The organism is Chryseobacterium limigenitum (assembly GCF_900114875.1).
GTDB lineage: Bacteria > Bacteroidota > Bacteroidia > Flavobacteriales > Weeksellaceae > Chryseobacterium > Chryseobacterium limigenitum.
Window position 1 is genome coordinate 1 of sequence record NZ_FPKW01000007.1, and the last position, 193,444, is coordinate 193,444.

The 193,444-nt window shown below is 34.1% G+C and carries 180 protein-coding genes, 2 tRNA genes and 1 riboswitch; of the genes, 106 read left to right on the forward strand and 76 right to left on the reverse strand.

Translation table 11 applies throughout. The annotated features are described in order from the left end of the window. Window positions 1-3: 3 nt before the first annotated feature. From BT156_RS10200 to BT156_RS10215, 4 genes are all read right to left on the reverse strand, one after another. Window positions 4-76: transfer RNA gene (locus BT156_RS10200), tRNA-Phe, on the reverse strand. Window positions 77-194: 118 nt separating this feature from the next. Further along, window positions 195-267 (reverse strand) — tRNA-Phe (locus BT156_RS10205). Between the two features lie 108 nt (window positions 268-375). Further along, window positions 376-2,217 (reverse strand): lysophospholipid acyltransferase family protein, encoded by a 1,842-nt coding sequence (locus BT156_RS10210; protein ID WP_072409786.1) that lies wholly within the window; start codon window positions 2,215-2,217, stop codon window positions 376-378. A gap of 22 nt (window positions 2,218-2,239) precedes the next feature. Beyond that, a complete protein-coding gene (locus tag BT156_RS10215; protein ID WP_072409788.1) occupies window positions 2,240-3,478 on the reverse strand; it encodes an aspartate kinase in 1,239 nt (412 codons plus the stop codon). Window positions 3,479-3,802: 324 nt separating this feature from the next. On the opposite strand from BT156_RS10215, the gene fbp reads away from it, so the two are divergent. Beyond that, window positions 3,803-4,819, forward strand: coding sequence for a class 1 fructose-bisphosphatase (gene fbp / locus BT156_RS10220; protein WP_072409790.1), 1,017 nt, complete (start codon window positions 3,803-3,805; stop codon window positions 4,817-4,819). After that, entirely contained in the window at window positions 4,820-5,821 is a 1,002-nt protein-coding gene (locus BT156_RS10225; RefSeq protein WP_072409792.1) for an o-succinylbenzoate synthase, read from the forward strand. A gap of 238 nt (window positions 5,822-6,059) precedes the next feature. Here the strand turns inward: BT156_RS10225 and BT156_RS10230 are convergent, their stop codons facing one another. Next, complete coding sequence (locus BT156_RS10230) at window positions 6,060-7,193, reverse strand: alpha/beta hydrolase (protein WP_072409794.1); 1,134 nt, start codon at window positions 7,191-7,193, stop codon at window positions 6,060-6,062. Between the two features lie 160 nt (window positions 7,194-7,353). Between BT156_RS10230 and BT156_RS10235 the strand changes: the two genes are divergently transcribed. After that, the gene (locus BT156_RS10235) at window positions 7,354-9,027 is read left to right on the forward strand and encodes a glutamine--tRNA ligase/YqeY domain fusion protein (RefSeq protein WP_072409795.1); all 1,674 of its coding nucleotides are present in this window, start codon (window positions 7,354-7,356) and stop codon (window positions 9,025-9,027) included. A gap of 234 nt (window positions 9,028-9,261) precedes the next feature. Further along, complete coding sequence (locus BT156_RS10240; protein WP_072410095.1) at window positions 9,262-10,440, forward strand: MFS transporter; 1,179 nt, start codon at window positions 9,262-9,264, stop codon at window positions 10,438-10,440. A 46-nt stretch (window positions 10,441-10,486) separates the two neighbouring features. On the opposite strand, the gene BT156_RS10245 is transcribed toward BT156_RS10240, so the two are convergent. Further along, window positions 10,487-11,452, reverse strand: a complete 966-nt coding sequence (locus BT156_RS10245; protein ID WP_072409797.1) for a YpdA family putative bacillithiol disulfide reductase — start codon at window positions 11,450-11,452, stop codon at window positions 10,487-10,489. 57 nt (window positions 11,453-11,509) lie between these two features. Here BT156_RS10245 and BT156_RS10250 point away from each other — a divergent pair, with 57 nt between their 5' ends. Together BT156_RS10250 and BT156_RS10255 are read left to right on the forward strand one after the other, a co-directional pair. Further along, window positions 11,510-11,920 carry an EVE domain-containing protein gene (locus BT156_RS10250; protein ID WP_072409799.1) on the forward strand — a complete coding sequence of 137 codons (411 nt, stop codon included), beginning with the start codon at window positions 11,510-11,512 and terminating at the stop codon, window positions 11,918-11,920. A gap of 81 nt (window positions 11,921-12,001) precedes the next feature. Further along, on the forward strand, window positions 12,002-12,637 hold the full coding sequence (locus tag BT156_RS10255) for a hypothetical protein (protein ID WP_072409801.1): 636 nt from the start codon (window positions 12,002-12,004) through the stop codon (window positions 12,635-12,637). Here the strand turns inward: BT156_RS10255 and BT156_RS10260 are convergent. The 8 genes from BT156_RS10260 to BT156_RS10295 all read right to left on the reverse strand — a co-directional run bounded on the left by BT156_RS10260 (window position 12,634) and on the right by BT156_RS10295 (window position 21,483). Further along, a complete protein-coding gene (locus BT156_RS10260; RefSeq protein WP_072409803.1) occupies window positions 12,634-13,938 on the reverse strand; it encodes a glycosyltransferase family protein in 1,305 nt (434 codons plus the stop codon). The genes BT156_RS10255 and BT156_RS10260 overlap by 4 nt on opposite strands. Before the next feature lie 85 nt (window positions 13,939-14,023). Beyond that, window positions 14,024-14,431, reverse strand: coding sequence for a GxxExxY protein (locus BT156_RS10265; RefSeq protein WP_072409805.1), 408 nt, complete (start codon window positions 14,429-14,431; stop codon window positions 14,024-14,026). Between the two features lie 32 nt (window positions 14,432-14,463). Beyond that, window positions 14,464-16,998 (reverse strand): YfhO family protein, encoded by a 2,535-nt coding sequence (locus tag BT156_RS10270; RefSeq protein WP_072409807.1) that lies wholly within the window; start codon window positions 16,996-16,998, stop codon window positions 14,464-14,466. A 34-nt stretch (window positions 16,999-17,032) separates the two neighbouring features. Then, window positions 17,033-17,263: a hypothetical protein gene (locus BT156_RS10275; protein WP_072409808.1), complete on the reverse strand. Its 231-nt coding sequence runs from the start codon at window positions 17,261-17,263 to the stop codon at window positions 17,033-17,035. Between the two features lie 110 nt (window positions 17,264-17,373). Continuing rightward, on the reverse strand, window positions 17,374-18,423 hold the full coding sequence (locus BT156_RS10280) for a DUF6263 family protein (RefSeq protein WP_072409809.1): 1,050 nt from the start codon (window positions 18,421-18,423) through the stop codon (window positions 17,374-17,376). Window positions 18,424-18,450: 27 nt separating this feature from the next. Beyond that, complete coding sequence (gene rlmB / locus BT156_RS10285) at window positions 18,451-19,203, reverse strand: 23S rRNA (guanosine(2251)-2'-O)-methyltransferase RlmB (RefSeq protein WP_072409810.1); 753 nt, start codon at window positions 19,201-19,203, stop codon at window positions 18,451-18,453. A 114-nt stretch (window positions 19,204-19,317) separates the two neighbouring features. Then, the gene (locus tag BT156_RS10290) at window positions 19,318-19,791 is read right to left on the reverse strand and encodes a DinB family protein (protein WP_072409811.1); all 474 of its coding nucleotides are present in this window, start codon (window positions 19,789-19,791) and stop codon (window positions 19,318-19,320) included. A 375-nt stretch (window positions 19,792-20,166) separates the two neighbouring features. After that, the gene (locus BT156_RS10295; RefSeq protein WP_170857295.1) at window positions 20,167-21,483 is read right to left on the reverse strand and encodes a peptide-N-glycosidase F-related protein; all 1,317 of its coding nucleotides are present in this window, start codon (window positions 21,481-21,483) and stop codon (window positions 20,167-20,169) included. Between the two features lie 259 nt (window positions 21,484-21,742). On the opposite strand from BT156_RS10295, the gene BT156_RS10300 reads away from it, so the two are divergent. The 11 genes from BT156_RS10300 (at window position 21,743) to BT156_RS10350 (ending at window position 32,148) form a co-directional block, all read left to right on the forward strand. Further along, on the forward strand, window positions 21,743-23,035 hold the full coding sequence (locus tag BT156_RS10300) for a hypothetical protein (RefSeq protein WP_072409813.1): 1,293 nt from the start codon (window positions 21,743-21,745) through the stop codon (window positions 23,033-23,035). Between the two features lie 280 nt (window positions 23,036-23,315). After that, window positions 23,316-24,323 (forward strand): AAA family ATPase, encoded by a 1,008-nt coding sequence (locus BT156_RS10305; protein ID WP_072409814.1) that lies wholly within the window; start codon window positions 23,316-23,318, stop codon window positions 24,321-24,323. Window positions 24,324-24,328: 5 nt separating this feature from the next. Beyond that, on the forward strand, window positions 24,329-24,784 hold the full coding sequence (locus BT156_RS10310) for a GNAT family N-acetyltransferase (RefSeq protein WP_072409815.1): 456 nt from the start codon (window positions 24,329-24,331) through the stop codon (window positions 24,782-24,784). Between the two features lie 78 nt (window positions 24,785-24,862). Next, on the forward strand, window positions 24,863-25,726 hold the full coding sequence (locus tag BT156_RS10315) for a DUF58 domain-containing protein (RefSeq protein WP_072409816.1): 864 nt from the start codon (window positions 24,863-24,865) through the stop codon (window positions 25,724-25,726). A 104-nt stretch (window positions 25,727-25,830) separates the two neighbouring features. Next, on the forward strand, window positions 25,831-26,727 hold the full coding sequence (locus tag BT156_RS10320; RefSeq protein ID WP_072409817.1) for a BatD family protein: 897 nt from the start codon (window positions 25,831-25,833) through the stop codon (window positions 26,725-26,727). Then, complete coding sequence (locus tag BT156_RS10325; protein ID WP_072409818.1) at window positions 26,720-27,712, forward strand: vWA domain-containing protein; 993 nt, start codon at window positions 26,720-26,722, stop codon at window positions 27,710-27,712. The genes BT156_RS10320 and BT156_RS10325 overlap by 8 nt, the downstream gene beginning before the upstream one ends. Next, window positions 27,712-28,719, forward strand: coding sequence for a vWA domain-containing protein (locus BT156_RS10330; protein ID WP_072409820.1), 1,008 nt, complete (start codon window positions 27,712-27,714; stop codon window positions 28,717-28,719). Before BT156_RS10325 ends, BT156_RS10330 begins: the two co-directional genes overlap by 1 nt. A gap of 99 nt (window positions 28,720-28,818) precedes the next feature. Continuing rightward, window positions 28,819-29,565 (forward strand): tetratricopeptide repeat protein, encoded by a 747-nt coding sequence (locus BT156_RS10335; protein WP_072409822.1) that lies wholly within the window; start codon window positions 28,819-28,821, stop codon window positions 29,563-29,565. After that, window positions 29,565-31,301 carry a BatD family protein gene (locus tag BT156_RS10340; protein WP_072409824.1) on the forward strand — a complete coding sequence of 579 codons (1,737 nt, stop codon included), beginning with the start codon at window positions 29,565-29,567 and terminating at the stop codon, window positions 31,299-31,301. The genes BT156_RS10335 and BT156_RS10340 overlap by 1 nt, the downstream gene beginning before the upstream one ends. Before the next feature lie 44 nt (window positions 31,302-31,345). After that, complete coding sequence (locus tag BT156_RS10345) at window positions 31,346-31,948, forward strand: MarC family protein (RefSeq protein WP_072409826.1); 603 nt, start codon at window positions 31,346-31,348, stop codon at window positions 31,946-31,948. A gap of 5 nt (window positions 31,949-31,953) precedes the next feature. Then, window positions 31,954-32,148 carry a hypothetical protein gene (locus BT156_RS10350; RefSeq protein WP_066756330.1) on the forward strand — a complete coding sequence of 65 codons (195 nt, stop codon included), beginning with the start codon at window positions 31,954-31,956 and terminating at the stop codon, window positions 32,146-32,148. 78 nt (window positions 32,149-32,226) lie between these two features. Here BT156_RS10350 and BT156_RS10355 read toward each other — a convergent pair whose 3' ends face one another. The 6 genes from BT156_RS10355 to BT156_RS10380 all read right to left on the reverse strand — a co-directional run bounded on the left by BT156_RS10355 (window position 32,227) and on the right by BT156_RS10380 (window position 38,412). Then, entirely contained in the window at window positions 32,227-33,201 is a 975-nt protein-coding gene (locus tag BT156_RS10355) for a chorismate-binding protein (RefSeq protein ID WP_072409828.1), read from the reverse strand. Window positions 33,202-33,399: 198 nt separating this feature from the next. After that, window positions 33,400-33,828 carry a PaaI family thioesterase gene (locus BT156_RS10360; protein ID WP_072409830.1) on the reverse strand — a complete coding sequence of 143 codons (429 nt, stop codon included), beginning with the start codon at window positions 33,826-33,828 and terminating at the stop codon, window positions 33,400-33,402. Between the two features lie 80 nt (window positions 33,829-33,908). Continuing rightward, on the reverse strand, window positions 33,909-34,502 hold the full coding sequence (locus tag BT156_RS10365; protein WP_072409832.1) for a 1-acyl-sn-glycerol-3-phosphate acyltransferase: 594 nt from the start codon (window positions 34,500-34,502) through the stop codon (window positions 33,909-33,911). A gap of 298 nt (window positions 34,503-34,800) precedes the next feature. Next, complete coding sequence (locus tag BT156_RS10370; RefSeq protein WP_072409834.1) at window positions 34,801-36,519, reverse strand: PspC domain-containing protein; 1,719 nt, start codon at window positions 36,517-36,519, stop codon at window positions 34,801-34,803. A gap of 10 nt (window positions 36,520-36,529) precedes the next feature. Then, on the reverse strand, window positions 36,530-36,859 hold the full coding sequence (locus tag BT156_RS10375; protein ID WP_072409836.1) for a PadR family transcriptional regulator: 330 nt from the start codon (window positions 36,857-36,859) through the stop codon (window positions 36,530-36,532). Between the two features lie 212 nt (window positions 36,860-37,071). Next, a complete protein-coding gene (locus tag BT156_RS10380) occupies window positions 37,072-38,412 on the reverse strand; it encodes a cytochrome P450 (RefSeq protein WP_083582333.1) in 1,341 nt (446 codons plus the stop codon). Between the two features lie 119 nt (window positions 38,413-38,531). On the opposite strand from BT156_RS10380, the gene BT156_RS10385 reads away from it, so the two are divergent. Together BT156_RS10385 and BT156_RS10390 are read left to right on the forward strand one after the other, a co-directional pair. Further along, window positions 38,532-39,221, forward strand: coding sequence for an XAC2610-related protein (locus BT156_RS10385; protein ID WP_072409837.1), 690 nt, complete (start codon window positions 38,532-38,534; stop codon window positions 39,219-39,221). A gap of 2 nt (window positions 39,222-39,223) precedes the next feature. Continuing rightward, window positions 39,224-39,814 (forward strand): HD domain-containing protein, encoded by a 591-nt coding sequence (locus BT156_RS10390; RefSeq protein ID WP_072409839.1) that lies wholly within the window; start codon window positions 39,224-39,226, stop codon window positions 39,812-39,814. A 183-nt stretch (window positions 39,815-39,997) separates the two neighbouring features. Here BT156_RS10390 and BT156_RS10395 read toward each other — a convergent pair whose 3' ends face one another. From BT156_RS10395 to BT156_RS10420, 5 genes are all read right to left on the reverse strand, one after another. Further along, a complete protein-coding gene (locus tag BT156_RS10395; RefSeq protein WP_072409841.1) occupies window positions 39,998-40,381 on the reverse strand; it encodes an acyl-CoA thioesterase in 384 nt (127 codons plus the stop codon). A gap of 114 nt (window positions 40,382-40,495) precedes the next feature. Then, a riboswitch (cobalamin riboswitch) is annotated at window positions 40,496-40,674 on the reverse strand. Between the two features lie 72 nt (window positions 40,675-40,746). Next, window positions 40,747-41,547, reverse strand: a complete 801-nt coding sequence (locus tag BT156_RS10400) for a hypothetical protein (protein ID WP_072409843.1) — start codon at window positions 41,545-41,547, stop codon at window positions 40,747-40,749. Window positions 41,548-41,577: 30 nt separating this feature from the next. Beyond that, entirely contained in the window at window positions 41,578-42,240 is a 663-nt protein-coding gene (locus tag BT156_RS10405) for an ATP-binding cassette domain-containing protein (protein ID WP_072409845.1), read from the reverse strand. A 338-nt stretch (window positions 42,241-42,578) separates the two neighbouring features. Continuing rightward, complete coding sequence (locus tag BT156_RS10415; protein ID WP_072409849.1) at window positions 42,579-43,064, reverse strand: YcxB family protein; 486 nt, start codon at window positions 43,062-43,064, stop codon at window positions 42,579-42,581. A 10-nt stretch (window positions 43,065-43,074) separates the two neighbouring features. Next, entirely contained in the window at window positions 43,075-45,222 is a 2,148-nt protein-coding gene (locus BT156_RS10420) for an endonuclease MutS2 (protein ID WP_072409851.1), read from the reverse strand. Between the two features lie 265 nt (window positions 45,223-45,487). Between BT156_RS10420 and BT156_RS10425 the strand changes: the two genes are divergently transcribed. Genes BT156_RS10425 through BT156_RS10440 form a run of 4 tightly spaced genes read left to right on the forward strand, consistent with a single transcriptional unit; the run spans window position 45,488 to window position 47,309 of the window. After that, a complete protein-coding gene (locus BT156_RS10425) occupies window positions 45,488-46,003 on the forward strand; it encodes a GNAT family N-acetyltransferase (RefSeq protein WP_072409853.1) in 516 nt (171 codons plus the stop codon). A gap of 6 nt (window positions 46,004-46,009) precedes the next feature. Beyond that, window positions 46,010-46,204, forward strand: a complete 195-nt coding sequence (locus BT156_RS10430) for a hypothetical protein (protein ID WP_072409856.1) — start codon at window positions 46,010-46,012, stop codon at window positions 46,202-46,204. After that, window positions 46,195-46,620 carry a hypothetical protein gene (locus tag BT156_RS10435; RefSeq protein ID WP_072409858.1) on the forward strand — a complete coding sequence of 142 codons (426 nt, stop codon included), beginning with the start codon at window positions 46,195-46,197 and terminating at the stop codon, window positions 46,618-46,620. The genes BT156_RS10430 and BT156_RS10435 overlap by 10 nt, the downstream gene beginning before the upstream one ends. 47 nt (window positions 46,621-46,667) lie before the next feature. Beyond that, window positions 46,668-47,309 (forward strand): uracil-DNA glycosylase, encoded by a 642-nt coding sequence (locus BT156_RS10440; protein WP_072409860.1) that lies wholly within the window; start codon window positions 46,668-46,670, stop codon window positions 47,307-47,309. Here BT156_RS10440 and BT156_RS10445 read toward each other — a convergent pair. From BT156_RS10445 to BT156_RS10455, 3 genes are all read right to left on the reverse strand, one after another. Further along, a complete protein-coding gene (locus BT156_RS10445) occupies window positions 47,296-47,796 on the reverse strand; it encodes a hypothetical protein (RefSeq protein ID WP_072409862.1) in 501 nt (166 codons plus the stop codon). The two genes, BT156_RS10440 and BT156_RS10445, sit on opposite strands and share 14 nt — an antisense overlap. A gap of 12 nt (window positions 47,797-47,808) precedes the next feature. After that, window positions 47,809-48,300 (reverse strand): DUF456 domain-containing protein, encoded by a 492-nt coding sequence (locus BT156_RS10450; RefSeq protein WP_072409863.1) that lies wholly within the window; start codon window positions 48,298-48,300, stop codon window positions 47,809-47,811. Window positions 48,301-48,374: 74 nt separating this feature from the next. Then, entirely contained in the window at window positions 48,375-49,562 is a 1,188-nt protein-coding gene (locus BT156_RS10455; RefSeq protein ID WP_072409866.1) for a carboxypeptidase-like regulatory domain-containing protein, read from the reverse strand. Between the two features lie 252 nt (window positions 49,563-49,814). Here BT156_RS10455 and BT156_RS10460 point away from each other — a divergent pair, with 252 nt between their 5' ends. The 12 genes from BT156_RS10460 to BT156_RS10515 all read left to right on the forward strand — a co-directional run bounded on the left by BT156_RS10460 (window position 49,815) and on the right by BT156_RS10515 (window position 60,391). Further along, window positions 49,815-51,077, forward strand: coding sequence for a mechanosensitive ion channel family protein (locus BT156_RS10460; RefSeq protein ID WP_072409868.1), 1,263 nt, complete (start codon window positions 49,815-49,817; stop codon window positions 51,075-51,077). A gap of 155 nt (window positions 51,078-51,232) precedes the next feature. Next, window positions 51,233-51,958, forward strand: coding sequence for a pyridoxine 5'-phosphate synthase (locus BT156_RS10465; protein ID WP_072409870.1), 726 nt, complete (start codon window positions 51,233-51,235; stop codon window positions 51,956-51,958). A gap of 88 nt (window positions 51,959-52,046) precedes the next feature. Beyond that, on the forward strand, window positions 52,047-52,826 hold the full coding sequence (locus BT156_RS10470) for an alpha/beta fold hydrolase (RefSeq protein WP_072409872.1): 780 nt from the start codon (window positions 52,047-52,049) through the stop codon (window positions 52,824-52,826). A 115-nt stretch (window positions 52,827-52,941) separates the two neighbouring features. Further along, on the forward strand, window positions 52,942-53,172 hold the full coding sequence (locus BT156_RS10475; RefSeq protein WP_066756407.1) for a microviridin/marinostatin family tricyclic proteinase inhibitor: 231 nt from the start codon (window positions 52,942-52,944) through the stop codon (window positions 53,170-53,172). 27 nt (window positions 53,173-53,199) lie between these two features. Continuing rightward, entirely contained in the window at window positions 53,200-53,409 is a 210-nt protein-coding gene (locus BT156_RS10480; RefSeq protein ID WP_072409874.1) for a microviridin/marinostatin family tricyclic proteinase inhibitor, read from the forward strand. 41 nt (window positions 53,410-53,450) lie between these two features. Beyond that, complete coding sequence (locus BT156_RS10485; RefSeq protein WP_072409876.1) at window positions 53,451-53,663, forward strand: microviridin/marinostatin family tricyclic proteinase inhibitor; 213 nt, start codon at window positions 53,451-53,453, stop codon at window positions 53,661-53,663. A 42-nt stretch (window positions 53,664-53,705) separates the two neighbouring features. Further along, on the forward strand, window positions 53,706-53,924 hold the full coding sequence (locus tag BT156_RS10490) for a microviridin/marinostatin family tricyclic proteinase inhibitor (protein ID WP_072409878.1): 219 nt from the start codon (window positions 53,706-53,708) through the stop codon (window positions 53,922-53,924). A gap of 93 nt (window positions 53,925-54,017) precedes the next feature. Next, on the forward strand, window positions 54,018-54,971 hold the full coding sequence (locus tag BT156_RS10495; RefSeq protein WP_072409880.1) for an MvdC/MvdD family ATP grasp protein: 954 nt from the start codon (window positions 54,018-54,020) through the stop codon (window positions 54,969-54,971). Beyond that, window positions 54,968-55,972: an MvdD family ATP-grasp ribosomal peptide maturase gene (locus BT156_RS10500; protein ID WP_072409882.1), complete on the forward strand. Its 1,005-nt coding sequence runs from the start codon at window positions 54,968-54,970 to the stop codon at window positions 55,970-55,972. Before BT156_RS10495 ends, BT156_RS10500 begins: the two co-directional genes overlap by 4 nt. A gap of 463 nt (window positions 55,973-56,435) precedes the next feature. Continuing rightward, window positions 56,436-57,449, forward strand: coding sequence for an NAD-dependent epimerase/dehydratase family protein (locus BT156_RS10505; protein WP_072409884.1), 1,014 nt, complete (start codon window positions 56,436-56,438; stop codon window positions 57,447-57,449). Beyond that, the gene (locus tag BT156_RS10510) at window positions 57,450-59,216 is read left to right on the forward strand and encodes an AMP-dependent synthetase/ligase (RefSeq protein ID WP_072409886.1); all 1,767 of its coding nucleotides are present in this window, start codon (window positions 57,450-57,452) and stop codon (window positions 59,214-59,216) included. Between the two features lie 119 nt (window positions 59,217-59,335). Further along, the gene (locus BT156_RS10515) at window positions 59,336-60,391 is read left to right on the forward strand and encodes a diphosphomevalonate decarboxylase (protein ID WP_072409888.1); all 1,056 of its coding nucleotides are present in this window, start codon (window positions 59,336-59,338) and stop codon (window positions 60,389-60,391) included. Window positions 60,392-60,488: 97 nt separating this feature from the next. Here the strand turns inward: BT156_RS10515 and BT156_RS10520 are convergent, their stop codons facing one another. Then, window positions 60,489-61,574: an endonuclease/exonuclease/phosphatase family protein gene (locus BT156_RS10520; protein ID WP_072409890.1), complete on the reverse strand. Its 1,086-nt coding sequence runs from the start codon at window positions 61,572-61,574 to the stop codon at window positions 60,489-60,491. Window positions 61,575-61,676: 102 nt separating this feature from the next. Here BT156_RS10520 and BT156_RS10525 point away from each other — a divergent pair, with 102 nt between their 5' ends. Both BT156_RS10525 and gloA2 read left to right on the forward strand, forming a co-directional pair. Further along, window positions 61,677-62,123 carry a nuclear transport factor 2 family protein gene (locus BT156_RS10525; protein WP_072410099.1) on the forward strand — a complete coding sequence of 149 codons (447 nt, stop codon included), beginning with the start codon at window positions 61,677-61,679 and terminating at the stop codon, window positions 62,121-62,123. Between the two features lie 8 nt (window positions 62,124-62,131). Beyond that, window positions 62,132-62,509 (forward strand): SMU1112c/YaeR family gloxylase I-like metalloprotein, encoded by a 378-nt coding sequence (gene gloA2, locus BT156_RS10530; RefSeq protein ID WP_072409892.1) that lies wholly within the window; start codon window positions 62,132-62,134, stop codon window positions 62,507-62,509. Between the two features lie 3 nt (window positions 62,510-62,512). On the opposite strand, the gene BT156_RS10535 is transcribed toward gloA2, so the two are convergent. Together BT156_RS10535 and BT156_RS10540 are read right to left on the reverse strand one after the other, a co-directional pair. After that, entirely contained in the window at window positions 62,513-62,896 is a 384-nt protein-coding gene (locus BT156_RS10535; RefSeq protein WP_072409895.1) for a DUF1634 domain-containing protein, read from the reverse strand. Continuing rightward, window positions 62,896-63,726 (reverse strand): sulfite exporter TauE/SafE family protein, encoded by an 831-nt coding sequence (locus BT156_RS10540; protein ID WP_072409898.1) that lies wholly within the window; start codon window positions 63,724-63,726, stop codon window positions 62,896-62,898. Before BT156_RS10540 ends, BT156_RS10535 begins: the two co-directional genes overlap by 1 nt. An 85-nt stretch (window positions 63,727-63,811) precedes the next feature. Here BT156_RS10540 and BT156_RS10545 point away from each other — a divergent pair, with 85 nt between their 5' ends. Both BT156_RS10545 and BT156_RS10550 read left to right on the forward strand, forming a co-directional pair. After that, window positions 63,812-64,360: a DUF1543 domain-containing protein gene (locus BT156_RS10545; RefSeq protein ID WP_072409900.1), complete on the forward strand. Its 549-nt coding sequence runs from the start codon at window positions 63,812-63,814 to the stop codon at window positions 64,358-64,360. 51 nt (window positions 64,361-64,411) lie between these two features. Further along, window positions 64,412-65,521: a 5-(carboxyamino)imidazole ribonucleotide synthase gene (locus tag BT156_RS10550; protein WP_072409902.1), complete on the forward strand. Its 1,110-nt coding sequence runs from the start codon at window positions 64,412-64,414 to the stop codon at window positions 65,519-65,521. A 43-nt stretch (window positions 65,522-65,564) separates the two neighbouring features. Here the strand turns inward: BT156_RS10550 and BT156_RS10555 are convergent, their stop codons facing one another. Both BT156_RS10555 and BT156_RS10560 read right to left on the reverse strand, forming a co-directional pair. Further along, window positions 65,565-66,074 carry a hypothetical protein gene (locus BT156_RS10555; RefSeq protein WP_072409904.1) on the reverse strand — a complete coding sequence of 170 codons (510 nt, stop codon included), beginning with the start codon at window positions 66,072-66,074 and terminating at the stop codon, window positions 65,565-65,567. Window positions 66,075-66,079: 5 nt separating this feature from the next. Next, entirely contained in the window at window positions 66,080-66,985 is a 906-nt protein-coding gene (locus BT156_RS10560) for a DMT family transporter (RefSeq protein WP_072409906.1), read from the reverse strand. Window positions 66,986-67,234: 249 nt separating this feature from the next. Between BT156_RS10560 and purE the strand changes: the two genes are divergently transcribed. After that, the gene (purE, locus tag BT156_RS10565) at window positions 67,235-67,738 is read left to right on the forward strand and encodes a 5-(carboxyamino)imidazole ribonucleotide mutase (RefSeq protein WP_072409908.1); all 504 of its coding nucleotides are present in this window, start codon (window positions 67,235-67,237) and stop codon (window positions 67,736-67,738) included. Window positions 67,739-67,856: 118 nt separating this feature from the next. Here the strand turns inward: purE and yiaA are convergent, their stop codons facing one another. Together yiaA and ahcY are read right to left on the reverse strand one after the other, a co-directional pair. Further along, window positions 67,857-68,249: an inner membrane protein YiaA gene (yiaA, locus tag BT156_RS10570; RefSeq protein WP_072409910.1), complete on the reverse strand. Its 393-nt coding sequence runs from the start codon at window positions 68,247-68,249 to the stop codon at window positions 67,857-67,859. Window positions 68,250-68,666: 417 nt separating this feature from the next. Then, window positions 68,667-69,980: an adenosylhomocysteinase gene (gene ahcY / locus BT156_RS10575; RefSeq protein ID WP_072409912.1), complete on the reverse strand. Its 1,314-nt coding sequence runs from the start codon at window positions 69,978-69,980 to the stop codon at window positions 68,667-68,669. Between the two features lie 351 nt (window positions 69,981-70,331). On the opposite strand from ahcY, the gene BT156_RS10580 reads away from it, so the two are divergent. Beyond that, a complete protein-coding gene (locus tag BT156_RS10580; protein WP_072409914.1) occupies window positions 70,332-70,946 on the forward strand; it encodes a 4'-phosphopantetheinyl transferase family protein in 615 nt (204 codons plus the stop codon). Here the strand turns inward: BT156_RS10580 and BT156_RS10585 are convergent. The 4 genes from BT156_RS10585 to porU all read right to left on the reverse strand — a co-directional run bounded on the left by BT156_RS10585 (window position 70,927) and on the right by porU (window position 82,836). Then, the gene (locus tag BT156_RS10585; RefSeq protein WP_072409916.1) at window positions 70,927-73,209 is read right to left on the reverse strand and encodes an FUSC family protein; all 2,283 of its coding nucleotides are present in this window, start codon (window positions 73,207-73,209) and stop codon (window positions 70,927-70,929) included. The two genes, BT156_RS10580 and BT156_RS10585, sit on opposite strands and share 20 nt — an antisense overlap. A gap of 46 nt (window positions 73,210-73,255) precedes the next feature. After that, complete coding sequence (locus BT156_RS10590) at window positions 73,256-77,416, reverse strand: T9SS type B sorting domain-containing protein (protein WP_072409918.1); 4,161 nt, start codon at window positions 77,414-77,416, stop codon at window positions 73,256-73,258. Window positions 77,417-77,703: 287 nt separating this feature from the next. Then, entirely contained in the window at window positions 77,704-78,867 is a 1,164-nt protein-coding gene (porV, locus tag BT156_RS10595; RefSeq protein WP_072409920.1) for a type IX secretion system outer membrane channel protein PorV, read from the reverse strand. A gap of 60 nt (window positions 78,868-78,927) precedes the next feature. Further along, window positions 78,928-82,836: a type IX secretion system sortase PorU gene (gene porU, locus BT156_RS10600; protein WP_072409922.1), complete on the reverse strand. Its 3,909-nt coding sequence runs from the start codon at window positions 82,834-82,836 to the stop codon at window positions 78,928-78,930. A 165-nt stretch (window positions 82,837-83,001) separates the two neighbouring features. Here porU and gldJ point away from each other — a divergent pair, with 165 nt between their 5' ends. Continuing rightward, a complete protein-coding gene (gldJ, locus tag BT156_RS10605; protein ID WP_072409924.1) occupies window positions 83,002-84,603 on the forward strand; it encodes a gliding motility lipoprotein GldJ in 1,602 nt (533 codons plus the stop codon). A gap of 63 nt (window positions 84,604-84,666) precedes the next feature. After that, the gene (locus tag BT156_RS10610) at window positions 84,667-85,938 is read left to right on the forward strand and encodes a UDP-N-acetylmuramoyl-tripeptide--D-alanyl-D-alanine ligase (protein ID WP_072409926.1); all 1,272 of its coding nucleotides are present in this window, start codon (window positions 84,667-84,669) and stop codon (window positions 85,936-85,938) included. On the opposite strand, the gene BT156_RS10615 is transcribed toward BT156_RS10610, so the two are convergent. Next, complete coding sequence (locus BT156_RS10615; RefSeq protein WP_072409928.1) at window positions 85,931-86,542, reverse strand: NUDIX hydrolase; 612 nt, start codon at window positions 86,540-86,542, stop codon at window positions 85,931-85,933. The genes BT156_RS10610 and BT156_RS10615 overlap by 8 nt on opposite strands. A gap of 37 nt (window positions 86,543-86,579) precedes the next feature. Between BT156_RS10615 and BT156_RS10620 the strand changes: the two genes are divergently transcribed. Further along, entirely contained in the window at window positions 86,580-86,969 is a 390-nt protein-coding gene (locus BT156_RS10620; protein ID WP_072409929.1) for an orotate phosphoribosyltransferase, read from the forward strand. Between the two features lie 338 nt (window positions 86,970-87,307). Here BT156_RS10620 and BT156_RS10625 read toward each other — a convergent pair whose 3' ends face one another. From BT156_RS10625 to BT156_RS10635, 3 genes are read right to left on the reverse strand one after another with little or no spacing between them, the layout of a single operon-like run. Continuing rightward, complete coding sequence (locus BT156_RS10625) at window positions 87,308-88,351, reverse strand: anhydro-N-acetylmuramic acid kinase (protein ID WP_072409930.1); 1,044 nt, start codon at window positions 88,349-88,351, stop codon at window positions 87,308-87,310. Between the two features lie 9 nt (window positions 88,352-88,360). Then, window positions 88,361-88,951, reverse strand: a complete 591-nt coding sequence (lptC, locus tag BT156_RS10630) for an LPS export ABC transporter periplasmic protein LptC (RefSeq protein WP_072410101.1) — start codon at window positions 88,949-88,951, stop codon at window positions 88,361-88,363. 1 nt (window position 88,952) lies between these two features. Further along, the gene (locus BT156_RS10635) at window positions 88,953-90,245 is read right to left on the reverse strand and encodes a hypothetical protein (protein WP_072409931.1); all 1,293 of its coding nucleotides are present in this window, start codon (window positions 90,243-90,245) and stop codon (window positions 88,953-88,955) included. A 299-nt stretch (window positions 90,246-90,544) separates the two neighbouring features. On the opposite strand from BT156_RS10635, the gene BT156_RS10640 reads away from it, so the two are divergent. The 5 genes from BT156_RS10640 to BT156_RS10660 all read left to right on the forward strand — a co-directional run bounded on the left by BT156_RS10640 (window position 90,545) and on the right by BT156_RS10660 (window position 97,038). Then, a complete protein-coding gene (locus BT156_RS10640) occupies window positions 90,545-91,663 on the forward strand; it encodes a DNA polymerase III subunit (RefSeq protein WP_072409932.1) in 1,119 nt (372 codons plus the stop codon). Between the two features lie 274 nt (window positions 91,664-91,937). Continuing rightward, on the forward strand, window positions 91,938-92,564 hold the full coding sequence (locus BT156_RS10645; protein WP_072409933.1) for a TetR/AcrR family transcriptional regulator: 627 nt from the start codon (window positions 91,938-91,940) through the stop codon (window positions 92,562-92,564). Further along, window positions 92,548-93,861, forward strand: coding sequence for a TolC family protein (locus tag BT156_RS10650; RefSeq protein WP_072409934.1), 1,314 nt, complete (start codon window positions 92,548-92,550; stop codon window positions 93,859-93,861). Before BT156_RS10645 ends, BT156_RS10650 begins: the two co-directional genes overlap by 17 nt. A gap of 14 nt (window positions 93,862-93,875) precedes the next feature. Then, entirely contained in the window at window positions 93,876-94,979 is a 1,104-nt protein-coding gene (locus tag BT156_RS10655; protein ID WP_072409935.1) for an HlyD family secretion protein, read from the forward strand. A gap of 484 nt (window positions 94,980-95,463) precedes the next feature. Continuing rightward, window positions 95,464-97,038: a DHA2 family efflux MFS transporter permease subunit gene (locus tag BT156_RS10660; RefSeq protein WP_072409937.1), complete on the forward strand. Its 1,575-nt coding sequence runs from the start codon at window positions 95,464-95,466 to the stop codon at window positions 97,036-97,038. A 226-nt stretch (window positions 97,039-97,264) separates the two neighbouring features. Here BT156_RS10660 and BT156_RS10665 read toward each other — a convergent pair whose 3' ends face one another. The 3 genes from BT156_RS10665 to BT156_RS10675 are packed head-to-tail and all read right to left on the reverse strand — an operon-like array spanning window position 97,265 to window position 99,337. Then, window positions 97,265-98,278 carry a TQO small subunit DoxD gene (locus tag BT156_RS10665; RefSeq protein WP_072409939.1) on the reverse strand — a complete coding sequence of 338 codons (1,014 nt, stop codon included), beginning with the start codon at window positions 98,276-98,278 and terminating at the stop codon, window positions 97,265-97,267. 55 nt (window positions 98,279-98,333) lie between these two features. Continuing rightward, window positions 98,334-98,711 (reverse strand): hypothetical protein, encoded by a 378-nt coding sequence (locus BT156_RS10670; protein WP_072409941.1) that lies wholly within the window; start codon window positions 98,709-98,711, stop codon window positions 98,334-98,336. A 17-nt stretch (window positions 98,712-98,728) separates the two neighbouring features. After that, window positions 98,729-99,337 (reverse strand): hypothetical protein, encoded by a 609-nt coding sequence (locus BT156_RS10675; RefSeq protein ID WP_072409943.1) that lies wholly within the window; start codon window positions 99,335-99,337, stop codon window positions 98,729-98,731. A gap of 228 nt (window positions 99,338-99,565) precedes the next feature. Between BT156_RS10675 and BT156_RS10680 the strand changes: the two genes are divergently transcribed. The 4 genes from BT156_RS10680 to BT156_RS10695 all read left to right on the forward strand — a co-directional run bounded on the left by BT156_RS10680 (window position 99,566) and on the right by BT156_RS10695 (window position 102,310). Beyond that, window positions 99,566-100,372, forward strand: a complete 807-nt coding sequence (locus tag BT156_RS10680; protein WP_072409945.1) for an SDR family oxidoreductase — start codon at window positions 99,566-99,568, stop codon at window positions 100,370-100,372. Between the two features lie 150 nt (window positions 100,373-100,522). Next, window positions 100,523-101,452 (forward strand): helix-turn-helix domain-containing protein, encoded by a 930-nt coding sequence (locus BT156_RS10685; RefSeq protein WP_072409947.1) that lies wholly within the window; start codon window positions 100,523-100,525, stop codon window positions 101,450-101,452. Next, complete coding sequence (locus BT156_RS10690) at window positions 101,442-101,762, forward strand: MazG-like protein (protein ID WP_072409949.1); 321 nt, start codon at window positions 101,442-101,444, stop codon at window positions 101,760-101,762. Before BT156_RS10685 ends, BT156_RS10690 begins: the two co-directional genes overlap by 11 nt. Beyond that, entirely contained in the window at window positions 101,759-102,310 is a 552-nt protein-coding gene (locus BT156_RS10695; RefSeq protein ID WP_072409951.1) for a DNA-3-methyladenine glycosylase I, read from the forward strand. Before BT156_RS10690 ends, BT156_RS10695 begins: the two co-directional genes overlap by 4 nt. Window positions 102,311-102,438: 128 nt before the next feature. Here BT156_RS10695 and BT156_RS10700 read toward each other — a convergent pair whose 3' ends face one another. From BT156_RS10700 to BT156_RS10725, 6 genes are all read right to left on the reverse strand, one after another. Beyond that, entirely contained in the window at window positions 102,439-102,948 is a 510-nt protein-coding gene (locus BT156_RS10700) for an LptA/OstA family protein (protein ID WP_072409953.1), read from the reverse strand. A gap of 56 nt (window positions 102,949-103,004) precedes the next feature. Continuing rightward, the gene (locus BT156_RS10705; protein WP_072409955.1) at window positions 103,005-103,478 is read right to left on the reverse strand and encodes a hypothetical protein; all 474 of its coding nucleotides are present in this window, start codon (window positions 103,476-103,478) and stop codon (window positions 103,005-103,007) included. Next, entirely contained in the window at window positions 103,479-103,979 is a 501-nt protein-coding gene (locus BT156_RS10710; protein WP_072409956.1) for a DUF2199 domain-containing protein, read from the reverse strand. Window positions 103,980-103,989: 10 nt separating this feature from the next. Beyond that, on the reverse strand, window positions 103,990-104,946 hold the full coding sequence (locus BT156_RS10715) for a hypothetical protein (RefSeq protein WP_072409957.1): 957 nt from the start codon (window positions 104,944-104,946) through the stop codon (window positions 103,990-103,992). A gap of 41 nt (window positions 104,947-104,987) precedes the next feature. After that, window positions 104,988-106,574 (reverse strand): patatin-like phospholipase family protein, encoded by a 1,587-nt coding sequence (locus BT156_RS10720; RefSeq protein ID WP_072410103.1) that lies wholly within the window; start codon window positions 106,572-106,574, stop codon window positions 104,988-104,990. 360 nt (window positions 106,575-106,934) lie between these two features. Next, window positions 106,935-107,834, reverse strand: a complete 900-nt coding sequence (locus BT156_RS10725; protein ID WP_072409958.1) for a magnesium transporter CorA family protein — start codon at window positions 107,832-107,834, stop codon at window positions 106,935-106,937. Window positions 107,835-107,907: 73 nt separating this feature from the next. Between BT156_RS10725 and BT156_RS10730 the strand changes: the two genes are divergently transcribed. Together BT156_RS10730 and BT156_RS10735 are read left to right on the forward strand one after the other, a co-directional pair. After that, window positions 107,908-108,930, forward strand: coding sequence for a 3-oxoacyl-ACP synthase III family protein (locus BT156_RS10730; RefSeq protein WP_072409959.1), 1,023 nt, complete (start codon window positions 107,908-107,910; stop codon window positions 108,928-108,930). A 263-nt stretch (window positions 108,931-109,193) separates the two neighbouring features. Next, window positions 109,194-109,871 carry a hypothetical protein gene (locus tag BT156_RS10735; protein ID WP_072409960.1) on the forward strand — a complete coding sequence of 226 codons (678 nt, stop codon included), beginning with the start codon at window positions 109,194-109,196 and terminating at the stop codon, window positions 109,869-109,871. A gap of 158 nt (window positions 109,872-110,029) precedes the next feature. Here BT156_RS10735 and BT156_RS10740 read toward each other — a convergent pair whose 3' ends face one another. Then, the gene (locus tag BT156_RS10740) at window positions 110,030-111,190 is read right to left on the reverse strand and encodes a thioredoxin family protein (RefSeq protein ID WP_072409961.1); all 1,161 of its coding nucleotides are present in this window, start codon (window positions 111,188-111,190) and stop codon (window positions 110,030-110,032) included. A 289-nt stretch (window positions 111,191-111,479) separates the two neighbouring features. On the opposite strand from BT156_RS10740, the gene BT156_RS10745 reads away from it, so the two are divergent. Both BT156_RS10745 and BT156_RS10750 read left to right on the forward strand, forming a co-directional pair. Then, on the forward strand, window positions 111,480-113,084 hold the full coding sequence (locus tag BT156_RS10745) for a tetratricopeptide repeat protein (protein WP_072409962.1): 1,605 nt from the start codon (window positions 111,480-111,482) through the stop codon (window positions 113,082-113,084). Between the two features lie 271 nt (window positions 113,085-113,355). Continuing rightward, window positions 113,356-114,252, forward strand: coding sequence for a hypothetical protein (locus BT156_RS10750; RefSeq protein ID WP_139255453.1), 897 nt, complete (start codon window positions 113,356-113,358; stop codon window positions 114,250-114,252). A 102-nt stretch (window positions 114,253-114,354) separates the two neighbouring features. Here the strand turns inward: BT156_RS10750 and BT156_RS10755 are convergent, their stop codons facing one another. The 5 genes from BT156_RS10755 to BT156_RS10780 all read right to left on the reverse strand — a co-directional run bounded on the left by BT156_RS10755 (window position 114,355) and on the right by BT156_RS10780 (window position 119,044). After that, window positions 114,355-114,558 (reverse strand): hypothetical protein, encoded by a 204-nt coding sequence (locus tag BT156_RS10755; protein WP_072409964.1) that lies wholly within the window; start codon window positions 114,556-114,558, stop codon window positions 114,355-114,357. Window positions 114,559-114,776: 218 nt separating this feature from the next. Then, window positions 114,777-114,995, reverse strand: coding sequence for a cytochrome C551 (locus BT156_RS10760; RefSeq protein ID WP_072409965.1), 219 nt, complete (start codon window positions 114,993-114,995; stop codon window positions 114,777-114,779). A 237-nt stretch (window positions 114,996-115,232) separates the two neighbouring features. Continuing rightward, entirely contained in the window at window positions 115,233-116,858 is a 1,626-nt protein-coding gene (gene pruA / locus BT156_RS10765) for an L-glutamate gamma-semialdehyde dehydrogenase (protein ID WP_072409967.1), read from the reverse strand. Between the two features lie 435 nt (window positions 116,859-117,293). Further along, window positions 117,294-118,397 (reverse strand): DNA topoisomerase IB, encoded by a 1,104-nt coding sequence (locus BT156_RS10770; RefSeq protein WP_072409969.1) that lies wholly within the window; start codon window positions 118,395-118,397, stop codon window positions 117,294-117,296. Between the two features lie 209 nt (window positions 118,398-118,606). After that, window positions 118,607-119,044 carry a DUF6526 family protein gene (locus BT156_RS10780; RefSeq protein ID WP_072409973.1) on the reverse strand — a complete coding sequence of 146 codons (438 nt, stop codon included), beginning with the start codon at window positions 119,042-119,044 and terminating at the stop codon, window positions 118,607-118,609. A gap of 443 nt (window positions 119,045-119,487) precedes the next feature. On the opposite strand from BT156_RS10780, the gene BT156_RS10785 reads away from it, so the two are divergent. From BT156_RS10785 to mnmE, 5 genes are all read left to right on the forward strand, one after another. Then, on the forward strand, window positions 119,488-121,257 hold the full coding sequence (locus BT156_RS10785; protein ID WP_072410105.1) for an aminopeptidase P family protein: 1,770 nt from the start codon (window positions 119,488-119,490) through the stop codon (window positions 121,255-121,257). A gap of 321 nt (window positions 121,258-121,578) precedes the next feature. After that, window positions 121,579-122,145 carry a Crp/Fnr family transcriptional regulator gene (locus BT156_RS10790; RefSeq protein ID WP_072409975.1) on the forward strand — a complete coding sequence of 189 codons (567 nt, stop codon included), beginning with the start codon at window positions 121,579-121,581 and terminating at the stop codon, window positions 122,143-122,145. Window positions 122,146-122,198: 53 nt separating this feature from the next. Further along, window positions 122,199-123,224, forward strand: coding sequence for a saccharopine dehydrogenase family protein (locus tag BT156_RS10795; RefSeq protein ID WP_072409977.1), 1,026 nt, complete (start codon window positions 122,199-122,201; stop codon window positions 123,222-123,224). Next, entirely contained in the window at window positions 123,221-123,799 is a 579-nt protein-coding gene (locus tag BT156_RS10800; RefSeq protein WP_072409979.1) for an NAD(P)H-dependent oxidoreductase, read from the forward strand. The genes BT156_RS10795 and BT156_RS10800 overlap by 4 nt, the downstream gene beginning before the upstream one ends. Before the next feature lie 368 nt (window positions 123,800-124,167). Next, window positions 124,168-125,553 carry a tRNA uridine-5-carboxymethylaminomethyl(34) synthesis GTPase MnmE gene (mnmE, locus tag BT156_RS10810; RefSeq protein ID WP_072409983.1) on the forward strand — a complete coding sequence of 462 codons (1,386 nt, stop codon included), beginning with the start codon at window positions 124,168-124,170 and terminating at the stop codon, window positions 125,551-125,553. A gap of 24 nt (window positions 125,554-125,577) precedes the next feature. On the opposite strand, the gene BT156_RS10815 is transcribed toward mnmE, so the two are convergent. Then, window positions 125,578-126,276: a DUF1826 domain-containing protein gene (locus tag BT156_RS10815; protein ID WP_072409985.1), complete on the reverse strand. Its 699-nt coding sequence runs from the start codon at window positions 126,274-126,276 to the stop codon at window positions 125,578-125,580. Between the two features lie 131 nt (window positions 126,277-126,407). Next, window positions 126,408-127,175 (reverse strand): methyltransferase domain-containing protein, encoded by a 768-nt coding sequence (locus tag BT156_RS10820; protein WP_072409987.1) that lies wholly within the window; start codon window positions 127,173-127,175, stop codon window positions 126,408-126,410. A gap of 150 nt (window positions 127,176-127,325) precedes the next feature. On the opposite strand from BT156_RS10820, the gene BT156_RS10825 reads away from it, so the two are divergent. Then, a complete protein-coding gene (locus BT156_RS10825; protein ID WP_072409989.1) occupies window positions 127,326-128,072 on the forward strand; it encodes a metallophosphoesterase in 747 nt (248 codons plus the stop codon). A gap of 354 nt (window positions 128,073-128,426) precedes the next feature. Here BT156_RS10825 and BT156_RS10830 read toward each other — a convergent pair whose 3' ends face one another. From BT156_RS10830 to BT156_RS10845, 4 genes are all read right to left on the reverse strand, one after another. Continuing rightward, window positions 128,427-130,688 (reverse strand): glycoside hydrolase family 3 C-terminal domain-containing protein, encoded by a 2,262-nt coding sequence (locus BT156_RS10830; protein ID WP_072409991.1) that lies wholly within the window; start codon window positions 130,686-130,688, stop codon window positions 128,427-128,429. A gap of 318 nt (window positions 130,689-131,006) precedes the next feature. Continuing rightward, complete coding sequence (gene metQ / locus BT156_RS10835) at window positions 131,007-131,816, reverse strand: methionine ABC transporter substrate-binding lipoprotein MetQ (protein WP_072409993.1); 810 nt, start codon at window positions 131,814-131,816, stop codon at window positions 131,007-131,009. Between the two features lie 180 nt (window positions 131,817-131,996). Beyond that, window positions 131,997-132,653 carry a methionine ABC transporter permease MetI gene (gene metI / locus BT156_RS10840; protein ID WP_072409995.1) on the reverse strand — a complete coding sequence of 219 codons (657 nt, stop codon included), beginning with the start codon at window positions 132,651-132,653 and terminating at the stop codon, window positions 131,997-131,999. Next, the gene (locus BT156_RS10845; RefSeq protein WP_072409997.1) at window positions 132,646-133,674 is read right to left on the reverse strand and encodes a methionine ABC transporter ATP-binding protein; all 1,029 of its coding nucleotides are present in this window, start codon (window positions 133,672-133,674) and stop codon (window positions 132,646-132,648) included. Before BT156_RS10845 ends, metI begins: the two co-directional genes overlap by 8 nt. A 505-nt stretch (window positions 133,675-134,179) precedes the next feature. On the opposite strand from BT156_RS10845, the gene BT156_RS10850 reads away from it, so the two are divergent. From BT156_RS10850 to BT156_RS10910, 13 genes are all read left to right on the forward strand, one after another. Continuing rightward, entirely contained in the window at window positions 134,180-135,112 is a 933-nt protein-coding gene (locus BT156_RS10850) for a ring-cleaving dioxygenase (RefSeq protein ID WP_072409999.1), read from the forward strand. 60 nt (window positions 135,113-135,172) lie between these two features. Further along, complete coding sequence (locus BT156_RS10855; protein WP_072410001.1) at window positions 135,173-135,469, forward strand: GNAT family N-acetyltransferase; 297 nt, start codon at window positions 135,173-135,175, stop codon at window positions 135,467-135,469. A 66-nt stretch (window positions 135,470-135,535) separates the two neighbouring features. After that, window positions 135,536-136,489 (forward strand): VOC family protein, encoded by a 954-nt coding sequence (locus tag BT156_RS10860; RefSeq protein WP_072410003.1) that lies wholly within the window; start codon window positions 135,536-135,538, stop codon window positions 136,487-136,489. Between the two features lie 4 nt (window positions 136,490-136,493). Next, complete coding sequence (locus BT156_RS10865) at window positions 136,494-137,114, forward strand: alpha/beta hydrolase (RefSeq protein ID WP_072410107.1); 621 nt, start codon at window positions 136,494-136,496, stop codon at window positions 137,112-137,114. 315 nt (window positions 137,115-137,429) lie between these two features. Further along, entirely contained in the window at window positions 137,430-137,741 is a 312-nt protein-coding gene (locus BT156_RS10870) for a hypothetical protein (protein WP_072410005.1), read from the forward strand. Between the two features lie 9 nt (window positions 137,742-137,750). Beyond that, window positions 137,751-138,335 (forward strand): Crp/Fnr family transcriptional regulator, encoded by a 585-nt coding sequence (locus BT156_RS10875; RefSeq protein WP_072410007.1) that lies wholly within the window; start codon window positions 137,751-137,753, stop codon window positions 138,333-138,335. Between the two features lie 335 nt (window positions 138,336-138,670). Then, window positions 138,671-139,546 (forward strand): pirin family protein, encoded by an 876-nt coding sequence (locus BT156_RS10880; RefSeq protein WP_072410009.1) that lies wholly within the window; start codon window positions 138,671-138,673, stop codon window positions 139,544-139,546. A 25-nt stretch (window positions 139,547-139,571) separates the two neighbouring features. Continuing rightward, complete coding sequence (locus BT156_RS10885) at window positions 139,572-140,270, forward strand: M17 family peptidase N-terminal domain-containing protein (protein ID WP_072410011.1); 699 nt, start codon at window positions 139,572-139,574, stop codon at window positions 140,268-140,270. 189 nt (window positions 140,271-140,459) lie between these two features. After that, complete coding sequence (locus BT156_RS10890; protein WP_072410013.1) at window positions 140,460-142,580, forward strand: type IA DNA topoisomerase; 2,121 nt, start codon at window positions 140,460-140,462, stop codon at window positions 142,578-142,580. A 278-nt stretch (window positions 142,581-142,858) separates the two neighbouring features. Then, complete coding sequence (locus BT156_RS10895; protein WP_072410015.1) at window positions 142,859-143,281, forward strand: PaaI family thioesterase; 423 nt, start codon at window positions 142,859-142,861, stop codon at window positions 143,279-143,281. A gap of 325 nt (window positions 143,282-143,606) precedes the next feature. Then, on the forward strand, window positions 143,607-143,951 hold the full coding sequence (locus tag BT156_RS10900; protein ID WP_072410017.1) for a phage holin family protein: 345 nt from the start codon (window positions 143,607-143,609) through the stop codon (window positions 143,949-143,951). A gap of 144 nt (window positions 143,952-144,095) precedes the next feature. After that, window positions 144,096-146,090 carry a S9 family peptidase gene (locus BT156_RS10905; RefSeq protein WP_072410019.1) on the forward strand — a complete coding sequence of 665 codons (1,995 nt, stop codon included), beginning with the start codon at window positions 144,096-144,098 and terminating at the stop codon, window positions 146,088-146,090. A gap of 110 nt (window positions 146,091-146,200) precedes the next feature. After that, on the forward strand, window positions 146,201-146,686 hold the full coding sequence (locus BT156_RS10910) for a DNA-deoxyinosine glycosylase (RefSeq protein WP_072410021.1): 486 nt from the start codon (window positions 146,201-146,203) through the stop codon (window positions 146,684-146,686). A 311-nt stretch (window positions 146,687-146,997) separates the two neighbouring features. Here BT156_RS10910 and BT156_RS10915 read toward each other — a convergent pair whose 3' ends face one another. Further along, the gene (locus BT156_RS10915) at window positions 146,998-147,690 is read right to left on the reverse strand and encodes an AIM24 family protein (protein ID WP_072410023.1); all 693 of its coding nucleotides are present in this window, start codon (window positions 147,688-147,690) and stop codon (window positions 146,998-147,000) included. A gap of 187 nt (window positions 147,691-147,877) precedes the next feature. Between BT156_RS10915 and queA the strand changes: the two genes are divergently transcribed. The 5 genes from queA to BT156_RS10940 all read left to right on the forward strand — a co-directional run bounded on the left by queA (window position 147,878) and on the right by BT156_RS10940 (window position 153,223). After that, on the forward strand, window positions 147,878-148,927 hold the full coding sequence (gene queA / locus BT156_RS10920; RefSeq protein ID WP_072410025.1) for a tRNA preQ1(34) S-adenosylmethionine ribosyltransferase-isomerase QueA: 1,050 nt from the start codon (window positions 147,878-147,880) through the stop codon (window positions 148,925-148,927). Window positions 148,928-148,999: 72 nt separating this feature from the next. Further along, window positions 149,000-150,043 (forward strand): dual-specificity RNA methyltransferase RlmN, encoded by a 1,044-nt coding sequence (rlmN, locus tag BT156_RS10925; RefSeq protein ID WP_072410026.1) that lies wholly within the window; start codon window positions 149,000-149,002, stop codon window positions 150,041-150,043. A 73-nt stretch (window positions 150,044-150,116) separates the two neighbouring features. Further along, window positions 150,117-151,049: a sterol desaturase family protein gene (locus BT156_RS10930; RefSeq protein WP_072410027.1), complete on the forward strand. Its 933-nt coding sequence runs from the start codon at window positions 150,117-150,119 to the stop codon at window positions 151,047-151,049. Between the two features lie 247 nt (window positions 151,050-151,296). Next, window positions 151,297-152,169, forward strand: coding sequence for a hypothetical protein (locus BT156_RS10935; protein WP_072410028.1), 873 nt, complete (start codon window positions 151,297-151,299; stop codon window positions 152,167-152,169). Window positions 152,170-152,245: 76 nt separating this feature from the next. Continuing rightward, complete coding sequence (locus BT156_RS10940) at window positions 152,246-153,223, forward strand: polyprenyl synthetase family protein (RefSeq protein ID WP_072410029.1); 978 nt, start codon at window positions 152,246-152,248, stop codon at window positions 153,221-153,223. Window positions 153,224-153,294: 71 nt separating this feature from the next. On the opposite strand, the gene BT156_RS10945 is transcribed toward BT156_RS10940, so the two are convergent. Next, entirely contained in the window at window positions 153,295-154,083 is a 789-nt protein-coding gene (locus BT156_RS10945; protein WP_072410030.1) for a hypothetical protein, read from the reverse strand. 389 nt (window positions 154,084-154,472) lie between these two features. Next, on the reverse strand, window positions 154,473-154,766 hold the full coding sequence (locus BT156_RS10950; RefSeq protein ID WP_072410031.1) for a hypothetical protein: 294 nt from the start codon (window positions 154,764-154,766) through the stop codon (window positions 154,473-154,475). Between the two features lie 137 nt (window positions 154,767-154,903). Between BT156_RS10950 and BT156_RS10955 the strand changes: the two genes are divergently transcribed. Together BT156_RS10955 and BT156_RS10960 are read left to right on the forward strand one after the other, a co-directional pair. Next, on the forward strand, window positions 154,904-157,336 hold the full coding sequence (locus BT156_RS10955) for an alpha-ketoacid dehydrogenase subunit alpha/beta (RefSeq protein WP_072410032.1): 2,433 nt from the start codon (window positions 154,904-154,906) through the stop codon (window positions 157,334-157,336). 89 nt (window positions 157,337-157,425) lie between these two features. Beyond that, complete coding sequence (locus BT156_RS10960) at window positions 157,426-157,770, forward strand: hypothetical protein (protein WP_072410033.1); 345 nt, start codon at window positions 157,426-157,428, stop codon at window positions 157,768-157,770. An 11-nt stretch (window positions 157,771-157,781) separates the two neighbouring features. Here BT156_RS10960 and BT156_RS10965 read toward each other — a convergent pair whose 3' ends face one another. Next, window positions 157,782-158,171, reverse strand: a complete 390-nt coding sequence (locus BT156_RS10965) for a winged helix-turn-helix transcriptional regulator (protein ID WP_072410034.1) — start codon at window positions 158,169-158,171, stop codon at window positions 157,782-157,784. 133 nt (window positions 158,172-158,304) lie between these two features. On the opposite strand from BT156_RS10965, the gene BT156_RS10970 reads away from it, so the two are divergent. Beyond that, window positions 158,305-159,366, forward strand: a complete 1,062-nt coding sequence (locus BT156_RS10970; protein ID WP_072410035.1) for an NADH:flavin oxidoreductase — start codon at window positions 158,305-158,307, stop codon at window positions 159,364-159,366. Window positions 159,367-159,521: 155 nt separating this feature from the next. On the opposite strand, the gene BT156_RS22070 is transcribed toward BT156_RS10970, so the two are convergent. Both BT156_RS22070 and BT156_RS10980 read right to left on the reverse strand, forming a co-directional pair. Further along, entirely contained in the window at window positions 159,522-159,683 is a 162-nt protein-coding gene (locus BT156_RS22070) for a hypothetical protein (RefSeq protein ID WP_170857296.1), read from the reverse strand. A gap of 153 nt (window positions 159,684-159,836) precedes the next feature. Beyond that, window positions 159,837-161,039: a C1 family peptidase gene (locus tag BT156_RS10980; protein WP_072410040.1), complete on the reverse strand. Its 1,203-nt coding sequence runs from the start codon at window positions 161,037-161,039 to the stop codon at window positions 159,837-159,839. A 236-nt stretch (window positions 161,040-161,275) separates the two neighbouring features. On the opposite strand from BT156_RS10980, the gene BT156_RS10985 reads away from it, so the two are divergent. From BT156_RS10985 to BT156_RS11075, 19 genes are all read left to right on the forward strand, one after another. Further along, complete coding sequence (locus tag BT156_RS10985; protein WP_072410042.1) at window positions 161,276-161,791, forward strand: RNA polymerase sigma factor; 516 nt, start codon at window positions 161,276-161,278, stop codon at window positions 161,789-161,791. 12 nt (window positions 161,792-161,803) lie between these two features. Further along, window positions 161,804-162,907 (forward strand): TonB-dependent receptor plug domain-containing protein, encoded by a 1,104-nt coding sequence (locus BT156_RS10990; RefSeq protein WP_072410044.1) that lies wholly within the window; start codon window positions 161,804-161,806, stop codon window positions 162,905-162,907. Window positions 162,908-162,996: 89 nt separating this feature from the next. Next, window positions 162,997-165,768: a TonB-dependent receptor gene (locus BT156_RS10995; RefSeq protein ID WP_072410046.1), complete on the forward strand. Its 2,772-nt coding sequence runs from the start codon at window positions 162,997-162,999 to the stop codon at window positions 165,766-165,768. A 60-nt stretch (window positions 165,769-165,828) separates the two neighbouring features. Continuing rightward, window positions 165,829-170,301, forward strand: coding sequence for a TonB-dependent receptor plug domain-containing protein (locus BT156_RS11000; RefSeq protein WP_170857297.1), 4,473 nt, complete (start codon window positions 165,829-165,831; stop codon window positions 170,299-170,301). 341 nt (window positions 170,302-170,642) lie between these two features. Further along, window positions 170,643-172,613, forward strand: coding sequence for a vWA domain-containing protein (locus tag BT156_RS11005; RefSeq protein ID WP_072410049.1), 1,971 nt, complete (start codon window positions 170,643-170,645; stop codon window positions 172,611-172,613). A gap of 116 nt (window positions 172,614-172,729) precedes the next feature. Further along, the gene (locus BT156_RS11010; protein ID WP_072410050.1) at window positions 172,730-173,233 is read left to right on the forward strand and encodes a GbsR/MarR family transcriptional regulator; all 504 of its coding nucleotides are present in this window, start codon (window positions 172,730-172,732) and stop codon (window positions 173,231-173,233) included. Window positions 173,234-173,303: 70 nt separating this feature from the next. Beyond that, window positions 173,304-173,648 (forward strand): hypothetical protein, encoded by a 345-nt coding sequence (locus BT156_RS11015; protein WP_072410052.1) that lies wholly within the window; start codon window positions 173,304-173,306, stop codon window positions 173,646-173,648. A 7-nt stretch (window positions 173,649-173,655) separates the two neighbouring features. Then, entirely contained in the window at window positions 173,656-174,057 is a 402-nt protein-coding gene (locus BT156_RS11020) for a hypothetical protein (protein ID WP_072410054.1), read from the forward strand. Between the two features lie 78 nt (window positions 174,058-174,135). Next, on the forward strand, window positions 174,136-174,552 hold the full coding sequence (locus BT156_RS11025) for a hypothetical protein (RefSeq protein WP_072410056.1): 417 nt from the start codon (window positions 174,136-174,138) through the stop codon (window positions 174,550-174,552). Between the two features lie 11 nt (window positions 174,553-174,563). Further along, window positions 174,564-174,941, forward strand: coding sequence for a hypothetical protein (locus BT156_RS11030; protein WP_072410058.1), 378 nt, complete (start codon window positions 174,564-174,566; stop codon window positions 174,939-174,941). After that, complete coding sequence (locus tag BT156_RS11035; protein ID WP_072410061.1) at window positions 174,938-175,762, forward strand: DCC1-like thiol-disulfide oxidoreductase family protein; 825 nt, start codon at window positions 174,938-174,940, stop codon at window positions 175,760-175,762. The genes BT156_RS11030 and BT156_RS11035 overlap by 4 nt, the downstream gene beginning before the upstream one ends. Continuing rightward, window positions 175,763-176,221, forward strand: a complete 459-nt coding sequence (locus BT156_RS11040; protein ID WP_072410063.1) for an SRPBCC family protein — start codon at window positions 175,763-175,765, stop codon at window positions 176,219-176,221. A gap of 109 nt (window positions 176,222-176,330) precedes the next feature. Next, entirely contained in the window at window positions 176,331-177,035 is a 705-nt protein-coding gene (locus tag BT156_RS11045; RefSeq protein WP_072410065.1) for a YqjF family protein, read from the forward strand. A 106-nt stretch (window positions 177,036-177,141) separates the two neighbouring features. Next, window positions 177,142-178,035, forward strand: coding sequence for a TIGR01777 family oxidoreductase (locus BT156_RS11050; protein ID WP_072410067.1), 894 nt, complete (start codon window positions 177,142-177,144; stop codon window positions 178,033-178,035). A 498-nt stretch (window positions 178,036-178,533) separates the two neighbouring features. Then, window positions 178,534-178,794, forward strand: a complete 261-nt coding sequence (locus BT156_RS11055; protein WP_072410069.1) for a hypothetical protein — start codon at window positions 178,534-178,536, stop codon at window positions 178,792-178,794. Window positions 178,795-179,024: 230 nt separating this feature from the next. Continuing rightward, on the forward strand, window positions 179,025-180,413 hold the full coding sequence (lpdA, locus tag BT156_RS11060) for a dihydrolipoyl dehydrogenase (RefSeq protein WP_072410071.1): 1,389 nt from the start codon (window positions 179,025-179,027) through the stop codon (window positions 180,411-180,413). A gap of 69 nt (window positions 180,414-180,482) precedes the next feature. Next, window positions 180,483-181,079 carry a hypothetical protein gene (locus BT156_RS11065; protein WP_072410073.1) on the forward strand — a complete coding sequence of 199 codons (597 nt, stop codon included), beginning with the start codon at window positions 180,483-180,485 and terminating at the stop codon, window positions 181,077-181,079. Between the two features lie 155 nt (window positions 181,080-181,234). Then, window positions 181,235-182,038, forward strand: coding sequence for a patatin-like phospholipase family protein (locus tag BT156_RS11070; protein ID WP_072410075.1), 804 nt, complete (start codon window positions 181,235-181,237; stop codon window positions 182,036-182,038). A 303-nt stretch (window positions 182,039-182,341) separates the two neighbouring features. Next, on the forward strand, window positions 182,342-184,285 hold the full coding sequence (locus BT156_RS11075) for an SPFH domain-containing protein (RefSeq protein WP_072410077.1): 1,944 nt from the start codon (window positions 182,342-182,344) through the stop codon (window positions 184,283-184,285). Between the two features lie 53 nt (window positions 184,286-184,338). Here the strand turns inward: BT156_RS11075 and BT156_RS11080 are convergent, their stop codons facing one another. From BT156_RS11080 to BT156_RS11090, 3 genes are all read right to left on the reverse strand, one after another. Then, window positions 184,339-184,776: a hypothetical protein gene (locus tag BT156_RS11080; protein WP_072410079.1), complete on the reverse strand. Its 438-nt coding sequence runs from the start codon at window positions 184,774-184,776 to the stop codon at window positions 184,339-184,341. Window positions 184,777-184,926: 150 nt separating this feature from the next. After that, a complete protein-coding gene (locus tag BT156_RS11085; RefSeq protein ID WP_072410081.1) occupies window positions 184,927-185,658 on the reverse strand; it encodes an ABC transporter ATP-binding protein in 732 nt (243 codons plus the stop codon). A gap of 83 nt (window positions 185,659-185,741) precedes the next feature. Next, window positions 185,742-186,338 (reverse strand): hypothetical protein, encoded by a 597-nt coding sequence (locus BT156_RS11090; RefSeq protein WP_228430094.1) that lies wholly within the window; start codon window positions 186,336-186,338, stop codon window positions 185,742-185,744. Window positions 186,339-187,396: 1,058 nt separating this feature from the next. Here BT156_RS11090 and BT156_RS11095 point away from each other — a divergent pair. Continuing rightward, window positions 187,397-188,575 (forward strand): autotransporter outer membrane beta-barrel domain-containing protein, encoded by a 1,179-nt coding sequence (locus BT156_RS11095; RefSeq protein WP_072410083.1) that lies wholly within the window; start codon window positions 187,397-187,399, stop codon window positions 188,573-188,575. 55 nt (window positions 188,576-188,630) lie between these two features. Then, a complete protein-coding gene (locus tag BT156_RS11100) occupies window positions 188,631-190,448 on the forward strand; it encodes an RCC1 domain-containing protein (protein ID WP_170857298.1) in 1,818 nt (605 codons plus the stop codon). Window positions 190,449-190,649: 201 nt separating this feature from the next. Here the strand turns inward: BT156_RS11100 and BT156_RS11105 are convergent, their stop codons facing one another. The 3 genes from BT156_RS11105 to BT156_RS11115 form a co-directional block, all read right to left on the reverse strand. Then, the gene (locus BT156_RS11105; protein ID WP_072410087.1) at window positions 190,650-191,195 is read right to left on the reverse strand and encodes a DUF3575 domain-containing protein; all 546 of its coding nucleotides are present in this window, start codon (window positions 191,193-191,195) and stop codon (window positions 190,650-190,652) included. 89 nt (window positions 191,196-191,284) lie between these two features. Then, window positions 191,285-192,421 (reverse strand): helix-turn-helix domain-containing protein, encoded by a 1,137-nt coding sequence (locus BT156_RS11110; RefSeq protein WP_072410089.1) that lies wholly within the window; start codon window positions 192,419-192,421, stop codon window positions 191,285-191,287. Between the two features lie 289 nt (window positions 192,422-192,710). Further along, a complete protein-coding gene (locus BT156_RS11115; protein WP_072410091.1) occupies window positions 192,711-193,067 on the reverse strand; it encodes a winged helix-turn-helix transcriptional regulator in 357 nt (118 codons plus the stop codon). Between the two features lie 101 nt (window positions 193,068-193,168). Between BT156_RS11115 and BT156_RS11120 the strand changes: the two genes are divergently transcribed. Further along, window positions 193,169-193,444: transposase (locus BT156_RS11120; protein ID WP_072410093.1), on the forward strand; the 276-nt coding region annotated here is incomplete at its 3' end.

Genomic DNA, 193,444 nt, shown 5'->3' on the forward strand with positions numbered 1-193,444 from the left:
TTGTGGTTTCTCCAGGAATCGAACCAGGGACACATGGATTTTCAATCCATTGCTCTACCAACTGAGCTAAGAAACCGTATGTTTTGGTTTGTTACTTCGTTGTTCAAAGTGGGTGCAAAAATAATATTTTTTCTTATACCGTGCAAATCTTTTTTTGCTTTGGAATAAAAAACCGCCTTTCGCAAGGCGGTTTGTGGTTTCTCCAGGAATCGAACCAGGGACACATGGATTTTCAATCCATTGCTCTACCAACTGAGCTAAGAAACCGTATATTTTTGTTTGACTTACTTCGTTGTTTTAAAGTGATGCAAAAGTAGTAAGTTTTCATATATGAAGCAAGTATTAACCGTACTTTTTTCTAATAAAAATAAAAACTTACTGATTCTCAGGAGAATTATTTTCCTGTTCCTTTCTTATTTGCTCACTCATTTCCTCTAATACAGGCTTTATCGTGCTTTCCGGAAGGTCACTTATTCTGATGTACATTAATCCGTCAATGGCATCATTGAAGTTTGGATCTACATTAAATGCAATAACTTTTGCGTTTTGCTTGATATATTTTTTAATTAAAACAGGTAATCTTAATTCCGGTTCAAGGTCATCAATGATTTTATCTAATTTATTTAAATCAGATTCCATTTCTTCGAAGAATAAGTTTTTATCCCTTTCGCGAAGCTTTACTTTATACTCGTTTCTTGGTGTAATGTATTGAGCTACAGCGGAATCGTAGTAATTTGAACGCATGAATTCGATCATTAATGATTTTGAAAATTCAGAGAATTTATTGGAAATACTCACACCTCCCATCAAAAATTTATGATCAGGATTTCTTAAACAAACATGCACGATCCCTCTCCATAAAAGGAAAAGCGGAAGTGGTTTCTGCTGGTATTCCTGACAGATATAAGCTCTCCCCATTTCAATCACCTTTTTAAAGAAAGGATGGATGTCTTGTTCAAACTCAAACAAAGAGCTGGTGTAAAATCCTTTAATTCCGGATTTTTTCATCACTTCCTTACCTAAAGCCATTCTGTAGGCACCAACCAATTTTTCCTCAGCATTATCCCAAAGAAAAAGATGATGATAGTGTTTATCATATTCATCAAGGTCAAAAGGCAGGTTACTTCCTTCTCCTACAGCACGGAATGTAAGCTCTCTTTGGCGTCCGATTTCTCTCATTACAGAAGGAATTTCTTCGTAAGCCGTAAAATAGATCTCGTAATTACCATTGCTGAAAAGCATTTTATCAGTGCCTTTTAGCTTGCTGATGTCATTAATAATGTCTTCTTTTGGAGTTTCATCAATGATATTCTGTACAATATTTTCTTCTCTAAGTAAAGGAAATTTTACATACAGATTTTGAAGATTAATAACCTGAGCAAGAGATTTTCGCTTTTCGTAGTAAGATTTCATCATATAAACCTTACGCTTGAGGAATTCTCCCAATTCTTCCATGGTTTCCATTTCGTCCATAGCCTTTACACCGATGGGTTTTCCAATTCTGATACGGATTGGCTTTTCTCTGTCGTTCATCATTTCTGCGGGAAGCATCAATGTCTGTAAATTCGGGTGGATTTTGGCCACCTGATAAAAAAGACGGCTGTTCTTTGCATGGAAATACATAGGAACCACCGGCACTTTTGCCATTTTAATAAGCTTTAGCGCCGGTTTTTCCCATTCTTTATCTAAAATTTCTCCGTAAGGATTGTTTTTATTTGAAACTTCTCCTGCAGGAAAAATACCTACACAGCCTCCGTTTTGCAAATGCTTTAAAGTTTCGCGCATTCCGGAAGAGCTGCTGTAAGCTCCTTTTCTGTTTTCAAAAGGGTTTACAGAAATTACGTACGGTTCCATAGGTTTTATTTTTTCCAAAAGGAAATTTCCCATTACCTTGAAATCCGGACGTACTTCTGATAAGATCTTACACATTAAAATCCCGTCGATCGCGCCAAGCGGATGGTTGGAAACCAGAATAAACGGTCCCGTTTTTGGGATCTTAGCGAGATCTTCTTCAAAAGCGACATAGCTTAAGTTTCTCTCTCTCACGAATGAGTCGAAAAAGTCTTTACCTTCCTTATCTTTTAGTATATCGTATAGTCTATTTACTTCATTTATTTTAGCAATGCTCATCACAGCAGATGCTATTGGATTCTTTAAAAATCCTATTTTACTTAAGCCGGAAGCTTGAATTAAATCGTTTTTCGATATTAAACTCATGTGTGTTTAGTCGCAATTAGTTTTATTGTGTTACCATTTGAAGCGTATTCTTTGAAATCTGTTCCAATAATACACTTTTTTCTTGGTAAAATTTATCAATGTTCTCCATCTTCGCATTTCTCACGGTAAATAAAGATACATTTTTAACCACTTCAGTTTTAAATATTTTCTGAAGTTCTTCATTAAGCTCGTCTATTTTGTTAAATTTATCTTCCAGACATAAAGCTAGTGAAATTGCAGAATTCTGCATCAAAGAAACTTTAATTTTATATTTTGCTAAGAAGCTAAAAACCAAACTCATGTGATCTTCTGCTACAAAAGAGAAGTCTCTGGTAGAGATTTTTAACAAAGTTTGATGTTCTTTTAAAATATAAGATTCCTGAAATTCGTTTTTGTCTGAAGCGCCTACTTTTGTTCCTTCTTTTGTAGGGTCTACGAAAGATTTAACATAAAAAGGAATGTCTTTTTGCTGTAAGGGCTGTAATGTTTTCGGGTGGATGATACTTGCTCCGTAATACGCCATCTCGATCGCCTCTTCATATGATATATTAGAAAGAAGTGTAACATCCTTGAATTTTCTTGGGTCTCCCGTCATAACTCCCGGAACGTCTTTCCAGATCGTCATTGCATCTGCATTTAAACAATATGCAAAAATCGCAGCAGAATAATCTGAACCCTCTCTTCCTAAAGTTACTGTAAAATTATTATCATCAGATCCAATAAACCCCTGCGTTACATAGCAGATTTCAGGATTTAAGGTTGACATAAATTCTTCAGTTCTTTTCCAGTCTACATTTCCGTCTCTGTAAGAATTGTCGGTTTTTATATAATCTCTGGCGTCTAACCATTGATTGGTAAACTGTATTTCATTTAAATATTCACTTACGATTTTCGTAGAGATCATTTCTCCACAGCTTACAACCTGATCGTACACGAAATTGTAATTAGGTGATTTGTTTCTTCGTAAAAAAGAATCGATATCATCAAAAAACAAATTGATTTCTGCAAAAACAGCATGATTTTCAGGAAATAAGCCTTCCGCAATTTCAATGTGTTTTCGTTTTATCTTTTCAATCTCAGTTTGATAGTTGTCCTTCTTGAAATAAAGTTCTACAACTTTTTCCAATTCATTGGTTGTTTTGCCCATCGCTGAAATTACCAGCAGACATTTGGCAAATCCCTGGCTTTCTAATACCATGGATACATTTTTTACACTTTCAGCATCTTTCACCGATGCTCCACCAAACTTGAAAATTTTCATTAAATTGTTAAAAATAAAATTGTTAGATAAAATTTAATTGAGTTTTTTACGGAGGTCAAAATTATAAATTTACAACGAGATATGAAAGAGGCGGGCGAGTAGACCTACTTAAGATTTTATTAAAATTAAAAATTAACCCAATTTATTGAATTTTTCATTCCTTAGCTGGCTAAATTGGTGATCCGTTTTCATGTTACAATTTATGATAAGAGTAGTTATTTGTAGTGTATGGTTTTGATATACAGTACTTAATGTGTTTTAAAAGAAAATTCTTTATAATGTTGTAAATTTTACGAAATTTGAGCAAAACGTAAAAAGAAAAATATGTCAGATCAACCATTACAGACTTTAGGAGAATTTCTCATTGATAAGCAGGACGATTTCCAATATTCTACAGGAGAATTTTCACGTCTTTTAAGCGCAATAAGACTAGCTTCAAAAGTAGTAAACAGAGAAGTAAATAAGGCGGGAATTGCAGATATCATTGGAAAAGCGGGAAATGAAAATATTCAGGGAGAAGAGCAGCAGAAACTTGATGTGATCGCTAATGACATTTTTATTACGGCATTATCTCAAAGAGAGGTAGTTTGTGGTATTGCTTCCGAGGAAAATGATGATTTTATTGACATTAAATGTGGAGAAAACGGTCATTTAAGCAAATATGTTGTATTGATCGATCCTTTGGACGGTTCTTCAAATATTGACGTCAATGTTTCTGTAGGAACTATTTTTTCAATTTACAGAAGAGTAACAGAGCCAGGAACTCCGGTTCAGCTTGAAGATTTTTTACAAAAAGGAATTAATCAGATTGCAGCGGGGTACGTTATTTACGGTTCTTCAACGATGATCGTGTACACAACTGGAAATGGCGTGAACGGATTTACACTAGATCCTTCATTGGGTACCTATTACCTTTCTCACCCGAATATGAAGTTTCCGGAAACAGGAAAAATTTACTCTATCAACGAAGGAAATTATATTAAATTCCCTCAGGGTGTTAAAAATTATCTTAAATATTGTCAAATGGAAGAAGGTGACAGGCCATATACTTCAAGGTATATTGGTTCGTTAGTTGCTGATTTTCATAGAAATATGTTGAAAGGTGGAATTTATATTTATCCATCTTATTCACAGGCTCCGAATGGTAAATTGAGATTGCTTTATGAATGTAATCCAATGGCTTTCCTGGCTGAACAAGCTGGTGGAAAGGCGACAGACGGTTTCAGAAGAATTTTGGAAGTTGAACCAACAGAATTACATCAAAGAATTCCATTTTTCTGCGGAAGTGTCAATATGGTTGAAAAAGCAGAGGAATTTATGCGAATTGACAGTGTAAAATAAATGAAAGCAGAATATTTTAAATATTTATTAGAATTCAAGCGCCCGAGTGGAACATCTCGCGGCGTTTTGTATGAAAAGGAAACCTTTATTCTTGAAATTTCAGAAAATGAAATGAAAGGCGTAGGAGAATGTGCTATTTTCAGAGGATTAAGTTTTGATGATAGGCCGGATTATGAAGAAAAACTGCAATGGCTTTGTGAAAATATTCAAAAGGATTCTGAATTTTTAAAAGAAGAATTAAAAGAGTTTCCATCCATTTGGTTTGGATATGAACAAGCTGTTTTGAACCTAAAGCATGGGGAAAATCTCTATTTTCCAAGTGAATTTACAGAAAGTAAATCTCCAATCATTATCAATGGTCTGATCTGGATGGGAGACATTCATTATATGGAAGAACAGATTCAGGATAAACTTGAAAAAGGCTTTCACTGTATTAAATTAAAAATTGGTGTCGATTGGAAATCTGAACATGAAGTTCTTCAAAAACTAAGAGAAAAATTCTCAAAACAGAAATTGGAATTGCGTGTTGATGCAAACGGTGGCTTCAACAAAGAAGAAGCAAAGGTTGTTTTACAGCAATTGGCAGATTTGGATATTCATTCAATTGAGCAACCAATAAAAGCCGGAAATTGGGCTGATATGGCAGAATTATGTGCTGAAACTCCAACTCCAATAGCATTAGATGAAGAATTAATTGGAATTACTGATTTTAATGAAAAGAAAAAGCTTTTAGAAGCTATAAAACCTCAATATATCATTTTAAAACCATCTTTGGTAGGAGGTGTTTCCGGTTCTGGTGAATGGATTTCTCTTGCCGAAGAACTTAATATCGGTTGGTGGATCACGTCTGCCTTGGAAAGTAATATTGGTTTGAATGCGATTGCTCAATATACGTTTACGAAAAATAGCAAAATGCCTCAAGGTCTAGGGACAGGAGGCTTATTTACAAATAACTTTGAAAGTAAGTTAGATTTGAAAGGGGAAAAGCTGTTTTTTAAATAGTAATTTTAGGGTCGAATAAATGTTGTATTTTGGGTTGATAATCAGATGATTAAATCACGTCTTTTACGAAAATTGCTTTCTTAATATATTGCAATAAATAAGAAAACTTGCTTTTAACTTTTTTCATGATAAAAAATTTAGTATTTCTCTGTTTAATGATTTTGCAATCTCTATGCCAACACAAGCAATTGCTTTAGGTGCTCATATTTGATTTTGTCATATACTTAATTTAAAAATATTATTGTGAAGTAATTGTGAATGTATTTTCATTATTTTTTAACCTATGTGCGATAAGATTCCTATCCACACCATACAAGTTTTGAAAAATATCATTTTGAACTTGCGAACTGGAAAGGTATCCCCAATGATTTCCGATATCATATTTCAATCCACCCAATGCATCATCTTCTACAAAAGTACAATCGATGATGGAAACAATATCTTTGAATTTTTGAATGTCACTCGGCCCGTTTTTGCCTAATCTCGGTGTCAAAATATTCTTTGTGAACTGAGAAATTCCAAGAATGGTATCTTTTCTGTTTAAATAAATGGAAATTCGATTTGCCAGCAAGGGAAGTTTATTAAATGAATCTTCCGAATCCTCAAAAACTTTATAAGTAACATCAGAATTCAATAATAAAACCTGATCGATAACTCTTAAAATATTTTCTTTTTTCAAACTGTACAACATACTTTGAAGCACCCGATTTCCCATGGAATGAGCCATCAAATGAATTCTCTGATTGCAGGGAACAAGATCACGGTTCGAAAAAATATCCTTTAAAAACTGCGTATAAAAGTAAAATAATCTCATCAAAGAGGCTCCGGAGTTGATGCTGGAAGCCTTATCATCAAAATAAGTCAACGGCACAATACTGCTCGAAGCCGGCCAACTCACAAATAATATATGCTCAACTGGCGATGCCGGATTATCAATAAATAATTTTTTAAGATCAATAACTGCTTTTAACTCATCATCAAAATCATAAGCATACCCATGAATAAATATCAAAACATCGCTTCTATCCTTTGTAGAAGACATGTTTTTATACAATTCATAAAACATTCTTTGGGTTCCGCCAAGGTTATCAGCTGTTAAAGTTGATTTTTTGAGATCTTTTTCATTGAGTAAAACATCCAAAACATCTTGGTAACCTTGTTTTTCAGGCTCGGAAAAGAGTTGGTAGTTGAGAATATTTCGATTGGTATAATCCTTTTTCTTTTTAACTGCGGCAGTTGGTTCTTTATAGTTGTCAAAATCACATTTTGCTATCCTGAAATTAGGAATAGAGTATTCATCATTAGAAAATGAATCTGTTTTTTCACCTTTATGGCGAACGATTTTTCGATTGCTTAGAATATAAACAGCCATGTTGTTGTTATTTGAGAAACGGGTTCTTAGTTAATTTCTAAGTTAAATAAAAATATTGAATTATTAATAATTATAGTTTTAAATTATAATTTCCGTAAACGCCTAAATTTTCCTAAATTTGCAAATTGTCGTGTAGAGCGACATCTTAAAGCGAATTTTAATGGAAGAAGAAAAAAAATCACTCAATTTTATTGAGCAAATTATAGAAGATGATTTGGCAAACGGTCTTAAAAATGATCAGATCCGTTTCCGTTTTCCACCTGAGCCAAACGGTTATCTGCATGTAGGTCACACAAAAGCGATCTGCATCAACTTCGGTTTGGGTGAAAAATACAATGCTCCCGTAAACCTTCGTTTCGACGATACGAACCCTGAAAAAGAAGAGCAGGAATTCGTAGATTCTATCATGAAAGATGTTGAATGGTTAGGTTTCAAATGGGATAAAGTTTTGTATGCATCAGACTACTTCCAGCAGCTTTATGATTGGGCCGTTCAGTTGATTAAAGATAAAAAAGCTTATGTTGATGAGCAGCCATCTCAAACGATTACTGAACAAAGAAAAAATCCTACAGAACCGGGAGTTGAATCTCCGTTCAGAAATCGTCCGGTTGAAGAATCTTTAGATTTATTCGAAAGGATGAAAAATGGTGAATTTGAAGAAGGTTCAATGTCTCTTCGTGCAAAAATCGACATGGTTTCGCCTAACATGAATATGCGTGACCCTGTTATGTACAGAATTTTGAAAAGACCTCACCACAGAACAGGAACAGATTGGAAGATTTATCCAATGTACGACTGGGCTCATGGTGAATCTGATTATTTAGAGCAGGTTTCGCATTCATTATGTTCTTTAGAGTTTGAAAATCACAGACCGCTTTACAATTGGTATTTGGAGCAGGTTTATGACGAATCTAAAGTAGCACCAAAGCAAAGAGAATTTGCAAGGATGAATGTTTCGTATATGATCACTTCTAAAAGAAAACTGCAAAGGCTTGTTGCTGAAAATGCAGTGACCGGATGGGATGATCCAAGGATGCCTACGATTTCCGGAATGAGAAGAAAAGGTTTTACGCCTACTTCCATCAGGAATTTTATTGATAAAGTGGGGGTTGCAAAAAGAGAAAATTTAATTGAGATTCAATTATTGGATTTCTGTGTCCGTGAAGATCTGAATAAAGTAGCTAAACGTGTGATGGCAGTGGTAGATCCGGTCAAACTGGTGATCGAAAACTATCCTGAAGGAAATGAAGAATGGTTAGAAACTGAAAACAATCCTGAGCAGGAAAATGCCGGAACAAGGCAAGTTCCTTTCTCAAGAGAATTATATATTGAGCGTGAAGACTTTAAAGAAGAAGCGAACAATAAATTCTTCAGGTTGAAATTAGGCGGAGAAGTCCGTTTAAAATCTGCTTACATCATCAAAGCTGAAAGAGTGGAGAAGGATGAAAACGGAGAAATTACAACCATTTACGCTTCCTATGATGAAAAATCTAAATCCGGAAGCGGGACAGAAGAAAGTTTAAGAAAAGTAAAAGGTACGTTACACTGGGTGTCTGCGAAACACGCACTTCCTGTAGATGTAAGAATTTACAATAACTTATTCACTGTGGAACAGCCTGATGCTGAGAAAGATATAGACTTCTTGGATTTCATTAATCCAGAATCTGTCTCTACGATTAAAGGTTTTGCTGAACCTAGTTTAAAGGATGTTGCTGTTGGAGAACCGCTTCAGTTCCAAAGAATTGGATATTTTACGAAAGATCAGGATTCTACGGATACTACGTTGGTATTCAACCGTACTGTAACATTAAAAGACTCTTATAAGCCGGAGTAAAAATTTATTTATATCATTATAAATGAAACAGGGCTTAATTTTTTAAGTCCTGTTTTTTTGTGTCATTGCGAGGTGCGATGTGACGAAGCAATCTCAAGAATATTAAAATTTAAGAGTCCCGAAGGGACGACCTAACAAAGAATAGGATAAGATTCTATTCAATTAAAAAGAAAAATTGTGAAATTAATCAACATATATACTAATTCATTCAAAGGACTTTCTGAGGAAAGTTGGATGCTCGCATTGGTAATGCTCATCAATCGTGCGGGTTCGATGGTACTTCCGTTTTTGGGAGTTTACATGACGAGCCATTTACATTTTAGCATTGAAAATACAGGAATTGTTCTGAGTTTTTTCGGAATAGGATCTGTAATAGGATCTTGGTTGGGAGGATTTATAACCGATAGAATCGGGGAGTATAAAGTTCAGTATATGAGCTTGTTATTAAGCGTACCTCTGTTTTGTTTAATTCCTGTTTTTAAAACAGAAATAGGAGTGGCAGCAATCATTTTACTGCAAAGTATTGTAAGTGATACATTTCGTCCTGCCAACTCGGTAGCGATCACAAAATATGCAAAACCAGAAAACATCACGAGAGCATTTTCATTAAATCGTATGGCGGTCAATTTAGGATTCTCTATTGGTCCTGCTTTGGGAGGAATTTTATCTGCTATTTCTTACAATTTTTTATTTTACAGCAATGCGTTAGCAGCTTTATTAGCTGGAATATTGTACATTTCTTTCTTTTATAAACGAAATAAATTAGCAAAAGTAAGAATGACAAAAGTGAAAGAAGCGATTGAGGTTAAAAAAGAAAATTCACCTTATAAAGATGGTAAATTCTTGATCTACTGTTTCTTTTGTTTACTGTTTTCGATGTGTTTTTTCCAGTTATTCAGCACGTTGACAATCTTTTATAAAGATGTTGCAAAGCTGAGTCAGGAGAATATCGGTTATATTTTAGGATACAGCGGTTTTCTGATCGTTTTGCTCGAAATGGGATTTGTACAGATCGCTGAAAAGTATTTTAATTTAGCTTTTACCATGCTTTTCGGAACTTTTATTTGTGGGATTGCCTATGCAATGATGGCTTTTGATTATAGCATGATCACGTTGGTCATCTCGATGACAGTACTTTGTATCGGAGAAATCTGGACGTTGCCTTTTATGTCTACAATCACCGCAAAACGTTCCGGAAAAAACAATAAAGGAGCTTATATGGGGCTGAACGGGATTTCTTTTTCCGCAGCATTTATTATTACTCCGTACTTAGGAACTTTATTGGCTGAAAAGTTTGGATTTAATGCTTTGTGGATCGGAACCGGAGTTTTAGCGACATTTATTGCAGTCGCTTTTTACTTTATTGTTCCATGGATGTTGAAAGATAATAGAGAAATGGAAGAGGTAATATAAATATTTGCAGGATTAGATTTAATTAATAGCATATTCTCCAAGGCAGTTATTTGTTTTGGAGAATATTTTTTATAATCATTTCTGCATGAATTCTTGAGTTTTCTATAAACCAAAGATGGGTGTCTTTTCCGCCACAAACAACGCCTGCCAAATAAAGATTTTTGACATTTGTTTCCATTGTTTCAGCATGATAAACAGGGTTTAAACATTCTCCCTGAAGATCAATTCCTGAATTTTTTAAAAACTTAAAATCAGGAAGATAGCCCGTCATTGCCAACACAAAATTATTTTCAATCTCCTGAATTTGTCCGTTTTCGTCTTTAAAAATAACTGAATCTTCTTTAATTTCAATAATTTCAGAATTAAAATGAGCGGTAATACTTCCTTCGGCTATTCTGTTTTCAATATCAGGTTTTACCCAATATTTTACATTTTTTGAGATTTCGGAATGACGGATAATCATCGTGACTTCGGCTCCTTTTCTATACGTTTCCAACGCTGCATCTACGGATGAATTGCTAGAACCCACAACCACAATTTTCTGTTTTGCATATGGGTAAGGTTCCGTATAATAATGTTTTACTTTTTCCAGATTTTCTCCGGGAATATTCATCAGATTTGGAATGTCATAGAATCCTGTTGAGATAATTACATTTTTTGCTAAATATTTTCCTTTAGAGGTTTCAACTTTAAAAATGTCATCGTTTTTAGAAACTTTTATTACTTTTTCGTACAGATTAATATTGATGTTTTTCTGTCTTGCAATTCTCTGATAATATTCTAAAGCTTCCTGTCTACCGGGTTTTGGAGCTGTTGATATGAATGGTATTTCATCTATTTCTAATTTTTCGGCAGTAGAGAAAAATCGCATATATAAAGGATAATTGTATAACGAATTCACAATGGTTCCTTTTTCTATAATTATATAAGTCAGATTATTTTTTTTAGCTTCAAGGGCACAATTAAGTCCGATGGGACCGGCTCCGACAATGAGAATATCTAAAATTTCCATGATGCTAAGATATTGAAAAACTTTCTTACCTTTAATTGAATTCATGAATATCAAACAATGAAATATTATATTGCTGTTGCATCAAAAGATCATATCGAAAGAGGGGTAGAAGGCGGATTTATGCAGGCCAATCATGGAAAAGCAACTTCTCTAAAAAGATTAAGAACAGGAGACGGAATTATCTTTTATTCACCAAAACGCTACTTTGAAAAGGATGAAAAATGCCAGTGTTTTACCGCGATTGGCGAGGTCAAAGATGAGGCGATTTATCAAGGAGTTATGGCTGCCGGTTTTAATCCGTTTCGTAGAAATATAGATTTTTATGATAGCAAAGAAACTTCAATTATTCCTTTAATTGATGAATTAGATTTTATTTTTGATAAAAAGAGGTGGGGATTTTCCTTTAGATTTGGTTTTTTAGAAATTCCTGAGAAAGATTTTCAATTCATTAAAAGTAAAATTATATAATGCTGCTAATGTAAATTTTGAATTAAAAAGCATTAAAAAACGGCATCACTTTTGGTTATTTTCATTGATTAATATTAAAAAATGAAAAAATTATTACTATCAATATTCATTGTAAGTCTTGTTGCCTGTAAAAAAGAGCCAAAACCTAATGGTTATAAAATTAATTCTACAGCCCAAACGACAGTTCAAACTTCAAAACCTAATCAACCTGCCATAACTAGAGAAGAAATCATAAAAGAAGCTAATGACGAGCTTATGAAAGCCCTGAAAGATAAAGACTACAAAAGATTTGCAGAATTTATCCATCCCGAAAAAGGGGTTCGGTTTTCAATGTACGCTTTTGTTGATCCAAAAAATGATAAACAATTTTCTAAAGTTGATTTTGAAAAATATCAACCAACGAAAACTCTTTTCACTTGGGGTTCTTATGACGGTTCGGGAGATCCTTATAGAGCAACAGTTAATGATTATTTAGGAAAATGGGTTTTCTCAAAAGACTTTACTGCGTCTCAGTTTTCTTTGGATAAATTTCAAGGCGGAGGCAATTCTTTAAACAATTTAGAAAACATATATCCTAAACTTAATTTCACAGAAAACTATATCAAAGGCACTGAAAAAAATAGTGAAATGGATTGGAAAACACTTCGCTTCGTATTTGAAGACTTCAAAGGAAAATATTATTTAGTTGGAGTGATTAACGATCAATGGACTATTTAATCTAAGATCTCAACCAATTTTTTTGTAAGATTCTTTCTTGAAAACTGTTCAATATTTTGGCTGTTTTCAAGAAGGTTTCCATTTTTCCACAATTCAAATTTCTCTAATATAAAACTTTTTATTGTTTCGGAATCTTGATAACTAAAATGTTTTCCTGCGTGAGTTTCATTTAATATTTTTGAAACATCTGCCTGATCCGGGCCAAAAGAAATAATCTGTTTTCCTGTTGCCAAATATTCAAATATTTTCCCCGGAATAATTCCTTTCGAAGATTCATTAGGGAAATTTGTAATTAAAAGTACATCAGAAGTTTGCATTTCTGTGATCGCTTTATCGTGAGAAATATATCCTAAATTTAAAATGTGATTTTTTAAACCAGAATTTTCAATTGTATTTAAAATTTTATCATCAATTCTTCCCACAAATTTCAATGAGAAATTTTCTGCAAAATCCGAGTGAGTTTTCACTAAATCATCAAGGGTTTTCCAAAGGTTTTCAGGATTTCTAAGCTGTTCTAAAACTCCAATATAGCTTAATGTAAATTTTTGTTTGAGAGTTTTAGAGTTTGAGGATTTTAGAGTTTGAGTAGCATCTGTTTCATCAAAACCATTCGTAATACAAATCGCATTTGCTCCATTTTTGCGGAAATTTTCAGCATCGGTATAACTTGTCGCTAAAGTAATATCAGCATTTTTGAAAACAGCACTTTCTAATTGTCGATGTTTTTTATCGGAACTTTTGGTTAGTTTTAAATGTTGATAGTAAGAAATTTCCGTCCACGGATCACGAAAATCGGCAATCCATTTTAGATCTGGGAGTTTCTTTTTAAGGTTTAAACCAATCAAATGCAAAGAATGAGGTGGTCCCGAAGTGACCACAACATCAATTTTATTTTCTTTTAAATATTGTTGTAAAAATTTTACAGAAGGTTTTACCCAAAAAACTCTGGCATCAGGAATGAAAAAATTTCCTCTTACCCAAATCGAAAGTTTAGATTTCCAGCTTTGGTTTTTACCGACATCAAACTGTCCGGCTTTGAACTTTTTATTACTTTTATTAAGCTTTTCAGCCAGTTGATAAGGTTCCCAGATCTTAGTTTTAATGATTTCAATATTCTCTGGAATATCTTTCATTAAACTTTCATCCAACAAAGGATAACTCGGATTTTCGGGTGTGAAAATTACTGGTTTCCAGCCAAATTCAGGTAAATATTTTGCAAATTTTAACCATCTTTGAACACCGGGACCTCCCGCAGGTGGCCAGTAATAGGTGATGATTAATATTTTCTTTTGAGAATCCATTTATATTTATTTTAACCGCAAAAGAGACAAAAGATTTTTATTGCTTTGTAGATATTCAATAGTTGACAAAATATCGGTTAACATTTTAGTCATATTGCTCAAAATATTTATTTATAAAAGTTTCTTGACCAAAATGATATACGTTTTTCACATTGAAATTTACGAGTATTCCTTTCGGAGCCTTTAATAAGTTCATGTAATTTAGAATCTGAGATTTATGGATATCTAAAATAGAGGATACGGATTTTATTTCTAAAACTATTAAATCTTCAATTAAAAAGTCACATTTAAAATCGCAGTTCAAAAGTTCGTCCTTATAAATTACGGGTATTTGAAATTCAGATTTATATTCAATATTTCTTAATTTAAATTCTTTTTCTAATGCTTTATGGTCTACGATTTCTGCTAAACCTGCACCTAAAATCTTATGCACCTCAATACAAGCTCCATTAATTCTATAGGTTAGGTCTGTAATATATTTTTGAGTAATCATTAAAATAAAGCCTTTTTCAAACTTTTGAATTCCTAAATATTCTCAACTTTTCTTTTGTCTCTTTTGCGGTAAATGAAATAAATCCCGAAACCACTTAATATAATGAATAATCCGAAGCAAAGTAAAGAAATCCATTTTCCTGTTTCGATAACTTCCGGTTCGAAGATCATTCTGATGTTATGTTTTCCTGCAGGAACATGTACTGCACGAAGTAAATAATCAGCTTTTATGTAAGGAACTTCTTTGTCGTCTACGAACATTTTCCAGCCGTGAGGATAATAAATCTCAGAGAATACCGCCAATTGTGGAGTTTTAGATTCTGACCTGAACTCTAACTCATTTGGTTGATATTTCGTTAAATTAATAAACGCCGTCGGATCTGCCTGAACAGGTTTATTGTTGAAATATTCTTTATCTGCAGAAGCAATAACAGCTGTTTTCTTACTGTCGATTACTCCGATTGACTTAATTTCTTGGTTAGGACTGTTCACAAATTTTAAGTCGCTCACAAACCATGCATTGCCGTTAGCTTTTGGATTTGGCATGGCCTGAGGATGTTCCGGATCACCTGCCACCCAATACTTGGCGTTCAGTAAATTAAGAACGTTAGGAAGTTTTACAGAATCCATTACCTGAAAATATTCATTGATAACATCATCATACCTTCTCAATTTTACGGCGTGGTAACCTCCAATTGAAGATTTGAAATATGACGTATTGGTCTCGCTGAATGTTCCTAAAAGATTATTAAAAATCCTGTAATGAGTTTTATCTTTTTCAGCAATAGTTTCCAATGTTTTATTGACCTGAACATTCGCTAAAATTGATCCCAAACTAGGATTTGCCTGTACTTTTTCAGCTAGAAGATCTGAACTTTCTGTCTGGAATGGATTTTCCGCAAAAACTTTATCTACATAGTTTTCATCATTTAAATAACGTTTGTTTACTGTCCAAAGATCAAATAAACTCACGACTCCAAGGATGATCAAAGCTATATTTTGATTTAATTTTTTCTTTAAAACCATAAATAAAGCTCCAGCTGCGATGGCAACGTAGATAAATGCTTTGATTGCATCAATTCTGAATAATTTGAATCTTTCATCCACTAAATAATCCAACAGGAAAGGCGGGAAATATAGTTTTTCGTTTTCTGTATGGAAACCTAATAAAGATTTTCCAAAAATCAATAGAATTAATAAAAATCCTAATGTTCCGCCGCCAACATAAAGAAGAATTTTCTTTTTGTATTCTTCCGTTAATTTTTCGTCTGTAAAGAATCTGTACAATCCGATAATCGCGATTAAAGGGAATAGAAGTTCTACGATAACCAAAATAGAAGAGGGCGCTCTGAATTTATTGTAAATAGGGACGAAGTCTATAAAAAAGTCTGATAAAGGCATAAAGTTACTTCCCCAAGCCAATAAAACGGTCAGAATGGAAGCCCCTAAGATCCAGTAACGGTATTTTTTCCAGGCGAAAAAGAAACCTAATAAAGCTAAGAAACAAACAATTGCTCCCTGATAGGCCGGTCCTGAAGTTCCCGGTTGGTCGCCCCAATAGGTTACACTTCCAAAGCCTTTAGTAATTCTATCATATTCGGCTTGTGAATGCACATTTTCCTGAACAAGTTCCTGAACTTTATTCATAATGTCTTTAGCTTCAGGCTCCTGACTTCCGCCACCCATTAATCTTGGGATGAACAGGTTTAAAGTTTCCAGTCTTCCGTAGCTCCACATCAGCATACTTTCTTTATCCATTCCGGATTTTCCTGAAGTATGAGTGTCGTTGTCTAAGATCTGTTTTCCACGAACGGTTTCTTTTACATATTCGGCATTGGCCATAATTCTTTGAGAATTCATTCCAACTCCGATGACGCAGGCTGCAGCAATAATTCCCGAAGAAATTAAGAAATGCTTCATTGGTGTTTTCTTTTGAATAGCTCGGATAAGTTCGGATAAGAATAAAAACCCGAGTGCAATGAAAAGATAATACGTCATCTGTGGGTGGTTCGCCGCTATCTGAAGTCCCATAAACAGGGTTGTGACGATGAATCCCCAAATATAATTTTTCCTAATATAAACGAGTAATATTCCGGCTAAAAGGGGCGCGAAATATTCAATAGTATTCACTTTACCATTGTGTCCCGCTGCAATAATAATATAGAAATAGGTGGAAAGTCCGAAGAAAGTGGCTCCTAATAAAGCGTATTTCCAGTTTCTGACTGCAACCATTCCTAAAAGGAAAAATCCTGCAAAAAGTAAGAAAAGATAATTAACCGGTCTTGGGAAAAAGTTCAGGTTGCTATCAATTTTTTTGATAATATCTCCTTTGAACTGGCTTCCCATCTGATAAGTTGGCATTCCACCAAACATGGAATCACTCCAATACGTTTCATCTCCGGTATTTGCTCTGTAGTCGAGAAGTTCTTTTGCACCTCCTCTGTACTGAACAATATCATGCTGGAAAAGCTGTTTTCCTGTAAACACAGGTGTGGAATATAAAAATGCTAAAACTATAAATACGACTAATGAAGCTGCAATATAAATTAAGTTTTTATTTTTCGCCATTTCGGTTATTATCTTTTATTTTCTTGGGTAAATTTTACCTTTTGTCTTTATTTTCTTTTACCTCTTCATAATCCACGGTTTCTGCATCCCAGTGGATCTTTGGGCTTATATCCTTGTTCGAACTTTTGATATCCTGCTGATTATTATTTTGTTTGATATTTTTAAACAAATAACTGTAGAATGTTTTAAAAAATAATCTTTTCAAAATATTCCAGACAAAGAAAATAATAATAGCGGTGAGTACTAACTCAAGAATAAACTTCATAATATTTTTATTTAAGATTCTAAGTTTAAAGCTAAAGGTTTGTTGAGGTTTATTTTAATTACAAAAAGCACTCAAGTTCTCCAACTCTCTATCCTAAAACTTACTTCATTTTATTTTGCAGAAGGATTTACCATTACAGAAGATTTAGAAACACTTTTCATAGACTGAGACTGTTTTCCGTCTGAAATTGTTTCGATCTGAGTAGTCTCTACATTAATTTTCTGGTTGGTGATCCATCCTGTACTTTGATCAAATTTGATGGTTCCGTTCTGGACAAGTTCGCTGCTTAAGCTATGCGTGATCTTATCCTGAGTTTTTTTCTCCGTTTTCTTAGGAATTCCGCCTGTTACAGAAATTTCTGCAATACCGTTTCCTACACTTTTCAATACATAGTTTGAAGTCACTTTAACGGCTCCGCTTGCGTCTGCATTTTCAGAATTTGTCCATTTTTCACCAATTTTAGCTCCTTTTTTAGGGATAATTGTTAGGTTTTTGTTGAACTGATCTTTTAATACCTTTTCGTTAAAGCTTTGTTTAAGACTTGCAACAACGCTTTCTTTTTGGTTTTTATCTTTAATAAGAGTTCCTACAGCATTCGAAACTTTCGTGTAAACCGCATCGAAACCTGTAATCGAAAGTACATTTCCTTTCGTATCCATTTTCATGTTCAGTTTGTTGCTTGTAAGAGCTTTGTTGATATTCCAGATCATTTTCAGATCATCCTCTTTTGGAATCGGAAGTTTGGTATCTACTACAATTGTTTTTCCGTCAGAAGTCTGAGAATTTCTTTTTCCGATAAGGTTAAGAGTCAAATCATAAACATTTCCTTTGATGTCATTAACGGTGAAAGTCATTTCGTCAGTAGATTCACTTGTTCCGTTAATAGATTTTCCTTGAGGATCTGTCATTGTTTTTACATCTCTTTGGTACGTTGTAAGGGGATATGTTTTCCCTTTTTCAAGCTTAAAAGTTTGAGTGTAAACACCTGCAGAGTCCTTAATTGCAGGGTTTTCTGCAACTTTAGCTACAGAATCAGCAGGAACTTCAACAGTAACTGTTTTTCCTGTTTTCGGATCTACTTTTGTTACGGTTGCTGTTTCTTTTTTACAAGAAACTAAAGCTATAGATGATATTAGCGCAAGCGCTGCAATATTCTTCATTTGAATTAATTTTGAATGTGTTATCGATTAATTTACTTTCATTAATTTCTGTCTTGTTGCTTCATATAAGATCGCTCCACAGGCAACAGAAACGTTTAATGATTGTGTTTTTCCTTCAATTGGTAATTTTATTTTTTCGTCTGCATGATGCAGAACTTCTTTAGAAATTCCGGTTTCTTCGTTACCCATTACGATGGCACAAGGCTCCGTAAAACTTACATCATAGATCAGCTTTTGAGCTTTTTCGGTTGCTGCAAATACAGAAATTCCACTTTGTTGAAGATAATCTACAACGTGAGCTAAATTTGGTTCTTTACAGATTTTAATATTATAAAGGGCTCCTGCAGACGTTTTTATAGCGTCAGAATTGATAGGTGCGCCTCCTTTTTCAGGAATAATAATAGCATCAATTCCTACACATTCTGCAGTTCTGCAGATTGCTCCGAAATTTCTAACATCAGTTAACCTGTCCAATATCAATAAAAATGGAGTTTTTCCTTCTTCAAATAATTGAGGAACAACATCTTCCACTCTATGAAACGGAACATCCGAAATAAAAGCTACAACACCCTGGTGGTTTTTTCTTGTAAAACGATTCAGTTTTTCAACCGGAACGTAGTTAGGACGTAATTTATTTTTAGCTAAAATTGTTTTCAGTTCGGCATAAATATCACCTTGCAATGCATTTTGTACAAAGATCTTGTCAATAGTTTTCCCTGCTTCAATAGCTTCAATTACGGGACGAAGCCCGAAAATAAAATCGTCTTTTTTATCTGTCATTTTAATAATTTAAATAGTGAATCGTCAAATATCAATTTTACTTTGTAGGACAATTTATTATGCTTTAAAAATTAACATTTGAGAATTGACCTGCACCGCAAAATTCACTTTTAACTACCTTCCTTTTTCTCCTAAAATTGCTCTTTTCTGTGCCATTGCATAGCCATAATGCAGGCTTTCATGCATATTGTTGAATATGATGGCATCCTGTATGCTTTTCAGATCCATCCCAAAACTTGTGGTGTAGGGAGTGTAGTCTGAGAAGAAATCGCTGTCATAATCTTTCATTAAGATCTTTGAAGTTTCGGTTAGTAAAAACTCAAGATCTTCCACCTCAGATTTTTGTACATTTAAGTTCGGAAGGGTTCCTTTCTTATATGTTTCGATCCAATATTTATCAATTCTGAAAGGATTTCCGCTTAGGTAATAGTGCAAAAGCTGCTCTGTAGCAACGGTATGCGCAATATTCCAGTAAATGTTATTGTTAAAGCCATCCGGAATCAGCAAAAGATCTTCATGAGATGTATTTTGCAGGATATCCAGAAGGTTTTTTCTCACCTGTCTGTGGGCTTGAAAATGATAATTCATTTTACAAATTTTTTAATCACCAAAAATAGTTTAATAAACTGGAAGTGACAATTTTTAAATGTGAGATTAAGGTTAAAATTATTTAAAATACTATTTTAAAAAGTAATAAATGTTAAAAAAGGCATTCGTTTTTCTTTTGTTTAAAGGAAAGTCTTTGTTAAAATAATTGATTTTGGGAAGTGTATTTCTTTTATGGCTATTTTAATATGACTTCGAAGCTTGAGTTACCGTGGCAGATATTTTTAAATATGAAATAGGGTTGAAGTTGATTGGCAATGTAATATATATTCAAATTTTATAAAAGTAAAAACCTCCTGCGAAAATATTCGAAAAGAGGTTTTTTTAATTATTTTTAACAGAATATTCGTATTCTTTTTATTTTTTGATGATTTTGTGTTTGAAAGATGTTCCGTCTTTTAATACAATATTCAGAATATAAATTCCTGTGTTGTATGAAGAAATATCGATCTTATTTTCTTTATATTTTTCAACTAATTTTCTCCCATCTATGCTAAATAAAGTTAGAGATATTACGTCTATTGGAGATTTAATATTGACAAAATCAGAAGTTGGATTTGGGTAAATACTTACATCTGTTGTTTTAATATCATTTACATTTAAATTGACATTGCTTTTACCCTGCATATAAACAGATAAATATACATCTCCCTGTTGCTGGTTAAAAACAGCGCTTGGTATTGTATGTTTTAGGGTGTGATTTCCTGCGGTCAAGTTAGGCAATACGAATCCTCTGATAGGAACAGAATTACCCGGACACCAGTTATTCCATGAAGTCCAATCGGCAAAAGTTTTCGGAGTTGTTCCGTATATTCCGTTACCTTGTGTATTGTATACTCTGAACGGTTCGCACGAGATTCCTCCGGGAGTGTATGTAAGCACTTGTACATCATCTATGTACGTGTAGTTTTGTCTTCTTACATATTCTTCACCACCGCTGTTTGCGCCATGAGGTGTTGATATTACAAAAAAGCGGGCATCAGTAACGGGATTGGGTAGGTTGAAATTTACAATTCTAACGGTTTGACCGGCAACATCTGTACTATTATAATTATTGATTCTGCTGTAGCTCAACAGAGGAGTAAGGCTATTGTAATCCGTAGGTGTTGCCCCTGCATCTGTTGAAAAGAAAGTAAGAGATCCGGAAAAAACATCAATTCTGCCGGAACATCCCGCAACCTGTGTTTGTGCTGCATAAGGAACACCAAAAACGTCCAGTTCCATATATATATCGTAAGTACTGCGAAGGACAGAATCATGAAAGACGCTGTATAAATTACTCAAATCATAAGTGTAAGGAACTTCCGAAGGAGTGCGGTTTTTGTTCATAAAAGGAGTAATGTATCTACCAACTTCCATTCTTTTTACATTTACATCGTCTAAAGTATAGGTAGCCTGATTTTTAGGAACTAAGGCTAAGAAAACTTCTCCCAGACGGTCATAATTGTCACAAAGAGCGCCTATGGAAACTCTCATGGCAATTTTAGCTTTAAAAGAATTCAGTTCCGCATCTGTAAGTTTTCTTGCATATCTTGTGTTTCCAAGTCTTATCAGACCTGTAGGAACAGGATCAGATACCGTTGCTGCATAGCCATCATAATAAACTGCTTGTGAAATCACGTTTACCATTGTTGTGGTTTGTGATTGAAGAAGTCCTGCGAAAAAGAGACTCAAAAAAAATAGCTTTTTATACATGTAATTGGTATTTGTTACAAATGTATTAAAATATGTGCTTAAATTTGATGTTTATAGATTGATTTTTCAAAGTAAATAATGATTTATTGATTATTGTATAAATATTTAAAGTAATAAAGTTAATATGTGTTTAAAATATTATCGGTATTACTATATGTGATTAAATAATCAAATTTATTATAAAAATTAAAACTTTAGTATTAAATTAGCACCATATTCCATATTGAATTTATTAATTATGAAAAGAATTTTACTTTTATCTTTGTTATTGATATCGTTGGTGTTTAATGCCCAAATAAATATAAACATTGGAAGTACAAATGTGGGAACTGCTCCGGTAAGCAGTTTTTTTTCCTATTCTTATGTTCAGCAGATCTATCCTAAACAGGAAGTAAATGCGAATGCTGCAGGAAATATTACAGGTCTTACGTTTTATATAGATCCGTCTTCAACTATTTCTGATTCTTCAAATTGGACTGTTTATTTAGGACATACAACAAAAACAGCTTTCATATCCGGTACGGATTGGATTCCTTCTTCACAGCTCACGCAGGTGTTCGCAGGAACTGTTACTAAAAATAATAATAAAGTTGAAGTTACTTTTACAACGCCTTTCACTTATAATAATACAGATAATTTAGTGATCGCGGCAAAAGAAAATGCTCCGAGTATCGATATTAATAATTTTGACGAGGCATTTAAGGTTTATCCACATCTTCCATATTCTACTCTTTATTATAAAGGTGATGGCGCGGTTATTGACCCGGCTTCTCCTCCGGGTGGAATAAGAGCAGATTATAAATCAGCGGTAACGATTTCAGGATTAACGCCTAGGTCTACACCTGCTTGCCCGTTTGTTTTGTATCCGACGAATAATGCTCAATTAGTTGCTTTATCACCCAATATTAAATGGTTTCCTGTTTCTGGGGCAGACTCTTATAAAATTTCAATAGGAACAAGCTCGGGCAGTACAAACGTAATCAATCAGGTAGTAACAGGGACTGATTTTACTCCATCAACTCCCCTTAATTCTAATACTAATTACTATTTGAAGGTTAGTGCAGTTTCTGCCGGAGTTGAATCTTCAGGCTGTACAGAAGTTATTTTTAAAACTATTCCTCCTGTGCCCGTAAATGATGTCTGTTCAGGTGCTTTATTGGCTTCTGCTTTCCCTTATTCATACACGCAAAGTGATGCTGTTTCTGCAACTAATAATGCAGGGAATATAGCAGTTTGTCCTGACGCAATGAACGATGGAACTTGGTTTAAATTAATAGGAGATGGCAGTCAGTATTCTATTAAAGTGACTATGCCCGGCGGAAGTACTTTTGATCCTCAAGTAGATGTGTACAGTGGCACTTGCAGTGCTCTGGGATGCGTCGGTACGATGGATAATGGCGGTGCTGCTGCGACGGAAACAATTACCGTTCCAACAGTGGCAGGAACAGAATATTATATCAATGTAGGATCTTACGAAGAAACAATTGATGTTCCGGAAGATGTATTTACCATTACCATTACTAAACTTTAATAGATATTTATAGCTTAGATTTTATAATTAAATAAAAAAATGGCACCATGAAATTTTTATAACTAAGAATTTCATGGTGCTTTTTCTGTTAAGTTACAATGCTTTTTAAAATAGGCAAACTTAGTTCTCAAATGGATTATATAAATTAAAACTCAGTTGATTAGCTGAATATCTCATAAATCCTCAGAATATTTAACAAACTTTAACTCAAAAATGGCATTTATTGTGTTGATTAATGCAAGTATTTATTAGAAATTTACAACTTATTTTAATTTAAACTATGTCAGATACAACATATCAAGCAGAAGACATTCGTCAGTTGACGGAAAAGATAAAAGAACAAAACTATTTATTTTCACTTCTGAGACAGGAAATCAACAAGGTTATCATTGGTCAGGAATACATGATAGACCGTCTTTTGGTAGGTTTGTTAGGAGGCGGGCACGTTCTTTTGGAAGGGGTTCCCGGATTGGCAAAAACGTTAGCTATTAAAACGTTGGCGGATGCTGTTCATGGTGAGTTTTCAAGGATTCAGTTTACACCCGATCTATTGCCTGCAGATGTTGTAGGAACAATGATCTATAATATCAAAGAGAACGATTTTTCTATAAAAAGAGGGCCTGTTTTTGCAAATTTCGTACTTGCAGATGAGATCAACCGAGCTCCTGCAAAAGTACAGTCAGCTCTTTTGGAGGTGATGCAGGAAAAGCAGGTGACAATTGGTGATGAAACGATGAAGCTTCCAAAACCGTTTTTGGTATTAGCAACACAAAACCCAATCGATCAGGAAGGTACGTATCTTTTACCGGAAGCTCAGAGCGACCGTTTTATGCTGAAATGTACGATAGATTATCCTAAGTTTGAGGATGAAAGAACGGTAATGAGAATGGTCTCTACTTCTCATCAACCAATAGTAAAACCTGTGGTTTCTCTGCAAAATATTATAGACGCCAAAGAATTAATCAATCAGATTTATTTAGACGAAAAGATCGAAAAATATATTCTGGATATGGTTTTTGCAACCCGTTATCCTGAAAATTATGGTCTTTCTGAACTTAAAAATTATATCAGTTTCGGCGCATCTCCAAGAGCATCTATTAACTTAGCAATTGCCTCAAGAGCCTATGCATTCTTAAAAGGAAGAGCTTTTGTAATTCCTGAAGATGTAAAAGAATTGGCAAAAGATGTGTTGAGACACAGAATTGGATTAACATTCGAAGCTGAGGCAGAAGAGATTTCTACAGAAGAAATTGTTAACAGAATTTTAGCGAAAATTCAAGCTCCTTAATTTTAATGGAAGAAATTATTATCAGAAAAGCAGTTCAGGAAGATTGTGCTCCGATGTTGGAGTTAATTAAAGAATTGGCTGACTATGAAAAGGCTTTGCATGAAGTTACCTTAACGTTAGAACAATTTACTGAAGACGGTTTCGGTAAGTCTCCGGTTTGGGGAGCTTTTGTAGCTGAGTTTGAAGGACAGATTGTTGGAATTTCATTGTATTATGATCGATATTCGACCTGGAAAGGAAGGAGATTATATCTGGAAGATCTGGTTGTGACGGAAAAACTAAGGGGAAAACAAATCGGGAAGAAATTATTTGAAGCCACCTTAGAACACGGAAGATCAAATCAATACAGCGGAATGGTTTTCCAGGTATTGAATTGGAACGAACCAGCTATTAATTTCTACAAAAAATACGAACCTAAGTTTGATGATGAATGGTTTAATGTTTCAATTGAATTTAAATAAGCTGGAAGATTGTAGCTGGATGCTGGAAGTTTTAAGAATGCAAAAACACGCAAACTCTAACACACTCAAACGCAAAACATGCAGATAAAAGATATTGTAAAAAAAGTAAAGCAAATAGAAATCCGTACTCGCAGGAAGACGGAAGCTACTTTGATGGGACAATATCACAGTGCTTTTAAAGGGCAGGGAATGACTTTCTCGGAAGTCCGTCCGTATCAGTTTGGCGATGAAATTCGAAGAATTGACTGGAATAAAACCGCCCGTTTCCGTGAACCATTCGTAAAAGTAATGGAAGAGGAGAGGGAACTGACGATGATGATTTTGGTGGATATTTCAGCTTCAATGGATTACGGAACGAAGACTCAGCTGAAAAGAGAATATGTTGCAGAAATTGCAGCAAGTTTAGGTTTTTCGGCAGCGGGAAATAATGATAAAGTTGGTCTGATTTTATTTGCTGATAAAGTGTATAAAGTAATTCCGCCTCAAAAGGGTAGGAAGCATATTTTGTCGATTATCAGTAATATTTTAACGGCTGATTATGTTCCGGGAGTCTCCAAAATTGATAAGGCAATGGAATATATGATGGGAATTTTTAAAAGAAAATCGTTGGTTTTCTTATTCTCGGATTTTGAAGATGAATACGATTCTAAAATGCTTCGTGTCGCTTCAAAAAAACACCATTTGCTTGGAATGAGAATTTATGATGAAAAAGATAATGAAATTCCTGACGTTGGATATGCGCTCTTGTATGATGCCGAAACAGGAAAACAGGTTTGGGCAAATACTTCCAGTGCAAGATGGAGATATACTTTTGCAGAAGCGCAGAAACAAAAAGTAAGAGCGTTGGAAGATGATTTCGCCAACAGTTCGGCCTCTTTTATGAATGTAAATACAGGTGCGGATTATTCAAAATTATTGTATAGTTATTTTCAGAAGAAATAATTGCATCAATAGGAACGGGTATATTATCCTGAGCGGAGTCGAAGGAAGTTCGTTTAAATAAATTTTTAAAAAAATCAATTGGCTTTAGCCAAAACTTATAAAAGTTGAAAAAATTACTATTTATACTATGTTTTTTAGTCTGTGCGAATGCTTTCTCACAGATACTTTCTTCTAGTCTTGAGAAGAAAACGCTTGCTTTGGGAGAGGTAAATTATATTGTTGTGACAATAAATAATCTTCATAACGAAACGGTTGTAGCGGCTCCCAAAAACGAATTATTACCTTTCCATTTTGAAGAAATTAAAGATAGTATTGCACAGAACCCCGATATCTATTATAGAAAGATTGAATTTGCTGTTTATGAAGAAGGAAAATTCACTATTCCTGAATTAGAATTTAAAGTGGGAGGTAAAGTTTTAAAAACAATTCCTTACGAAATTGATGTCATGAATACTGCTCAAAAAGACGATCAGATCAATGATATTATGCATAATAAGGAAGTTAAGCTTGAGGCAAAAGATTATTGGGAGCTTTACAAATTTTATATTTTGGCAGCTTTGGCGATTATTGCTTTGATTATTGCTGTTATCATGTATATGAAATGGGGTAGAAAATCGAAAAGTTCTCCGGCTGTGGCAACTAATCAGACCTTGAAGGAATTGGATTCTCTTAAAAAGAAAAAATACATTGAAGAAGGAAATTATCGTTCATTTTATGTTGAATTGATCGAAATTTCAAGAAAATTTATCACTAAACAATACCATTTGCCTGCAGATGTTTTATTGACGGATGATTTAATAGATTTAATGAAAAAGAACAATACGATCTCTCTGGAAAACGAAAAAGTGGTTGAAGATGTATTTTTAAGAGGAGACTTGGTGAAATTTGCCAAAACTTTCCCTGATAAAGATGCTATGGAAAAGGATTTTGCAGACGTAAGAGAATTTGTGAAGAGATCATCAAAGGATTTAGAATTCGAAAACTTAAGAAAGGATGTTTAATTTTGAATTTTATAGTCCGTGGTTTTTACTGCTTTTTGTGCTGTTTATTCCTCTTTTTATCAGAGATGTAAGCAAACAGAAAAAGAAAGGTATAAAAGTTCCTACCGTAAAAAATATGGAAGGAAGCAGTGGAATTGTAGCTGTACTTTTTTTACTGAAAATCTCCAAATATCTTATTCTTTCCGCGTTGATTATTGCGATGGCGAGACCACGAACATTCACCGTTTCTCAGGATAGAGACGATACAAAAGGAATTGATATTATGCTGGCCGTCGACGTATCATTGAGTATGCTGGCTAAAGATTTAACGCCTGATCGTTTAACAGCACTGAAAGATATTGCTATAAAATTTGTTGAAAAACGTCCGAATGACCGATTAGGTTTGGTGACTTATTCCGGTGAAGCGTTTACAAAGGTTCCTGTAACGTCTGATCATCAGGTTGTAATTGATGAATTAAAAAATCTAAATCCACTCGAACTTCAACCGGGAACTGCAATTGGCGAAGGACTTTCTGTTGCAGTAAATCACCTCAGAAACAGCAAAGCCAAAAGCAAGATCATTATTTTAATGACGGATGGCGTCAATACTATTGAAAATGCGATGCCCGCTCAGGTTGCTGCTGAATTGGCTAAAAATAACGACATCAAGGTATATTCTATCGGAATTGGAACAAACGGATATGCGTTAATGCCTACTCAACAGGATATTTTCGGAGATCTGGTCTTTACAGAAACGGAAGTGAGAATTGATGAAGACCTTTTAAGAGAAGTGGCACAAACGACGAACGGAAGATATTTCAGAGCTACCTCAAACAGTAGTCTGGAAGAGGTTTATAATGAAATTAATCAATTGGAAAAATCTGATATCAAAGTGTCTAAGCTTTACAATTATCAGGAATATTTTAAGATTTTCCTTTGGATTGCTTTAGGAATGTTAATTATTGATGCCTTGCTGAGATGGGTATTTTATAAATTTTTAAGCTGATGGATTGGTATTTAGGTAATTACTGGTATTTATTGTTGCTGTTGCTTTTGCCGCTGTTAGCTATTTTATTGATTCGTTTTCTGAAATGGAACAATAAAAGGAGGAACATTTTTGCCGACAGTCAGTTTCATGAAGAATTGTTCGAAAAAAGATCAGGATTTGTTAAAATTTTTCCCGCTCTGTACCTTTTGGGAACATTATTTTTAATATTTTCCATTATTGATTTATTGAATGGTTCGGAAGAAGTAAAAAGCAATCAAAGGATGAATAATGTGATCTTTATGCTTGATGTTTCCAACTCTATGAATGCGGAGGATATTAATCCGAGTCGTTTGACAGAAGCGAAAAACCTGATGATCAACACGATGCAGAAGATGAAAAGCGACAAAGTCGGGATTGTGATATTTGCAGGAGAATCTGTTTCCATTATGCCGTTAACAACAGATTATAGTTCGGCCGAAACGTATGTCAATGCTATTGAGACCAATTCTATGCAGATTCAGGGAACTGATTTCTTAAAAGGAATGCAGGTTGCGGTTGAAAAATTTAAAAATGTAAGCAAGGGTTCAAGAAAAATCGTTTTATTGAGTGATGGCGAAGATAATGAAGGAAACGATAATGCAGCTATAAAACTCGCTAATAAAGAAGGAATAATGATCACTTCAGTAGGGATTGGTTCTGATGAAGGAGCGCCCGTTCCGGAATATGTTTTTGGACAATTAATGGGTTACAAAACAGATCAAGCCGGAGAAACGGTAATTTCTAAAAGACAAACCGAAGCCTTGAAAAAAATGGCTGAATCCACAGGTGGAAGCTATATTGACGGAAATAATATCAATGAGGCGCCAAGCAGAATTGCAGATGCTTTGAGTAAAAAAATGTCTTCTTCTGATACATTGGTTAAATCTCAGAATGCTAATCATTATTATCAATATTTTTTGGCTGTTTCAATACTTTTCTTCTTTTTAATTTATATTTTTAATCCTAAAAGAGATTTTAATGTTTAATATTAGTAATTGTCTTTGAAAAGTTTCGATACCACTTTAACCCAACTTTAACAATTAAGACACTGTTTATTAACATATAAAGGGATAATTTTGCACATAATGAATACTAAAATCATTTTTTTATCGTTTATAATTGCTTTTTCGTTTTCCAGCTTCGTTTTCGGGCAGGAAAGCTATAGGACTTTGGTCTATGAGGGCAATCAGAAATTTAATGGTAAAGATTATGATGGAGCATCTTCTAAGTATATGGAAGCTATAAAATCTAATGAAAAGGATTTTACGGCACACTATAATTTAGGAAACGCTTTGTATAAAAATAAAAAATATGATGAAGCAAAAGCTGAGTTTGAAAAAGCACAACAACTTTCTCAGACAATTCCTGACAAGGCAGCCGCTCTTCATAATTTGGGGAACACTTATATGCAGATGAAACAGCCTGAGAAAGCGGCCGATTATTATAAGAAATCCTTAAAACAAGACCCTTATAACGAAGCAACAAGAAAAAATTATGGAATTGCCAAGTTGAAGGAAAAAGAAAACCAACAGAAAAAAGACCAGCAGAATAAGTCAGGCAAAGGCGGCGGGGGTAAAGACCAACAGAAAAATGATGATCAGAAAGGCGATACCAAAGATCAAAAACAGGATCAGGGTAAAGGCCAGCAAAATCAGGGGGAAAGTCAGCAGGGAAATGATCCGAACCGGAAGCAAAATAATGAAGGTAAAATGCCAAAAGATCTTGAAAACGCAATATTAGATAAAGTAAGCGATAAAGAGAAAGAAACCGCCAAAAGGATTTTAAATAAAAATTCTTATTCGATGCCTCAAAGCAACGAGAAAGATTGGTGATGCAACAGAAAATTATTTACATATTATTTATCCTTTCTTCCGTAATTTCTTACGGACAGGTAAGTATTAATGTAAATCCTGATAAAAATGATTACTCAGGAAAAGATGTTGTAAACCTTACCATCACGCTGGAAATGAATGGTAGCGAATATAATCAGCAAACGCCAATTCGTCTTCCGGATCTGTCAAAATTCAATATCATCGGTTCCGGATCTGTAAATAATACGTACATAGATCCTGCAACCAACACTGTAATTACACAACGAGTTTCGCAACTTGCGCTTGAACCTAAGCAGAAAGGTAAAATCAAGATCGGTTCTGTTTTGGTTACGGTTAACAATAAAATTTATAAAACTGAACCTTTCGATATCTTGGTAAAAGATGTTGAAAAGAAATCTGTAGCCAATGCTTCCAACGATGTTTATCTGAACATGGAAATTGAGGACAGGGACGTTTATCAGGATCAGCCTACTGTTGCTGTTCTGAAAGTATATTCTAAAAATATGGATAACTTCAGAAAAGTAAAGAATATCCGTCTTCCTGAGCAGGATAACATTAATGTACATCCGGTAAATTTCACGAAATCCGAGATTGATCCTTCATCCGGATACGGAAATATGGCTTCACAGGTTTTGGCTGTATTTATGGTGTTTCCAAATGAAGCAGGATATGTTGAAGTACCTTCTGTTTCGGCTTCCGTTAATACTTATTCTAACAAAAATAAAATAGTTTCCAATAAGGTTAAACTTAATGTAAGAAAGCTTCCTGAGGGTTCTCCGGAGTGTTTTAAAAATGCAGTCGGAAACTTTAATGTAAGCGTTTATAATACTTCAAAAGAAAAGGTTGAGGTTAAAAAACCGATTAACGTCGTAATAAAAGTTTCAGGAGAAGGGAATTTGTCTGATATGGAACTTCCTAAGATCGTTGAATCTCCGGATTATGAGATTTTTGCACCTAAAATTACTTCAAATGTAGCACCTGGAACTACCGGAATTAAAGGTGAAATCTTGGCTAATTATGTTGTAATTCCCAAAAAGGCAGGTGATATTCTTATTAAAACAGAACCGTTCGCTTTCTTTAATCCGGCAAGTAAAGAATATACAGATCTTGGTCAGGAAACGTTAGCCGTGAACGCGTTTTCTCATGATCAGATCATGGAAGCTAAAACCACGGTTGAAAAGGTAAATGAATATACCAATAACTTTTTAGAAACCGTAAATACTCCGGTTTTAAAGACAACTTCATTTAAAGTTAAAGAAAAAAGTAAATTCAATTGGGGGATACTTTTAACCAATATTATCATTTTATTAGGATTATTTATTACCTATCTTTTATTTAAGACTTGGCAAAAAAAACGTACATTAGTTAAAGAAAATATACCTTCAAAATCTTTAGGTTCTGTAGCGGAAACCGAAAATGAAATAAGACAAAGCTTAAAAACTGATATTAACGATTATTTCAGTTATTTAGAAAATCTTAAAGATAATGAAGATTATCAGAAGTTCTTTCAAACCATAGATGAGATGGATTATGAGGTTAGAAATCAGTATTTCCAAAGTTCTGCAGAAGATTTCAGAAAGTTTCTGGAAGGTTATAAAGGTTCTGCAGTTGCCGAAGAATACAGAACTCTTTCGCAAAAGATACAGATTGAGAAGTATGCCCCTGTAAAATCTTATGAGGGAATGGATGAACTTTTGAAGGCAATTGTTAATTTGTATTCTCAGATTAGCAAATAATCAATTTTTTTTCATATTTTTGCGAAATTTTTAATTACAAAAAGATGGAAGTTTTTAATGATTTTTCTATAAAAGAGATTGTTACCTGTTTTATGGTTCTTTTCGCTGTAATCGATATTATCGGTTCTGTTCCCATTGTTGTAAGCTTACAGCAGAAATTCGGGCAAATTGAGGCAGGAAGGGCTTCTATTACTGCCGGAGTTATCATGATCATATTTTTATTCGTAGGAAATAAAATCCTGAAATTGATCGGAGTAGATGTAAATTCCTTTGCTATTGCCGGAGCTTTTGTGATTTTTATCATAGCACTGGAAATGATTTTAGGTATTGAAATCAATAAAACGACGGAAGCAAAGGCTGCATCCATCGTCCCTATTGCGTTTCCGTTGATTGCGGGAGCCGGAACTTTAACAACTACGTTATCGCTTAGAGCTGAATTCCATGATATTAATATTATTTTGGGAATCGTTCTCAACACAATTTTCGTATATTTGGTGCTGAAATCAGCAAAATGGCTGGAAAGGAAAATGGGAGAGGCTACTTTGTCTATCTTACAGAAAGTTTTCGGGATCATCCTTTTGGCAATTTCAATTAAATTATTTACAGCAAACTTTGCACAATTGGTGCAGAACTATATTAATTTTTAAGAATCATGCAGAAGTTTTATAAAGTATTTTTAGTACTATTCATCGTGTTTATAGCCATTAATCTTTATGCTTTAGACTGGCAGTCGGATGTTTTATCTGAGGATAATCTGAAGTTTGTATTTTCAATTGCTTCGGCCGTTATCGGGCTTGTGTTACTTTTTGTGTTAAATACATGGAGTAAGATCGGATTGAAAAAATAATCTTTAACATTATTAAAATATATAAACCTCTTAAATCTAATTTAAGAGGTTTTTCTTGATATAAAATCACAAAAATGACTAAAAAATAACCAGATTCTTCAAAACGGCTTCAGATTTTAGTTCGGTTTCAACCCACTCTTTTTCGGGATTGCTTTGAGCGGTAATTCCGCCACCTACAAAGAGATGAACAGCATTTTGATGTAATTTTGCACAACGAAGATTAACGAAAAACTGAACGGTATCTTCTGTTTCAATCTTGATATAACCCGCATAAAATTCGCGCGGAAATTTTTCAATCTTTTGAATGTTTTCTTTACAAAAATCTTTTGGGATCCCGCAGACAGCCGGAGTAGGGTGTAGTTCCTGAATAAGGCGATCCAGATCTTCAGGTTGTATTTTTGCTTTAAAATCTGTTCTTAAATGTTTGATATTTCCTGAAATATGATCGTGAGTTTTTGACTCTTCGACTTCGCTCAGAGTGACATATTTAGTTAAGATATTTTTAATATAGCTTGAAACCGGCTTTTGTTCCTCAATTTCTTTCTCAGACCATTCCTCTGAGACGGGTAGAGTGCCCGCCAGGCTCATTGTTTCAAACTCGTGAGTCGTTTTGTTGAATTTCCCTAAGACCTCCGAAAAAGCGCCCATCCAGGCGTTTTCACCATTATTAAAAATGTATCTGAAAGCGTTTGGATATGTTTTACATAAATTGTTGAAGCTTTCTTTTAAATCAATTTGATTAAAATCATTAAAAATTTTCCTTCTCGAAAGGACTAATTTTGGTAAATCATTTTCATTAATGACTTGAATGACTTCTTTTAATTTTTGTAAATATTCATCTTTAGTTTCAGCGATGAAATTACTTTTATCTTCCGGTAAAGAGTTGCTTGTAATGGTTTCTTGGTTAAATTTTTCCTGATTGATTTCAATAATATTTCCATCAAAACTAATCTGCCTTAATCCATCAAAAGAATGAAAGTTGATTGATTTTTTATCTGTTTTTTCATCTGTTGAATACAGTTTTTCGTCAAAAGGAAATTTGAAATAAATCATGAATTAAATGCTTTTCGAAAATCATTATTTGGAAATCATATAAGAGATTCCGAGATTGATTTTTCTTTCTGTAAAGGTATTATTAGTCTTAAATATGTCAAAATTTAAGTGGACTTTTTTTAATGATCATTAAGGGTTTTATAAAATAAAAAAGGCCCAATTTTTTTTTGAGCCTTGTATTTTAATTTTAAATAGATCTTATTTTAAAAGGATATTGTTGGTCATTGTTGTGTGATTGATCAACACGCCTTTTTCATCACGAATTTCAATTTCAGAAACGTGCATTGTTTTTCCTTTTCGGATAAATCTTGCGACTGCCGTTACGAGACCGTCTTTTTTACTTTTTAAATGATTGGAATTAATATTAGTTCCTACGCCATAATATTTACTGCCATCAATGAAGATGTTGGACAGGCTTGAGCCCATTGTTTCGGCCAAAACACAGCTTGCGCCCCCGTGTAAAATCCCAAAAGGCTGGTGAACTTTAGGCTGAACAGGCATTGTTGCTGTTAAAGTTTCATTTTCCAGATCGATGTCGATGAATTGTATTTCTAATGTTTTAGCTAAAGTAACATTGTTTCCCCAACTGTTTAAAAACTGTAATATCTCTTCTTTAGTTCGTGACATACTTTATAAATGATAAGTGATGATTGATAAATGATATTTAATGAGTAAGTATAAGTAATTTTGCTCCTAACTCCTAACTCCTAACTCCTAACTTCATCAGTTCCCATAATATTAGGATTCCAGTTTTCCGGAATTTTTGGGACGATATCATTTTTGATGTAATAATCCTGTATTTCTTCCATAATTTCAGAAAAAGGAGCGGAAGCTATTCTTTCGTAAGGAATGGTATAACCAAGATAGACAATATTTCTTTTAAAATCCCCAGCAGCAAGCACGATAGGAACTTTTGCAGCCAAAGCCATGTGATAAAAGCCTTTTCGCCATTTCGGAACCCAGCTTCTGGTGCCTTCCGGAGTAATTACAAGGCTGAAATCTTCTTTTGCAAACTGATCTGCAACGAATTTCACCAAATCATTTTTCTGGCTTCTGTCGATACCAATTCCTCCCAAACTTCTTACTACACTTCCATACCAAGCTTTTGTGTGGGCGTCTTTAATGATTATTTTTAAAGGTTTCCCCAAAGACCAATAGGCAAGATTTCCTAATAAATATTCCATGTTGTGGGTGTGTGGGGCTACAACAAGAATACATCTGTCCAGACTGTTTACGTCGCCTTGCAAGACGACCTTCCAACCTAACATTTTTAACATCAATTTGCCAATCAGTTTTTTCATATAGTTTGAATTAAAAACAAAAAAGTACAACCAATAGGTTATACTTTACAAATATATTGAAATATTATCGCTCTTAAAACAAACCGCTGATTAAATCTACGATTTTCATTACTATTTCTAATGCTAATTGAACCATTTGTAAGTGTTTAGATTTGGGTTATTAATTGTTTACGAAGATAAGATAATTTCTTGATATGCAGAACTTAAATTTAGTTTTTTTGTTTTTTTTGAGAGAAGAAGAGTGTGAATTTCAAACTGTTGCTTTCCATTCACACCTTCAGCCACTCTCTGCAGTTTATTATTTGGTTTTGATAGAAATCTCGTTTTTTCCGTCATTTACTTTGATGTCAACATCACCTTTCATCTTTTTGATGTTTGTTTTCATTGAATCAATTACTTTGTCAGCTTGGTTTGCAGGAACTTTTTTCCCGTTAATGATCACGCTGTCTTTATCGTCAGAGCTGTATTCGATGGTAGAACCGTTTACAGAGATCTTGTTTTTCTCGATTCTGATGTTTCCGTTGTCGTCGTCATTATCTTGATCGTTGTCGTTCATTCCGTCTCCGTTCAAATCTCCGTCGAAGTTAATTCCGTCTTTCTTTACAGGGATTACGATTGTATTTTGAGGAACTACCAATTCATAACCAATATTGTAATCTCTGAATCTGTGTTCGTAAGGGAACTTGATGTAGTTTGGAAGGATAACTTTATTGTTAACAATTTCTACAGGAACGCTTACATTCAATGGAAGATTATAACCTTTTGCTTCTTTTTTAATGATTAAATAAGGAGTTTTAATATCAGCTTTTCTTGTTACGTCTACATGAATCCAGTCTTTTTCATATACAGATACTTTGTCAGAATAAAGATCATCATCATAGCCTGTAAAGTTCTGAGGGATCGTAATTTGTTTAAAGTCTACATAAATACTGTCTGAAGTTGTATTGATAGAAACTTCCTCTGTATCTTCTTTATGACCTTTTAAGAACATTTCTTTTTTAGCCATGCTGATTCCGAAGTAAGTAGAAATTGCGATCAATCCAAGGAATAATGCTCCTAAAACCCATCCTGTATTTCTTAATTTCGTTTTTGGAGAAATTAATTTAATACTTAACAATGCGAATATCATTGCAGGAATTAAGCTTCCCAGAACGATCATTGCCATGATCACATATTTCATTCCGTCGTTATCGAAATAGTAATTCATTTGACTGATTGGAGGGAAATCACTGTTTCCCATAAATCCGAAACCTACAAATGAACCGATAAGGCAACCAAAAGCCATTAAAGCGAAGATTCCTCCTAAAATATATCTTATTACATTCCAGATACCGCTTCCGGCATTGTTGATGTAAGGTTTGCTTTCGATATAGATTTCTCCGACCCTCTGAGTAGATTCATTAGCGAATTGTACTAATTTATTAGACTCATTCTTAAGATTGTCGAAGTTCATAGGCTTTCCCTTCATTTTCAGGAAATCTGCTGCAGTTTCTGCAGTTGGTAAAACGATCCAAAGAATGATGTAAAGTAATACCACTAATGAAGAAGAAATTGCTGCTGTAAAGATCCCAAGGATGAAAATCCCTAGCCAGATCGCTCTCATCGCCGTAATATCCATTCCAACATAATGAGCTAAACCTGCGCAAACACCTGCTATTTTTTGTCTTTCAGGATCACGGAACAGTTGTTTTTTGTCTGTGTATTCCGTACCTGAAGTGTATGTTTTTTTAGTGTTTTTTTCAGAATAGTAAGCTTCTTCCTGCTCTTCGATCTTTTCAGGAGTACCGATCTGAGCAATTACTCTTTCTACATCGGTATCATTTACCACTTCACGTTTTCCTAAAGAATCTCTGAAAATTTCAACCATTCTTATTTCTATGTCATGCATTACCTCGTCCGCTTCTGAAGCATCCAAAGAGCTTCTCAGTGCATTAAGATAATCGCTAAGCTTTATATATGCGTGTTCTTCTATTGTAAAAGAGAAACCTGCGAGTCCTATTGAGAGTGTCTTGTTCATAGCTTTGTTTTTAAATTTTTTGAGTGATTTGGTTTACAGAATCTGTTAATTCTTTCCAGGTATTTTGAAGTTCGTCCAAAAACAATTTGCCTTTTTCTGTTATTTGGTAGTATTTTCTGGGAGGTCCTCCTGTAGATTCTTCCCATCTGTAAGAGAGAAACTCTCCATTTTTCAGTCTTGTTAAAAGAGGGTAGAGGGTTCCTTCTACTACATCCAGCTTTCCTTTTTTCAGTTCATCTATTAGGTCGGAAACATACATTTCGCGGTGATTGATGAGACTTAAAATACAGAATTCCAGAATTCCTTTTCGCATTTGCGCTTTGGTATTTTCGGTATTCATCTTTAATAAGTTTTGTTAATTAGTTATATCCAATCAGAATAAAATTCCTAGCTAGTTGAACCTATTCCGATTTTACATTACAAAGATATGTAATTAAAATGGTAATATGCAATACAAAGTAGTGGAAAAATATAAATAAATAGTATAACTAATTGAAAATCAGTTTAATTATTTTTAATGATGAATTTTCAGAATTGAATGTTTTGGAAAAATTAAGTCAAATTATTGATAATTTTACCTTTTAAGCTGACAGGTCTTAACGTAACAAGAGCTTTTTTCTCTAATTTTTTCTGATATGATATAAAAGTGAATCTTTTGTAGAATTTACGGACGATGAGAGCCATTTCCATCATGGCAAAATGCTCACCGATGCAAAGGCGAGGGCCGGCTCCGAAGGGATAGTAGGCGAAATTTTTAGAATTTTCATCCTCAAAACGTTCAGGAATAAAGGAATCCGGATGCTCCCAATATTTTGGATTTCTGTGAAGTCCGCTGATATAAAGGATGATCAAAGTACCTTTTGGCCACGAATATTCTTTAAAACTGTCATCTTCTAAAGCTTCACGGTCGATTGCCCAAGCCGGAGAATGTAAGCGCATAGCTTCTTTAATAATATTGACTGTAAATGATTTCTTCATTAAATTTTCTGAAGTAAAAACCATTTCTCCCTCATTTCCTATTTCTTTTTTTAATTTTTCCTCAGCTTTTGGATTTTGACTGATTTCAAAAAATATAAAGCTTAAAGCATTGGCAGTCGTTTCATGCCCTGCAATGAAGAGAATAAGCATTTCATCAACCAATTGTTCGTCCGACATTGTCAGTTGCGTATCTTCATATCGTGTCTGAATCAACATATCCAAAAGATCGCTCTTTTCCTCTTTTGAAGTTCTTCTTTTATCTAAAATACTTTGGATGATCGCTTTTGCTCTTCTGCTTTTTTCAATGTTTTTTTCAATAACACCGAAAATATTTAAGATATTGGTATAAAAAGGTAGACGCACTTCTTTAGTAGAAACCTCCTGAACTTCTGTGATTATTTTGCTTAACTCATTCACCGTATTTTCATCAACATCAGAACTGAACAGAGTTTTTGCAACAATATTAAAAGCCAGCGAATGAAAAAAATCATACAGATCTACCTCAGATTCAGTTGTAAATGATTCAAGAGATTTATCAATTTCTTCTTCCATAATAGAAACAAGGTTGGCGATTTTAGCCTTACTGAAACCCGGCTGAATGAGTCTTCTTTGTTTCAGCCAATCCTTTCCGTTGTTCGTCAAAAGACCTTTTCCCAGATATTTTCCTAAAGTGACGGATTGTATTTCAGATTTTTGATAATTTTTATGATTCTGTTTTAAAATATATTCAACGAACTCTTTATCCTGAGAAAAGATGAAATTTTTATTGGTAAAACTAGCTTTAATATAATAATTATCGCCTACAGACAGATGGTTTCCGCTGATGACTTCCAATGGATGGTTAAGCCCTTTAAATAAAGAATATAGCTTTCTTTTTCCCTTAATTTCTGCCGGATAATTAAACTCTGGATGCATGTGAAATATTTCTACTAAAAATACAATTAATCTCTTACATAAATGAGCTTTACAATCAAAACTCTTATTTTTGCAATAGTGTTTGGTTGAAAATTCAATTAAATATTTAAAACAGAGATATGATGAATTCCAGATTTTTACTACCGTTTGCCCTTTTGGGAGTTGCTGCTTTTGGACAAAAACAATTTGAATTAAAAGATGCATCCAAAAATTATGAGGTAAAAATTAATGTTGAAAACTGCGAAAAAGATGAATGTAAGGGAAAAGGTATTATTGAGCTGATTGATAAAAAGACTTCCAAAAAATTTCAGACTTTTACTTCTGACGATCTTAATTTTTATTTAAAGGCAGACCAGCAGCTGACAGCCAATATTATCCAGTTATATGATGAGCAAAGTCCGTTGATTTTTAATGATTTTAATTTTGACGGAACAGAAGATATCGCAATAAGAAACGGAAATGAAAGCAGTTACGGAGGCCCGTCTTATGAGGTTTATGTTTTTAATTCCACTAAAAAGCAATTTATAATAAGTGAAGAATTGACAAGTCTGGCATATGAAAATCTCGGAATGTTTCAGACGGATCCTGAGCGAAAACGTTTAATTACTTATTCAAAATCAGGTTGTTGCTGGCATCTTATGACAGAATATGCTGTTGTACCAAAAAAAGGTTTATTGAAAATGTATGAACTGGAAGAAGATGCAACGGGAGGAGATGAAATCGTAAGAGTGACGAAAAGAGAATTTAAAAATAATAAATGGGTTGCCAAAACCACAAAATATCCAATAAATCAATATTATAAAGATTAAAAATGAAGATTCAGAAAGAGATCGATTTTATTTTAGCCGTTGATGCTTTAAAAAATGTACAGAGAAGAAATTACAATGCCGATGATTCTAGAAGAGAAAATACGGCTGAACATTCGTGGCAGATCATTATTTTAGCCCAGATCCTTTTTCCATATGCGAAAAACAGGGCAGATGTTGATTTGTTAAGAGTGATCAGAATGCTTTCCATTCACGATTTGGTAGAAATTGAAGCCGGAGATACTTTCCTGTTTGATGAAGCGGCAATGGTCGGGAAATTTGAAAGAGAAAAACAATCAGCTCAAAATATTTTCGGAATTTTGGATGAACCATTACGCACCGAGTTCTTTAATCTTTGGCTTGAATTTGAAGAAGAACAAACTCCTGATGCTATTTTTGCCTGTGCGATTGACAGAATTATGCCTTTCATCTTAAATTCGCACACATCAGGAAAAAGCTGGACAGAAGCCGGAGTAACAGAAAATCAAGTGAGAAATATGCTCGAAAATGCCATCAGCAGAGCTTCGGATGAAATGGGAGAGGCTTTTCAGTATTTGATGATCAAGAATTTGGAAACTGAGAAGGTTGTGAGATAATTTTATACTAAGAATTAGGATAAATAATCAACTTTAACATCATTTTTGTCATTCCCGCAGTGAATCTAAATCCACTTTTTAGAGATGTCTTTAGAATGATAAAGCAATTGTGATTTAAGTTTTTTTATTGAAAAATTGAAATAGGTTTCGGCGGCCAAAGGCCGCCGAAACCATAAAAAGTATTTATAATATTTGAATTGGTTTTTTAAATTCATCAATCGCCACAAAAGTAAAATCACCTACAATCGCTCTTTCTCTTTCATAAGAATACATTTGTTCCGTGTAGATCTCTACATTTACTTTCATACTCGTTGTTCCGACGTGAGAAACTTTGCCAATTAACTCGACAATAGTTCCTGCAGGAATTGGTCTTTTAAAATCAATTTTATCACTGCTTACTGTAACCACTCTTTTTCTGGCAAATCGGGTAGCGGTAATAAATGCCACTTCATCCATCAGCTGCATCGCGGTACCTCCGAAAAGAGTATCGTAATGATTGGTTGTATTAGGGAAAACGGCTTTAAAAATGCTGGTTTCGGATGCTTTAATTCTTTCTTCTGTAGTCATATTTCATTATTAATTAAAGCGAAAAGAAAGGATATTAGAACAAACAGAAAATGACAGGAACATAGAAATTCCTGAAAAAAACTATTGATCAATAAACTTCAGATCGCGAAAGTTTTTGTCTTAAAGAAATAGGCAGGTCTCCTGACTTGTAACATCTTTATCTCCTTCCCATGCCTCGCACAGTGGATTTTTGATAAAGACTTTCGTTACTTACAGTTGCGCGACAGTTCGTGATTTTCACACGATTCCCTTTTAATCTGCAATTAAGCAGAACCAGTTTCTGAAAAGCAAAATGCCATCAGCTAGAAGCCAAAGCAGAATAACTTTTCGGTGCAAAAATAAGGATTATATGAAAGATAAACGAATTATTCCGGATTATTATAGATGATCTGGCTGATAACTTTTCCTTCTTTGATTGTCCAAAGCGTAGTGTAGCGGTTTTCTCCAGAACCATTAATCATATAAAGAAAAATATGATCATTATCGATAGAAGTCACTCCAACATTATTGAAATCCATTGTTGGCTGGAATAAATTTTTGATGGCTTCTCTTACAAAAACAGAACCTCTTCCGGGTTGTTGAATTCTGATAGATTTAATTTCTGTCATGCCTTCAGGAAGTTCGTTACCGATTCCCCAAGGTTTTACTTTATCAATGGTAAGAATTTTTCCGTTAGCATCTTTTTCCTTTTTACGGTAACTCGCGTTGGATGGATAAACGTCAATAATCACTTTACTCCTCTGGTTAGCCGGTATTTTTGGGTCGGTGTTATCTGTGAAAATAAGCGATTTTCCGTTTTTGGATTTGGAAGGCGTGTAAGGCGGTAGCTGATCGATGTAAGCAATACGATCTTTATTCACCATACCTTCTTTATTTAAAGAATCATATCTTACGAAAGGTTTTTCAGTGTCATCTTTGTCAGGATATTTGATCCAGATCCATTCTGTTTCTCCGGGAGCCGGTTTCACATACACAAAAACATCTCCTCGGCGCATACGGATTTTATCTACAATTTTTCGGTAATTATCTTTAGCAACACGTACCATGGCATAGCCTTCTTCAGCTTTTACAACTCCAAAAGGAACTTTATTTTGCCCTTTCATTAAGCTTAAAGAAAAAACACTGAGAATTGATAAATAAAATACTTTTTTTGCGGAAATCATCATGAAAAATTTTTGACTCTTCAAATATATAAATTAAATGCTTTTCGGGAGGTATTTAAATAATTGCAATTCCTTGATATCTTTTATTTTTCTTACATAAGTGTTGGAGATTAGATATATTTCATCTGAAATGTCTAAAACATCCTGATAATTATGATCTGAAATAATGAAGCCTTTTTCCTTTGAAATTTCTTTAATTATTTTTTTGAGTTCAGTAGCTATTTTTGGGGAAAGACTGTGAAAGGGCTCATCTAATAAAATAAAATCTGATTTGGAATGAATAATGAGTAAGACTTCAATAATTCTTTGTTCACCAGTGGAAAGATTTTTTGGTGTTTCGTTTAAAAAGGGGTGTATTAATTCTAAGTTATGGAGCTTTTCACTATTTTCTTTATTGCAGAATAGATTGATGAGGTTTTTAATCTTGCTATTTTTTGGTAAAAATGAATATTGGGGAAGATAAGAGATTCTGTTTTTTCTATCCCATTGATTGTTAAGAATAACCGTGTCGAATTTAATAAATTGAGTTTCCCCTTTTAATGTTCCGAAAATTATTTGAAATAAAGTAGATTTTCCGGAACCATTACTTCCGAAAAGCCCAATGATTTTTCCTGTTTCACAACTCAAGTAGACATCTTGTAGTATTTTTTTAGTTCCGAATGTTTTTGTTATACTGTCAATATGTAGTTTACTCATAAATATACGGATGTGAATTTTATAACAATGCTTATTGATAAGGTTAATCCCCAAAGAAATATTCTTGAAAATCCGAAATTGGCGTAAAAGTGATATTCATTTTTAAGCCTTAATTCATAAATGAAAAAATGAAGCATTGGAAATAATAAAAGAAAACATAATCCAAAATTTTCGAAATTTAGATGTGTTGCAAAAGCAATTAATAAAGAAAATAATAGGGTCGGAATTAAAATTTTCACATAGAATATTCCAAGGATTTTAGCATTTTCAAGCATAATTCAAATATAATAAAAAACAAAAGCGAGTGTCAATTTAATCGACACTCGCTTTTATTTTGATTAATCGTTTCTAAGTTTCGCTTTTACGCTATTGTTTTTAATAAGAGTTCTGAGCGCTACAATTTCTTGTTTTGTAAAATCTTTTTTAGGAATCATATTCATGGTTTGTAAACTATGATAAATAAGAAACCAATCTTTTAATTCTTTTACTCTTGAAACCGTATTCCAATGAAAATCGTTTTCAAATGTTTCTCCTTCAGCTTTAATCTTATCTTCAACAAAAGTGTAAGAAATATTTTCCTGAATTTTTTTGTCTGAATAATAAGCTTTTTTAATACTAAAATAACCTCTGACAGTCATGAAAACCCATAAGACAAGTAACCAGATAGAAGCATTTTCAAAAATATCTCCTTCATCGCTATCCAGAAAACCTTTAAATATAAAAAGTAAAACAGCTATAATTGGAAAGCCAAAAAACCTTATTAAAGAACTTTTTAAATAAAAACCCCAAAAATCTTTGAAAGTAATTTGTGTTTTTACAGTCATACATTAATCATTAAATCCTCTCCAATTCTTCAGCACTAATCGTCGTCTTAAAAGTCCCGTAATTCACAATCACTTTGTTTCTGGATATCTTTTCAATCGTCCCGACACTTGTACTTCCTCTGATACGAACGCGTTGACCAATTTTCATCCAAACGGCGCGGTCAGTTTGACGTTTTTCCTCTATTTTTTCGTTGGTTTCAGTGATTTTTTCAATAACATCTTCTTTTTTCAGTTGTTGAGTGATTTTTCTTTTTACAACCTGAAGTCTTTTCGTTTCATCTTTATCAGCATCGATTTTCCTGAATTTTTCCTGTTCTAAAATCTTTACAAAATCTTTCACAACATCTTTTCTGGATCTTCCTTTTATGTAGCCGTCAATAAATGTTTCAATCTTATTTCCAAACTGAAGTTTACGATGTTCATCTTCATATAATTTTTGGAAATTGAACAGTTTTTGTTGAAGCTGTTCATTTAGTTTTTGCAAATTGTCGCGTTTGTCTTCAACGGATTCTTTTCTTTCGGCAAGATCGGTTTTCAGTTTTTCAACCTCGAATTTTTCCTGCTGAAGTTTTACGATCGTTTTATCAAGATTCACAATATCATGTTCCACTTTTTTCTTCGCAGAATGAATGATAAACCTCGGGATTTTATTCTTCTCGGCAACCTCAAAAGTAAATGAACTACCAGCTTGTCCGACCTCCAATTTATACATCGGTTCCAATGTTTCTTCATCAAAAAGCATGGCTGCATTTTCTGCGTGAGGAAGCTCTTCTATAACCAGTTTAATATTCGTATAGTGCGTTGTAATGATCGCAAAACTCTTTTTGTCATAGAAAAACTCTAAGAAACTTTCTGCCAAAGCACCGCCCAATTCAGGATCTGAACCCGTTCCGAATTCATCGATCAACAAAAGGGTGTTGGCATCAGCCTCACGGATGATTCCGCCCATTTTCTTCAATCTTGATGAATAGGTGGAAAGGTGATTTTCAATAGATTGATTATCACCAATATCGGTCATGATCTTATCAAAGAAAAACATTTCTGATCTTGGGTGAACAGGTACTAAAATTCCGCTCTGGATCATTAATTGAAGTAATCCAACTGTTTTCAGCGTGATCGATTTCCCTCCCGCATTCGGTCCGGAAATACAGATAATTCTGTTTTGATCGGTCAACGATAATGTCTGAGAGAAAATAGTTTTATTTTCCGCTTTATTTCTTAACCATAATAATGGATGAAATGCTTCTCTTAATTTTAATGTTTTATGACGGTTGATCTTTGGTAAAACCCCGTTAATTAATTCTGCAAACTTAGCTTTAGCTCTAGTAAGATCAAGATCAAAAATATAAGCCTGATATCTCCAAAGCTGAGGTTGGAATACCGCTAATTCTGCGGTAAGCTGTCTTAGGATCTTATCAATTTCCTTTTTTTCTTCTTCCTGATTTTCTCGAAGTTTAAAGTAGTGCTTTACAACATTGTCAGGCTGAATATACGTAATTGAACCTGTTTTAGAAAGTCCCAACACTCTTCCCGGAACTCTTTTTTTATAAGCAGATTTTACTGCTAAAACTCGTATGTCTTCAATATTACTCTCTCTGATATCATCTAAAAAATCACTTTGAGCGTAATTGAACAATACACGGTTGAAATTTTCCTGAATTGCTTTTTTCGCATGCTGAATTTCCGCTCTTAAGGTTTTCAGGATTGGCGAAGCTTCACTTTTCACTTCATCAAAACGGTTGAAAACTTTATCAACCTTATCAATGATTTCTTTCTTAAATTCCAATACAGAAGCGTCTTCCATCAAAGTTGGGAACGTTTCGGGCATTGTCGGGAAAAACTTTTGAAGTCTTCCTATTTGTTCGGTAATCGTTTTTATTTTGATGAAAGCCTTATTTTCGAGACGGTAATTCTCGATCAGCATGAGTTGTAATTCGCTTTCAATATCTTCGTATTCATCAAACGGAATCGCATTTGAACTTTCAAAACTCGATAAATATTCGGAAGTTTTTTTGAGTGAAAGTCCTGCCTCGTCAATTTCCATGGGACGAAGTTGAAGAATTTTGTCCCTCGTTTTCGGAGAGTACGCAAATGGAGCAATTTCCGCGAGCAATTGCGGAAACTCTAATTCGTTTAAATCTTCTTTATTTATATACACAGTGCAAATTTAGTGAGAAAATGTGAATCTTAATTTGAAAATGAACTAATTTAAAAAATACGCTTCTTCTTATTTTAACCACAAAAGTCACAAAAGATTAAAATATAAATAATTTAAGTTTATCATAACTGTGAATAAAAGAATACAAAGTTTTTAAAAATCTTTGATTTTTTACTTTTACGAACTTTTGATTAACTTATTTTCAATAAAATCTTTTGTGACTTTTGTGGTTAAAATTTATTAGTTTAATTATTAAATTTGGGATATGAAACTAGAAACTGAAAGACTACAATTAAAAGAAATCAACGAAAGTTATGTTGAGGATATTCTGAAAATTCGTGGTAATGAAATAATCAATCAATTCGTTCAGAGAAATTCTCCGAAAAATAATTACGATGCGTTGCAATTTATTTTAACCATTAAAGAAAGAACCCGAAATCATGAGACTTTTTATTGGGGAATTTCTTTAAAAGATCAAACGAATCTTATCGGAACGATTTGTCTTTGGAAATTTTCTGACGACAGAAAGCAAGCAGAAGTTGGATATGAATTGTTACCCGACTATCACAGGAAAGGAATCATGTCGGAAGCGTTAACTGCAGTTGTAAATTATGGATTTAATACTTTAAATTTGCAGGAAATTGTCGCAATGACCAATAAGTTTAATGAAAACTCGAAAGGTATTCTTTTAAAGCATCAATTTGTTTTGGAGGAGGAGAGAAAGGATGAAGGTTTTCCTGATAATTTGGTTTTTAGCTTGAAAAAAATAATAGTAACATAATTTTTAATGAAAAAATTGTTAATGCTTTTTTTACCTATTTTCTTTTTGGGACAACAAAATGATGATTTGACAGATCCTATGAAAATAGCGATGAAAGATATTCATAATAAAGATTTTAAAAGTGCAATTATAAATCTTGACAAGTCTTTGAAAATTTATCCGAAAAATCCAAGTGCTTTATATTTTAAGGGATGCAAATAATAATTGAAGAGAAAGAAAGCGGTTGTAAATCATTGACTGATGCAATTTACTACAATAGTAATAGTGCAAAAGTGCTTTTTCCAGAAAAATGCATGGATTACAATCCCAAATTAAATCCAGAAAATTTTAAATCTGGAAAATTTACTTTACAGGTTTTGGGAGATTCTATAGTATATAATTTCGAGAGAAAAGATAACATGCAGTTTGAAACTTTTGAAGGGAAAATTTATACGGGTAAAATAGTTTGGTATGATAACGGAGAGTACACAATAATTCCGACAAAAGAGACAGAAAAAAGGATGAAGGAAAATCCGAAATTTTTGATTCGAATTTTGAAAATTGAGAATAATACTTACTTATATGAAAAAATTGAGGAGAATCAGGTTCAATATGGAAAAGTGAAAAAAGTTGGATAAAAATTATACAATTAACATACTATCTTTGTATTAATATTTAGAATTATATGACCTGGACCGAAATTTTAGCCCCCATAAAAAGCACTCCCTACTTTACAACCCTTTGGGAGAAAGTAAAACAGGAATACGCCACAACAAAAGTTTTCCCACCAAAGACTCAGATTTTCAGAGCGTTGGAAATTACGCCTTTTGATGACATTGAAGTCGTAATTATCGGACAAGACCCTTATCATAATGACTTTCAGGCGAATGGTTTATGTTTTTCTGTTTCCGAACAGGTGACTGCACCGCCTTCATTGAAAAATATTTTCATCGAACTGAAAGATGATTTAGGAATTGTAAGAACTTCAAAAGAATTAGACGATTGGGGAAAACAAGGGGTTTTAATGTTGAATGCGACTTTAACCGTTCGCGCTCATACTCCGAACTCTCACAAGGATTTAGGATGGGAAACATTCACGAATTATATCATTAAAGAAATTTCAGATAAAAGAGAAAATGTGGTTTTCGTATTGTGGGGCGCTTTTGCACAAAAAAAAGCCGAATTCATCGATCCGGCTAAGCATTTTATCATTAAATCGGCGCATCCGTCACCGTTTTCTGTGTACAGAGGATTTTTCGGAAGCAAACCTTTTTCAAAAATTAATGAATATTTGGTTTCAAAAGGAAAAAAGCCTATTTCGTGGTAGAGTCTCCTCCTGCTTTTTTGATAACGATTCCGATTCTGTATTTTCCGGCAAGTGCTTTGGCGCCATCTTTTGATGTAGGGTAAGGATTTACATCTTTTAGTGAAATGGTATATCCGTTGAACTCCGTAGATTGGTGATAATTTCGCCCTGCATTTTCTGTGGTGGCGATACTTACGGTCATTGGTCTGGTTGCCAATCCCATCACTTCAATCTGTGCCACGGCAACTCCTGCCCACATACAGTTTACGCCTTCAGGACAACGGCTGTCCTCAGAAATACCTTTAAATGTGACATTCATTTCATATTCTTTAAGGAATTTATTTTCTCCCTCATTGAAGTAAATGATATTTTCATCCTTATTCATTGATTTTACGTCTTTTATTTCGCCTGTCACAGTATTTTTTGTTGAGGTTTTGTTTTCCTTTTGAGCATTACAGTTAGCTAATGTCAATAACCCTAAGCCGAATATGATGGTTTTGTGTAGCATGATTTTCTGTTTTTAAATGATATTAAGCATATTCAATACTACTACCAAAAACATTGCCACACCTACAACCAAACTAAATCCCGTTCCGTAAATGAATCCTATGAAAGCACCTTTTGTAGATTTTAAAGCTTTATTCATGTCTTTACTATCATGAAGTAATTCACCGATGAAAACTCCGGCAAACATTCCGATCAGGAAGCCTAGTGGAATTGGTAAAAACATTCCGACAATGGTTCCGATTATTGAACCGATACTTCCCCAACGTGTTCCGCCATATTTTTGATTGGTTTTGGCTGGAATTACATAACTTAAAACTACAGAAACTGCCGTCAGAATTCCAAAAGCCCAAATGTAAATCATGGATAGATCAGCGTCAGTTCCATATTTATAGATTAGTAAACCACAAAGACTTAATAATAATCCAGGTAAAACAGGAAGAAAAGTTCCTAAGATTCCGAGGAATAATAAAACAAGACAGAGAATATTAATTAATGTTGTATCCATTCTTAAAATTATACATGCAAGATAAAAAAAAGTGGCCTTAAAAAAGCCACCTTTCAATATAAGTTAAAAATTTACTATAGATTTAAGATTACATATTGTAGAATTACGCCGGCGTTTCCAATGTTGCCTGAGGCATGATTATGGAAGGTTGTGTAATAAATATATCCACTGGTTGAAGATCCTGAGCAAGGGCCTACCGTTGCTCCTAATGCAACCAAATAAGGAACCAATACCTGAGGAACTGAGATACTGATCTGGATATTTCCAGGTAGTGTAATACAAACCGTTACAAATGTTGAATTTGGAGCATTTCCTATCGGAGTAGTTGGTACACCTGTAGCGGTAAAATGATTGGTTCTGATCATCAAAGCGTCATTTGATGAAGTTTCTTTAACTAAAACTTCCCAATATGCCGGATCATAGTTAATTATTTTCTGCCATGCACCTAGATCATAATTAATATTAAGAGTATTGAACCCCAACACTGTTGTAAGTCCTGCATTATTTACTGTAGCGCCTACCATACCTACGCTTCCGATGTTTTTAGAACATAATTTTGTGTCGGGAACAAATCCTCCTGCAAGCGAACAGTTATTGGTATTAGTTGTTCCTCCCACTAAGTAGGCAACGTCCCAGTCTGACGCATAGATACTTCCTCCATTAGCAACAAAAGTGGCTAGATTAGTATCAATTACATTGTAAAGTCCCGGATTTGAAGAGTAGTTATTTCTTGATCCACAGTTAAGAAATATGATGTCATACTGTGCAACTGTAGTCATGTTAGCAAGATCGTTATTGGTGATTTCGGTGGCGGTATAGCCTAAAGTCTGAATAATATCTTCAATTTTATCATATGTCCCTTTTACGTAAGCAATTTTTGCAACCTGATTCAGTTTGGTTTGACTGGCATCTATATTTAAAGTTTCATTATCTTTTACAGTTGCGGAAATTTCTGTACGGAAATTACTGCCATTCCCTGTTTGAATATGAATCGTTTGATTTCCAGCCGGAGCTTCCAACGTGAAGTTACCGTCTGAGTCAGAAGTCGTGTAATAGATTTTGTACTTGTCATCAAATGTAAAAACTGAAGCCCCACCAATAGGTTTGGTTCCGTTTTGTGACATCACTTTTCCGGTAATTTTTCCGGTTTTTACAACCGTAGGACCAACGTTTTCGGAAACTATTGCAGGATCATCTCCTCCTGTACAATTGGTTAAAAGTGTGAATACACACAACAAAATAAATAAGTAGTGTTTTCTCATATCTAATTGGTTTTGATTTGTTTAGTTTCAATCAAATTTAATAAATAATTGAATATAAAGTCATAAAATGTGATAATTTTTTAATATTATTTATTTTTAAAGATGGTTTTTGGTGAATCTTCTATTTATTAACCATAGTTTAAGAGGATTTAATAATTTTTATTAAATATTAAAAAAGAAATCATTTTGGGATGAAAATTGATGGAAAGGTTTTGATTAAAATCACCCTTAAATTTCCTAAATTTGCTGTAAATGAAAGACGAAATACAAGATACCAAAGATTTTTTGCAGAATATCAGCGATCAGATTCATTACCTGGTTAAAGGGAGCGTGCATCCTGAGCTTGTTCTTACGTGTCAGATTGTTCTTAAATTTATATTTTTGGCAGGTCTTGTGTATGCTATTGATTTCATTTTTAAATTTTTGGTGAATATAATTATCAAAAAGTTTTTTGATAAAGAAAAATATCCTATTATTAAATCTATTTATCAGTCAAGGATCACAAATTCAATTGTACATTTAGGCGCTTTGAATTTTGCAGGATATGCCTTGTTATCTGTTTTTTACAGGCATCCTAAAAGTTTCACTTTATTAGAATTAATTGTAAATGTTGCCATTATTTTCGTCATCGCCGGAATGCTGTTTAGGGCATTAACAGCTTTCAGAAATTACTTTGTACTTAAACAGGATTTTTACAAAATAATGGCTCTTAATGCGATCTCAGAATCAGTAAAAATCTTCGGGATTTTTATTCTTACGGTTATTGGGATCTGTACGATTTTCGGGATAAAAGGAGGGACGATATTAGGAAGTTTAGGAGCAATAACAGCGGTTTTGGTATTGGTTTTCAGAGATACGATCTTAGGATTTGTAACAGGACTTCACGTGGCAACTTCAAAAAGTATGAAAGTAGGCGACTGGATCGGGATTCCTAAATATAATATTGAAGGAAATATTTCTGATATAAGCCTTCTGACAACGAAGATCACTAATTTTGATAAGACAATTTCCACGATCCCTACTTATGATTTGCTGACAACTGAGATCAAAAACCTTCAGGTGATGTCAGAGTCTAATACAAGAAGAATCAAAAAATCGATTTACTTTAATATCAATTCTTTTAAGTTTTTAAATGATGAAGAAATTGAACGTTTGAGAGATATTAATTTAATTTCCGATTATCTGGAATCAAAAATTATTGAATTAAAAAAAGAAAAAGAAAACCTCGAGCATAAAGATAAGATCATCAACGGAAGACAGCTTACCAATATCGGAGTTTTCCGATATTACGCTCAAAAGTACATTGAAAACGATGCTGATATTGATAAAAACGGAGCAATGATGGTTCGTCAGTTGGAAATCACCCCGCAAGGTCTGCCTTTGGAAATTTATTGTTTTGCCAATGATTCCAAATGGGAGCATTTTGAAGAAATTCAGGCCGATATTTTTGACCATTTACTGGTTGCTTCCAAAGAATTTGATTTGCAGGTAATGCAGGTGAACGTAAAAGTATAAATAATTAGAAGTTAGAGTTTAGAAGCTGGAAATTATTTTTTAACTCTAACTTTTTAATTTAAAATAAAATAATAAGAAATAGATTTAAGCAGAAAATTTTACATATTCATGTAAACTAATTTCTAAAATCTAACTTCTAATATCTAGATTAAAAAATGACAAAATTAAGTGTAAACATTAATAAAATTGCAACGATAAGAAATGCAAGAGGAGGCGAAACGCCAAGTGTAACAGAAGCTGCAATTAAAATTCAGGAGTTTGGCGGACAGGGAATTACGGTCCATCCAAGACCCGATGAAAGACATATTACAAGAAAAGATGTTTATAATCTGAAGCCTTTGGTGACAACAGAATTTAATATTGAAGGAAATCCGCACAGAGAATTTATCGACATGGTGCTGGAAGTAAAACCTGAGCAGGTAACGTTGGTTCCCGATGCAGATGACGCCATTACTTCAAATGCAGGTTGGGATACAAAAAAACACTTTGATTTTCTTAAAGAAATTATCGCTGAGTTTAAAAATGCAGGAATCCGTACTTCGGTTTTCCTTGATCCAACGCCGGAATTGGTAAAATATGCTGCAAAAACCGGTGCAGACAGAATCGAATTATACACTGAAGCTTATGCTAAAAATTATTTATTGAATAAAGAGCAGGCTATAAGGCCTTATTATGATACAGCAGTTGTTGCAAATGAATTTGGTTTAGGAATCAATGCAGGTCACGACTTAAGCTTAGATAATTTAAAATATTTTGCAGATAATATCCCAAATTTATTGGAAGTTTCTATCGGTCATGCCTTGGTTTCCGAAGCTTTGTACATGGGAATGGAAAATACAGTCCAGGCGTATTTGAAGAGATTGGCAAAATGGAATAATTAGAAACTAGAAGTTAGAAATTAGAAGTCAGTATTTCAGTGTATTTTACTAATATCTAGTTTCTAACTTCTAACATCTTATAAAAAAACTTATGGAAATTCTACATTCAAAAATATTTGGCGAAAATCTTTCGTCTACACCGCTTTTGGTTTTTCACGGATTATTCGGAATGCTTGATAATTGGGGAAGCTTTGGAAAAGATCTTGGCGAGCAGTTGCCTGTTCATTTAATTGATCTTAGAAATCATGGGAGAAGCTTTCATTCCGAAAGTATGTCGCACGATGATTTAGCTGATGATATTGCTAATTATATGAGTCATTACGGAATCGAAAAAGCCCATATTTTAGGGCATTCTCTGGGTGGAAAAGCGGTAATGCAGTTCGCAATAAAATATCCCGAGAAAGTTGATAAATTAATTGTGGTTGATATTTCTCCGAAAGCATATCCTCCACATCATCAGGGAATTATCAAAGCTTTGGAAACGGTTGATTTTAATACTGTAAACTCTCGAAATGAAGTTGAAGCTGTTTTAACTCAATATATTCCGGAAAAATCTACCATCCAGTTTTTGGCTAAAAATTTATATTGGGGTGATGATAAAAAGCTGAACTGGAGATTTAATCTTAAAACTTTAGCCGAAAAATATACAGAATTTGTTTCAAATGCCATCAAATTTGGTGTTTTTGAAGGGGAGACTTTATTTATTTCAGGTGAAAAATCCAATTATATTCTTCCTCAGGATGAGTTTGGCATCAGGCAGCAATTTCCGAAAGCTAAAATTGTTACGGTGAAAAATGCAGGACATTGGGTTCAGGCAGAAAATCCTGTTGATTTTGCGAATGTTGTTAGAGAATTTTTAGGCTTGAATTAATTTAATTCTACAATTATTGAATTTGTGTTAAAATTTTATTAAATAATATATTTATTTCTCCTGGTGTTGAATTTTTTGTAATTTAGTTTTGCCAAATAACTAATAATATAAACTTATGAAACAGAAAAATTCAAAGAAACCGTTTTTTGCTTCGTTTTTAGAGAAACAAGTTAAGAATCCGGAAAAGGTAAATGGAGGTCAGGAAATAACAACAGCTCTTGAAGATTCTGTTACAATTCCTACAAAAGACAATGTTACATCTGCACTTTCGGATAGTGTTACAAAACCTGGATTAGACCATGTGACCATGAAGTATCCTTCGGATGGTGATGATTCTGTTGAATAATTAAAACTAAAACCAAATTCAAAAACCATGAAAAACAAAAAATTCAAAAAACCGTTTTTTGCCTCTTTCCTAGAGAAGCAAATCAATAATTCTGAAAAGGTAAAGGGAGGAGCTGTGACTTCTGTGCTTGTAGATAATGTGACATCAGCCCTTCAGGACACTGTTACAAAGCCGGGGTATGATAATGTAACTATGAAATACCCTTCCGACGGCGACGAAACAGGAGAAGCTTCATAAGTTTCAATCAATCATTATCTTAACACCAAACTAAAAGAATTATGAAAAACAAAAATTTAAAGAAACCATTTTTTGTATCATTTTTAGAGAAGCAAATTCAGGATCCTCAAACGGTAAAAGGAGGAGCAATAACGACTGCACTTCAGGATTCTCCCACAACATCAGTTCTAAGAGATACTGTTACCAACAGACAAAATGATCAGGTAACAATGAAATATCCGTCTGATAGTGACGAAACCGGAGAACTAGATTAAAATTTACTCAATTTAAATACAATCAAACTCAAACTAAACATTATGAAAAACGAAAATTCAAAAAAGAAGCCATTTTTTGCCTCTTTTCTAGAAAAGCAACTTAAAGATCCTGAAACGGTAAAAGGTGGTACAGATATCACAATTCCGGAAAGAGATACAGTTACAAAACCGGTGTTAGATACGGTTACAAAGCCTCAGTACGACATGGCTCAGACTCAGAAATATCCTTCTGACGGAGATGATGATGCTCCGGTTGTATAAAATGAGTTGTTTTTATAATTAAAACATATTAACAAAATCATATTTAAAAGGGAACTTAAACTTTAAGTTTCCTTTTTTAATAAAACGCGGCCAATGATTCTCTGTATTACTCATTCCAACGATTTTTATAATATCGATCTCTTTTTCGACTATCTGAGATCCAAAAATATCCCTTATTTCAGGCTTAATTCTGATCATCTTAATGATTTTCAGAAAATCAGCATCAATGAAGATTCTTTTGAACTGACTGATGAATTTGGAAACATTCTTAACTCTAAAGATATTCAAGCGGTATGGCACAGAAAGTCCTGGCGAATTACCATTCCTGAAGACCTTGACGAAGATTATGAGAAAATTTTCCTGAAAGAATATGGAAGTCTTCGCTATAATCTTTTTACGATGTTGGAAAATATTCCTTGGATTAATCCGTATGAATCTGAGAATAAGATTGATGGCAATAAAATGTATCAGCTTAAAATTGCTCAAAAGTTTGATTTAACCATTCCAAAAACGCTTTTTTCTAATGATGAAGAAAAGATTTTAACCTTTTTTCATGAAAACTGCAATGGAAAGGCTGTAGCAAAACTTCATGGTGTCATTACAAAATCGATGAATGGGGAGAATTTTCTTTCAACAACCATTATTGATGAAAATAATTTAGAACACATTGCTGATATTGCGTATTGTCCGATGATCTTTCAGCCATATATCGAAAAAGAATATGAACTGAGAATTGTTTATGTAGATGGTGAGTTTTTCACAGGTAAAATTAATAACAGTGAAAATACCGACTGGAGAGTTATTCAGGAAGGTTTTCTCTGGTCTGAATATGATCTTCCGGAAGAAATTAAAAAAAATCTGATTTCAATGATGAAGGAAATGAAACTGTATCTTGGAGCAATCGATATGATCAAAGGAAAAGATGGAAAATACTACTTTCTCGAAGTAAATCCGCAAGGAGAGTGGGGAATGCTGCAAAAAGAACTTAATTTCCCCATCGCAGAAAGAATAGCCGATAACCTTATAAAAAGAATAAATAACCAATGAATAAAATTTTAATAATTACGCATACTGGAGATAATTTTTCAATCGAAAAAGTAACAGAATATATTGAGAAAAATAACTGTGAAGTGATCCGTTTTGATGTCGATTTATATCCTTTACAAAATAAATTATCCACTATTTTTCAAGACGGAGAATGGGTGAGTTTTCTTGAAACTGCTGATGCTAAAATTCGTCTGGATGATGTTGCAGCGGTTTGGTACAGAAGAGCTTACAATATAGGAAACGGTCTGAAAGAAGAAATGGATTCTAAGTTTTACGGAGCCGCAATGGGCGAGATACGCAATACACTTTTCGGGTTTTTGGAGTCTTTTGACTGTTATTCTTTAGGAAAACCAAGCGTTTACAGAAGATTAGACAGTAAGGAAGAACAGCTTAAAATTGCAGACAAAATTGGATTAAAAATTCCTGCAACTTGCTTAACAAACAATCCTGAAGAAGCAAAACAGTTTATTATAAAACATAAGAACGTTGTAGCAAAAATGCAGACCGGATTTGCCATTTACGAAGACGGAGTTGAAAGTGTAGTTTTCACGAATGTTGTTAAAGAGGATAAATTTGAAGAATTAGAGTCACTTTTATATTGTCCGATGCAGTTTCAGAAAATGATTCAAAAGAAAAGGGAACTTCGTGTAACCGTTGTTGGTCGGGATGTTTACGCTTTTGAAATTGATTCTCAACAATTCGAAGATGCCAAAGTTGACTGGAGAAAAGACGGCGTGAATTTAATCGATAAATGGCTTCCAACCGAACTTCCGAAAGATGTTGAACAAAAAGTTTTAGAGCTTTTAGATGTTTATAATGTTGATTATGGAGCACTTGACATCATCGTTTCTCCTGAAGACGATTATTATTTTATTGAAATCAACGCCGCAGGAGAGTTTTTCTGGTTGGATAACCTTACAGAAGGAAATCTTATTTCTAAAAGTATCGCAGATGTATTGTGTGATAAAGCGCCAAGAAGAGATAATATGGTTTTAGCTTAAACTTTTGAACACAAAATCACAAATTAATTCCACGAATTACACAAGAATTTATATTAATAGGAACGGGCTTTAGCCCGTTTTCTTATTTTTATATTGTTGGAAAATCGCAAAGGCGCAAATTATAATTAAAATTCCTGCTTTAAGGCGCAAAGATTTTATCGGAGATAAAATTTAGGAATGTATAATTACTGTAATATAATGCTTGCTGAAAATCTTTGATTTTCTTGCACCTTAGAAACAGCATGAAGAATAAAAGTCTTTGCGTCTTTGCGATTCTCCAACAAGATATTCTCCATTACAATTTAAACAAATTCATTAATTAAATAGGAAACTAGATCGAAATTGTCCTTTAAAAATCGCAAATTTGCAGATACAATTTTTAAGTGATTTTTATTAAAACCAAGAATTGCCGAATAAAAAATATTGTCATAATTTAGTCAACAATCAAGTAGAAATATAATTGATGGTTTTTGTAACGGGTGCCACCGGAATTTTAGGCAGAGTAATCGTTTTAGAGCTTCTTAAAAAAGGCAAAAACGTTCGTGCTGCGAAAAGACCTACAAGCAATATAAAAGAAGTAAAACATTCGTATACATTTTATACGGAAAGCCCTGACGATTTTTTTAATAAAATTGAATGGATCGATGTAGATTTTGATGATATCAATTCTCTTCAGGATGCTTTAAAAGGAGTAGATGAGGTTTATCACTGTGCTGCAAAAGTAAGTTTTAATCCAAAAGATGAAAAAGAGATGTATCATGTTAATATTAAAGGTACAGAAAATCTCTTATTTGCTTGTGAAGGTTCTGATGTTAAGAAATTTTTACATGTAAGTTCTATTGCAGTGTTAGATGGTTTTAATGAAAAAGGAGAATTGGACGAAGAGTCTGATTTTAATCCTAAAATAGAACATTCTGCCTATGCAATTTCAAAGCATTTATCTGAAATGGAAGTCTGGAGAGCATCCGCCGAAGGTTTAAATACAATTATCATCAACCCCGGAATCATCATCGGTTCAGGAAACTGGAGTCAAAGCAGTGGCGAACTTTTTTCTACTTTTGAAAAGAATAGTTTTACATTTTCCGGAGGTACATCTTATGTAGATGTATTGGATGTAGCAAAAATTGCCATTGAATTAATGGAAAAGAATGTTTTCGGAGAACGTTTTATTCTTATTTCTGAAAATAAAAAATATGCTGATATTGGGAATTATGTCAGGAATAAAGCAGGTCTAAAAGATGCTAAAATCTTATCCAACACACAACTGAATTTGGGAAGATGGATGAACATTTTTTTCGGATGGTTAATTCCACAATTAAAAATGGCGACCAGAACTAATATTGAGGCAGTGACTGCAATGAATACAATTTCCAATCAAAAAATTAAAGAAAAGCTGAATTATCAGTTCATTCCCGTACAGGAAAGTGTTGATTTTCACCTTAATAATTATAGTAACGACAAAAAGCTGAATAAATAAATGAATCTTGCAGAGGCAATTATCAATAAAAATGTAGCAAAGCATCCCATAAAATCAGCCATTGGTTTTAAGAAAAAAGAAGGCTGGAAGGAATTGAGCTGGAAGAAATTCGGTGAAATGATCTTCAAAACAGCCAATGCTCTGAAGAATGCAGGAATTCAGGAAAATGATAAAGTGGCGATCTACTCAGACAATTCTTCTGAGTGGATGATTTTTGATTTGGCTGCAATATCTATCGGAGCCATCACGGTTCCCATTTATTCTACAAACAACGCTGAACAGGCAGAATATATCATCAATGATTCTCAGGCTAAAATTATTTTGGTGGGAGATCAGGCGCAATATGATGCGTGTCTGGATATTTTACATAAAGAAGAAAATACTCTTCAAACGATTATCATTTCTAAAAAAGCAGTCTGGATCAAAAAAGAATTCAGCAGTTTTTATCTGGAAGATTTTATTGCAAAAGCTTCCTCAAAACTAGAGATTTTTAAAAAGGAATATGAAGATGTAGCCACTTTGATCTACACTTCAGGAACTACAGGAACGCCAAAAGGAGTAATGCTGACGCACGGAAATTTCATCAAAGCTTTCGATGCTCATTTTGAATTTTTTAAATTTAAAAATTTCGAAGAAGAGCTTTCTTTAGCATTTTTACCTTTAAGTCACGTTTTCGAAAGATGCTGGAGTTTGCTTTGTTTGTATGGCGGAGCAAGAGTATATTTCTTGGAAGATCCAAAGAATATCGCAAAAGCATTGGAAGAGGTAAAACCTACGATGATGTGCGCCGTTCCGAGATTTTTCCAGAAAGTGTATGCCGGAGTATTAGAAAAAGCAGGTGAAGGTTCATCTTTAAAAAAGAAAATTTTTAATTGGGCATTAGAAACAGGAAAGCAAACCGGAGAATTGAGACAGCATGAAAATCCGGTTCCTTTTGGATTAAAACTAAAAGAATCTCTTGCGGATATGTTGGTTTTCAGTAAAATCAAAGAAAAAATGGGTGGTCGACTTTGGTTTCTACCTTGTGGCGGAGCATCGTTGTCTCCTGAAGTTACAAAATTCTTTGAATCAGTTGGAATTCATGTTACGGTTGGGTATGGTTTGACAGAAACTACGGCAACTTTGACGCTTTTCCCTTTAACAAATTTCGAGCATGCAACAAGCGGAAAACCTTTACCGGGAGTTGAGATCCGAATCGGAGAAAATGATGAAATTCAGGCGAAAGGAAACGGTATCATGAAAGGATACTATAACAAACCGGAAGAAACGCAAAAAGTTTTCACAGAAGACGGTTGGTTTAAAACAGGTGACGCCGGAAAGATTGACGATGCCGGAAATTTGATCATTACAGACAGGATCAAAGATTTAATGAAAACTTCCAACGGGAAATACATTGCGCCACAGCAGATCGAGAATCTTTTGACTAATAATAATTATATAAGTCAGATTGTTTTGATTGCCGAGGGAAGACAGTTTGTTTCTGCTTTGATTGTCCCTAATTTTGAGTTTCTGCAAGATTATATAAAGAAAAATAACATTCCATTCACCAACTGGGAAGAATTGGTGAAAAAAGACGAAATTATTCGTTTATATAAAGATAAAATTGCTGAACTGGAACATGATCTGTCTGATTTCGAAAAGGTAAAGAAATTCACTCTGATGCCTGCAGAATTCGACATCAACACAGGCGAGATCACGCCAACTTTAAAGGTGAAGAGAAATGTAGTTCTTAAAAAATATGCAGATATTATTGAGAAAATGTATTAGTGACTGTCATTCTGAGGAACGAAGAAATCTATAATATTTTTTTATATTTGACTTAATTGAGATTCTTTCATTCCACTTCGTTTCATTCAGAATGACAAGAGAATATTTTAAATTAAATTATGACAACACAAGAATTTTTAGGAAAAGAAGACTTTACGATAAGCTCGCAAACAGTTTCAGAAAGCTGTCCATCAAATATTGCCTTAATCAAATATTGGGGAAAATATGACAATCAGATTCCTGCAAATCCGAGTATCAGTTATACTTTAAATCATTGTAAAACCAATACTACAGTAGAATTTTTAGCTGGAGAACCATTTTCTGTACAAACTTTTTTAGCAGGAAATGAAGAAGTAAAATTTGCTGAAAAAATTGAAAAATACTTTAAAAATATCGAACAGTATTTGCCTTGGATCTTGGAAGGTAAATATATCATCAGAACAGAAAATACATTCCCACACAGTTCAGGAATTGCAAGTTCAGCTTCAGGATTTGGAGCAATTGCAAAGTGTTTAATGAAACTGGATGAAGTTTTTTCAGAGAAAACTTCGGATGAAGAATCATTAAAAAAAGCGTCATTTTTGGCTAGATTAGGGAGCGGAAGCGCTTGCAGAAGTCTTTACAACGGATTGGTTGTTTGGGGACAATCTCAGGTTAGAGGTAGTTCAGATCTATATGCTGTACAATATCCGGATGATGAAATTCATGAGATTTTCAAAGATTTTAATGACTGGGTTTTGTTGATTCATGAAGGTCAGAAAACGGTTTCTTCAACGGTTGGACATGGTTTGATGAATACAAATCCGTATGCAGAAAGACGATTTCAGGAAGCGAGAGAGAATTTCATTCCGATGATTGAAATTCTTAAAAATGGTGACTTGCAAAGTTTTATCAAATTAGTTGAGCACGAAGCTCTTACGCTTCACGCAATGATGATGATGAGCGATCCTGCTTTTATTTTAATGAAGGTTGGAACATTAGAAGTGATCAATAAAATCTGGGATTTCAGAAGAGAAACTAATTTACCTTTATTCTTTACATTGGATGCCGGTGCAAACGTTCATCTTTTATTCCCGAATGATGGTTCAGAAGAAAAAATTAAATCATTTGTCGAAGCTGAATTATTACAGCACACCCAAAACAATGGAGTAGTGAAGGATATTATGAAGTTTTAATTAAGATAAAAACATACTAAATATATCAATAGGAACGGGCTTTAGTCCGTTTTTGTTGTATAAGAATGCAATTGACTTTAGTCAAAACATATTTAAATCAATCCTCAGTCACAACCGCATCACGCTCACCATCCTCTTCTTTTCCTTCCTGAATCATTTCCTCAGCTTGAATTTTTTCTTCTGTAGTCGCCTTTTCTATTCTTTCTTCCTGCTCATTATTATGATGATCTATAAAAAATTCGCAGTAAACCGGTAAATGGTCGGAGCCAAAATTCTCCAAAGTGGTAAGTTTTTCAATAAAAATATCCTCACTATGAAACATCAGGTCAATCGGAAATCTCAGCATACGATATTTTGCATGAAAAGTTGATACAAAAGCACGACCGATTCTAGGATCGATCAAATGGCTCGTTTTTCTGAATAATATAGACGATTTTGACCATGCAACATTATTAAAATCTCCCACAACAATAACGGGCTTATCAATTTTTGTTACCCGTTTTGCGGTGCTTAATAAGTCGCCGTCCCTTTCTTTTGAAGTTTCCTCTTCGGTAGGACTTGGAGGTGGTGGATGAACTCCAAAAAATACAAATGAAAATCCATCTTCGGTGGTTAAATGAACTTCAATACTCGGAATATCATCAGCAACAAAATAATGTGTTTTAGCTTCCTTGATTTCTATTTTGGAATAAAAATGCATTCCGTAAGTATTTTCCAGCGTTACTTTATGATGATATGGATAGTCTTTTTCCAAAGGCTGCATCGCTTTTTCCCAATCTCCATTACTTTCCATGGTCAGAAAAATTTCAGGATGATATTTTTCTATTAATTTAATAAATCTGCTGTATTCTGTATTGAACTGATATACATTTGCTGAAATAAAATGTATTTTTTGAGATGATTTCTGTTGTCTTGTGTGTTTCTTTATAGGATAAATTGGTGTATACCTAACCAGAATAATGGCATGATGAATAAACAGCAGCCCTAAAAATCCTTGAAAATACCAAAAATATTCCGAATGAGAATCTACCAGAAAACCTAAAATAAATGTAATGACAATAAAATAAGTGATCTGGATTTTACCAAATTCAGGCACCCTAAATATCCAATGTGAATTTTGAATTTTAGGCAATAGCGTTAAAAGGAGCAACAGCGCAACCAGAATCAGATAAGCGTTCCACATATTCTTGAAATAAAGGGATAAAAGTATGATTTTACTTTCTAATTGATGTACAGTTTATATTTTATTTTCCTATTTTTATTGATTAGATTAAATCAAAATAAAATGAACAAAATACTTACTGTCACTTTATTTTTAAGCAGTTTCTGTTTCGCCCAGAATAATCAGAATCAGGAAATAGAAAAACCGATCCGAAACTTGTTTCTTGGAATGAAAAATGCAGATCAGGAGTTATTGAAATCTATATTTTCAGAAAGCGCAATCCTTCAAACTATTACAAAAGATGGAACAGTGAAAACGGAGAATATCTCTGATTTTATCTCATCAATTTCCAAAGCTTCAAAAGATGATCTTGATGAAAGAATAACCATCGAAGCTGTTCATGTTGACGGAAATCTGGCGAGTGTTTTTACGCCATATCAGTTTTACTATAAAGGAAAATTCTTGCATTGTGGAGCCAATAGTTTTCAATTGGTAAAACAAAATAATGTCTGGAAAATTCAATATATAATTGATACCAGAAGAAAAGAAAACTGTGAGAATTCAAAATAAATTTAAAAATGAAAATACATCATATCGCCATCATTTGTTCAGATTACGAGGTTTCTAAAAAATTCTACACAGAAGTAATCGGATTAAATATAATTCGTGAAGTTTACCGTGAAGAAAGACAATCTTATAAGTTAGATCTTGCTATTGGTGAGCATTACGTTATCGAATTGTTTTCATTTCCAAATCCACCAGAAAGACCGTCCCGACCAGAATCATGTGGTTTAAGACATCTGGCTTTTTCGGTTGAAAATGTTAATGAAAAACGTCTGGAATTAATTAATAAAGGCTTAAACTGTGAAGAAATAAGAATCGATGAATTTACCGGAAAAGAATTTTTCTTTACCCAAGATCCGGACAAATTGCCTTTAGAGTTTTATGAAATGTAAATATTAATGAGCGTAGCCGGTAAAGAAGCTTATCGCCATAATCGCCAATACAATTGAAGAAATGACTACATAAACGTAGTCTTTTTCTTTAAGATAACCTACCAATGCGAAAACAATTCTCATTAAAGGAGTAATGATCAGGATAAGAATTCCCAGTTGAATAATAGCCATTCCTTCTCCTGCACATAGAGAATGCCAAAATTGTCCCCAAACTTTTTCAGAAGAAGATCCTACATCTAGGCTTGTATATTTTTTAGGCATTTCAAAGCCTTCGAAGAAAAGTTTAATAAAACCAATTAATGACGTGGTTACAGATAAAAGCACGCCCAGCCTCAAAAGATTTCCAACAGAACGGTTTAGATCTACATCAGTGAAATTCTTTCTCATTATCTGAAACTTTTATTGATACCGTTATACATCATGTAAATTGATAAAATCGTAATTACAATGGCGAAGAATGTTTTCAGTTTTTTTGTCTTTGAAATCATTAATGTTTTTGAACCGATGAAACTTCCGACTACAACACCAACCAATACCGGAGCTGCAATTACAGGAATAATTTCACCTCTCTGGAAGTAGATCATGGCACTTGCAACAGCCGTTACACCGATCATAAAGTTACTTGTTGTGGTAGAAACTTTGAAAGGCAGTTTCATCATATTATCCATCGCCAAGACCTTCAATGCTCCGGAACCGATTCCTAAAAGTCCGGACATCGCCCCGGCAAACATCATCATTAAAAATCCCGGAACCGTATTTCTTGCAGAATAGCTTTTCAAAACTCCTTTGTCAGGAAATGTTCCAAATAATTTCAGCTTTTCTTCTAAGCTTCCTTTAATTACAGGTTCCTGATGATCAGGTTTTCCTTTAAGATTTAAAACAACTGTCAAAAGAAGAATACTTGCAAAAATAATTCCCAGCGTATTCGGATTCAGCATCCCGGAAACCAAAGCTCCAATGATGGCTCCGGCTGTGGTTCCGATCTCTAAAAACATTCCGATCCTCATGTTGGTAAAGCCTTCTTTAACGAAGGCAACCGCCGCGCCGGAAGAAGTTCCGATCACCGAAATTAATGAAGCACCGATAGCATAATGCATAGGAACGCCGAAACCCAGCGTCAATAAAGGGATGATGATAACTCCTCCTCCTAAACCTGTAAGCGAACCCAAAAGCCCTGCCGAGATGGCTCCAAGAAAGAGAATAATGATTTCTGACATGGTACAAATATAAAACTATTGGCGTTGTCTGACAAACTTTTAAAAAAGATTATTTTAATGTAATTTTGCAGAAACGTACAGAGAAATGAATTTATTTTATGTCATTCTGGGAGCAACTCCTAAAGGTAGAAATATTGAGCAGCATGATGTTTTTTTCGGTATTGCGGAAAGCCTGAAGGATTTAGTTCCGGATATGAAGGATTTTTGGAAGGAAGCAGACGGCAAAATTCACCTCGATTGTCATCAAAAAGTACAGTTTGCAGATGGTTATGAAGTGAAAATTGTTGAAAAAACTGATGAGACTTCAGAAGATCAATTGTATTTCCTGAATTTGGGTGGATATAAAAGAGGTCACTTTGAGGAATTTCACGAACAGCATCTGATGGTAGGGAAATCCATGGGAGAGATCATTAAAAGAGCTAAAAATACAGAGTTTTATAAAACGATGGGTTTTGAAGGTGCGGTAAGCCATGTGGACGATAAGCATGGAGTAGATATTGATGATATTTTTAATATAAATGATATTTTGCCCGAAAAAATGAAAGAAAAATATTCGATTGTTTTAATTAAATCTGATGCCGAAAACCAGGAAAATGAGATAGGATTGGGATATTTGAAAATCGATAAAGTTTAAAAATAAAATTAGCTTTAAATTAAATCTAAATAGAAAAAATAAAAAGAAAGAATGAAAATAGGAATTTTAGGTGGTGGGCAATTGGGAAGAATGTTGATTCAGGAAGCATTGAAATATGATGATCAGTTTTATACGCTGGATCCCGCTTCTGATGCGCCTTGCCACAATATCTCATACTTTACGCAGGGAAATTTCAATGACTTTGAAACTGTTTTGAATTTCGGTAAAGACAAAGATGTCGTAACGATCGAGATCGAGCATGTAAATGCTGATGCTTTGGCTGAACTTGAAAAGCAAGGGGTAAAAGTAGTTCCGAATTCTAAAATTATTAAAACCATTCAACAAAAAATCCTTCAAAAAGAGTTTTATAAAACGCATAACATTCCAAGTCCTGATTTTCAGGTGGTTTGGAACAGAGATGAAGAAATTACAATGCCGTTACCTTTTGTTCAAAAAATGAATACGGGTGGATACGACGGAAAAGGAGTTCAGTTAATTAAAAATGAAATCGATCTTCAAAATCTTTGGCAGGAAGCTTCTGTGATTGAAAGCTTAGTTGATATTGATAAAGAACTTTCCGTGATCGTTGCAAGAAATGAAAATGGAGAAACCAAAACTTTTCCCGTAACGGAAATGGTTGCAGATCCGAAACTGAATTTATTGGATTTCAATATCTGTCCGGTTTTCTTAAGTGAGGATATTCAGAAACAGATTGATTCAATTACCACTAAATTTTTAGAGGTTGTAAATTCTCCCGGACTTTTTGCGATCGAATTATTTTTAGATCAGGAAGGAAAAATATGGGTAAACGAAACGGCTCCTAGATTACATAATTCAGGACATCAAAGTCAGGAAGGAAATGCCAATTCACAGTTTGAGCAAATGTATCGTGTGGTGAAAAATTTGCCTTTGGCAGATACAGATTCTCTAACTTTCAGTGGAATGTTAAACTTAGTTGGTGCAGAGGGATTCGAAGGGAAGGTAATTTATGAAGGGATGGATGATGTGCTGAAAATGCCCAAAACTTACGTTCATCTTTACGGAAAAACTGAAACCAAACCCGGAAGAAAAATGGGGCACATCAATGTATTGGCAGACTCAAAAGAAGAGCTGATGGAGAAATTAGTGAAAGTGAAAGAAATGGTGAGAGTGATTGCTTAACTCGCTTAATGATAAACGAAAAGACTGCCGAAAGGCGGTCTTTTTATTTAATTAGGGTTGAATTAACTCTTCCAATTTCTGCTTCTTCACTAAATTTATATTTATCCGTGAAAATCCAAAACTGGGTTTTATTTCCTGAATCTCTTCCAATAAAGATTTTAAAAATACCTTTAGAAGAAATAATCTCAACGGATTTTTGGTTTTCAGGACCTGTATGATTAGGTGAAATATCCTGAATTTTAAGAAGCTCTTTCTTTAAATCTTGTGGAAGTATTTCAAAATCATTTCTTGATATAATGATTTGAGTTTGAGGATCTGACAAGATTTCTAAAATTTCATTCCTGATTTTTCTAATAATGATTGTTTGCAAAAGAACCATGATAATTCCTAAAACAAAAACTTGTAGTAATAAGAATATACAAGCTCTTTGAAATTTAATACTTTTGATAATTTTTGCAATAAAAGACATTATAAATCCAATAAAAGCAATACCAAAAGAAAAAGGAAGAAGTTTTCCTAAAAAATTATAAATAGTCTCAAGTATTTCAATCATAAAATTTATCCTGCTTTCTGTTTTCTAAACATCTCTGGTTTATAATTAATAATAAAAATACCCATGATAATTAAAATAGCTGCCAAGATAAATTTAATGGTAATATTTTCATCCATAATGAGCCAGCCTAGAAATATGGCAATGATGGTGTTGATATAAGCTAATATTGAAACCTGAACCGGTGAGATCTTAGTTAAGGCATAATGAAAAGCAAAAAATGCAGCCACAGATCCAAAAACCGATAAGTATATCATTGCAGAAATACTTTTTAAAGTCCAGTTTTCGAAGTTATAATGGCTGGAGAAAATGAAAGCGAAGATGATCTGAACAATTCCCGCAAACAGAAATTGATAGAACAAATTCAAGGAGATGTTTCCGCTCTGAATATTTAATTTTTTAGTGAAAATCGTCCCCGAAGCCCATCCTGCAATAGCACAGAAAAGGAAAATAATTCCCATTCTGTAATCTGGATTTGCCAGATCTTTGATTCCGTCCCAGAAGATGAAAAGGATTCCGCTGAAACACATCAAAACACCTAGAAAGGCTTTAAAGCTAAACTTTTGTAATCCAATGGCAACACTTCCCAGAAATACGAGAATAGGAGAAGATGCACTTATAAGAGAAGCCAGACTGCTTGATACGGTTTCTTCTGCAACGGTGGTCATTCCGTTGGCAACAATCAGCATTAATGAAGAGAAAATGATTTGATAACCTAGGTTTTTCCAGCCGATCCATTTAAATTCTTTTCTTGAAAGAAGAACGATCAGCATAATAACCGATGCCAAAAACTGACGGATCCCAGCTACAAACCAAGCCGGAATAGTTTGTACTGCAACGCGAATCGCCAAAAAAGTGGTACCCCAGACAAGAGCTACCGTAATGACGGCAAAAATAAGTTTGTAATTTTTCAAAATAGAATAAAAGTGGTGGGCAAATATATTTCTTTTGAAATAAAACGAACGGGTACAGTTTTACCAATTTGGACGGGAACAGAAAAGTTTTGTGAATTGTCAAGAGTGAATTAATTTCATTGTCAATTTAAATGTACGGTTCCCATGATTAACAATTCACTTGCGAAGCAAAATTCACTATTCACCATTAACAATTCACTATTTTACAATTTTAAAATTCTTTATCTTTGAAATCTAATAAAATTGAAGATGGTAGGAATTATAATGGGAAGTCAGAGCGACTTGCCGATCATGGAACAGGCTGCGAATTTTTTAAAAACGCTGGACATTCCGTATGAGCTTACAGTGGTTTCGGCTCACAGAACGCCGGAGAGAATGTTTGATTACGCCAAAACAGCTCAGGAAAGAGGTCTGAAGGTAATTGTTGCCGGAGCAGGAGGTGCCGCGCATCTTCCGGGAATGGTGGCAAGCTGTACCACCTTACCAGTAATTGGCGTTCCGATCTTGTCTAGCAATTCTATTGACGGTTGGGATTCTGTATTGTCTATCCTTCAAATGCCGGGTGGGATTCCTGTTGCAACCGTAGCGTTGAACGGAGCTTTAAATGCCGGAATTTTAGCCGCAAAAATTATCGGAACAGGTGATGCTCAGGTTGCCGAAAAACTTCAAAAATATCAGGAAGCTTTAAAAGATAAAGTATTGGGAACTGTTGATGCTATCAAAGCTCAACATCCGAATCAGTATGATAAATAAGGTGAATGGTGAAAGGTCAATTCGCTTCGCTTGTCAATTTTTAAAGTTGGTAATTGACCATTTACAATTCACTAAAAAAATCCGTCTCACTTTTTGATTGTGAGACGGATTCTTTTTATTATTCCTGAAGCATATTGTCTCGAGTATTCTTCTGAACCGCTATGGCTCCGAAAAGTGCCAGTAAAAATGCAAATCCATAAAAACCTTTTTCACTAGGAAGAATGGTAGCATTCCATAATCCGATGGCTAATAAAATAATGGAAGATAAGGTTGCAAACCAACAGATACCATAATAAATATCGGTAACCTTGATATTTTCTAACCTGTCACGAACTGCTTTCTGCAAAGAAACAACCGCAAATAAACCATAGAGTAGGATGGTGAAATAATATCCTTTTTCGTTCAATAGCATTTCTGCTCTTACAAGACCTACGATAAATCCGATCATTCCTGCTCCCAAAGCAACCCAAGATGCTGCTATAAATGCATTTGATACATTTTGTTTTTTCATACTTAATGTTTTTGTTAAACGCCAAATATATCGATTTTTTATATAACCTGACATCGGGAATATACGGTAATAAATAAGTCTTTTTTTACATAAAAACTTTGAAAAGAACGACAAAAATTCCCTGTGGCTGAGGTTCCCGAAGTCACCATTCCTAAAATTCTAGCCCTGATAGCAGCGGTTACCCCACAGCAAGGACTGGGAGAGTTTTAGGGTTTAGGTTTGGAAGAGCGTAGGCGCGAGGAGTATAAGCGAATAGCCGGATTAAGCTCCTCAAAAAGTGAATGATGAATGATCAATTTGCTTTGCTTGTCAATTTTTTAAAATTAAAATGATCTATTCTGATAACAAAAAAACTCCCCAAAAAATTGGAGAGTTTCTATTATTTTGAAATCCTTCGGCAAGCTCAGGATAACATTTTTAGTATCTGTAGTACTCAGGTTTGAATGGTCCTTTTACGTCAACACCGATGTATTCAGCTTGTTCAGTAGAAAGAACTTCCAACTCAACGCTTAATTTCTTAAGGTGAAGAGCAGCTACTTTTTCATCTAAATGCTTAGGAAGCATATAAACTTCGTTTCCGTAAGCAGCAGAATTTGTCCATAATTCGATCTGAGCCAAAGTTTGGTTAGAGAAAGAGTTAGACATTACAAAACTTGGGTGTCCTGTTGCACAACCTAAGTTTACCAATCTTCCTTCTGCAAGGATGATAACTTCTTTACCTTCAATTGTATAGATATCTACCTGAGGTTTAACTTCAGATTTTGTAGAACCGTAGTTTTCGTTCAACCAAGCCATATCGATTTCGTTATCGAAGTGACCGATGTTACAAACAACAGCTTTATCTTTCATTTTAAGGAAATGCTCACCTCTTACGATGTTGAAGTTACCTGTAGTTGTGATGATGATATCTGCGTTATCAACAACAGTATCTAATCTTTTAACTTCGTAACCGTCCATTGCTGCCTGAAGCGCACAAATTGGATCAATTTCAGTTACAGTAACGATAGAACCAGCTCCTCTGAAAGATGCAGCAGTACCTTTACCCACGTCTCCGTATCCGCAAACTACCACTCTTTTTCCTGCCAACATAAGGTCTGTCGCTCTTCTTACAGCATCTACTGCAGATTCTTTACATCCGTATTTGTTGTCGAATTTAGATTTAGTAACCGAATCATTTACATTGATTGCAGGCATTACCAAAGTTCCGTTCTTCATTCTTTCGTACAATCTGTGTACTCCTGTAGTAGTTTCTTCAGAAAGTCCTTTGATATCTTTTGTGAATTCAGGGTATTTATCGAAAACCATGTTTGTTAAATCTCCACCATCATCAAGAATCATGTTCAATGGTTTTCTGTCTTCACCGAAGAATAAAGTCTGCTCGATACACCAGTCAAATTCTTCCTCGTTAAGACCTTTCCAAGCATAAACAGGGATTCCTGCAGCAGCAATAGCAGCAGCAGCGTGATCTTGAGTAGAGAAAATATTACAAGAAGACCAAGTAACTTCAGCTCCTAAAGCTACCAAAGTCTCGATAAGAACAGCTGTTTGAATTGTCATGTGAAGACATCCTGCGATTCTTGCTCCTTTAAGCGGTTGAGACGGTCCGTACTCTTCACGGATAGACATCAAACCTGGCATTTCTGCTTCTGCAAGGGTAATTTCTTTTCTTCCCCATTCTGCTAGGGAAATGTCCTTAACTTTATAAGGAACGTATTGTGTTGTTGTACTCATATGTTATGAATAAGTTTTAATTCGAATTATAATAAGATGCAAAATTACAATTAATAATTAAGATACAAAAACAGCAGATTCGGTTTAATAATATGAAATTTTATTTAAATTAATTTTAATTAATCTGATTTTTAAGGAGCAAAGACCAATCAGCAAAGTTGATTTGAAGAAGTAAACGTTTTATTCGTAAGCTTAATCAGAGACCTGTCTCAATTCTTTGCTTCTTAAAATAATAAGTTTTACTATAAAAGATTTGTGTTTAAAAAATTGTTGAGTAGCAAAAACTTCCCTCTTCAAACACCTAACTTCCAGCCCAAATTTTTTTACTACTTTTATCCAATAAATTTAGCAATGCCTCTTTACCGCGATTTTTCTGATGATACTGCCACGATTCTAGTATGGAAATACGATGAAACCGAAGATTTGAATATTGATGAACTTTTAGAATATGAGAATATAGAAAAAGTAAAAGATTATCATCCGAAAAAATTGTTGGAAGTATTGATGGTTCGTAAACTTTTGAAAGGTTTAAAACCCAATTCCAAGATCCTGTATAAGGAAAGGGAACCTTTTCTTTCTCCTGAAGATGCAGAAATTTCTATCACGCATTCTTTTCCTTTTGCTGCAATTGCAATTTCTAAAAATAAGATTGGAATAGATATTGAAAAATTCAATCCTAAAATTTTAAGGGTAATCGACAAATTCACCTACGAAAATGAGAGAGGATTTATTCCTTTTGATAATGAAGTAACCTTTTATACCATTATCTGGAGCGTGAAAGAAAGTATGTACAAAATTCACCATTCTAAATATTGGTCTTTGAAGAAAAATTATGAGGTAAAACCTTTTGAATTAAAACATCTTCACGACATACGCTGCAGAGTTTATGATGATCAGTTTTCTGATGAGCTTAAAGCGCGCGTAAAATTCTTCGACGATTACTGTTTTACGATTGTTGAGGAATAGCATTAACATTTTCTGTGGTCTCGGATTCACTTTTGTATTTTTCGATCACTTTTCTCTGTTCTTTGGCAACATCAAAGATCAATTCCAATACATCGTGAATGTTTTTTAGTTCCGTTAAATGAGAAATTTTATCGGGGTCTCTTCTGTCGACAATATCGTTTTCTTCAATTTCGTTTCTTCTTTTCAGCATCAGCTCATCAATAGAAGAATCTTCGGGCTCGATGCGGCTTTCCATTTTCAGGGTTTCGTTGATCTCATTGCCATTCAATAAGGCAGAGACTTTTTGCATCTCGGCTTCTATTTTTCTGCTCCAGCTTTCAGCATCAATTTCAGGATATTTTTCATTGTTTTTTGAATATTGAGAAAGGGAAGCTGTGTAGGCCGTGATTAGATGTGAAGTTGCCACAAACTGATGAACGACCTCCAGTTTTTTCTGCTGATTTTTCGGTTCAGAGATCATCCTCTGAAAGTTGTCGGAAAGGTTGGCTAATGAAATGATGGCATTTTTACGTTTTACTTTATAATCTTCAATATCAAAGTCTCCTTCTAAAAATTTAGAAATAACACTTTGAAAATAGATAAGATTGCTTTCCGCAGATTTTTTCATTAAATCTAAATTCTGCGTATGCTCCCAAACCGGCAAAACGATATAGGAAACCACAAAAGCGATAATTCCTGCAACGATGGTATCTACAATTCTGTCTTTAAAAATAACATCTACTTTTCCCGGACTTAAAAAATTAAAACTCAGAAAAACATAGATCGTCATAAATGAGACTGCCCAAAAATAACGGCCTTTCAGAAAACTGAAACACATGATCATACTTAAAAGCAAGATGCTAAATAAAACGGCATTAATGTGAACGAAATGCAAAATAGCATATGCAACAGAGGCTCCGGCAATGGTTCCGTACAATCGAAGTAAATTTCGCTGTTTTGTGATGGAGTAGGCCGGCTTTAAAATCGCAACGATCGTAATTAAGATCCAATAGGCGTGTCCAATGGCAAAGAACTGGAACATTGAAAAGAGATAACCTAATAATAAAGCGATGGTAATTCTCAATGCATGCCTGAAATGTGATGAAGAAAAAGAAATGTTATTTCTTAAAACTTTGAAATTGAGTTTCTCTTCGTTGGGCATGAATTTCTTTAAGTCCAATCCGGTGGAAAGACTTTTTGCCAGCTTTACGTTTTGTGAAAATACTTTATAGATTTCGTTGATCTCTTTTGTAATTTCATTGATACGCATTAGGATTTGGCGTAAAATCATGAAATTTTCCAGATTATCAGGAGACAGCTGTTGGTTTCTAAGTTCGAAATAATGAGCATTTAGATTTTTATGCGCAAAATCTAGATTGGTCATCGGTTTTGCACGGGTTCCGATTTGAAGAGAAATCCCGATATTGGTAATCTCATCGGCTAACAAATTAAGATAATCGTGTATATGAACTAAGATCGTACTGTCTTCAAAACTTTGCTGAAGCTTTTGGTAATCACTTTCTGAAGTCATTAATTTTTCATGCAAATCCATTGAGTTTAGGAACATCAACATTAGCAGTCGGCTTGTTGTTGTAGATTCATTAACGATGGTTCTTGTTTTGAAAACTGTTTCACGGGTTTCTTCCTGAAGGTTTTTAATTCCAATCTGCTTGGCAATAACCTGTGTTGTCAGTTTATCGAAATCCGGATTTTTTTGATAATAATTGGCTTTAATTTTTAAAAATTCAGCCAACTGAAGATAATTTTCACCAATCATCTGACTTGCCAGTTTATATGGCTGAATTGTGGTAACAATAAGGAATATCAATAAAAACCAGGCACAACCCGAGGCAAAAATTAATAAACTCTTAAAAATATTGACTCCGGTAAGATGACCATCAATAAAGATCGCCATGACAACCAATGATAATGACCCAACGGCGGCTAATCTTTGTCCGTACACCCCAATTAACGAGAAAAACATTCCGAAAACAATAAGCTCGAGAAAGACCAGAATTTTAACATGCATCACCAAGCTTGCAATAAACGCAACGAAAACAAAGCAGAAAATTGCAAAGGTCAACGCATTTCTTCTTCTGATAAATGGTCCCGGCTGATCACAAAGTGCTACAAAGCTGGTTCCGAGAGGGAAGAGGAAGTATTCTTTTAATATCCCGAAATGCGCAAGAACCAAACATGGGAGAACGGTAGCCAGTGTAATCCTGATAGCAGAATACACATATTGGCTTGTTACGAATTTTTTGAGCTCCGCAGAATAGTTCATCCTACAAAAATAAATAATACTTCAAAAGATTTGACAACTTTTTAGGTTAATTATTGATCTTAATGCTACTTTCGTCGTTTCTTCTATTCTTGAGTAAAATCCATCCTGAAATTTTAAATTGTTTTTTGCTGATTTTGTCTTCCCAGGAAGCGGTATACCAATATGTTGCTGTAGGGATAACTCTTCCTAAGTATTTACCATCCCAAACAGGGTTTTGTGCTGTTGCTTTGAAGATCTGCTGCCCATAGCGATCAAATATCGTGGCCGAAAAATTATTGAACTTAGTAATTCCCGCAAAACTGATCACGTCATTATAGCCATCTTCATTAGGCGTAATGGTATTTGGTAAAAAGAACGTATAATAAGCAACTGCGACGTCACATAATGTTCTGACATTTCTTACTCTAACTGTATATTCTGTATTTTTATGAATATTATAGAATATATTTGAGCTCTGCCACGATATTCCATTATCAATAGAATATTCCAATGGTGAAGTTTCATTATTCTTTGCTAAAATTGTTAATGCATCATTTTGATATACAATTTCCGAAATTTCCGGGACTTTGGTATAGGAAACTATTGCAGAGAATACTTTTGAACAAACTCCGTTGTTTATAGTTACGGTATAAGTTCCTTCGAGAGTAGGATTGATGGCTTGTGTTGTTTCCCCTGTATTCCAGTTATAAGTATAGTTGGGGCCTGAACCTGCATCTAATAATCCCTTGTTGCCCTCACAAATTTGGATATCAGATAATGAGGAAATAATCGCCGGAACAACCGTAATTGTAATTATTGTTTGTGCGGTACAGCCATTAGCTCCTATTGCAGATACGGTATAACTGGTCGTAGATGTTGGAGATACTGTCTGAGTATTTCCATTTCCGGGTAGCCCTATCCAGGTATAGCTCGATGCTCCTGACGCTGTAAGCGTTACAGATTCTCCGTTACATATGGTGAGTTTGGATGCAGTAAGTGAAATGGGAGGAGGGGTTGTATCTTGTATCACTGTTACTGAACTTTGCTTTACACAGCCAGAGGGAGTTATACTGGTAATCGTAAGTGTATAGATTCCTCCGGCATTCACTACGGGATTTAATGTATTAGCTCCCGAAACAATATTTCCGCCCGCTGTTGCTGTCCATAAAAAAGTAGCACCGGGCTGATAAACAGAAGCTGTTGCATCTAATGTAAGCTGTTGAATAATACAAGTGATTGGCTGTGAGGGAGTGGCTATATCTACAATGATAAGCGGATCCATAGTTACTGTTACCGATTCTTGGTACTCGCAGCCTAAAGCTGTAGCTACCGTTACAGTATAAACTCCCGGAGTTGTTACGGTAATAGTACTCGCAGTGCTTCCTGTTGACCAAATATAGGTATTTCCGGTTCCGCTGGTAGTAGCTGTAAGCGTAGTAGAATCTCCTTCACAAAATGTTAAATTTCCTGTAATTTGAAGGTTAGGATCTATGCCCTGATCAATTACAATAGAAACAGGATCGCTAATACATATTCCGTTATTATTGGCTAAAGTATAGGTTCCGCCATTGGAGACTGTTATGGTTTGTGTAGTTTCTCCGGTAGACCAAATGTTACCTGTCGGTAGATTTGAGGTTAAAGTTATTGGGCTATTATCGCAGATAACAGTAGATGATGCTGTAATTAAGGGAACTGGTTTTACATTTACCGTTAAATTTAATTCCGCTATTTTAAAACAGCCATCCGAAGAACCTACTCTTACATATACTGTTGCGCTTGCTGAAGAATACGCATTTGGCGTTGCAATGGTATTGTTATTTCCTGCATTGGCATCTGCCTGATTTCCATAATACGCGAAACTTACCCCCGGTGTCGAGCTGATATTTGATTCTGCCGAAGTAAGATCAAAAGTTCCGGTTCCTGAGTTTGAACATAAACTTAAACTTGCATTTTGAACAACAGGAACAACGCCTTGTGAAACTTCTACCGATTGTTGGTACTGACATCCTGCAGGAGTGGTAACGGTTACAGTATAAGAGCCTGCCGCCGAAACAGAAATTGTATTTCCTGTATCTCCTGTTGACCAAGTGTATGTATTTCCAGTTCCGTTGGAAGACGCAGTCAATTGATTTGAGCCTTCACATAAAACTAAATTTCCTGTGATTTCAACATTAGGATCCGGTTCAGTTGCGATAGTAATAGAAGCAACCGGACTTGTACAAACACTATCCGAATAGGTTACTGTATAGGTTCCTGGTGTAGTTACGGTGATGCTTTGAGTAGTTTCACCGGTAGACCAGACATTTCCCGTTGCATGATCTGAAGTAAGCGTTACGCTGCTTCCAAAACAAATGCTGGAAGAAGAGCTTGTGATTACGGGAACATTACAATTACAAGGGTTAATCGATGAGTTTTGGGAAGAACCAATACCCTGTCCCTGATCTCCGCCAATATCTGCAGCTCCGCCAGTATTAACTAAAACCGGCACACCTTGAGCGTCTACAGCTCCTATTATAGCTCCATTAGCATCAATTTGAGATAATACCACATTTTCGTCTCCCTCCAAAGCATCAAAGCATCCGTCTCCATCAGAATCTAAATCTAAATGATTGGGAATACCGTCTCCATCTGTATCACAAAGGGGTGCCTGAGTGGCACCAAAGGTAAAATTAGAAAAATTTTCTGTGATAGTATAATCGAAAGAAACAGAATTATGAATACCCGGCACTTTAATGATAGCAAAACCTTCTGATGCAGTTATTTGAGTTGGAGAATTGATCGTAAAAGATCCTCCTGGAGAATAACCAGACCATAAAACTTGAACGGGTCTGTCAAATATAATAGGAACTGATACTGGTCCAGCGGTACTTCCAATAGATCCGAATACTAATATAGGATCTACCATGGGCTGAGAGAATGTTAATGTATTGGAAGATGCCTGAGTATTACCTATTGAAGGATTATTATTAGGAACTGCATATGAAACGGGAAACATTGGATAATTATGCATAGATGATGTCCCAATCATAGGTTTATTTGACGTAAAAGTATAGTTTATTCCGTTTATTGTTCCCTGAGCTTGGGTTTTATCTGGTGAGAAACTAATTGGTCCTGTCCAATAGAATTGGGTGGGGCATTCTACAGTATCCGGAATACCATCATTATCATCATCCAGATCTATATTATCCGGGATGCCGTCGTTATCACTGTCTAAGCAGTTGGAGATGGTAAGCATTATTTTTGCTTCGTCATTATCACAAATCAGACCGGAATTATCTTTTATAACTACTGAAATTGTTTTGTTTGTACTGAATTGATAATTTGTTGGATTGGATATCGGAATAGAACTACCTTGTTCAAAATATGTAAAAATATAATTTCCGGGGTTATTGACAAATTGAGAATTATAAGAGGTAAGATTTACTGTTGATGGAATCTGGCAAAAGGATTGAGATACTGTTTGTTTTAAAATAGAAACTTTATCAGTATATATTTTAACATTTTTAATTGAATGTCTCGCTCTCTCGGCTCCTGTAGAGGCTGAAAAACCGAAATATCCCTGAGTCATTCCTATTGCATTGCCTGAAGGTGCAAATGATTGATTTACAATAAGGTGTCCGTTTATTTTGATGCTTATAATCCATTTAGCCGGATTGGTTGGATCTTCTTGGCCATCCACTTCTACATGTTTATAAGCTGATCCTACAAAAGGTACTGTCCCGTTAAGATTAGCTGAGTGGTATGAACTTCCTGGTGTATTATTATATTCAATATTTGATTGAAAGCCGTTATTAACACCATATAAAACATGAACCTTGCTCATAGGACTTCCTCCGTTTATATTGTTGTAAACATCGAAACCAATCATCAATCCTCTGGCATTATAAGGAATACCTAATCCTCCTCCATTTACATAGGAAGATGGGGGATTGGCCAAATACCAAAATGCTATACCATCAGCTCTGCCACTTCCATCAATTCTAAAATCGAATTCTATTCTCCATTTTTTGCAATATTTAAGATTGATAGGTTCATTTAATTTGATTCCTCCAACTTGTGTAAGATTGTTTGACGTAAGTTGTATAAAATCGCCATTCACATCTGCAGACGGAACAATGCTCCATCCTGTTGTGTTTACAGGGTTACCTGTAAGTTGATATGTCTGAGAAAGAAAGTTACTATATGTACATAAAAATACAGTAAAATAAATAAGTAATTTTTTTATCATTTTATGTGTTTAGATTGAGTGCAAAGGTTTATTCATTCTTAAATTATTGTTAAGAGCTTTAATCCATTATAACATATTCAGAGAGGGAAAACTGAATAGGTTATCAATTTTTTTGCAAACTTATATAAAATTGATAAAAAGAAATATACTACATTATTACTTCATCTATTTAATATATTGATTATTAGTATTTTGTGATGTTTTTTTTAACAATATAATATATGACAAAATATAAAAAAGCCCCATAAAATATGAGGCTTTTTAAAAACGTAATTGTTTATATTTTCTTAATTATCAACATTAGAAGTTTCATCTCCGATGTTCCAGGTCAATCCGAAACGAAGCGTGTTATCTAAAGCTGTATTAATTTTAGACATATTGATAAGGTAAGAAATATCAAGTCCGAAAGAGTTGTATTTTAAACCAATACCAGCAGTTGCATATTGTCTTGCTCCTTGTTCTTCACTTTCATGGAAGTAACCACCTCTTACAGCAAATGCATTGTTGTAAGAATATTCCAGCGCTCCACTGTACATGATACTGTTCGGGTTTTTGAAAGATTTGCTGATACCTTGTATTGGACCTACATTTGGTACTGCGTACATCGGTTGCCTTGTATTAGGATCCATCCCGATAAATTCTGAACCAGGAACTAAAAGTTTAGATCCTTCAACGCTAAGACCAATTCTGTTTACATCATCCAAGAACATATCGTAACCGATACCTAATCTTGCCATTGTCGGAAGATAAGATCTGGATTCTTCGTTTCCTGTATAATCTAGTTTCGGACCTAAGTTCTGGATTGCCAAACCTGCATTCAATTTACCGTCATATCCTCCGATACTTGAGAATCTTGGAGATGTATAGTACGCAGAAATGTCTACTGCAAATGAGTTTGCAGGCTTAAGAGTTGTATCTGTGTTGAAACCTCCGGCCAAATCTGAACGAATATATCTACCCGTTACAGCCATTGAATAAGAGTCTGAAAGCTTTAAGCCATACGCCACGTCAATAGAGAATTCGTTTGGCTTAGATGTACCCATAGAAGTAACTTCTGAACCTACTAACTGAGTTAAATCTACTTGCCCCATATTGAAGTAATAAATACTCGCAGAGATGGTAGATCTTTCTTCCTGCCCTAGAAACTTATGGAATGCACCATATAGTAAAAATACATCATTGGTAAGTTTTCCCATATAAGGTGTATAGTTGATACCTACGGAAGAACTTGATCTGCTAAAAGGATATTTCGCTGCATTCCAAAATTGAGAAAATGCATCAGGAGAGGTAACTACACCTTGATCTCCCATACCTCCGGATCTAGCATCTGGTGCGATTCTTAAAAATGGAGCTCCGGTTAACACAGGTCTTACAAGACTTAGATCTTGAGCATACCCTAAAAAACCAGCACCTAACCCAATTCCTAAAAGCAGTTTAGTAGTTAAATTCATATGTTGTCTTTTATATATTATCAGTTTTTTGTTAATATTATTATCTATTATTATTTTAATTTATTTCAAAAGTACCATTTTTTCTACAGCTGTGGCACTTCCTTTGCATTTTTCTTGGTTTTGACTTTTTGCAAATATCTTAAAAATATACGTACCTTTTGCTACTGTTGAGCCAAAATCGTCTCTTCCGTCCCATTCTATTGCCTGACGTGGCGTTCTAAAGCCCTGTAGGAAAGGTTCTGCAACAACAGGTGTAGATAAAGTTCTTACTAATTTTCCTGTAATTGTATAAATCTGAACGTTTACATCCAAAATATCATCACAATTATGCTCAAACTGGATGTACGTTTTGTTTGTAAATGGGTTCGGCCAGTTTAATGGTCTGTTAATCACCAAGTGCTGGTCTGCTTCATCCTTAACTTCAAAGTCTAACGTAGAGGTTGTCGAATTATTGTTTATGTCCCAAACTTTAAATGTTAATTGGTGTTGGCCAATCGCTAAATTCCTGAAAGGGTAGGTTACATTTCCTTTTTGGTAATCTGCTAAACTTGGGCTCAAACATCCGTTTCCTTCTCCTGAAGCATAAAAATCATTCAAAACAACTGTGTTGATAATTTGACCGTCCAAATATACTGTAATATCGTGACCGATACCAGACCCTGTAGAATTTATTCCTGTATCATCTGTAACACATGCCAGCAACATCGGACTTTGGTTGGTAATACCTCCATTGGCGAAGTTGGTGTTATTCATGTATAATTTTACTTTTGGAGGTTCGTTGTCATTAATTCCATTAGGATTAATATCTCCAACCTGTACCGCCTGATTGTTGAATACGTCAGTCGCCTTATTATCAGCGTATCCTAAGATTCTTCCTTCTCCGATAGCATAATTAATATCTTTCGGAACGTAGAATTCTACATTAAATACTCCGTTCACCGCTGTTCCTGATGCTTTTACGATAGCACTCCCTTCTTCTGTGTAATTAAGGACCGTAAGAGTTCCGTCGTTATTTAATGTTTTCTTGTTTAATCTCTTATCGAAAATATTGATAACAACTCTTCCGTTGAAACCTGTATTAATCGTCCCGTTTGGATTATTAATATGTCCTTTCACTTTTACAAAATCAAGACCTCTGATCAATCCGGGAACCGGAGTTTCAATATTATCAATAATAAGTAATCTCTTAGGTCTGCTTAATTTCATTGCGGGGTCGCCAAGTAGATTTACCTTTAAGTGATTGGAGTCTGCTCCTTTTAGTTTTTTAGCATTTAAATGTGCATTTCCTAAAGAAACAAAGTCATCATTTACCATTTTGAAGATCTCCTTCGTATAAATATCAGTAAATGAAATACCATAACCAATACCCACGGCGCGGCTTGAAGTGATCATTGTAGAAACTCCTCCTTGTTTTAATTTAATAAACTGCTCACCTGCAGAGAATGTTTCCGGATCATCCCATAATGTAAACTCACATGTTATTGTTGATACAAATGGAAATCTACTATAAATATTCGAGAAATTATTTGAGTTCTGAATTTCATCTGTTGTCAATACTCTTTCCTGTGCCCATCCATTGATACCTCCATGTCCGAAATAGAAAAGATATAAACTGTTCCCAATATCATTAGAAATAGCCTGATTTACCTGTGGATATCTTTGTCCTCCGGCTGTACTTTGAGCCTGAAATGCATCCAAGTATAACTTTCTTACATTATATTCTTTAAGAGTAGGGCCTGTCTGTTCAAATACGCTTACCAATGCATTATTCATTGTAGTGTGGAATGGTATTGGTATAGCACTACTGTTTTCATCGTGATCATCATCCACTACAAAATCCAGCTTCATACGCCATTCTCCAAACGGAGTAGACTGACTAGGAAGACTGTTGTAATAAGCCAAAACCTTATCCATCATATTGGATGCTTCTGTCGTATTTGCCGCAGGAATCCTTCCGACAGGTAGATCGGGAAGATTACTTGTGATGAATTGAGCGGTCTGAGGCTGCGTCATTACAATATAATCATCCGTAACAAAAGAGTTTACAAAGTCTCCGGATGCTTCACTTTCATAGCTTGAAACAACATTTGAGTTATTTGAAATTCTGTTCTTATAATCATAAGATGTATCTCCTAAGATAAATACATATTTTAATTTTCCGGCCGGGGTATTCAATTTGGTTACAAAATCTCTGATTGCTGTAAGATCTCTGCTCCCGCTTCCAAATTCATTGTAGATTTTATTAATGTCTACTATCTGAACGGCGAAGTTGCTTTTAGTCTGATGGTAATTGGCCAACCTTTGAGCCTGACCCATCATTTCCGGAGTTGTAAGAATCAGATAATCTATATTTTGTAGCGATGAAAGATCCTGATTGGCAATTCTTTCAACAAACTGAGGCGTAAAAGCAGCATCTGCTCTAAATGCCACAAATTCATTATTAAAATTTTGATCACCCGTGATATATCCAAAGTTGAAATTAGTATTACCTGTTGCTTTATTTACTCTTCTGTTAGCATTGGTGATATCTGTAACGTCCCATACCTGCTCCATTGCAGATGTGTTTGCTATACTGAAACCATAGCCTGTATTGGTGCCGCTGGCAAGAGAAAAATCTCTAAAATTCATTTGGGAACCATTAAAACTTAGGTTTTCCTTGTATTGTACCTCTACATAATCCATATAGAAAGTTCCGTTAGGATTAAGCGTAATATTGGGAGTATACTTAAAAGTGATCTGATTTCCGGTTAAACCTGTCACTGTTCCTTCATATTTTATAGGGTGAAAATCATAAATATAGTTGGATGTATTAGCAGGGACAGAAAACGGAATAGGATTTTGATTGTTAATGCTGACTGTAAGAATGTCTTGCTGAGCTTTATAACCAACTGCTCTGGTTCCGTATTTTATAACATCTGAACCTTGAATAGGCGAGTTTGTATTAAGCGTAATCGTTTTTTCTGTAGTAAATGGAGCATCTTCCACCCATATTCTACCAACTTTTAGTAAGTTTTTTTGATCATTATCGATTACCTGATAGTTGTCGTATCTCGTAATTAAAGCTGTTGCAGGTAAATTGGCATCTACAGCCTGCACTCTTTTTCCGACTCCTTTGTCGAAAGTTATATAGTAATAAGCAAAGTCATCATAAATGTTTTTTAGATGATTTGCTCTGTCGTTTCTTGTTTCTACTCTCTTGAAACCATTACCGTTTCCGGTATCATATAGGTTGTATCCGGTAGGACCTTGCGCATAAAATAAAGCATAATCATTATCATTCCAAACCCCGTCATCTTCACCTACAACCTGTATGGCATTTTCTTGCAAAGCACTGTATTTTACATCCTGATTGTGTTCAGGAAGCATAATTCCGCCATTACCGTAGACTCTTAAATTTTTAGGATTTACTGAAGAAGGGTTAATTCCGTTATCCTGTAAAAACTGTCTTGTAATTTTAAAAATTCCAGACTTGTCAACCTTTATTTTATAAAAACCACCGGTTGAAAGAGGATTATTTGTTGTTCCGACTTTAGCTGCATTTCCAAAATTATTTGATAAAGATGTTTCAGAAACATCAAATGATGAAAGTCTTTGAACATTTCCTCTTGTATTTTTAAACAGAGAAACACTGATGGTGGCGTATCTTTCCCCTTCAAGATAATAATACGCTACATCTTTAACTTCGTAGTTGGGTAATAAATCTTTATTTAATTCGAATAAATCTCTGCTGGAAACACTTTCCCAAACTAGATTAGAAATTTTTAGCTGCTTTTCTCCAATTTTTTGCTTGGTTGTGATAAAAACATTATTTTGGCCATACGAAAAACCCTCATTTTTAAAGTTTGGGAGATTCAGCTTTGTTTCACCGAAATCTTGGATTTTGGCACCATCCCAATTGATGGTTGTTTTTTGAGCCCAAATCGTTGATATAAAGCTTAATAGGAATAAAAGCGTTATTTTTTGTTTCATGTTTGATTTTGAAATTTCTAAATTACAAAATAAATGAAAATTTTAGAATTAAATTGCGATACAATAAAATTAATTTGTGAACATTTTTCAAAAAAATCAAATCTTTACTTGATTTATTGAATAATTTATTTTTTCTTTGTACTTTGAAAATATTTATAATCGACTATGAAAAAACTAAAGTTGTTTTCATTAATAGCATTGAGTTCTACACTTGCATTAACCAGTTGTGGTGGGTCAGGTACCAATAAAGGCGGTGGTACTAAAAAATTTGTCAGCAAGACAGGTTGGAAGCCAAACGAAAAACAGGGTTGGTTTTTTGCAGGAAAGCAACAGAAGCAAAAAGGTTGGCCAGGAATGGTATATGTAGAAGGTGGAACTTTTACAATGGGATTAGTGAAAGATGATGTTATGCACGATTGGAATAACTCGCCTCGCAGAATGCAGGTAAGTTCATTCTTTATCGGAGAAACAGAAATTACTAACTATGAATACCGCGAATACCTTACATGGTTGAAGTATGTATTCCCTCCAAGTGATCCAAGCTTTAAGGAAATCTATAACGGTGCTTTACCGGATACCTTATTGTGGGATAACAAACTATCCAGAAACGATTTCAACGAAACGTATTTCCGTTCTCCTGAATTCGATTACTATCCGGTAGTGGGTGTATCTTGGACGCAGGCTAACAGATACTGCGAGTGGTTGTCAGACAGAGCCAACGAAAAAGCTTTAATGCAGGCAGGAGTAATTGCTAAAGATTTATACATCAATGAATCTAATAACCAGGGAGGAACTGCATTTAACATGGATAAATTCAAGTCGAATGATCCGGAAATCCAGGGATATATTAACGAAAAAAGGATGCAGCAAAAAATTGGTATAAAAAGTACCAACCAAAGATTGCTTGCTGCAAACAGAGCTCCAAACGCTGCTATGGTTACCAAATTCAGACTTCCAACAGAAGTTGAGTGGGAATACGCAGCTCTTGGTATGGCTAAAAATAGAGAATACAATCAATATAAAGGTAAAAAACCTGAAATTGAATTGCTAAGAGGTACTAAAGGAAGAGACAGAGGTATGTACCTTGAAAACTTCAAAATGGGTACTGGTGATTACTCAGGTATCGCAGGATGGAAAAATGACGGTGCTGCAAGAACTGCAGATGTTAGACAATATCCTTCTAATGACCTAGGTATCTATGGTATGTACGGTAACGTTGCTGAATGGACTGCCGATGTTTACAGACCAATTATCGATGAAAGCTTCAGTGATTTCAACTACTACAGAGGAAACATGCCTCAAGCTGTTGTGAAGAACGGAGACGGAACTTATAAAATGGTTGACGAAAGCAATATTAAGTATGATACTTTAGCTGACGGTAGATTGGTTTACAAAAACTTACCAGGTCAGTTTGAAAGAGAAACTGTTGCTGATTACAGAGACTATAGAGATGGCGACAGACAATCATCTTTAGATTATAGAACTGCAAGTGATTCTGCTGCTGGTTTCGACATGTATAATTCTCCTAAAACAAGGTTTATTGTAAATGCTAACGGTAAAGTTGTATTACAAAAAGATACTAAGGAAAGAACTTCTGCTATGAATAACGATGTTAGAGTAGTAAAAGGTGGTTCTTGGCAAGATACAGCATATTGGTTGGATCCGGGACAAAGAAGATACAAGAATCAAGGTAAAGCTTACGGATGGATCGGATTCCGTGTTGCACAGGATGCTAGAGCTAATGACAAGGCTAGAACTAGAAGATAATATTTATCAAAAATAATTTCAAAAACCTTCCAAATTATTGGAAGGTTTTTTTATTTTTGAACTATGAATATAGAACAGTTTTACTCTTTATTTTTACAATCTAACAGAGTTACCATAGATAGCAGGAAAATAGGAAAGGATGATGTTTTTTTTGCCTTTTCCGGGGGAAATTTCAATGCTGCTACCTTTGCCGAAAAAGCAGTAAATGAAGGTGCCTTGGCTGTAATTGTAGAGCAACAAGATTTTGAAAATAAAGACAAAAATATTTTCTATGTTCCCTCTACATTGGAGTTTTTACAAAAACTGGCGATTCATCACAGAAATCAACTCCAAATTCCTATTATCGGGCTTACGGGAAGTAACGGGAAAACTACGACTAAGGAAATTATTCATGCTGTACTTTCTGAGAAATACAATGTGCAATATACGTATGGTAACCTGAATAATCATATTGGTGTTCCATTAACCGTACTTTCTATTAAACCTGAACATGAAATGGCTGTTATCGAAATGGGAGCCAATCATCAAAAGGAAATAGAATTACTTTGTACAATTTCCCAGCCTAATTTTGGATATATTACTAATTTCGGGAAGGCTCATTTAGAAGGTTTTGGAGGGTTTGAAGGCGTTATAAAAGGTAAATCTGAACTGTATGATTATCTGAAAAATCACCATCAGACTATTTTAGTCAACGAAAATGATCCAATTCAGTCAGAAAAAACGGAGATTTATCAGCCTAAAATTACTTTTGGAAAAGATCATTCAGACTATAATTTTGAATCTTTTTCTGAACAGCATTTTGTAGGATTATCATATCAGAATAATAAAGCCTTATCTAAACTTACAGGGGAATATAATTTTACCAATCTTTGTGCTGCTGCGAGTTTAGGATTGCATTTCGGAATTGATTTTGAAAAAATTAAGCAAGCCATTCAAAATTACACACCGACGAATATGCGTTCTCAAATCGTTAAAAAAGAAGATAAAACATTAGTTCTTGATACTTACAACGCCAACCCGAGTTCTATGACAGCTTCTTTACACAATTTTATTACTTTTGAAGGTGCAAAAACGATCATTATTGGTGATATGCTGGAACTAGGAGAGGAGAGTGAAAAAGAACATCAAAACATCCTGAAGCTGGCTCAGGATCTTGGTTTCAATGAAATAATAACTGTCGGAGGACATTTTAAAAATATAAATTCCTCAACTTCTGCTTTTCTTAATACAGCGGAATTAATAGAATATTTAAAACTGAATACCATTCAATCAGAAAATATTCTATTAAAAGCTTCAAGAGGGATTTCTCTGGAAAAAGCGATAGACTTTATTTAGTCTTCGTATTCCAGAATTCTTTTACAATCAGTTCAATGTTTTTAAAAGTGCTTGGGAAAACCTCATTTTCTATTTGTTTGGTGTTTTTCCAGGCTACTTCGGTAATACCTTCTTCGATTTGAGGTTTTGAGGTGTCTTCTCCAAAGAAGTTCATTTCAAACCAGTGGGTACATTTCAGGATCTTTTCGCCGTTTCTTTCAATGTAAATGTGATAAGTTGTGTTGATGAAATCTACCAATTCAACATTACTCAGGCCTGTTTCTTCCTCAATTTCTCTTACGGCAGACTCTTCTCTGGACTCGCCTTTTTCCATTTTACCTTTCGGAAGATCCCATTTTCCAAGCCTTTTGATGAAAAGCATATCACCTTTATTGTTATTTACCAATCCGCCCGCAGCTTCTATTATTCTAAAAAGTTTTTGAAACTCAGCCCAGATCTCATCAATATTTTCACCAAATACATTGAGTTCTTTTACAGATGTATTCTCCAAAAGATCCAAAGCGATCTCCAAAGTTGTGAAACTTTCGTAGCTGATCTTTTTTTCGAGCTCTTCGGATTGCTTAGACAGCAATAATTTTTTTTCGTTCACAAAAACTTTATACATTTGTAATTAATTAAGAATTTAAATACAAAAATAAAAAATGAATTTAGAAGGACGAAAGATTATTGTCAATAAATCATCTAAAGAATTATCCGAAATACTAAAAACCCCTGAAAATTATAAAGATTTTATGCCGGACGGTCTTCAAAAGTTTGAAACCAGAGAAGATGGCTTTAAATTCGGGTTACAGGGAATGCCGGAAATCGCTTTAAAAATAGATGAAGTTACGGAGCAGAAAGCAGTTTTAAAGTCTGCAAGTTCGAGTTTAGATTTTGCTTTAACGGCAACTTTAAACCCAATCAACGAAAATCAGACTGAAGTACAGATGCTTTTTGAAGGAAAATTCAATCCATTTATCAAAATGATGGTAGAAAAACCTTTACAAAACTTCATCAATACCTTAACGGATAAGATTGAAGCTTATAAATAATATAGAAAACCTTCAGTAATGGAGGTTTTTTTATGCAATGAAATTTGAAAATCATGATTTGCAGATCCGTTAATAGAAGTTTCCTATTGATAATTAGATATTGCTGATTGAATAATATGATTTTCTCATTCAATAATAAGAATTTACCATGCGTTATTATATATTGACTATTCAATAATAGGATTTTACCATGCGTGTATTTAATTTACCTATGTAATTATAGAAGTAGAAGATTAGAGAAAAGACTTTTACTATGATGATTTTAAGATTTCTTCTGGGTTATTGAATATTGTAGGTATGATAAATAAAGTTTTTTCTGAAAAAATTATTCTTTATTTTTAAGCAAAGACTCCTGAACTATGATCGAATGAACTTCCTGTTGCAGAAGCAAGCACATTAATCTCATTATTAAGCCTTAAAACACCCATAAAAGCAAAGATCAGTGCTTCTTTATAGTCTATGATTTCTCTTTCAGGAATAATGATCTCAGCGGTAGTTTTTTCTTTAATTTTCTCAATTAAATAAGTATTATACGTGCCGCCACCCGTAAAGAGGATATTTTTTAATTTATTTTCATTAATGACTTTAGAAATTTGTTGAGCTATATGTTCTGTACATGTCGCTAAAACATCAATAGTTTCAATATTCTCGAACAAAGAGAAAATGTTTTTGTTACACCATTCAATTCCTAATGATTTTGGATGAAACTGTTGATAGAAATCTAATGAATTAAGTTTTAATAATAATTCGTCATTAATTTCCCCTGTTTTCGCAAGATCTCCGTTTTCATCAAAGCTTTTATTGAATTTTTGAACTAATTTATTCAATACGATATTAACAGGAGCGATGTCAAAAGCTATTCTTTTATCATTAATTTTTAACGAAATATTAGAAAAACCGCCTAAATTAAGACAAGCGTTGTATTGAGAAAACAACAATTCGTCACCAATCGGAACTAGTGGTGCGCCATTTCCACCCATCAAAACGTCCTGAGAACGGAAATCGTAAATTACAGGTAAACCGGTTTCTATTTTAATGGCTCTTCCGTCTCCAATTTGTAGGGTGAATTTTTTTTGAGGCTGATGAAAAACCGTATGACCATGAGAAGCGATCAGATCAATATTTTTTAATTCAAATTTTTGAATGAAATCTTGAGTAAGTTTTCCTAAATAAAAACCGTATTCTGAATGTAATTCTAATAATTCTTCTGCAGAAAGGTGAATCGAATTACGGAGTTTATCTTCCCAGATTTTAGGATAAGGAATTGTCTCGGCCTTTATGATCTGAAAACTCCAGGTTTCCTTTTTTTCGAATGCTGCATAGCAGATATCCAGGCCATCCAGGCTGGTTCCAGACATTAATCCTATTGCATGCAAGATCATAGCAGGTATTTATTTTTTAGATTCGGATAATTTGGTTGTGCTGAAATTCCCTGAATTTTTATAGAAAGTATATTCAGAAAAGTCATCTTTAGCAGTCATTCCATTGGCTCCGATAAGGGTAGATCCGTCTTCCATCGTTACAAAAACGGTATCACGCGTAAATATTCTTTGTTTTTTCTGATCCCAAAAAATACTCTGCATGGCAAATTTTTGTCCTTCGTTTGTGGTAATTCTTACGTCACCTTTTGCTTCGTAGAATTTTTTATATTCAAAAATCCGGGCATATTTTGCGGTGATTCTTCCGGGAATTTTAGGCTTTTTTTTGTCGAAAAATTCTATATTAATTCCTTTTCTAGCGACAGTATACGGGCTGTCTATCAATTCATATTTTTCGATCATAGGAGCGAGTGCTTTCATGCTTATAAAACCGGAATCTCTTTGAACAATCTTAGCATTGTGAATGATTGTAGAAGGAAAATTTTTGCTTTGAAGACCTTTGGATTTGGTAAGATCTTCTTCACAGGATGTCAATACAAAAAATATAGCACAACTAAAAAGGTATGCTATATTTTTATATGATATGTTTTTTATAAACTTCATTTTATTCAAGTAAACGCTTTCTGAACCACTTATCAGCAAAATTGAAACCAACCTTTAAGTTAACATAATTCTGATTAATCAGGTTATTTTCAAGGGTTCCTCTTTTTCCGACTTCTAAGCCAAGTTCAAGACCGCTCATTCTTGTTATGCTGCTTGTTTTGAATGGAAGAAGTACTCCGGCAGAAATACCAAATTTATTGATGTTTGTTCCTGCAATTTTGAGACTTCCTTTTTCATAAAAAGCACCATATCTGTAGACAACTCTTGAGAAATAATTTCTAAAGTTGTTGTAGTTTGGTAAATACCAACCTCCGGCAGAAATTCTGTAAGAATCCTGTAGATCTAAGCTTTTTCCAAAATAAGTAATTGATTCTCCTTTTTTATAGTCTACCTGGCCGGAAAGGAACCACTTGTTCTCCTCACCATATCCTACACCGACAGACGCCTGTAATGGTAAAAGGTTTTTAGAGCTTGTACTTTTTTCTTCAATAGGAGTACCTTCTCCAGCTTTTACATCTCCGGTAGTGTAATAATAAGTACTGTTTTTATAGTCAGTCATCATATTACTTGTGTTCCCGAAAGTAGTAGTAGCACCAATGGTAAGCTTACGGTCGTTACGGGTATCCAGTTTTTGGTAACTTGCTCCTAACGTAAAGTTGAAGTTTTTAATACTGTTTTTAGTTTCATAACCGTTGATCAGCTCAGCATTAGAATAAGCAATTTCGTTCGTATCATAAAGATTACCGAAGTAATAATTAGCTCTGGCTCCCACAGAGAACTGATCTGCTACTTTATAAGATAATGCGATCTGTGCAGCATTCAATGTACCTGTTCCTCTGAATCTGTTGGCTATGGTTATATCATTTCCCATGTCGTCTTTTGCGACTGTAGAATTTAAGATATCATAGCTTTTAGAGCTGTACGGCTGATAAGAAAGTCCCATCTTCACCTTTGGTGACAAAGGAAATGCCAAAGAAATATTAGATAAATACGTAGAATGTTTTGTAGACTTCGTATTATTATAATCAGTTTTGAAATAATTATTTTCGTTGGTAGCTTCCAATTTTATACTTGTAAGCTCGAAATTAGCATTATTTGCAGGGTTTGCGAAGTTGAAACTACTCGTAAAGTCACTTATATAAGCTGTGGAGATCCCTCCCATAGAAGCAGTTTCAATCGTATTATCATATTTTACATCTCCAATTCCGTAAGTTGCATAAGGTGAGTTACTCAGACTCTGCGCATTAAGGAAGTATCCAACTGATATGAATGATAGTACAAAGATTTTTTTCATTCTTTATTTTTAAAATAATGCGCAAATATCTTAAATATTAATGAATTGTAAAAATTATATGAGGTTAAAGTTTGTTAAGGGTGAAATATAGTGAATTGTCAATGGTCAATTAGCTTTACTGTTAATCTTTTAAATTATTTATGAAAAGTTATCAATGATAAATAATCAATTAATTTCGTTTTGATTTTTTTGACATTTGAAAAATTCATCGTTGTCTTGCAAAGCAGGATTTAATTAACCTTATCTTTTAATGTAAAATTGACGAACCATCAAATTACAATTTTCTTTATCTTTGGGACATGAATTGGGAGAACATTGCCGGACAGGAAAATCTGAAAAAACTTCTTAAAGACAGTATCGCTGAAAACAGAGTAAGCCACGCCCAGCTTTTCATAGGAAAAGAGGGTTACGGAACGCTTCCCATGGTTTTGGCGTATGCAAAGGAAATTTTAAAAGGTGAAAACGAGCACGCTGCATCAAAAGTGGAACATTTAAATCACCTTGATCTGCATTTCAGCTTCCCGGTTTTTACGGATAACAGAAATTCTTTAAGCAAAAATAAGTTTGAAGAATTCAGAGAAATGATCATGGCTTCACCTTATGCAAGCTATGATGACTGGACAGCTTTTCTTGAGTCTGAAAATAAGCAACTCTTTATTTCTGCGGATGAAGTTGATGATCAAAATCAAAAATTTTCTCTTAAAAGTTTTGAAGGCGGAACTAAAATTCTGATTGTCTGGAGAGCAGATAAAATGAATACTGCTGCTTCCAACAAGTTCCTGAAATTTTTAGAAGAACCTCCTGCAAAAACAATTATCCTTCTTACAGCCGAAGATATTAATGATATTCTTCCCACGATTCTTTCCAGAACGCAGGTTGTGGAGATCCCAAGAATTAATGATAACGATATAGAAAATTATCTTAAGAAGAATTTCTCTGTAACTGATGAAAAGGTAAGAGAAATCGTTCACCAGGCTCAGGGAGATTTGAATGATGCCCTCAAACTTTTAAACTCAGGAAATAAAAGCGATGAGTTTGAGAAATTATTTGTTCAATGGGTTCGCGATGCATTTATGGTAAAAAAGAAACCTGAATTCCTTAAAAGCATCATTCTTTGGGCAAGAGAGATCGCAGGCTGGAACAGAGAAAAACAGAAAAACTTTCTGAATTACTGTTCTGAAATTTTCAGATTAGCCTTGCTTCAAAATTATCAGTCGGAAAGTCTGGTGTATAAAAAAATTGATGCTAATGGTTTTAACTGGGCAGGATTTTCAAAATTCATCAGCGGAGCGAATATCGAAAGTATTTTGGACGAAATTTCAACTGCCGATTTACATTTAACCCGAAACGGAAATCCTAAGATAATCTGGACAGATCTGGGAATAAAATTATCAAGATATATTCATAAGAACTCATAAATAATAACTCTGGCTTAATGGTCGGAGTTTTTTATTATTCACATTATATTTTTTCTTGTCGGCTACGTTTTTAGGATAATTTTAATCAAAATGAATAATTCAATAGATATAATTAATAATATTTTATTCATATCAATTTAAATTTATTTAACAGAGATCTAATGCTATCCAGCGAGTTATAGTAAGGAATATTAAATTTTAATTAAATAATCAATCAATCGTTTGATTTATTAAAAATCTTGTGTAAATTTGCCCCTTGAAAAATGAGAGTATAATGATTTCAAAAGAAGAAAATATATTGTTTGCTGCTGAAAAGCTCTTTGCTGAAAAGGGTTTTGAAGGAACTTCCACCAGGGAGATCGCAAAAGCCGCGAATGTGAATATTTCTATGATATCTTACTATTTTGGTTCTAAAGAAAAACTATATGAAAAATTAGTTGAATACAGAATGAATGAAGGGCAATTCTTCTCCAAAGATATTTTGGAAAGAACCGACATCAATGAATGGGAAAAAATAGAAAAAATAGTAGATCAGTTTGCAGGAAGGATAAGACATCAAAAATGTTTTTACAGAATCATGCAGAGAGAGCAGCTACATGCAGAAAACCCTCAGATCGTTGAGTTTCTTAAACAAACGAAAATGGGTTTCATTGCAATGTATTCAAAGATTTTAGAAAGTGGTTTAGAGAAAGGTATCTTCACAAAAAATCCTCCTATTTATCTGCTTCATACAACAGTGAGTGGGACATTATTCTACGCATCCAATGCTAAAGAAATGTATAAAGAATTTTTAAATGATACTGAAGATGAAGAGGTTTTTGATGAAAAATATTACACGGAACTCAATAAACATATTAAATATATACTAAAAGACCTTTTAGGTTATGAAGAGAATAAATAATTCAGTTATTGCACTTTCTCTATTTATAGGAATTGCAAACATAAATGCTCAGGAGAAAAAACAACTCACCCTCGATGAAGCTGTGCAGTTGGGAATCCAAAACAGCAAGAGCCTTAAGATTGATGCAGCTAAAATAGAAGAAGCTACAGCTGATCTTTTGGAAGCAAAAAACAGACAACTTCCTGAATTGAAAGTTTCCGGAAGCTATATGTATCTTCCCATTAAACCAACGATTGATCTAAAAATTCCTGGTGTTTCAGCAGCAGCAGGTCCGGAAGTACATCAGGTAGCTTATGGATCTGTGAATCTTAGTGTTCCGATCTACAACGGTGGAAGAATTAAATATGGTATTCAGTCTGCGAAATATTTGGTGGAAGCATCAAAATTAAGCACAGAAAATGATAAAATAGCCATTGCTTACAACGTTGCTCAGGCTTACAATAATTTGTTTAAAGCGAATCAGTCTATTAAAGTTTTAGAAGAAAACCTTACTGCTTCTCAAAAAAGAGATGAGACTTTTCTTAAACTAGAAAATAATGGAGTTATCGCTAGAAATGACCGTTTAAAGGCAAACCTTCAGACTTCAAATATCGAACTGCAATTATTGGAAGCAAAAAACAACTATAATATTGCCAACATCAATATGGATCTTTTATTAGGATTGCCTGATAATACAGAAATTGAAGTTGATCAAAATTATATCGACGAAGGTTCTGAAGTAAAAGCAGTTGATTTTTATGTAAACGAGGCAAGAGAAAACCGTAAAGATTTACAGGCTTTGGCTCAACAGAGAAAAGCTGCTGAGTTGGGATCAAAATCGGCAAAAGCTGAAAATCTTCCTTCAATTGCATTTACGGGAGGCTATGTAGCTGCGGATATTCCGAAATTCCTTACCCTTTACAATGCGGTAAATGTGGGAGTTGGAATTTCTTATAATCTATCAAATCTTTGGAAAGAGAATTCTTCATTAAGACAGTCTCAGGCAAGAGAAAAACAGTTAGCTGCCAACAATGAATTATTGAATGACAACATTAAGCTTGATGTCAACAGAGAATATCAAAACACAGATTACTCTAAAAAGAGAATCGCAGTGTATGAAAAAGCGGCTGAACAGGCTAATGAAAACTACAGAATTACAAAAAATAAATATGACAACGGTTTGGCTACCATGACCGAATTATTGGATGCAGACGCAGCACAGATCTCTTCAAATGTTGGAGTTATTAACGCAAAAGCAGATGCAGCATTGGCTTACAGAAAACTATTACAAACTACAGGAACTTTAACAATTAAATAAGATTAAGACCAAAAATGGAAAATAATAATACACCAGTAACTGAACCTAAAAAGAAAAAGAGTTTAGTTTTCCCAATCATTTTAGCGGTTGTCGTAGTAGTGGGAGGGATCTACGGATACAGAACATATTCTTACGGACAGACTCACGAAGAAACTGACGATGCTCAGATCGCTTCTAACATGAGTCCTGTGATCTCTAAAGTTTCAGGATATGTAACGCAGGTAAAAGTAAAAGATAATCAGTTTGTTAAAAAAGGAGATACCTTGGTTATTCTTGATAACAGAGATCAAAAAATGGCTTTGGTACAGGCTGAAGCAGCTTTAGCGACTGCAAAAAGCAACATTTCAAACGCTCAGGCAAGCACTACAGCAACATCTAAAAATATAGGAAGCTCACAAGCAGCTGTTACAACGGCAAATGCTCAAATCGAAGCTGCAAAAGTAAACGTTTGGAAAACAAATCAGGATTTAAAAAGATATTCTGTTTTGGTAAAAGACCACTCGATCACAGAACAACAATATGAGCAGGCTTTGGCTGCAAAACAATCTGCAGACAGACAATTACAGGTTTTAGTTGATCAGAGAAATCAAATTGCTCAACAAACCGGTATCGCTTCTTCTCAGACGGCTGCAAGTTCTCAACAGATCAGCGTTGCAGGTTCAGTGGCTAAGCAAAGAGAAGTTGACGTAGAAAATGCAAGATTGAATCTTTCTTACACCATTATTCTTGCTCCGGAAGACGGATTTGTTGGAAAAGTTCCAATTCAGGCAGGACAGTATTTACAGGCGGGATCTCAGTTATTCAGTTTAGTTAAAAATGACCAAAAATGGGTTGTGGCCAACTTTAAAGAAACTCAGGTTGACAAAATGGTAGAAGGTCAAAAAGTAAAAATCGAAATCGATGCTTTCCCGGACACAGAATTTGATGGGGTAGTAAGTTCATTCTCTCCGGCTACAGGTTCTACATTCTCTATTCTTCCTCCGGATAACGCGAGTGGTAACTTCGTAAAAGTTGTACAAAGACTTCCTGTGAAAATTGACTTTGTAAAACTAGATCCCAACGTTGCTAAAAGGCTAAGAACAGGGATGAACGTGAAAGCCGAAGTTACTTTGAAATAATATTTAAATAAGTGGATTGTCAATTTTGCAGAAGCAAGTCAATTGTGAAAAGAAAATGATGCAGTAAAATTGATGATGAAGTTTGATGCCGATCTTGTGGAAGGATTCAGTGATGAAGAAGGAAATGAGGTGATGAAGATGGTTTTGCAGATGGAGTTCAATGTAGAAGTATAATGAAGCAGAAAGCTGACAAAGAAGTTGATATCGGTTTTGTAGATGAAAATCAATGATGAAGTTGGAAATGAAGGAGTAAAATTGACAATGGAGTTGATTAATAATTGACAATTCACTTTTAAAAAATAATTAAAAATAATAAGGAATTAAGGGATTTAGAAATTGATGCTTGATTTGAATTATTTAATAACTAAATAATTTATAGTCGAGCTTAATAAAGAACGAAGTTAGTTCGTAAAAATGCTTGTTCTTATTTCTAAAATTTCTAAATCTCATAATCTCTTAATTTTTTAGTACCTATAAAAAAACTATGGAAGATTCATTAGTAGAATATGGAGCCCGAAGAGTGATCATTACGATCACGGCTATTCTTTGTGCTTTGCTTGAAATTGTGGATTCCACGATTGTGAACGTTGCCCTGAACGAGATGAAAGGTAACCTGGGATCTACACTTTCTGAAGTGGGTTGGGTAATTACGGCGTATGCCATTGGTAACGTAATTGTTGTACCGATGACGAGTTGGCTTTCTCAGCAGTTTGGACGAAGAAATTACTTTGCAGCTTCCATTATCATTTTTACCGTGTTCTCGTTTTTATGCGGTAATGCAGATAATATTTGGGAGTTGGTATTCTTTAGATTATGTCAGGGAATTGGGGGTGGAGCCTTACTGGTAACATCGCAGACCATTATTACAGAATCTTATCCGATTGAAAAAAGAAGTATGGCTCAGGCTATTTATGGTCTGGGAGTAATTATTGGCCCAACATTAGGTCCGCCATTAGGAGGTTATATTGTTGATAATTTCAGTTGGCCATATATTTTCTATATTAATATTCCAATCGGGATTGCAGCAACTTTAATGACATTACAGTTTATAAAAAGTCCGAAATATGCTGAAAAACGTAAAGCTTCAGATGTAGACTGGTTAGGAATTGCTTTATTGGCAGTTACCGTAGGTTCATTACAGTATATCTTAGAAAGAGGTCATGAAGAAGACTGGTTTGCAAGTGGATGGATTGTAGCATTCACAGTATCAGCAGTTTTAGGATTTATATTATTCCTCTGGAGGGAACTTACCTTCAAATATCCGATTGTAGAGCTGAGAGTTTTGAAAAACAGTAACTTAAGAATCGGAACGGTCATGTCCTTTGTATTAGGATTTGGGTTGTACGGGTCAACATTTATTGTTCCTTTATATACTCAGAGTATTTTGGGATGGACGGCCTTAGAATCCGGAGCATTAATGATTCCGGCGGCATTAACAACCGCTTTCATGATGCCAATTATTGGTAAATTGCTTTCAAAAGGAGTAAAACAGCAGATTTTGGTTTCTTTAGGATTATTTACGTTCTTCGTTTATAGTTTCTGGGGATATAAAATATTGACTCCCGACACCGGTAAAGACGCATTTTTCTGGATGTTGATGGTAAGAGGAGCCGGATTAGGATTATTATTTATTCCGATAACCTCATTATCATTAAGTACTTTGAAAGGTCAGGAGATTGGTCAGGGAGCAGCATTTACAGGGATGATGAGACAGCTGGGAGGATCTTTCGGGATTGCGGCCATCACAACATTTATTGCGAATGCCAGTCAGAAATACAGGGTTAATTTGGTCTCGCATTTAGATTCCAATGACTTTGATGTCCAGCAAAGATTGGCTGGATTAAAAGCAAGTTTCATGGCGAAAGGGATGACTCCCGATGCCGCAATGAATGCGGCTTACAAAATGCTTGATCTTACGGTCACAAAACAGGCAACGGTGTTGTCTTATATGGATGTTTTCCTTTATTTAGGAATTGCCTTCCTAGTTTGTATTCCGTTTATCTTATTGGTAAAAGAACGAAAAAGCAAAGAAAAAATAGATTTAAGTGGTGTACACTAAATGATATTTAAATAAATACAAATCCTCCGAAATTTTCGGAGGATTTTTTTTGTAAAAGACTTTTTTGCAGAAAAGAAGATGCTTCGACTCCGCTCAGCATGACATCGCTAAAAATTTACTGTTAGAATAATGCAGTTAGTATTAGAACTGTCATGCTGAGCGTAGCTGAAGCATCTATCTTAGTAATCTTAACGACTTAACTAAAACCTTAAGGGTTCAAAACCTACTATTTAATCCTCGCCGTCCATTCAATCCCACTAATATCAATTAATTTCAACGTATGAATCTCATCTTTTTGAGCAAGAATCTCATTAATTTTAATGGTTAAATCAGCTTTTGCCCCAAGAGGAATAATCAAACTATGTTTACCATTTTTCACTTTGGCTACATAATGATTGTTGATATTTTCTTTTGAAAATTTTGAAAGTTCGGTTCCATCTAATGCTTTTAAAACATCTCCTTTTTCATTTAAAACTTGTATTCCGATTAGGAAAGAACCATATACATCCACACCTTCAGTTCTGTAAACCTCAAACTTTAAATCTGAATTTTTAAATGAAATATTAGAGATTTCAATCTTTGGTTTTACCGATTTATTATGCAAAGTTCCCCAAACTCCACCATGAAAATACTGATTAGTATAAAGTGTAAGCCCGAAAATAAAAATGGAACCCGTCAATACAAAAAGCTTAGGATTTACAATAGGAAATGTGCCTGATCCCATCCATTTGAACCATTTTTTCTGAGTGAAATTAAAATCTTTTTTCAAGAAATAATGATCTAAAGAATAAGAACCGCTTCCTGTTAAAAATAAAGTAAATCCGCCCGCAATTCCCAGAACTCCGATCTGCCATTCATCCAAACAAGTCGTTCCTATCCAGCCCGAACCTAATAAAATTCCCATGGCAAGACCAAAAATCCCGATGCTCATTAATCTTGTGAATAAACCTAAAATAATAAGTAATCCTACCACCGCTTCAACAATGGTAAAAGTCACCATCGAAGAATGCAGAGCTTCCGGATGCGTTACCAAATATTCGATAATCGGTTTGATGCCTAAGGCGTTGGGTAAAAAATGATTGAATTTTTCTCCGATATATCCTGCTTCATCAGGATCGAGTTTATTTTCGAGAACGAGTCTGCGCCAAAAGGCTGAGAAGTAAGTCCATCCGATAACCATACGGATCGACAACGTATATAAACCAGCCATATCAGTAAGCTGATTGGTATTATTTTTCATTAAATTGATATTTTACTGAATAATTGATTGTTAAAAAATGATCTTAGAACTGAATCTAAACCAAATTCAACCTCAATTGTTTAAATAAAATATATTTTGGCGGACTGTTTCCGCTAGTCGTTCCGGAATATTTGTTTTGGGAAACTGTATCCTCAGAAAAATTTAAAACTGAGTTTAATTTAAAAGAAAAAACTTCATTAAACTTGAAATCCGCTTTTGAAATTGAAGTTTTTGAAGAGAAATTATGATGAACAGTATCACAATTTGCCGTTGGACTAACCGTTGTTTTTACTTTATTTAAAGTACTGAGATGCTGAATATCAAAAATCCCCAAAACATCTCTTTTTACAGAACATGGCGATAATGAAAAAGCCAAAAGCAGAATAACTACAATTGTTTTATAAAAATTAATATATGTTCTGGTGATTGGCATCTTTACAAAACTACGGTTTATTTAATGAATATTTTAAAGTCATTTTTTAATAAATCTAATAGTTCTTTAAATGAAATTAATTCATCGACGTTAGGGTATGTTTTTAAATAAGATTCAGGATTAGAATATTCAATCTCATTTTCTTGTTTACCATTTTTAATTTTCACATAATATGAAGATCCGTCTAAAGAACGACTCACGGAAGTTGAAGAAATAATTTTTCCATCTTCAATTTCGTATTTTTTATTTTTCTTTTTTAATTTGTATTCAAAAGCCTCCCACTTAGGTAAATGAATGATATCAGTATCTAGAATCTGCATCCAAATTAATTCAAAATTTTTCAATGAATTTAATTTAGATTTTCTTGTTCTTATTTTGATTTCACCATTATTATTTTTTGAAGCAACTGTTTCATAAAATTCGGCTTTCCAGTTTTCTTTATTATCTTGATAAAATCTGAATAGCTCTAAACCTGTCGAAATAGCATATTTTTTATAAACCCTAATTTCAATGGTATTGAATTTTAGGTTTTCGATTTTCAAAATTTTATCATATTCCTGAACAGTTTGAGATGATAAAGTCTGTATTGAAATAATTGTTAAGAATAATAAAAGTCGTGTAATCATTTTTTTAGTTATCAGTTATATAGCCAAACCACCCTTATCAATCTGATTTTTGTGATAAATTTTACTTAACTCTTGTAAATAGGTGATGATTATTCAATCGCTAAAATACTTATTTTTCTTATGTCTCTCAAAATATGTTTTTTTCGTCAAAACAGCTACAACCAAACTCAATTTGGCTACTTTTAAGTCCTGACTTCTGAGCAACTTTGCAGTATAAAATTTACTATAATGCAAAAAACAATTTTTATTACAGGAACTTCATCAGGCTTAGGAAAGACAACAGCAAAATTATTTCAAAGCAAGGGATGGAATGTTATTGCAACCATGAGAAATCCAGAAGCCGAAACAGAGCTTACCCAACTGGAAAACGTGACAGTTTTGAAACTTGATGTTGCCAATCCGCAAGAACTTAAAGAAACAATCGATTATATTCTTAAAAACTATAAGGTAGATGTAGCCTTAAATAACGCCGGATACGGTTTGGTAGGACCTTTGGAAGCTTTTACGGATGATCAGATCAAATTGCAGATTGAAACCAATTTGATGGGAGTAATCAGAATTACGAAGGCTTTTACTCCTTATTTCAGAGAGAGAAAAGAGGGTATTTTAATCAATATTACTTCAAGTTTTGGATTAATTGGCTTTCCGACATGCTCTATTTACAGCGCAACAAAATTTGCTGTTGACGGATTTTCAGAATGTATGGGGTACGAATTAGCCCAATTTGGAATTAAGGTAAAAGTAGTAGCACCCGGAGGAATACAAACCGATTTTGCCGGGCGTTCTCTTGATGGAGCGCAACATGAAGCTTATCAAAAATTAATGCGTAAAGTTCAGGAAGGATACAGCCCGGAGCAGGTTGCAAATTATTCAACACCGGAAGCTATTGCCAATGTTATTTATGAAGCGGCCACAGACGGAAAAGATCAATTAAGATATGTTGCAGGAAAAGACGCCAACACCTTATATAACGAAAGAGCTGAAATCGGAGCCGAAGCTCAGGTGCAGAAAATAAAATCGGATTTTATATTCTAAAAGATGAATAGTCAATTGTCAATTCGCTTTGCTAGTGAATTTATTGAGCATTTTAAAATTGACCATTAACAATTCACTTGCGAAGCAAAATTCACCAATAACTTTCTCTACTGACAAACGGTTGTCACAATCTCAACTTATATTTGTACTATGAAAACCAGTCAATCACCATTTCATTTTCGATCTTTGTCGGTTTTGCATGAAGCAATGGGCATTTCGGCGCCGTTGCATCCTTTGATCAGTATTATTGATTACGGAAAAACACGTTTTGATCCTAAAACGTTTGAAAATGGAACAAAATCGGATTTCTATAAAATCTCATTTAAAACAAAATTCAACGGTAAAATTCGTTACGGACAGGGATATTATGATTTCGAAAATGGTGGAATGTCTTTCGTTTCGCCTGGTCAGATCCTCAGAATGGATAATGAAGAAGCCGATTACAGCGGAATGTCTTTACATATTCATCCCGATTTTATCAGACCTTATTCTTTACTGAAGAAAATAAAAGACTATACTTTTTTTTCCTATTCTGCTGCGGAAGCTTTGTATCTTTCTGAAAAAGAAAAGAAAACGATTTATGATATTTTTGAAAATATTCAGAATGAATTGAATGAGCGGATTGATCAGTTCAGTCAGGATGTTATCATTTCTCAGATAGAATTGTTGCTGACGTACAGCAATCGTTTTTATAACCGACAATTTATCACCAGAAAATCTGTCAATAATGATTTATTGTCTAAAATGGAAGGTCTTCTGAATGATTTTTTCGATAATGAAAAAGGAATAAAAGGTCTTCCGACTGTTGAATTTGTAGCATCACAACTCAACCTTACACCAAGATATTTGAGTGATATGCTTCGCCATCATACAAGGCAGAATGCACAACAGCATATTCATGATAAATTGATAGAAAAGGCTAAAGAATATCTTTCGGAATCTCAATTTTCGGTTTCTGAAACGGCTTATCAGCTTGGTTTTGAGCATCCGCAGTCTTTCAGTAAATTATTTAAAAAGAAAACAGAAATTACTCCCAACGAATACAAACAATCTCTTCAAAAATTTAATAATGAATCATAATAATTTAGATAAAATCATACAACGCTCTTTAGAAATAAGAGAAAAATATCATCAGCTGGAAATTCAGCAAAATGGTAAAGAATGGACTTTAGAACAAGACGCTTTAGCTTATCTTACGGATGCAGGATTGGTGGGACGAAATGTAATGTCACATGAAAAAACATGGACAAAAGCAAACTCCAGAGAAGAACTTGAATATAAATTAGGCGAAAATATCTGGTGGCTGATTATCTTAGCAGACCGAACCGGAATTGATATCAGAGAAGCGTTAGTAAAGTTTTTAACGAAAACAGAAAATATATTACAATGAGTTATTGTTCAGCCATAGCAGGAATGCAGCCCGAAAGCCGAAAAGAGCTTCACAAAAATTACCATGATAATCATTACGGATTTCCCATTCATGATGATAATGAGCTATTTGGAAGATTAATTATGGAAATTAATCAGGCTGGACTAAGTTGGGAAACAATTTTAAAGAAAGAAGAAACTTTCAGAAAAGCTTACAATAATTTTGATATTCAAAAAGTAGCAGCTTACACAGAACAAGACCGTGAAAGACTTTTGGCCGACCCCGGAATTATCAGAAATAAATTAAAAGTAAACGCTGCGATCGAAAACGCTAAAACCATCATCGAATTACAAAAAGAATTCGGGTCATTCGAAAAATGGCTGGAGCATCATCATCCAAAAACATTACAGGAATGGATGAAAATATTCAAAAAAACATTCAAATTCACAGGTGGTGAAATTGTGAATGAATTTCTGATGAGTATTGGATTTTTAAAGGGATGCCATGACGAAAGCTGTCCTGTATTTCAGGATGTTCTAAAACATGATCCGATGTGGAATAAGATATAAAGTTATTGAGATGCTTCGACTTCGCTCAGCATGACATCGCTACAACTATTCTGTTAAAAGTATACGGTTAGTATTAGGAATGTCATGCTGAGCGGAGTCGAAGCATTTCACTAATTTTTATTAATAATCTACTTCAAACTTCTCACCGTGACATCAGGCGCCTGTCCCTGTGGAACAATAAAAATAGCATTATCACTAATCGTATCTCCCTGATCAAAATAATAACTTCCTATCACCGGAATAATACTATTGGTGTATTTTCCGGATTTATCGTAAGCATAATAAGTTACATTGATCATTTGAGCTTTCATTTTCAGTTCTATCTTTTTTGAGGTTAGTTTTGCTCCTGTTGCGTTGATGCAGTCTAATTCTACAATTCCGATATTGCTGACAATTTGCGGAGAAGAAGACAATCTGATATTATAAGATTTATCTGAAGTATTTTTTACAGTTGCCGAAACTTTGTAGCGATCATAGGGTTTTCCGCCAGCTTCAATACTTTCTTTATTGGTAATATTAAAAGTGACGCTCATGCCGTTGACATCTACAGTCTGACCATCAGTGATTTTCTGAGCATTAACAAAAGTTCCGAAACCTATGCTTGTAAGCAGGATGAATAGAAAGATTGAGTTTTTCATAGTTAATATTTTGTGTATTAAAATTACGAAAAAATTATGTTGAAATAATTTTGTTTTCAATTAATACATTTCTCATTAAACTTTTGTAAATCGATAGCTTGATCTTGAAAATACTCTTTAAATTGATTTGAAATTTTTTCATCTTTGAATTTAACGATAGTATATCCGCTGTCATATGCTACAATTTCAAGAAATGATTCTTCAATTAAAAATTCATTATGCTTCCATGCTTTTTCATCTTCTGCGGATAAATTTGAAATACAGTTAATATCTAGTTGAGTGTTTTTAGGAACAGCAGAAATAATTCCCCAGATTATTTGGGTTCTAGATTGATAAAGCGTTTCAAATTCTTTACTATTTAAAACAAAATAATCTTTATCAAAATTAATAGGTATTTCATCATCAGACATAAAATCTAAATTTGTTAGAACCCAATCGTAATCAATAAGATCTTCCCAAATTGGTTTTAAAACTTCATAAAGATTAGTGTGTAATTTTACAATTTTTGTGCTTCTGATGATCCAATTCATTTAATTTCTATTTAAAACAACATCAATTCTCCTTTCCGCTTCCTCTTTTGAAATTCCACTATAAAAATCATTAACAAAAGAGTGCTCAAAACTTTCATGAGGATAAACAAAAGGGCGTCCTACTTTATTGTTGACAAATACGTCGGTTGGAATACTTTTTTGAAAATCATAGTCTGGAAGGTAATTTGAGAGCCATCCGAAATATCCTCCTTCAAAATCTTCATTGTCATAATTCTCAACGTATTCATTAAAGCTTTTCTCGCTTAATGAAACCCAAATTCCATATTCAAGATCTTGGCAATTGTCATTGACTTCCTGTACGAGAACTGCTCGGATAAAGTAGCAGGTTTCATCAGAATATTTTATGATGCATAAATCTGAGGTCAATTCAGAATTCTTCAATTCTTCTTCAGACAATTGAAAATATGAGTATGGAGCGGAATAGGCTATTGCAGGCCAATCTTCTTTTTCTTCGCCGCAGCATTGGCAGATGTATTTCATTTTAATTAATTTAAGGCTTTTCTTCGTAGAAATTATCCAATTTTAAATCTAAAATTTTCGGAAATTCTTTTACAATGTTTAAATAATCATTTTGATTTAAGATAAATTGATACCCTAAATTTTGATATTCTTTTTCCATTAAAACTATTTTTCCTGAATATTTTTGATCCTGAAGAAGAGGAAGATATAAAAACAGTAAATACGGTTTGTCTTTTAAAGCAACTTCAATTTGTATGAATTTTGGATTTTCTCCTCGTTGTAGCGAATTGTTGAATACGTCTACTGATTCATATTTTGATTTGGTTAGTTCTGAAAAAATATTTTTAATGATGGGTTTAATTTTTGATTTTTCAAATTCTTCAGAGTCTCCTTGGATAGCGAAGTATCCAATTTCATTTTTGAATTTTGTGTGTTTATTTTTTCCTTCATCATAATAAATGCGGAAATGAGTCACGTCATCAATATTAAAATTGAAGTTTTCAATTTGCTTAATACTAGGCCTGTAATTTTTAGAATTTAACGGTTTGTTTTGTAAACTGATACCCGACAGTTCTTTTGTACCATATTTTTTAAGAAAGCTGAAAATTAAAGTTTGTGATGATTTAAAGTTATAGTTTATATTATTTATAAAAATAGTATTGTTATTGTTGACGCTAGCTTGTAAAGAGGGAAGAATATCTCTTTTGTCTGTGGGAATTGTTTCTGTTTTAAAAAAAGAATTTAATTGTTCTGTAAGCTGTTTTATCTGAGAGTCTGTAATATTTTTTCTGATATCTTCTGTAAATAGATTTTTAAGGTCTAAAGGCTTATTTTCTTGAATTAATTTTAAAGCCTTTCCTGTTGTAATCAACATTTCATCTTCTGACAGTATTTCTGATTTATAGTTTTCAATACTTTTTTGAGCTCTTAGATAATTACAAAAAAATATTAAAGCTAGAATTAGCGAAAAACGTTTTAAAATAGTCATATGGGGTTTAAATAAAATTTAGCTAAAATACTCAAATTTCCTTACCCCACCGTTTTCGTATCCTCCTGCTTCAAAATCTTTTTCTCTTTCATGGCAAGCATCATTCTTTCGCATTTGTATTTTTCCCAGTCGAATTGATTGAGGAAATCCAGAGCAGCCACAAAACCTCTGTTGAAAAGGTCTTCTTTTTCTTCTCTCTTCATAAAGAAATTCAGCCAGCTGCTTTCACCGCAATTGACGGTTTGAATGCTGAAAGAATGGTAGAAAGTATGTTTCGTAAGGAAAGATTTATCATTGAAACCTTTTAAAGTGCTGAGAATATTTCCGGCAAATGAGAAAGGCGTTTTCAGGATCTGTTCGCTGGTTTTTCCCTTTTCGGACAGAATATCGGAGTCGCTGGTGAGCTGTACCCCAAACAAAGGCATCCTCGGATAAAAGACATCACTCGAATGAAAAAGATCGATCGGGAAATTAGAAATACTTCCGCCATCAATAAAAACCCCGGAAGGGTAGATGTCTTCCGGCTTGGTGTTCATCCAGAATTTCCACGCATATTTCACAGAATCATCACTCTTATCGATCATCTTTTGAAAAGGCTGAAAAAAGAAAGGCACCGACATCGAAGCCCGCACAAACTCGGCAGGACTGATGCGTTTCATTTCCTCCTCAGACCAGTATAAATTGGCCATCGTGGGAAGTTCAACCTTGATTTTAGCATTAATATCGGTGGTGATAACAATGTATTCTGATTTCAATAAATAGAAAGGATTGTTTTTATAATAATCATTGTTAACAGCACTTTCATAGAATATTTTGTAGCGTGTTTTGTCGATATGCTCTAAATTATTAACCTTAATTTCTTCAATACTGTTTAATGCGATGGCATAATATTCCTGTTTATTTCCGTAACGGTAGTTAAGGTTAAGCTCAAGTTCCTTTTGGATGAATTTTTCATTAAGTTCGGCAACGGTTTTTATCCCGAATCCGTTCATCACATCGGTCATTTGATCTAAAAAAGCTTTTCCGGGATTGAGTCCGCTGTTTTGTTTTCTGAAATCATTATAAAACTTTTTAACACAAAAAAACGCAATGATAATCGGAATGAGCGGAACAAGGAAAAGAAGTTTTGCATTCAACGTAGTTTCCGAAGAAAACGCAAACGGAATAATCACCAGAATAATCATGATCACAGCTGCAATAATAGCATTTATTTTCAGGAAATTCTTGTTGTTCAGCATCGCATGAATGGTCGTCTTTACATATGTTTTCCCATCCATAAAATCTGAAAAATCCCAATTGAAAAGTATTTCTTTGATGACTTCACTTTTGGATTCTTCCTTTGTTTTACAGGCAGCGATCAACATTGTATTAATTGCTCCGGCGCTCGTTCCTGCAATTTTCAGAAAACGAACTCCGAAGATCTCCAAACCATAGAGATAACCCACCAATGCGCTTCCCCAGACACCACCACCTTCCTGTACAAATTCTACATATTGATTTCCGTGAGCATCCAGAAGATCAGAAAATTCTTTGGACGAAATATTTTCATGTAAAGCTGTGAGCTTGTCTTTTGATTCCTGGGAAAGTACATTTTCATCAAGAATTTTGTTAAGAATTTCGGTTTTCATGGTTGGTTTGGTGGGTTTTAGTTTTTTCTTTTTCTTTTTCTTTTTCTTTTGCTTTTGCTTTTGCTTTTGCTTGATGTAGTTAAACACAAATAATGCTGTCATTGCGAGGGGCGAAGCGACGAAGCAATTTCTCAAAAAGTATTACTAAACTTAATATTCTTAAAATCTTAATTAGAAACTTAATGGTTCAAATTTTTAAATATTAAGATTCATCAAAACATTAAGATCATTAAGAGATTGCTTTACTTCGACAGGCTCAGCACAGGCTTGCTTCGCTCCTCGCAATGACATCTATACAGTAAAATTAATTGAAATAAATCTTTAAAACATAGGTGTTTTCACGCTAATTATTACGTGATTTTACCACTGTTTTCTCCTTGCATATATAAAGGTACTGATCACAATTAAACCCATTAGGCCTAAAGTATAAAAATACCCGTGTTTTGTATGCAGTTCAGGCATATTATCGAAATTCATTCCATAAACTCCTGCAATAAAGGTGATTGGTAAAAAATAAACCGAATAAATCGCCAAAACCTTCATCACCTGATTCGCTTTTTGGTCAGAAAGCGCTAAAAACATCCCGATTAAGTTGGTGATCTGAATATTTAAATGATCAAAATCCGCAACAACATCTTTATGTTTATCCTTTAAATCAACAACTTCAGAATCCTGTAATCCCAAGAGCTTAAATTTATCGATCGCATCTGTAGAGATTGTTAATACTCTGGAATTTAATCCTGATTTTCTTTTCAGCTTGTATAATCTTCGGATCTGATTGGTGTGGTTTGTATTTTTAAGGAAGATCTCATTTTCAATGTTATCCATTGTTTCCATTAAGCTTACAGACTCATCATCGAAGCTTTTCATCATCAATAAAGCGATCTTTAAAGCTATATTCTGCGTTGTTGTTTCAGTTGTTGAATTACAAAGCTGCTTTTTCGTTTCATTGATGCTTTTGGTTTTCATCCTGTGTACGGTAATAATGGTATTACCCAAAAGAAAAACACCAATTTTGGTGCTGATATCGCTGATGGTGTTGAGGTTTTTCCTTTCGAGCTCAGTGCTTTCACGGAACAGGAAAAACTTTACATTTCCGTCCTCTTCATATTTTGGTAAATGATTAGGGTCTAAGGTATCTTCCAAAAGGAGATTGTTGATCTCATATCTTTCATGAAGAAATTTCATATCTTCCGCAGTGGGAGCTTCTACATCTACCCATTCGCATTGGGAGTCTCTGTATATCGTTTCAATTGGCATAAAGTAAAAATACTAATATTTTGAAAAACTATGTGTTAAATAAGTTTTATCTTTGCCAAAATTAAAAAACTATATGATTAAAAGTACAATAAAAGGGATCGGATTTTATGTGCCGGATAATGTTGTAACGAATGATGATCTAGCTAAATTAATGACCACAAATGATGAATGGATCACGGAAAGAACGGGTATTAAAGAAAGAAGACACCGTAAAAACAGAAATGATTCTCAGGAAACGACCGCTTATTTGGGTTTTAAAGCTTCTGAAAAAGCACTTGAAAAAGCAGGTTTAAAGGCTAAAGACATCGATTATATTGTTTTTGCAACGCTTTCTCCGGATTATTACTTTCCTGGTTGTGGCGTTTTGCTTCAGGATATGCTGGGTTGTGATACGATCGGGGCTTTGGATGTAAGAAATCAATGCTCAGGATTTGTGTATGCAATGAGTGTTGCCAATGCTTTCATTAAATCGGGAACGTATAAAAATATCTTGGTTGTAGGTGCTGAAATTCATTCTTTCGGATTAGATTTTTCTGATGAAGGAAGAGGAGTTTCGGTAATTTTCGGAGATGGAGCAGGTGCGGTTGTCCTTTCTGCGAGTGAAGATGCCAATGCAGGTGATATTTTAGCAATGAATATGCATTCTGAAGGAAAATATGCTGATGAATTATGTACTCAGTTCCCGGGTTCTAAATACGGATGGAGTGACAGAATGAGAAAAGAACCTGAAAACGTGACTGATAAAGAAGTATATCCGATTATGAACGGAAATTTTGTTTTCAAGCACGCGGTAACAAGATTTCCGGAAACGATGCTGGAAGCGCTAAACAAAGCCGGAAAAACTATTGAAGATCTTGATATGTTTATTCCGCATCAGGCGAATTTAAGAATTGCCCAGTTCGTTCAACAGAAATTTGGATTGCCGGATGAAAAAATTCATAATAACATCCAGAAATACGGAAATACTACCGCAGCATCTATTCCGATTGCTTTAAGTGAAGCGATTGAATTAGGTAAAATAAAAAGAGGAGATTTAGTTCTTCTTTCAGCTTTCGGAAGTGGATTTACCTGGGGAAGTATTTTATTTGAATATTAAACTCATTTTGTATAAAATAAATTGAAAGGCGGAAATATTTTTCCGCCTTTTTTATTATGTATATAAATTGTTTAGTGCTTGTTGTTTTTCATTGATTTGAATTATTCAATAAAATTATTGTTTTTAACATGCAACTTTACTTGTTGTTGAAACAAAATGGTTTGGTTTTTAATGAGTTAATTGAAGATAGTATATAAATGGTATATCATTATTTTTGAACTTATTATTATTTTTTTTTCTCTTTGCCCCAAAAAAAAAATTAAATGATGAAAAATCAAAATTTAGCAATTCTTTTATTAGTCATTGCTGCAATTTTTACAAAAGGGCAAGTTGGAATTAATACGGCAACTCCAAAAAAGATGCTTCATGTGAATGGTTCTTTACAATTTACTAACGAATTAAATGTCGGAGGCAATGATGCTACGCCCGGTTCTGCAGGAGTGGCTGGTGAAATACTTGTATCAAATGGTCCTGGAGTTGCTCCTAAATGGATGCTGACAACAGCTTCGAAAAAACCAGTGATTGGAACTTTGGGAACTGGTGCTTATATTAGAGAAACTTTTACATATACTGGTTCTAGTATTACACTTCCACCAGGAAAATGGATGATCACTGCAAGCATGCTACTTAATATGAGAAATGCATATAATGCAGATGATTATGGATGGTTGCGATCTAGTTTGTCAAATTCATCAACTACATTATCGCCAAGCTCCGATATTGTGTCAACGTCTACTCTATTTAGTGGCGGTTCTACCCGATATACCACTTATTCACTCACCACAGGAAATATATTAATTGAAAATACATCAAGCGCTCCAAAAACGTATTATTATTATGCTTGGGGTGAGTTTTCCGGAACGTCAGCAAATAAATTTTTTACTAATTTTGGAGGATCTGGTTGGGGTGAAGATATGTTATATGCCATACCTGTAAATTAACCCTAACCCATATTATTTTCAAAAATACATGAAAATAAGAGTTTAAATATTATTCAAATCTATGAAATGTATAACTAGAATGTACAACAGATTGATTTATAATATAACAAGTACAAAAAAACCGCAAAGTAATCTGCGGTTTTTTTGAAAAGCTTTCATTAAAGACTTTGTAATAATTTTTCGGTATCAGAAGAGTCCTGATCTGTATTTTTTGCTAGTTTAATTGATTTTTCAGCCCAGAGTTTAGCGTTTTTCTTATCACCAATTTTGTTGTAAAGATTGGCTAATGTATCTGTGTTTGCATAATTCTCTTTTTTCTTTACAGATTCCTGAGCCCACGCAAGTGCTTTTTCCAGAGAAGGTTTATTGTTTACATTTTCAAAGAAATTCCAGGCAACTGAATTTAATTCATCTGAGCTCGCTGCAGAATAATCTTTATATAAATCTAATGTTAATTTCTCATAAGTTGCAATGTCTTTATCTTTCAAAGCTCTGTTAGATTTTGCTCTTTTTAGGGTCTTTTCAGCTTCTTCTTTGCTTAAAAAACTTTGAGTTTCTTTTAGAAAATAAGCGTCATCCCATTTTTTAGAATCAGCGTTGTATGATTTTTTTATAATGGTAGTAAGCTTTATATTCTTGTCGATCATCTGATATTTATCTTCAGGAAGGATCTTTAGAATATCAGCTTTCTTCTCCTGGAAAATTTTGTATAAAGGACTTTCTGTGCTTTGAGTTCCGGCAAGAAGCATTTGAACATCTTCCTGATCTAAGCTAGGTTTTGATTTGAAATAACGCTCCAAAACTCTGCCTGTGAATGCTGCATCTGTGTAAAGCGTAAGTCCTGCAAGATTTTTTAAGAATTCAGGATCTTTTTCTCCGTTTTCAAATTTTTGCTTTAAAGCTGTAAGTCTTTTGCTTGGATCTTCTGCATCTTTTGCAAACTGTATAAAATCTTTTTCTTCTACATATCCTAATGTTCTGTGTACTTCTTCTCCGTTTCCATCAATGAATAAATACGTTGGAAATGCTTTTACGCCATATTTTTTGGCAATATCAATACCTTCACCTTTCTCCATATCAATTTTTGCATTGATAAAGTGAGAATTATAATAATCTCCAACAGATTGAAGTGGGAAAATATTCTTCGCCATTAGTTTACAAGGTCCACACCAAGTTGTATAGGCGTCAACAAATACAATTTTTTTTTCTTTCTTGGCTTTCGCTAAGATAGTAGCGAAGTTAGAATCTTCAAATTTGATTCCCTGTGCCAATGCAAGAACCCCAATGAAAAGGGAAGAGAATATTGCTATTTTTTTCATATATACTTTTTATTGTTACAAATGTAATAATTATGTAAACACATGAGTCGATACAGATAAAAAATAGTTACAGTACTTTTCTTCAGAAATAATAATTCTTTTTAAGATCGGGATTTACTATTCATATCTTATTACTAAAATTAATTTAAATATGCATTATAATTAAAAAAATTAAACATTAAGAATGTTTTAATAAAAAATAAAATATCGTTACTTTTGTAAAAAACTAAAAATACACACCATGATAATGATGAATTATTATAAAATCCAAATAATAATTTATTAATTTATGCTCAAAAGTCTGAAAGGTCTTGTGTTTTTCTTAATCACAACGATCCCAATATATGCTCAAAGCAATATTGACTGTATCAATGATGAAACGTTAGCAAAAACGTCTCAAAAAAAAATGTCTGAGGCTCTGAAAACCGCAGACTCTCTTTACAAGTCTTCCAAAAATCCTTTGCATAAAGCCCAAAGCCTGATTCTTTCCGCAAATTTATACCAAAAAAAAGGAGATTTTAAAAAAGCGATCTGCTATGCAGAAAATGCTGATGTAATGATCGCTAAAGTAAACGATCCGGATCTTGCTTCCCGTATCACTGAATTTCTTGCCCTTCAATACAGATTGGTTGGTCTTCACGAAAGGTCAAAAAAGTATATTATAAAAGGATTTAAAATAGCAAAAAAAATAAAAGACCCGAAAAGATACAACGAAACACAGGGAGTTCTTAACCAGGAATTAGCTCACTGTGAAATGGAGCTTGGAAATTATCCAAATGCCGTAAAATATCTTGAACTCTCATTAGGTTTTTTTGAAAAAGTAGGAATAATAGGAGAGGAGGTTGTTACGGCAGCTTCCTACCGTTTGTTGGGAGATGCTTATTTTAAACAGAATAAATATGATCTTGCCGAAAATTATTATAAAAAAGCCGAAGTTTTGCTTAAAGAGCCATCATGTCTTTTAGGATGGATCTATAATGGATTGGGCGGAATCCGTTTAAAACAAAAACAATGGAAAGAAGCCGAAATTTATCTTATCAAAGCCGAAAAGATTGCCGAAAACAATCATCAGCTAGATCTTAGAAAAGCAGTTTATGCTAATATTAATGATTATTATGAAGGAATAGAGGACGCCGAGAAGGCTTCACTATACGCTGTAAAATATGTGAAAATGTATGAGCAGATTAATGCTAAGAACAACGCCTTTGTTAACGAAAAACTAAATACGGAGGTATCAAGTAGAAGAAATATTCAGATTAGTATTGCAAAAAATATTGCAATTATCATTTTGTGTATTGCTTTGGGCGGATTGTTCGTATTTTTTAGATCAAAACAGAAAAAACAGCGTTCAAAACTCAGGAGTATCCTCAGAAGTAAGCAAAAATTCACTGAAAATCATAAAGAAGAATCCCAGAATGTCGATTTCTGTAATATTTCTGTTGAAGAGCTTGATGATAAGGAGACGGATACCGCTAAAAAAAGGAGTGATTCTTTAATGACCGCCGAAACAGAAACCAAATTGCTTGAACTGCTCAATGATTTTGAAAAAGGAAATCTATACAACAACAAAAACATGTCTCTTCCCTTCCTTTCGGGAGAGCTTAATACGAATACGAAATATCTTTCTTATGTGATCAACCGGCATAAAAGCGCTGATTTTAAATCATATATCAATAGGTTGAGAATTAATTATATTATCGATAAACTCATTAATGACGAAAAATACAGGCAATATAAGATCAGTATTCTGGCAGAAGAGTGTGGTTTTTCTTCTCACAGTAAATTTGCTTCGGTCTTTAAGGCGGTTACCGACTTTTCTCCTTCTGCTTATATTAAATTGCTTGATGCTGAAAATCAATTAGATAAGAGTGTTCATTTTCAGGAAAATAATTAAACATATTAATTGAATATTAACGGGTTCTTTCTATTTTCCTGAAAACAGACAGCCATTTGTTTTACGTAAGATGGTCACTTTCATATATTTGCCTCAGTTTTACGGGACGAATATTTATACTGCAGTTTGTCACAATTTTTCTAGAAATTTTAAAGGACGTCTTGTAACACCACACCTAAACACTAAAACCAAAAAACTACTAGCTGGTGTAAAATATTGAGGAGTATTTTACGCTAATCAATAACCATTAAACTAGTAACAAATTAAACGGATGAAGACAACTTTAACAATCGTTATGGCGTCTGTATTATCAAATCTTGCTTTTGCGCAGATAGGAATTAATACGGCTGAACCAATAGCGAGCTTGGATGTAGCCGCAAAAAAGCGCGACGGATCAACGGCGGAGGGCATATTGCCTCCGAGACTTACAGGAGATCAAATGAGAGCAGGAGATGCTAAATACTCAGATTTACATGCCGGAACTATTGTTTATGCAACCGCCCCGGTAAATTCAGCAACTTCAAAAACAACGAATGTAACTTCTCCCGGACTTTATTTTTTCGATGGAAAAATCTGGCAGAAAATGATGCAGGGAGATGAAAAAACGCTGAATGCTAAAAGTTCAGGGGATATCAAAAATTCAGTAAAATCATTTGACCATAATGGATGGTATTTACTGAATGGGAGAAATATTTCTACACTTCCTATCGCAGCACAGTCAGCTGCAACAAGTTTAGGTTTTACCGAAAGATTACCGGATGCTACAGATAGAGTGCTGAAAAGCAGAAGTGGTACCGAAATGTTGGGAAGTGAGGGCGGAGAAAATTTATTAACCCTTACACGATCAAATCTACCTAACATTAATTTTGTAGGTGTTGTAAGCGGTATCGCCGAGAGTGGTGGAGCGCACAGCCACGCTGCAGGCCAAGGCGGTTTTCTTTTAGGAGGAACAACGGTAGGAAATAACGGATCTGGAAATTATCAGGGTAACAGCACACCTACCTCTTGGGGTGGAATTGGTATCATGGGTAATACAGCATCTGGAGGGGCACATACACACTCTCTGGCGGGGATTGCAACCGTTCCTACAGGAGGAACCGGAGATTCTCTGGATAACAGGTCTGCTTATTTGGTCGTAAATACGTTTATTTATTTAGGCGGAGAATAGAATAATAAATTTCGTATACGATACAATCGGGATGATTGCCCGGTTTTTTCAGTCAAGTTTTTTTAAGTGCAAAACCGCAGAATTTCTGCGGTTTTGTTTTATTTATTTAGTTTTTGCGGTGTCTGTTTTTACTTTCATTGTGTCGGCAGGTGCATGTTCAGAATTAGCAACCGCAGAATCTCCCATTTCATTTCTCATAGCACTTTTATCATGCTCATCTTTATATTCTTCTCTGTTTGCTTTTTTATCTGCACAGCTTCCTAAAAAAAATAAGCCTAAAACGGCTCCTATCCATAATTTTTTCATAATAATTTATTTTAACGTTTAGTATAAATCAAATATAATGATTAAAAAGATAAAAGATAAAAGATAAAAGATAAAAGATAAAAGATAAAAGATGTTTCCTAAACCTCAAAGCTGAGATGAGCTACAAAGTGGCGATTTAACTAAGAATAGGATAAAAAAAATCCACAGAGCTTTCATCTGTGGATTTTCCATGTTAAAGTTAGACTTTCAGTTTTACTTTATTTGGTTGCAGGAGCAGTAACAGTGTCCATCTTAATCCTGATACTATCAGGATTTGTAGTTGTTGTAACCGAATCTGTAGTAGATATTGAAGATTGCATTTTATTGGTATCTACCGCAGCTGAATCGGAGCTACTTGACGACATTGATGATTCTTTAGTTCCGCAGCTCACTGCAATTATTCCTAAACCTATACTTAATAACAAAAACTTTTTCATAATATTTATCCTTTGGTGTATGAGTAAGTATTCAATAATTATTCCGAAATAGGCTTATTAATTATTAAAATATCGATAAAACAATTTAAATTTTGTTAAAAACTCATTAAATTTCAGAAAGTAGTGCTTCGGGTTTGTTTGATAATTTTAAGTTTTTTTCAAATCATTAATAATTACCATTAATAAACAAAAAGCCCCGAAACCGAAATTCCGAGGCTGTAAATCATTTATCTTTTATTAACCAAGATATGGATATTTGTAATCTTTAGGAGAAACAAAAGTTTCTTTGATACTTCTTACAGATGTCCATCTTAGTAAGTTCATTTTAGAACCTGCTTTATCATTAGTTCCTGAAGCTCTTCCGCCACCGAAAGGCTGCTGACCAACAACTGCACCAGTTGGTTTGTCATTGATGTAGAAGTTTCCTGATGCGTTTTCTAATGCTTTGAAAGCTTCATTTACCGCATAACGATCTTGTGCAAACACAGAACCGGTTAATGAGTAAGGAGAAGAAGAGTCAACAACTTTCAACGTTTCCGCCCAGTCTTTATCTTCATAAACGAAAACAGACAGGATTGGTCCGAAGATTTCTTCAACCATACTTTCGTATTGAGGATTTGTAGTTTCGATCACTGTTGGGTTTACAAACCATCCTTTAGAATCATCAACTTGCCCGCCGATCACAACGTTTGCTTCGCTTGATGCATTTGCTCTGTCGATGTATCCTTTACATTTTTCGAAAGAATTTTTATCGATAACTGCATTTACAAAGTTTGAAGGATCTTCCGGAGAACCGATTTTAATAGAAGCGATCTGAGTTTCCATTACTTTTTTCACATCAGCCCAAAGAGACTTAGGAATATAAGCTCTTGAAGCAGCAGAACATTTTTGCCCCTGATATTCGAAAGAACCTCTTACCAAACCTGTTGCAACAGCTTCTACGTTGGCAGAAGGGTGAGCGATAACGAAATCTTTTCCGCCAGTTTCTCCAACAATTCTTGGGTACGTTCTGTAATTGTGAATATTATCACCAATCATTTTCCACATTCCCTGGAAAACTTTTGTAGATCCTGTAAAGTGAAGTCCTGCAAAATCTCTGTGCGCCAATACTTTCTCTGCAGTTTCTTTTCCGTCTGTAAAGATCATGTTGATAACTCCTTTTGGAAGACCAGCTTCAATAAGAACGTCCATGATTACTTTTGCAGAATAGATTTGCTTATCAGAAGGCTTCCAAACCACTACGTTTCCAAGCATTGCCATACACGTTGGCAAGTTTCCTGAAATAGCCGTAAAGTTAAACGGAGTTACCGCAAAACAGAATCCTTCTAATGGTCTGTATTCTACACGATTCCAGATTCCTGCATCAGAAACCGGCTGCTCAGAATACATTTCTGTCATAAATTCTACGTTGAATCTCAAGAAATCGATGAACTCACAAGCTGCATCAATTTCAGCCTGATGAACATTTTTAGACTGTCCGATCATTGTAGCCGCGTTGATCACATCCCTGTAAGGTCCTGCCAATAGATCAGCAGCTTTTAAAAAGATTGCAGCACGGTGTTCCCAACCTAGCTCATTCCATTCTTTTTTAGCAGCTAATGCAGAATTGATGGCATCATCTACATGTTGCATTGTACCTCTGTGGTAAAAACCGAAATCATGAGCATGATCCTGAGGCGACTGAAGCTGAACTGTATCACCAGTTTTTACTTCTTTACCATCAATAACCATTGGAATTTCTATCTTCTCTGCCCACATTTTTTTGTATTGAGCGATAAGGCTTTTAACTTCTGGAGTTCCCGGTGCATAAGAATTTACCGGTTCATTTACTGCAAATGGTACTTGCGAAATTGCTTTTGACATATTACGTTGTATTATTTTTTAATTTGCTAATGATACAAATTTACAACTTTTATTGGTGTCAACGATAATGTGTCATGAGTGAATTTTGTTTCACAAGTAAATTGTGAAATTAAAAAATAGGTATAATAAGAATGACAAGGGTTTGAGATCTTTATTCAATTTGTCAATCATTAATTCTTACTTTGTAAGTCAAAATTAATTCTAAATCAATAGGAGGAGCCTACTTTAGTCTGCTTTTCTTTTGCATGAATAAATTGGCTTTAACCAAAACTTGAAATATTCAGTTTCAAAAACAAAAAAATAGATACCATACTTGTTATTCCCCAATAATCTAGACGTAGTTTTTCAAAGAATTATGTTGTGGGAATGTTGATTTGAGTATGTATGAAAAAATTATAGCGAATCGAATTAACCATTAACAATTCACTTTTAACGCTACATTTTTTCAGTTTCCAGAATTTTCAGAACTAATTTTTCCTCCTTAGTAAGATCCGCTTTACCGTCATTTTCTTCAATCTGTTCCAATTCATCAAGATATTTTTTGATGGTATTATTCTCGTAAAGATTAATAACTAAAGGATGCACGTAGTATTTTCTGCAAACCGTACTTGTATTTCCGAGATGAGAAGCGACTATTTCTAAAGCTTCTTTTACTTTCTTTTTGTACTCGGTGTTGCTTTCTGCATAGCCGATTTCTTTAAAAGCAATTAACGCGTTCACGGTTCCCGACCAAGTTCTGAAATCTTTTGCAGTAAAATCTTCACCGCTGATTTCTTTAATATAATCATTCACCATCCCCGAATCTATTGAATAGCGGTTATCATCTTCATCAAAAAACTGAAAAAGCTCTTTCCCCGGAATATCTTTACATTTCTGTACCAATCTCGAAAGTCTTCTGCTTTTAAGATCAATATTGTGCATGATTCCCTTTTTACCTTTAAACGAGAAGGTCATTTTTTGCCCTTTGATTTTTACGTGTTTATCCTTTAAAGTTGTTAAACCAAAAGAGCCGTACAGCTTTTCATAAGCATTATTTCCAATACGAATATTGGTGCGCTGCATTAAACTCACAATTAAGGCTAAAATTTTTCTCTTTTCGAAATTTCTTAAAGCTAAATCCTGTTCAATATGCAGACGAATTTCAGGTAAAGCATACCCGAACTGCAACATTCTGTAAAATTTTGTATGATTTCTCAACGCGCTCCAAAGAGGATGGTAGCGGTATTGTTTTCTTTTTTTAGCATCAAAGCCCGTGGCCTGAAGATGTCCGTTATCCAAAGCACAGATCCAGACATTTTCCCAAGCCGGAGGAATGACCAATCCATTGATTCGTTTAATTTCTTCCTTATCCTTAATTCGTTTTCCGTCTTTAAAATAAGAGTATTTTTTACCCTTTTTTTTACGGATAATACCCGCAGATTCTGCGTCGGACGTGTAAATTAGATTTACCGCCCTTGCAGAAGCCTCCGGATCTTTCATAATTTTAACAATCTTAGAAGGTTTGAGGTGAGAAATGATGTCTAAGTCTGAATTGTCCATCGAAAAAATCTGGTTAAGAGTTCTTACCCCTAGAAAATAGCCATAAAATAATTGCTATTACGCCTACCACTACTATTATTCCCCACCACATTCCAGCTTTAAAGATTGTTTCTACTGCTTCACAGCTCGTTAGTAATAACAAACTGAATATCGTCATACTGTATAATGATATTTTTTTCATGATAATTTATTTTTTGATGTCTATTATTTTAAATTCTGTGTTGGTCTGGTCGCCAGTTTTTAATGGATCTTTTGATCTCATCTCCTGAAGTATTTTCATGTAAAGCCTTATATAAAAGGTCTTTAAATTCATCATCATAAGCAAATCTAAGTGCTGCTATCTGCCCAAAACTTAATTTTTCCTCTATTTCATCTGATCTCTGATTGAAGATCTCAAAATATCTTTGCTTAAATTCAAGCCGTACCAAACGGTTTTGCAATCCAATGGCATAATGCTGCCGAACCATGAATGCCAGATAAAAAATCAGAAAAATAACAACTGAAAATAGTTCCCAAGCCAACTTGTTCTCCTCATCATTAAAAATTTTATAGATCCCAAAACCTTCCAACAGAATTAATAATGGAAGATAAATGAAATGATGAGGTGGATAAAATTTCCTGTGATTTTTGTAATTCTGACTCTCCATAATGTAAAATGTAGCAAGAATCTTTCCAAAAAGTTAAATTTTTAATAATAATTGATATTTGTGGTATCTAAATGTTATTTAATTATCTTAAATGATTGAAAGTTATTAACAATGTTATAAGCTGTTTTTGAGTAAGATAATGTATACAAAACAAGTCATTGCGAACCGAAGGTGAAGCAATCTCAAAAAAAATAACATACATTTTGTCATCCTGAAAGAATCTCAACGAATATTAAAAAAAGCTTAACAAACTTACAGAGATCGCTTTGTCACTAAGCTCTTCGCAAGGACAAAATAATTGCTGAATAAAACGTCCTTGCGAACTTAAAAACAATCAATATTTTCTAAACAAATCTTTGCAAGCATTGCGTTTAAATAAAACAAAAAATCCATTTCCAAAACTCAAAAATTTTGTAACTTTCGATGTTTTAAAAATAAAAAAAATGACTTCAAAGGAAAAAGTAGCTGCGCTTCGTGAAGAAATGCAGAAAAATAATGTTGATGCATTTATAGTATATTCTGCGGATCCGCATATGAGTGAATATCTGCCTGAAGAATGGCAGGAAAGGTCTTGGTTATCGGGATTTTTAGGTTCTGCAGGTTTTGTGGTTGTTACCCAAAATAAAGCAGGACTTTGGACGGACGGAAGATATTTTACCCAGGCAGCCATCGAATTGGACGGTTCAGGAATTGATCTTTTCAAAGACGGAATGGAAGGAACTCCAAATTATATAGACTGGATCATTTCAGAAATTCCAACAAACGGAAAAGTAGCGGTAAATGCTGTAGCAACTTCTCACGCGAACTGGGAATTGCTTTCTCAGAAATTAAATTATAAAAACATAACGATTGTTGATCTTCCTCTTCTAAAAACCATTTGGACAGACAGAGGAACGCCTTCGAAAAATCCAATATTTGTGCATCCTGTAAAATGGGCTGGAAAGTCGGTTACAGATAAAGTTTCTGCCATCCGCCAGAAAATGGAGGATCAGGAAGCTACAGTTCATATCATCTCAAGCCTCGATGATGTTGCTTGGACTTTAAATTTAAGAGGTAGCGATGTTGAAAGCAATCCGGTATTTTTAGGATATATCATTATCACTAAAAATGATGCGATCTTATTCACTGATCTTGAAAAATTAGAGGTTGAAGCAAGAAAACAAATGCATGAGTCTTTCGTAAAAATGATGCCTTACGAAGAGTTCTACAATCATTTGAATACTGTTAAAAACGAAACAGTCTTAGTTTCTCCAAACAGTAATCAATCGATTTATGATGCGTTGAAATCTTACAATCAATTCATCAAAGCCCCCGTTCCCGGAAACTTAATGAAAGCTCAGAAAAACGAAACTGAACTGGAAGGTTTCAGAAAAGTAATGGTGAGAGACGGTGTTGCGATGGTGAAATTCCTGTATTGGCTGAGACACACTGCCGGAAAAGAAGCAATGACTGAATATTCTATCGGTGAAGTACTGAGAGGTTTCCGTGCTGAAGGTGAAAATTTTGTCGGAGAAAGTTTCGGAAGCATTGTAGGATATAAAGATAACGGTGCAATTATGCACTATTCTGCGAAAAGGGAAGGCAGCAAGGAAGTGACGAACGACTCAAGCATTTTAGTTGATTCAGGAGGTCAGTATCTTGAGGGAACGACGGATATTACAAGAACGTTATCTTTGGGAGCTGTTTCTGATGATTTTAAAAGAAATTCAACTTTAGTTTTACAAGGATTGATCCGTTTATCGATGGTGAAATTCCCGAAAGGAACAAAAGGAGTTCATCTTGACGCAATCGCAAGACTTCCGTTGTGGATGGAAGGGAAAGATTTCAACCACGGAACAGGTCACGGTGTGGGAAGCTTCATGAACGTTCATGAAGGTCCTCAAAACATTAGAAAAGATTTGAATCCGCAAGATCTTTTGGTCGGAATGGTTTGTTCAAACGAGCCTGGCTACTATTTAGAAGGAGATTACGGAATCCGTCATGAGAACTTGATCGCTGTAAAAGAAGCAGAAACAACCATCCACGGAACTTTCTATGAATTTGAAACATTGACGTTCTGCCCGTTCTTTAAAGATACGATCGTGAAAGAAATTCTTTCTGAACAAGAGATTGCATGGTTAAATAGCTACCACAAAACATGTGAAGAAAAGATTTCTCCATATTTGGAAGGTGAAGTTAAAGAGTGGTTCTTAGAATTGGTAAGTCCGCTTTAATTAATTTAAAAAAGAAAAAAATCTACTAAAAATAGATATTAGATAAATTTTAAAAGCCTTGTGACTCTTGTTGCAAGGCTTTTTCATATAAACAACCGTATTTTCACGGATAAATTTCTAGTGATTCCCCTGAATGGTTAAAATGTATGGTGATCTATCTTTGTATCAACAAAAAAAGACATCATTTTCATATCTTCATATATACTTAGTAAATTCAAAAGCGGTAATCACTTCAGTTCATGAAGTGATTTTTGTTTTTTTTTTAGTGGATAAACCTGTGGGTTTTGCTTATTTTTGATGAAAAATTACATATAGTCTAAAATGATACAGGATTTTTTTCACAGTTTTAATATATTTTCAGAGCAGGAAATTGAAGATTTCGCCCAACTTTTTGAAGTCAGAAAAGTGTATAAAAACGAAATTTTTATACAGGAAGGTGAAAAATGTAAAGAAATCGCACTAATCAGATCTGGTATTTTCCGTTCTTATTATATTTCTGAGGAAGGAAAGGATAGCACGTATTGTTTCAGATTTCCTAACGATTTGTTGGCTTCCTATTCATCATTTATTTCCGGTGCTCCAAGTGTGGAAACGATGCAGGCCATTTCTGATGCAGATCTGTTGATTTTAAGGAAAGATAAAATTGATGAATTGGTTCAAAATCATCCGAATTGGATGAAGTTTTTAAAAATAATTGCCGAACAGGAATATCTTGAATTGGAAAAACGTTTTTTTCAGTTGCAAAGAGATAATGCGAAACAGCGATATGTTACTTTGCTGGAGAATCAACCTAATTATATTCAGGAAATTCCGTTGCAATATCTGGCTTCTTATTTGGGAATTACGCAGCGTCATTTAAGCCGAATCCGAAAGGAGATTTCTTTTTAGACATTTGTCCTATACATTGAAGTGCCGGCTTTATAGTTTTGTGAAAAAAATATATGAAGTCAAACATTTTAATTATCGGTGGAAATGGAATGGTAGGTAAAACCATTGCCCGAATTTTTTCATCCAGAAATCCAAACAGCAATATTTTTATCGGAGGTAGAAAGCAAGGAAAAACGGAAAATGATTTAATAATTGACGTTACAAAACCTCAAACATTTCAAATAATTCTAGATAAAAAAATCGATGTTATTGTTCTTTCAGTCAATGATAAAGACGATCATGTTCTTCGTTTTGCGATTGAAAATAAAATAGATTATCTGGATATTACCAAACCAACTCCGGCTCTTACCAAAGCTTATGATTTTGCTAAAAAGCAGTCGATTAATAGCAGAATCGTTTTCAGTTCAGGCTGGATGGGCGGAATTGTAAGCGGATTGATCAATTCATTTTCTACAGAAATGAAAGATATTCAAAGCGTTGAACTTTTCGTTTATTATTCTGTGAAAGATCTGGCTGGAGAAAGTTCTGCACATTTTATGGCGGAAAATGTAGCTAAACCTTTTGTTAATTATCAAAATAATAAACCTGTTTCTATCAAGCACTTTCTGAATTCCGAACCGTTTGAATTTTCTTTTGGAATTGGTAAAAGACAGGCGTATAATTTTGATGTTCCTGATCTGTATATTTTAAATCAAATTGAAAAAATTCCGAACGCAAGTGTAAAAATGACGTATAATTCAAAATTTATTACTTGGTTATTGGGTGCATTTCAGAAAATTAAGCTGTTTAATATTTTATCTTTAAAGGAAAGAAAAATGATTTTCGGGTCAAGTGGAAATGGAGATCAGTCAGTTTTTGAAATTGTAGTAAAAACTAAAAATGGAAATAAAAAAATAAGTCTGCAAAGTATGAAAGGGCAGGCTGAATTAACCGCATTATCCGCTGTTTTGCATACAGAAGAATTGTTGAAGAATAATCATGAGAATAAAATTTATTTCAGTCATCAGCTATATCAGGGTTCATTGTTGTTTGACTCACTGAATGCTTATAAAACAATCAATATACAAGTAACGGAATGAAAAAAATACTAATCATTAACGGTCATCCCAACAAAGATTCCTTCAACTTTGGAATTGCAAAAGCCTATAAAGACGGAGCGTTGCAATCAGGAGCTGATGTTCAGGAAATTGTAATTGCAGATTTAGACTTTAATCCGAATCTGCAATTCGGGTATCAGAAAAGAACGGAACTGGAACCTGATTTGATTAACGCTTGGGAAAAGATTCAATGGGCTGAGCATTTGGTTTGGATTCATCCTGTTTGGTGGGGAGGTTTACCTGCAATCACAAAAGGTTTTATTGACCGACTTTTTCTTCCGGGATTTGCTTTTAAATACCGGGAAAATTCTGTTTGGTGGGATAAACTACTGAAAGGAAAAACGGCTCATATTATCACAACATTGGATCAGCCGGGCTGGTATTATCGGCTCTCTTTCGGAAGACCAAGTGTCAATCAGCTTAAAAAATCTACATTGGAATTTTGCGGAATACAACCTGTAAAAGTTACTTATGTAGGAGTTATAAAAACCTCCGATGAAAAACAGCGAGAAAAATGGCTCGAAAAAATTAAATTGTTGGGATTAAAACGGAAATGATTTTTGTCATTGCGAGGAGCGAAGCGACGAAGCAATCTCTTTGATTAATTAATTATTTAATGGAAAGCTTAGATTCTTCCAGCATGACAAATTATATGTACTAAAGTCATCTGTTACTTTTTGAGATTGCTTCGTCGCTTCGCTCCTCGCAATGACTGAAATTATTACAACGACTGCAACCCTAGCCCCGATTGTAACGACATCCTTTTTTGCAATGGCAAAGGAATTGGCAAAAAAGATATAGTGGAAAGCGGGAAATTGCTTCAAAAAAATAAAACTGTAATTCGACATAGTCAAATTGCTCCTAAAAATAAGTACAATAGAAAAACCATATAGTTCTGTGCCATTAAAAATCGTAAATTTGCACTATGAATAACGATACCATTTGCGCACTGGCTACGGCCAATGGAGTAGGAGCTTTAGGCATTATCAGAGTTTCGGGGAACGATGCTTTATCTGTCGTTCAGAAGTCTTTTCCTAAGAAAAATCTGGCGAGACAAAATTCTCATACAATTCATTACGGCTATTTTATGGATGGCGATGAGGCGATTGATGAAGTGATGTTGTCTATTTTCCTGGCGCCTAAAAGTTTCACGACTGAAAACTCTGTGGAAATTGCTTTTCACGGCTCTCCGCACATTGGAAAACGTATTCTTGAAACCTTGACCAAAAATGGAGCAAGAATGGCGAAAGCAGGAGAATTTACACTTCGTGCTTTCATTAATGGCAGAATAGATCTTTCTCAGGCTGAAGCGATTGCAGATGTGATTGCTTCTGAAAATGAGGCTTCCAGAAAAGTAGCAATCAATCAGTTGAAAGGTGGAATTACGAATGAAATATCGTTTTTAAGAACCGACTTATTAAATTTTGTTTCTTTAATTGAATTGGAGCTTGATTTCGCAGAAGAAGATGTAGAATTTGCCGACAGATCTGCTTTGAATCAGTTGCTTGATAAGATTGAATTAAAACTTAATTCTCTGATCGACAGTTTCCAATATGGAAATGCCATTAAAAACGGAACCGCCGTTGCCATTATCGGAAAGCCCAATGCTGGAAAATCGACTTTACTGAATGCTTTACTGAAAGAAGAAAGAGCAATCGTTAGCAGCATTGCCGGAACTACGAGAGATACGATTGAAGAAATTTTGCATATTAAAGGTCATGCTTTCCGCTTAATAGATACGGCCGGATTGCGTGATACGGAAGACGAAATTGAAGCAATCGGAGTTAAAAAAGCTAAAGAAAAAGTTGAAAATGCTAATATTTTGGTCTACTTAGCCGATGCTGCAACAGAAGATTTTTCTGATGATATTGAAATGATCAAATCGTTGCAACGCGATGATTTAAAACTGATTATCTGTGCTACAAAAATTGATGAAGTTTCTCCGACAACTTATGAAAAAGTAGAAACTATTTTCCGAAATGAAATTCCTCAGGAATTTGATTTCATCAAAATTTCTGCCGTTGAAAATCAAAATATTCAAGACCTTAAAAATGAATTGTCTTCTTATGTTGAACAGTTAAAATCTGCAGAAAACAATGTCGTGATTACCAATCAGCGTCATTTTGAAGCTTTAGGAAAGTCTTTGGATGCTGTGAATAAAGTGAAGGAAGCTATTACTTTTCAGATTTCTACGGAGTTATTGGCTTACGAGCTAAGAAATGCTTTGGAACATCTTGGCGAGATTTCCGGTGAAGTGACGAATGATGAGGTGTTGGGGAATATTTTTTCTAAGTTCTGTATCGGTAAGTAAATTCATAAATTCCAAAATAATTATCTAACAAATTAGAAGTAACCGATATTGGCCATCGTTTTCAATAGGAGCTCTATGAACGCAGGGTAAAACTTTCTGGTCAGGATTATCTACGGCTAATTTCCACAGATGACCCAACCCCAGATTTACTGCCTGAGCATTGAGTTTGGGTTGATAATGCAGATCAAAATAATATTCTTTTAAAAAGGACTCGAATTCGGCTTCTGGACCATCATGTAATTCTTTAAGTTTTTCCCGGATTTCTGGGATCAGAATTTTTTGTTCAACTTGATTATTGGGAAGAATATCACTTGCAGTACCATGATAGGTACATAAAAAAGTATCTGTTCCAATAGGGGAACGATCAACGTGGTAAGAATAAACATCTGTTGAAATGAAATCAAACTCTTCATCTCTGTCATAATTCTTAAGTAAATTAAGTGAGGGGGAAGCTCCAAAATCTGTTAATAACTGTAGGTCATTTAAGATAATCTTTCTTGCCATATTGCCCTTTTCTGATAGTTGTAGCGCTAAAAGATCATTAATGGAAATTTCTGTAATATTTTCTTTTAATTGAAGTTTAGATACAATTTCATTAAAATCTCCGGTTAAATTTCTGTGCCAGCAAATAGCATTCATCTCTCCTTGAAAATGGGTATTTACAAGTTCAGAAAAAGTAGAAACCATTCCAATTTGATTATTGCCGGAAAATGTATTGCTCATATTTTAGAATCAACAATTTAGTTGCTTAATTCTTTTGCAAAAATAAGAAATAGGTTAGAAGATCATGGTAAGATTAAATTTGTTTTTATACATTCCAATATGGGGAGCCATTATCAGATGTTATTTCATATTTATTTTTTCCTCCCATACATCAAAATTCTCTTAAAAGAATAAATAGCCGGAAGTTTCGGAAAACTTTCTGCAATTCTATCTTTAAATTCTACTGTAAAACATTTCTGTTCCTCGTCATTCAATTTTTCCAAATAAGGTATCAAAGCCGATCCTGAAATAAAATTAAATAAAGTCTCATGATCTTCCGCGATGATTGGGTAGACTTTTTGTGAAAGATTCAACTCTTCAATTCCATTCTCAAATAAAATCTTGGCGTATTCATCGATCGTGAGAACTGCAGAGGGGCGATTCCAATTATTTAATTGTGATTTAAAAGGTTCTTCATCAGCCATTTCAAACAAAATTTGATTAAGAATATTTCCCGGCTGATAAGGCATTTGGATGGCTAACTGACCATCAGGTTTCAATTTTGAGATCAATTTCGGAAACAAAGCTTGATGATCGTCAGACCATTGCAGAGCAGCATTACTGAAAATAAGATCCCAGTTTTCATCACGATTCAAAATTTCTTCGGTAGTTGCTTTTTGGAAATGAAGGCGGTCGTTTTCAAGTGTTTTGGATTTTTCCAGCATTTCACTTGATGAATCAATTCCAATAAATGTAGCGTTTGGAAATTTCTCTGTAAGAATGGCAGTTTGTTCGCCTGTTCCACAACCCAGATCAATCGCTTTCATGTGTTTTTCATCTTTAATAAGATCAGCAAGATCAAAAAATGGTTTGAAACGGATGTTTTTAAATTGATTATAAATCTCAGGATTCCAAGGCATAATTTGTAAATTTTAGGTGGATTCAATGTAATGATTTTGTAATCAATTGAAGAATTTAAAATATTAAAAAAGACTTAAATTAATGTTTAAATTCAAGTAATGTAGAAGATAAATGAAGCAAGAATTATGATTCTTTCTTATTTTAGCAAAATGAAAATACAAATCATCAGCGACTTACACCAGGAATTTGGACTCACCGATCTGTCCTTTGATAATGCTGATTTGGTCGTACTCGCTGGCGATGTAAATTTGGGAACAAAAGGAATTGAATGGATCAAAACTAAAATTCCAAACAAACCCGTAATTTATGTGTTGGGAAATCATGAATATTATAAAGGCTCATACCCAAAAACGCTGAATAAAATAAAGGCTGTCGCTCAGGATTCCAATGTTTCAGTGCTTGAAGATTCTTTTGTAGATATTGATGGCGTCCGTTTTCATGGGGCAACATTATGGACAGATTTTTCAATATTCGGAAATCCAATGCATTATGGAATGGTCTGTCAGCCAAAGATGAACGATTATAAAAAGATAACCAGAGATCCTTCTTATTCAAAATTAAGAACAATTGATACTTTTAAAATTCATCAGTTTTCAAAATTATGGTTACAGGAAAGCCTTGAGAACTCAAAAGCCCTGAAAAACATTGTGGTTACGCACCATGCACCAAGTATTCGGTCTGTTCCCGAACAATATAAAGAAGATCCGATAACCTCAGCATATGCTTCTAACCTTGAAGATTTTATTGTAGAACATCAGCCGTTGTATTGGATTCACGGGCATATTCACACGCCTTGCAGATATAAAATTGGAGAAACGGAGATCATCTGCAACCCTCATGGTTATATCGATGAAAAGTATAATGGATACGATAAAGAATTAATTGTTGAGATTTAGGCTAAATTTTAATGATTTATAGAATAGTAATAAAGTAAAATAAAATATGTCGTGTCTATTACGATGAAGTAGGTTTTTTTAATGATCATCATGAAAAATACAAATATACTCTCGGAAATCTTTTCTTGATAAAAGCAATAATTTAGAGAATGCTTCTAATGGCCAGTTATATTTACCCGAGGTGGGTGTTATTCAGTATTTTGAAAAGATAAAACAGTATATTTAATTTTTTTTTCATGATATCAGTTAGGCTTTTTCCAGAATGACAAAGATGATGTGTTATTTTATTGATAAAAAAGCTCAGATTCCGGTCAGAATCTGAGCTTTCCATTTTATTTTTAATTATGAAACTGCTTACTTCAACGTAAACTTCACTTTTGTTTTAATCGCATCAGAAGAATTTCCGATCAAAGCTTCAAAATCTCCCGGTTCTGCGACCCAGTCGTGTTTACCAGCATCAAAGAAACTTAAGGCAGTTTTATCGATTGTAAAAGTCACTTCTTTTTCTTCTCCGGGATTTAAAAACACTTTTTCAAAACCTTTTAATTCTTTTGCAGGTCTTTCAACAGAAGATTTTAAATCAGAAATATACAATTGGGCAACTTCCGCTCCGGCTTTTTTTCCTGAGTTTTTAACAGAAACCGTGAACGTAATTTTATCTTCTTGAGAAATCGTTGTTTTATCGGCTTTAGCTTTTCCAAATTCGAAAGTTGTATAGCTCAAACCATGACCAAAACTGAATAAAGGTTTGATCTTTTTTGTGTCATGCCAACGGTATCCAACGAAAATCCCTTCGTTATAAGTAATATTAATCGGATTTTTCTGATCTTTTCCTTTTCCGGCAGCCAATTCTTCTTTATTTCCGGGATATTCTCCTAATGCATGAGCAGAATTATCTTCCAATTTCACAGGGAAAGAAAACGGTAATTTTCCTGATGGATTGGCGTCACCTGCCAATACAGAAGCAATAGAATTTCCAGCTTCAGAACCTAAATACCAAGACTGAATAATTGTTGGAACTTCCTTTACCCAAGGCATTGCCACTGCATTTCCTGAAACCAAAACTACTGCAAGATTTTTATTCGCTTTTGCCAAAGCTGAGATCACATTATCCTGATTGTAAGGTAATCCGTAGCTTTTTCTGTCGTTTCCTTCACTGTCCTGGAAATCGGCCTTATTTAATCCTCCAACAAAGATTACATAATCAGATTTTTTTGCCAATTCTACAGCTTCGTTTAATAACTCGGCTTCAGAACGAGTGTCTTTTAAATCCTGTCCCGATTTTACACCGTTATATTCTCCGCCAATATCTCCGACATATCCTCTTGCATACTGTACGTCGGATTGTTTCCCGAATCTTGCTTTAATTCCATCTAAAGGTAATGTCTCATATTTTACTTTTAATGAAGATGAACCTCCGCCAACAGTCATGATCTTGATGGCGTTTTCACCGATAACGGCAATTTTTTTAGCTTTATTGATATCAATTGGAAGAACATTTCCTTGGTTTTTCAACAAAACAATTCCTTCTTCACCTATTTCTTTGGCAACGGCTTTGTGTTCCTCAGAAGCTACATTTCCGAAAGGTTTATTTCGGTTCATTGTTGTTTTATAAGCAAGATTTAAAAGTCTTGTTACTTTGTCGTCAAGCTCTTTTGTACCTACTTTCCCTGATTTAATCAGATCTAAATAAGGCTTTGCTAAATAGTAATTATCGTATGCATTTTTTGTTCCTGCAGAAAGTCCGTTTGTCCAGCTTCCAAATTCAAGATCCAATCCGTTGTGGATAGCCTGTTCGGTATTGTTAACTGCTCCCCAATCGGAAACGACAACGCCTTTATATTTCCATTCTCCTTTTAAAATATCATTTAAAAGATATTGATTTTGACTTGCATACTGACCTTTGTACATATCGTAAGCACCCATAATCGTCCACGAATCTCCTTCTGTAACCGCAGCTTTGAAAGGCGGAAGATAGATTTCATGTAATGTTCTGTCATCAATTTTCACATTGCTCGTATGACGGAACATTTCCTGATTATTAAGAGCGTAATGCTTCACAGAAGTCGCCACACCGTTTGATTGTACACCTTTGATGTAAGGAACCACCATTTTTGAGGTTAAATAAGGATCTTCACCCATGTATTCGAAATTTCTTCCGTTCAATGGTGTTCTGTAGATGTTTACTCCGGGGCCTAAAAGGATATCTTTCTTTCTGTAACGGGCTTCTTCTCCTAGAGCCTTACCGTAATTCCATGACATTTTTTTGTTCCATGTTGCGGAAAGGGCGGTCAGAGCAGGGTAGGCGATGATTGAGTCGTTTGTCCAGCCGGCTTGGTTCCATTCGTCCCACATTACTTCAGGACGTACCCCGTGAGGACCGTCTGTAGTCCAGAATTCAGGAATTCCCAATCTTGGAACTCCGGGAGAGCTGAACTTCGACTGTGCATGAAGCATCGCCACTTTTTCCTCTAACGTCATTCTGGAAAGCGCGTCCTGAACGCGTTGTTCAACTGGTTTGGATTCATCCAAATAAACGGGTAAAGTTGTATTTTGAGCCATAGAATAAGCAGAAATAAGAGTGAATAAACTTACAATGGCAGTTTTCTTTAACATAAAAACCTTTTTATTGATTCGTAACAAAATTAAGTAAAATATTTATTATCTCAAATTGAGAAAATGTAATTTTTACATAAATGGTTATTTATAATCAATTGTTAATTAAAAATATGCAGGTTTTTAATTGGAGTAAGTTTTGAAAAAAAGAATAAAGTAAAGAAGACATCATTTTGAAAAATAAATTTCACAAAACGATGCCTCGATATATAATAATAGAATATGTTTAACGTGAATGGTGAATTGTCAATTGTCAATGAGTCAATTTTCCATAATGCTGTAAAATTCACGATTGACAATTCACAATTGATCTTTTCGCTACCAACCCTTAACCGCTCCGCCTTTGAAGATTTCTTCGGCCTTTTTTACAACTTCATCAGATTGGTAAGCTTTCAGGAAATTTTTCACTTTTTCATCGTTTTTATTGTCTTCTCTTGAAACCACGAGATTTACATACGGAGAATCTTTATCTTCTTTAAAGATCCCGAATTTATTTACATCTAATCCTGCCTGAGCTGCAAAATTGTTATTAATAATCGCAATCACAACTTCTTTATCATCCAACACTCTTGGCAATTGCGGTGCTTCGATTTCTACAATTTTCAGTTGTTTTGGGTTATCAACAATGTCGGTGACTTTAGGCAATAAACCAACGCCGTCTTTTAATTTTAGCAATCCGTTTTTCTGCAAAAGAAGCAATGAACGGCCACCGTTTGTAGGATCATTTGGGATAACAATCGTACTTCCATTTTGAAGCTGACTGATATTTTTGATCTTTTTTGAATACGCAACGATCGGATAAAGAAAAGTATTTCCTACAACTGCTAATTTATACCCTCTCTGTTTTGATTGTTCATTCAAATAAGGCACATGTTGAAAGGCATTGGCATCAATATCTCCATTGTTCAATGCTTCATTGGGAACTACATAATCATTGAAAGAAACGAGTTCAACTTCAAGGTTGTATTTTTCTTTAGCAACTTTCTTTGCCACTTCAGCAATTTCCTGTTCCGGACCTGATGTGATACCGACTTTAATGAAATTGGAGTCTTCTTTTTTTGGTGAATTACAAGCTGTGAATAACAATAAACCAGCTGCCAGAAAGCTTAAAATCTTTATTTTTTTCATTGTAAATTATTTTCTTTAATTATTTTTTTGTTTTAAACGCAAAGGCGCAGCGTTTATAAATCTTTACGGGTTTTAAGGCGCAAGAAAATCTAAGATTTTCAATTATAACACAATCAATTTTATCAGAGATAAAATAAAACATTTATTATACTTTTTTTGCACCTTTGCGTTTAACTAAAATCAACGGTGATCAAATATTTTCGCCAATCTATCACCCGAAAACTGAATGATAAACACGATAGCAACCAATAAACCTAATACAAGATTCATAATAACCGCATCATAGCCGATATAGCCATATTGATATCCGATCTGTCCTAACCCGCCTGCCCCAACAGCTCCGCCCATTGCGGAATATCCGACTAAAGTGATCAAAGTGATGGTTGCATTATTGATCAATGAAGGAAGTGCCTCAGGAAGTAAAACTTTTTTGATAATTTGAAATGGAGTAGCTCCTAATGCTCTGGCAGTCTCAATTAAACCAGCCGGAACTTCAAGCAAACTATTTTCCACTAATCTTGCAATAAATGGCGCTGCACCAATACTCAACGGAACCAATGCTGCATTCACTCCAATAGATGTTCCAACCAAAGTTCTTGTAAAAGGAATCATCCAAACGATCAAAATAATGAAAGGAATAGAACGGAAAATATTAACCAAAACAGATAAGATCCTGTTATAATATACATTTTCCAAAAGCTGTCCTTTTCTTGTCATGAATAAAAGAATCCCGACGGGAAGACCCAAAACAAATCCAAAAAATCCTGAAACAAAAGTCATATAAACTGTTTCCCAAACTCCTTTCGACAAAAGCGAAATTACCGTATCACTAAGCATAACCTTTTACTGTATTTTGAATTTTATTCTGATTAAAATAATAGATTGCTTGTTGGTTTTCTTCCTCTTCTCCTTGAAGCTGCAATAATAATTTCCCAAAATTTGAATCCCCAAGATATTTTACATCAGCTTTCAAAAGTTTATATGGAATTTTATATTTGTCATAGATTATTGAAAGAAGATTTTCAACAGATATATGTTCGTCAATTTCTATTTCGACAAGTGGAAATAATCCTGCTTGTGGTTCTTTTTGTAGTTTTTTATTCAATTCTTGTGGTATAGTCATAACACCTGAGTTTAAAAATTGTTTGATGATCGGATTGTCTTTATTAGAGATGATCTCGCTTAAAGTTCCTTTTGCTAAAAGTTTTCCTTTGTCTATCACTGCGACGTGGTTACAGATCGATTTAATAACTTCCATTTCGTGTGTAATCAATAAAATGGTAATTCCCAACCTTAGATTAATATCTCTCAATAATTGCAAAATAGATTGAGTGGTTGCAGGATCCAGCGCACTTGTAGCTTCGTCGCAAAGCAAAAGATACGGATCATTGGCAAGTGCCCTCGCGATGGCAACTCTTTGTTTTTGTCCGCCCGAAAGACTTTTAGGATAATCGTTGGCTTTGTCTTCCAATCCTACGATTTTCAGTAATTCGTTTACTTTATTTTGAATGTCCGATTTATTATTGTTATCTAATTCTAAAGGAAGTGCTACATTTTCAAAAACGGTTCTTGAAGAAAGCAGATTAAAATGCTGGAAGATCATTCCGATTTTTTTTCGCTCTTTCGCTAATTGTTTTGAATTTAATTTTGTAAAATCATTTCCGTTGATAATAATTTGTCCATGATCTGGTTTTTCCAATAAATTCACTGTTCGTATCAGGGTACTTTTCCCGGCTCCTGAAAAACCGATGATTCCTACAATATCTCCTTGTTCAACATTTAGACTTACATCATCCAGTGCCTTAAAAGACTGCTTTTTTTGATGAAATGTTTTTGAGATGTTTTTTATTTCTATCATTTTATGTTATTCTTGATTAAATAAAAAAGGCCTTACAACGTGGTAAGGCCTTTAAAAATATGTCATATAAAAGTAAGGTCAACCACTAAAATTCTCATAACAAGCCATACAGCATTGCATCATAATATTGATGTTAAATTTCTTCATTGAATTATATCTGAATTTTGATTCCATTATCATTTCCAAACTTGAATACGGGTGCAAATATAAGGCATAAATTTTTATTAGTCCACTAAAAAAGTAGACTTTTTGTAAATTAATTTTTCTTTTTTAATTTAAATTATTGATTTTAAGTATTTTATATTTTTTTTTATTTTGATAAAGAATGCGTTACCTAGGTTTTCAAAGTTTATAACTAAGAATTTGACGATCAGAATGGCAGAAATGCTGTTATAATTTTACAAATTCACAATTTTTTCAAAAAACGTCATTTATTAAACTAGTTAAATGTGCAGGAATTTCCATCACCCTAAATTTGTCATATCAAAATTAAACAAATAACAAAATGGAAAATAGAATTTTAGGATTGCACCACATTACAGCAATCGCCAACAATGCAAAAAGAAATTTAGATTTTTATACTCAGGTTTTGGGGTTGAGACTGGTAAAGAAAACCGTCAACTTTGATGATCCGGGAACCTATCACTTTTATTTCGGAAACGAAACCGGAACTCCGGGAACAATTTTAACTTTCTTTCCTTGGGAAGGAATCGGGAAGGGAACAAACGGAAGCGGATTGGCAACTCACATCGGATATTCAGTTCCAAAAGGAAGCTTGGAATTTTGGAAAAACCGTTTTCAGCAATTCAATGTAAATGTTGAAGAAGGCGAAATTTTTGGTGAAAAAATGATCTCCTTTAAAGATCCGGATGGTTTACAGTTGCAGTTCATCGAATCTTCAACTCCGGATGACAGAAAAGTTTGGACAACCGATGATATTAAAGATGAAAATGCTTTAAAAGGTTTCCACAATGTGACTTTAACATTGAAAAAAGCAGATCCGACGATCAAAGTTTTGACAGATATTTTAGGATATGATCTTCAAAAACACGAAGGTGAAAGATTTCGTTTCGCAACAGATTCAATAGAAACTGCAAATTTGATTGATATTATTGAGAATGATAAAATTATAGCAGAAAGAAATGCAGCAGGAACCAATCACCACATTGCTTTCCGTGTAAAAGACGATAATGTTTTAATGGAATACCGTGAAAAAGTAATGTCAGCAGGATTAAATATCACTCCAAAAATCGATAGAGATTATTTCTATTCATTGTATTTCCGTGAGCCGGGCGGAGTTTTATTCGAAATAGCTACCGACAATCCTGGATTCACTGTGGATGAACCTTTGAATGAATTGGGAACTAATTTAAAACTTCCAAAACAACACGAAGCTTTGCGTGAAAAAATCGTAGAGGTTTTGCCGAAGTTATCATAGATCATTACTCAGTTTTATCAGAGGTCTTACCTTTAAATTATTAATTAAAAATCAAAAACAATGGAAAGAACAGAAGTAGTTTTAGGAAATGTAAAAGGAGAAGTTCAGCTTTTCTCAGACGACAAAAAAGCAGGGAAAATGGATATCTCAGTGATCGGAAAAAAATTAACCGTTTATCACACAGAAGTTAATGAAGAATATGCAGGAAAAGGTTTTGCAAAAATATTATTAGAAAAACTGGTTTCTTACGCAAGAGAAAATGATTTGAAAATTGTACCGTTGTGTCCGTACGTTCACGCACAATTCAAACGTAATCCGGAAGAATATAATGACGTTTGGCTGAAAGAGGAATTGTAAAACAAAATCTCAAAATTTTAGACCAAACACTAAAAACCAATAACCAAACACTAAAAACTAAAGAAAATGCCACTTATAACAGGACTACACCACGTTACAGCCATTACTGGCGATGCACAGGAAAATATAGACTTTTATACAGGAGTTTTAGGACTTCGATTAATAAAAAAGACGGTCAATTTTGATTATTCCGATGTTTATCATTTCTATTTTGGGGACGAATTTGGAACCCCAGGCACGATCATGACTACTTTCCCGTATGGAAAAGGATTGGTCAACGGACGACACGGCAAAGGAATGTTGAATACAACGGCATTTTCAATCTCAATAGAGGCGTTGGATTATTGGTTGAATCGACTTGATCAGTTTAATATTCCCTACAAACAGCCACAGCAAAGATTTTCCGGTGAAGTTTTTATTTACCTTGAAGATTTTGACGGACTTGGGCTTGAATTGTTTTTTAATGATAAAGACAATCGAAAAGGCTACTACAACGGATTTATTCCAAAAGATTATGCCGTTAAAGGAATTCATCATGTGGAAATTTGGTTGAATGCCTATGAAAGAACGGCAGCGTTGTTGACAACCCAGATGGATCATAAATTAATTGCTGAAAGTTCAGACAGATTCAGATTCGGGACAGATGATCAGCCCGGAAAATATGTTGATTTGGTGTGTACTCCAAATGCTTTGAAAGGCCTGGCGGGAAGAGGAACCGTTCACCACGTTGCGTTTGCGACACCCAATGCACAATCTCAGCTTGAAATGATTGAAAAATTAAACAAATTCGGCTTGGAACATACCGAAGTGAAAGACAGAAAATACTTTACTTCCGTATATTTTAAAGAACCGGGAGGTGTTTTATTTGAAATTGCGACTTCAGGTCCCGGATTCGATATTGATGAAGAATTAGCCTCTTTGGGAGAAGATTTAATGCTTCCGGAAAAGTTTGAAGAAAAAAGAGAACATTTGATTGACGTTCTTCCAAAAATTAATTATCCAACAGAAAAATACAGATAAAATAATGAGCCATATTTTAGATATAAAAACAGCAGGAAAACCTTTAGACCAAGCCGAAAAAGCTTTAATTATGATTCACGGGCGAGGCGGAAGTGCGCAGGATATTTTGAGTTTGTCACAACATTTAAACGTTGAAGATTACGCAGTATTAGCGCCACAAGCCACGAATGGAAGTTGGTATCCTCTTTCATTTATTGCTCCTGTTGAACAAAACGAACCATGGTTGTCATCAGCAATTGAAACGATTGGGAAGACAGTAAAAAGTATTTTAGACTCAGGAATTAAACCAGAGAATATTTACTTTTTCGGATTTTCTCAAGGCGCTTGTCTTACTTTGGAATTTTTAGCCCGAAATGCACAAAAATTCGGTGGAGCAGTAGCTATTATCGGTGGAGTGATTGGCGATAAAATCAATCGTGAAAACTACAAAGGAGATTTTGCCCAAACTCCAATTTTCTTGGCAACAAGCAATCCGGATTTTCATGTTCCGGTTGAAAGAGTCTATGCTACAGCCAATATTTTAAGAGAAATGAATGCTGATGTTAGCGAAAAAGTTTACGCTAATTTTGGTCATTCTATCAATCAGGAAGAAATAGAATTGGCAAATACATTGATTTTTAAATAAAGTATTTAAATACGAACAGGCACAATTGTTTTTCACAAATAAATGCAATAATGTATTCAACAGGAATGGGCTTTAGCTAAAACTTAAAATAAGCTATAAATTATAACAATGAATTTGAGCAAGTTTTGGGGATTTTAGGATTAAGTTTTAATTTTTAGCATTCAGATTACAAGTCTTGAACTTTTGCTTCTTTTGCTTTAAGGCAAAAGAAGTTTAAACAAAAAAGCAATGAACGAAGATTTACTTTTTTAATTGCAAGAAATATAAAATTTTTGTCAAATTAGTCATTTTGAATAATTTAAAATAAAATACATAATGAAAACACTACAATTCCTAGTGATCGGAAAAAATCAGGAAATTCTCGAAACTTTAAAAAGAATCATCGAAAACAATGAAGGATGGAAAGCAGATGTTCAGAATGATGAAAACGGTTGCTATGATTATATTAAAGAAAATCAGGTAGATATTGTGTTGTTGAGTTCGGGTTTGGAAGAGCAGTTTGAAAGAGATATTAAAATATTTTGTGAAAATTTAGACAAAGAGGTTAAAGTAATTGACCATTATGGTGGAGGAAGTGGACTTTTAAAGAATGAAGTTTACGCACTTTTCCCTAATTTGCAGCCGTAAACTTAATGTATGTTCGAAAATATCATCAAAAACGTAACACGATTCATTAATCTTAGTCAAGATGAAGAAAAATTTTTCACAGATTTACTCACTTGCGAGACTTTTCCAAAGAAAACAGTTTTATTGAGAGAAGGAGAGGTTTGTCAGTTTGAAGGATATATCCAAAAAGGTTGTGTGAGGGTATATTACCTTGATGATAACGGTTTCGAAGTCACGATTTTATTCGCCATTGAAGATTGGTGGACGAGTGATATTGCTTCATTTCAGGAACAGAAACCATCAAAATTATACATCGAAACACTGGAAGATTCAGAAATTTATATGCTGAATCCGACAACGAAAGAAAAATTGTTGAAAGAATATCCGAAATTCGAAAGAGTTTTCAGAATGTTGGTTCAGAGAAATTTATCAACGCTTCAGAACCGATTGGTTAATACTATTTCGAAAAGTGCGTCAGACCGATATTTAGAATTCGTGAAAGTATATCCCACGATCCCACAAAGAGTTCCGCAGTATTATATTGCCTCTTATCTTGGGGTTTCAAAAGAATTTGTGAGTACAATCAGAAAGCGCTTAGCTTCAAAGGAGAAATAATTTCTGTAGTCAATTAAATAGCAGAATTCCCTTTATTTAATTAAAAATATACCTACAAAGTTTGTTATCCCGAAGAGATCTAGACGCGAATCTTTTCATACGAATCTCTAAAGACTCTGTTTAGATCCCTCCGGGATAATAAACTTTGTGTTTTTAGCGGAAGTTTCCAAGTCTTGAACTTTTGGTTCTTTTGTTTGACTACATCGAATCTTCTATTTCAAGAAAAAGGACTTAATTATTTTAATCAAAAAGCAATTTATTAAACTAGTTAAATGCACAGCATTTTCCCTCTCCCTAAATTTGTCCTATCAAAATCAAACAAATAACGAATAGATATGGACAGAAAAGATTTTTTAAAGAAAGGATTATTAGGAACAGGAATGTTTGTAGCATCCGCATCATTGGGAAATACGATGAAAAACGAGATCGATGAAATTGAACCATTAGAACCGATCGGATACAACCATTTACCTAATCCTGAGTCGAAAATTAAAGATAATTCAGTCATTCATAAAGCAGATTCAAGAGGGAAGGCAGACCATGGATGGTTGGTGAGTAACCACACTTTCAGTTTTGCAAATTATCACAATCCGGAAAGAATGCACTTCGGTGTATTGAGAGTTCTTAATGACGATAAAGTGGAAGCAGGAAGAGGTTTCGGAACACATCCTCATGATAATATGGAAATCATAAGTATCCCGCTGGAAGGAGATTTGGAGCATAAAGACAGCATGGGAAATTCTGCTATTATTAAAAGTGGAGATATCCAGGTGATGAGCGCCGGAACGGGAATTATGCACAGTGAATTCAATAAAAATGCAGACAGTTTAGTTAAATTCCTTCAGATTTGGGTATATCCAAATAAAAGAAACGTTACCCCGAGATATGATCAGATCACTTTAGATAAAACAAAAAGCAAAAATAAATTCCAGCAAATATTATCTCCAAATGCCGACGACGATGGAGTTTGGATTCATCAGGATGCTTGGTTTCACTTAGGAAATTTTGAAAATACTATCGAAGCCAATTATCAAATCAGGAAAAAAGGAAATGGAGTGTATGCTTTCATTTTAAAAGGAAGCGCAGAGATCGAAGGTCAAAAATTAGAACAAAGAGACGGTTTTGGAGTTTGGGATATTTCAAATTTAAATATTAAAGCAACAGCAGAGAATACGGAGATTCTATTAATGGAAGTTCCGATGACAATGTAATAATTAATACTAAAAATTAAAAGCCATGAAAAATTTCATTTTATCATTTGTCGCAGGTTTGTTATCATTGACTTTAACTGCTCAAAATACTACCCCTGTCGGAACATCAAAAAACTGGGGCTCCGTTGACGGAATTTCAATGATAGGACTGGTTCAGGGACCATCTTCCGCAGATGCTCAACTACAGGTCGCCTGTGTCTTCGAATATACGGAAAACGACATTCACAGCGCTCAGGCGTTACCGGCAAGCTTAAATGGGTTGGTGCATTTAGATGACGCATTGAAGGGCGAATTTACCAAAATTGGACAGTCAGGGCAGTTTCAGGGGCATTCATTGGAAACAATTTTAATTACGCCTCCGGCAGGTTCTATGTCAGCAAAAAAACTTTTGTTGATTGGCTTGGGAGACCGTAATAAATTCACTCCCGAACTGATGACTTCAGTAGGTGAAGTGGCAGCTCGTGAAGCAATGAGATTAGGCGTAACCAATTTCGCTTTTGCCAGCGACCTGAAAGATGCCGGAATTGATTCTCCAACCGCATTAGTAGCCGGAAATATAGTGAAAGGTATCGTTCTGGCCAACCGTTCTGAAATCTACTTAAAGGAACACAAATTATCCAATACCAAAAAATTAGAAAAAGTATATCTATTGGCAGGACCATCTTTTTTTGAAGTTGCAGGCGGCGGAATTAAGGATGCGATTGCAGAATTGAATAAGAAATAATGAAGTTAGATTCATTAATATTGTTGTGAGCTCTCTTTTTTAAGGGAGCTTTTTTGATCTAAAAGGGATAAATATTTTAATAGTTTAAAACATTATTTTCATAACACTCAATTTATCAACCCTCAACTAAATTAGCGAAATCCAAAAAAATTCCCGATTTTTGCAACCCTTTCAATAATCCCGAAATTCATGAAACTTTGTATTGCCGAAAAACCCAGTGTTGCCAGAGATATCGCCAAAGTATTGGGCGCAACCACCCCTAAACAAGGCTATATGGAAGGAAACGGCTATTGTGTGACATGGACGTTCGGACATCTTTGCACCCTGAAAGAACCTCACGATTACGGTCCTCAGTACAAATCCTGGAATCTGTTTTTACTGCCGATTATTCCCAATAATTTTGGGATCAAATTAATTCCCAACAAAGGTGTTGAAAATCAGTTTAAAGTGATTGAAAGATTGGTGGAAGAATGTGATGAGGTCATCAATTGCGGGGATGCGGGGCAGGAGGGAGAACTCATTCAGCGTTGGGTATTGCAGAAAGCAAAATGCAACAAACCGATTCAGCGTTTATGGATTTCCTCACTTACCGAAGAAGCCATTAAAGAAGGTTTTCAAAACTTAAAACCTGCCGAAGATTATAAGAATCTTTATCTCGCAGGAAATGCAAGAGCAATTGGCGACTGGTTATTGGGAATCAATGCAACCCGACTTTTCACCAAAAAGTTTGGCGGAAATAAAGTGGTACTTTCTATCGGAAGAGTGCAGACTCCGACGTTGGCAATGTTGGTTCAGCGTCAGAAAGAGATCGATGCTTTTAATACCGAAGAATATTGGGAGCTGAAAACCAAATACCGTGACGTTATTTTCAACGCAGCGATTGACCGTTTAAAAACATTAGACCGCGCCGAAAAAGGATTGGAATATCTTAAAGTTAATCCTTTTGAGATCGTTTCTTTTGAAATTAAAGAAGGAAAAGAAAAAAATCCAAGGCTTTTTGACCTGACAGGGCTTCAGGTGGAAGCCAACAAAAAATATGGCTATTCTGCGGACAGCACCTTAAAGTATATTCAAAGTCTTTACGAAAAAAAGCACGTGACCTATCCGCGTGTTGATACCACTTATCTATCGGAAAGTTTGTATCCGAAAATTGAAGGCATTCTTCGAAAAATGTCTTTCTATCAGGAACTAGTTGCTCCTTTATTAGAAGCACCGATTCCAAAATCAAAAACTGTTTTTGATGATGCTAAAGTTACGGATCACCATGCGATTATTCCAACAGAAGTTCCGCCTTCTCAAAATCTGACGAGGGAAGAAAAATTGGTGTATGACCTCATCGCAAAACGTTTTATTTCCGTTTTCTATCCCGAATGTAAAATTTCAAATACATTGGTTGAAGGTAAAGTAGGAACTATTCCGTTTAAAACAAGTGGGAGACAGATCCTTGAACCAGGCTGGAGAGCAGTCTACGCAAAAGATGCCAAAGAAGAACCAACGGATAAAGAAAAAGATAAGGAAGAGGAACAAACCATTCCTGAATTTGTTGCCGGAGAAACCGGACCGCATGATCCGATGATTCATCAGGGGAAAACTTCCCCGCCAAAGCCTTACACGGAAGCAACCCTCTTGAGAGCGATGGAAACTGCCGGAAAGCAGGTGGAGGATGAGGAACTTCGAGAATTATTAAAAAATAACGGCATCGGAAGACCTTCAACCCGAGCCAACATCATAGAAACGCTTTTCAAAAGACAATATATTGAAAAGAAAAGGAAAAATCTGATCGCAACCCAAACCGGAATTCAATTGATCGATACGATTGAAGATGAATTACTGAAAAGTCCTGAATTAACAGGGGAATGGGAATTAAAACTTCGCAAAATTGAAAGTGGTGAATATGAAGCCAACCAGTTTAAAGAAGAGTTAATCCAAATGGTAACAGAGCTTACCAAAAAAGTGGTTGACGGAAAAGGAAAGGTCATCATGCTGCAGGAAGAAGAAAAAGCAGTTGAAAAGAAAAAGCGAGAGCCTTCCGTAAAAAAAGAACTTCAGACTTGGGAAGAAACCAAATGTCCAAAGTGTAAAGAGCATAATTTAATCAAAGGAAAAACCGCTGTTGGCTGTTCTGATTTTAAAAATTGTGGTTTTAAGATCTCCTTCGATATTTTCGGGAAAAAGATTTCGGATAAACAGTTATTGGATTTAGTTTTAAAAGGAAAAACTTCAAAACTGAAAGGATTTACAACACATCCGGAAAGCTTGGCGGAAGGTGTTTTATTGTTGTCTGATGATTTTCAGGTTCAGCTTAATTAAGGTTGAAACACAAATTGCACAAATATTTTACATAAATAACAAGAACATTATTCTCAATAATATATCAATAGGAACGGGCTTTAGCCCGTTTTCATTTTTAAGTAACCTCCAAATGGCTTTAGCCAAAACTTAACCCTTCGTACTATTTCAAAAAAAAACATTAAGTTTTATTAAGTAATGAAGAGCATTAAGTTTAAACTTCGTTTTTTAAGATTTGCGCCATTTGTGTAAAATATTATTGCAATTTGTGTTTAAATTTACCATCCAAACAACAATCAATGACACCCGAGAAAAAACAACTTATCACCGACAGTTTCAGCCGCTCCGAAACCTTAAAATTTTACAAAGCAGAATTACTGGAAGTCGATACCGATTTCATTTCCATGAAAATTCCAAAAATGGAATTAATGACGAGAAAAGCGGGAATGTTCAATGGCGCGATGATCGCATCTTTGGTAGATGTTTCTTCAGGATATGCGGCGGTGAGTCATTATGAAGAAGATTGCTATGTAGTTACGGTGGAATTAAAAGTGAATTATTTAAGACCTGCAATCGGTGATGCTCTGGTTTCAAAATCGTATGTTGTGAAAGGTGGTGCGAAAATAAGTGTCATCAGAACAGAGATTTATGTGGTTGATGAAAATGGAGGCTCGGAAAGTCATGTGGCGACTTCATTGGTGACAATGATGAAGATAAAATAAGGTATAATTAGTTTTTTCAACCACCAACAGAAAGCTTGTAACCTGCAATTATAAAAATTAAACTTACTTCATTGATACCATCTTTTCCAAGATCCGAAAGCATCTGCCTGAACAATTGTAAATAAAGTCCTTCCGAATATAGATGAAATGAAAATTAATGATGCTTTTGAAGTATGTTTATTCCAAGAGGATACCCCGGGGATCATTTATTTTAATGTTTGAGTTGAAATTTTTCTTAAATTGAACTAATTGTTATCGATTTATTTAGCGTAAATGGAATGGCTTTTGCTCGGTAACACCTATAAACATTAAAAAATCAATTACTATGAACTTAATTATTCGACTTTTCGTAACTGCGATAGTTGCGTATCTTTTAACTAAAATTTTACCGGGAGTACATTTTGAAGGTTTCTCAACGGCAATTATTTTTGCGATCGTTTTAGGAGTTTTAAACCTTATCGTAAAACCTGTTTTAAGTCTTTTCGGACTTCCGCTTACGATTATTACTTTAGGGTTATTTGCGTTGGTAATCAATGCGATCATTATCCTGATAGCAGATTATTTCATTGACAGTATGACGGTAAATGGCTTCTGGTGGGCATTTATTTTCAGTATTGCACTTTCGCTGGTCACTTCACTAGCCAATTCTATGTTTTCGGATGGAGATTAAATTTTAGCATTAAATTCATATCAAATAAATATCCGTCAGTTTTTTAGCTGACGGATTTTTTTGTTTCAAACATAATTGTTAATTCTTTCGTTCAATTTTAAGATAAACATTAACTTTGGAAATCTTTGAATTAAATAGGAATTTATGAAACTTAAGTACAGTCTGCTGGCTTTGGCAGCTCCGCTTTTAATGAATGCACAACAACTAATGACGCCTGAAATTCTTTGGACTTTGAAAAAAGTAGGAGTGCAGGCTGTTTCACCAGATCAGTCTTCACTTATTTATAAAGTAGGACAGGTTGATTTAAAAACAGAAAAAACGAAAAGTGAGAACTATTTTCTAAATGTTCTTAATAATCAGGCTTCCAAAATAGATTTGGGTAAAAAAGCTCTTATTCAGTGGGATAAGAACGGAATTTACGCTCAGGAAGGCGATAAGATTTTCCTTTCAAAAGACAACGGAAAAACCTGGACTGAGTTTTACACAATCGGTGAAGTTGATAACATTGTCATTTCTCCGGACGGGAAGAAAATAGCTTTCAGTAAGCAGGTTTTGGTTGAAAAATTAATGGGGAAAGATAAATATGCTGACACTCCAAAAACAACCGCTCAGGTTTATACAGATTTAAACCACAGGCACTGGGATTATTTTAATGAAGGAAAATACAATCATGTTTTTGTAGTAAATACTTCGGCAACTGTTGATTCTGCTAAGGATTTATTGGAAGGAAAAACTTGGGATTCACCTCAAAGACCTTTTGGAGGAGCTGAAGATTTCATCTGGAGCCCGGATTCTGCGCAACTTTTATATGTTACAAAACCGAAAAGCGGTAAAGAATATTCAACAAGCACCAATACAGATATTTTCGCTTACGATTTAGCTTCAGGAGCAACTAAAAATTTAACTGAAACGAATAAAGGATACGATGTTAACCCAAAATTCAGTCCGGACGGAAAGTCTTTGGTTTGGCAGAGTATGGAAAGAGACGGATATGAAGCAGATAAAAATGACATCAAATTGATGGATTGGAAGTCTGGTAACACGTCAAACCTTACAAAAGCTTGGGACGAAAGCGTTTCAGGAGATGTTTTCTGGAGCGGAGATTCTAAAGCGATTTACTTCACTGCGGCTTTCAGAGGAACAAAACAATTGTTTTCTTTAGATCCTAAAAATGCTAAAGTTCAGCAAATTACAAAAGGAGATTTTGATGTCAACGAAATTTTTACTGATAATAAAAACTCATTGGTCGTTGGAAGAACAGACGTAAACCATGCAACAGATCTTTTCTCAGTAAATTTGAAAAATGGCGAAATGAAGCAGGTTACTGAAGCTAATAAAGAGATGTATTCTAAATTGGCTCAGGGAAAATCTGAATTAAAAATGGTGAAAACAACAGACGGAAAAGAAATGGGCGTATGGTTCCATTATCCGCCAAACTTTGATCCGAATAAAAAATATCCGACTTTAGTTTACTGTCAGGGTGGTCCTCAATCTGCATTGACACAATTTTTCAGCACAAGATGGAACTTTGCTTTAATGGCAGCCAACGGATACATCGTTGTAGCGCCAAACCGTCGCGGAATGCCGGGCTGGGGAACAAAATGGAACGAAGAAATTTCCAAAGACTGGGGCGGACAGCCGATGAGAGATTATTTGGCAGCGACAGATTATGCGAAAACTTTACCGTATGTTGATGGTGATAGAGTAGCGGCTGTCGGAGCTAGTTATGGTGGTTACAGCGTATTTATGTTAGCCGGAATTCACGAAAACAGATTTAAAACTTTCATCGCTCACGATGGATTATTTGATATGAAATCTTGGTATCTGACAACAGAAGAACTTTGGTTCGCGAATTGGGATCTTGGTTCTCCATGGGAAAAACCGCTTCCAAAAGCATATACAGAATTTAACCCAAGTAATTTTGTTGATAAATGGAACAAGCCAATTATGATCTTCCAGGGGGGAATTGATTTCCGTGTGCCTTACGAGCAAGGTCAGGAAGCATTTCAGGCTGCAAAATTGAGAGGGTTGAAATCGAAATTAGTCTATTTCCCGAACGAAAATCACTGGGTGCTACATCCGCAAAACGGTCTGGTTTGGCAGAGAGAATTCTTTGATTGGCTGAAGGAAACTTTATAATTAAAACTAAATAATTTAATTGTTTAAAAATATCAATAGGAGCGGGCTTTAGCCCGCTTTTTGTTTTATGGTATTAATATGGCTTTAGCCAAAATTTATATCTTTGAATTATGCAAAACAGAATTTCATCATTTCCACCGTTCATTGATGATCAATCTAAAATTTTAATTTTAGGTTCAATTCCTGGTGCGAAATCATTAGAAAAACAGCAATATTACGCTCATCCACAAAACAAATTCTGGAAAATTATTTTTGAATTATTTAATGAAGAGTTTACAGAGAATTATGCTGAAAGAATTATTGTTTTAAAGAAACATCATATCGCCATTTGGGACGTCATCGATTCCTGTGAGAGAAAAGGAAGTTTAGATTCTGAAATAAAAAACGAAGAAGCTAATCAGATCGGAGAACTGTTGGAGCGGTATCCTAATGTGAAGGCTGTATTCTGCAATGGCGGAAAATCATATAAAAATCTACAGAAAATTTTAGGAAAGAATTATAAGCTTCCTATCTACTTACTGCCTTCAACAAGCCCATTACACACGGTTTCTTTTGAAAAAAAGTTGGAGGAATGGAAAGTTATTTTGAATTTTTAAAATTTCTACGGGAATTATCCATTTGTGTATTTTTATTTTAAAAATATTGGTGTTAAAAAGCTAATTGTATCAAATTATGAACTAGGACAAATCACTTTATAGCTATCTGCGAATCTTTTTATTTAATTTTAAACAAAAGATCCGTTCTGTATTATAAAACAGACCTTTTGCATAAATATTTAAACAGTATGTCTTTTTAAAGAACAAATTTCTTTGTAGTATTATTTTCCGTAGTATGAAGTTAATATTTTTTCTCTCATCTTGTTTAAATATTTAATATCTTTTGTGTTTGATAAAATAATCATCAATAATTATTTCTCTATAGTATAAATTTCTTCATAAGGCTGAATAAGCACCCAGCCATGACCTGAAAATTTCATCTGAAATTCTTCTCCGCTTCCTCTTCCGATCAGGCTTTTGAAAGATACATTGGTTTTCAGTTCAGGGCTTAGGTTTCCGGACCATGCAACAGTTGCGTTCGGATCTGTGAAAACAGGCGCATCTGGAGTAACCAATAAAGTAAGCGGATCACCGTGAGTTGTGATTGCAATATGCCCCGTTCCTGAAAGTTTTACCTGAAATAATCCGCCAGACATCATTCCTGCAACACTTTTTAACATCGTGATGTCATTTTTAATGCTTTGTTCGTGAGCCAGCACATCATTTCCGTTAACGCAGACAGATTCGTTGTTTAAATACAGGATACGAACTTTTTTTCCTGAATCTGCAACATATAATTTTCCTGTTCCTTCCGCTTTCATCAGTTTTGCCCCTTCACCGCTGATTGCTTTTTTCAAAAGATTTCCCAGTCCGCCGGAAAGCATTCCCTGCTTTTCAAATTTTACATTTCCAACGTATCCTACCATACTTCCTGCTTTGGTCCATACAGATTGGTTATTAAGGTTGATTTCTAAAAGTTGCGGTTTTTCAAGTTCAAAATAATCTCTTTCCTGCGGATTCTCTTTTGTTTCGTTAACGAAAGCTTCAATTGAATACTTACTCATGTGTTTAAAGTTTAATTTTTTAATGTTCTCAAAAATAAACTTTTTTCCGCTCGAAAAGTACCGTGATATTACGGTTTTTAATATCATGTTAAATAATACTTGACAAAGGGGTATCCAATGTCGTATATTTGCAACTCGAAAATTACACCTTGTAATTTCATTAAATTTTTAAACCGTAATTTAAAAAATGAAAACATCAGATTTTAATTTTGATCTTCCTGAAGAATTATTGGCAGAACATCCATCAGAGCACAGAGATGAGGCTAGATTAATGGTTCTTGACAGAAAAACACAAACTATCGAACATAAGTTATTTAAAGATGTGGTTGATTATTTTGATGAAAAAGATTTATTTATTTTCAACAATACTAAAGTTTTCCCTGCACGTCTTTACGGAAATAAAGAAAAAACAGGAGCTAAAATTGAAGTTTTCCTTTTAAGAGAGCTTGATAAAGAGACTCGCGTTTGGGATGTTCTGGTAGATCCGGCAAGAAAAATCAGAATTGGTAACAAATTATTCTTTACAGAAGATGAATCTTTGGTTGCTGAAGTTATCGATAATACTACTTCCAGAGGTAGAACGCTGAGATTCTTATTTGATGGTTCTTACGAAGAATTCAGAACTAAATTAAAAGAATTAGGAGAAACTCCACTTCCAAAATACATCAAAAGAGCAGTAGAGCCTGAAGATGCTGAAAGATATCAGACAATTTATGCTAAAATTGAAGGTGCTGTAGCGGCGCCAACTGCAGGTTTACACTTCTCAAGACATTTAATGAAGAGATTAGAGATCAAAGGGATTGATTTTGCTGAGGTTACGCTTCACGTAGGATTAGGAACTTTCAACCCGATTGAAGTTGAGGATCTTTCTAAACATAAAATGGAGTCTGAAGAGATCATCATCGATGAGAAAAATGCAGACATCATCAACAGAGCAGTAGACGAACACAGAAGAGTTTGTGCGGTAGGAACTACTACAATGAGAGCATTGGAAACTTCTGTTTCTTCAAACAAAAAAATCTCTGCTTTCAACGGTTGGACGAATAAATTTATCTATCCGCCTCACGATTTCGGAGTTGCCAATACAATGATTACTAACTTCCATACGCCAAAATCAACTTTATTGATGATGATTGCAGCGTTTGCAGGAAGAGATTTCATTATGCAGGCTTATGAAGAAGCCGTAAAAGAGAAATATAAGTTCTATTCTTACGGTGACGCAATGTTAATTTTATAAAAAGATAATAGGAAATAGGATTTAGGGCTTAGTTTGTCCCTAGATCCTAAGTCCTAATACCTAAACCCTCAAATGAAAGATATCCGTACTTTATCACTGGACCAGCTTAAAGACTATTTTTTGACTTTAGGAGAAAAGCCGTTTCGTGCGAAACAGGTTTATGACTGGTTGTGGAGTAAAAATCTCCATTCGATTGATGAAATGACGAATCTTTCGAAAACACTTCGTGAAAAAATTTCCGAAGAATATACTATAAATCCTGTTTCTGTTGATCTTCTTCAAAGAAGCACAGACGGAACCATCAAAAACGGAGTGAAACTTCACGACGGATTGTTGGTAGAATCTGTTTTGATTCCTACAGAAACAAGAACCACAGCTTGTGTTTCTTCACAGGTTGGATGCTCATTAAACTGCGAATTCTGCGCCACAGCAAGACTGAAAAGAATGAGAAATCTTGAAGTTGCTGAAATTGTAGATCAGGTTGCCCTGATCGACAGCCAGAGTAAAATGTATTTCGAAAGACCGCTTTCCAACATTGTTTTTATGGGAATGGGAGAGCCGATGATGAATTACAAAAACGTAGTGGAAGCCATCCGAAAAATCACCCAGCCGGAAGGTTTGGGAATGTCTCCGAGAAGAATTACCGTTTCTACATCGGGAATTCCGAAGATGATTAAAATGTTGGCTGATGATGATTTGCGTGTGAAATTGGCGTTGTCCCTTCACTCAGCAATTGAATCTAAGCGTAACGAGATCATGCCGTTCTCGGATAAATTTCCATTAACGGATATTATGGATTCTCTTCAATATTGGTACAAAAAAACAGGTTCAGTAATCACTTTTGAATATTGCGTTTGGAAAGGTATTAATGATGGGGATGAAGATATTAAAGCTTTGATCAGATATTGCAAGCAGGTTCCTTCCAAGGTTAATTTAATTCAATACAACCCGATTGGCGACGGAAAATATGATAAATGCAACAAACAGGCAGAAGAGAACTATGTTCGTCAGCTTGAAAATGCAGGAATCACTGTAATGATCCGTAAAAGTAGAGGAGGAGATATTGACGCGGCTTGCGGGCAGCTAGCCAACAAAACGGCTGATGCTGTTCATTAAAATTTCATTAAAAAATCAAAATTAATTTTTAACGATTTCTTAAAATCCTACATTTGTATAAAACTAATGTATAATGACGGATTATTTTTTAGGTGAAGACGGATTAGAAAATGTCTATGCTTGGTCTATCCCGATTCTGGCTGCGGTTATCTTGGCGGAAATGATTTACAGCCATGTTTCTGAAGCCAAATTATACAACGGAAAAGATGTTGCAACAAGTGTTTTTCTTGCCTTGATGAATTTTGGGCTGGATCTTTTGATGAAGGTTTCCGCGATGGGCGTCATGTTTTTCTTCTATAATCACCGAATTTTTTCTTGGGATTTTACAATCTGGTATTGGTTGATTTGCTTTGTGATTACAGATTTTGCATATTATGTTCTTCATTATGTTGATCATCATTCAAGAGCGTTTTGGGCGGTGCATATTACACATCACAGTTCAGAATATTTTAATCTGACGACAGGTTTCAGAAGTCCTGTTTTGCAACCGCTTTACCGATATTTATACTTCTCTCCGTTGGCTTTTCTGGGTTTTAATCCCTGGCATATTATGGTTGTTTATGCGATCGGTCAGGTGTACGGAACGTGGGTTCATACGCAAGCAATAAAAAAGATGGGCTTTTTAGAATATATTTTGGTAACGCCTTCCCATCACCGTGTTCATCATGCCTGTAACATTAAATATCTCGACAGAAATATGGGAATGTGTCTTATTATCTGGGATAAAATTTTCGGAACTTTTGAAAAAGAAGATCCCAATGTTCCTGTGAAATACGGAATTTACCCAAAGATGCCCGACAACAAACCTGATACAGTTCTTTTTTATGAATGGAGAAAGATTTGGAAAGATATCAAACAGCCGAATTTAAAATTCTCAGACCGAATCAATTATCTTTTTAATTCTCCCGGTTGGAGACACGATGGAACCGGAAAAACGGTAAGACAATATCAAAGGGAGCATTTGGAAAAGCAGACCAGAAAACAAAAACTGAAAGAATCAGCTTAATTTCTAAACACTAATAGCACAGATTTTTGCACAAATTTTACAAATCTCTTCTAAGGATTACATTACCACACAGTTTATCATTGACTACGCCGAATCTTCGATTTCTGACGAAGGAAGAATCTCAACGCTAATTGTAGAGTCTAGACTCCTGCGGAATGACAAAGTGAATGTTTAAATTGGTGAAATTGTGCAAAAATCTGTGCTATTCGTGTTTAAATGAAAATTTAAAAAAGATTATTTTTACTCCATGAAAAAGCTTTTCCTAATAATAACAACCGTAATTTCCGCATTCTCATTTTCGCAACAATCTGATTTTCTTAAAATAAGAAAATACAGAATCAATTACCTTGATGAAAAATTAAAGGAAACGTCCGGTTTAAGTTTTTTCAATGAAAAATTGTACACTTTCAATGACAGCGGAAATGCTCCCGAACTTTTTGAAATTGATAAAAATTCTGGAAATATTCTCAATACCTTAAAAATTAATGCTAAAAATAAAGATTGGGAAGCTCTTGCAAATGACGGAAAATATTTCTACATCGGAGATTTTGGGAACAATGGCGGAACAAGACGAGATTTGGAGATCTATAAAGTTCCTTTTCAAAATAATGATTTGAAAAGCGACTCTGTTAAAATAATTTCATTTTATTATCCCGACCAGACGGAATTTATTCCTAAATATACCAATACCGATTATGATGCAGAAGCGATGATTTATTTAAACGGAAAACTTCATATTTTTTCAAAAGAATGGGCGTCAAGATCGGTTTCACATTATATTGTTGATCCTGAAATTTCAGAAAAACAAGTAGCCGAAAAAATGGAGTCATATAAAACCAATTTCGTTGTTACTGATGCTTCTTATTTTGATAAAAAGCTTTATTTAATAGGCTATACAAAGAAAACAGAAGTGTTTTTGGATGTATTTGAAGAAACGGAATCCGGAATCTTTTTTAAGCAAACCCCCAAGCATTATTATCTCGGAAGTTCTTTGTCAATCGGTCAGATCGAAGGCATTGCTGTTGATGAAAAAGGAGTTTATATTTCCGGTGAAAAATTCAGTTCACCATTGGGAGGTGCAAAGCAGAGTTTTTATTTTATTCCGAAAGATAAACTCTAAGATTAATATCACTTAAAATTGACTGAAAAAAATTATCTTTGTGATATTAATAATTATTATCCATCATTCGTAGATTTTGGCAAATATTGTAGAAGACATCAAACAACCGATCAATGAGGAAATGAAACTTTTCGAACAGAAGTTTTATGAATCAATGCAAAGCAAAGTGCCTTTATTAGATAAAGTAACTCGTTTTATCGTTACTACTAAAGGAAAACAGATGCGTCCGATGTTTGTATTTCTTTGTGCCAAATTAATTGGCGATGTAAACGAAAAGACCTATCGCGGAGCTTCCATGATCGAGTTGATACATACAGCAACGCTGGTTCATGATGATGTGGTGGATGAAAGTTTTAAAAGACGTAATTTCTTCTCAATCAATGCGTTATGGAAGAATAAAATTGCTGTTTTGGTTGGAGATTATCTTTTGTCGAAATCGGTTTTATTATCTACAGACCATAAAGATTACGATCTGTTGGCCGTTATTTCAAGAACGATCCGTGAGATGTCTGAAGGAGAGCTTCTTCAATTGGAAAAAGCAAGAAAATTAGATATCACGGAAGATGTTTATTACGAAATTATCCGTCAGAAAACGGCTACTTTAATTGCTGCCTGTTGTGAAATAGGTGTTTTGTCCAATAATGCTGATGAAACTCTTGCTAAGAAAATGCAGGATTTCGGAACATATACAGGAATGGCTTTTCAGATTAAAGATGATTTATTTGATTATTTAAGTTCAAACGTTATCGGAAAACCTGTAGGAATTGATATTAAGGAACAGAAGATGACCTTACCATTGATTCATACCCTGAAAATTGCCGGCGAAAAAGACAAAAAGTATTATTTCAATACGATAAAACGATACAATAACGATCAGAAGCGAGTGAAAGAGCTTATTGCCTTTGTTAAAAGTTCCGGAGGTTTGGAATATTCTATCAAAATAATGAAAGAGTTTCAACAGAAAGCAAAAGATATTCTTAATGAATTTCCTGATACTGAGGTTAGAAGATCTTTACATAATATGCTGGATTATGTTATTGAAAGAAAATTTTAATAAAAAATATTTACCATAAAAAAGCGGAACTTAATACAAGTTCCGCTTTTTTGTTTATTAGGTTTAGGATTTTAAATTTTCTGTATCGTCACGTTTGTTACGTTTCCACTTCCTGTACCTCCTGTTTCTGTGGCTAGCACGGTAGAAGTTGCATTTGACGCCGCAGTAAATCGGATCTGATATCCAGCGGTTGGTGCTACTATTAATGTTGTATAGCTCATTAATTCTCCAATAGTTCCAGCAGTTGCAATAGCAGTATAATGACTTCCTCTTCCCAAATAAGAAGCATCTGGTATTGGTCTTATCCCTAAAACTAACTGTGTTCCGGCAGCACAATCTGTGAAACTTGCCTGTAATGTAACAATATAGTTTCCAGGTTGGTTGAAAGTCAAGGCTCCGGTACTTGTATTATAGGTGTAGTAAGGAGAAGTCGATAACGGAGAATTAAATAATAAGGTTGTTACAGTACTTACAGCAAGACTCTGTGCTGCTGTTAAACGTGAATGGAATAAGCCATACGCATTAAAGTTTATAGTCTTTAAAATCCCCGTAGCATCTGCAACAACAACTCTGTCGCTACCTCCAACACCTATATTTGTATTGATATCACGAATACGGACATTGCCTGAAGCAACATCGAGCTTTTCTGTTGGGGATATTGTGGCTAAGCCAAGACTTCCGGTTGAAGTTACAACTGCATCATTAAGTTGTTGAGCTGCGGTTGGTGCACCAGTAGCAGCATTGTCTTTAGCTCCATCTACGTGTAAGGCTGTCTGTGGATTACTTGTTCTTATACCAACTTGGGCATAATAGGTGCCAGTAATTAATAATGTTGCGAGCAAAATAATTTGTTTTTTCATTGTGTATGTTTTGTAAAATATTTTACAAACATAGTAGTTTTTTTAGTAATAAATCAATATTATTGGCGTTTTAACATTGGTTTATTGTGAATAATTTAATAATTTCACTAAAATTTGATATATTATGTAAGGGTAAGTCATAGGAAGATGAGTTATTTTATTGTGTTGCTTCTTTGGAATGGTGGTTTGCATAGTTAAAAGTATTCTGGATTTATCACAGAACGATGAAATTATTATAATACTTACTTAAAATTCATAATAAAAAAATCATTAAATATTTTTTTAATAATTGAATAAAGCAATTAAGATTTATATCAGAAAGTCTTAATCTTTAGATAAAAATGCTTTAATTATTATGTTAAATTGTTTGATCTACTGAAAAAATCAAATTAAATAATCCTTACAGTTACAATTATAACAGCCAGAACAATACAAAATAACGCGAATAAAAATAAATAATCCGCAATGGTCTCAAGCTTCGTTTCCTGCTTTTCATTTTTCGTTCTGATAGACAGAAATGAGAAGAAGCAACTGCATGAAAAAAGGATACATGCAACACCTGCAAATTCATCTAAATGGGTATTGCCACTTAATTTAGTGATTTTTAAAGAAGTAATAATTAGCAATGAAAACCCTAAAAGGTTACTCGATGCATTAAGGATATGACCCGACTTTTTTTCCATCTTTACAAATTTATTCTAAGATAAACACAATTTTTTTTATTATCAAATTTTTAAAAAAGATTATTAAAAATTAAAATTAATTTAAAAAGTGTATATTAGCAAAATACTTCGAAAACTAAAAATTTTTTATATTGGCTATGCAAACAACCTATATTGAAACTCAGCAGATTTCCTTTCAAGATTTTAAAAATCAAATACTTGAAGATTACAAATTAGGAAGAATCTCTCGTGAAATGTCTTATCTGGGCAGAAGAGAAGTTCTTACAGGAAAAGCTAAATTTGGTATTTTTGGTGACGGTAAAGAGTTACCACAGTTGGCAATGGCGAAAGTTTTCAAAAATGGAGACTTCCGTTCAGGATATTACAGAGACCAGACTTTTGCACTAGCTATTGATGCTTTGACAGTTGGAAGTTTCTTTGCACAATTATACGCAGATACAAGTGTTGAAAGAGAGCCGGCATCGGCCGGAAGACAGATGAACGGGCACTTTGCAACAAGAAGCTTAAACGAAGACGGAAGCTGGAAAGATCTTACCGCTCAAAAAAATATCTCATCAGATATTTCTCCAACTGCCGGACAGATGCCTAGATTATTAGGATTGGCGCAGGCTTCAAAAATATATAAATCAGTAAAATTTGACGGTTCTGAGAAATTCTCAAAAGAAGGTAACGAGGTTGCTTTTGGAACGATCGGGGATGCTTCTACGGCAGAAGGTCATTTCTGGGAAACTTTGAATGCGGCTTGTGCGCTTCAGGTTCCGATGATTGTTTCTATTTGGGATGACGGTTACGGAATTTCAGTTCCAACCAAAAATCAGAGAGCAAAAGCTGACATTTCTGAAATGTTAAGCGGTTTCCAAAGAAAAGAAGGCGAAAACCAAGGTTGCGAAATCATTCAGGTGAAAGCCTGGGATTATCCTGCATTATTGGATGCCTATGCAAGAGCTGAACAATTTGCAAGAATGGAAAGCGTTCCTGTGGTAGTTCATGTCATTGAAGTTACACAGCCTCAAGGTCACTCAACTTCAGGATCTCACGAAAGATATAAGAATGAAGATCGTTTGGCTTGGGAATCTCAATTTGACGGATTGGTGAAATTCAGAGAATGGATCTTGAATTATTCAATCGAAATTGAAGGAAAAGAAGAAATCATTGCTTCTGTTGAAGAATTGGATGCAATAGATGAAGAAGCCAAAAAAACTGTAAAGGCCGGACAAAAATCGGCTTGGGAAAGTTATCAGAAAACAATTACGGATTTAATTCAATCAGTTTTACCTTTAGTTGAAAATCTTAAAGGACAGAATACTGAAATTGAAAATTATATTAATCAATTCAATAAATTAGTTTCAAAAGCTAAAAAAGATGTTTTCCATTTGGTAAGAAGATCTTTATTGGCAACAAGAGGAACAAATTCTGCAGAAAGAAATCAATTGATGCAGAAATACAACGAGATCTTTGAGGTTGAAAAAGATAATTATTCTTCTCATTTATACTCTCAATCTCAGTGGAAAGCTGAAAATGTAAAAGAAATCAAACCAATCTATTCTGATGCTTCTGAAGATGTGGACGGAAGAGTAGTGGTAAGAAATAACTTTGATAAAATATTCGAAAAATATCCTGAAACTTTAGTCTTTGGTGAAGATGCCGGAAATATCGGTGACGTAAACCAAGGTCTTGAAGGAATGCAGGAAAAATACGGTGACGTTCGTGTTGCTGATACAGGAATCCGTGAAGCGACAATTCTTGGTCAAGGTATTGGGATGGCGATGAGAGGTTTAAGACCAATCGCTGAGATCCAGTATTTAGACTATATTCTGTACTGTTTACAGGGAATGAGTGATGATTTGGCGACGGTTCAGTACAGAACAAAAGGTGGTCAGAAATCACCTGTAATCATCAGAACAAGAGGTCACAGATTGGAAGGAGTTTGGCATTCTGGTTCTCCAATGGCGGGAATTCTGAATCTTTCAAAAGGTATTTTGGTATTGGTACCAAGAAACTTAACGAAAGCTGCCGGCTTCTACAACACAATGCTTCAAAGTGATGATCCATCTATTATTGTTGAATGTCTGAACGGATACAGATTAAAAGAAAAACAACCTGATAACTTAGGTGAATTCACTGTTCCTGTCGGAAAAATTGAGGTGACAAAAGAAGGAAAAGATGTTACTTTGGTAACTTACGGTTCGACTTGGAGAATTGTAATGGAAGCAGCCGAAGAATTGGAAAAACTGGGAATCTCTGCAGAAGTTATTGATGTTCAGTCATTAATTCCTTTCGATTTAACAAATGAAATTGCTGAAAGTGTAAAGCGAACCAACAGATTAGTCGTAATCGACGAAGATGTGGAAGGCGGAACTTCAGCGTTTATTCTTCAACAGATTTTAGAGAAGCAAAAAGCATTCAGATTCTTGGATTCTGACCCGTTGACGATCGCTGCAAATGATCACAGACCCGCGTATGCAAGTGATGGAGATTATTTCAGCAAGCCATCTTCTGATGATATGGTTGAGAGAATTTATGCTCTATTTAATGAAACAAATCCTGGGAAATATCCTGCGATATTTTAATTGGAATTTTAGATAAATTTTGAAACCGCTTTCTTTTGGAGGCGTTTTTTTTGATTTATATTTGTTAAAATCACTTAAATTCAGAATCAATGAAAATCAGATTTTTATATTTAATCTTTTTATTATTAATAAACTGTAAGAATGAAAAAAAAGCTGTTTTGTTGGCAGATAGAGAAGCCCCTCTAGGCTGGATTTATTTAAAAATGTATGATGATAAAAGCTTTGAGTTTATTTCTCAAGGAATGATGCGAGATAAAGATATTTATAAAGGAATTTATGAATTAAAGAATGATACTCTTTATTTTAAATATAATGATTCAATTCCAAGAGCTGGCTCAAAAGCGGTTATAAAAAAAGGATTTGTTGATTACATTAATGGTAATTATCCTGAAAGTATTGAAATAAAACTTAATAAATTAATCATTAACAAATAAAAATCAGACTATCAAACGACAGTCTTTTTTATTTTCTTCTCTTCCATAATCATTTTACAATCCTTCTCTTTTTGAGGATCATAAACATGATATTTCGTTTCCCATTCTTCCAATTGATACAAAATCGGCAACAGCGCCAAACCCTTTTCTGTCAGCGAATATTCAACTCTTGGAGGAAGTTCTTTAAACTCTTCTCTGATGATCAATCCGTCGGTTTGCATTTCTCTTAACTGATCGGTCAGAACTTTTCTTGAGATCACATTAATTCTTACGGCAAGCTCTCCAAAACGAAGTTTACGGTCTTTGATCACCAATACAATAATTGGTTTCCACTTGCTTCCCAATGCAGACATTGCTTTGCCTAGAGGGCAGCTGTATTTCATTAATTCACTCTTTACCATACGTTACTTTTAAGTTACTAATGTAAGTTACTGCGAAGTTACCACTTTTTTTTCTACATAAGATACAAATACGAACTATTATTAGTTACTTTGTGTAACAATTTAAAAATGTTAAATATAAAATAATTGCAAAATGAGTATAGACGCATTATTTAGTCCATTTAGTTATAAAAATCTTCAACTTAAAAATAGAGTGGTAATGGCTCCGATGACAAGAGCGCAATCTGATAACGGAGTACCCACTCAGCAAATCGCAGATTATTACGCAAGAAGAGCGGCTTCAGAAGTAGGTTTGATTCTTTCTGAAGGTACAGTAATCAACAGACCCGGTTCAAAAAATATGCAGAATATTCCTGATTTTTATGGAACTGAAGCATTAAACGGCTGGAAAAACGTAATCGATGCCGTTCATGAAAATGGCGGAAAGATGGGTCCTCAGATCTGGCATGTAGGTGATACAAGAAGTTCTGAAGATTACCCTTTAGTTGATATGGAAAAGGCTTCTACAATGACGTTGGAAGATATTCAGGATACCATTGCTCAGTTTGCAGCTTCTGCAAAATCTGCGAAAGATCTTGGATTTGATGTTCTTGAAATTCACGGAGCTCACGGATATTTGATCGATCAATTCTTTTGGGAAGTAACCAACACAAGAACCGACGAATACGGTGGTAAAACATTGAAAGAAAGAAGCAAATTTGCGGTTGATATCGTGAAAGCAATCAGAGCTGCAGTTGGGCCGGATTTCACCATTATTATCCGTCTTTCTCAATGGAAACAACAGGATTATAAATCCAGATTGGCAACAACACCTGCTGAAATGGAAGAATGGTTATTGCCTTTAAAAGAAGCGGGAGTAGATATTTTCCATTGTTCACAGCGCCGTTTCTGGGAGCCTGAATTTGAAGGTTCTGATTTAAACTTTGCAGGTTGGGCTAAAAAAATCACAGGACAGCCAACAATTACCGTAGGTTCCGTAGGTCTTGAAGGAGATTTTATGGGTGCATTTGCAGGACAGGGAACTGAAAAAGCAGATTTATCAGAATTAATCAGAAGACTGGAAAGAGGAGATTTTGATCTTGTTGCAGTCGGAAGAGCCCTTTTACAAGACCCGGAATGGGTGAAAAAAGTAAAAGAAGGAAATACAGAGGATCTTTTAAATTTTTCAGCTGAAAGTTTAGGAGTACTTTATTAAAAAAGACAATTATTGAGTTGTGAATTTACTTCGCTGTTAGATTATTAGCATTGTAAACCACTGACAATTCACTTATTTATATTAAATTTTCTACCTAATTATTTTTTTAAACAAAACCGCTTCCGGAATTTCTGGAAGCGGTTTTTAGTTGGTTTTTAACCCGGACATTCCATGGTGTCTGAAAGACATTTCCAGCGTGAAGGAAGTCCGTTTTTAGGTGGAATATAGCATGCAGTTGTTCCGGCTGGACAATCCGGTGCATTTCCGCCATTGATTTTTTTCAAATCAGATTTTAATAATTTTTTTAGATTTTTCATATTTTTCATATTTTTCATATTTTTAATTTGTTGATTAATCACAAATATATGATTAATTTTTTAACTAAAACAAAACCGTTCCCAAAAAATGAGAACGGTTTATTAACAGATTTAAATATCTAAAATTGTCAAATAAATGACAACAGTGATTTCTTATAAACCAATATTTTCAGTTGGTTTCAATTGCTTTAAAATATTCTTTGGAATAGCATTTTTGTGAACCAAGATTGCTGTTGATTTGTACTCAACATAAGGTCTTGTTACATAAATATATCCTTCAAAATCGTTGGTTACACCCCAAGAGTTTTTAACCATGTAATATTCTTTTCCGGATTGATCTTTTGCCAATCCTACGATATGCATCCCATGATCATCGGTTGTGGAAAGGTTATTCAAAGCTTTTTGACGCATATCTTCTGTGATCGTTTTGTCTTTTTTAGGCTCAGTGAATAAAGTTCCTTTGTTTTCAGTATTGATCTGGTCTAAATCCATATCTGGAACATAGGCTACACCATTTTTGTATGAGAAATAAGGCTCAGAAACGTCAGTTGCCCAACCTACAGAATATCCTTTGCTTACTGCGTTATCAACGATTGCTGTTATGTCTTTCATTGGAACATTCCAGTCAGAATCATGGCTCCAGTTATCAGGAATCGGAACTACAAATTTCTGGTAGTATGGATAATCTTTGTAAGAAGAAATTTCTACATAATCTTCAGGATTGATGCCTACAACTTCTTTAGCAAAAGTTTTTGGCGTATAATTTTTCCCTTCATACGTAAAGTTAGCAGGAACTTTTCCTAAATATTCATCTAAGATTGCATCTACAGAATCCATCCAGTTATCAGAAAGTTTTCCTTTTGTAGCTGCCTGAACCAAACTATCCAACACAGGCTTTAATTTATCCTGCATTTCTTTGAAATTGTTGGTTGTTTGTCCGTTTTTCAAACCTGTATAAGTTTCCTGAGGTACAGCTCCGTACTTTTTGTACATATTCACTACATCATGTAATTCTCCTCCGTCTCCCCAGCTGATTGCTCCGTTATTAAGAACGTATAATTTTGCTTTATCGTGATAAGAATTTCTTGCCGTAAAAATTTCTGCCAAATCCACAGGCTTTTTACCCATTCTCTGCATTTCAGATTCAAGGAAAGAGTTTCCTGAATAACTCCAGCAAGTTCCTGATGAACCTTGGTTTTTCACTGAAGTTGCCCCCACGTCTTTTAAAGTCGTGAATTTAAAATTGGCATTTTGAGATTGATTGTTTTTTAACTTATTGATTAAGTCATCCTGTGCAAACATCATACTTCCTGCAGACAAAACAAAAAGTAATGATGCAATTTTGTTATTTTTCATTACTATAAAAGATTATTTATATGAATAGTCGGTAAGTTATAAGATTTGTTACAAAGGGAAAAGTTAAATTTGAAATGAAAGTTTTTTATGAAAAGTTGAAATTTTAACTCAGTATTGATTAAAACTGCTTTTTAAGCTTTTCCAACTTAGTCTTTTAGCTTAATTTTAAAAAAAAGTTTATCATGTTTCCAACCTTTTTGAAATTTCCTGCATCTATACTCATATAAAGCCTGACTATGGAAAGAGAATTACTGTTAGAATGTCAACGGAACGACCGCAATGCACAGCGGAAAGTTTACGAAAAAATGGCGGGAAAATTATATTCGGTCTGCAAACGCTATCTTAAAAACGATGAAGATATTGAAGAAGTATTGGCTGATACGTTCTATAAAATCTTCACGAAGATCAATCAACTGCAAAATCATGATATTTTCGAAGGCTGGGCAAGAAAAATTGCGGTGAATGAATGTCTGCAGAAATTGAGAAACAGTAAAGCCTTACATATTGAACTGGAAGACAGCCACGCCGAATCTTCGGATACAACGGATACGATTTCTTTTGAAAAAGATATTTTGAGTTTATTGAATTTCCTTCCTGAAGGTTGCCGTGCGATTTTTAATCTTTTTGCAATTGAAGGCTATCCGCACAAAGAAATTGCGATGATGCTTTCAATAAGTGAAGGAACATCGAAATCTCAGCTCAATTTTGCCAGAAAAAAATTGCAGGAACTTTTGATCAATCAAAACATTTAAACTTTTAAGACAATGGAAAATAATCACGATATCGATAAAAAATTCAATGAGGCTTCTAAAGATATAGATGAACCTGCGACTTTTCCGGGTTTTGATAAAGTTTGGGCCAAAGTTGAAGAGAAATTAGATAAAAAAGAGGAGAAAAAAAGAATTCTCCCAATCTGGCTTCCTTACGGAATTGCGGCGAGTTTAATGATCGGCGTTGGAGGATTTTATTTTTTGAATAAAAAAGTAAACATCACCGAGTCTGAAAAACCTGTTATTGCACACCATAAAGTAATTCAAAAAAATATAACTGCTCCATCTGGAAAAATTCAGAAAATAGACGAGCTAGTAAAATCAAATATTGAGAAGGAAATCTCAGTGCCCAATCCTGTCGTTAAGCTTGAGGATTATGCTGTTAATTCAGTTTATATTCCTTCCCCTCCTCCGGTTTTTGATGCTGCACCGCAAAGTATCTCAGTGCCTCCATCTATCGCGCCTTATAAAATAGAGGATACTTTACAACAAAAGAATATTGAAGAAGTTGTGGTTACAGCTTTTGGAATTAAAAGAGCAAAAAAGGATATTGCTTACGCTTCACAATCAGTTTCTTCTGTTGAAGTTGTAAGTAAGTCTAATAAATCAGCACTGCATTCTTTACTGGAAGCATCCGATGCCGAGTCTATTACACCTGATAACGGGGTTGATCCTGAGGTTATAGGTTATAATAAATCGAATGTAAAACGAAATATTGCGTCAGTTCAAAAATTAGGAGAAAAAGTAGGAAATAAATATTTCACAAACTCATTGCAAGGATCGGTTTCCGGGCTTACAATCAATATGGGTTCAGGAAAAATCGATTCCAATAATGCGATTGTTATTCGTGGGGTGAGTTCTGTTAAAGAAGATGCAAATCCTTTGTATATTATCAATGGAGATGTTTCTGATGTAGCAAAATTCAAGAGCTTAAATCCAGATTCTATTGACACTATGACCGTTTTGAAAGGTGAAAAAGCAACTTCTATTTATGGAAGTAAGGCGGTAAACGGAGTTATTGTGGTAGAAACTAAGGATACTTCAAAGACTAAAAATCTAATTGAAAAAAAATATTTAGAAAAGAAGGAAAAACCTTAGTTCACTCACAGATCTTTTAACATTTTAAATACAATGAGTTTGAGGGAAAATTTCCTTTGAAAGTGCCATTTATTAATATAATTTGAAATATGAGAAAATTTTATTTATTATTACTTCTTCTTGTTTTTAAAATTATTTCAGCGCAGAATTCGCAACTTTATTATTCCGGAATATTTTTAAATCATAAAGAAAAACCACAGAATTTTTTAAAGGTTTTAAATAAAAGCAGCGGTATTTACGAACTGACTGATGAGAAAGGCTTTGCCATCATCGCTGCAAAAGCATACGATACTTTAGTTTGGAATAACGGCAAAAACACGCTTATTGTCTATGGTCCAAATGAACTTAAATTTATTTTAGAAAATAAAATTGATAAAAAAAGAGTAGAGAATGTGCGAAGCAGAGCTTATGACAGTCTGATTTCTAAAAATACGAAGGATAAATTTAGTATTGAAAATTCTCCTCAAAAGTTGACGGTTAAATCAGATAAGAATTTTAATTCAGTCAGAAAATTAAAAGAGATTGCTCAAGATACTTTTAAACTTAAAAGACAAACGACAACATATCTGAATTTTAACGGAAGTTTCACCACTTCTTTTGACATTAAAAGAAGAAATTCTATTCCTCAAACTCAAAGAAAATATGTTCAGGGACGTTCGGACAACGGAAATTTGGTTTGGCAAGGTCCTGAAACCAATGAACTTTTCAGTTTCGGACCGGATATTTCGACTTTAGGATTTGATAAGCAGCCATATCAATATGACCAAAATGGAAGATTGATTCCTTTAGCTAACGGAGTTTCATCAGCAAAAGCTTATAATAATGATCTTTTTAAAACCACTGTAGGTTACAACAATCAATTAAGATTAAATGCATTCATTGGTGATAATGGCTATAGTTATAATAATAGTGATAAATTCCGGCTGTCATTAGATTTGGGACAGCAAAAAGATCAGATGTATTTTATTGATCAGTATACTATTATAAATTCTTTTAAAACGAAATTAAGTACGAAAATTTTAAAATACAGCGTAAATTTTACCTTTAATTATGAAGAAAATAAAGCCACAAACTCCAATAGAATTGGACTTCTCAACAGAGTTTATCAGAATTCTTTATTAACGCCGATTTCTTTTTCAAATGATCAGAGTTTATATTTAGCAAACGGTTTACAAAGGAGTTACAGCCAGTTTGCGGATAATCCACAGTTTTTACTTGATCAGGAAAATAAATACAATTATCGGGATAACAGAAGACAACTTAGTTTTGATTTGGTGAGAAATTGGGGGAGTTTCAGGTTAAATATCAGCCAATCTTATGAAAATGATTACTTCTGGAATTCAGATAGTTATCAACCTTCAACATACGGATTTGCTAATGGTTTTTTTAATGTAAGAACTCAGAACAATAAATTATATAATTCTAATATTTTAGGGACTTATTCTTTTGGAATCTATGATTTTAGAAGTGAAGTGGGTTTTAATCATATTTTAAATGATAGAGAATCAGATATTTACAATGATTCAAATAATAGAAATTATTTATATCAAAGAACGTCACAAGACTATATTTTTAATTACAAGCTTGATTATGATGATTATGATTTCAAGGTAGGAGCTAATATTGGAAATGCATTCTATATCTCAAATACCTCCAAAGACAATAATTATTGGCTTCCAAAAGCTGGAGCTTACATCAGATTTACAGATATTTTTAATTGGAATATGGATTTTAAAATGCTTGGAACATATACACAATTGAGCTCTGAGCCGGAGATTACGAGATCTTATGCTTCTTACGGAACGATTTTATTCAATGCTCAAGATTCGTATCAATATTTCCCGATCAATGAAGTGGAAACCTTTGAAAATTTATCAAATATCAATAGTAAAGAATGGAAAGCCGGCTTTACATTGACCAGACGAAATCTGAATGTAGAGGCTGAATATTTTAATAGAAGCATCTCAGACGATATTTTTCCTGTATTTAAAAATAATCAGTTGATGTTAAAAAACCTTGCAGATCATACGTACAGCGGGTACGAAGTGAACTTTTCTTATGATAATATTTATCTGGGAAGAGATTTTAGAATGACTCATAAAGCATCATTTTTTAAGTATAAAGATATAGTTGACAGGGTAAATACTGGCTACAATAATCTTGCACTTTCGGGTTTCAGTGATATTTATAAAACGTTAACAGAAGGTCAGGTTTTAGGTACGGTAATGGGGAGTTATTTTGAAAGAAATTCTAATGGACAATTAATTATCGACGATTTTGGTTATCCTAAAAAAGCCGCCGGTATGAAAATTATTGCAGATCCTACGCCGGATTTTGTATTAAAATTCAATCACAGTTTTAATTACAAAATGTTTTCTCTTGATATCAATTGGGAATGGAAAAAAGGCGGACAAATTTGGAACGGAACTCAGGCTGTTTTGGATTATTACGGACGTTCTCAAATTTCTGTTGATGAAAGAAATATCAAAAATTATGTTTTTCAAGGTGTAAATTCCATTGGAAATGGCAATCAGATTCCCGTTGACTTTTATGATCCGAATCAAAATGTTTCAGAAAACCGATGGACGAGATATGGCTATTTGGGTGTTGCAGAAGATTATGTTCAAGAATCTGATTATGTGAGAATTAATAATATTTCGTTAACCACAAAATTTGATGTCGGGAAATTTAAAAGGAGTTTGGGCGTAACATTTTATGTGAATAATATTTTGCTCTGGCAGGCCAATAAAGGAGCAGATCCTAATCAGAATTTTTATGATTTTGATAACGGAAGAGGGCTCGATTTCTTCAATTTACCTTCTTATAAGACTTTTGGATGTATGGTTTCATTTCAATTTTAATTTATGAATTTCAAGTTTACAATATACGTTGTTTTGATTTTTTTGATTTCAAATTTTAGTTTGAAAGCGCAAAATCAGTTTAAAGATTTCGAGAAAGAAAAAACTTACATACAAACCAATCATGTTTTTTATAAACCTGGTGAGGAAATGTACTTTAAAATTTATATCGTAAAAGCTGAAAATAATCTTCCTGCTGAGCAAAGTAAGATTGTGAATTTTGAGCTGATAGATCCAAGCGGAACTGTCATTAAAAAAGACAAATACGAAATTACAAACGGCTATGCAGAAGGATATTTCTTTTTTAGAGATGAGATGAAAGGCGGAATTTACAAAATCCGTGCTTTCACGAATTGGATGCAGAATGAAGAAGGTAAAAACGCATTTGAAAAAGAGATCACTTTACAAAAAATTGTTTCCCCAAGAATTTTGATGAAACTTGATTTTCCTAAAAAAGGATACGGGGCAGGGGATGAAGTGTTGGCTGATTTTTCGATGAGAAGTCTGAGCAATTTGCCGATTCCTTTTTATGAAGCGGATTTTACGGTGATGTACAGCGGAGAAACTATTTCAGAAGGAAAATTAATCACAGATAAGGAAGGAAAGAAACAGTTGAAATTTAATCTTCCTGCAGTTTTAAAATCTTCCGATGCTTTATTGAATATCAAAGTGAATTTTGATGGATTTACAGAGTCCATTTCCAGAAATATTCCGATTGTTCTGAATAATCTTGATGTGAAATTTATGCCTGAAGGCGGAACTTTCATTAATGGAATCGAACAAAATATAGCTTTCAAAATTTTAGATGAATTTGAAAAACCTGTTGATGCCGTTTTAGCGATTTTTAATCAAAATAATCAAAAAGTTGCAGAAGTTTCAGCTTACAATTTCGGAATGGGCAATTTTCTTTTTACACCTAAAAAAGGTGAAAATTATTATGCTAAAGTTGTAAAACCGGAAAATATCAATCAGGTTTATCAGCTTCCGATGGCTAAAGATGAAGGTGTTGTTTTTAATGTAAATAAAGAAAATGGAAACATTAGTTTTAAAATTATTTCAACTGATGAAAAGAATGTTGTTGTAAAAGGAAGTTTCCGTGAAAAAGATGTTTACAGCCAATCAATTTCATTAAAAAAGGGATTGAGTGAGTTTCAAATTTCAGAAAGCGAGCTTCCGATAGGAATTTGCAGATTTACTGTTCTTGAAGGAGAAATTCCTCATGCAGAACGTATTATTTTCGCCAATGAAAACAAGCAGATGAATGTGAAAATAACGCCTGTCAAGAAAAATTATCTTCCAAGAGAGAAAGTGATTGTAAATGTTGAAACGACTGACGAAAATAATCAACCAATCCCCGCCAATCTCGCAATAAGCGTGGTTGATGACAAGCTTTGGACATACGCAGACGATAAACAAAATCATATCATTTCCTGGCTTTTGATGGATTCTGAATTAAGAGGAAAAATTGAAAAACCACAGTTTTATTTTGATAAAAAAGAAGAAAAAGCAAAAAGAAGTTTGGATCTGGTAATGCTTACGAACGGATACAGATATTTTGAACTTGTTCCGGAAATCATTAAAAATCAAAAATATAAATATCTTCCTGAAAAGAAAAATCCGATCTATGGAGTTGTAGAAGATGAAAATAAAAACCCTGTAAAAGCTGAGGTGTATTTGGTCAATGGTTCATTAATCAAAAAACAGGTCACTTCAGATGACGGAACATTCTATTTTTCAGATCTGAATGGTGAGGATTACTATAAATTAATTGCAAAATCTTTTCAGCCAAAACAGGAAGTGAAGATCAGAGTTTTGTCCTATAAATTAGCTGTAAATCCACTTGCCAAAAAATCTTTGAACAATGTAAATGTAGAAGAAGTGGTGAAAGAAGCCGTAAAAGATGCGGATACAAAATTAACAAAAGAAGAAAAAAATAAAAATCGTACTGAAAGCCGTATCAATACTTCCAAATTGAGACGTTTAAGTGATACCATAAAATCACAAAATATAGAGGAAGTTGTTGTTTTGGGATATTCTCGTATGTCTGTAAAAGCGAAATCAACCGCAGCCACGGCAACAGTAGAAAAAAGTGATTTTCAAAACCCTAATATGGCTTCAGTTTTGAGCGGTAAGGTCGCGGGGCTTATTATAAATACTACAAATGGTCTACCTGGAAGTCCGATTAATGTACAAATAAGAGGATCTGCCTCGATTTCTAATAAAACTCCTTTGTTTGTTGTGGATGGTGTTCCTGTAGACAACTTTAAAACAACGATTAATCCTAATGATATCAATAGTATAACGGTTCTTAAAGATGCCGCTGCAACCTCTATTTACGGAAGCAGAGCAGCGAATGGAGTAATAATTATTAGTTCTTTGAAAAACAGCAGATCTCAGTTCAAAATTGATATTACTCCAAAATCGTATTACGCTGTGATGGCTATTCCTGATGATAGTTTGGTGACTTATTCTTATGGGAGAAGTTTTTATTATCCTGTTTATGAGACTACAAATACTTCGTATCGACACGATTACAGAGAAAGTATTTATTGGAATCCGGTCGTGGAAACTGATAAAAAAGGAAAAGCTCAGGTTGAATTTTATAATTCTGATGCCAATACGGCTTTCAGGATTATGACGGAAGGAATTTCGTCTTCAGGATTAATCGGAAGGGAAGAAACGACCTATGCCGCACAAAGTCTGATCACAATTGATGCTAAAATTCCGCAATATTTAACGAGAACGGATCAAATGACCATTCCTGTTGTGATTAAAAATAATTCGCACAAAACCAGAAAAATGACAATGGACGTAATTGTTCCGAATCGGGTGAAACTGATGAAATCTGACAGTATTCTTACGTTGAAACCTCTGGAATCAGGAAGATTATTTGTGAAAATACAGACAGATGAAGTTATTAATTCTAATATTCAGTTTAGCATAAAATCAGGTGATTTCAGGGAGACGATGATTCTTCCTTTTGGTGTTGAAGAAAAAGGTTTTCCGCATTATTATTCCATCATTAATAATAAAACCGAGGATATAAAAATCGATATTCCAGAGTATATCAACAGAAGTTTCTTCTCATCATATTATGTTTACGAAAATACAGCATTACAGATGTTTGAAGATATAGAAAGACTTAAAAGAGAACCTCACGGATGTTTTGAACAGTTGTCGTCAACGGTTTATCCCAATATTTTTATTCTGGATTATTTAAAATCTGTCAAAAAAATTACGCCTGAAACAGAAAGTCTTGTCATTAAAAATATGAAAAAAGGGTATCAGAAAATGTTGAGTTATAAAAACAGGGATGGCGGTTTCGGATACTTCAATTCTGCGGAATCTGATGTGGCAATTTCTGCTTTTGCTTTGCTGGAATTTAGAGATTTAAAAAAGTATGTGGATATTGATTCAAAATTAATTCAAAACCTTACGAATTTCATTTTATCCAAGAAAAATCAAAACGGAATTTTTGAAGTAAGGAAAAGTTATGAAATCAATCACCCTTATTCTGAATTTGCTTGGTCGAGAAATATGTATGTTTTATACGCTCTGTCTAAACTCGGTTTTAAAAATGAATTGGAAGATTCATATAAAATTAATCTGAATAAAGCTTTAGCAACAAAAGATTCTTATCAGCTGGCGTTAATGGCTAATGTATCTGCAAATCTTGGGAAAAATGAAGAATATGATACATTGATGAATCTTCTGAATAAACAATACGAAGATAAAAATGTAAAAACAAGGACGACATTCACAGGTTCGGGTGGAAGATCTGCCAGTGCGGAGACTTTGTCTTTATATGTTATGGCTTTGCAAAAAGATGAAAAATTAAATCAATTAAAAATCGCAGAAGTTGCCGATGAATTGATCAATTACAACGGTTATTATGGTTTCGGTTCTACTCAGGCAACAACGTTGGCATTGGAAGCTTTGTCTCAGTTTTTTGCTAAAAATGAAAAATTATTCGGCAATGAAAGACCTAAAATAAAGGTCAACGGAGCGGAAGTTAACGTCAATAATTCGTTAGGATCTGCCTTTAAAACAGGAGAAAATATAATCAGTGTAAATTATCCGACTCAAAAAGGTCTTCCTTATAAATTGGAGTATCAATATTTCACGTTGCAGGCTCCGAAAAGTGCTGATATTCCTTTAACAATGGAAACAAAATTAAAATCTGAAATTTCAAAAGTAGGAGAGACCAACAGAATGACGATTTCAATTAAAAATAAAATTAATGGTCAATTGCCGATGACGACAGCCAAAATCGGTATTCCTGCCGGATTAACTTTGCAAAATGCTTTGCTTAAAGATCTGATTGATAAAAAACAGATCGCTTATTATGAGATTTTTGATAATTATCTGGTTCTGTATTGGGAACATTTTGACGCCAATGAAACGAAAGTTATCAATCTGGATTTAAAGGTAGAATTTGCTGGAGAATACACAGGAAAAGCCAGCAACATTTACCTTTATTATATGCCTGAATCTAAGTTCTGGAATGAAGGAATCAAAGCTGAAATTGAACCTTAATTGGATAAAAAATAAAATAAACTGAAACCGTTTTTAATTTCTGCATCTATTATATAACAAACCATTTTAAACTAATTAAAAATTTAACCGCAAAAGATACAAAAGCCATGATTGAATGATTTAAAATTTAACTATTTTTTAAAACAAAAGCTCTCAAAAGAATAAAAATCAAAGATTTTTAAAACTAATGTGATCTTATTTGCGGTCTATTAGTTAACTTAAAATATTAATGTGCTAATCTTTTGTTGCTAAAATAAAAAGAATGAACAAGTTCAAAGCTTGATTATCAGGTTTAATTATAATCGTCAAATTTATTTATATTTAATAACGAAAAAATGATAATGAAAAAAATAAGTATATCAATATTGGCTTTGGCTTTATTAGGAAGTTGTAAGACCAAAACTGTTTCCGAATCTACAAAAGAATCAAAACCTTTAAGTGTAAAAAAAGATAAAGATCAGGACGGAATTCCCAATAAATTAGATCAATGTCCGGAAATCGCCGGGCCTGTGGAAAACAACGGCTGCCCCTGGCCGGAGACGGACGGTGATGGTGTTATCGACAAAGACGATGCCTGCCCAACAGTTGCAGGACCTGCAGAAAATAATGGTTGTCCTTGGCCGGATACTGATGGAGACGGAATTTTAGATAAAGACGATGCCTGCCCGACCGTTCCCGGAATGCCTGAGTATAATGGTTGCCCGAAACCTAAGTCGCTGGTCGCTATGGAAGTTTCGTCTTCATTAGAAAGTGTTGCAATAGTCGGTTCACAGAAAAGGCAAAAGCGTAATGTTCCTTCAAAACCTGTAAAACAGGCTAAAACTGCAACTGATAATAAAGTTTACAATAAAAAAATTACGACAACAGCTTCAAAAAAAGGGGTGAAACAAATCAGTAATACTGATGAAGAATACAATTCTTTGGTTGAGAATCCTTTTGAATCAACCAAAAATCAGCCTGTTTCTACGTTTTCTATTGATGTGGATAATGCTTCTTATTCCAATATCCGTAGAATGATCAATTACGGAAGTATTGTTGATAAAGATGCGGTGAGAATAGAGGAAATGATTAATTATTTTAAATATGATTATTCTCAACCGGAAAATAAGCAACCTTTCGGAATCAATACAGAATACAGCGATTCTCCTTGGAATCCTAATCATAAACTGGTGAAAATTGGACTTCAGGGAAAAAATATAGCGATGGAAAACCTTCCGAATTCAAATATTATTTTTCTGATCGATGTTTCAGGCTCTATGGACGAGAGTAATAAACTTCCTCTGTTAAAGTCTTCTTTTAAAGTTTTGTTGGATCAGCTTAAACCACAGGATAAAGTCGGAATTGTTGTGTATGCCGGAAATGCAGGGACAGTGTTGGAACCGACTTCGGCAGCCGAGAAAGAAACGATCATCAAAGCTTTGGATAAACTTCAGGCGGGCGGAAGCACAGCCGGAGGAGAAGGAATTGAATTGGCTTACAAATTGGCTCAGGAAAATTTTATTAAAGGTGGAAATAATCGTGTAGTTTTGGCTACAGACGGGGATTTCAACGTTGGAGTTTCTTCTGAAAAAGGTCTTGAAACTTTAATTGAAGAAAAAAGAAAAACAGGAATCTTCCTTACCTGCCTTGGCTACGGAATGGGCAATTACAAAGACAACAGACTGGAAACTTTAGCCGATAAAGGAAACGGAAATTACGCTTATATTGATAATTTACAGGCAGCCAACAAGTTCTTGGGAAGAGAATTTGCGGGAAGTATGTACACCATTGCTAAAGATGTGAAAATTCAGATCGAATTTAATCCGAAATTTGTAAAATCATATAGATTGATTGGTTATGAAAACAGAAAATTGAGAAACGAAGATTTTACAAACGATAAAATTGATGCAGGAGAATTGGGAAGTGGGCATACGGTAACTGCTTTGTATGAAGTGATTCCTACAGGTGTAAGTTCTGCATATGCTCCAAAAGAAAGTAAGTTAAAATATTCTTCAACTTCAGCTACAGAAAATTTTGGAGATGAATTGGCGACGATCAAGTTCCGTTATAAAAAGCCCGATGGAGATAAAAGTACAGAAATCACAAAAGTAGTTAAGGATTCTGATGAGTCTATTTCACAATCGAGTCCGGATTTCAAGTTTGCAGCTTCTGTTGCTTGGTTCGGATTGGTTTTAAGAGATTCTAAATTAATCAGAGAAAAAGATCTCAATGCAATTGAAGATTTAGCCAAAGAAGGGAAAAATAAAGATGAGGAAGGCTATAGATCAGAATTTATAAGATTAGTCGAAAGCTATAAATCAATCAAAAAATAAAGCTAAAACAGGCATTCAAAATGGATGTCTGTTTTATTTTACAATAAAGTTTCAAATATTATTGAAAGTTCGAAAATTATTATTACATTTGTAACAGAAATTAAAAGTAAAACAAAATGCAACTTTCAGAAGCTAAAGAAAAATATATTCAGACTTGGGGAACATTCGCTACGAATTGGGGAATCAACCGTACGATGGCGCAGGTTCATGCTTTACTTTTAGCAAGTGGTAAAGCACTGTCTACCGATGAGGTGATGGAACAACTTGAAATTTCAAGAGGAAATGCCAATATGAATCTTCGCGCTTTGATGGATTGGGGAATTGTAAAAAAAGAATTCGTAAAAGGGGAGAGAAAAGAATATTTTTTAGCTGAAAAAGATGTTTGGTATCTATTCAAACAGATTACAAAAGAACGCAGAAAAAGAGAGATCGAACCTGTAATTTCCTTTTTAGAAGAGCTTAAAAATATTGAAGACAAAGATTCTGAGGGAGCCAAAGAATTTATCAAATTAATGGATGATTTTAGCTCTGTAACAGGGAAAATCAACAATATTATGGATCTCGCGATCAAAAGTGATGATCACTGGCTGGTCGGGAAGATTACCAACTTATTAAAATAGAAAGGACTTTAAAATCCTTTTTTATTTCAAATAAACTTTCAAAAATTATTGAAACTATAATATTTATAAAATGTTCAGTATAATTTCATATGTGCTTTTTCTTTCTATCAGTTCGTACATCACGATCGATGTGGGCAGAAGATGCTTTAATTCGGGGAAAGTGTATTTGGAATATCTGATCAAAGACAAACACTTTTGTTTAACGGTCAACAGAATACTTTTAGGGAGTTATTATTTGGTCAATCTCGGCTATATCGCTATCAGCTTGAGTTATTGGGGGAAAATAACAAGTATGGAAGAAGTTTTGGCAACCGTTTTTAGCCGTATCGGATACATTATTTTGATTCTTTGTTTTTTACATTTTACGAATATTCTTATGCTTTACATTTTAAGAAAAAAATTAACAATAAAATAAAATTATCATGACTGCAACTATCCTTACCCAAACGTACAACTTTTCAGCGTACATGATCTACTTACCAATTGTAATCGCGCTTACAGTTTTGGTTTCTCAATTTCTGTTTAAAAATTCAAAGACTTTTATGATTGATATTTTTCACCAGAAAGAAGATATTGCAATGGCAACAAATTCCCTCTTTAAAATTGGTTTTTACCTTTTAAATATTGGTTTTGCCCTTTGTATCATCGAGTTTTTTCAAATAGAAACTGTTGAAAGGTTGGTTGTTGCTTTAAGTAAAAAGATCGGCGGATTCTCAATTTACTTAGGAGTGATGATGCTTTTAAACTTGCTATTATTCTTAAAAGGAAGAAAACACGCGATGAACAAAGAAAAACAAATTCAAAATGAAAACATTGATCTTTAAAATTTGGATGTATTTCACTTTCAAATTTCAGAATAAACGAACACGAGGTGATTTTTTAAACCTTTAAAATTCATAGCCATGAAAACTATTTTAACATACGATTCAAAAATCCAGCAAGGAGTCATCTTATTATTTGTATTGACACTTTTGATTGCCGTATTGTCAGAGAAAGAATTTCTTGCTTTTGCAATAATTATTGAATTTTTTCTTATTGCAATTGTACAGTATACTTTGAATATTATTAAGTTTTTCAATAAAAACTATGTAAGAACAGATTCTAGAAAGGTGTATATGTTTCTTTCAACATACGTAGTTATAGGCTTTTTTACCTGGATATTTGCCTGTGTTTTTTATATAAAAGGTTTAAAAGATATTTTTGAAATATTGGTTTTCACCTGGCTCATTCTTTCTCCTGTTCTTATTTTACAATCCTTATGTATTAGTTTTTTTGATGCTAAAAATAAGGAAGTCATCAGTGAAAATATAAACAATTAAAGCTTATAACCATGAAAACTTTCATTAAAAATGATTTCTACATTCAGGTTTATTTTCTTGTCGGGGGATTGGTTTCAATATTTGTAGGAATAGCAGTTGGTTGGGGAATCATGCCATTTTACTTTGTTGTAGGAATTCCTCAATTAATTAGTTTTTTACTCAAAATTTTTAAAAAGAGAAAAAAGACTATAAGCTACATCATTTATGGACTTTTTATAATGCCTGTCTGGATTTCACTCTTAATAATGTTGATGTTTAAGAATAATCATGAAGTCACCAATTTTTTTGGAACTATTTTAATTGCATCTCTTTTATACAGTCCTTTCTTAGCTATTCTATATGTCTACGACAGCTACAAAATCTATAAATCTCAAAAACAAACACGATGAAAACACTACAAAACCACACCCTGATTTACGACAATGAATGCCCAATGTGCAACATCTATTCAAAAGGTTTTACAAAATGTGGAATGCTTGATGAAAACGGAAGAGAGGCCTTTACAGAATTGTCATTGAAGAATAAAAATTTAATAGATTTTAAACGTGCAAAAAACGAAATAGCTTTAGTCGATCACAACAAAAACGAAGTCGTTTACGGATTAGACAGTTTATTATTAATCATTGGAAATTCCTTTCCGGTATTAGAAAAAATTGCCAGAATAAAGCCTCTGTATTGGTTTTTCAAAAAACTGTATTCTTTTGTTTCTTACAATCGAAAACAGATTATTCCATCAAAAAAAGATGATTCAGACCAGTCTTGTATTCCGGATTTTAACTTAAAATATAGAATTGCATACATTACATTCGTCATATTTTTCTCAGCTTATATTTTGAGTTTGTTTACAGCAAAATTAGGATTGAATTTAGAACATCATTTTTTGAGAGAATTTATAGTTTGTCTCGGTCAAATTGCTTGGCAAACCGTATTTTTAAAAGCTTATTTAAAAGAAAAATTATGGAATTATCTTGGTAATATGATGACCGTTTCTATGATTGGAACGCTACTTTTAATCCCGATTTTATTCATCAGCTTAAATCCAACTTTTAACGTTATTTACTTCGGAATTGTAGTTTCCATAATGTTTCTGGAACATTTGAGAAGATGTAAAATTTTAAAATTAAATTATCTTCCGACAATTTCCTGGATGATTTTCAGAATGACTGTTTTGGTAATTTTAATTTGGATTAACTTTTTAAGATTTAAATAAATGTCAGCAATATATTTAAAAACAATTATCCAAGCCGATATTCACATCGTTTTCGACTTAGCAAGAGACATTGATTTACATCAAAAATCAACTTTTAAAACGGGCGAAAAAGCGATTGCTGGTAGAATTTCAGGATTAATTGAAGAAGGCGAAACGGTGACGTGGCGGGCAAAACATTTAGGTATTTATCAAACCCACACTTCAAAGATTGTTAGTATGGAAAAACCTTATCAATTCACGGATATCATGTTAAAAGGAACATTTAAATCCTTGAAACATCAGCATATTTTTAACCAAGATGGCAGAAACACAATAATGACAGATATTTTCGAATTTGAATCTCCATTGGGAATTATCGGAAAATTTTTCAACCATTTCTTCCTTAAAAATTATCTCACCAATTTCTTATTAGAACGAAATAAATTAATAAAAGTCACGGCAGAAAATAATTTTAATTAACATCAAATGAAACAGATAGTATTCGCAATGTCATGCTGAGCCCGTCGAAGCATCTGAACCATAAATTAACAACTATCAACCAACAAACCAACAACTAAAAAACATCACAATGAACTTTCTAAAAGCCGAATGGCGAAAACTAGCAATAATAAACTACGAAATCAATCCCGAAATTCTATTAAAATACCTTCCCGAAGGTACAGAAATGGATTTCTACAAAGGAAAATGTTACGTAAGTTTGGTTGGTTTCATGTTTCTAAACACGAAATTATTAGGACTTCCAATTCCTTTTCACAGAAATTTTGAAGAAGTCAATTTGAGATTTTATGTAAAGAAAAAAGAAGGAAATGAATGGAAAAGAGGGGTAGTTTTCATCAAAGAAATCGTTCCCAAACCTGCTTTGAGCTTTGTGGCAAATTCAATTTATAAGGAAAATTACAAAACAATGCCGATGAAAAATTTTATTAATGAAAAAGACGGAGAACTATTAATAAAATATTCTTGGAAAGATAAAAATTGGTATTCTATAGAAATCACAGCCGAAAACGAGCAGTTATTAATGGAAGATAATTCAGAATTTGAATTTATTAGCGAACATTATTTTGGCTTTACAAAAAGAGAAAATAAAACCTCAGAATATGAAGTCTGCCATCCAAAATGGAAATATTATCTGGTCAAAAATCATCAGCTCGACATAGATTTCAATAAGATCTACGGAAACGATTTTGGATTTTTAAACGATCAAAAACCAATTTCCGTAATGCTTGCAGAAGGCTCTGAAATACAAGTTAAAACTAAAAAGTATCTAGCTTAAAATATATCCCATAAACAGTTAGTATTCGCACTGTCATGCTGAGCCTGTCGAAGCATTTCAACAAAAAACATTAACTTGAAACCAACAACTATCAACAAAAACCAAAATGAAAATAATCATCGCCGCCGGAACCGGTTTTCTCGGAAAAAATCTTGAAAAATATTTTACAGAAAAAGGAAATGAAGTTTATATTTTAACTCGAAATCCGAAACGTAAAAACGAAATTCATTGGGATGCCAAAACTTTAGGCGAATGGAAAAATTGGGTTGAAAATTCCGATGTTGTAATCAATCTCACAGGAAAATCTGTCGATTGTCGATATACCGAAAAAAACAAAAAGGAAATTTATTCTTCAAGAATCGACAGTACAAAAGTGCTTCAACAAGCTGTTGATCAATGTGTCAATAAACCTAAAGTTTGGCTGAATGCAAGTTCAGCAACCATTTACACTCACTCAGAGACACAATTAAATACAGAAGAAACCGGAATCATCGGTGATGATTTTTCAATGAATATCTGCAAAAGCTGGGAAAAAGAATTTTTTACTATTAAAAATGAAAATGTAAGAAAAGTTGCTTTACGAACTTCAATTGTTTTAGGCAGTAATGGAGGTGCTTTTCCAAAGCTAAAATTAATAACAAAATTAGGGCTGGGCGGAAAACAGGGAAAAGGAAATCAAAATGTAAGCTGGATTCATATTGATGATTTTTGCAAAGCGGTTGAACATATCATTGATAACGAAAATATGTCCGGCGTAATTAATGTAACTGCTCCAAAGCCTTTATCCAATGAACAATTCATGAAAAAATTAAGAACAGAAATGAAGATTCCATTTGGATTAAATGCTCCTGTTTGGCAGTTGGAGATCGCGTCAGTTTTTTTACAAACCGAAACAGAATTATTATTAAAAAGCAGAAATGTCTATCCCGATAAATTAATGAAAAGTAGTTTTGAATTTTCTTATCCAGAAGTGGACTCTGCATTTAAAAATTTAATTTAAATATGATAAGCCTGTTTTTGAGAATATTTTAAGTTTTAAAAATAATTTTAACCCAAAAATCTTTGAAAGTTTTAGGATTATCAAATAAAATTGAGTGGAAAAAATCGAAAAATTCAACCGTAATTTAAATAACACAATAATGAAATTTAGATTAAAGTTAATAGGAATTTGTTATTGAATTCTATATTCATTTCGAACTAAAAATCTTTATATAAAGATCCAAAATAGCCTGTAGAAAGTAGAATTCAGGATTTATTGGAATGGATGACTCCCGATTCTGGCAGTATTTTAAGATTCTCGGAGATATGGACAATGTTCCAAAAAGTCAATCGGTTTGTCGGTAACCTTCAATCCGGAGCTGATGAATGAAGGTTCAACAGCGATTGCATAAAAACTTTAGTCTTCCGGAAAAATATAATGGTACGATATATGTAATATTCAGTACAAATCCGAATGATTTTAAACTTTTAATTAAAATCATTCATAAAAGTCAATATTATGAATAAATTTTTTATATCAACAGTTTTATTAGTAGGATTATCAATGAATATGTCAGCACAAAAACATCCTACGCCGCCGCCTCATCCTTCGAAAAGTGAACTCGTAAACATTAAATCGAAAGAGCTGGACAAAAGGTATAATCAGGAAAAGAAATTGATTTTAAACCATCCTTTAGCAACTAAAAAGATGAAGCAAGACCAATTAAAGGCTTTAAATGAAAAATATAGAAGCCAGAAAAAATTGCTAAAAAAAATGTAATAACTGCCATTTCTTGAAATTATTAAAATTGAAATAGTTTAATTCTATAAAATCGGTTTTGCTAAATTTTAAGTTAAAATAAAAATTTATTAAAGAGAACGTGTTTTATGTTCTCTTTTTTTATTAGAAATATAGCAAAAGTGGTGTTTATTATGCATTGCCTCACGAATTTTAAGAAACATGATACATCCAATATTTTTCCTTAAATTCGCATTAAAATTTTTAAGCTAATGAACTACGATATTATTGTCATCGGAAGTGGTCCTGGTGGATATGTTACAGCTATTAGAGCGGCACAATTGGGTTTCAAAACTGCAATTATCGAGAAAGAAAACTTAGGAGGAATATGCCTTAACTGGGGATGTATTCCAACGAAAGCTTTGTTGAAATCTGCTCAGGTTTTTCATTATATCAACCATGCAGAAGATTATGGTTTGAATAAAGTGGAACCAAGTTTTGAGTTCCCGAATGTAATTCAAAGAAGCCGTGGCGTTGCTAATAAAATGAGTAAAGGGATTGAGTTCTTAATGAAAAAGAACAAAATCGATGTTATTCTGGGAACTGCTAAAGTTTTAAAAGATAAAAAAGTTTCTGTTACAGATAAAGACGGTAAAGTAACCGAATATGCTGCAAGCAACATCATTATTGCAACCGGAGCACGTTCTAGAGAATTGCCAAACTTACCTCAAGACGGTAAAAAAGTAATCGGATACAGACAGGCACTATCTCTTCCTGAGCAGCCAAAATCTATGATTGTTGTAGGTTCTGGAGCTATTGGGGTTGAGTTTGCTGACTTCTATAACACAATGGGTACGAAAGTAACTGTTGTTGAATTTATGCCAAACATCGTTCCTGTGGAAGATGAAGATATCTCTAAACACTTAGAAAAATCTTTGAAAAAGACAGGGATAGAAATTATGACAAATGCTTCTGTAGAAAGCGTTGATACAAGTGGAGAAGGGGTAAAAGCTACTGTGAAAACAGCTACTGGAACTATTACTCTTGAAGCTGATATTTTATTATCTGCTGTTGGTATCGCTGCAAATATCGAAAATATTGGTCTTGAAGAAGTTGGAATACAGACAGATAAAGGAAGAGTTTTAGTAAACGAATGGTACGAAACTTCTGTTCCAGGTTACTATGCGATCGGAGATATTATCCCGACTCAGGCTCTTGCTCACGTTGCTTCTGCTGAAGGAATTACTTGTGTTGAGAAAATCAAAGGACTACACGTTGAGAAGATCGACTACGGTAATATCCCTGGATGTACTTACTGTCACCCTGAGGTTGCTTCTGTAGGTCTTACAGAAAAGCAGGCTAAAGAAAAAGGTTACGAAATCAAGGTTGGTAAATTCCCTCTTTCTGCAAGTGGAAAAGCTACTGCAAACGGAAATACAGATGGTTTCATCAAAGTTATTTTCGATGCTAAATATGGCGAATGGTTAGGTTGCCACATGATCGGTGAAGGTGTAACTGATATGGTTGCTGAAGCTGTTGTTGCTAGAAAACTAGAAACTACAGGTCACGAGATCATCAAATCTATTCACCCGCATCCAACAGTTTCTGAGGCTATCATGGAAGCTGCTGCTGCTGCTTACGGAGAAGTTATTCATATCTAGTTTTAAAATAAATATTACTAAATAATACATAAAGCTCAGATTTTTTTCTGAGCTTTTTAATTTTTGACCATGAAAAGATTAATTTTTTTAATATCATTTCTCTGCTTTAATTTATTTTTTTCTCAAAAACAATTCAAATATAAAGACACTCATTTTCCTATAAAATATATACTGAAAAACTCGACTGATACAATCAGAACAAGAGTTCAGAATATGGGATTGTATACGAATAAAAAATTTTCCTCTGCAACTTATATTAATAATATGTACGTTATAGATTCTTTAGGAAATAAAACCAAAGTTCCAGAACAAGATATAGCTTATATGGAAATTACAGATCTGCAGAATGTAAAAAGAAAAATTATTTCATCTTCAACAGTTTTTTCTAAAGACTTTGGACTTTTGGAAACCATATATGAAGGTAATAAAACAGCTTACTATAGGTCGGCAAATTATAGTGTATCTATTTACTCACCTATGATAATATATTCAGATTATTTGATTTTTAAAACAGATAAAAGTATCGTTGAATTAGGTTCTGCAGGCAGATTTAAAATAAAAATGAAACAAAAATTTTCAGCTTATCCAGATATTTTATTATTAATCGACTCTTGGAAGTATGATAATGATTTAATAAAAATTCTTGATAGGTATGAAAGAAAATAATTAATATTAAACCACAGATTTTTGTCTGTGGTTTTTTTATGCATGAAATATTTATATTTTTAAGATAAATGAAAGAATTATTAAAATTATTTTAAAATCCATATTTTTAGAAAAATTAATGTCATTTTCTCCTTACGTTTTCTTAATTTTATTCTATGAATTTTGAAAGAACAGGATTGGTTTTATCCGGTGGCGGAACGAAGGGCATTGCCCATGCAGGAGTTTTAAAATTCTTGAAAGAAAAAAATATCAATATAGATGTTTTAGCATGCTGTAGTGCGGGTTCCATTGTCGGAAGTCTTCATGCAGTTGGAAAAACACCTGAGGAGATTTTAGATTTTTTTCAGTCCATCTATTTTTTCAATTGGAAACATTTTGCTTTTAATCAGCCGGGATTGGTTTCTTCGGTGATCTTTAATAATTATTTAAGACCGATTTTTCAGGAGATGAAAATTGGAGATTTAGATAAAGAAGTGAAAATTGTAGCAACAGAATTGGTTTCCGGAACTCAGAAAATTTTCGACAATAGTTTTAAGGTAACGGATGCTGTTATTGCATCGTGTTCTATTCCGGGAGTTACCACGCCTTATATTTTAGGAGAAGAAATGTACTGTGACGGAGGTGTTTTAAATAACTTTCCTGCGGACGTTATCAGAGATGAATGTAAGCAATTAATTGGCGTTTTTGTATCTCCACCGCATAATATCGACATTAATGATTTGAAGACCATAAAAGCAATCGTATCAAGGTCTTACGATCTTCTTTCTTACAGAGTTGAGAAAGCGAAATTCGAATATTGCGATTGGTTTATATCTTCACAGGATTTGTCAAGTTATGGAACTTTCGAACGTAAGAAAGACCGTTTGGAAGAAATTTTTAATATAGGATACAATGCAGCAAAAGACAGTTTTGAAAGCGTACAAAATGTTTTTGTAAAAAATAATGTTGATTGTCTGTAAATTACATTATTTTCAAAAAATATTTTGATTTTTTGTATTATCAATAATATTTTCTTCCGTACATTTGTATAGCAAAAAGGATTTTACTCCTTCACAAATAAGATGGAACAAACAAACTTTAAGTTTTTTCTTTTAAAAGTATCAGAAATCATATTCACGATTTTTAATACTTCTCCTCCTACACTTTCTTAAATTTTTCGAAAGAATTCAATCATTTGATTCTATCCGTATTTTTTTATTTTAAAAAAATAGGGGCTATCGGTCATTTCTTCTATTTAAACTAAATTTTTAAACAAATAAATTATGGAACTATCGTTTCAGGGCTGGATGATTCCGGCTATCATTGTGCTTTTATGCGTAATTTTTTACAAAATTATTTTGAGAGTTTTTTTCGGATTGGTTATCGTTCCCGAAGACAGAATTGGTTTGGTGACCAAAAAATTCGTGCTGGTTGGTAAGCAGGAACTTCCGGAAGGGAGGATTATTGCAACCAATGGAGAAGCTGGTTTTCAGGCTCAGACATTGGCACCGGGAATTTATTTTGGTAAATGGATCTGGCAATACACGATTCAATTTCAGCCATTTACCGTGATTCCTACCGGGAAATTAGGATTAATTCTGGCTAAAGACGGAACTGAATTGGAAACCGGACGTATTTTGGCAAGAAAAGTAAACTGCGACTCTTTCCAGGATGCAGAAGCATTTCTTAAAAACGGAGGTAGAAAAGGGCGCCAAACTGCCATTGTTGCACCAGGTTCTTATAGAATTAATACCTTATTGTTTGATATTGATTTAACTGATATGACGCAAATTCCTGACAATGCGGTGGGAGTCATAACGACAATGGAAGGTAATCCTTTGGAAGAAGGCCAGATTGCAGGTAAAATTGTTGAAGCTCACAATAAATTTCAGGATGTTGATACTTTTTTGAGTAATGGAGGTTACAAAGGTCTTCAGGAACAGGTGATTTTAGCGGGTTCATATTTCTTAAATCCTTGGTTTACAAAAGTTGAAATGGTACACATGACGGAAATCCCGATCGGGCACGTTGGTGTAATTATCAGTTATGTAGGTGCAGAGGGCAAAGATTTAAGCGGTGTTGATTTTAAACATGGAAACATTGTTGAAAAAGGTCATAAAGGAGTCTGGTCAGAGCCAATCGGTCCCGGAAAATATCCTATCAATCCTTATATTATGAAGGTTGAGCTTGTTCCTACCACCAATCTGGTTTTAAACTGGGCGTATGAAAGAAGTGAATCTCACCAGTTAGATAAAAACCTTTCAACCATTACGGTGAGAAGTAAAGACGGTTTCCCTTTTAACCTAGATGTTTCTCAAATTATTCATATTCCGACTTATGAAGCTCCAAAAGTGATTGCCCGTTTCGGAAATATGATCAATTTGGTAAGTCAGGTTTTGGAACCTACGATTGGGAATTATTTCAGAAACTCTGCGCAGGATAGCGATGTAATTGCATTTTTAGGAACCCGTAAAGAAAGACAACAATCTGCAAAAGAGCATATTAGTAGTGTTTTAGATCAATATAACGTAAATGCTGTAGATACTTTGATTGGTGCCATTGTTCCTCCCGAAAGTCTGATGAAAACATTGACAGACAGAAAGTTGGCGGAAGAACAGAAAATCACCTACGAAACCGAAATGTTAGCACAGGAAACCCGACAAAGTTTAGAAAAAGAAACTGCAGTTGCAGATATGCAGAAAGAAATTGTGAAAGCAGATCAGGGTGTTTGGATTGCAGAACGTGTTGCAGATGCTTCTGTGAAAAAAGCAACCGGTGATGCCAATTCTGTACGTCTTCAGGCCAATGCGGAAGGAGACAGACTGAAATTACTGGCAACAGGTGAGGCCGAAAAAACAAGACTTTTAGCCAAAGCAGAATCCGAAAAAATAGAATTGTTGGCTAAAGCGAACGCCGAGCAGATTTCTCTAACAGGTAATGCAGAAGCTGAGAAAATATTGGCAATCGGTAAATCTAATGCAGAGTCTTATAAATTATCTGTAGAAGCAATGGGCGGAAACAATTTTACCCAATTGAAGATCATGGAAAATATCGCCTCTCAAAACGTGAAAATAATGCCTGACGTTCTTATCGGTGGAGGTGGAGATGCAGCTAATGGAGGAATCAGCGGATTGTTAGGCTTACAGCTTCTTGAGCAGGTTCAAAAGAGAAATGAAGATAGTTCAAAAGTAATTGAAGTTAAATCTGATGAAACTCCTGAACAATAAAATTAACATATGAAAAACAAAAACTCCCACTTTTTAAAATGGGAGTTTTTTTATTAATTTTTTACGACTTGTCCGTCTTGATTAACGATCGTTTTTCCTGTATTATCATCAACTTTTAGAGTATAAGGTGCTTTTTTCGGAGAATTGGTTAAATAATTTCTCCAAACCTGATAAGTGAAAGCATTATTTACAAATTCATAATAATAGTTACCACCGGTACCATCAGGAATCAATTCTCCGTCCGGAATTATCATACTTGGTTTTGAAGTTATTTTTGCATTGGCAGCCCAAGATTGATACAAGTATTTACCGTTGGGTTGTTTATCAATTCTTATTTTAAACTTTTTAGTTTTAATAATTACCGTTTTGGGTACTTTTTGATAATTTGCAGAAACCGTTGATGATTTTGGTGATTCGTTTTTAATTTCGGTAGCATACGCCAATGAGAATTGAGCGATACAAAATGCTCCCAGTAGAATTTTTTTGATCATTGTAATGAGTTTTGATTGAGTAGGATATTCTCAAATTTAATGCCAATTCCCGAATTTTTTGTCTAATGAAAATTTTACAGGTTTAATTAAATTTAAAGAAATATTGTAAATGAAAAAATCCTACAACTTGCAGGATTTTTTATATTTGATTTAATTATTAATTTCTTCTGTTACGCTTACTGTTTCAGTCTGAGTATAACTTGCAAAAGCTTCTTCCAGGCTTCCAAATTTACCTTTAAATTCATCAATCGGGCAATCCTGAAGAATATTCCCTTTGTGAATAAGGATAACACGCGAACAAAGCGCTTCAACTTCCTGCATAATGTGTGTAGAAAGCAAAACGGTCTTCTCTTTACCGATTTCTTTTACAACATTTCTGATTTCAATAATCTGATTGGGATCCAAACCATTGGTTGGTTCATCCAAAATCAATAAATCCGGTTGATGAATAATGGCTTGTGCCAGACCAACTCTTTGTTTATAACCTTTAGAAAGCTGACTGATTTTCTTAGATTTTTCAGGAGTAATTCCCACTAATTCTATCACTTCATCAATTCGTGTTTCAGAAATTTTATGAATATTTGCGACAAACTGCAGGTATTCTTTCACATACATTTCCAGATACAGAGGATTGTTTTCAGGCAAGAATCCAATATTTTTCTTACTTTCAATCTCGCGCTCGGAAATGTTTTTTCCATTAAAAATTATTTCGCCTTCATCAATTTTCAAAGCACCAACGATAGATTTCATCAGAGTTGATTTTCCTGCTCCGTTTGGTCCCAGAAGACCGATGATCTCGCTTTTATCAATTGAGATATTGATGTTGTTAAGTGCGGTTTGTTCACCAAATTTTTTGGTCAGATTGATTATTTGAAGTGACATAAATGAAAACAATGTTTTTACAAAAATAGAAATAAAAAACTCATCCGGGAAGAATGAGTTTAATTATGTTTTGTAAAGATTGATTATTTTTTATATTTCTTGCTTTTTGGCGAAGAAGTTGGCGTTTTTGCAGGAGTATCAGTTAAAGGTATTGCTGTACTTGCTGAAGAGTTATAGCTTGTTGTTCCCGTCGTAGAAGAAGTGGTTTTCGCTACAGCTCTTTCATACAATGCAGATTTGCCATTTGTTTTTCCAAAAAGCTTATCAACCTGTTTTTTGTTCAGAAACTGTGATTTTCCAACATATTTTCTGTTCTTGTTAATATATTGAATAAACTGAACAGTTGGCTGTCCGAAGTTCTTCTCGTAATGAAGTTCAATGATATCATTAGGAAGTTCCAAAACAATATTTCCTTCCGGAGTGTCGATAAATCCGTCGGTAATCATTTTATATAGACCTTCAACATCTTTATTCATATTATGAAATGAAAAAGATCTGAAAGTATTTAGATTAGCGGTGTTAAGATCCTGATAGTTGATCGTAAATTTATCGTCTTTTTTATATAAACCAACGGAATTATCTTTGCCAATTTCCACTAAAGTTTCGTTTTTCAAGACCTTGATCTGTGAAAAAACCGAAATACCGAACATGCAAGTAAATAGTAGAATTATTTTTTTCATGTGATGATTTTTAATGTTTTATAATTTGGTATATCTAAATTACTAATAAAAACGCTAAAAAACAATTTTTATTCCTGTCAGCAAAAGTAGCATTTTTTTTTAATATCCATAATATAGGCGCCATGAATGCTATGCATTTCATTCTAGTGTGTCTGTTATCTATATTCCTTTATTAATGAGGGTTTTATAAAGGTTATGATTCTAGATTGTATTAAGAAGCTGTCTGGGGTAAAATAAATTTGTTTTAATATGTAATTTACTAAAAGACAGTTATTAACTAATTTTATTCACCTATAAATGAATTCTAATTTAAAATAAATGTTAATTCTGCGTTTGAATTATTAAGATAAACCAATTTTTAAATAAGAATACTTTTAAACGATTTGAATTAGATATTTCAAAATTAATGATTGTCGTTTTGCCGGCTTTTGCCAAAGAACGGGAAAGTTGTAAATTAAACTTTTTTTCATGTGTAATATTTAAAAATTAAAGGGGCAAAGGTAGGTAAAATATTAATTTCTATATATGACACATCTCAGACTGTGTATTAATTTTTGATATTAGTGTAAATGAAAAACTGTTAAAAAAGGGTTTTGGTGAACTTAAAGGGCTATACTCCTTAATAGGTCGTTCCGTTTTTATGTGGTATTTTATTTTAAATAAGCCTTATGTTTTAGGATTATTTTCCATCAACTATTTGATAATCCGTAAGAAAAATATATTTTTGCAATCGAAAACGTCTAATCATCATTGATGGAATATTGTTTTCACTAAAAAAACTAAAAACTAAAAACGAAAACTAATTAAATCATGAAAAACACCGTATTTCATATTATAAATTCATTAATACTAATTGTTTCCAATAATTTAAAGCATTAATAAATTCCTCAAAATTTCTTTAGAGGCTTATTTATCAACGAAAATACTTTCAAAATCAATGTTCATTCATTGATTGAAGCTATTGCTGTTATTTTTTATTGACAATTTTTCCGCGTACAGGTCTCGAACAAAGTATTTAAAAATTAAAATATATTAAACTATTTAATCTTTTCACTATTATGAGAAAGAAACTACTAACCATTGTTTTGACAGGTTTATTCAGCACGACGGCTTTTGCAGCCGATCTGTATGTTAGAAATGCCGGAGCCGGCGGAGCTTATTCTACCGTAAGTGCAGCTATTACTGCTGCTTCAGACGGAGACCGCATAATTATTCAACCCAAAACGAATGGGTCTGCGTATGTAGAAAATCTTACCATCAACAAATCACTGACTTTTGTCTCTGAAACTATTTATAACAAATATTTTATTCAGGGGACCGTTACGATCAATCCGGCAGCGGGAAGAGTCGTGAATATCAGTAGTTTGAGTTCAGGGGACTTTAGCATTTATAATATAACAGCAAGTGGATCTACAACCGGAGGAAGAACGACCATCAATCTGTATAATTGTTATCTGAATAATGTTTTTACCAATAAAACAAATACAACTACCAATATTTCCGGATCTACTGTTAGAGGAAGTTTGGTTTTTTCTCATGGAAGAATTACAGCTAACAAAGCACAGTCTATTGTCGCTAACACTATTGAGACAGATACCACTCCTGCAACTACAGATATAGAAGTCTATGGAAATAAATCTGATTTTAGTATAGAGAATTCTCAACCAAATTATAATTTTAAATTCTACAATAATTTTTGCTCTGGATTTTATGTGTTTTCTCTTAAATCGGGCAGTTCGAACGAAATTATTAACAATACTGTCTACAAGCCTAATGCCGGCGATGTTGCTCCGTTTTTTATCAATTTAAACATTGCAAATGCCGGAAATATTAACATTATGAACAATGCTGCTTCTTTTGTAGTAGGTCAAACCAATGCCTGTATTCAAAATAACAGTAATACTGCTGTTGTATCAGCTACTTACAATGTATTTACCAATTCATTTGTAACACAAGGTACTGTGACCCAAAGTAATAATTCCGGACAGGTAAATATGAACTTCAACAATACAGATTACACCATAAGCGGGATGAATGTAAATGCGGGAAATCCTGATGTAAGCTATACTGATTTAGATTTAACAAGAAACGATGCAGGCCACTATGGTGGCTCAAACAGCTGGGCTAATTATTGGCCGGCAGACAGCGGTGGTAAACCTCAGGTAAACTATTTGCTGACTCCGAGAACCATTAGCAGTGGCACGTTAAATATCACAGGATCTGGTTTTTCTAAATAATTCTTAATGATAGAACAATATGAACAAATATATTTATAGTATAATCGCTTTGCTTATGATAACGTTTTGCCCGGCGCAAATGTTTGTAAGCCAGGCCGAGTATTTTTGGGATACCGATCCGGGATTAGGAAACGGAACGGCTGTTTTGGCTGCCGACGGGAATTTCAACAGTGCTTTTGAGCAATTGACCAAGACGGGAATTACCACGCCAAGCAGTGGTTTGCATAAATTCTGTATGCGTATCAAAGACAATAGCGGTGTTTGGGGGCCGGTTTTCACTAACATTATTAATGTTCAGCAAAATCCGACGTCTACCATAATGGCTATTTCACAAGCCGAGTATTTTTGGGATACCGATCCTGGAGTAGGAAACGGAACAGCTGTTTTGGCTGCCGATGGAAATTTTGACAGCTCTTTCGAACAACTAACCAAAACAGGAATTGCTTTACCTTCTACCGGACTACATGTTTTTAATGTGCGTATTAAAGATAATAATGGCGTTTGGGGACCTGTTTTTAGAAATGTAATTAATGTACAGGCTACTGTCCCTGTAGGATGCTGGGAAAGTGTTCGTGGAGGAGTGGAGTTTAGCAGTGGTATAAAAACCGATGGAACATTGTGGGCTTGGGGCGATAATTTCTATTCTCATTTAGGAACCGGGGGTACAACGGATTTGTACGTTCCTACTCAAATTGGAATCGCAACCGATTGGAAATGGATAGACAATGGTCATGATACTACCTTAGCAGTTAAAAATAATGGAACATTGTGGGGCTGGGGGATAAATGGATATGGTCAGATAGGTAATGGAAACGCTTCCGTTCAAACGACACCTATTCAAATAGGGAATGCTAATGATTGGCAAAGTGCTATATCCACTTTTGATCACACTGTTGCCAAAAAAACAAATGGGACTCTATGGGCTAGCGGGTATAATGATTACGGCCAATTAGGAGACGGCACAACTACAAAAAAATCAACTTTTATTCAAATTGGAACTGCTACCAATTGGGAAAGTTATGCGGTTGGAAACGGTCATACTTTAGCTATAAAATCAGACGGAACATTATGGGCTTGGGGTAATAATGGATCTGGACAACTAGGAGATGGTACTCTCATCAATAGAACTGTTCCTACACAAATAGGCACGGGAACGAATTGGAAAAGTGTAACTACAGGGTATAAATTTTCTGTTGCCATAAAAACAGATGGTACTATATGGGCCTGGGGTGCTAATAATAGTGGGCAGTTGGGAGATGGTACAACTACTTCAAGATCAGTTCCAACCCAAATTGGAACAGCAACGGATTGGAAAAGTACTGCTTGCTCGGAGAGTCATACTCTTGCTATTAAGACGAATGGTACTTTATGGGCCTGGGGAAATAATTACTTCAGACAGTTAGGAGATGGCACTTACGTTGATAAACTTGCTCCAACTCAAATTGGTACAGCTACTGATTGGCAAAAAATAGACTGTGGGTTTGCCCATAGTATTGGCATAAAAACAAATGGAACACTCTACACATGGGGAAGAAATTATAATGGAGGATTGGGAATAGGAAACACAAATACTGTAACTGTTCCTACAGCCATTGCTTGCCCTACAAGCAGCTTAGCTGTTGTGGAAGTTTCAGCAAAAGGAGATCAACTGAAAGTCTATCCAAATCCGGTACAGGATTACTTGAATGTTTCATACGATCAAATGATTGTTTCGGTGACAGTTTACAGTGCAGCGGGACAATTGGTAACTACTAAAATGATCAATGATACTAAGGGAACGATTGATTTTACTGTGCTAGCATCAGGTGTTTATCTGGTTAAAGTAAATGTGGCTAACAACACGGTGAAAACGGTAAAAGTAATCAAACGTTAAGTGTTGAGAAAAACCCTTTTATGTGAAAACTACATTATGGTAGTGATATCATAGATTATTCAAAAAATCAGTGTGTACGGATATTCCTGCACACTGATTTTATTTTCTGAAAATGTTTATAAATTTCCATGTATTTATAAACATTTTCAGAAACAAATCCCAACTTTCGTCAGGATTTTATTTATTCATTCTTTAGGTATCTTAAAATCGGTAGCCAACACTCAATCCAAACTTTGCAACCACAGTATGATCTGTTTTGTCTGCATTGAACAAAAGTTTTCCGTAGCCTGCGTTGGCTTCAAAAACCAATCCTTTTTTTGTAACCAGTTTATAGCCCAGACCAGCACCCAGTGCAACATCATAAACATCTTTATTTTCAGTGAATGTCACGTTGTCTGCTGCGTATATTTTTTTTCCATCAATAGAAGTGAACATTCCAAATCCTTCGACAAAAAAACCGGAAGCGTATTTTTTTCCAAAATAATATCTGTAGTAGGGAGAGATGTAGTAATTCAGATCCTCATTTTCTGTATTATCATAAACAAAAAATGCAGAGATTCCCAGTGATGAATTTTTATTGAGGTGTCGTTCAAAATTTACTTCCACAGCACCAGCTAATGGCGCTATTAAATTTAGTCTAATTTCATTTTTTTTCTGATAAGGATTTGCATCAGTTCCATTTTCATTTTGAGCATTGACAGAATTAAAAGCAAACAAAATGATTACTAGTAAAAAGGTTTTTTTCATAAAAGATTAATTTGAATTATTTAAGTGCAAAACTCAAATAAATCAAATTAGAACGGGTTCCAAAAGCTTAAAAATGGATAAAATGGTACTTATTTAGTGGTGTTTTTGTATTCATTGGGGGTCTTGCCGGTAACTTTTTTAAAGGCTTTATAAAAAGTAGTTTTTGAAGTAAACCCGGATTCTAATCCCATCGTCAATAAAGTATAGTTTTCATATTCCGGATCTGATATCATTTCTTTGACAGCTTCCACTCGATATTGATTGATGTAATGGGCAAAGTTATCTCCTGTTACTGTGTTTACAATTTGTGAAACATATCCCGCGCTTATGCCTAGTTTTTCAGCTACTTTTTCTCTGTTTAATGTACTGTCGGTATAAATGTGCTCATCTTTGCAAAGAAGTTCCAGTTTTTGAAAATAAAGATTATCGGCCGTGATAGATTCCTTATATTCTTGTGGCGTACTATCTTGTACAATTTGCAGTTGGGGATACGAAACAGCTGAATCATTATTTAGAAAATGGGAGATGGCATCTTTGTTTTTGGCCAGTTTATATTTGTAAATGCCTATATAGGCTGTCCAGTGCATTACAAATGTTGCACATAAAGCTAAAACGCTCATGATAGAGGAAATGTCTGATCCAAAAAAAAGACCGGTCATATATGTAGTAAGCCAGACAAATAGCAACAAATAGATAATGGTTAATAAGGTAATGACCCATTTTTTCTCTTGTGGGTCTTTTAAATGCCTTATCATAAAATAAGAGTAAAGAGGTAGAAACGGGATGATGATAAAGGCAAATAAAATCTGAATCAGCCTAAATATATTGACTAGGAAAATGCTTGAATCCGGGATTTTATAAATTCCTGCAACATTACTAAGATCGTATGTAATGCTAACAATAGAGGAATACGCAAATGGAATATAGTACAAATAATGCTTCTGCCTATTCTTTACAGTATCATTAATCCGGTTGATAATGAACAGAAATATGAAAACGGGCAATAAAAATATCCACTCGATATCGTCAAAAAAATGTAGAAAAGGATACGCAATAAATGTTCCTTCAATTTCAAAAACATAATTTAGTAAAACAAAGGAAAGTGCAAATAGTAAATATGCTAAATATTTATTTGAATGACTATTGAATAGGGAAGACCTTAAAATAACCAAGCCTAAGACAATTCCCTGAAAAATCGCAATATTTAAAAGTGTTGTATAAATCAATTTTTTATAAAAGTTGTTTCAAAGATTTGTTTTTGGAATATCAGGGTAATTATATTTTTTTAAATATAACTCTTTCATGCGAATTGATAAAACGAATTTATATTAATACTGATGACATTTTCGACTTACCAATTTCTGTCACTAAGATTTTTTTTGAAAAAAAATACCGTATGATATCATACAGTGTGCTATAGTGACCAAGACGGAATTATCTTCGGATGATTTAGTTCGTTTGAGTCAAATTAAACAAGAATTACAAAATTCACTTTTATCAAATAAAATCTGATAATTAATATTCTTTTTTACCGAAAAGAGTTTCTCTGTAATCTATACCCCACTGTGCGATAGTATCAATAAAAGGCTCTAGGGTTCTTCCAAAATCGGTTAAATCATATTCAACGGTAATAGGCTTTGTGTTTAAGACCGTACGTGTCACAAGATGATTCATTTCAAGATCTTGCAATTCTTTAGATAACATTTTAGCCCCAATCCCTTGAGTTTCTCGTTGCAAATCCACAAAACGCATTTTGCCGCCATAAAGGAGAATTCCCAGTATATGTATTTTCCATTTGCCTCTTAATATTTCCATGCTATCCTTTACGGCATTTATTCTGAATCTGCAGAATTTATTATTTTGTTTTTCCATCCTTGAATCTCTTAATTAGCAAAATTAATACTTTTCTCTCCCAATAGTGGAGTTGCTAACTTTGTTAGGACACAATTCTTATACTCTTTATCTTTAAGAGTATGAAAAAGATCAGAAAAAATTACAGTCTAGAGTTTAAGATCCAAGCAGTATCTTTAAGTGAGCAGCGAGGCAATGTATCCTCGGTAGCTGAAGAATTGGGGATCTGTAAAGAAAGTCTCGTTAATTGGCGAAAACTTCACAAAGAAGGTAAACTTAGCAAGGAAAAACAAATATCCTCTGATCCAATAAGGGAAGAGTTATTGAGACTTCGCAAAGAACTAGAAGAAACAAAGCTTGAACGTGATATCTTAAAAAAGGCGGTAGGCATCTTCTCC

Coding starts and splice junctions, on each gene's coding strand:
- BT156_RS11010 (WP_072410050.1), top strand. CDS start 172,730: ATGCAACTTTCAGAAGCTAAAGAAAAATATATTCAGACTTGGGGAACA.
- BT156_RS10445 (WP_072409862.1), bottom strand. CDS start 47,796: ATGCTACACAAAACCATCATATTCGGCTTAGGGTTATTGACATTAGCT.
- BT156_RS11100 (WP_170857298.1), top strand. CDS start 188,631: ATGATAACGTTTTGCCCGGCGCAAATGTTTGTAAGCCAGGCCGAGTAT.
- BT156_RS10760 (WP_072409965.1), bottom strand. CDS start 114,995: ATGAAAAAGTTTTTGTTATTAAGTATAGGTTTAGGAATAATTGCAGTG.
- BT156_RS10430 (WP_072409856.1), top strand. CDS start 46,010: ATGAAAAAATTGTTAATGCTTTTTTTACCTATTTTCTTTTTGGGACAA.
- BT156_RS10965 (WP_072410034.1), bottom strand. CDS start 158,171: ATGGTAAAGAGTGAATTAATGAAATACAGCTGCCCTCTAGGCAAAGCA.
- BT156_RS10270 (WP_072409807.1), bottom strand. CDS start 16,998: ATGGCGAAAAATAAAAACTTAATTTATATTGCAGCTTCATTAGTCGTA.
- BT156_RS10470 (WP_072409872.1), top strand. CDS start 52,047: ATGGAAATTCTACATTCAAAAATATTTGGCGAAAATCTTTCGTCTACA.
- BT156_RS10255 (WP_072409801.1), top strand. CDS start 12,002: ATGAAAAAATTATTACTATCAATATTCATTGTAAGTCTTGTTGCCTGT.
- BT156_RS10345 (WP_072409826.1), top strand. CDS start 31,346: ATGGAAGTTTTTAATGATTTTTCTATAAAAGAGATTGTTACCTGTTTT.
- BT156_RS10875 (WP_072410007.1), top strand. CDS start 137,751: ATGTTCGAAAATATCATCAAAAACGTAACACGATTCATTAATCTTAGT.
- BT156_RS10400 (WP_072409843.1), bottom strand. CDS start 41,547: ATGATGATTTCCGCAAAAAAAGTATTTTATTTATCAATTCTCAGTGTT.
- BT156_RS10915 (WP_072410023.1), bottom strand. CDS start 147,690: ATGAGTAAGTATTCAATTGAAGCTTTCGTTAACGAAACAAAAGAGAAT.
- BT156_RS10290 (WP_072409811.1), bottom strand. CDS start 19,791: ATGAATTATCATTTTCAAGCCCACAGACAGGTGAGAAAAAACCTTCTG.
- BT156_RS10315 (WP_072409816.1), top strand. CDS start 24,863: ATGCAGATAAAAGATATTGTAAAAAAAGTAAAGCAAATAGAAATCCGT.
- BT156_RS11005 (WP_072410049.1), top strand. CDS start 170,643: ATGAAAAAAATAAGTATATCAATATTGGCTTTGGCTTTATTAGGAAGT.
- BT156_RS10985 (WP_072410042.1), top strand. CDS start 161,276: ATGGAAAGAGAATTACTGTTAGAATGTCAACGGAACGACCGCAATGCA.
- BT156_RS10545 (WP_072409900.1), top strand. CDS start 63,812: ATGAATTTATTTTATGTCATTCTGGGAGCAACTCCTAAAGGTAGAAAT.
- BT156_RS10415 (WP_072409849.1), bottom strand. CDS start 43,064: ATGACTGTAAAAACACAAATTACTTTCAAAGATTTTTGGGGTTTTTAT.
- BT156_RS10610 (WP_072409926.1), top strand. CDS start 84,667: ATGAATATAGAACAGTTTTACTCTTTATTTTTACAATCTAACAGAGTT.
- BT156_RS11090 (WP_228430094.1), bottom strand. CDS start 186,338: ATGAAAAAAATAATTCTACTATTTACTTGCATGTTCGGTATTTCGGTT.
- BT156_RS10645 (WP_072409933.1), top strand. CDS start 91,938: ATGATTTCAAAAGAAGAAAATATATTGTTTGCTGCTGAAAAGCTCTTT.
- BT156_RS22070 (WP_170857296.1), bottom strand. CDS start 159,683: ATGAAAAATCTAAAAAAATTATTAAAATCTGATTTGAAAAAAATCAAT.
- BT156_RS10245 (WP_072409797.1), bottom strand. CDS start 11,452: ATGGAAATTTTAGATATTCTCATTGTCGGAGCCGGTCCCATCGGACTT.
- BT156_RS10580 (WP_072409914.1), top strand. CDS start 70,332: ATGCCTCTTTACCGCGATTTTTCTGATGATACTGCCACGATTCTAGTA.
- BT156_RS10865 (WP_072410107.1), top strand. CDS start 136,494: ATGAGCCATATTTTAGATATAAAAACAGCAGGAAAACCTTTAGACCAA.
- BT156_RS10360 (WP_072409830.1), bottom strand. CDS start 33,828: ATGTCACGAACTAAAGAAGAGATATTACAGTTTTTAAACAGTTGGGGA.
- BT156_RS10730 (WP_072409959.1), top strand. CDS start 107,908: ATGATTAAAAGTACAATAAAAGGGATCGGATTTTATGTGCCGGATAAT.
- BT156_RS10755 (WP_072409964.1), bottom strand. CDS start 114,558: ATGAAAAAATTATGGATAGGAGCCGTTTTAGGCTTATTTTTTTTAGGA.
- BT156_RS10500 (WP_072409882.1), top strand. CDS start 54,968: ATGAATAAAATTTTAATAATTACGCATACTGGAGATAATTTTTCAATC.
- BT156_RS10700 (WP_072409953.1), bottom strand. CDS start 102,948: ATGAAAAACTCAATCTTTCTATTCATCCTGCTTACAAGCATAGGTTTC.
- BT156_RS10395 (WP_072409841.1), bottom strand. CDS start 40,381: ATGACTACAGAAGAAAGAATTAAAGCATCCGAAACCAGCATTTTTAAA.
- BT156_RS10710 (WP_072409956.1), bottom strand. CDS start 103,979: ATGAAATACATCTGCCAATGCTGCGGCGAAGAAAAAGAAGATTGGCCT.
- BT156_RS10750 (WP_139255453.1), top strand. CDS start 113,356: ATGAAGACAACTTTAACAATCGTTATGGCGTCTGTATTATCAAATCTT.
- BT156_RS10635 (WP_072409931.1), bottom strand. CDS start 90,245: ATGAAAAAAATCTTTGTACTATCATTCATATCAGTTGGATACTTCCTT.
- BT156_RS10515 (WP_072409888.1), top strand. CDS start 59,336: ATGACAACACAAGAATTTTTAGGAAAAGAAGACTTTACGATAAGCTCG.
- BT156_RS10770 (WP_072409969.1), bottom strand. CDS start 118,397: ATGGACAATTCAGACTTAGACATCATTTCTCACCTCAAACCTTCTAAG.
- rlmB (WP_072409810.1), bottom strand. CDS start 19,203: ATGACAGATAAAAAAGACGATTTTATTTTCGGGCTTCGTCCCGTAATT.
- BT156_RS10935 (WP_072410028.1), top strand. CDS start 151,297: ATGAAAAAGCTTTTCCTAATAATAACAACCGTAATTTCCGCATTCTCA.
- BT156_RS10790 (WP_072409975.1), top strand. CDS start 121,579: ATGATACAGGATTTTTTTCACAGTTTTAATATATTTTCAGAGCAGGAA.
- BT156_RS10720 (WP_072410103.1), bottom strand. CDS start 106,574: ATGAAAACCGAAATTCTTAACAAAATTCTTGATGAAAATGTACTTTCC.
- BT156_RS10660 (WP_072409937.1), top strand. CDS start 95,464: ATGGAAGATTCATTAGTAGAATATGGAGCCCGAAGAGTGATCATTACG.
- BT156_RS10450 (WP_072409863.1), bottom strand. CDS start 48,300: ATGGATACAACATTAATTAATATTCTCTGTCTTGTTTTATTATTCCTC.
- BT156_RS11045 (WP_072410065.1), top strand. CDS start 176,331: ATGAACTTTCTAAAAGCCGAATGGCGAAAACTAGCAATAATAAACTAC.
- BT156_RS10620 (WP_072409929.1), top strand. CDS start 86,580: ATGAATTTAGAAGGACGAAAGATTATTGTCAATAAATCATCTAAAGAA.
- BT156_RS10390 (WP_072409839.1), top strand. CDS start 39,224: ATGAAGATTCAGAAAGAGATCGATTTTATTTTAGCCGTTGATGCTTTA.
- BT156_RS10705 (WP_072409955.1), bottom strand. CDS start 103,478: ATGAATTGGATCATCAGAAGCACAAAAATTGTAAAATTACACACTAAT.
- BT156_RS10340 (WP_072409824.1), top strand. CDS start 29,565: ATGCAACAGAAAATTATTTACATATTATTTATCCTTTCTTCCGTAATT.
- BT156_RS10860 (WP_072410003.1), top strand. CDS start 135,536: ATGCCACTTATAACAGGACTACACCACGTTACAGCCATTACTGGCGAT.
- BT156_RS10695 (WP_072409951.1), top strand. CDS start 101,759: ATGAGTTATTGTTCAGCCATAGCAGGAATGCAGCCCGAAAGCCGAAAA.
- BT156_RS11115 (WP_072410091.1), bottom strand. CDS start 193,067: ATGGAAAAACAAAATAATAAATTCTGCAGATTCAGAATAAATGCCGTA.
- BT156_RS10520 (WP_072409890.1), bottom strand. CDS start 61,574: ATGTGGAACGCTTATCTGATTCTGGTTGCGCTGTTGCTCCTTTTAACG.
- BT156_RS10820 (WP_072409987.1), bottom strand. CDS start 127,175: ATGCCTTGGAATCCTGAGATTTATAATCAATTTAAAAACATCCGTTTC.
- BT156_RS10795 (WP_072409977.1), top strand. CDS start 122,199: ATGAAGTCAAACATTTTAATTATCGGTGGAAATGGAATGGTAGGTAAA.
- BT156_RS10460 (WP_072409868.1), top strand. CDS start 49,815: ATGAAAGACGAAATACAAGATACCAAAGATTTTTTGCAGAATATCAGC.
- BT156_RS11065 (WP_072410073.1), top strand. CDS start 180,483: ATGAAAAGATTAATTTTTTTAATATCATTTCTCTGCTTTAATTTATTT.
- BT156_RS10715 (WP_072409957.1), bottom strand. CDS start 104,946: ATGACTATTTTAAAACGTTTTTCGCTAATTCTAGCTTTAATATTTTTT.
- mnmE (WP_072409983.1), top strand. CDS start 124,168: ATGAATAACGATACCATTTGCGCACTGGCTACGGCCAATGGAGTAGGA.
- lptC (WP_072410101.1), bottom strand. CDS start 88,951: ATGAAGTTTATAAAAAACATATCATATAAAAATATAGCATACCTTTTT.
- BT156_RS10655 (WP_072409935.1), top strand. CDS start 93,876: ATGGAAAATAATAATACACCAGTAACTGAACCTAAAAAGAAAAAGAGT.
- BT156_RS10625 (WP_072409930.1), bottom strand. CDS start 88,351: ATGATCTTGCATGCAATAGGATTAATGTCTGGAACCAGCCTGGATGGC.
- BT156_RS11035 (WP_072410061.1), top strand. CDS start 174,938: ATGAAAACACTACAAAACCACACCCTGATTTACGACAATGAATGCCCA.
- BT156_RS10895 (WP_072410015.1), top strand. CDS start 142,859: ATGACACCCGAGAAAAAACAACTTATCACCGACAGTTTCAGCCGCTCC.
- purE (WP_072409908.1), top strand. CDS start 67,235: ATGGTAGGAATTATAATGGGAAGTCAGAGCGACTTGCCGATCATGGAA.
- BT156_RS10585 (WP_072409916.1), bottom strand. CDS start 73,209: ATGAACTATTCTGCGGAGCTCAAAAAATTCGTAACAAGCCAATATGTG.
- queA (WP_072410025.1), top strand. CDS start 147,878: ATGAAAACATCAGATTTTAATTTTGATCTTCCTGAAGAATTATTGGCA.
- BT156_RS10485 (WP_072409876.1), top strand. CDS start 53,451: ATGAAAAACAAAAATTTAAAGAAACCATTTTTTGTATCATTTTTAGAG.
- BT156_RS10355 (WP_072409828.1), bottom strand. CDS start 33,201: ATGATTTATTTCAAATTTCCTTTTGACGAAAAACTGTATTCAACAGAT.
- BT156_RS10930 (WP_072410027.1), top strand. CDS start 150,117: ATGACGGATTATTTTTTAGGTGAAGACGGATTAGAAAATGTCTATGCT.
- gldJ (WP_072409924.1), top strand. CDS start 83,002: ATGAAAAAACTAAAGTTGTTTTCATTAATAGCATTGAGTTCTACACTT.
- pruA (WP_072409967.1), bottom strand. CDS start 116,858: ATGTCAAAAGCAATTTCGCAAGTACCATTTGCAGTAAATGAACCGGTA.
- BT156_RS10670 (WP_072409941.1), bottom strand. CDS start 98,711: ATGCCAATCACCAGAACATATATTAATTTTTATAAAACAATTGTAGTT.
- BT156_RS10680 (WP_072409945.1), top strand. CDS start 99,566: ATGCAAAAAACAATTTTTATTACAGGAACTTCATCAGGCTTAGGAAAG.
- BT156_RS10555 (WP_072409904.1), bottom strand. CDS start 66,074: ATGATTGAAATACTTGAGACTATTTATAATTTTTTAGGAAAACTTCTT.
- BT156_RS10215 (WP_072409788.1), bottom strand. CDS start 3,478: ATGAAAATTTTCAAGTTTGGTGGAGCATCGGTGAAAGATGCTGAAAGT.
- BT156_RS10405 (WP_072409845.1), bottom strand. CDS start 42,240: ATGAGTAAACTACATATTGACAGTATAACAAAAACATTCGGAACTAAA.
- BT156_RS10995 (WP_072410046.1), top strand. CDS start 162,997: ATGAGAAAATTTTATTTATTATTACTTCTTCTTGTTTTTAAAATTATT.
- BT156_RS10350 (WP_066756330.1), top strand. CDS start 31,954: ATGCAGAAGTTTTATAAAGTATTTTTAGTACTATTCATCGTGTTTATA.
- BT156_RS10335 (WP_072409822.1), top strand. CDS start 28,819: ATGAATACTAAAATCATTTTTTTATCGTTTATAATTGCTTTTTCGTTT.
- BT156_RS10880 (WP_072410009.1), top strand. CDS start 138,671: ATGGACAGAAAAGATTTTTTAAAGAAAGGATTATTAGGAACAGGAATG.
- BT156_RS10375 (WP_072409836.1), bottom strand. CDS start 36,859: ATGAATACCGAAAATACCAAAGCGCAAATGCGAAAAGGAATTCTGGAA.
- BT156_RS11095 (WP_072410083.1), top strand. CDS start 187,397: ATGAGAAAGAAACTACTAACCATTGTTTTGACAGGTTTATTCAGCACG.
- BT156_RS11040 (WP_072410063.1), top strand. CDS start 175,763: ATGTCAGCAATATATTTAAAAACAATTATCCAAGCCGATATTCACATC.
- BT156_RS10615 (WP_072409928.1), bottom strand. CDS start 86,542: ATGTATAAAGTTTTTGTGAACGAAAAAAAATTATTGCTGTCTAAGCAA.
- BT156_RS11070 (WP_072410075.1), top strand. CDS start 181,235: ATGAATTTTGAAAGAACAGGATTGGTTTTATCCGGTGGCGGAACGAAG.
- BT156_RS11015 (WP_072410052.1), top strand. CDS start 173,304: ATGTTCAGTATAATTTCATATGTGCTTTTTCTTTCTATCAGTTCGTAC.
- metQ (WP_072409993.1), bottom strand. CDS start 131,816: ATGAAAAAAATAAAGATTTTAAGCTTTCTGGCAGCTGGTTTATTGTTA.
- BT156_RS10815 (WP_072409985.1), bottom strand. CDS start 126,276: ATGAGCAATACATTTTCCGGCAATAATCAAATTGGAATGGTTTCTACT.
- BT156_RS11025 (WP_072410056.1), top strand. CDS start 174,136: ATGAAAACTATTTTAACATACGATTCAAAAATCCAGCAAGGAGTCATC.
- BT156_RS10240 (WP_072410095.1), top strand. CDS start 9,262: ATGCTCGCATTGGTAATGCTCATCAATCGTGCGGGTTCGATGGTACTT.
- ahcY (WP_072409912.1), bottom strand. CDS start 69,980: ATGAGTACAACAACACAATACGTTCCTTATAAAGTTAAGGACATTTCC.
- BT156_RS10800 (WP_072409979.1), top strand. CDS start 123,221: ATGAAAAAAATACTAATCATTAACGGTCATCCCAACAAAGATTCCTTC.
- BT156_RS10380 (WP_083582333.1), bottom strand. CDS start 38,412: ATGCATCCAGAGTTTAATTATCCGGCAGAAATTAAGGGAAAAAGAAAG.
- BT156_RS10590 (WP_072409918.1), bottom strand. CDS start 77,416: ATGATAAAAAAATTACTTATTTATTTTACTGTATTTTTATGTACATAT.
- BT156_RS10330 (WP_072409820.1), top strand. CDS start 27,712: ATGGATTGGTATTTAGGTAATTACTGGTATTTATTGTTGCTGTTGCTT.
- BT156_RS10945 (WP_072410030.1), bottom strand. CDS start 154,083: ATGAAAAAACAAATTATTTTGCTCGCAACATTATTAATTACTGGCACC.
- BT156_RS10650 (WP_072409934.1), top strand. CDS start 92,548: ATGAAGAGAATAAATAATTCAGTTATTGCACTTTCTCTATTTATAGGA.
- BT156_RS10280 (WP_072409809.1), bottom strand. CDS start 18,423: ATGAAGAATATTGCAGCGCTTGCGCTAATATCATCTATAGCTTTAGTT.
- BT156_RS10830 (WP_072409991.1), bottom strand. CDS start 130,688: ATGTTAAAGAAAACTGCCATTGTAAGTTTATTCACTCTTATTTCTGCT.
- BT156_RS10550 (WP_072409902.1), top strand. CDS start 64,412: ATGAAAATAGGAATTTTAGGTGGTGGGCAATTGGGAAGAATGTTGATT.
- BT156_RS10465 (WP_072409870.1), top strand. CDS start 51,233: ATGACAAAATTAAGTGTAAACATTAATAAAATTGCAACGATAAGAAAT.
- BT156_RS11080 (WP_072410079.1), bottom strand. CDS start 184,776: ATGATCAAAAAAATTCTACTGGGAGCATTTTGTATCGCTCAATTCTCA.
- BT156_RS10740 (WP_072409961.1), bottom strand. CDS start 111,190: ATGAAAAAAATAGCAATATTCTCTTCCCTTTTCATTGGGGTTCTTGCA.
- BT156_RS11050 (WP_072410067.1), top strand. CDS start 177,142: ATGAAAATAATCATCGCCGCCGGAACCGGTTTTCTCGGAAAAAATCTT.
- BT156_RS10870 (WP_072410005.1), top strand. CDS start 137,430: ATGAAAACACTACAATTCCTAGTGATCGGAAAAAATCAGGAAATTCTC.
- BT156_RS10785 (WP_072410105.1), top strand. CDS start 119,488: ATGACTTCAAAGGAAAAAGTAGCTGCGCTTCGTGAAGAAATGCAGAAA.
- BT156_RS10425 (WP_072409853.1), top strand. CDS start 45,488: ATGAAACTAGAAACTGAAAGACTACAATTAAAAGAAATCAACGAAAGT.
- BT156_RS10275 (WP_072409808.1), bottom strand. CDS start 17,263: ATGAAGTTTATTCTTGAGTTAGTACTCACCGCTATTATTATTTTCTTT.
- BT156_RS10225 (WP_072409792.1), top strand. CDS start 4,820: ATGAAAGCAGAATATTTTAAATATTTATTAGAATTCAAGCGCCCGAGT.
- BT156_RS10845 (WP_072409997.1), bottom strand. CDS start 133,674: ATGATAGAAATAAAAAACATCTCAAAAACATTTCATCAAAAAAAGCAG.
- fbp (WP_072409790.1), top strand. CDS start 3,803: ATGTCAGATCAACCATTACAGACTTTAGGAGAATTTCTCATTGATAAG.
- BT156_RS10990 (WP_072410044.1), top strand. CDS start 161,804: ATGGAAAATAATCACGATATCGATAAAAAATTCAATGAGGCTTCTAAA.
- BT156_RS10665 (WP_072409939.1), bottom strand. CDS start 98,278: ATGAAAAATAATACCAATCAGCTTACTGATATGGCTGGTTTATATACG.
- BT156_RS10235 (WP_072409795.1), top strand. CDS start 7,354: ATGGAAGAAGAAAAAAAATCACTCAATTTTATTGAGCAAATTATAGAA.
- BT156_RS10300 (WP_072409813.1), top strand. CDS start 21,743: ATGAAAAGAATTTTACTTTTATCTTTGTTATTGATATCGTTGGTGTTT.
- BT156_RS10210 (WP_072409786.1), bottom strand. CDS start 2,217: ATGAGTTTAATATCGAAAAACGATTTAATTCAAGCTTCCGGCTTAAGT.
- BT156_RS10250 (WP_072409799.1), top strand. CDS start 11,510: ATGAAATATTATATTGCTGTTGCATCAAAAGATCATATCGAAAGAGGG.
- rlmN (WP_072410026.1), top strand. CDS start 149,000: ATGAAAGATATCCGTACTTTATCACTGGACCAGCTTAAAGACTATTTT.
- BT156_RS10525 (WP_072410099.1), top strand. CDS start 61,677: ATGAACAAAATACTTACTGTCACTTTATTTTTAAGCAGTTTCTGTTTC.
- BT156_RS10440 (WP_072409860.1), top strand. CDS start 46,668: ATGACCTGGACCGAAATTTTAGCCCCCATAAAAAGCACTCCCTACTTT.
- BT156_RS10365 (WP_072409832.1), bottom strand. CDS start 34,502: ATGAAAAAACTGATTGGCAAATTGATGTTAAAAATGTTAGGTTGGAAG.
- BT156_RS10885 (WP_072410011.1), top strand. CDS start 139,572: ATGAAAAATTTCATTTTATCATTTGTCGCAGGTTTGTTATCATTGACT.
- porU (WP_072409922.1), bottom strand. CDS start 82,836: ATGAAACAAAAAATAACGCTTTTATTCCTATTAAGCTTTATATCAACG.
- BT156_RS10455 (WP_072409866.1), bottom strand. CDS start 49,562: ATGAGAAAACACTACTTATTTATTTTGTTGTGTGTATTCACACTTTTA.
- BT156_RS11105 (WP_072410087.1), bottom strand. CDS start 191,195: ATGAAAAAAACCTTTTTACTAGTAATCATTTTGTTTGCTTTTAATTCT.
- BT156_RS10305 (WP_072409814.1), top strand. CDS start 23,316: ATGTCAGATACAACATATCAAGCAGAAGACATTCGTCAGTTGACGGAA.
- BT156_RS10900 (WP_072410017.1), top strand. CDS start 143,607: ATGAACTTAATTATTCGACTTTTCGTAACTGCGATAGTTGCGTATCTT.
- BT156_RS10685 (WP_072409947.1), top strand. CDS start 100,523: ATGAAAACCAGTCAATCACCATTTCATTTTCGATCTTTGTCGGTTTTG.
- lpdA (WP_072410071.1), top strand. CDS start 179,025: ATGAACTACGATATTATTGTCATCGGAAGTGGTCCTGGTGGATATGTT.
- BT156_RS10325 (WP_072409818.1), top strand. CDS start 26,720: ATGTTTAATTTTGAATTTTATAGTCCGTGGTTTTTACTGCTTTTTGTG.
- BT156_RS10910 (WP_072410021.1), top strand. CDS start 146,201: ATGCAAAACAGAATTTCATCATTTCCACCGTTCATTGATGATCAATCT.
- BT156_RS10675 (WP_072409943.1), bottom strand. CDS start 99,337: ATGATTACACGACTTTTATTATTCTTAACAATTATTTCAATACAGACT.
- BT156_RS10960 (WP_072410033.1), top strand. CDS start 157,426: ATGAAAATCAGATTTTTATATTTAATCTTTTTATTATTAATAAACTGT.
- BT156_RS10475 (WP_066756407.1), top strand. CDS start 52,942: ATGAAACAGAAAAATTCAAAGAAACCGTTTTTTGCTTCGTTTTTAGAG.
- gloA2 (WP_072409892.1), top strand. CDS start 62,132: ATGAAAATACATCATATCGCCATCATTTGTTCAGATTACGAGGTTTCT.
- BT156_RS10825 (WP_072409989.1), top strand. CDS start 127,326: ATGAAAATACAAATCATCAGCGACTTACACCAGGAATTTGGACTCACC.
- porV (WP_072409920.1), bottom strand. CDS start 78,867: ATGAATTTAACTACTAAACTGCTTTTAGGAATTGGGTTAGGTGCTGGT.
- BT156_RS11030 (WP_072410058.1), top strand. CDS start 174,564: ATGAAAACTTTCATTAAAAATGATTTCTACATTCAGGTTTATTTTCTT.
- BT156_RS11075 (WP_072410077.1), top strand. CDS start 182,342: ATGGAACTATCGTTTCAGGGCTGGATGATTCCGGCTATCATTGTGCTT.
- BT156_RS10890 (WP_072410013.1), top strand. CDS start 140,460: ATGAAACTTTGTATTGCCGAAAAACCCAGTGTTGCCAGAGATATCGCC.
- BT156_RS10480 (WP_072409874.1), top strand. CDS start 53,200: ATGAAAAACAAAAAATTCAAAAAACCGTTTTTTGCCTCTTTCCTAGAG.
- BT156_RS11020 (WP_072410054.1), top strand. CDS start 173,656: ATGACTGCAACTATCCTTACCCAAACGTACAACTTTTCAGCGTACATG.
- BT156_RS10855 (WP_072410001.1), top strand. CDS start 135,173: ATGGAAAGAACAGAAGTAGTTTTAGGAAATGTAAAAGGAGAAGTTCAG.
- BT156_RS10640 (WP_072409932.1), top strand. CDS start 90,545: ATGAATTGGGAGAACATTGCCGGACAGGAAAATCTGAAAAAACTTCTT.
- BT156_RS11055 (WP_072410069.1), top strand. CDS start 178,534: ATGAATAAATTTTTTATATCAACAGTTTTATTAGTAGGATTATCAATG.
- BT156_RS10510 (WP_072409886.1), top strand. CDS start 57,450: ATGAATCTTGCAGAGGCAATTATCAATAAAAATGTAGCAAAGCATCCC.
- BT156_RS10955 (WP_072410032.1), top strand. CDS start 154,904: ATGCAAACAACCTATATTGAAACTCAGCAGATTTCCTTTCAAGATTTT.
- BT156_RS10905 (WP_072410019.1), top strand. CDS start 144,096: ATGAAACTTAAGTACAGTCTGCTGGCTTTGGCAGCTCCGCTTTTAATG.
- BT156_RS10950 (WP_072410031.1), bottom strand. CDS start 154,766: ATGGAAAAAAAGTCGGGTCATATCCTTAATGCATCGAGTAACCTTTTA.
- BT156_RS10435 (WP_072409858.1), top strand. CDS start 46,195: ATGCAAATAATAATTGAAGAGAAAGAAAGCGGTTGTAAATCATTGACT.
- BT156_RS10540 (WP_072409898.1), bottom strand. CDS start 63,726: ATGTCAGAAATCATTATTCTCTTTCTTGGAGCCATCTCGGCAGGGCTT.
- metI (WP_072409995.1), bottom strand. CDS start 132,653: ATGCTTAGTGATACGGTAATTTCGCTTTTGTCGAAAGGAGTTTGGGAA.
- BT156_RS10980 (WP_072410040.1), bottom strand. CDS start 161,039: ATGAAAAATAACAAAATTGCATCATTACTTTTTGTTTTGTCTGCAGGA.
- BT156_RS10850 (WP_072409999.1), top strand. CDS start 134,180: ATGGAAAATAGAATTTTAGGATTGCACCACATTACAGCAATCGCCAAC.
- BT156_RS10495 (WP_072409880.1), top strand. CDS start 54,018: ATGATTCTCTGTATTACTCATTCCAACGATTTTTATAATATCGATCTC.
- BT156_RS10725 (WP_072409958.1), bottom strand. CDS start 107,834: ATGCCAATTGAAACGATATACAGAGACTCCCAATGCGAATGGGTAGAT.
- BT156_RS10780 (WP_072409973.1), bottom strand. CDS start 119,044: ATGGAGAGTCAGAATTACAAAAATCACAGGAAATTTTATCCACCTCAT.
- BT156_RS10490 (WP_072409878.1), top strand. CDS start 53,706: ATGAAAAACGAAAATTCAAAAAAGAAGCCATTTTTTGCCTCTTTTCTA.
- BT156_RS10385 (WP_072409837.1), top strand. CDS start 38,532: ATGATGAATTCCAGATTTTTACTACCGTTTGCCCTTTTGGGAGTTGCT.
- BT156_RS10690 (WP_072409949.1), top strand. CDS start 101,442: ATGAATCATAATAATTTAGATAAAATCATACAACGCTCTTTAGAAATA.
- BT156_RS10505 (WP_072409884.1), top strand. CDS start 56,436: ATGGTTTTTGTAACGGGTGCCACCGGAATTTTAGGCAGAGTAATCGTT.
- yiaA (WP_072409910.1), bottom strand. CDS start 68,249: ATGAAAAAACAAAATGTATCAAATGCATTTATAGCAGCATCTTGGGTT.
- BT156_RS10230 (WP_072409794.1), bottom strand. CDS start 7,193: ATGGCTGTTTATATTCTAAGCAATCGAAAAATCGTTCGCCATAAAGGT.
- BT156_RS11085 (WP_072410081.1), bottom strand. CDS start 185,658: ATGTCACTTCAAATAATCAATCTGACCAAAAAATTTGGTGAACAAACC.
- BT156_RS10260 (WP_072409803.1), bottom strand. CDS start 13,938: ATGGATTCTCAAAAGAAAATATTAATCATCACCTATTACTGGCCACCT.
- BT156_RS10535 (WP_072409895.1), bottom strand. CDS start 62,896: ATGAGAAAGAATTTCACTGATGTAGATCTAAACCGTTCTGTTGGAAAT.
- BT156_RS10735 (WP_072409960.1), top strand. CDS start 109,194: ATGATGAAAAATCAAAATTTAGCAATTCTTTTATTAGTCATTGCTGCA.
- BT156_RS10310 (WP_072409815.1), top strand. CDS start 24,329: ATGGAAGAAATTATTATCAGAAAAGCAGTTCAGGAAGATTGTGCTCCG.
- BT156_RS10265 (WP_072409805.1), bottom strand. CDS start 14,431: ATGATTACTCAAAAATATATTACAGACCTAACCTATAGAATTAATGGA.
- BT156_RS10745 (WP_072409962.1), top strand. CDS start 111,480: ATGCTCAAAAGTCTGAAAGGTCTTGTGTTTTTCTTAATCACAACGATC.
- BT156_RS10970 (WP_072410035.1), top strand. CDS start 158,305: ATGAGTATAGACGCATTATTTAGTCCATTTAGTTATAAAAATCTTCAA.
- BT156_RS10370 (WP_072409834.1), bottom strand. CDS start 36,519: ATGAACAAGACACTCTCAATAGGACTCGCAGGTTTCTCTTTTACAATA.